This window comes from Paraburkholderia sp. GAS334, from assembly GCF_050436625.1.
GTDB lineage: Bacteria > Pseudomonadota > Gammaproteobacteria > Burkholderiales > Burkholderiaceae > Paraburkholderia.
The window spans coordinates 1-230,686 of the sequence record NZ_JBNDMO010000003.1 but is presented as its reverse complement, the minus strand read 5'-3'; the positions used below and the strand labels follow the sequence as shown (position 1 = coordinate 230,686).

The window sequence follows — 230,686 nt, the reverse complement described above, 5'->3', positions numbered from 1 at the left end:
ACCTCGGGTTTGGTTTCGATGAAGCAGCAGTGCGTGAACAGATCAGAGCGCAGTGCACGCAACTAACTGCAGAAACGCCACACCGCATGCGTCTTGCGGTCGACAAGTGCGGCTCAACGCATCTAACAGCCGCACCGCTGGCGCCACTACAGGGTGACGTGGTGGACGTGCTGTTTGCGCCGGATTACGGCTACGCCCCGACCGAGGCGGGTGATGTGCTGCTGCATCATAAAACCACGCGTCGCGCGGAATACGATCGGGCGTGGCATGAAGCCGAGTCGAAGGGCGCTTTCGACATGCTGTTTTTCAACGAACGCGGGGAATTGACGGAGGGCGGCCGGACGACTGTCTTCGTCAAACTGGATGGGCGGTGGTGGACGCCGCCGTTGTCATCGGGCGTGTTGCCGGGTGTGATGCGCAGCGTGCTGCTCGAAGACGCCGAGTTGCAGGCGGCCGAGCGTGTTCTGCTGCGTACAGAAGTAGAGGGGGCCGAGGCACTGATGCTCTGCAATGCGCTGCGCGGTGCGGTAGCGGCCAGGCTGGCCGGCTGAGCGACACGGAGCCCAAGGCTCGACCCGGCGCGGCAACCGGCCGTGCCGCGCTACCCGGCCCAGCACGGCATCAGGTTGAAGCCGTGGCGCGCAATGCTCAAGCGTGCCCGTGATGAAAGAGCCTCAATATCCACGCGGTGAACCGCGTATGCCGCGCCGGTTCTGGCACGTCATGCGGCACGGTTGAATGATCGCGAATGCCCGCGATGTCGATCAGGCAGAAGGGGCTCATGGTGGTCTCCGTCATCACGCAACAGCGTCGCCTTAATGTCGCGTTAACGACAGGACGAAGACGGAGGCCTGGAATTGCAACGCCCGAACCTTTCGCGGAGTAACGACCGCCGCCAACCGGATATTTCGCCGACCCGGCCCGCGTCGGCGCCACGCTCATCACACTCAGAACGTATGCTCGGGTCCTGGGAACGCCCCGTCCTTCACCGCCCGCACGTACGCTTCCACCGCAGCAAGAATCCCCGTCTGCCCCTGCATGAAATCCTTCACGAAGCGCGGACGTTTGCCAGGGAAAATGCCGAGCATGTCGTGCAGCACCAGCACCTGTCCGGAGCAGTCGAGACCCGCACCGATGCCGATCGTCGGAATCGTCAGCTGCTTGGTGACTTCAGAAGCGAGGAGCGTCGGCACCGCTTCGATCACGATCAGTTGCGCACCGGCGTCCTGCACCGCGCGCGAATCGCGCAGCAACTGGCTCGCGCCTGCTTCCGTCTTGCCTTGCACCTTGAAGCCGCCGAACGCATGCACCGACTGAGGCGTGAGTCCAACATGCGCGCACACCGGAATCGATCGCTCGACGAGAAAACGCACCGTCTCCGTCACCCATTCGCCGCCTTCGAGTTTCACCATCTGCGCGCCGGCGCGCATCAGCTTCACGGAACTCTCGAACGCATCCGCCGGCGTGCCGTAGGTGCCGAACGGCAGATCCGCGACGATCAGCGCCGACGGCTTCGCACGCGCGACGCATGCCGTGTGATACGCGATGTCATCGAGCGAAACGGGCAGCGTCGTTGAATGACCCTGAAGCACATTGCCCAGAGAATCGCCGATCAGCAGCACATCGACACCCGCGCGATCGAGCAGCGAAGCGAAGCTCGCGTCGTAACAGGTGAGCATCGCGATTTTTTCGCCCGCTTCGCGCATTGCCTGCAGTTTCGGCACGGTAACGGCGTTCCGGCTCGTTTCCTGCAAATAGGTCATGACAGTCCGTGGAGATAAAGAGAGACGCCGCTTACAGCGACGTGCCTTTGACAAAGAATTCCTTGCGACCACGCATCGATTCCATGCGTTCGATCAGGAGTGCAAGGTCCGCGTCCGATTCAAGCGGATTCAGATGTTCGGCGTTCACCGTGAGCACGGGCGCACCGTCGTAGTGATAGAAAAACTCGTTGTATGCGTCGCAGAGCGCGCGCAGATACGCATCGGAAATCTGCAGCTCCATCGGCAGCGCACGTTTCTGGATGCGCGAAAACAGCACTTCCGGGCTCGCCTGCAGATACACGACGAAATCCGGCGCTGGTCCCGACACGTCGACCCGTGCAGCCAGCGCACGATACAACTGCCATTCGTCATCCGGCAGTGTGAGGCGCGCGAACACGTCGTTCTTCTGCGTCATGAAATCAGCGACGAGCGGCGTGCCCGTCGACCAGGTCGCCGCGATGTCGCGCACCTGCTGTGCCCGTTGTAACGCAAAGTGAAGCTGTGTCTGCAACGCAAAGCGTGACGTGTCGCGATAAAAGCGTTCGAGAAACGGATTCTCGTGCGGCCGCTCGTAGATCGCGTGCATTGACCAGCGTTCCGCGAGCCGTTGCACAAGTGACGTCTTGCCGACGCCAATCGGACCTTCGATCGCGAGATAGCGGAAGGGCGCTCGCAGGTCAGGCGCGACGACGGTGAGCGGCGTTGAATTCATCGACAGCTGCCTCCGGACGATTCGGCTTTCTTGCCCGTCAGCGCGCCGAGTACCGGACACTGACAGGGCGATTTGATCTTTTCGATGCGCTGTGAAGCGACGGCGCCGAGCAGTCCATCGGCACGGCCGTGCTGCGGGATGACCAGCGTCGCGTCGATTTCGACGAGCGGCACGAGCGCGAATGCGCGCTCAGTGAGACGCGGATGCGGCACGATCAGGTCCGGCTCTTCTATACAGTGGTCGCCGAAAAGCAGGATGTCGAGATCGAGCGTACGCGGTGCGTTACGAAAGGGACGCTCCCGGCCGAAGTGATGCTCGATCGTGTGGCACAGCGCGAGCAGATGGCGCACGGACAGCGTCGTGTCGATCTTCACGACGCAGTTGAAATAGTCGTCGCCGCCCGCGTCGATCGGGGCAGTGCGATACATGCTCGACTTGGCGAGCACGGCAATGGTGTGCTGTTGTGCGAGACACACAACAGCGTCTTTCAGGGTCTGGCGCGCGTCCCCGAGATTCGCGCCGAGGCCGAGATAGGCAACCGTCATGGCATCACTTCCTGCGACTTACGTTCGACGGCATGTGCCGGAACCGGTCAGTCTTCGTGAGAGCCGTTAGGGCTCACATCGCTGGCTTCGCGCGTTCCTGCGGTCGTGCCGCCCTCCATTCCTTCGCCCGGTTTGCGGCTTCTGGCGCCACTGCTGCGCCGCCGTCGTTTTCTGGGCGTCCGGTCCTTCCCGCCTTGCGAGAGCAATGCTTCGCGCGCGGCGATGTCTCCTTCGATGAACTCTGCCCACCACTGACCGACCGACTCATCGAGTTCGCCCGATTCGCAGCGCAACAGGAGGAAATCATACCCTGCTCTAAATCTTTGGTGTTCCAGCAGCTTCAGCGCGCCTCGACCCGAGCGTTTTTCGAGGCGCAACTGCAGACCCCAGATCTCGCGCATGTCCGACGAGAAGCGCTTGTGGATCGCGAGTTTCTCGGTCTGCATGTCGAGCACGTCGTCCATCGCGCGATGCAGCGCGGGCACTGGATGCTCACCGTTCGCTTCGTATTGCTGCCAGCGCTGCTGCATGTCGTGCCATAGCAGTGTTGCGAACAGGAAGCCCGGTGAAACCGGCTTGCCGGCGCGCACACGATCGTCCGTGTTGGTGAGCGCGAGCGTGATGAATTTTTCGCCCTGCGGCTGTTCGAGCACGACATCCAGCAGCGGCAGCAGGCCGTGATGCAGACCTTCCTTGCGCAGACGGGTCAGACACGCAAGCGCGTGACCCGATAGCAGCAGCTTCAGCATTTCGTCGAAGAGACGGGCTGCCGGCACGTTGTTGATCAGGTCAGCCATTTCGACGATTGGCGCACGCGTGCTGTCTTCGATCTCGAAGCCGAGCTTCGCCGCAAAGCGCACGACGCGCAGCATCCGCACCGGATCTTCGCGATAGCGCGTGGCCGGATCGCCGATCATGCGCAACAGGCGTGCGCGCATGTCGGCCATACCGTTGTGATAGTCGAGCACCGTCTGCGTAGCCGGGTCGTAGTACATCGCGTTGATCGTGAAATCGCGGCGCGTGGCGTCTTCGTGCTGCTCGCCCCAGACGTTGTCGCGCAGCACGCGGCCGCTTGCGTCGACCGCGTGCGTACGGCGGTCGAGTTCGTCGCGCTTCAGGCGACGCGGCGGCGCGGCGTCGGCGGCCGGCGGATCGACCAGCGCCCGGAACGTCGACGTTTCGATGATTTCCTGGCCGAACTGCACGTGCACGATCTGGAAGCGCCGGCCGATGATGCGCGCGCGGCGGAACAGCTTTTGCACCTGATCCGGTGTGGCGTCGGTCGCGACGTCGAAGTCTTTCGGCGCAATGCCGAGCAGCAGATCGCGCACGGCGCCGCCGACGATAAACGCGCGATGCCCCGCCTGCTGCAGCCCTTCGGTGACACGGATCGCGTTCTTCGAGATCAGCGACGGATCGATGCCGTGGATATCGGACGAGATGATGACGGGTACGTCCGGGTCGGGCACGCCTTTGACAGCAGCGCTACGCGCGGGCTTGCGGCGCGTTTTGGCCGGCGAACCCGAGGCAGCGGCGCGGCCAGCGCGTGTGCCGGTGGATTCGTCTGCGGCGGGAGACGGCGCGGCATCGGCGGCATCGTCAGTGGGTGCCGGATTCTGTCCGAACAGCTTGCGAATGAATTTTTTGATCACGTGGGTTGAAAGAGTTCGAGGATGCGCCAGCCTTTGGCCTGCGCGTGGGCGCGCAAGGTGTCGTCGGGATTGGTCGCGATCGGGTCGGTGACTTTTTCGAGCAGCGGGATATCGTTGTGCGAATCGCTGTAGAAATAGCTGCGCTCAAAATCCGACCATGTCTTGCCGAGCGAAGCGAGCCACGCTTCGGTACGGACAATCTTGCCTTCTTTATAGCTCGGCGTGCCAGTCGGCCGTCCGGTGTAGTCCGAATGCGGATGGCCGTCGACGGTTTCCGCTTCGCACGCGATCAGCTTGTCGACGCCGAACACTTCGGCGATCGGCCCGGTGATGAATTCGTTCGTCGCGGTGACCATGCAGCAGAGGTCGCCGGCGTCGCGGTGCACGCGCACGAGTTCGAGCGCGGCCGGCACGATCGCGGGCTTGATCACTTCGTGCATGTACTTCTGGTGGAATTCGGCGAGTTGCGCGCGCGAGTACTTCGCCAGCGGCGTCAGCATCGCGATCAGATACGCGTGAATGTCGAGCCGGCCGGCCTTGTAGTCGGCAAAAAAGCGGTCGTTCTCACGCGCGAAGTTTTCGGCATCAACCATGCCGTGCTTCACCATGAAGCGCCCCCATTCGTGGTCGCTGTCCGTGGGAATGAGCGTGTGATCGAGGTCGAAGAGTGCGAGGTTAGTCATGGGGGCCCATTTTACTTGAAGCGGGTGACGACGTAGCCGTTCGAGGGTCCGCGCCGCCATCGGGCGACGCGAGCATCGTGCGCAGCAGCGGCAACGTCACCGCGCGTTTCTGTTCCAGCGAGAAGCGGTCGAGCGCGTCGAGCAGCGCCATCAGGCTCGGCATGTCGCGACGAAAGTGCGTGAGCAGGTAGGCGGGGACGTCGTCGGCCAGCGCGATGCCGCGTTCGCGCGCGGCGTGCTTCAGCACGGCCGCCTTGCCTTCGTCGGGCAGTGGCGCAAGGTGGAATACCAGCCCCCAGCCGAGCCGCGTGCGCAGGTCCTCGCGCACCGTGAGGCCCATCGGCGCGGCGTTGCCGGTCGCGACCAGCGCGCTCGTCGGGTGCGCGCGCACTTCGTTGAAGAGATTGAAGAGCGCGATCTGCTGCGCGCCGGACAGGCCGTCGCAGTCGTCGATTGCGTAGAGCGCGACCTTCGGGTCGAACGCGAACGCGGCGAGGCCGCTCTGCGGACTCGCGAAGCGCGCGTGTCCCGGCTGCGCGTTCTCGACGAGCGCTTTCAGCAGATGGCTACGCCCGCTGCCGGTTTCGCCCCAGATATAGAACGTGCGGTCGGCGACCGGGCCGATGGCGAGCGCGCCCTCAAGCTCACGCAGACGCGTGACCAGCTCGGCGTTGGTGCCGGCGAAGAAATTGTCGAATGTCGATGGCGGTGGGGTACCGAGATCGAGCGTCAGTTGACGAAGCACAATAAAAGCCGGAGTCAGTTACTTGTAAAGCGCGCTGGCCAGATAGCCGGCGCGCATTTCGCGCAGCGCGACCGACAGCATCGCACTGACAGGCAGTGCAAGCAGCACGCCGAAAAATCCAAACAGCTGGCCGAACGCGAGCAGTGCGAAGATCACTGCGAGCGGGTGCATGCCGATGCGCTCGCCGACGAGCCGCGGCGTCAGAAAAAAGCTTTCGAGAATCTGCCCGAAGCCGTACGCGACGGCCACCGCGCCGAAGCCGTACCAGTCGCCGAACTGCAGCGTAGCGGCGACGAGCGCGAGAATCAGGCCGGTCGCAAAGCCGATATACGGGATAAATACCGCGAGACCGGTGAAGATGCCGACAGGCAGCGCGATCTCGAATCCTGCGATGAACAGTGCGACCGCATAGTACACGGCCAGCACGCCCATCACGAGCAACTGGCCGCGCAGGTACTGCGAGAGCATGCGGTCCATGTCGGTGGCGAGCTGCATCGTCTTGTCGTACCAGCGGCGCGGGATAACGAGTTGCACGCGCGCGAGCATCGCGTTCCAGTCGTACAGCAGATAGAACAGCACGAGCGGCACCATCACGAGGTTGCCGATCACCGTGAACATCACGTTGCTGCTTGTGCGGATCGACGTCCAGGCGTAAACCGCGACCGTCTGCGCGCTGCCTTCGAGCTGGCCCATCACCAGGTCGCGGACGCTCGCGAAATCGAGCGTATCGGCGATGCCGAGGAGCGCGACTTTAGGTTGCAGCCAGTCATGCGCGTGAGAGAAAAAGCGCGGCACCTGCTGCTTCAGCTGCGGCCCTTCCTTCTGCACGACAATCAGCACGAGCAGCACGAGCGCCGTCATCAGCAGCACGAAGATCAGGATCATCAGCAGCGCGGCGAGGCTGCGCGGCACGCGCCGGCGTACAAGCCACGCGACGCCCGGCTGCAGGATGTATGCAAGGATCGCGCCGAGGAGGAACGGCGTGAGGACCGGACTCAACAGCCACAGCAGGATGCCCAGCCCGAGCGCAATGGCGACCCAGATAAAGGCCTGACGCTGATACGGCGTGAGAATCGGTGAATTTTGCTGCAAGGTGGGATTTCCAGGGATCGTCCGAACGGATGAATTCCAGCCAGACGGCCGGCATCGGGTAAAATCGCATTTTACCGACCTTCTCGCTCTTCCCCATGAATCAACCGAAATCCGCCCCTGACGCCCAAGGCCTGTCGTATCGCGACGCCGGCGTGGACATCGACGCGGGCGACGCCCTTGTCGACGCGATCAAGCCCTTTGCCAAAAAGACCTTGCGCGACGGCGTGCTGGGCGGCATCGGTGGTTTCGGTGCGTTGTTCGAAGTGCCGAAAAAGTATAAGGAGCCGGTGCTCGTTTCGGGCACGGACGGCGTCGGCACGAAGCTCAAGCTGGCCTTTCAGCTGAACAAACATGACACCGTCGGCCAGGATCTGGTCGCGATGAGCGTCAACGACATCCTGGTGCAGGGCGCCGAGCCGCTGTTCTTCCTCGATTACTTCGCGTGCGGCAAGCTGGACGTCGGTACCGCTTCGACGGTCGTGAAGGGCATTGCCCAGGGTTGCGAGCTGGCGGGCTGCGCCTTGATCGGCGGTGAAACGGCGGAAATGCCCGGCATGTATCCGGACGGCGAGTACGACCTGGCCGGTTTCGCGGTCGGTGCGGTCGAAAAGAGCAAGATCATCGACGGCAGCACGATCGCCCCGGGCGACGTGGTGCTAGGCCTGGCATCGAGCGGCATCCATTCGAACGGCTTCTCGCTGGTGCGCAAGATCATCGAGCGCGCGAACCCGGATCTGAACGCCGATTTCGACGGCCGTTCGCTCGCCGACGCGCTGATGGCGCCGACGCACATCTACGTAAAGCCGCTGCTCTCGCTGATGCAGACCATGGCCGTTAAGGGCATGGCGCACATCACGGGCGGTGGGCTGGTCGAGAACATTCCGCGCGTGCTGCGCGAAGGCCTCACGGCCGAGCTGGATCATCGCGCGTGGCCGCTGCCGCCGCTGTTTGGCTGGCTGCAGAAGCACGGCGGTGTGGCCGATGCGGAAATGCATCGCGTATTCAACTGCGGGATCGGGATGGCCGTGATCGTTTCGGCTGACGATGCCGAACAGGCGATCGGCCTGTTGTCGGCAGCAGGTGAGCAGGTATGGAAGATCGGCACCGTGCGTCAGAGCAAGGAAGGCGAGGCGCAGACCGTCGTGGTCTGAGTGCCCTGATCCTGATTTGCGCGCTATAAAGGAAGCCGTCTGATTTGCATCAGGCGGCTTTTTTATTGGGCGCGATGTGCGTTATTGCGAGGCCGGATGAACGAGCACGTTTTCGATGGCGCGAAGCGCCTGGTGGGTGGAGTCGGGTGCGCAGCAGTCGATCACCGTTCGCTCTGGCATCGCGCGTAACCAGGTCAACTGGCGTTTGCACAACTGGCGCGTCGCGAACACGCCCTTGTCGCGCATGGTGTCGTAGTCGGTCAGGCCATCGAGATACGCCCAGACCTGCCGGTAGCCGACGCATCGCATCGACGGCAATCCCGGATGCAGGTCGTCACGGGCGCGCAGACGCCGCACTTCATCGACTAAACCCGCCGCAAGCATCGCATCGAAGCGCTTCTCGATGCGCGCATGCAGCACGCTTCGATCCGAAGGTTCCAGCGCAATCGGCGTGAATCGCCATGGCCGTGCGGCTTCGTCGATGCGCGCTGGCGCTTCCAGCAGCGTCGACATCGGCTGACCCGACAGCAGGAACACTTCGAGCGCGCGCTGGATGCGCTGCGAGTCATTCGGTGCGAGCCGCGCCGCTGTCACCGGATCGACCGTCGCGAGCCGCGCGTGGAGCGCGGGCCAGCCGTCGCGGGCGGCATCGGCGTCGAGCGTCGCGCGCACGTCTGGATCGGCGGCGGGCAGATCGTTCAGGCCTTGCGTCAGTGCCTTGTAGTACAGCATCGTGCCGCCGACCAGCAATGGCACCCGTCCACGCGCGACGATTTCGCCGACGAGCCGCAACGTGTCCGCACGAAAATCCGCGGCCGAATAGGCGTCGGCAGGGTCGACGATGTCGATCAGATGATGCGGCGCCAGCGCGCGCTCTTCAGCGGTGGGTTTGGCCGTGCCGATATCCATCTCGCGATAGACGAGCGCCGAGTCGACGCTGATGATCTCGACCGGGTGCCGCGCGGCAAAAGCCAGCGCAGCGGCCGTCTTGCCGGACGCCGTCGGGCCGAGCAGGCAGGCGACCGGCGTGGCTTCCTGTGACGTCATGAGCGTGCGCATTGCGCGGGCAGGCAAGTGAGGAACTGCACGCTCATTGACCGCGCATGAAGAGGCGGTCGAGGTCGGACAGCGTCAGCTGATACCACGTCGGACGGCCGTGATTGCACTGATCCGCGCGTTCGGTTGCTTCCATCTGGCGCAGCAGCGCATTCATTTCATCGAGTGTGAGACGCCGGTTCGCGCGCACCGCGTGATGGCACGCTAGCGTGCCCAGCAGTTCGTGCTGACGCTCGGTCAGCACGCGCGAGCCGCCAAATGCGTGCAGATCGGCGAGCACCGCACGCGCCAGCGCCTGCAGATCGGCATCTTTCAGCAACGCGGGCACGGCGCGGATTGCGAGCGTGTTCGGTGACAGCACAGCGAGATCGAAGCCGAGCGCGTCGAGCGTCGCGCGCTCTTCCTCGACCGTGCCGATTTCGACGGGATCGGCCTGCATCGAGAGTGGAATGAGCAGTGGCTGCACCGCAATCGTCCGGTCGGACAACGCGTTCTTGAACTGCTCGTACAGGATGCGCTCGTGCGCGGCGTGCATATCGACGATCACAAGGCCGTGCGCGTTCTGCGCCAGCACGTAGATGCCGTGGATCTGGCCTAAAGCGAAGCCGAGTGGCTGCCCGTCGTTGCCGTCGAAGGCCGGTGCGAACCCCTGTGATCCAGTGGGCGCGAAGCCCGAAGGAAACGTGGAAGGCGCTCCCGCGAAGGCTGACATCCCATTGCCGTCGACGTCGCGTGCTTCGAGCGCCGTCGTTCCCGATGCGGTGCCGGCGCCTGTGTCCTTGCGTCCGAAGAGCGCGTCATACAGCGCGAGCGGTTGTGCAACCGGCAACGTGCCCTGCGTCATCCGCGCCTGACGCAGCCACATGTTGCCGGCGTCGCCTGAGAAGCCGCCACCCGGCGGCGTCGAGCCGAACGAAGCCGGATTCGGCGTTGGCATCAGCATCGGTGCGATGTGCGCGGCATGGCCGCCTGCTGTCGTCTCCGGCGAAGCGCCTGCATGTCGCGCCAGCGAACGCTGCACGGCGTGAAACACAAACTGGTGAATCGATCGCGAATCGCGGAACCGCACTTCGATCTTCGACGGATGCACATTGACGTCGACGGCTTCGGGCGGCAGATCCAGAAACAGCACGTACGACGGATAACGGTCACCGTGCAGCACGTCTTCATACGCGGCGCGCACAGCGTGCGTCAGCAGCTTGTCGCGCACGAAACGGCCGTTGACGAAGAAATACTGCTGATCCGCGCGGCCGCGGCTCGCGGTCGGCAGACCGGCGCAGCCATAAACGGCAAGCGCCCCAGCCGATTCGTCCAGCGGCAGATGCGCCGTCGCGAACGTTTCGCCGAGGATCTTCGAGACGCGCGTCGCCGGATCGGTCGCGTTCCAGTGCTCGACGGCACGGCCGTTATGCAGCACCGAGATCGCGACGTCCGGCCGCGCCAGCGCCGAGCGCCGGATCATCTCCAGGCAGTGGCCGAGTTCGGTCTGTTCGCTCTTCAGGAATTTGCGTCGCGCGGGTGTGTTGAAATACAGCTCGCGGACTTCGATCGTCGTGCCCCGCGTGCCGGCCGCAGGCGTCAATGCGCCAGTCTGCGCGTCGATGCGCACCGCATGCGGCGCGCTTTCTGTGCGGCTCGTGATGTGCATCTCCGCCACCGATGCAATCGACGCCAGCGCTTCGCCGCGAAACCCGAGCGTCGCGACCGCTTCGAGTTCGGCGAGCGAGCGGATCTTGCTCGTCGCGTGGCGCAGCAGCGCGAGCGGCAGTTCGTTTTCGGGGATGCCGCAGCCGTCGTCGGTGATTGCAATCCGTTTGACGCCGCCTTCGTCGAGCACGATGCGCAATGTTGTCGCACCGGCGTCGAGCGCGTTCTCCAGCAGTTCCTTCACCACGGAAGCCGGCCGCTCGACCACTTCGCCGGCGGCAATCTGGCTGATCAGCTGGTCGGGCAGTGGCTGGATCGCGCGCAACGGGCGCGGGGCGAAGGCGCCAGGAGACGCGGGCGCAACCGTGGAGGCCGCAGCAGGCGCCGCGGCTTCGACGGGGTTCTCGGAGAATTCGGACATGCCGAAATTATAGCGACTTGGCGCCGGCCGCCTGTTTCACCGCCCGAGTGTGGTCGCGCGCACTCAATTAATTTAGCCCGGCGGGCACTTTCGGTATCATGGCGCGGTCAATTTCACCGCTTCGGGCGCATCTTTGCCGCCCGGCGCACGGGGCCGTCGGACCGTCCGGCCTCGCAATCCGATCATAAGGGACGCTTTTGGACACGCTGCTGCAGTTCTTCAATCTTGTCTTGCACATCGACAAGTTTCTTGGTGAGTTCATTCACCAGTACGGCACATGGGTGTATGTCGTGCTGTTCATGATTGTTTTCTGCGAGACCGGGCTCGTGGTGCTGCCGTTTCTGCCGGGCGATTCGCTGCTGTTTATCGGCGGCGCGTTCTGCGCGACGGGCGAAATGAGTCTGCCGTTGCTGATCGGCCTGCTGCTCGTCGCCGCCGTGTCAGGCAATACCGTCAACTACATGATCGGCCGTGCGATCGGGCCCAGGGTATTCAATACGCATATACGAGGTCTCGACCGTTTTCTCGATCGCGCAGCGCTTGAAAAGACGCATAACTTTTACGAGAAGCACGGCGGCAAAACCATCGTTCTCGCGCGTTTCATCCCGGTCGTGCGGACATTCGCACCGTTCGTTGCAGGCGCATCGGAAATGAGCGTGCGGCGCTTCCAGATCTTCAATTTCGCCGGCGCGCTCTTGTGGGTGTTGCTGCTCGTGCTGCTCGGCTACTTCTTCGGCAACATTCCGTTCATTCGCCAGTATCTGAACGTGATCGTGCTGGTCGGGATCGGTGCGGCGATCGTGCCGGTCGTGCTGGGCGCACTGTGGAAGATGATGCGCAAGGAAACGCCGGCTGACGCCGCGCGCAAGCCGGGCGGGCGGTAACGTTCCGGCTGGGTTCTTCCGCGGGAATAAAAACGGCGTCGCAGACATGTCTGCGACGCCGTTTTCCTTTTGACCTCACGTACTTTACGTTCGAGGCGTTCCGTCAGGACGCTGTGCGAGCACGACGGGCATCTCGGGCGTCGGATAGCCGGCTTCCTTGAACGTCTCGACGATCGCGCGGTTCGTGTCGAAATAGACCTGCCAGTAGTGGTCGGTATGCGCATACGGACGCACGCAGAGCAACGGACCTTCCGGCGTGAACGACAGCACTTCGACATCCGGTGCGGGCGTTTCCGCGACGTTCGGAATCTTCGTGACCGAGGCTTTCAGGCGACTGATTGCGTCGATGGGATCGACGCCGTTCGCGATCTTCGCCGTCAGTTCGACGCGCCGGACGGGCAGCGCGCTGTAGTTCGAGATCGTGTCGGAGAAAATCTTGTTGTTGCCGATGATGGTCGTAACGTTGTCCGGCGTCAGGATCGTCGTGCCGAAGAGGCCAAGTTCGTGGACGGTGCCCGTCACGCCGCCCGCTGTCACGAAGTCGCCCACCTTGAACGGCCGCAGGATCTGCATGAAGATGCCGGCCGCGAAGTGGGCGAGGAGGCCGCCCCAGGCCGTACCGATCGCGAGACCGAGGCCGGCGAGCAGCGCCGCGAACGAGGTCGTCTGTACGCCGAACACCTGCAGCACCGCGAGAACCAGCAGCAGGTTCAGCAACGCACCAAGGATCGAGCCGAGGTAGTGAGCGAGCGTTGGATCGACACGTCCATTGCGGCTCAGGATCTTGCGCAGCAGGCCGGTGATGAGCGAAATGACCCAGCGCCCGATGATCCACAACACGATCGCCCCGAGCACCTTGGTGCCGAAGTCGATGCCACGGGTCATGATGAATACGCGTACGGTTTCGAGATCCACGGTGTCCTCGTTTGAGTCGGTTGTGTTGAACGGCCTGTTTCAATTCGAGCAGCCAACCGCGGCGTGAACCCAGCCTTGCGTGACCAGTGAGCCGGCCGAACGCCGCGATCCGTTCATGTCTGCTTTTGTGACGATTTTGTTGACGGCAGCAAACGCGTACTGGGCGACACACACAACAATGCCCGGCGGCGAGCGGCGGGCAGATCCGGGGAAGCGAATCTTCGGAAGTTATAGGCGACGGCGTGGCCTGTCGCAAGGATCATTCCAAGGATGGACAGCGTCCGGGCGGCGTGGGACCGGTCTCGTGGTCATTCTCCCGGGCTCCTTGCCCGGGTGCGGCTCGGGTCAGTGTTTTTCCATATCGACCTAACCGTTTTGTAATGTTCGGTCGCGCACGGCCGGTAATCCGGCGGTTCCGTAAGATTAACGCATCGATTTCGTAATATAAGCGCATCGGTTTCGTAAGATCAATGCATCGTGGGTGATGCAGGATTCAGCTATGTCGGCGGGTTTCGCGGGACCGACTAATGCGGTTTGCGGACAGTGATGGGAGCGTCCTCGCGATGACTGGAATGCGTGAGCGCCTCGCTTCTGCCCGGGCGCCACTTCGCGAAACTACAAATTAAGCAATACGCGTCACATGACGAACCCACGTTCGAGAGGTATTCGGATGCCGTTCTTTCCAGTCTTTCTGTCGGTCGTATTCGTTGTGCGCGAGCAGTCCGATAATCTCGAACAGATTCTGTCGGACGCGGCGGCGTGCATCTCTTCGCTCGTCAGCGACTACGAGTTGATCGTCGTCGCCAATGCGTCGAGTGACGACAGTCTGTCGGTGCTCCGCAATCTCACCAGCGAACGTGGCCTTCCCAACCTGCAGGTATTTGTCCTGACGAAAACGGTCGATATCGATACGGCGTCGTGGGTTGGTCTGGAAAACGCACTCGGCGACTTTGTGGCCGTGCTCGACCCGCTGACTGACGACATCGGGTTCCTGCCGTCCATGCTCGAAAAATCCGTCAACGGGATCGACGTGGTGTTCGCACAAAACGAGCAGGCGCCTCCGCAAAGCCTGACGTATCGAATGGCGTGCGCGGCGTTTCACTGGTCCTACGAGAAGCTGAACGGCATTCACCTCGCGAGAGAGGCACCGCCGTATCGCGTATTGAGCAAGCAGGTCGTCAATTTCATTCTGCAGCATCGTCAGCCGGCAATGAGCTATCGGCATTTGCCCGCGACGGCCGGATTCAAGCGCGCCAATCTGAAGTACAAGGCGGAATCGAAGGCGTTCCGGGTGAAGCGCCTCGGAGAAAGTGTCGACCTCGCGATGCGCATGCTGGTCTCCACAACCCGCACGCCGATGCGGCTTGTCACTTCGCTTTCCGTTTTCGGCGCGGTTGCCAATCTGCTCTATTCGTTCTACGTGGTTGCAATCGGCCTGTTCAAGACCGATGTCGCGCCGGGCTGGATCAGCCTGTCGCTGCAGCAGTCGGGCATGTTCTTCCTGATCTCGCTGGTGCTTCTCGTGCTTGGCGAATACATCCTTCACGTCGACAGCGTCTCTGACGAGCATCCGCTGTACCACGTCAGCCACGAATTCACGAGTCAGCGCATGACGCGTCGCGAGAAGCTCAATATCGAGGAAGTCGCGTCCGGGTCCACGCACGTCGCGAATCAGCCAGCAGAGCGGGCCGCGTGATGGCGCCGTCACATACCGGCCAGGAAGCCGTCGTCATTGGCGGCGGGTTTTACGGCACGACCATCGCCGCGTATCTCGTGAGAGCGCGAGGGATGAAACGCGTCACGCTCATCGAACGCGAAGACGCGCTTCTGAAACGCGCCTCCTGCAACAACCAGGCGCGTATTCACAACGGCTATCACTACCCGCGCAGTTTCACGACCGCGTATCGAAGCCGGGTGAACCTGCGGAAGTTTGTGCTCGACTGGCCGGATGCCGTGAAGCGCGATTTCACCAAGCTCTACGCCATTGCCCGTCAACACTCCAAAGTGACCGCGAAACAGTTCGAACGCTTCTGCCACGAGATTGACGCAAACATCCGCCCTGCGCCGCCCGCGCTCCGCTCGCTCTTTGAATCACGTCTGATTGAAGACGTGTTTCTGGTCGAAGAATATGCTTTCGACTCGGGCAGACTCGCCGCATGGGCTGCGAACGAACTGGGTGCGTGCGGAGTGCAGGTGACTACAGGTACGCGCGTCACCGATGTCGCGCGTGGGTCCGGTTCCGCGCTCACGGTCGCCGTGCAGCACGGTAACGGATCGCGCGAATCGATTGCGTGTCACTACGTGTTCAACTGCACGTATAGCGGACTCAATCAGATCCTCGGCGATTACCCGGGAACGCAGACTCATCTGAAACAGGAAATCGCGGAAATCGCGTTGATCGCCGTGCCGCCCCGGTTTCAGGATATCGGCGTCACGGTGATGGACGGCCCGTTTTTCTCGACGATGCCGTTTCCGGCGCGCGGGCTGCATTCGCTGTCCCACGTCCGTTACACCCCGCATCTGAACTGGAGCGATGAGTCCGGCGTCGATCCCTACGAGCGACTCAGCGTGTACCCGCGTGAAAGCCGTGTTGACCGGATGCTTCGCGACGTCGTGCGTTACATCCCTTCACTGTCGCAGGCGCGCCACGTGGAGTCGCTGTTCGAGGTCAAGACTGTTCTCGCGAAGAACGAAATCGATGACGGACGCCCCATCCTGTTCGAGAAGCATCCGCAACTGCCCGGGTGCTTTTCCGTACTCGGGGGCAAGATCGACAACATTTACGATGTGCTTGAGAAGCTGGATGCGGAACGGCTCGAAACTGAAGCGGACCGGTGTCAGACCGACGCGGGAGTGATCTATGGCTAACGCGTTGATCGGCTTTTCAGGGTTCGTCGGCGGTACGCTTCTCAGGCAGGCGTCGTTCGATGCGCTATACCGTTCGAGCAATATCGATCAGATCGACGGTCACACATTCGATACCGTCATCTGCGCCGGCGCACCCGCGCAGAAATGGCTGGCTAACCGCGAACCCGTGGCCGACTGCATGAAGATCGAAGGGCTGATCGCGCACCTCGACACCATTCACTGCCGCACCTTCATTTTGATCAGCACGGTCGATACGTTCAGGAATCCGGTGAATGTCGATGAAGCCACGCCGGTCGACGAAGCTGGACTGCACGCGTACGGCCTGCATCGTCGCCTGCTTGAGAAATTCGTTGAGCGCCGGTTCCCCAATCACCTGACCGCACGTCTGCCTGGCCTCGTGGGCCCAGGACTTCGCAAGAACGTCATCTTCGACCTGTTGAACCACAACAATGTCGACGCGATCGACAGCCGGGCCGTCTTCCAGTTTTACCCGATGGTCAATCTGTGGCATGACCTCCAGCTGGCGCAGGCCGCGGGTCTCAAGCTGGTGCACCTGACCGCAGAGCCGGTGAGTGTGGCGGAGGTCGCGCTGCAAGGCTTCGGGATGAGACTCGATCACGCGCTCGACACCGCGCCCGCCCGATACGACATGCGCTCCCTGCATGCGCGTGTGTTCGGCGCCACCGGCCATTACCCGTACAGCGCACGGGAAACATTCCAGGCGATCCGGTCATACGCGCAGTCCGGACGCCTTCTCGCGATGGCGAATTCTGGAGCAGAAGCGTGAGGCTCTCGATCTCGAATATCGCGTGGGATGTCGCGGAAGACGAAGAGATTGCTCTTCTGCTCGAACGATTCGAGATCGATGCGATCGATGTCGCGCCGATGAAGTATTTCCCTCGACCGGCCGAAGCATCAGACGACGCAATCAGGCGCGTCAGGCACTGGTGGTCCGATCGCGGCATTGAAATGACCGGCATGCAGTCTTTGCTGTTCGGGACAAGCGGGCTCAATCTTTTCGGATCTCCAGATGTGCGGGAGGCGATGCTTCAGCATCTGGCGGCGGTCAGCCGCGTCGGGGCGGGCCTCGGGGCGAACCGGCTGGTGTTTGGCTCACCACGGAACCGTGATCGCGCCGGACTCGCCGATGACGAAGTTCGGGATATTGCACGCGGATTTTTCCGGCGTCTGGGTGATGTCGCGGACTCGCTTGGCGTGACGATTTGTCTTGAGCCCAACCCGACGGTCTACGGCGCCAGTTTCATGACGACGAGTGCCGAAACTGCAGCAGTGGTCGTGGATATCGATCATCCCGCCGTGAAGATGCAGCTCGACACCGGCGCGATGGCAATCAACGGCGAGGCGGCCGACGTTGTGCTTCCGCGCTTTGCGCATCTCATCGGGCACGTGCACGCAAGCGAACCGCAACTCCTGCCGCTTGGCGACGGCACCTGCCCGCATGACGATGTGTTCGTCGCGCTGAAGAAGTATCTTCCCGAGCATATCGTCACCGTGGAAATGGTTGCGACTGCGGGGGAGCCGCATCAGGAATCGGTGGCTCGCGCGTTATCGTCCGCGATCCGGCACTACCGCAGCGATCACGTCCGGGTGAGCTTATGAAATGGCTCATCCTGATACTCGGCGTTGCGTCCAACGCGTCCGCGAGCGTCCTCGTCAAGATGGCGATGATGCCGCCACGGAAATTCCCGTCACTCAGCGAGCCGCTGGTCGCGCTGGGAAACTGGCCGTTCTGGCTGGGGCTCGGGCTGTATGGCGCCGCCTTCCTGCTCTATGCGGCGGCGCTGGCCAGGCTGCCGCTCAACGTTGCGCATCCGCTTCTGACCTGTGGGGCGGTGGCGAGTGTCGCGCTGATGTCGTCACTCGTCTTTCGTGAGCCGTTCTACTGGAACACGATCGCAGGAATCATGCTGATAGTCGCCGGCGTGGCGTTGGTGACCATCCGGGTGGCTTCAACGGTTTCTTGAGCAGTTTCATAAGTCTTGGAGATCGACAGGCATCGCGACGCCTGCTGTCGGGGAGCGGAGATCAGAACATGAGCATGACAATCGAACTTGAAGCAGGATCCCACGCCGGCTGGCAGGTTCCCGCCTATCGGGTCGCGCACTGGACGGGGCGGCAACATCGTTACTGCGTGGTGATACCGGTCATTAACGAAGGCCAGAGAATCACGAATCTGCTGGCGAGAATGGCGGCGCTGAATATCAGCCGTATCGCCGACGTCCTTATCGTCGATGGCGGTAGTACAGACGGTTCGCTGGAACTGGAGGCGCTTCAGCGTGACGGCGTGAGCGGACTCCTTGTCAAGACAGGGCCGGGGAAATTGAGCGCCCAGTTGCGGTGTGCCTATGCGTTTTCGCTTGAGCAGGGATATGAAGGCGTCGTCACCATCGACGGTAACGACAAGGATGACCCGGACGCGATACCGCGTTTCATAGCCGCGCTCGAGCAGGGCTACGATTTTGCGCAGGCCTCCCGCTTCATTGCTGGCGGTGTGGCTGAGAACACGCCGAGGTCGAGGGAGTTTGCCATTCGCGTCATCCACGCTCCGCTGTTGAGTTTCTTTTCCGGATTCAAATGGACCGATACGACGCAGGGCTTTCGCGCCTACAGCCGGAGCGTTTTGCTCGACCCGCGAATCGCACCGTTTCGCGATGTCTTTACGACCTACGAGTTGCTCGCGTACCTGTCCTATCGCGTTCCAAAGCTGGGCTATCGATGCATTGAATTGCCAACCGCGCGGCGTTATCCGAAGGGCGAGGTGCCTACCAAGATAGATGGTCTGAAGGGAAATCTGGCAGTCCTTCGGGTGCTGTTTCGAACCTGCTTCGGCGGGTACGACGGCGATTCCAGATCCAGAGGGTAGGGCGGCCATGCGCGATTCCTCATTCGTCGCAATGGCTCCCCGGAACAGGCTGATCGGCCTGACCGGGTTTCTGCTTTTCCTGGCATCGGCGATCCTGTTTGTGCGGTATCAGTACAACCTGCTGAACTACCTGCAATATCCAGACGAGTCGGAAACCATCGTGACCGCCAAGATGATGGCGGCGGGCGGGACGCTCTATCTGGACATCTTCAACCACCATGGGCCGCTGACATTCCTGTCCGGGCTCATTCTGGAAAAATTCGGATCTTTTGGCGTCCCGGCACATCGCGTTCCGATCGCGCTTCTGCAGCTTGTTGCGCTGGCTACGATCTTTTTCTCGCCGCTGCTTAAGGACAACCTGACGCGCGGTTTATATACGGTGGTGTGTTCGGTCATCATCCTGCGGCTGCTTCCGGGGTTTTTTTACGCCCACGCGTATATGTATCAGGCGATCGCAGGATTACTGATCATCGTAATCCTGGCGCAATACACGCTGCCCGCGATCTGTATGAAGGAGGCGCTGACGGATCGATCCGTGGTTGCGGGAAATCTGCTTATTGCGTCGCTACCCTTCCTGAATATCACGTTTGCGCCCACCGCAGCGCTTCTGTTTATTGGCTCGCTGAGAAGTCCGTTTCTTCGAAAATCATGGTTGTGGCTGGCAATCGGAGTCGTTGCGAATCTCGTATTCCTTGGCTGCGTTGGCTCGTTTCGGGGCTATGCGGTGTTTCATTTCTACATGAATTTCAAGATTCTTCCGATATATAACTACGCGGTTGATTCGCTGCATCTGTTCACGAACATATTCATGGTTGCCATTCACCCCAGATCATGGTTTCTGGTGGTGGCGGCGGTCATATCGATGGTGTGTCTTGCATTACGTGAGCGAGATTTGCCGTGGCGAACGGTCTGCCTTGCAGGCGCCCTGATCGTTATTCTCACGCGCGGCCCGTCGTTTTATTCGACGCCATTCGCTGACGCCGTTCTGGCGCTGCCGATGGTTTTTTTCAACAAGCCATTGCGGACGGGTCGAATCACTAACCTGTCAGCGTTGGCGTTGTTTGCGGTGTGCCTCTTCTCGATTTCACTGATCTTGCCGATGGACAGAAGAAGACTGGATGCCGGCAACGTGCCGCTCGCCACGGAATTTTCCCAGCTGTCGGATATTTTCACTTCGCCTGGCGACAAGATCATTGTCTATACCGTCAGAAACTACGAATACGTCGTGGCCAACAGGCTTCCAGCGTCGGGGAATTTTTTCTATTTTCCGTGGCAGGAGAAATACAACGAGAATCCGAGGCTCGGCGTAAAAATAGACACCTGCGGAGAGATCAGGAAAAACCGTCCCAAGATCATGCTGATCGACAAGTGGACGGTTTGGGATCTGTATGCGTGGTCATCGTACGGCGGCTGCGTGCAGAACATTCTCGACGCTGACTACACTCATATCCTGGACGGTCCCTATTACGTCAGAAAAGACATCCTGCCTCGCGACAAGGGTATTTATTTTCCGCATGGCGATTACCAGCTGACACATAGCCGGGTGCTTGAGAAGGGGAATGAAATTCCGATCATGATTTCGTCGGGCTCACGTTTCGAACGCGCTGCGCTAAAGAAGATCGGTATCCTGTTCAATGTTGCCGACGGGATGAATGGCGGCGCTGCCGAATTGCGCCTGAAGGATTCGGACGGTCGCGAGCACGTCCAGCGCTTTTCAGTCTCGGACCTGACCAACCAGAAGTATCGCTATTTTGATCTGGATCCGGCGGTCTATACGTCGGGCGAGATTGTGTCGCTGGGTGGAAGCGGCGTGAGCACCTGGGAGACCCGCGCGAAGCAGGGCGCTGCCGGGACGTGCGTGGTGTACGAATACGCGTACGAGCAGAGAAGGTTCACGCCGGGTTGCCCGATTAGCTGAGGCTGGCTGCGGGTGGAGTAGCAGGGTGGTCGGGTCTGCCAGGGCCTGATTCGCCTGCAGATTTTTCCGCACGGGCTCACGCTAACGTAGCTGCGCCGTGATCTTGAAGGCCGCCGCCTGCTGCTCGCCGCTCACCGTCCACTTTTCGCCGCTCGTCGCCCGCATACGTCGTGGAAGTTGAGCAGCGGCCCCGGTTCATCTTATCAAGGCGACTCTCGTTGAAGCGCCAGGAGTCGGGTTCTCAGTGGCGGCAGCCAGCCGCCGGCGTCTGCGCTGTCGATGACGCGATATCCAGGCATCGGGTTGAACTGGATCATGTATTCATTATCGTGAACCCACCAGCTCTTTGGCTGCGGCTGATCGAGATCGATTCGAGGATCGTACAGATAGAACCCGTTGAATTCGTAGCCTCCGTCGATCTTCGTTACGGGAATGCCTCGCTGTAACAGCGTGTCGGCCAGCAGCCATCTTGCGCGGTTCCAGCTCATGTAGTCGTGCGTGCCGGCGACCGCGAAGCCGCCCATCAGGATCAGCGTAAAACATGACACTGCTAGCGCCGTGCGCGGCCACATCCATGATTGTCGCGTGAGCTGCGACAGCCTTGATCGTCCGAATGACGGCCACATGACATCCCCCGCCGGAGAACCGAGTGTGACAAGGGCAATCAGCGGCATGAACGCAGGCAACAGATAGCGATCGTAGAACCCGCCGAGCACGCAGGTCATCAGGTAGATCGACGCTGAAAGCAGTAGAAACGCCCTGACGCTGACAGCGGCGTCCTGCGTTTTCGTCTGATACCGCGTAACGATCGACTTGAGGGTCAGCGCTATATCGAGCAAAAGCAGGATCCCTCCAACCGAACCTAAAAACGTCGCGAAGTACCAGAACGGTGCGGGTAGTGGGGGGACATCGGCGCCCGGCCTCGCATCGAAGAACCAGATTGGACCGAGCCCGGATTCGCGGACCGTGGTCCAGGTGTTGAATGGAAAGATGTGATGTTGCATCACGAACGTCGCGAACCACGCAATGCTGCACAGCGCCGCGCCGATCAATATCGCTTTGCCCCATGAGAGGCGCAGGTAGTCGCGGACGAGACCGGGCAGCCGTAGAGCCAGTATCGGGAAAAGCAGCCAGCCGGTCTGCGCAAGCGCGGCGCGGAAAAGCCAGGATATCTCGCCAAGTCGATGTCCGATCGCGGCAAGGGTGATCGTCGAGGCTGGGAACAGACGGCTCATTATCGGCGTCTTGCCGAGATACATGACCGGCATCGCGTCGCGTGCATCCAGCCAGGCGCTCAAACCTTTGAGCAATGCGATACCCGCAACCAGCGCTATCGCAGACAGCGCGATTGCACGCCAGTCCCGCCGGTTCTCAAGGAGAAGGGTCAGCAGCATTGCGAGCGGGAGGAACAGGCCGAGTTGCCTGATCAATACAGCCCAGCATCCGAACAGGATCGCGACCACCAGCGTCACGCTGCTGCGCTTTGACAGATAACGACAATAGAACAGCGTCGAGAGCGCGCAGAACGATGTGAAGGCCACGTCGGTCATGAACGTGGAGTTGAGCTCGAAGAAGATCGGGTTGAAGGCAAGCACGAGCGTAGCGGCAACCGTCTTGCGACGCTCGCACCCAGCCTGCTGCAGAAGCATCGCGAGTGCGATGAGTACCAGCGCGCCGGCCACGAGCGTCGAGGCTCTCAACGCGTTGAACGAAAAGCCGAACGGGAGGCAGAACAGTGCGCCCCAAACCGTCTGTCCGAACAGCGACATCGCCGTCCAGCCGCCCGGCCGGAACTCTCCGGTCTCGAGCAGATGGTGGACGGTAAGCGAAAACGACCAGTCGTCCTGCAGTGGAAAATTGCCCAGTGGATTGGCGATAGCGACGGCGATCGCCCAGATCAGGACGGGCAAGGCTATCGCCGCGTAATCGATCCGCGAACCATAGAATTGCCTCGACGCGATCAGATTTTCCATATGAGGCACCTCCGCGGTTTCCGGCATCAGCAACGTCTGGTTAGTCCGCTACGTCCGCTACATGATCCTTTCAAGACACCTGGCACGAACTGGCCCGTAGTGGACTTTCGTCCGACTTCAAGTCGTCAATACTAGAGTTGCCGTCGAGTCCGCTCCGTGCGCAAGCAGACATAGGTGGGCTACCGCGAAACGGGCGGCCTGAATTGTGCGGAGAAAAGCGCATCGCGAAGTGAACTGTAAATGTCCTTCTCCCCGAATTGAAAGCATCTGATACGGTTTTTTTGCGGTCAATCTGGGTCTGTTGCGTGCGGCCTCGCACTGGCAAAGTGCGGTCCACGCTACACCACATGCGTTCGATGGATTCGTTTGCGTATATCGCACGATCGGTCGTGACGTTTTGTGGCCCCGAATTCTTTACCGTCAACGGAGTTTCTGAAAAGCGACACAGCGGCTTTGCGTGCGCGGCGAAAAATCGATCAGATGACTGATCCATGATGCAGTGTCTGTATCAGGTGGTCGGGCTCTTTGGCTGTGTATCAAGTCTGCTACGCGATTGAGCGTAGCGGTCTGGCTTTGCACTTCCGGAAGGTGTCGATGCGGTGCGACTGTTTGAAATGGCACAGGCGCATGGCATCGCGATTGCCCCCGGGAGTGTCTTCTCACGCAGCGAGGGTTTTTCTCGTCACATTCGTCTTAACTATGGCCGACGCTGGACGCCGGAGGTCGAGAGTGAAGTGCGCACGCTGGGCGAGTTGGCGACGCGGATGTTAGCTGCGGCCGGATAGCGCGATTCGTCGTGCGGAGGGCTAGCGGGGTTGCGGCGATCTGTCGTCATCGTCGGCGTGTTCGCAGGGCGGAGATTTGCCCGGGTGATGGAAGCAACACAGCGGCATGCGTCATCAGGCGTTTGACAATAACCGACCAGTCGTCTATATTTCGGTTTATTGTGATTCAGCGTGAAACCTGACATGCCAAGACCCGCCAACCCAGAAGTCCGTACCCGCCTGCTTACCGCTGGCGGACGGGTTGTCCACGAAATGGGATTCAACGCGAGTGGGGTGCAAGACATTGTAGCGGCGGCCGACGTGCCGAAGGGGTCGTTCTACAGCTACTTTGACAGCAAGGAGACCTTTGCCGCGGAGGTGCTGGAAGCCTATTGGGAGTCCATCGAAAGTCGGCACGGTGAGGTTATGTATGACGCCCGCATCAAGCCGTTGGCGCGAATCGAAAAGTTTTTCGGACTGCTTGCCGAGGACCACGCAGCGAACGAGTTCAGGCTTGGATGCCTGATAGGCAACCTCTCGCTGGAGCTGTCCAATACCAGCATTGAAGTACGAAGCACGCTGAAGCGCATCCTGGAACGATGGGAAGGTTCAATCGCGGCTTGTCTGGCAGAAGCGAAGACGCGGGGAGAGCTGCCTGCGGACCGGGATCCCATGCAGGTCGCGGCGATCATCGTCGAGAGCTGGGAAGGAGCAATCCTCCGTTGCAAGGTGGAACGCTGTGGGAGTGCCTGCCATCGATTTCAGCGCATCACGCTGAAGCAGTTGTTGCGCTAAATTTTTTTTGCAACAATTAATAGACGACTGGTCAATTATATTCTTGCGTCCGTAACGGGACGCGAGTGGCGGTCTGATTTTCAACAAAGTATTTAACAAAGGAGCAGCACTATGGCGACAAAGAACAGGTTCGCAGACAAACCCGCGCGACGCGACGTGTTGATCGGCGGCACCGCCGCAGTTGGCGCACTGGCCGGATCATTTCTGCCCGGTCTGGCTCATGCCGCCGCGTCGTCGGCAGCAGCGCCTGCCTCCAGATCACCCGGCCAGCAGTCGGGCAGCTACATCGAAGCGAAGGATGGTACGCAGCTCTACTACAAGGATTGGGGCACCGGCCGCCCGGTCGTGTTCTGTCATGGCTGGCCGCTTAGCTCGGATAGCTGGGAATCGCAGATGATGCTGGTGGCGTCGCACGGCTTTCGCGCCGTTGCCCACGATCGCCGGGGCCATGGCCGCTCGAGCCAACCGTGGAACGGCAACGAAATGGATACCTATGCCGACGATCTGGCGACCGTATTCGAGACCCTCGGTCTGAGGGACGTAATCCTTGTCGGCTTTTCTACCGGCGGAGGGGAAGTGGCCCGCTATCTTGGCCGGCACGGCACGCGCCGCGTGTCAAAGGTCGTCCTCGTTTCAGCAGTGCCGCCGCTGATGCTGAAAACCGCCGCGAACCCGGGCGGGCTGCCGATCGAAGTATTCGATGGCCTGCGTGCCGCTCAACTCGCGAACCGGTCACAGTTCTACAAAGATGTTCCGTCGGGTCCGTTCTATGGCTTTAACCGCCCGGGCGCCAAACCTTCGCAGGGGTTGATCGATTCGTGGTGGACGCAAGGGATGCAAGGCGGCCACAAGAACACCTATGACTCGATCAAGGCGTTCTCCGAAACAGACTTCACCGAGGATCTGAAGAAAATCGACATCCCCACGCTGATCATCCACGGCGAAGACGACCAGATCGTACCCATCGACGCCGCAGGTCGCGCATCGGCAAGGCTGGTCAGGAACTCGAAGCTGATCGTCTATCCAGGGGCGCCTCACGGGTTGACGGACACACACAAAGACCAGTTCAGCGCGGACCTGTTGGCGTTCATCCGGAGCTGAGTCGGCTATAAAACGACGCCTGCAGGAAAATCGCGCCGGCCGTGCGCAGCCACGAAACCGGATTCATGCCGCTATCTCCTCGGTCGAAGTCTCGGTGTCATCCGCGTTGAACTCGGTCAGGTAATTCAGATCGAGCGCGCGGATCTGCTCGGTCATGAAGTCGATGAAGACGCGAATGCGCGACGGCAAATGCTGCCGGCTCAGATAGCAGATATAGTGCCCGCGGTCGTCGGGCGCATTCCGGGCCAGCGCCACGACGAGCTCATTGGCCGCAATGTGATCGCAGATCTGATAGCCGGCCATCTGCGCGATACCGGAGCCCTGTAGAACTGCACGCAAGACCAGGTCGGCATCGTTGAACGTGAGACGGGCCGTCGGCAGGTATTTCCGCACGTGGCCGTCGACCTTGAACTCCCATTCGAACACCCGGCCGCTGGAGAAGCGAAAGTTGATGCATTCATGCTGGCATAGATCTTCGAGCGTATGCGGCAGGCCGTGCGCTTCCACGTAGGATGGTGCGGCGCAAAGCGCCATCTGCATCGGAATCAGCTGTTTAGCGATGATGCTGGAGTCCTCGATGCGCCCATTGCGGAACGCCACGTCGATCTGCTCGGAGGCAAAGTCCGTCGGCCGGTCGTCGAGCAGCAGATCGATGGCGATGTCGGGATAGGCCTTCATGAACTCTTTCAGCAGCGGCGCCACCACCTTCCTGCCGAAGCCCACCGTCGAGCTGATGCGGATCAGGCCGCGTGGCGGGCCCTGGCGAAGCTCCAGCATGTCGTTCACGGCTTCCGCGATGTGCGCGACACCCTGATGACAGTTCTCAAAGAAGCGCTGGCCTTCGCGCGTCAGTTGCGTGCTGCGCGTGGTGCGTAGAAACAGCCGCGTACTCAACTGCGTTTCCAGCTTCTGGACGTTCCGGCTCACGGCCGATCTGCCAACGCCCAGACGTTCGCCGGCCTTGGCGAAACTCCCTTCGCTCGCCACCGCCATGAATGCCATGATGCTCGCATAGCTCACGGCAACGCTTGTGGACAGCGCATCAGCGCGGTGCGGCAAACTGAGGCGAAAGCCGCGTACCGACGTGTCCGATTGATTCATTTCGCTGCCCCCAAAAAGAAATCCGACGCGCCCCGGGTTCCCGTGCACCGCGGCATCCCTGCTGCCGTCACGTGCGTTCCTGCTGCTTCCTCCGAGCGGCTTGCATGCGCTGCAACCCCATGCTCGCCATGACGACAGGTAAGTAAGTCTCGCGACTCGAGAAGGCGATTCTGCGAACGGAGGGTGACGCACCTGCAATAGCCTGGGAAGCTCATACGAGCGGATATCCCCCAAAAAAAGCGCCCGCGATTTCGCGGGCAGAGGCCATGCCAAGGGGGCGGCATGGGGAAGAAGTAGATGGAAGCGTCGGGATCGTCGGCCCATGAATCAATGTGAACGCACGTTGTGCAGCCGCAACCACACTTTGGTTTGTCTACGCACGCGCTCGCGCTTCCGTTGATGGCTGTTCGCGCTCATCGCAAGCACGGTCTTGAAGGTGCCGCGTTACTGCTTTACGGGATCCTTGCGCGGAGATATCTGTGAGTCAGCCTACGTCGGGGTAATCGTCTGAATCGTGCAAAATCTGGCAGTAGTCGTGTGAAAAGCCGCTTGCAGTAAGGTTCACCGGTTCTTGCAAGTGGCGCCACGTGCCATGTTCACCGCAACAGCTCAGGCGGTGTCAACAGGTCAGCCGAAGGACGCTTGCGGGTTGCCCGCTGCCAGTGCTTCGATACGATTCGGCGCCGGCGGGTAGATCCACTTCGTGTTGATCATCTGTTTGCGCGCCTTGCCTTCGGCGTTCGTCAGTTTGATCTGTCGATCCCAACCTTCCGAATAGATAGCGCCCCATTCGCCAAGGTCGACGCAAGTGGCATAGAACGGCTGTCTATATTCCAGGGTCGGGACACCGATCAGATCTGCGGCTACGTTGTGTCCGCCGAATTGCCCCATCACGATAGCGTGCTGACAGGACATCAATGCGTAGCGCCCGTTATCGTCGCACAGCGCGCGCGCCACATCACCCGCCACAAACACATCAGGTGCTTCTGCCGCGCGAAGATCCAATGCCACTTCGACACGTCCCAGCGGATCAAGACGCGAAGAAACTTGCGCAGCCAGTGAGCTGGCACGCATGCCGCCCGCCCAGATCACGGTCCTGGCTTCAATAAGGGTGCCCGACGCAGTGCGAACCCCGTCCGCATCGACCGACACCACGCCAGATCCAAGTACTGCCTCAACGCCCAGCGAGTCAAAGGCTTCAGATACATACGGCCGAGGATTGGGGCCAAGATCGGGACCAATATCGTCCTGAGATCCGATCACGACGACGCGAACAGCCGCGTCAGCGCCAAACAACTCGCGCATTCGCTTAGGCAATTCAGTTGCAACCTCGATACCCGTAAAGCCACATCCGACAACTGCGACAGTGTTGCGTGCAGGCGAATCCGGCAGTTTCGCCAGTTTTGCGAAGTGGTTGTCGAGAGCTACTGCGTCCTCAATACGATCGACAGAGAAGGCGTACTCCGCCAGACCCGGAACCGGCGGCCTGTTCAACTTGCTGCCGCTGGTCAACAACAGCCGGTCGTACGCGAGCGAACGCTTTAGCCCCTTAGCCGACACGACACTCACCGTCTTGTCATGAACGGAAATCTCTTCGACACAGCCCTCAAGAAAATTCACGCCAATGGCGTCAAGCAGCGGCCGCAGCGGTGCAGCCATCCGCCGTGGCTCGCTTTCGTACAGCCGCGGGCGGATCTGCAATTCCGGTTTCGGCGAGATCAAGGTGATTTCAACGTCACTGTTCCTTATACCAGCACCATCGAGCACGCGAGCTGCCCCTAGTGCACCCCACACTCCGGCAAAGCCGGCACCCACTATCAAGATCTTCTGCGACATGATTATTGCCTTCGGTTAGAGACTTACGAAGTCGACGGCAAGCACCGAACTCATAACAACCGGTCCCTTGCCTCAATCCAGTTTCGAAATAACTGAGCGAAACCGATCGACGAACGAACAACTTCACACGATGTTGTCCACGGTCGACACCGCCCGGCTGCGCGGTCAATGACCGGAATAGACTGGACGCTCCACGAGGCGTGCCATGGTGCTCGTGCCTGCCTGTGAGGATCCGTCCGCAGTGCCTCCGTAACCCGAGGTTGTGGCGTTTTGCGTAACGCTATTGGTTGCCTGCAGCCGGGCTGTGGCGGCCTGTATGTCGGCCGGGTAGTTCGGATCGTTGCGGCGCGTTGGATTGTCGCCAGCCTTTTCGAGCTGAACCAGTTCCGCACGTACTCGGGCGCGCGTGAGGTCAGCGTTCGATTGCTGGGCGGACGCAACAACAGGAATACTCAGAACGGCTGCGACGAGTGCTGCATAGATCTTTTGTCTCATAATTCGGACGCCAAAATGATTAGAGTTTGTTTCACTCAAACGCGTCGTACGGTACTGCGCAATGAAAAGCAAAACCAAAGCGTCGCTGCACGAATGTGCCTACTTCTCCGGCACGAGAACGGGCGCCCCCTTGTCCTTCAAAAGAAGCACGATGAACTTCGCGGGTTTAGTCTGGCTCGCGTTGCGCCCGACCGTGTGTACATCGTTCGGACCTTCATAGAAGGTCTGTCCAGGCGTCAGCGTGACTTCCTTGCCGCCCTTGACCTGCATCACGATCGATCCCTCCAGCACATAGACAAAGGCGTGTGCATGATGCCGATGGACGGGATCGACGGAACCCGGCGGATAGGTCACGGTGATCATCAGGGCTTCCTTGCCCGGATAATCGTCCAGCGGCTTTGTCATCAGCGGGGTCACGACGGCTTCGGGAGCCGCGGCGCGAGCCACGCCGATAAGCGCGCCTGCGGCGACGAGCATTGCGATTGCGGTGTTCTTCATGGTGTGCATTCCAGATAACGCGGCCCGCACGCGCGGGACGAAGATGAAGAAGAACGAAAGAACTGGACTGTTCAGGCGAGGTTCGCCTTGTCGAGGCCGAATGCCTTGTCGGCCGAACCCGGCACGGTCCTGAACGCAACGTTCGCGCGGTTCCAACCGTTGATGGCCATCACCTCGAACGTCAGGTCAGACAGTTCCTTCTCGGAGAACTGGGTACGCACGCGTTCGTAGATATCGTCGGGCACGCCATGCTCGGGAAGCGTGGTCAGAGCTTCAGTCCACGCGAGTGCGGCGCGCTCGCGCGGCGCGAAGAGCGTCGATTCGCGCCAGATCGCGAGATGATGGAGGCGCAGTTCGCGCTCGCCGTGCATGCGCGCTTCCTTCACGTGCATGTCGACGCAAAAGCCACAGCCATTGATCTGCGACGCCCGGATCGACACGAGGTCCCGGATCGATTCTTCAATGCCGCTGTCCTTCAGCCGATTGCTGAATTCAAGGAACTTCTTGAACAGCTCCGGCGATTGCTGAATGTAGTTGATACGCTGCGTCATGGATCCCTCCTGGCGACGACGGTGAACATCCACGCTTAGCAGATGTCGTTAGCGGCAACGCGCCGCACGAAGTCATCGTAGGTGGACGCGGCGTAGCGCGGTAGACATGCAAACGGGCTCACGGTGTTGCCCCTTTGGCACCAATCGGCACCGATCAAAAGCAGGCAGGCGCGTGCAGGCCGGAGAAGAGCGCTCAGGTGTTGCCGTGTGCCGCGGCGATCCGCGCCAGCTTGTCGGGATTGCGCTGCACCAGAATACGGACGATCCGCTCGCCGTCCGTTTCGAATGACTGAACCGATTCGAGCTTGCCTTCGAAAAAGCGCAGAAGGGCCCATTGATCGTTGAGCACCACGAGCTTGACGCTGAGTTTGCTGCCGTAGCGCAGGCACGAAGCGTAGAAAAGCTGTGCGATGCGCCGGCCGCCCACCATCGGTTTCAGGGAGCTCGGGACTTTGCCTCCGCCGTCGCCGATCAGCATCGCATCTTCGGCCAGCAAGGCGTTGATCGCAGGGAAATCGCCGCGCTCCAGCGCCTGCGCGAAGGTACGCAGCAGGCGGAGATGTGTCTCGCGCGGCACTTCGTAACGCGGGCGTTCATCGCGTAGTTGCGCTTTTGCACGGCTGACCAGCTGGCGGCACGCGGCCTCCGTCTTGCCGATGGCTTTAGCGACTTCGTCATAGTCCGCGTCGAAGACCTCGCGCAGCAGGAACGCTGCGCGTGCTTCCGGGGTCAGCCGCTCGAGCTGCATCAGAAATGCCACGGAGACGTCGTCGGCGCGCTCTCTGACCCCTTCGGGCGTTTCAGACGGGTCGGTCATGGAATGCCTCTTGAAGTATTGGGCTGCTCCGATGCTCTAAAGATAACGGTGGGCCTCGGTACTCCATTGCACGCGTCATACAGGCTCGCGCAGGGCAGTGGCGACGCGTTGCGCTACCCGGTCGATTTCTTCCTCATTGAAGGGTGCGAACACGTCCCCCTTCCTCTAAGACGTTCCGCGCACAAAAGTTGTGACATCCGTCCGGATTGGCGGCACTGCTAGCGCCAGATTCCGCACGATCCGGACGATTACCCCGTTATGGCGACGTGGCGGTGGCGCGAGTCGCGCGCATGCGTATCTGGCTGCGTGCGACTCGCTGGTGCTCGACAAATTCGTCGGCCTGGCACCAGCTTCATGTTGCGCCGATGTTCAATTTGTCCGCGCGAACGAGCGGAGACCGCTCGTCGGGCGTAGCGTCGGGGGTGTGCGCCCCGCCGCTCGACCTGGCAGGAACGGACGTCGGCACTGCTTCGAGGCGATGCACGTCATGCGTGACGAACCCGACTTCGTGACTCGGAACGGAGAACCAGTCCGGATTGCGGAACGAACGGCGGATGTCAGCGAGGCCGCTCTCCCAGTGCTCGCCCATCGTCTCGGTGCTGAACTCATAGTCCTTGTAGTGTCCTTCGAAAGCCTTGCTCTGGTAGATCAGGTGCACCACGTTGACCGCACTGCCATCGGCGATCTCTTGTGCCTTGCTCATGAGCGGATGGGTGTGCCGTATGTTCTCCGGGATGTGCCTTAGCAGCTCCTTGATGAGACAGGCATGCTTACGGTTCTTCTCCATGAACGCTGTGACGGTGCGGGTCCGGCTCGAGTACTGGATATCCTTGGTCCGCGCAGATACGTCGAAGAGATTGCCAGGCAGATTGCCGCGCGCGCTCCACAGGTCCACCTGAAACACTAGCGTGTCCTTATGCTGCGATTCCCTGGCGATTTCGGTCAGCGGCGTGTTGGAAACGAGGCCGCCATCCCAGTAGTACTCGCCGTCGATTTCCACCGCGGGAAAGCCCGGCGGCAATGCCCCCGACGCCATGAAATGCTCGGGCGCGAGGCGCATCTTCGTATTGTCGAAATAGACCAGGTTCCCCGTGCGAACGTTGACCGCGCCGACCGAGACACGGATATCGCCGTCGTTGATCCGGTCGAAATCGGCATACTTCAGCAGCGTCGCGCGCAATGCGGTCGTATCGTAGAAGCTGACCTGGCTGGGCGGGTTCACGGCCAGACCGAGGGTGCCCATTGGCGAGCGCGGCGTGAAGAATCCCTTCTGGCCGATCGTCAACGTGCGGCTGGCGGCCCACATGCTCGACCATTTCTGCGCGAGGTCCAAAAAACCGAATGTCGCCGGCCACCAGGCGCCCACATGGCCTACCAGGTCCGTGGGCTGGCTGATGGTGTTCCAGAATCCGCGCAACGCTTCTACGCGATCCTCCGGCGCGTTGCCAGCGATGATAGCGGTGTTCAACGCACCAATCGAGATGCCCGATATCCACGTCAGCCCGACGCCGCTTTCCGCCAGCCCTTCAACCACGCCTGCCTGATAGGAACCCAGCGCGCCGCCGCCCTGCAGGACCAGCGCCACTTCGTCATAGTGCGGCAACTCCAGGGGACTCGCCAGCCTGGTTTCGTTGCGTTGACTGCGATGCATGTCTATCTCCCGGTGCTCATTGCATGAACCAGCCGTGGCTGACTACGACCGACTGTCCGGTCAGCGCCGCCGATTCGAATCCGGCGAGAAACGCCACCGTCTCCGCGACGTCGGCTGCGGTCGTGAATTCGCCGTCCACGGTTTCCTTCAGCATCACGTTCTTCACGACTTCCGCCTCGGAAATACCAAGCGCTTTCGCCTGTTCCGGAATCTGCCTGTCAACCAGTGGAGTACGGACAAAGCCCGGACATACAACGTTCGCTCTCACGCCGCGCGGACCGCCTTCCTTTGCGACGACCCGAGCAAGACCCAGCAGACCGTGCTTGGCGGTGACGTAAGCCGACTTCAGCTTCGACGCTTCGTGTGAATGAACGGAGCCCATGTAGATGATGGAGCCTCCCTTTCCAGAAGCGTACATATGCCTGATAGCAGCCTTCGTGGTCAGAAATGCGCCATCCAGGTGAATGGCGAGCATCTTCTTCCAGTCGGAAAAGGCGTAGTCTTCAATCGGGTTGACAATCTGGATGCCCGCGTTCGACACCAGCACATCGATGCCGCCAAGTTTGCCAACTGCGTCTTCGATACCGGCGTTGACCGCTTCTTCGCTCGTGACGTCCATCGACACCGCAAGTGCTTTTCCACCCGCGGCGACGATACTGTCCGCGACCTGCTGCGCGTTTGTCAGATTCAGGTCAGCAATGACGACCGCCGCGCCATCCGCAGCCAGCGTGCGTGCGCATTGTTCACCGATACCGCTTGCTGCGCCCGTGACGAGCGCGACCTTTCCTTGCAACGACATGATCTATTTCCTCCGTGAGTTACTGGTTGACGGCGAGCTTGAGTGCTTCGTCGGGGGCGAGGTAGTCGTAGGCAACCTCGCCGATATCGAGGGTGAGATTCGCGATGACGTGCCGCGCGCCCACGACTTTCCTGACCGGGAGGTCGGCGACGGGCGCCAGCGCATGTGCTTGCAGTTCGAGCGCGGCGGGACCTTCCCATGCGCCCAGCACTGTCACGTCCCGCAGATAGAAACGGACCAGCTCGCAGATTCTCGGCGAGCCGTCGACGTGCGGAATGACCTTCAGCAGGTAGTTCGGCGTATCTGCCAGCTTCCTCCGCTCGGCCTCGATATTCAGTGGACGGAATTTATAGCCCATCGTGCCGGTCGCGACCCGTTGCGTCCCGTAGTCGAGGGTGCCGAGCAGCGTGTCGTTGCCGTCGATGCTCAGGCGCGGCGAAGCGAGCTTCTTCGGGAAGCCCCAGATTTCCCGGCCGCCTGCAATCGGACCTTCATCGTCCAGATACATCGCATGCGTGTAGCCGGCCTTGCGGCCTTCGTCATCGATCACCGAGATCACCTGACCGCTTTCGGTGTAGTTGCCGAAACCGGACGAGTCCGGCATGCGGATGAACTCGTAATGAACCAGACCGCTGTCGACCGTCAGCGGCTCCGGAACGACCGCGCGCAGCGCATCGATGTCAGTTTCGTATGAAATGATGAAGTACTCGCGATTGAGGAAGCGAAACGGCGGACGCGGATACGAGGGGTTATGCACGGGCATCGCATATGCGTTCTTGTGGATGTCTGCGACTTTCATGAAATAGTCCTGGTAAATGTTAAAAAAGAGCCACCGATAAACATGTGTGCACCGGCGTGCCTCCCTTGACAGAAGAGATAGATTGCAAACGCGCCTGTTGATATCGATGCCTCGACGGATACCCCTCTTACGATTTTTAAAGCGTTATCGCGACAACGTATCCTTGATTGCGAGGGCACAGATTCGGTATGGGAATTTCTAACTCGTGAGACTAGTGACGAATGCCGATCCGGCGCTTTCTGCCCGGACACTGGCCACGGCGACAGCGGCCACCATGCCCGTCAACAGCACGACGGTGGCCACCCGCACTTAGCGGATGTCGTTAGCGGCAATGCGCCGCACGAAGTCATCGTAGGTGGACGCGGCGTGGCGCGGTAGACATGCAAACGGGCTCACGGTGTTGCCCCTTTGGCACCAATCGGCACCAATCAAAAGCAGGCTGGCGGGTGCAGGCCGGAGAAATATCAGCGCTCAGGTGTTGCCGTGTGCCGCGGCGATCCGCGCCAGCTTGTCGGGATTGCGCTGCACCAGAATGCGGGCGATCCGCTCGCCGTCCGTTTCGAATGACAGCACCGATTCGAGCTTGCCTTCGAAAAAGCGCAGAAGGGCCCATTGATCGTTGAGCACCACGAGCTTGACGCTGAGTTCGCTGCCGTAGCGCGGGCACGAAGGAGCCGCCAGCACTCGGGTTCTGGCCGCCGCCCCGCGAACTCCAAACGAAAGTGGCCCGGCACACAAAGCCGCAACGGGCACATTACACGTGAACCTTTTGGCCGCACTATCTGCGCCGTCAACGCGTCGATTTCGACTTGAAAAAGCCTGGTCGGCAGATCGATCTACAGTCCGTTGCGAAGATGAATTCGACGCTTGAGGAATGGCATGCGGTGTTCGTACCGATTTGATCTCGCGTTGATCAGCAATAGCCTGCGATGTCGGCGGTACAAGGGGGCGTGCCCGGTGACTTATCTGCCACCAGGGTTCGTGTACGAGCTCTACGAGCAAGCCACATATAGGAAAGGAGGACCACTGGGACGATGCCCAACAACGACACCTGCCATCCAGATTGACGAAGGTGTGCGAACAAAGCGTCGATTCGACCGGCGAACAACGCGCCCGCGAGGAGACCAGCGCATGCCCATATGCTTACGCTGGCGCAGTCGTACAAAATAAAAGAACGCGTTTTGATCGCCATGGCCCCGCAAAGAGGAACGGCGATCAGCGAAAGCCCGGGCACAAAGCGGACAATCATCAACGCACGCGCGCCGCGTCGAGAAAAGAAGTACTCGAATCGTGTAACGCACGATTGCCCCGTGAACGACAGTTTGCATACCAGCTGGAGGGCATGTGTGCCGTAGCGCTTGCCGCCTTGAAACCAGAGGAGGTCGCCAAGAACGCCACCGGAAACGGCGGCACCGAGCAGAATGACGGAGTGAAGCAGTGTACGCGCGAGGTCATATCTCGCAACGGCGATGCTCGCGCCGATCGTCATTAGCGTCGTGATGGAAGGAAACGGCAGGCCGAGCGATGAGGCAAGTACGCTTAAGAATACGATCAACGCTCCGTACCGAGAAAGCAGCTCATGGGAAAACATTTTGCCATCCTGAAAATTGATTTCGTCGTGGCCGTATCGAGCTGACTCGGATACGTTGAGAAATGCATGCCGTAACGACGGTGACCAGGGTGTTCGACCTCTCGTCTTGGTCAATTGCCGAGGCAAGAAGCAAAATCCATTTACGTTGTCAGACTATCCGTTAGTCGGCGGAAGCGACCGAAAGCAGATGCGCTTCAGAGGTCCGCAAAAAACTCCGTAACACGTCATCGTGTAACGACGACGGATTTATACAGTCAAAGTCGGCAACAACGCCAAGTCTGGATGTTCCATTGTTCACCTCGGATTCTTCGGACGTGCACCTTGCCGTTTGCGTCGTCCTTCGATCAAGTTCGTGTAACTCAAGCGCGGTTTCATCGACAACGTTCTTGCTAGCGACAGTGGCGACCGTTTTCATATCTTTGTTCTGGTTCGATGGCTGAGTTAAACGCTCGAGCGGGAAAGACCTGTGTGAGGTCTGTCAGTACGCTTTCCCGATTGATTCGGAAATCGTTTGCGTTGATAGCGCACGAAGCGAATCTGAACGCCATCGTATGCGCGTCTTGTTCGGTATAGAAGACTGCACACGGCGGTTTCCGTGTTGCCGGAAGAGCAACAATCAGCGGGTGATCACATGCGCCTTCTGGCATGGAATGTGATAGAGCAGGCCGCGTTAGAACGAGCAGAGACGTTGACCCGCCTGCCCGACGGCTGCGCTGAGCGTGAGGTCGAGTACCAGGCTCTTCTTGAGCATTTCAACGACGAGGAAATCGTGGAATTGACGTGAACCGTGGCAGTGATCAATGGAATCGCATGGCGATCCGTATGCATCAGCCGGTTGACACGAACCCAATCGACTGACGGCATGCGCTACACGCTCGGGGTAACAAGGCTGGTTGCAAAGATGCAGTCTGTCACCGCTGCGCTCCGCACGCTCTCGCCACAGGAACGTGCATCTCGCGTCAGTCAACAACGGTCACGATATTGACGGTCCCTTGTCTGGCCATTTTTGCATACGGGCACAAGCGCTCGGCACTTCGAACCAGCTCTTCCGCCACGAATCGCTCAACACCCGGCATCCGGACCCGGACATCGATGACCAATGCATAGCCTCCATCCATGGGATCACGACCAAACGAAACCTGCACCTCCACAACAGTATCGTTGATCTCCATCGCGGCGCGCGTCCCGAGCAGGTTGAGCGCCCCGTGAAAGCACGCGGCAAAGCCTGCGGCGAACAACTGCTCGGGATTGGTCCCGGTACCGGGTCCTCCGAACTCCTCGGGCAGCCGCAGATCCACAACAAGGTTTCCGTCATCTGAACGGGCCACTCCAGATGCACGGCCGTGTCCCGTCTCGCCGCCGGAAACGGTGACAGTTGTTGTGTACAGAGGATCAAAATCCCGGCCGCGATACCTGTCGAGGAGGGAAAGCGGGGGGGCATGCAGCTTCTCGTTGTCCATGATGTGTTCCCGAGATCCGTGACAAGCGTTCCGACTCTCCGTCATCCATTCGTCGAAGCCTGTGTTACCAGGTCTGGAAGAAGTTCAGGACAGCATCATCCCCGAATGACGGCGAGTTGGTGTCATCTACTACGACCTGTGCGCCAGCAAGCGCCTTGACCGGGCCTTCGCCAGTCAGCGCGCTCATACGAGTTTGTGGCGACGCGGCAGCTACGCCGTGACCCTGCGCAGTAAGCCGCGCGACGACCTTACTGCCGATCAGGCCGGTACCACCCATAACGAGATGCTCACCGTGCATCTTGATTCCTGGTGAGACTGCGGGACACCCCTGCGTCAATAGTAGGTGAGCGCGGATGGTGAAGGTAGAGCCGTCCAGGGACTCATGGTGTTTCCAGTTTGTCACCAATCCAGATACGCAGATGAAATTGGAGCACCTCGTCATGGGCTCGAAGTGAGGCTGATACCGCGCTAGCGCGCATTGGTATCGACAAGAGCCGCTGACTTCGGGGGCGGTGCCCCGGCGGCGCCAATTGGTGTCGACGCGGCAACGGTGAGTGTTCCGATGTGTATCTACCAAGGCAGGGATTCGGCACCTACCATTCCGACATCGCAACGCGGTTGACTTGACTGAGTTGACGGGTGGTTGAGGTCGTTGGTGGAGAACATCATGTTTCGTCTCGGACCTCTGTTGGTGCTAGTTGGCTGGATCACGCTATCTGCGGTCAATGTCGGGCTTGCAATTGCCATCTCGTTCAGCGGCATTCTCTGAAGCCTGATATCCACTACCCAAATCGCGATCTTCGGTCGTCCGCGAAGCATGACGAGGGAAAGGTGCGGTTCGCCATGGAAACTCCATTTATTGATTGCCTGGCAACTTCGCCGGCGTTGATCCGCACAGAACGCGCTATCGAAGTTGGTGCCCATCTTATTAGTGAGCGGGAAGGCTATACACACCACGGAATCTATGCGGGGAATGGGCAAGTTATTCACTACGGGGGCTTTTACCATTCCGCGAAACGGTGTCCCATTGAATATATTCCGTTGCGCGGCTTTGCGGCAGGAAAAGGTATAAAAGTTCGGTCTGAACCAGACGCCATTTATACCGGAATAGATGCCGTGGAGAGGGCCAGGTCCCGCCTCGGCGAAGATGAATATCAATTGCTGACCAACAACTGCGAACACTTTTGCACATGGTGTGTGCTGGGTGTCGGGCGCAGTGAGCAGGTACGTCGATGCTTAAGGAATCCATCGGCAGGTATCAAGACGTTGTTTGCCCTTGTGAGGGACACCTTCCGTGATCTCGCGAGGCCGGCTCGTCTGGACAGTCACGGTTTAGGTCGCGTCTCGTGTGGCCGGGGGCGCACCGGATGTGCACCACGATTTTCTACGAAGCATTTTTTTACTCAACGATCTGACAGGCCAAAAATGAACAGGCAGTCAAACATCAGACAGCGCGCATCACGCGCACTGATACTGGGTGTATCGGTGATGTTCGCGGCGGTGCTATCGGCCTGTGTGAACTACGCCGGCATCCACAGCGACGCTAAAACGGCCGAGCCGCAGCAGTATGCGACGCAGCATAGCCTTCCCGCCGAACAAGGCTATTGGCCTGCCGCCAACTGGGCCGACCAGTTCGGCGATGCGCAACTGAAGGCGCTGATCGACGAATCATTGAAGAGCAGCCTGACGCTCGACCTGGCGCGTGCCCGCGTTGCGGCGGCATCCGCATACAGCGAAACGGCGAAGGCGAGCACGATGCCGCGCGTCGACGCGAGCTATTCGCTCACGCGTCAACAGTTCTCGAGTACAACCTTTGTGCCGCCTCCGTTTGGCGGCTCGTGGCAGACGGAGAACAAGGGCCTGCTGAGCGCATCCTATGATCTCGATCTGTGGGGCAAGAATCGCGAAGCGCTGAAAGCGGCGATCTCGCAGCTTCAGGCGAGCCGGGCCGACGCGGAAGTCGTGAAAGAGACGCTGACGACGTCGATTGCCCGCACGTACAACCAGCTTGCGCGCCTGTATGTGCTGCGCGACATCGCGCAAGAGGAAATCACGCAGCGCGAGCAGATCGACCGCATCACGACGGCCCGTATCGCGACAGGTCTGGATACGGAGGTCGAGCGCAAGACCGCACAGGCCAATCTGGCGACGAGCCGCGCCGCGCTGAAATCGCTCGACGGACAGATTCTCACGACGCGCTATCAGATCGCCGCGCTGCTCGGCGCGGGTCCGGACCGTGGTTTGCAGATCACGCGCCCAACGCTCGGCACAGGCGACGAAGTGCACCTGCCCGACAACCTGCCCGCCGATCTCGTGGGCCGCCGCCCCGATATCGTGGCCGCGCGCTGGCGAGTCGATGCAATGACGCACGACGTGAAGGAAGCGAAGGCCGAGTTCTATCCCGACATCAACCTGAGCGCCGCGATCGGGCTCGACGCATTCGGCTTCGGCCGCTTCCTGACGGCGGCGAGCCGCACGGCATCGATCGGTCCGGCAATCCACCTGCCCATCTTCGACGCAGGCGAGCTGCGCGCGCAACTGAAGGGCCGCTACGCCGACTTCGATTACGCCGTCGCGACCTACAACCAGACGCTCGTGACCGCGCTGAGCGAAGTCGCCACGCAGCTCGCGGACGTGCGTTCGACGGATGCGCAGCTTGTCGATGCGCAGACCGCGCAGGGCGCCGCCCGCAAAGCCGACGAACTCGCGCTCGTGCAGTACAAGGCCGGTCTCACGAATCAACTGACCGTGTTGAACGCCGACGTCAACGCGCTCTCCGCCGATCAGGCCGTCGCGAATTTGCGCATGAACCGCCGCGATCAGCAGATTGCACTGGCTTCCGCGCTGGGCGGCGGTTTCGTCGATACGTCGAACGCAGATTCCGCGGCAGCGCCACGCGCCGATGCGTCCGCACCCGGTACGCCTGTCATCGCCGCGCGCTAAGCGACTACCCACCGAATCTGCCTGGAGAATTGAAATGAGCGAAATCAACACAACGGAGCGCGAGGAGACCCACGCGGCAGGTGCGAAACGTGACGCAGCAGCTGACATGAAAGCCGGAGTCGCGGACGAACCAAACGCACGCAAGCGCAAGGCGCTGCTCGCGCTGCTCGGCGTGGCTGTCATCATGTCGGCGGCGGCTTATGGCGCGTACTACATGACATATGCGCGCTATCACGAATCCACTGACGACGCGTACGTCAGCGGCAATCTCGTGCAGCTGACGCCGCAGGTGACGGGCACTGTCCTTGCCGTGAATGCGGACGATACACAGATTGTGAAGGCAGGCGATCCCGTGGTCACGCTCGATAACGCGGATGCGAAAGTCGCGCTCGGCAACGCAGAAGCGACGCTGGGACAGACCGTGCGGCAGGTGAGCAGCCTGTACGTGAACAACGATTTCTATGCCGCGAACGCCGCGCAGAAACAGTCCGATCTGGCCCGCGCGCAGGACGATCTGCGCCGCCGCCAGGCCGTCGCTGATACGGGCGCCGTGTCGGCCGAAGATATCGCGCACGCCCGCGACACCGTGACGGCCGCACAGGCCGCGCTCGACGCCGCACGTCAACAGGCTGAAGCCAACCGGGCGCTGACCGACCGCACGACGATCGAGCAGCACCCGAACGTGCAGGCCGCCGCGTCGAAAGTGCGCGATGCGTATCTTGCGTATGCGCGCAACACGTTGCCCGCGCCCGTCACCGGCTATATCGCGAAACGTTCGGTGCAGGTCGGCCAGCGCGTGTCGTCGGGCACGCCGTTGATGGCGATCGTGCCGCTCGACGGCGTGTGGGTCGATGCGAACTACAAGGAAAGCCAGTTGCGCAACATGCGCATCGGTCAACCCGTCACGCTGACGGCTGATGTGTATGGCGGCAAGGTTGAGTATCACGGCCGCGTCGTCGGCTTCTCGGCGGGCACGGGCAGCGCGTTCGCGACCTTGCCCGCGCAGAACGCGACGGGCAACTGGATCAAGATCGTGCAGCGTCTGCCCGCGCGCATCCAGCTCGATCAGAAGGAACTCGAAGCGCATCCGCTGCGTATCGGCCTGTCGATGGAAGTCGATGTGGATACGCGCAACAACACGGGCCCGCAGCTCGGCGCGGCCATGAACACGTCGTATCGCACGGATGTGTTTGCCGAATACGGCGCGCAGGCAGATGCCGAGATCGAGAAGATCATCGCGCAGAACATTGTCCCTTTGCATACGGGGTCCGCGGGCAACGTCGTATCGTCGAAGTTTTCCGCAAAGCGCGACGCAAGCGACAAGAGCGGCACTAAACAGCGCGCAGGTTAAATCGCATCCCGGGGGCGCGCCTCGCAGTCGCGTCCTGGCAGGTCAGTACGCCGGACCTGTCGAAAACTTCAGACTGGAAGCAACATGAATCCCTCGATGCAACTTGCACCGCCTCCGCTGACAGGCGGAAAGCTGGTCCTTGCGACACTCGCCGTCGCGCTCGCGACGTTCATGAACGTGCTCGATTCATCCATTGCCAACGTTGCAATTCCAACCATCTCGGGCAATCTCGGCGTATCCGTCGACGAAGGCACGTGGGTGATCACCCTCTTCTCGGCGGCCAATGCCGTCGCCATTCCGCTGACGGGCTGGCTCACGCAGCGCCTCGGCCAGATCAGGCTGTTCGTGGCCGCGATCCTGCTGTTCGTGTTCTCGTCGTGGCTGTGCGGCGTCGCGCCGAACCTGATCGTGCTGCTCGCTTCGCGCGTGTTGCAGGGTACCGTTGCGGGCCCGCTGATTCCGCTCTCGCAGGCTATTCTGCTCGGCTCGTATCCGAAGGAAAAAAGTTCGACGGCGCTGTCGCTGTGGGCGATGACGGCGACGGTCGGGCCGATTGCGGGTCCTGCGCTGGGCGGCTGGATCACCGATAGCTATAGCTGGTCGTGGATCTTCTATATCAACATTCCAGTGGGCCTGTTTGCCGCCGCCGTGACGTGGGTGATCTACCGCGACCGCGAATCGCCGACGCGCAAGCTCCCCATCGACAAGGTCGGCCTGCTGTCGCTGATCGCATGGGTCGCGTCGCTGCAGATCATGCTCGACAAGGGCAAGGATCTCGACTGGTTCAACTCGCCTGTGATCTGCACGCTCGCCGTCATCGCCGCCATCAGCTTCCTGTTCTTCCTGATCTGGGAGTTCACGGAGAAGAACCCGATCGTCGATCTTCGCCTCTTTGCAGAACGCAATTTCCGCGGCGGCACGATTGCGATCTCGGTCTCGTACGCGGTGTTCTTCTCGAACCTCGTGATCTTGCCGCAGTGGATTCAGGGTTATCTCGGCTATCGTTCGGTGGATGCCGGTCTCGTGACGGCGCCGCTCGGCATCTTCGCCGTGCTGCTCGCGCCCGTGATGGCGAAGATCATGCCGAAGTCCGATGCGCGGGTCCTCGCGACGCTGGCCTTCCTCGGCTTTGCAGGCGTGTTCTTCATGCGTTCGCATTACACGACGGGCGTCGACCCTTATACCCTGGTGCTGCCGACGCTGCTGCAAGGCATTCCCATGGCGCTCTTTTTTACGCCGCTTACCGCGATCATCCTGTCCGGGCTGTCACCCGACAAGATTCCGGCGGCCGCCGGCCTGTCTAACTTTGTGCGCGTGTTCGCGGGCGGCGTCGGCACATCGTTGATCTCCACGGGCTGGAACGATCGCACGATCCTGCACCATGCGCGACTCGCCGAACAGTCGAGCGTGAACAATCCCGACTATATGAGCGCCGTCGGGAACCTGCATGCGACGCTCGGCGGCGGCATGGATCAGGCCGCGGCGTTTTTCGAGCACTCGCTGAATGCGCAGGCCGCGATGCTCGGACTGAACGATATCTTCTGGCTCTCGTCGATGATCTTCATTGTGATCATTCCGCTGGTCTGGCTGACCAGGCCCGGCAAGGGCGGCCATGGTGCGGCGGCGGGTGCGCACTGAGATCTACGCAGCTGGCCGCTGGCATCCGCGATAGCGCCGGTAGACGCTTACGCCATCCATAGATTGCCCGGAGCAAACAGCCGACAGTCACAATGTCCGTGTGTCCCGAGTGTCAAGCGGGACATCCGGCCGCATGCCTTTTAGGCCCAAGCCTGACAGCGCCTTTGGCTTGCCTGGCTAACCGTGCTGCTCAACCTGGCACCCCATCCGCCCTGGCGCTCGCAGAAAACGGCACTTCCTCGCAGGCGTACCGCCGTTCACGGAACGAGTTACATTGTTCCGGTGGCTTCACACCGAGTCGTCACCCACCCAGGACGCACCGGGCAGCTTCCGATTGACGGAACAATCGGTTTCATCGGTTTCTCTTCCGGGCGAACCCAGATGAACAATCCTCTACGCGACTTCACGTCGCGCTAACACAGTCGTACTAGAATACCTACGGTGATCGCTGGCGGTGACGTGCAACTGTCAGACGAGAAACACAACGTGAGTGTATCCGGCGGTCGACTCTGGACGACCGGCCCAGGACCACCGACGGGCACGTCAGCGGTCGGTGGCGCGTACCTGGCATGGATGGACGCCGTCACGAAGGACGGATTCGCCGGAACGGGTCCATTGCTGCTCGCGGCGTCATGGACGACATTGTCAGACCCGCCGCTGCGTGCACGGCCGGTAGGGCGGAAGGAGGCGAGATGAGTTTGGGGCCGCATTCGACTTCGGTCCAGGGCCCACACGACCGCAAGGAGCCAGTGGTCTATGTGGTCGACGACGACGAGGGGATGCGATTCGCCCTCGGCGGTCTGCTGCGCTCGGTCGGGCTACGCGTGGAGACATTCGAATCGTCGCAGGACTTTCTTGCTTTCCCGAAGTGCGATGCGCCCAGTTGCCTGGTTCTCGATGTCAGGCTGCGCGGCGAAAGCGGCCTTGCCTTTCAGGAACAGATTGCGAAGAGCGGTGTGCACATGCCGATCGTATTCATGACAGGGCATGGCGATATCGCGATGACAGTCAAGGCCATGAAAGCTGGGGCAGTCGACTTCTTCGCGAAGCCGTTTCGCGACCAGGACATGCTGGACGCAGTCACTAATGCGTTGGCGCGCGACGGTGAGCGTCTTGCGGCCGAACAATCGATCGCGGCGCTTCGTGCCGCCTACGACTCGCTGACACCGCGCGAACGAGAAGTCATGGGGTTCGTCGTGGCCGGACTGATGAACAAGCAAATTGCCTCCGAAATGAATCTCAGTGAGATTACCGTGAAGATTCACCGAGGCCAGGTAATGAAAAAGATGGCGGCGCGATCCGTCGCGGATCTCGTCAGAAAATCAGAATCACTGGGCGTTAATCCACGGCCCCAGAAGTCGTCTTGAAATCGGCGAGATCGGGAAGCGCCGTTCCGGCCTGTCGTCGATCCGCTACGGCAGGTCCAGCGCGACGCTGAGCCAATGTGCGATGGCGTCGACATCAACCGGCTTGTCGAGTACAGCCAGCGCGCCGTTCGCCAGCGCCTTCGCCTTCAGGTCGGCCCCCGGGAACGCCGTGATGAATATGGTCGGCGGCGCATATCCGAGTGCCAGTACGCGGTCGTGCATCGCGATCCCCGACATGCCGGGCATCATGATGTCGGAGATCAGGCACGACGTCTCGGCGATGTGGCCGGATTGCAAGAATTCCTCTGCGGATGCGAACAGGCGTGTATGCCTGCCGAACGAGCGTACAAGAGTCTCCGTCGCGAGGCGCACGGCCTCGTCGTCATCGACAATCGCGACTATCTGAGCAGAACACAAAACCAGCCTCGACTTTTAGGAAAGGGAGGGCGCATAGCCAGAACACCGCCGCGCGCGGCAAGAACGCCACCGCGTGCGTCTACGATACCCATCGTAATTCTCATACCGGTGACCGAGAATCATACAAACGTATTAGTGCGCCGCAAGCACATCGCTCAATCCTGCTCGAAGGCCGGCGAGGCCAGGTACGGCTTTCAGGTCCGCTGAAACGGCAAACTCATACTTTAATATGAGTCCTGGCGTTCCTTGCATCGCGGCCGTATGAGTAGAGTGCTACACATCCTGATCGGCACATGCAGACCGCCGGCGCTTGTGCCACAGCGGTTGTTTCCGGTTGTTTCCTCGACGATGCGCAGGATCCTCACCACAGGGCGGCCGATGCGTCGTGTGCAGTTGCAAGGGCAGCAGGGACGCAATATGAGCAGACTTTCTTCGTCTGTTGTCTCTCGCGTCGACCCTCGCCGCGTCGGTACTCCCTACCGTGGCATACGTTGCTCGCTGTGTGCTTGAGACGAAACGAGCATGCTTATGAGACTGTTGAGCGTCAACACGAGATATGTTCCTCACTACACTCTAGACACCGTACGCACGAAACCGACGCTTCGCGACTGAAGCGCGCAGACACCTTGCGGCGCGTGCCCCGGTCCCGCGGGTTATACCCTGGTATGAGCGTTCGAAGCCTATGTAGGGGCAGCACCACCCGTCCGTAGAATGGTTTTGTGGCGCCCGCGCGCCTATCTTTGTCTCATGGCCGGTGCGATCGCGCTGTGCGCTCCCAGCACGCCGTGTGGTGTGACGGCCAGTTTTGAGGAGACAAGCCATGTTCAACAGACTGCACAACTGGATCCTGGTCGGCGGAAATGCGTACGACGAGTACACGTTTGTACCGTGGCTTAACAGAAACGTGTATCGGCGAACAGTGGACCTGCGCCGCATTTGCCTGCAATAGCTGGCGCAACGCAAATCTGAAATGAGCGCCGTGAACGTTCTTCACTTGCGTGCGTTGTCCGGGCGCGACGTCCTGCTGCACGCGCTGCCGTTTGCATTCCTGCTGGGGCTGCGTCAATGACCCGCCACATCATAGGTGCAACAACACGACAGTCGATGTCGATTCCAGAACGCATGCTGGCGCCCCCCACAGCACGGCCATGCATGTGTCAATAGTAGGAGCCATCAATGGATCAATCGGATACATCGCAGCACGGCTTTCGCGTTGGCCTGCCAGATAGCGCTGACGCTTTGTCTACCTGTTTCGCGACGAGCTACGCGGGGATCATCGCGTTCATGGCGGTCGCTACAGAGGGAAGCTTCGTCAAAGCCGCCGAGCGATTGGGGATCGGACGCTCGGCTGTGTGTCGAAATGTTCAGAAGCTTGAAATGCAGCTAAGCACTCGCCTGTTTCTCCGAACGACGAGGACAACAAACCTGACGCAAGAGGGCGAGAGGTTCTTCGAGAACTGCAACCAGGGCGTGGCCCATATCGTCGAGGCAATGAACGATATGCTGGATCTCCGCCATGGTCCGCCTCGCGGCTTGCTTCGCATCAGTTCGACAGTTGGATTTGGCCGCAAGGTGGTTGCTCCGCTGCTTTTCAGGTTCTCCGAGGTCTACCCCGATATCGCGGTCGACCTGCTTCTGGATGACAGGCCAGCAGATTTCCCCGCAGAACAGATCGATGTCGCGTTTCGCGATGGATGCATCGAGGACTCCTGCATCATTGCGAAACGGTTGATTCCTATGCAGATGGTAGTCTGCGCATCCCGTGCCTATGCCGAAAAGCGGGGACTGCCGTCCACCCTTGAAGATCTGTGTGAGCACGACTGTATCAATTTAAGATTCTGCAGCGGGCGCGCCCTTGAGTGGGAGTTCAAGGTAGACGGCCATATGCGAAAGTCTCTGCCGACCGCCAGATTGACCTTCAATGACACAGACCTGGTACTGAAGGCGGTCCTGGAAGGTCGCGGAATCGCCCAGATGCCCGGATATCAAATATGCGATTACATCGCGCGCAATGAGCTCGTCATGGCTTTAAGGCCGTATGTGCCGGACGACCGGGGTCACTACATCTGCTATCTCTGCCGACAACATTTGCCGTCACGCATTCGTGTGTTTGTCGACTTCATGACCGAGCAGATCCGCGCACTCAATCTGAATTACCTGACCGGCTTTAACGCGGATGACACCGAGACTTCGAGAGAGAAGATGGCGGCATGAATTCCGGTTTGGCGGCTGTGCGCGGCCGGCGCGATTATCCTCTGGGCGCAGTTCGCGACGCAGGCCTCCCACGTGCCGACGTGCCTCCGCTATTGCTGACGGGCGTGGCGCTGTCGTCGGGAGTGTGACGTGCCTGCTTCGCGCCCGCGAATGGCGCGTGCCTTTGCGGACGATGGCGCGCCCGGCATCGTTTGCCCGTTCGAGTATCACGACAGCCTGGTGACGGCATTCCGGCTGGCGCCCGTCGCCGAGGCGAACCTGATCAACTACCTGTGGCCCTTGCTGCTGGTCCTGCCCGGCACCTCAGTGTGAGGCGGCGCGGATTGCGCCGGGAAGATGGCCGGCGCGATGCTCGGCTTCGGCGGCTGCATTCCATCCCGGCGGCAGTCAGCGTAGCGTGAACGCCGATCCCACCACGTCCCTCCGACCACTCCCGATGGCGCCGCGGTCGCTGAGGTGTATCCTCACGAAATGCCTGCACCTGCAGCGTTGGTAATCGACGAGATGCCGTGCTGTAAATCGATTTCGGAGCGCACCCTGCCCCGATTGTGCGGACGAATGTAGCCTTCAACGCAATGTCGGGCAGCTGCCTGATGGCAGCGTGCGGCAGACGAAGACCTACTTAGGGTTCCGGCGCCGATGGGTAACATACTCCAGATCTTGTGGGACGATGGCGAGCGCGTGTTCTGTCGAGGGCGGCGCCCGGGCGAGGGCGGCGGCCACAACGTCCTGCTTGCGCGGCCCGCCGCCGAACATCCATTACCTGCCAGCCTTGATCGCCTCGCTCACGAGTTTGGCCTGAAGGACGAACTTGAGGGCGCGTGGGCGGTGCGGCCGCTGGAACTGGTGCGCGAAGGGGGCCAGACGCTGCTGGTGCTCGAGGACCCCGGCGGTGAGCCGCTCGCGCGGCTACTCGACGCGCCCATGGAGATGGGACATTTTTTGCGGCTCGCTGTCGGCATCGCTGCGGTGCTGGGCAAGCTCCACCAGCGCGGCCTCGTCCATAAGGATCTCAAGCCCACCCATATCCTGGTGAACTGTGCCGACGGAACGGCGCGGCTCACCGGATTCGGCCTCGCCTCGCGGCTGCCGCGCGAGCGACAGGCGCCCGAGCCGCCCGAGACTATCGCCGGCACGCTTGCCTACATGGCGCCCGAGCAGACTGGCCGGATGAATCGCTCGATCGATTCGCGCAGCGACCTCTATGCGTTCGGCGTCACGCTCTACCAGATGCTGACGGGCGCGCTGCCGTTTACGGCCGCCGACCCCATGGAATGGGTGCACTGCCATATCGCCAGAAAGCCGGTGCCGCCCAGCGCGCGGGTGGAGACGGTGCCTGATGCCGTCTCCCTCATCGTCATGAAACTGCTCGCCAAGACGGCGGAGGAGCGCTACCAGACTGCCGCCGGTGTCGAGCATGATCTGCAGCGCTGCCTGGCCGACTGGCAGCACCAGCGCCGAGTCGATGACTTCCCACTGGGCGAACACGACACGCCTGACCGGCTGCTGATTCCCGAGAAGCTGTACGGGAGGGAGCGCGAGGTCGATACCCTGGTCGCCGCATTCGATCGGATCGTCAGGAGCGGCGCGCCGGAGCTGGTGCTGGTCTCCGGCTATTCCGGAATCGGCAAATCCTCAGTCGTCAATGAACTGCACAAGGTGCTGGTGCCGCCGCGGGGGCTCTTCGCGTCCGGCAAGTTCGACCAGTACAAGCGCGACATCCCCTATTCGACGCTGGTGCAGGCGTTTCAAAGCCTGGTGCGGCCGCTTCTTGGCAAGCGCGACGCGGAGCTGGCGAACTGGCGCGACGCGTTGCTGGAGGCGCTGGACCCCAATGCGCGGTTGATGACCGACCTCATCCCCGAACTGAAGCTCATCATTGGAGAGCCGCCACCGGTCCCGGTACTTGAGCCGCAACAGGCGCAAAGCCGTTTCCTGCTCGTGTTGCGGCGCTTCATCGGTGTTTTCGCCCGGCCGGAACATCCGCTGGCTATCTTCCTCGATGATCTTCAATGGCTTGACGCGGCAACGCTCGACCTGCTCGAGGATCTGCTGACCGGCTCGGAACTGCAGCACCTGATGCTGGTCGGCGCCTACCGCGACAATGAGGTCGATGCCACGCATCCGCTGACGGTCAAGCTTCAGGCCATCAGGAACGCGGGCGTCAAGATCGCTGAAATCACGCTGGCGCCGCTCGCCAGGGAGTACATCCAGCAGTTGATCGCGGAGGCGCTTCACTGCGAGCCGGAACGCGTCGAGCCCCTGGCTCAACTGGTGCATGACAAGACAGCCGGCAATCCATTCTTTGTGATCCAGTTCCTGCGCGCGCTTGTCGAAGAAGACTTACTCACCTTCGATCATGACGTGGGGCGTTGGTGCTGGGATCCCGATCGCATCCATGCCAAGGGTTACACCGACAACGTCGTCGACCTGATGGCCGGCAAGCTGACCCGCCTGCCGGCTGAGACGCAGCAGGCATTGCAGCAGCTTGCCTGTGTCGGGAACGTTGCCGGGATCGCGACGCTTTCGACCGTTCTCGGCGTCCCGGAGGCGCAGGTCCACGCGGCGTTGTGGGAGGCGATTCGTCAGGAACTGGTCGAACGGCTGGAGGGCTCCTACGCGTTTGTTCACGACCGGGTTCATGAAGCCGCCTATTCACTGATCCCCGAAGCCTCGCGCGCCGAGGCCCATCTGCGGATCGGGCGGCTGCTCGCCGAAGAGACGCCCCCGGAAAAGCGGGAGGAGGCGATCTTCGAGATCGCGGGTCAGCTCAATCGTGGCGCCGCGCTGATCACCGGGCAGGACGAACGGGAGCAACTGGCCGGGTTCAACCTGCTCGCCGGCCAGCGCGCCAAGGCGTCGACAGCCTATGCCTCGGCACTCACCTATCTCAATATCGGCGTGACGCTCCTTGCGGAGGATAGCTGGGACCGTCAGCACGAGACAATCTTCGCGCTGGAGCTGAACCGGGCCGAATGCGAATTTTTGACCGGCGAGTTATCGGTCGCAGACGCGCGCTTGACGGCACTGTCAAATCACGCCACGACAACGGTCGAACAAGCCATCGTCGCGTGCTTGCACATGGATGTCTGCCTGGTCCTCGATCAGAGCAGCCGTGCGATTAGCGTCGGCCTCAATTGCCTCCGGCATTTCGGTATCGAGTGGTCACCCCATCCGGAAGACGAAGAGGTACGACGCGAATACGAGCGCATCTGGTCAGCGCTTGGGGATCGGGCAATCGAAGCTCTGATCGATTTGCCGCTGATGGAGGATCCGGCGTCCCTGGCAACCGTCGATATTCTGATGAAGCTCTGGACGCCGGCCTTGTATACCGATGAGAACCTGGCTTCCCTGACGATTTGCAAGGCGGTCAGTCTGAGCCTTGAGCGCGGCAACTGCGATGCTTCCTGTTTCGCCTATGTCATCCTCATCAGAATCGCAGGACCGCATTTCGGCGACTACACGGCAGGATTCCGATTCGGCCAGCTAGGCTACGATCTCGTCGAACGGCGCGGGCTAAAACGCCTCGAGGCGAGAACCTTTGTTTGCTTCGCGCTTTTTGTCGTGCCCTGGATGAAACACGTGGGGGCTTGCCGTGATCTGCAGCGCCGCGCTTTCGAAGCGGCGAACCGTGTCGGTGATCTCCAGTATGCAACCTACACGCGCAACGATCTGAACTCGAACCTTATTTTCTCTGGCGAGTCGCTGTCCGAGGCGCTAAGCGAAGCCGAACACGGCCTCGCGTTCGCTGAGAAGTCGCGGTTCGGCCTTGCCATTGACATCATCGCCACGCAAGTCGCGCTGATGCGGACTCTTCGGGGACTCACACCCAAATTTGGTTGCCTTGACGACGGGCAGTTTGATGAACTTCGGATCGAGCGCCGTTTTTCAGAGAACCCGGACCTGGCGATTGCTGCGTGCTGGTACTGGATCCGGAAATTGCAGGCTCGCTGTATCGCCGGCGAGCATGCGGCAGCTATGGACGCCGCAGCGAAGGCGAAAGGGCTGCTCTGGACCACGGCGTCGTTCTTCGAGGAAGCCGAGTATTACTTCTACGGCGCGCTGTCCCACGCCGCCTGCTGCGATTCCGCGTCAGCCCACGAGCGACAACAGCACCTGGATGCTCTGGCTACGCATCACAGGCAACTGAAGGTCTGGGCGGAGAATTGCCCGGAGAATTTCGAGAAGCGCGCCGCGCTGGTGGGCGCGGAGATTGCCCGGATCGAAGGCCGCAATTTTGATGCGATGCGCCTTTACCAACAGGCCATCCGCTCGGCACGCGCAAACGGCTTTGTGCACATCGAGGCGCTTGCCAACGAACTCGCCGCGCGATTCTACGCGGCGCATGAATTCGAGGTCATCGCCGAGACCTATTTGCACAACGCTCGCTACTGCTACCTGCGTTGGCGAGCCGACGGGAAGGTGCGGCAACTCGAGGAGAGGTATCCGTACCTGAGGACGGAAGAGCCCGCGCCCGGCCCAACGGGCACAATCGCGACGCCGGTCGAACACCTCGATCTCGCGACCGTGATCAAGGTGTCGCAGGCGGTCTCGGGTGACATCGTCCTGGAAAAGCTGATCGAGATGGTCATGCGTACGGCGATTGAACAGGCCGGCGCCGAACGAGGTCTGTTGATTCTTCCGGACGGCGGCGAGCAACGGATAACCGCGGAAGCGACGACTGGCGGCGAAACTGTCGTCGTGCATCTACACGACGAGCCCGTGACCGAGGCGGTGCTACCGGAGTCCGTTCTCTATTACGTCCTGCGGACCCGGGAGAGCGTCATCCTCGACGATGCCGCGGCCGATCCCTCGTTTGCTGCAGATCCTTACATTGGTCAGCATCGTGCTCGTTCCATTCTCTGCCTGCCGTTGATGAATCAGGCGAAGCTCACTGGCGCGCTCTACCTCGAAAACAATCTCACTACCCGCGTGTTCACCCCCGACCGCATTGCCGTACTGAGGCTGGTGGCCTCGCAGGCCGCGATCGCGCTGGAAAATGCCCATCTGTACCACGAACTCGTGGAACGCGAAGCGAAGATCCGGCGCCTCGTCGACGCCAACATCATCGGGATCGTCGCCTGGAATGTCGAGGGTGACATCCTCGAGGCCAATGACGCATTTCTTCGCATGGTGGGATACGAGCGTGACGATCTCGTCGCAGGCCGCGTACGCTGGAGGGATCTGACGCCGCCGGAATGGCGAGAGGGCGACGAACGAGCACTACTAGAGATCGGGGAGACGGGGCGCGTGCAGCCCTACGAGAAAGAGTTTGTCAAAAAGGACGGCAGCCGCGTGCCCGTCATGGTCGGTGCGGCCACGTTAGAAGCAGGCCGGCAGGAAGGCGTCGCTTTCGTGCTCGATCTGACCGAGCGCAAGCAGGCGGAGGAAAAAGTCCGCGAGAGCGAGCGTCGCTACCGCGAGGTGCAGACGGAACTGGCGCACGCAAACCGCGTCGCGACCATGGGCCAGCTCGCGGCCTCGATCGCACATGAGGTCAACCAGCCGATCGCCGCGACGGTGACCAACGCCCAGGCTGCGCTGCGATGGCTGAGCGCACAGCCCCCTGGCATCGACGAGGTCGGGCAGGTGCTCGGCCGCATTATCAAGGATGCCAATCGGGCGGGGGACGTGCTCGGCCGGATCCGCGGGCTGATCAGGAAGACGCCGCCGCGGAAGGAACCCGTGGACATCAACGAGGCGATCCGCGAGGTGATCGAGCTTACTCGTGGCGAAGCCTCGAAGATCGGCGCCTCGGTGCAGACGCAACTCGCGGACGGTTTGCCATTCATCGAAGGAGACCGAGTCGAATTGCAACAGGTCCTCCTCAATCTGATCATCAACGCGATCGAGGCGATGAGCGGTGTCAGCGATGGCGTACGACAATTGCACATCAGCACAGGGAGAGCCGACTCCAGCTACGTGCTCGTGACGGTGCGCGATTGGGGACCGGGCTTTGCTCCGCACAGCGCCGAGCGCGTTTTCGCTCCCTTCTACACCACGAAGCCCACCGGTTTGGGGATGGGGCTGTCGATCTGCCGTTCGATCATCGACGCACATGGCGGCCGATTGTGGGCGAGCGCGAACCTGCCCCGCGGCGCGGTCGTTCAATTCACCGTGCCCGCCCATCCAGCCGTTTCATCGTGATCGCCACGCAGCGCGAGGACCTCCTGCGGTTGCGGCCCGCGCGGACGTTCGGACATAGTGCTATCCCGCGTGAAGGCGCGATACAGAACTGAAGTGAGCCTTCGCGTGATTTATCGCCGCGACGGAACGACATTAGTATCAATTGCCGCGCTAACGACCGTAGCCAGGAGCGGTGCCGACGTTCGAATATCCGAGCCCGAGTGCAGGCCAGTGTCCGTAGATGGCCGAACCCTGTCCCACGACGACGGGCTCAGCTCGACCCACAACAGACTGAGGCGACCTGGAGACCGGCAATGGCGTGCGCGGCGAAGCGCTGTGTGTCATCGCGGGCGAGCGTGTGTTCGGCGTGCGCGTGGTCAGTGGTACGTCGTCGTAGACGACTGCAGCTTCGTCAGCGCGCCGCGCTTGAATCGAAACCAGCCTTGCGAGCCTTGCATCACGACCTCATCGTCTTGCCAGAACACGCGCTTGACCGTCATACGCGTGCCACAGCGCTGCACAAGTGGGGGACGGTGGCGAAAGTCGTACAGCACCGGGCCGGAATCGGTCTGCACGAGCGTGCGGTCAACAGTGTCATTTTCGTTGCCCATGTCATCGAAATGCGTGAGCGTGCTCGCGCCAAACCGATCGAAAATTTCCTTGTCGAGCATCGCCGCAAATTCGTGGTCGACGCGCACGAATTGCAGTGTGCCCGAGGGCGTGCCGAGCGGGCCGGACGCGTTGCTTTGCGCATGAACGCAAGTCGCGAAAAAGGCGGCTGCGAGCGCAGCGGCGAACAGTCGTCTCATGTTGCCTTTCAGGTTCAGCGGCGTCTCCGACGACGGAGCACGACTCGCAATCGTTCCTTGGGAACATTGTCGTCGATTTTGGCCGACACGTCGAAGGTCTGCAACTGGCTGAACAGAGTTTGATGCGCTCGGCATAGACCGACCCCTGAAGAGACGGTCGCCATTCTTGCCGCTGCCCTAAGTCGAGCTCAGCAGGCGGGGCGAATTCAACGCAGCGCTTGACGAGCAGGGTCTACGCACATTTCTATTGTGTGTCATTCAAGGGTTTCGCGTTCTCGGTAAAGTGAGTTTTGAAGAGAAGGATCTCGTCCCGATCGCCGACATGACGATGCGTGCGCTGATCTAAAACTTTTTCCCAATTTCTCGAACGACCAGTCACGAATATGCCGACAGGATTTTCGTCCGCGCCGTCCGGTCGCGAAGCCGCTTCTGCGACCGCTGCTGCATAACCTGGTCAAAGTGCAGGTGACCCGCTATATTTGTCAGACGCCATGCGCCCGGCGGGCGCCGCGCGAAGCATGCCCGCGGTGCTGGATGAATCGCCCCGTTTGCGCAGGGCCCGGCAGGACTCGGGACGGCGCGGACAACGAAGGAAGAGTCCACCTGGGAGCTGACGTGAGATATCAACTGGGCGCATTCGTGCTGCTCGCAGCCAGTACGGCCGCATCGGCACAGTCGAGCGTGACGCTGTATGGCCGCGTCGACGGAGGCGTCGAGTACCTGAATCACATCGCCAACGGCACGGGCGGCAGCTCGAGCCGCTGGAGCGCGGAAGGGGGCGACTGGGGCACCAGCATGCTCGGCTTCAAGGGGACCGAGGACCTGGGCGGCGGCACCAGCGCACTGTTCGACCTCGAAACCGCGCTGCAGATCATGAACGGCACCACGGGCGGCGGCAAGATGTTCTCGCGCCGCGCGTACGTCGGCTTGAAGAATGAGACGTGGGGCCAGCTGCAGGCGGGACGCAATCTCTTCATCGACAGCGACGGCGTGTGGGAATTCGATCCGTTCGTGCAGCAGGCAGTCTCGTCGGCCTCGCTCGTGCGCGGGCGCAACTGGCAGCAGACGAGCAACAACGTCGAATATCACAGCCCCGTCTGGCACGGCCTCGACGTGCAGGGGCAGTACGCGTTCGGCAACCAGGCGAGCGGCTTCAACAACGGCGCCGAAGGCGATTTCGGCCGCTCCGACGGCATCATGCTTAGCTATCACTCGCCGCTCTTCGACCTGCGTGGCATCTACGACGAGCTGCGCGATTCGAACGGTCGCTTCTCCAACATCTTCACGGCCTCGCGCGAGTACTTCGTGGGCGCGAACGTGCGCGTGCAGAAGTTCAAGATCCAGGCCGCGTACGCGCACTACGCGGCGCCCGATTCGCCCGCGGGCGCGTCCGACAGCGCCGACCACTACTGGCTTGGCGCCACGTATCAGGCCACGCCGCGCTGGGCCGTGACGGCGGCGGGCTTCTACATCCGGGTGGGCGACGGCGGCGGCGACGTCTCGCACGATCCGGGCAGCCACGCGATGCTCTATGCGCTCGGGACCACCTACAACCTGAGCGCGCGCACGTTCCTGTACGGCACCGTCGCGTACGTGAACAACAGCAGGAACGGCACCTTCTCGGTGTTCGCGACGCCGCGCGATTCGAGCTCGCCGACGAGTCCGATGGCCGGCGAATCGCAGACCGGCGCGTACATTGGGATGATGCACGTGTTCTAACGTAACTTTTTTTTTCCGCATTTCCGACATGCCCGAGCGCACCGGGCCGGCCGGATGCCTCGCCGGCGTTCGCGCCGGCGTGCCCGCGCTGCGGGTATCGCGTGACAGGCGGTGCGAGCGGCGTCCTCAAAAGAAAGTGCGCTGCTCGGCGAACGGCGCAGTCTACGATTCAGTAAAAACGTGGTTGACGATATTCCTCGGCCCATTGAAACCGCGCAACAACGGAAACCTGTCGGGTACGCTGTCCGCATTCGATCAAACGGAGTTCGGGGCGTCGCCAAACCTTTCTATGAGTTCGACTGGGAGCGTTTTTGTTCCCAAAGCCTGCGCGCAAGGGAACAAGTGCGGATTCGTGCTCGCCCTCCACGGCTGTCTGCAGGAAGCATCATTTATCGGCAACCGCTGGGTCACCGAGGCCGGCATCAATGAATGGGCCGACACGAACAAACTGGTGGTCTTGTATCCCGACACGATTGCGTCGTCTGCGCCAGGACCGACGAACCCGAATGCATGCTTCGACTGGTGGGGCTACTCCAATCAATACGACCCGAACTACGCACTCAAGAGCGGCTTGCAGATGTCGGTGCTCTACGCGATGGTGCAGCGCGTGACTGGCCGACCGTAGGGCCGTCGTGGCATGGTTAGAATCGGGCGGCCGGTCGCCGCTGGAAGCACTGCTTATCAGGGTGCCAAATGGATGAAGGTGGGGCCGTCGAGCGCCGGCTTTTGACGTTCAACAAACGGAGGTTTCGGGGCATTCCATTCCCTCCGGCCACTGTATCGTCAACCGCGATCGCTTAATGGCCGATCACTGCCCATGCCACGCCTCACGTCGAAGTCACGGTACCGCCGAGGATGCTCATCAGAGTCCTCGCGTTCCGCTGTCCGTGGTCCTCGCAATTATTGATCTATACACCGATAAGTGTTACTGAGGTTACCGCAGACCGTGATCGACCGATGTTGTTGAAAACGTCGCTGCACGGCGTTTTCAATCCGCTGGTGAAAAAATCGACCTCTCAGATCGACCTGCAAACCGCTCTCGAACGTCGGTGAAGGGTAAGAAGACCCCCGAAAACCTTGAGAGAGAGACGCTCAGCGACTTTTTCAACAACATCGAGGACGGAGCCGACGCTGGAATGACCATCAGACAGCGAGACGGGATGACCTGGCCGCGTACTGCTTCATACAAAGGGCCTGGGCAATGTGAAATGCGCACGTCTGCGGTCGGCAGCACGCAACCCTGAGCCGCCATTAGCCATCCTGCGCAAGTGTCGCTATTTGACCGTCTGCTTTTTGGCGACTACCAATGCAATGCCGCCAAGGATTGCGGCCGAACTGCCCAGCAAGCGTGGCGTCAGCGGTTCACCGAGCAACACTATGCCGCCCATCGCCGCGATGACCGGCACACTCAATTGCACGGTGGCAGCGGTAGCGGCTTTCAGTCCCCTTAGGGCCGCGTACCAGATGACATAACCAACGCCAGAGGTCAATGCTCCGGAGAGCATGGCATACACCATTCCGGATCTTTCTAATGAGAGGTGCGCAGGTGTGAGCAGACTAACCGCTGCCGCAAACGGCACGGCTCGCAGGAAGTTCCCTGCGGTAGTCGTTGTCGGATCGCAAGAACGCCTGCCGCGCAACGAATAAATGCCCCACGCGACGCCCGCCCCCAGCATCAAAAGAGAAGGCTGCAGAGGTGGCGCCGAGATTCCGCGCAGAACGAGCCCGATCAGACCGCTCAGTGCCAACAACAGTCCCGCCCACTGCCGTACGCGCAGGTGCTCCCCTGTCCAAAGGCCGTGTCCGATCATCGTAGCCTGCACAGAGCCGAAAAGAAGCAACGCGCCTGTCCCGGCCGGAAGGCCGATGTATGCAAATGAAAACCCGGATGCATAGGCAAAAAGTGCAACGGCCGAATACCAGTTGCCAGCGATACCCCGCGGACTACCACGTGCTCGCAGCATCAACCAGAGCGCGAGCGCGGCGGACACCACCCGCACCAACGTGAATGTTGCTGCATCGACCCCCGTGCCTTTCAGCGCCAGACGGCAAAGCAATGAATTCCCTGCAAAGGCGAACATTGCGAGGGTGGTAAGCAAGGCGATTCGCGTACGCGGCATGGAGCGTCGGCGTCAGTCACGCGCCTGGGGGTCTGTGACAGCATAGTGTATCGCCCGCGAGGACGGCCAGGCGCCATTGTCAAACGAATTGCTCCCGCTCGACCCGCTTGCGCATGGTCCAGTAGGCACCATTGCAATCACCCGAGTCTCGGGTGACACGCGTCTTTGTCGCGCTTATCAACAGTGTCAGCTTCGTGGAAAAGCCACCAACCTGGTCAAAAGCACCGTCCACTGGCCGATTTCGGGCGCCACTGCTGATCGACCAGTCTTGGCCGAACTCTGCCCGATGCCGCTGCACGCCTGAACTCCTCAGCCGCGCATCGCGCCGGAGGCCGTAGTCGACCCGTTGCAGACCTTCACCTCAGTGCTCACGAACGGCCGCAGATCAACCTTTTTCGGCCATCCGGCTATCGCCTGACGCAAATCGATTTTGAGAGAATCAAATGACATCTCGTTCGAGGTTGCCGGTGGCCGTTTACCCGAATGATTTCCATTGGAAGTTTTGTCCGACGGCAAATCATGACCACCGGCGCCGAGGCTACAACGTCATACCCACAGGAAGAGTATGTCGGACGCCAGATGCGCTGCCGCCAGCGCGGTAATCTCGCTGTGGTCATAGGTCGGCGCCACTTCGACGACGTCGGCTCCGACCAGATTGATCGGCTTTAGTCCTCGCAAAATGGCCAGTGCCTGAGCTGATGACAGACCACCGGGGACGGGCGTTCCCGTTCCCGGTGCGGTCGCCGGGTCCAGGCAATCAACATCGAAAGTCAGGTAGACAGGTTGATCGGAGACGATCGATTTGATTCGCTCGATCACGGCGCGCGGACCGTGCTCATGAACCCACGGCGCGTCGATGATATTGATTCCAAGCGTGTCTTCATTGCTGGTTCGAATGCCGATCTGAACGGATGTCGCCGGATCGATCAAACCTTCCTTGACCGCCTTGAAAAACATGGTCCCGTGATTGAGGCTGTCTGGTGTTTCGTCTGCCCAGGTGTCGGTGTGTGCATCGAAGTGAATGAGGGAGAGCGGCTTCCCGAACTTTTCTGCGTGTGCGACCAAGAGAGGGTAGGTGACGTAGTGGTCGCCGCCAAAGGTCAGCATCTTCGCGCCAGACCGGAGGATCGTTCTGGCGTGCTCGACGATGGCCGCCTTGATGGTCATTGGGTCGTGCGCGTCAAACCAGCAGTCGCCGTAATCGATACAGGCAAGGGTATCGAACAGATCGACGCCCCACGGATAGGGATTTATCTCCGACAATTGCACACTCGCTGCCCGCACTGCGGCCGGGCCGAAACGCGCGCCCGGGCGGAACGACGTCGCGAGGTCCAGCGGTATGCCGGAAATCGCGACGTCAACGCCTTCGAGATCGCGCGTGTAGCGGCGGCGCATAAAGGACAATACCCCTGCAAAGGTATTTTCAACCGAAGTGCCGTGAAGAGACGAGCGGCGGATCGCGCCGTCGCCGTAAATGACGTCGTTCATATTGGTAGTATCGAGTAGAAGGAGGTAGCGACGTGCAGGGCTGCCGCGTAGTTTCAACCCGCGCGGAGCCTGTGGTTGCCGAGATGGTTGATCGCGCCTGTAAGACGCTTAGGTTCCGGCCTTCAATTTCGACCAGAGGCGATTTTCGAGGCGGACAATGTCAGCCGGCAGTGGCTTCGCGAGTGGCATGCGGCTCAGCACTTCGTCAGACGGATACACGGTCGCGTCGTGAATCATGTCCGGCGTCACGTACTGGCGCGCAGTGCGATTAGCGGTCGGATAAAAGACCTCATTCGTAATTTCGGCATTCACCTTCGGATCTTCAATGTAATTGATCCATTTCATCGCTGCTTCCGGGTGTGGTGCGTCCTTGGGTACGCCCATGACGTCGAACCACAGAATGCCGCCCTCCTTGACATTCGAGAACCTGATTTCGAAGGAGCGCCTGGCCTCGGCAGCACGCCTGCGTGCCATGCCACCGTCGCCGGACCAGGCAAGCGCAACGCAAATGTCGCCATTCGCGAGGTCATTGATGTAGCCACTGGAGTTGAACTGGGTGATGTACGGCCGCACTTTTTTCAGCACTTCGTAAGCCGCGGTGTAGTCGGCCGGGTTTGTGCTATTGATGTCCTTGCCCATGTATTGCAGGGTCGCGCCAAACACGTCGTTCGCCTGGTCGAGGAACGACACGCCGCAACTTTTCAGCTTCGAAACATTGGCCGGGTCGAGTACGAGGGCCCAGCTATCGACAGGTGCCGCGTCGCCTAGTGCCATTTTGACCGCCTGCACGTTGTACGCTACGCCGTCGCTCCCATAGGCCCACGGAACGCCGTACATGTTGCCGGGGTCCGCATCAGCGATCTTGCTCATCAGGACGGGGTCGAGATTGGCAAGATTTGGCATCTTCGCCTTGTCCAGCTTCTGGTAGATGCCAGCCTGGATCTGCTTGCCCATATAATTCGAAGTAGGGACTACGATGTCGTAGCCGGCGCTTCCAGCGAGCAGTTTGGCTTGCAGCGTGTCGTCACTATCATAACTATCGTATCGGACCTTAATGCCAGTCTGCTTCTCGAAGTTCGGAATCGTCGACTTCGCGATGTAGTCCGACCAGTTGTACACGTTAAGTTCTGAATCACCGGCTAACGCTGATGTGCTGACGAAGGCGGCCAATCCTGCGGCACAGATACCTGCGGTCGTGATTACGCTCCGGATCAGACGGAGATTCATGATTGTTTTCCTTACAGACAGAAAGTGGCTCAATGAGTACCCGCCGCAGATCGCCTCGTGGTGGTCGTTGCGAACAGCGTGGATGTCGAAGCCGATGGTATGAGCTCGCTCTGCAAAAAAATAACGAATCGTTTTTGTGGAAGTATCTCGTTTTTTGATATCTATGCTTAGACCACCTCCATTGCAGACGCTCCTCGCGTTCGAGTCGGCCGCGCGACTCTCGAGTTTTTCCCGCGCAGCACAAGAGCTTTGCATCACCCAGTCGGCGGTCAGCCATCAGATACAGCAGCTCGAGAGCTGGGCTGGGCAGCAGTTGTTCCGACGCGTGGGCCGTGGGGTGGTGTTGACTGATGCGGGGGAACTGTTCGGCAGGACCGTAGAGCAGATGTTGAGCTTGCTGTCGGACGTGCGGAACCGGATCGAGCCGTACGCAAATCCTGATTCGGTGATCATATACAGCCCACCATCCTTCGCTCACGGCGTACTGGCGTCCGCGCTACCAAAGCTGCGGGCAAACTACCCGACGCTAGAAGTCTGGATCGTCACCCAGCATGAGACGAGCGAGATCGATCGGGTCGACGTGGACCTGATCGTGGCAAGCAAGGGCGTGAGATCGCCCGACGTACACGCAACTCCATTGATGCGCGACTGTTCAGTAGCAATCTGCGGCGTCGAAGCGGCAAGCACTCTATCCACGCTTGCATTTCCTGATGTGCTTCAGGCGGCGCCTTTGCTGACGCTTGAAAATGACCCCGACTGGGCACCGTGGTTGCCCGAGCTCCGACGCAACGGCGTGCAGCCGTTGCGGGCCATCACGTGCGACGATCCTTATATTCTTCTCGATGCAGCATCGATGAACATGGGCATAGCGATGCTTTCACGCGTGTGGGCGCGACGCGAGATCGCGAACGGACGGCTTGTCGTGCTGGATCAGATCCCATCGGTCGAACTTCCGCCTCTATCCCTCTGGCGATCCAGTCGGACGTCGCGGTCCCCAATGGTCGATGTTGTCCACGCGTGGTTGCTTGATGTGTGTTCGGAAGATATGCCGATCGGCGCCCACTGCCTTCCGGCTGCTTTGGGCAGTACAACAGACGCTCACGCGCAGGCATCGGATGGCTGAACTTGGCCGAACTCTGCCCGATGCCGCCGCACGCCTGAACTCCTCAGCCGCGCATCGCGCCGGAGACCGTCGCCACCCTCAACGGCCCTTCGAGCCGGTCCGGAGTCAACGGCGGCCTCCAATTTACAGCGCCCGTTCGCCCAGGCACGCCGAACGACGAGTCATCGGGTGCCATTGCCGTCATTCACAAAAAGCGTTGGCCGTGACCCACTAGTTGAAGGTCCGGCGGAGAGGACTCTCCAGCGGTTCCAGACGCGCTTGAACGTGTGCATCCGACGAGGAACAGTCTACAATTCGATTGCCGAACGTCGTGACCGCTGGTCATCAACGTCGGGGTGCTCATTTTTCGCCACACTTCGATTGACCAGCGATCTTTTTGCGTCTCTCCCACCCAGTTTTGCTACCCTCACCTGAAGGAGAAGAGATGAAATCCATGAAGACCTACGTTGCCGCAGCGATCGCCGTCAGCGCCATTGTCGCGATCGCGCCCGATGTTGGTGCGCAAGAGACGACTGGTGCAACTTCAGCAACAACTCCCTCTCGTTCGTCGATTAGAGCAGCAAATATGCAGTTGGCGAAGCAAGTTCAGATGACGTTGTACAAACAAAAGGGCTTGGAGTCGACCGATGTTCACGCCGTCGCTCGTAGCGGCAAGATTACGCTTGTAGGTATGGTTCCCGATCAGGCGCAGATAGATCTCGCAGGGAAAGTTGCTGAGAGTGTTCCCGGAGTTACATCGGTTAAGAACAATTTGACAGTGGAAGAACCTGGACATTAATGTTTGAGTCCAACCGCATCCTTTGACTGCACTGGGATCGTGCGATATCCGTGGGACCGCCAAGCCTTGCTGCAAGCGGCTTGACGCTCTGCTACTGCCATTTTGCGCACGAAGTCGGAAGGATGCGACGTTACCGCTGCATCCTCCCCTAAGAACCCCGCATGCCCCGCCGAGCGCCACAAGTTGATCGAAGGCGCGCACATCGTGCAAGTCTTCGACGTGCTGCTCACGGCCCCGCAGCGTCAGGTACTCACGCTCCCCGGCGTCCCTGAGCACGCCTTTCGGTCGCCAGGCTAGCAACGAAATTCGCGTCGAATTGTGTCCTCGACCTGCGGAAAATTCGCGACCGTTTGGATTGGCCGATGACGCGGCGAGCCAGAATGGTGGACAAACGACCGGTATTTGAGCAGAGCCGACGGTCGAGTGTCACGTTCAACGTGTCGGCGAGCGGCGGAAACTGGCCCGGTTGTCGGCCGATGCGACGCCCCCGCGATTACCGGCTCCGGCCCGCCTGGACGACATCGACCACGTCGTAAAGCGGTCAGGCAAATCAAGGGGCTGCGGCTCTACTGCACCACTCGCCCCATGCAGCCCAAGAGGCTTATGACCGCGAGAACTGCAAGGAATAAACCGACAAGGAGACAGGCGCGAGATATTTGATGGGCGATTCGGACCTGTGTATATGACGCCACCACCGCGAGTACGTACTTTCTCTTCCGTTAGATAGCTCGATACTGTCGCAATTAGGCCGGCAGTAGATCCGAACAAAGTTCCGATCCAACCAAAGTGGATATTGCTGGTCCCCATGAGACGATGGCCACTGCCGCGGCCCCTTCGATTCGCTGCCCATCAATATAGATAGCCGTATGGAAAAGAAACGATCGCGAAGCAGGCGAAACCCGCTGTGTTCGCCGGTCGGTGCGCTGCTGCGCTACCGGACGCGCATCGTGCGCGTGATCGCCGAAGCGACACTGTATTGCCCGCGTTGTCGACGCAAGGCTTGCTGCTGGATTCAATTCTGTGAGACGTTGGCGGGCACGCGCGAAACCAGTCTAGCGTTATTCGCAGGGGGCGAATGCGGAGTGTGCGTCTGCAGCGTCTCTATTGTTGAAAACGGAAGCGTAGTGCTCGCTAGAAGCTGGCGTCCAGTTGGAATGATTTGTGCCCCGAGAACCATCCCCAGCAATCCCACGAGGGCCACCATTGGTGGCGCCGGCGAGCGTACACGAATCAGGCTGTATATCGCGCCGGCGAGAATGCCACCAACGAGCGAGAAAATATAAGGTTTCATCGGCAAAATTCCTCGGACTCCCGTATCAGCGTGCTCGATGGCTATCGCGAACCATTTGCATTCAGGTCGTAGCGATGGACGTTACGCTGGACGGCCCGCACCGGAATGACGATTCCGGCTGCGAGCCTCCCGTTTCAGCTCAGGATGCGCCGCCCCGTCAGGTCTTCGCCGGGACCGCGGCAAGAGACTCGTGCTTTGTTTCGGCGCGCTGCGGGGCCTTATGAACCATCGTGTAGGCGTAGTCGACGCCCATCCCGTATGCGCCAGAATGTTCCTTCACGATTTTCATCACGGCGTCATACGTTTCTTTGCGCGCCCAGTCGCGCTGCCACTCGAGCATGACCTGTTGCCATGTGACCGGGACGGCGCCAGCCTGGATCATCCGTTGCATTGCGTAGTCGTGCGCGTCCTTCGACGTGCCGCCGGATGCGTCGGCGACCATGTAGATTTCGTAGCCACCTTCGAGCATCGCGCAGAGCGCGAACGTCGTGTTGCAGACTTCCGTCCACAGGCCGGCGACGACGATCTTGTTCCGGCCGTTTTTCTTGAGCGCGTCGCGGACCTTCAGGTCGTCCCACGAGTTCATCGAGGTTCGCTCGAGAGTAGGCTGGTCCGGGAACACGTCGAGCAGCTCGGGGTACGTGAAGCCGGAGAAGCTTTCACTCTCGACCGTCGTGATAGTCGTCGGGATATTGAAGGTCTTCGCCGCCTTCGCCAGTCCGACGACGTTGTTCTTCAATACTTGACGGTCGATTGACTGGACGCCAAAGGCCATCTGAGGCTGTTGGTCGATGAAGATGATCTGGCTGTTGATCGGAGTAAGTACTTCCAGTTTCTCTTTGCTCATGATGCCATCCGTTCTATGAGGTTCTACCAAAACGTCGCGCCAGATTTGAGCGCCGGAAGAGCCACTTGCGTTGGTCTAATGAAGCGAATAACGACGTGACTCTCGCTGGAGAAATAAGACATGATATTGCCGTCTCGTGGTCCAAAAGAAGCATAGTCCACATTGCCCGGATGTGAAGCTGGAGATGGCGATATCAGGGTTTTATGTATGTGTTCGATGCCGACAGGATGCTTTTCTTTGGAGGTGGAAAGTCATAAGCTGCGAGGAAAGCGAAAGACTCGTCGTCCTTCGATAGCGGGTTTCTCGTCTTGTCTTTGTCATCATGTGTATTGCTCGGAAGTTTGTATAAATTGTGCCGGAGCGCGTCCTGTGATGCCACGTCATCAGTCGCTGCAAGGTGGGGCGACACTTTTCGAAGCCAGTTCGTCGAATACGTGTAGGGGTACTCCCAGTTTTCGGCTTCGTGATCGTCGTCGCGAGTGACTGCTCGCGGCGCACTAGAGGAGGGTTGGTCGATGAAAGCGTATGTGCTTTCGCTGCTGGCTGGCATCCTGGTAGGCGTGGTCTACAGCTTGATTGGCGTGCCGTCGCCAGCGCCTCCTATCGTCGCCCTGGTGGGCCTTTTAGGCATACTCGCGGGCGAACAGATTTTCCCGGTTGCAAAAAAAATGCTTTCCGGAGCCAACTTGCGTGTGGCCTGGAAGGAGGAGCATTGCAATCAACACCTGTTTGGGTCCTTGCCCGGCCGGAACTCCGGAGGACCTCGGCCCATGGCGGGAGTATCGTCTGAGGAGAAGCGTCCATGACATCTCACCAGCAGGCGCCGGACTTGATTCTTCTTAATGGCCGGTTCACGACGTTAGATAAATCGAAGCCAACTGTCACTGCGGTTGCGATCAGGGAGGGTAAATTCGTTGCCGTCGGCGGCGACAGCGAGATCAGTCAGCTCAAGTCCGATAGTACGCGCACGGTCGACCTGAAGGGACGCTCAGCCCTTCCGGGGTTGATCGACAACCATCTCCACATCATCCGTGGCGGGTTGAATTTCAACATGGAGCTTCGGTGGGATGGTGTGCGCTCACTGGCGACTGCCATGGAGATGCTCAAGGCGCAGGTTGCTATCACGCCGCCGCCTCAATGGGTACGTGTCGTCGGTGGGTTCACGGAGCACCAGTTCGACGAGCGTCGCTTGCCGACCATCGAGGAGCTGAACGCGGCCGCACCAGACACACCGGTTTTCATGCTGCACCTCTACGACCGCGCGCTGCTGAACGCCGCGGCGCTGCGAGTGGTGGGCTACACGAAGGACACGCCTGAGCCACCTGGAGGCGAGATCGTGCGCGATAGCGCGGGCAATCCGACCGGGTTGCTCCTCGCGAGGCCCAACGCGGCCATCCTCTATGCGACGTTGGCGAAGGGGCCCAAGCTTCCTCTCGAATATCAGCTGAACTCGACGCGGCATTTCATGCGAGAGCTGAATAGATTGGGCGTCACCGGAGCCATTGATGCCGGCGGCGGTTTCCAGAACTTCCCGGAGGACTACGAGGTAGTCCAGAAGCTTGACGCGGAGGGACTGCTGACCATCAGGCTGGCCTACAACCTGTTCACTCAAAAGCCCAAGGGTGAGAAGGAAGACTTCCTCAACTGGACGAAGACGTCGAAGTATAAGGACGGGAACGACTACTTCAGGCACAACGGCGCAGGCGAGATGCTCACGTTCTCCGCGGCCGACTTCGAGGACTTCAGGGTGGCGCGGCCGGACATGCCTCCGGAAATGGAGGGGGACCTCGAAGGCGTCATCCGCGTGCTCGTGGAGAATCGCTGGCCGTGGCGCATGCATGCGACGTACGACGAGACCATCAGTCGTGCGCTCGACGTGTTCGAGAAGGTGAACCGCGATACACCCCTTGCCGGCCTGAACTGGTTCTTCGACCACGCGGAAACCGTTACGGAGAAGTCGATGGACCGCATCGCCGCTCTCGGCGGGGGTGTTGCCGTCCAGCATCGAATGGCGTACCAGGGCGAGTATTTCGTCGAGCGATATGGTGAGAAAGCTGCTGAGGGCACGCCTCCTGTTTCGCGAATGCTCGAGAAGGGGATTCACACGTCGGCGGGGACCGACGCGACTCGAGTTGCGTCCTACAACCCATGGGTTTCCCTCTCCTGGTTGGTGACCGGCAAGACGGTCGGCGGCCTGCGCATTTATCCGCAGCGCAACTGTCTGGACCGTGAGACGGCCCTGCGCATGTGGACCGAGAAGGTCACCTGGTTCTCGAATGAAGTCGGCAAGAAAGGGCAGATCGCAGTGGGTCAGCTCGCGGACCTTATCGTCCCTGACCGCGACTTCTTTGCCTGCGCCGAGGACGACATCGCTGGCACATCGTCTTTGCTTACGGTCGTAGGAGGCAAGGTCGTGTATGCGACTGGCGAATTCGCCTCGCTGGACGATAGTCCGCTTCCTCCGGCGATGCCTGACTGGTCGCCGGTGCGAAGGTATGGCGGCTTTGCCGCGTGGAAGCAGGGTGGCGAGTCCGGCGCGCCGCTTCAGCAGGTGGCGTCGACAGCATGTGACTGCGCGCGCGCTTGCCGCGTTCACGGTCACGACCATCGGCGCGCGTGGCTCGGCAATGCGCCGACGTCGGACTACAAGGGCTTTTGGGGCGCGCTGGGATGCGCGTGCTGGGCGGTCTAGCGGGAGGGGACGTGGCGGACAGTCCATCTTGGGTAGCGGCGCTGCTTCGTCAACCGTGGGTGATGCCATTGGTTCGCATCTGTCTCGTCTCAGCGTACCTCATTGGCGGCGTCGCCAAGCTGATGCATTTCGACGCCGCGGTCGCTGAGCAGGTGCACTTCGGTCTTCATCCGGGGTGGCTTTGGGCTACCTCGGCAATTTTCGTGGAGATTGCCGGCTCCCTGTGCGTCATCTTCAACAGGTCCACGTGGCTCGGAGCGGGAGGACTTGCTGGCTTGACGGTGGTGGCAATGCTTGTGGCGAACAACTTCTGGCGTCTGGAAGGTGTGGCTCGCTTCATCGCGTTGAACAGTTTTCTCGAGCACCTGGGGCTGATTGCCGCCTTCGTAATGGTCACCTATGTGGCCAGCGGTGAGCGACGCTCTCGCGTCTAAAAAAAGGACAGGAAACTCACTATCATGTGCAACTTTCAATCCCTGGGTGTCGCCGTTGCTCTTGCTCTCGGTCTGGTTGCAAGTGCACCGTCGACTTCTTTCGGAAAGGCAAACATTACGCCGCAGTCGGCGTTTTTCTCTGTCGGGCCGCAGTACGACACCACTCACGTGTATGTGGCACCGGAGGACTTCGATAAGTTCACGGACAGCGTCGTCGCCACGTTTGGCGGCCACAAATCGCAGCAAGGCGTCTTCCAGGTGACGCCGACTCCGAGCCAGACGATGTCCCAACTGGTCTTCACGCCGGTGGGTACGATTTCGGTGTTCGGCTTCAAGACACCGATTCCGCATCCGTTTGGTGACGAGCGTACCGGCTACCTCGTCACGAACATGGACGGCGCGATGAAATCGGCGAAGGCTCATGGTGCCGATGTCGTGGTCGATACCTTTCCGGACCCGATTGGGCGTGATGCAGTCATCTCGTGGCCGGGCGGCGTGCACATGCAACTCTACTGGCATACGCAGGCTCCGAACTACGAGGCGCTCGAGACCGTTCCGGAGAACCGGGTGTACGTCTCGCCTGGACGTGCGGACGCACTCATCAGGAACTGGGTCGCGTTCTCGCATGGGAAGGTGATTTCCGACAATCACAACGCGCCCGGCGTTGAGATCGGTCGGGCGAACGATACCTTCCGGCGCGTTCGACTGACGTCGGGATTCGGGAACATGACCGTCTTTGTGACAGATGGACATCTGCCGTACCCATATGGGCGCGAGATGACCGGGTATGAAGTGAAGGACTTCGATGACACCATGAAGAAAGCTCAGGCCGCTGGTGTTTCGGTTCTCGTGCAGCCTTTCACGTCGGAGCAGAGAGAATCCGCAATCGTCCAGTTCCCGGGCGGATACATCGCGGAAATTCACGCGGCTGCAAAATAGGGCAGCGTCACCATCAAGGAGTGTCAATATCCGAGGGGCCAATCCTCGCTAACGCTTCCCAGCAGGGTGAGCAATGAATGACGATAATTTGCTCTCTGCAACTGCTGGTTATGTCGACACTCTCAGCTTTGTCGCGCTGTTCGGCCTGTTCACCGCGCACGTGACGGGGAACTTCGTGCTCATTGGTGGTGGCATCGCAGGGTATGGGCAGGGCGTCTTCCTTAAATTGATGGCGTTTCCTGCTTTTATCCTGGGAGTCGCGCTGAGCAGCTTCATCATTCGTGGCGGAAACCCCGAGACCCCGATGCGCGGCGCGTGCATGCTCTATGCCGTGCAGGCGCTTCTGCTTCTGGCGTTCTGCTTTGCAGGTGTCAGGCTCGGACCCAAGTTCAACCCGGAAAAATGGGCAGTGGTCGTGTGTGGAATGATTGGCGCGACCGCGATGGGTGTCCAGAACGCCCACAGCCGTCTTGTTGCCCGGCCTGGTGTGCCGAACACCGTCATGACCGGCAACGTGACGCAGGTCATTCTCGACGCGCTTGACCTGTGTTCACCACGCGTTGCAGCGGACATCAAGACTGCTGCGCGAACGCGAATTGCCAAAATGCTTCCAGCAATCGTAGCATTCGCGCTCGGCGCCGTCGCCGGTGCTCTGGCTTACAGAAACTTTGGCTTCTGGGCTCTACTGTTGCCGGTAATCGGGCTCGCCTGGCTGGCAATTCACGCCTGGATGCACCGGAACGCGGAAGGTAAGCTTGCCTCTTGATACTTCTCCTGCGGGCGCACTCGCTGGTCGTGCTACAGAGGTAGGAAGAACAATGTTGACACGGCGGGAGGCCAGGTGGGATGCAACTCGCGACATATATAGGGATTGCCGTTGCAGGGCTTGCGCTCGGGTTCTGTGAGGACACGCGGGCGGATAACGAGGGGCAACCATCTCAGCAGACCGACACGCCGACTGAGACGTGCGACGCCAGGCGGCCGGTCGTGATGTTCAATCGCTGGCAAGAAGATTGGTCCGTTCTCAAGAATCCCTGTGTGCCCCGCAAGCCACTGGACAGCCTGAAATATATCCCGCTCGGAGCTGACCCATATTCGTATCTGTCGCTCGGGGCCAATCTGCGCGAGCGCATCGAGGTCAACGATGCGCCTCTATTCGGCATCGGCTCGGGACATTCGGATACCTACGTGATCCAACGCGCGCAGGTCAGTGCCGATGCGCGTATTGGCCCGTACCTTCAGTTCTTTGCGCAACTCGAAGATGCCAGGCCGTTCGGCAAGGATACGGTGACGCCTGTTGACAAGAATCCGCTCGATCTGGAACAGGCATTTGTTGCGTGGGTCAGCCCGCTTGGGCCCGGAACGGTGAAATTCCGCGTCGGCCGCCAGGAAATGGCATTCGACCTTCAACGGTTCATTTCCGTTCGCGACGGTCCGAACGTACGCCAGGCGTACGACGCTATCTGGGCCGATTACGAGTACCGGAAATGGCGCTTCATCGGTTACCTGACACAACCTGTTCAGTACCGCGACGTCAAGGCATTCGACGACACGTCGAATAGCCATTTGACCTTTAGCGGCGTGCGTTTCGAACGGCAGGGCGTTGGGCCTGGAGACCTGTCTGGATATTATTCGCTCTACACCCGTGACGGTGCGCGGTTCCTCGATGCGCAAGGCGATGAGCATCGCAACGTGTTTGACCTGCGATATACGGGGAAAATCGCAGCCACAGATTGGGACGTGGAGTCGATGTACCAAACGGGCCATGTCGGCGACAAAACGATTGCTGCGTGGGCGGTTGGCTCGCTGCTCGGCTACACGCTCGATTCTCCCTGGAAACCGCGCTTCGGTTTGCAGGTCGATGCGGCATCCGGTGACCGCCATTTGAACGACGGTCGTGTCGAGACCTTCAATCCGCTTTTCCCGAACGGTTATTACTTCACGTTGGCGGGTTACACGGGGTATGCCAACCTCATCCATGTGAAGCCCTCGATTACCCTCAAGCCGTCCAGCAAGCTGGCCTTGTTGTTCGCCGTTGGATTCCAATGGCGGATGAGCACGAACGACGCCATTTATCAGCAGGGAAATGCTGTCGTCCCGGGTACTGCTGGCCACGGCACGCGATGGACCGGCGCCTACGCACAAATACGTGCTGACTGGACCGTGGCGACCAACCTGATTGCATCCGTTGAGGCCGTTCATTTCCAGGTCGGAGACTCCGTCCGCGAGCTGGGCGGGAGCAACGCCGATTATGTTGGACTGGAGCTGAAGTATGGCTGGTAGCGTCGCGCGGGAGCAGGCTCGGGCGCCGTATCAAGCGGAAGCGAAGCATGCTTCAGGATGCCAGTCCCGGCGCCCGTTCTCGCAGAGAGTCAGTCAAGAGGCCTGGCGCGCTGGAAAGAATTCACGCGAGTTCCTCGTCGCAAGAAGTACCTGACCCACGTCATCACCGAGGCCAGGAAGAAGCTGCGTCTCAAACTGCAGAACGGTCACATTATGTGCGGCAAGCACGAAGAAGGCCCAATGCCCCGTAGCGACCCGTAGCAGTCGGTCAGCGCCTCGGCGTCTGAGCGTCGCATTCTTTTAACAGAGCGGTCGTACGCCGAATGACGTTGTCGACCCGTCATCAGGCCTCGCTTGCCGATGTCGCTGCTTTCGATGATATCGGCCAGGGTCGGTCATTTGACCGATGGCGCCAGGATAAGCCGAGTGCAATCCTTTTTACCGATGCGAGCCCAATCTGTGCAATAGCTCACGTGGCGCCAACCGGAGGCGCGCCATAGTGGATATCAGCCTCCAGAAGCGCCCGGCACCCTATGAACTGGCAAGTTCGTTAAAAACATTACGGAGTTACCAATGGATCACGAAGAGATCACTCGCGCTCGGGAAGAACGCTGGCTCAAGCACTATTACTTTGTCCGGACCGCCTTCTCCGCTATCTGGGTCGTACTTGCTTCCTCCGTCGGGCAGCATTCCCCGGCTGGCATAGCTGCGCTGCTCGTCGTCTATCCTGCATGGGATGCGCTAGCCAATTACAACGACATGTCGCGTAGCGGCGGGATGGCTGAAAATCGTACCCAGGCGATCAACGTCCTCGTCAGTGTCATGACAACGGTTGCAGTGATTGTGGCATTGAGGGTGAGCATGAACTGGGTGCTTGGAGTATTTGGCGTTTGGGCCATACTTTCCGGGTTGCTCCAACTCGGCACCGCCGTCCACCGTTGGAAGCGCTTCGGTGCGCAATGGGCAATGATTTTGAGCGGAGGCCAATCGGCATTGGCGGGTGCATTTTTCATCGTACAAGCCCGCGCGCCAATGCCTCCCGCTATTGCCAAAGTGGTCGTCTACGCAGCGGTGGGCGCCGTCTATTTTCTCGTTTCTGCGCTCTGGCTATCCGCCGGCCAGCTGCGACGCAAGGTTGCCCGAACGCCCTGAAAAGCCGGCGCAGCTACCGTGACGCCCCTTTCTTACCTCGTGCGGCCAGTCACGCCGCATTTTGCCCGTTCGAGACTGCGCCAAGATCATGTCCTCCAGCGATGTCTGATTTTCTGATGGCGCCCCGGCTTACCAGCTAGAAGGTTGTCAAATCGACCTTCCGGAGACATATAGTGAATGAGAAGTTGCTTGCGTCTTACGAATCCGTCACATGTGAATGCGGCCTGGGAGCAGCCACAAGCTTTCTCGGACGAGGTTCGCGCGAGCTTCCGGTCGCTGCGCTGAACTCAAAGGCGCGGACGACGCCGTGCGAACGGCGTTCGGTACGCATATCGCGCCGTGTCGGTTGGGAGAGATTTTCGGGTGTCGCCCTCCTCCCCAAGAGCAAGGAAGAGTGTCCGGACCGTCACTCACTATCGCCCGCAAGGCGTCCCGGAATCGCTGATTTCAACTGCCATGCAAGGAGTATGGAATGAACAGCATCGCACTGGCCTGCACCGTTATCCTCGGTCTGCTCCTGTTCGTACTCGGACTCACCATCACGGTCGTGCGCTCTCGCGTCGGCCAGCTGAGCGGCCACGCGCCTGAGCCTGACCGGCTGCTGACCAAACTGGTTCGCGCCCACGGCAATACCGCCGAATACGCACCGTTCTTCGCGCTACTGTTTCTGTACCTCGGCGCTCAGAATCCGCCTCACTGGCAGCTCTGGTGCATGGCAGGCGCAACGGCCTGCCGCTTGCTCCTGGTGGTTTCGCTACTTGCGTGGCCCACGATGTCGAAGCCCAATCCGGCCCGGGCAATCGGGGCGTTGGGAACCTACGGGTTCGGGGTGGCGCTCTGTGTCGCATTGCTCATTGGCCGTTAGCCCTGCGGCCGTGTCGCGTCGTTTGTTTCGCCGCTTCATGACAACGGACACGCGATCGACGAAGCATTCGTGTTCAGCGCAAAGAACGAAGCGCGGCACGCGCACAACCCTGACTGATCGCTCGGAGTCCAACAGAATCTGGTGCCCTCAGCCCATCCCGGCAGCTTGTCGAGGCCACCTCGGATAACCGTCTCGGCAAACGGATATGAAAACGAGAGTCGCAGGCGTGCGTTGGCCTCGCTAACGGGTGCACCTGACTTTCTAAAAACGCGAACCGTTCCGAGCTCGTAGACTGCTCCACCGTCACCCTCATCCCGAAATAGACGGTGAGTCCGTCTCCTTGGTCGGATGGTGCGTCGCTGACGTAGAACTCTTGAAAGATGTCGAAACCTTCACCCGGCATGAGACCGGTCAGCTTTTTGCCAGCGGCCTTAAAGGAAACCGGCTTTTGCGACAGTCGCCATATGCGCGAGGCCTTCATGCGCGGGTTCGGCGTTCCGCCCCAGGCGGTCCGGCGCGATGCGCGCAATTGACCCGGGCTACCGAGCTTCACGCCTGGCTGGCCGGTCAGTTTCTGTTTGGATTGCTTGTCGGCATGAACTCGCGCCATGGATTATCCGAAGCGACCTTGCAACCCGCCGGAGCCAATGCCGCTGTTAGTGGACTTTGCTTGCCGCTGCGATGATCGCGTCGGCAACCGCCTTCGGCTGACTCAACATCGGGACGTGACTCGAATTGACATGTGTCGTCGTTGCGCCGATCTGCTTGGCCATCGCTTCCTCGGCGCGCGGATCGATCATCCGATCCTGGTTGGCGACCAGGTACCATGACGCCTTCGTGTGCCACGCCGCAGTGCCCACCTTGTCGTCCAAGGCCCCCGCGAACCAGGGGCCCTGGGTCGCGGCGAGGATGCGTGCTTGCGCCGGCGGCAGATCCTGGGCGAAATCGTTCACCACCCCTTTGGTGGACAACGTCAGGAAGTTCGCGGAGTCTTTCTTAAACTCGCCCGCCCCGGGCGTCGCCGGCTTGCCTTTGAACAAGTCGTTGACCGATTCGCCGCTATCCGGGACGAGAGCGGCGACGTACACGAGTGCCTTGACCTTGTCGTCGTTGCCGGCCTGGGTGATCACGGCGCCGCCCCACGAATGGCCCACGAGCACGACCGGACCGGTTTGCTGGTCGATTGCGCGCCGGGTGGCCGCCGTGTCATCCGCAAGCGAACTGAGCGGGTTCTGAACCGCAACCACATGTAGACCGCGCGCTTCGAGCAACGGAATCACCTTGTCCCAGCTCGATCCGTCGGCGAAGGCGCCGTGCACCAAGACGACGTTCGTTCCTTTCAGATCCTGCGGCGGGGCGGCATGGGCTGCGTTCAGCGAAAATGCGCTCGCGAGCAATAGCGCCGATGCGAGACATCTCTTCAACTGACTGTTCATGATGCATTTCCTCCAAGGTGTAGAGTGAGCCATCAGTATCGCGAGCAGCCTGTCTGGACGGTATCGGTCAAATGACCGACCCCGCCGCAAGCCGGCGATGGGAATGGTGCCCATCCCGGATGGACGCCATTTGGGCCATGATCATAGGAGGCATCGCCAGAGGTGCACGACGACGGTTTCGCAATTCGTATTTTCGACGCGGTCAAGGCGCTCGCCTTCATCGGCGACCTCAGCATGGGCCAGCCGACCGACCACTCGTTGCGCACGGCGTGGCTCGCGGCCCGGCTGGCGCGCGCGTCCGGTTTGGGCGAATCCGGCCGCGCCGCGGTGGTGGAGGCTTCGCTGTTGCGCTGGTCCGGTTGCACCGCGAATGCGTCGGGATTCGCCGATGTGCTCGGCGACGATGTCGCGGGGCGAGAGGCCATGCTGGCGCTGCGACCCGACTGGGCAGGACCGCTTGAAACGCTCGGCGGGGTGAATGCCGCGCTGATGTCCCTGACTCAGATCCATTGCGAGGTGTCCAGCGAAGTCGCACGGATCATGGGGCTTGAGCGCGAGACCGAGGCCGCCCTGTGGCACATCTTCGAGAAGTGGGACGGCAGCGGCATGCCGGACCGGCTGGCCGGCGGCGCGGTGCCGGATGCCGTATTCGTGGTGTGGCTGGCAGGCGACCTGGAAATATTCAGCCGTGTCTACGGACTCGAGCGTGCGCTCAAATCGATCGCCCAACAGGCCGACGCGCGCTATCCGGAGCGTTTGGCGACGATTGTCATCGCGCATGCGTCGCAATGGCTGGACGCGCTGGAGCGTACTCAAGCGGCTCAGGCCGACAACGAGCTCATGACGCCGCAGATGCGCCAGACGACGTCGGCCGAACTCATCGCGGACGTCATCGATCTTAAGCTGCCTTGGATGACGGGATTCTCGCGCGCAGTCGCGGCGACGGCTGCCACGTGCTGCGAACGGCTCGCGCTCGACGCGCCGGCACAGGACCGCCTCTACTGCGCAGGCCTGATTCACGGCATAGGGCGCGCGGCAGTGCCCAATGCGCTGTGGCAAACAGCGGGGCGTCTATCCTCATCCGCGTGGGAAAAGGTACGGCTCGTCCCGTATTGGACCGCGCGCGCGGGCAAGCAGAGCGGGGCGCTCGCGCAGGTCGCCGAGCTTGCATCGTACGCATACGAACGGCTTGACGGCTCAGGGTATTTTCGAGGCGTGGGCGGCGAAGCGTTGACGCTCGAGGCGCGTATTCTCGCGGCGTCGGTGGCGTGGGTCGCCTTGCGCTCCCCGCGGCCTTGGCGCGATGCAATGTCGGCGGACGAAGCGGAGAAGGTGTTGCGCGCAGAAGCGGACCAAGGACGATTCGATAGGGATGTCGTCGACGCGTTGATCGTTTCCAAGCCTACGCCGCGTAGGGGCACCCGCTCTCGACAGCAGGCGTTGAGTCTGTCGGCGCGCGAAACGGACGTGTTGCGTGCGATCAGCCTCGGTGCGAGCAACAAGGAGATCGCGCGCGAACTGGCGCTGAGTCCGAGCACGGTGCGCACCCATGTCGAAAACGTGTTTCGCAAGCTCAGTTGCTCCACGCGCGCGGCGGCGACACTGAAAGGTTCGACCATGGGACTGCTGTGAGCGGGCTGGCGGCCGTTGCTAGAAGGGTGACGCCGTCATTCGACCCCGCGCTTCAGCTGGTAAATCCTCCCCGTGGGACCGGTCGAGCACGGCCACCGGCATACTCCAATAGTCGATAAGACTCACGACGCCCGCAACTCACGGACCCCCTTACCTATTCGCCGCCGCAACAGCGTGCGCAATGTGACGCCGTCTGCGTAGCCGACCTGCTCGGCGATGCGATCCACGCTAAGCTTGCTCGTCTTCAGCAGATGGACGGCGCGCTCGACCCGCAGATCCTGAATGTACTCGACGGGCGTTTTACCGAGCACCTCGTTTAGACGTCGCGTCAACGTTCGCGTGCTGGTCGCCAATTCTTCGGCGGCGTCGTCGAGCGCGATGGCCGTGTTGAGGTGTTCGCGCACCCAGCGGTCGAAACGCTCGACGAGCGGGTCCGAATGGGCCAGGTGATCGGAGATCGCAAAGGCGGACTGCGACGGCCGCGAATCGAATACGAGGTACCGGGCCACGAGCGCCGCAAGCTCAGGGCTGTTGTTGCGGATCAGCCAGAGCGCAAGGTCGAGATGGCTCAGGGCGGCCCCCGCGGTCACCGTGCTGCCACTGGGGACTACGATGCGATGCACATCCAGGTGCACGTCGGGGTAACGCTGCCGGAACACCGGCGAGAGCCACCAGGTGGTCGTGGCTTCGCCCCCGTCGAGCAAGCCGCTTTCGGCCAGCACGAACGTACCCGTGCAGGCGGCGCCAACATGGGCACCGGCACTGTGCCACGAGCGCAAGGCGCCTAGCGCATCAATCACGTCGGCCCGGCCAAGCGAAGGCACGAGCAGATCGGTCGTCGTCCGGTTGAGCGCCGGTACAACGACCCAATCCGGGGCGGGGGCGTCTGTCATATCGCGCACGGGAACCTGTAGCCCAAGCGCCGTGTGCACCTGAGGCCGCATCCCGGCCACGGTGATGTCAAAGCCCGGGGTGGCGATCCCCATCGCGCGCGCCAGTTCGTTGGCGATCGTTAAAGCATCGAGCATGGTGGTGAGACCCGTGTCGAACACCCCCTCAAGCGCAAGGACAAAAATTCGCATGGCCGAATTGATATCAAAGTTGTCGATTCAGACAGTGTTCTCCAGCGCGCGGCGTTTGTAAAGTCTGGACCAACGCGTGAACCGTTCACGCGCAAACTGGAGAGCAAAGATGATCAAGAAAGCACTATTCGTACGACTTGAAGCGAAGCCGGGAAAGGAGCGGTCGCTAGCAGACTTCCTTGACGCCGGCCTTGAAATGACGAATCGGGAGGCAACCACACCGATCTGGTTCGCCCTGAAGTTCTCGCCGACGACGTTCGGCGTCTTCGACGCTTTTGCGAGCGACGAGGATCGCCAGGCACACCTCGCCGGCGACATGGCCAACTCGCTGATGGCGCGGGTCGAGGAGATGCTGGCAAGTCCGCCGTCGGTCGAGCTGATCGACGTTCTGGCCATGAAGAACAAGCTGGCCTGATTCCCTGTTATCTATCACCGATCACTGCTCGCCCGTCAAGCCTGATTGCGCGAAACGACGGGTAACTGCAGATAATCCTGGAGAGTAAAATGTTTGCACTGCGAAAGAAACTGGCCATTGCCACCCTGATTGCCCTGGGCATCACGATGGCTCACGCCGAGTCGGTTGCGAAAAATATCGTCATTGTTCACGGCGCACTGGTGGATGGCTCCGGCTGGCGGGCCGTCCACGACATCCTGGTCAAGGATGGTTACCATGTAACGATCGTGCAAGAGCCGCTCACTGGCTTTGCAGAGGACGTTGATACCGCCAGGCGCGTCATTGATCAGCAGCAGGGCCCGGTGGTGCTGGTCGGCCACAGCTACGGCGGTTCCGTGATCACGGAGGCCGGTGTGGACCCGAAGGTCAGTGCGCTCGTCTATGTGGCCGCACTGCAACCCGACGCAGGCGAAGCCAGCGGTCAACTGTTGCAGAAGTTCGCCGCGCCCAACGATGCGATGCGGGCGACTCCGGACAAGTATTTCTTCCTTCCACCGGCGAAATTCCGCGAGACCTATGCAGCGGATGTCTCGCCATCGGACGCCCAATTCCTGGCGGACTCGCAGGAGCAGCTCGCCGAGAAGGCTTTGGGAGCTCCTGTCTCTGCGGCGGCATGGCGAACCAAGCCCAGCTACGCCATCCTGACCTCCCAGGATCATGTAGTGAGCCCCCAGCTTCAGCGCTGGATGTATCAACGCTCGGGTGCCAAGGTGACCGAGGTGAGCGCAAGCCACGCTGTCTTTATCTCTCAGCCGGCCGCGGTCGCGCGAGTGATTGAGGCTGCCGCGAAGTCGACGAACTAACCGGTGATCGTCTCGATGGGGCACCTGTCGGCTTTGCGCCGACGGCCGACACCGTCGCCAGTCGGCCCGCCCCCATCGCAGATACCCACGTTGGTTGTCAATTCGCGGCAATCGCGGGTGTATGCCACTCAGCTCGGGACATAACCATAACCCTTCACGGATGTCGCCACCATGCTATTACTGATCCTTGCCTACCTCGGCGGTGCACTGACCATCCTGAGTCCGTGCATCGTGCCGGTGCTGCCTTTCGTATTTTCGCGAGCAGACCGCCCGTTCGCGCGCAATGGACTGCCGATGCTGGTGGGCATGGCGCTGACCTTCGCCGTGGTCGCCACGCTGGCCGCCGTCGGCGGCGGCTGGGCCGTCCGCGCCAATCAGTACGGCCGCTTCGTCGCCCTGGCCGTGCTCGCCGTGCTTGGCCTGACCTTGCTCTCGGAGCGCGTCGCCGAATGGATCACCCGTCCGTTCGTGGCGCTTGGCAACAAGCTCACCGAGCACACCGGGAGCCAGGACGATTCGATGCTCTCGGCGGCGGGTCTGGGTGTGGCCACGGGGCTCCTATGGGCGCCATGCGCGGGTCCGATCCTGGGCCTGCTCCTCACGGGCGCCGCCCTCAAGGGGGCCAGCGTCCAGACGACGCTGCTGCTGCACCTATGCGGCCGGCGCGGCGACGTCGCTCGCGCTCGCGCTGCTGATCGGCGGGCGCGTCTTCGTCGCGATGAAGCGCTCGCTCGGCGCTGGTGAATGGGTGCGTCGCGCCTTGGGCGTGCTGGTGCTGGCGGGCGTGGCCTCAATCGTGCTGGGGCTGGATACCGGCCCGCTGACACGAGTGTCGCTGGCCAGCACTGGCGGCATGGAACAGAAGCTGATCGACGCGCTGCGCCCTTCGCCTCTCGTGCAGCTCGCTGTCAAAACCGGCGGCGATCCGCTGTCGGTGGAAGGCGATCTGCCCGCGCTCGATGGCGCAACTCTGTGGCTCAACAGCCCGCCGCTCACCGCGCAGTCGCTGCGCGGTAGGGTGGTGCTGGTCGATTTCTGGACCTACTCCTGCATCAACTGCATCCGCGCGCTGCCCTACGTGCGCGGCTGGGCTGACAAGTACAAGGATTACGGCCTGGTGGTGATCGGCGTGCACGCACCCGAGTTCGCGTTCGAGAAGGATCCTCGCAACGTCGTCAATGCCGTGAAGGACCTGCGCGTCGACTATCCGGTCGCACTCGACAACGATTACGCAATCTGGAAGGGCTTCGGCAACGAGTACTGGCCTGCGCATTACTTCATCGACACGCAGGGGCATATCCGTCATCACCACTTTGGTGAAGGCGACTACAACCAAAGCGAGGACGTGATCCGCCGGCTGCTCACCGAGGCCGGCCAGAAGAACCTGCCTGGCGCCTACGTGCAACCGAACGCGCAGGGCGCGGAAGCCGGCGGATCCAGCGACGCCGGGCGTTCACCGGAAACCTACGTCGGCTATGCGCGCGCTCAGAACTTCGTCGGCGGCCCGGTGGCGCAGGACAAGACTGCCACATATCACGCGCCCCCGACCCTGACGGCCAACCAGTGGGCGCTCGACGGGCGCTGGTCGGTGGGCGACGAAAATGCCCGGCTCGACAGCCCCAACGGACGCATCGTCTATCGTTTCCGTGGCCGTGACCTGCATCTGGTGCTGGGCCCCGGTCGCGACGGCAGGCCCGTGCGCTTCCGCGTGCTGATCGACGGCAAGGCGCCCGGCGCCGACCGCGGCACGGACATCGATGCTGACGGGAACGGCACGGTGACCGAGCAGCGTCTCTACCAGCTCGTGCGGATGGCCAATGGCGGCGGCGAACGCACCTTCGAAATCACGTTTCTCGACCCTGGCGTGCTGGCTTACGCGTTCACGTTCGGCTGAGTCCCACCTTTGGCCTCAAGTCCCGCCTTCAGGGCATCATGACACTGGAGCGGCGCCCGCCGACACGTGAACGTCTGCAAAGGCAGACGACTGGCCTGGCGCCATCCGACCGTGACGGTCCGCTGTTTGAGCATAGCCGCCGCTCGAATGACCGCGTGACGCAAGCAGCGAGCGGCAGCTCATGGCCCGACTGCAGCCTGACGCCAAAGGTGCCGAAAGCGTTTCACTAAAAAGCCATCGGATCATTTTGTTACACCTCTTACCGAGGTCCGAACTGGCGAGTTACAAAAACATTTCGGAGGGCGGTTATACTCGGCGCCGTCCCAAAAACTAAAGACCTTTTATGTCGAAGAGAATCTTCCAGATTGTTGCCATTGCAGCGCTCACCACAGCAGCGTCGTTACCGGCGGTGGCCGGCGATATGAACAATGCCCTTGGCGGCGCGCTCGGCGGCGTAGCCGGCGCTGCCGTGGGTGGCGCAGTAGGCGGCAGCACGGGTTCCGTCATTGGCGGTGCAGTCGGCGGCGGCGCCGGCGGCGCAGTCACGTCAAACCGCAGGGAACGCACGGGCGCCATCATCGGTGGCGCGCTCGGGGGCGGTGCCGGCACAGCGGCAGGCAATGCGATGGGCGGCCGCACGGGCGGCCTCGTCGGCGCGGCCGTGGGCGGCGGCGCGGGTTCAGCGCTTGGCGGTAACATGTCGCGGTCCAATTCGTACACGGACGACTATGCCCGCGGCTACCGACCGGACAAGCGCCATCACAAACATCGCCACCATGACTGAACGTTGAGCAAAAAACGGCGTGGTTCTATCAAAGGTTAGGCCCGAAACGCCGAATACCTTTCGCAGCGCGGCACGGGCGATTCTCATGTGAGCCAGAACCGGCGCCTGATGAACCACGCCAGCCTCTTCAATCGCCATAGCGGCGCAAGACTCCGACCGCAGCGAAGGTCTCCGCGATTCCCTCCATCGCGCCTTGTCTGACGCCCGCCCGCACCACCTCGTACTGACAGTCGTATAGACGAAACAGGCATCGAACCACCCTTAGCGATCGTTGCCAGACAGGTCTTGTCGAAGCGGACATTCGCCATCACGCGGAGTGGTGGTAACTCGCATGTCTTTTGCCCGACCAGGAAGCAACCGAACTCGTCGGCGCACCGGCTGCATCCGCAGGCCAAAGCGGTCATCCGCAGCCCATCGAGTCCCGCGCTCAACGAATGGCCGTATGTGAGCGAAGCTTAAGACAGGAGTCGACCCGCTTGCGTCGCTGGCGTCTAGTCGGCATGTGTCCGCAGCTATTCGCCGAGCGGACTCTCGCTGAAAAAACGCCGTCCAATGCGGCTCTGCATCGAACTTCCGTACTCGACCCGTCTGAGTCACTCAGGCGCGATCCACCTCCGTCCGCTTTCGAACCGACTTCGGCCGATCGTCGAGCAGATCGTGAGACAGACCGTGACCTTTAAAAGTAATGCTTTTTCTTGACGTCCATCACGCAACCGGCAGGAGGATCGCAACCTCCGCTTTGGCTGCAAGCCACGCTTCAGCCGATGAGATCGGCACCCGTCGTAAGGACAATCTTTCCAAAGTGTGTGCCGGAATCAATCAGCTCGTGAGCGCCACGAGCGTCGGCAAGCGCAAAGGTCTTGTAGACAACCGGCTTGATCTTGCCGCTCTCGATGTGCGGCCACACCTGCCGCTCGAGTTCATTGACGATGGTCGCCTTGTCCGCGGATGTGCGCGATCGCAATGTTGAGCCCATATGCGTCAGACGTTTCGTCAACATCGGCACGATGTTGAGATCCTTCGCTGGCCCCGCGATCACGCCTACCTGGAGGATTCGTCCGTCCATGGCTGCGGCATCATAGTTTCTGGCCACGTAGTCGCCGGCAATGATGTCGAGGATCACGTCGACGCCGATTCCATCGGTAGACCGCTTCGTTTCGGCGACGAAATCTTCCTCGCGGTAATTTATCGCGACGTCTGCGCCTAGCGCCAGGCTGGCCTCCCGATGCGCCTGCGAGCCAACTGTCGTGATGATTTTCGCGGCGCCGAATGCCTTCGCCAGCATGGTCGCCGTGGTACCGATACCTGACGCGCCGCCATGGATCAACACCGATTCGCCGGCAACCAGCTTGCCGCGCTGGAACAGGTTCAGCCATACCGTCATAAACGTTTCGGGCATGGCCCCCGCTTCCACCAACGTCAGGCCTTTGGGGATATGCATCGTGTTGCAGGCGTGCGCGACTGCATATTCTGCGTAGCCACCGCCGGGAATCAATGCACACACCAGTTCGCCGATCCGGAATTGGGACACGTCGGACCCAACGGCAACCACTTGACCTGCCACTTCCAGACCAGGAATGTCCGAAGCGCCGGGGGGCGGATCATACAGCCCTTTGCGCTGGAAAACGTCTGGGCCGTTCACGGCAGCCGCGTGGATGCGGATCAGAACCTGATCGGCGGCCGGCATCGGCACAGGGCGCGTAGTCGGCACCAGAACCTCAGGACCACCGGGCTGTTTGATCTCAATGGCCGTCATGGACGACGGCACACGATAAGTTGAAGCAGACATGGATAGCACTCCTGCTATAGATGAGGCTCGATTGATCCGGGCGGATCACTGAACGAGGAACTCCTGCGTTCAGTATAGGCCTCGACATTGATGCGTATGTGCAGCATTATTAACGTGGTGCGATGCAAATTTGCATCATGGAGGGCAGCACGATGAACTGGGACGACGCGCGAGTGTTTCTCGCGGTGGAGCGCGAAAAAACGCTCCGTGGCGCGGCCAGGACGCTCAATCTCGATCAGGCGACGGTCGGCAGACGGATTGCGGCGCTAGAGCACGCCCTGCGTGCAACGCTCTTCCTGCGCACCTCTGAGGGTTACGCGTTGACTGCCGCAGGCGAGGCCGCGCTGAGATCGGCGGAGAAAATGGAACATTCCGCACACGAACTCGTCAGGCGAACTCAAGGCACGGATACACGGCTGGCGGGGGACGTAAGAGTCACCAGCACCGACTCGATCGCGCTCGACTTCCTGCTTCCCGCCATCGAACGCCTGCATGCTGCGCATCCCGAAGTGCGCATCCTGCTGGACACGTCGACGCGCATGCTAAATCTGGCAAAGCGCGAAGCGGATATCGCGGTCCGGTCAGTCAGGCCGGACAATCCCGATCTGATCGCGCGGCGCCTTGCTCGCTGGCCCATGGCGCTCTTTGCATCGAATGCTTATCTCGAGCAGCACGGCAAGCCCGCCGCTGGCTCCGCATTCGCGGGCCACGATCTTGTCGTCTACCAGGGAAACTGGACCGGTAATCGATCACCGACTCTGGCTGGCGAACCGACACACGCGGGCCGCATCGTTTCGACCTTCAATTCCAGCCTCATGCTGCGTACCGCGGTAAAGGCCGGCATCGGGATCGGTGAGCTTCCGATACATCTGGCTGAACACGACGGCCTCGTGCAGATTTGGCCGGAACCCGCACGTGGGGCGGTCTACGAAATCTGGCTCGTCACGCATCAAGACCTTCGGCATACCGCGCGCATCGCAGCAATGATTGATGGCATCGTCTCCGCGTTCGAAGATCACACAAACCACACGAAATAGTCTTCGCGCAGCAGCGTATTCGTCACGAGCACGACGACGGTGCCCGCCATCGCAGGGCCGTAGTGTCTCGCGCTGCACAGCACCCCGACAGCCGCCGAGCACCAGAGCGTCGCCGCCGTGTTGATGCCATGGATCGATCCCTTGTCGCGCATGATCACGCCGCCGCCAGGAAAACCCACGCCGGACACCACATAGGTCGCAATCTGCGTGACGCCCGCGACGCCATTGCCCGTCAGCATGCCGAGCGTGACGAACAGGCACGCGCCGCTCGCGACCAGCGTGATCGTGCGCAGGCCGGCCGTGCGCTTGCGCACCTGCCGCTCGAGCCCGAGCGATACCGCAAGCAAAGGCGGCCAGCAGCCGCCAGATGAAATCCAAAGTCATATTCGAGAAAGAAGGCAAGCCGCAAGACTTGGCAAGGTCACGATGACGAGATCATGACAGTCTTGTGTGGCGCCAATTTGAAGCCTGCGAACACGCTCGGCATGCAGGGCGACCTCACCGCTTTTCCGCCACTTCGACGGTCAGTGTTTGCGATCCGGCGCGATTTCTGAGAAAACTCTTTCGATTTCGCAAACGTTTGCCGATTGAATATCAAGTTCAGCGGCGTGCTGCCGTCAAACCGGATACAGCGTCCAACGACTACCGGGAGCGGTATGTGAAACAGATCGCATTGGGTGCGGTTCTCGTCGCTTTGGCCGGCTGCGCGCAACTGCCCGCAACCACCGCCACGCAAGCAGAGAGGCCGCCCGTATCGAATGAAGTGATCAGCTTCGCGATCCCGCCCGACGCGCTCGGCGCGCGTGATCCGCAGCTAACGGCCGTGCTGGCGAAAGCGGGCGCGCTCGCCGCCGCGCAAAAGCAGCCGACGACGATCCTTGTGACCGCCCTCGGCCAAGACTTCCCGTACCTGAACCAGGCGATCTGGAAAGGCGTGCCTGCGCAGCACACGGCGAAGCTCAGCCTCGAAAACCTGACGGCCGGCGCGAATCAGCCGTATAGCGTGTCGATCAAGCCGACGCCTTGACGACCCGCACAACGACGCCTCAACGCCGCTATAAGGAAGCCAACGTCATGTACCGGATTGCCGTTCTCGTAGCGAGCCTGTTGCTAGCTTCGCCGGCGTTTGCCGGTCAGCCGCTCGCCACTGCGATGCTTTCGACGACCGCCTCGCCCAGCGCGGCTGCCGCCGCGGACAAGGTCTATCCGCCGCTGCCGACGCTCGCGATGCTGCCGCCCTCGACGGGCGACGACGACGAACCGCTCGTGACGAAACCCACCGCGAAGAAGCGCAAGACCCGCGTGCCCGATATACGGCCGACGACTCCAGCTGCGCGCCTCGTCGTCTCCGACACGTCGCGCGCCTACCTGAAGACCATCGACCGCCAGCTTGACCTCGCGTTGGCCAGATAACTGTCGGCGCGTCCCGCCATCATCGCGGACCGTCACAACGGAGACATCCATCGTGTTCACTCAACGCTTCATTGCAGCGCTGGCCCTTGCCCTATCCTGCGCCGCCGCACATGCCGACGATTGCTTCGAACAGGCCGGCGTCTATCAGGGCGTCAATCCGTCGATCCTGCGTGCGGTGGCCTGGCATGAGTCGAAAGGCGACCCGTCCGCCATCAACCGCAATGCAAACGGTTCGATCGACGTCGGCCAGTTGCAGATCAACTCAGTTCACTTCGGCGATCTGAAGCGCGAGGGCATCCCGCATCGCGCGCTCACCGATGCCTGCGTGAACATCTATGTCGCTGCGTGGCTGTTGAAGCAGAAGATGGTGAAGTACGGCAACACGTGGCGCGCGATCGGCGCGTATCACTCGGAGTCGCCGAAAGAGCGGGACGCATACGCGCACAGCATTCAAAAGATTCTGGTGGCGTGGGGCGAATTGCAAGCTGCGCACTAGCCGCTGATCGTCACCATGCGTTCCTGCTGCGCGACCTGGTCAGCCGGTGGCCAAGCCCGAGGTTCGTGGCGATCTGCCACGTGTAGACACGAGGGTAGTTGACGCCGAAGCGCGCGAGTATCAGTTCGCGCAAGCGGTCGCTGGTCCACGCATCGGAAGGAAAGCCGTGGATGCCCGCTGGTCCGCTCAACGCCGACGCGATCGGCCATTGACCGTCTCGCCGGTCGAGCCCATCTGCTCAGTTCGGCGACGCCCACGGGGCCGCCGCAGGCTGTGCTGAAGCCACGGCAATTACGCCCCCAGCTGAAGTCACCCGAGGATCTCCTCGTCAATGTCGCGTTGCAACGCGCGCAGTGATATCGCCTGCTGGCAGCCTGGGCCTGTCTTTGATTGGTGCTCGGCGGGCAACACCGTGTGTCGGTTTGCGTGTCTACCGCAACAGGCGGCGCCCGCCTACGATGACGATGTGCTATAGCGAGCGTAGCGCATGCTCAGGGCACATCTGACCTGCAAAACGCGCAATCGGGGTCGACCTCGACCAGCAACACCGAGTATGGCTGTGCGTCGGGAACCAGCAGTGCGACGGACAGCTCGACCCGCGCGCCGGCCAGGCTCCTCGCGGTGTTCGTGGTGGACACGAACGAGACGGAACCGACGGTCCCATTCGGGAACTGAGGTTTGATACCTTTCGCGCGGAGATATACATCGCGAGCCTTTCGCTACCCTGGAAACGTCTACCAGGCGGCTCGTTCCGCTCCATGATTGATTGACGTGACTAACTGACCATCATGCATACCATCCAGATCCTGCTTCAAACGACCATCCTGCCTGGCGGTGACAACTGGTCGATTGCGCGGTTCAGCCGCCTGGCAGAATTACTGCGGACACATCGAGATTCTGAAGGGCGCGTGACGTTCAACGTCGTTGCACGGGACCGCGAGCGGCTCGGGCAGCCAGACCCGATTCTTTCCCGTCTCGATGAAACCGAGTTCGACGAGTTGTGGTTGTTTGCCGTTGACGAAGGGGACGGTCTTACCCCCGAGGACTGTGGAGGAATCACGCGATTCCGACAGGCGGGTCGCGGCCTGTTGGTCACGAGGGATCACATGGATCTGGGCAGTTCGCTGTGCAGTTTGGGCGGGGTGGGCAAGGCACACCACTTTCACACGCACAATATAGATCCCGACCAATCCAGATGTGTGACCGACGACCCGTTCTCACCCCACATCTCCTGGCCCAATTTTCACTCGGGTGCGAACGGAGACTTTCAGGAAGTCACGATCGTTGGACCCACACATCCAGTATTGGCGGACCCTGACTCTCCCAGCGGCGCGATCCGGTTCCTGCCGGCACACCCCCATGAGGGCGCCGTTGACGCTCCTGACGATGAACCCGCTCGAGTGATCGCGCGGGGCAAAAGCAAAGTAACAGGAAAGAGTTTCAATCTTGCGGTCGCATTCGAACCCTCGATCCGGGGAGGCCCCGCAGTCGCCCAAAGTACCTTTCACCATTTTGCCGACTACAACTGGGACACGCGACTTGGTTGTCCGAACTTTGTGACTGAACCCCCTGGGAACGGGATGCAGACCGAGCAGCAAGCCCTGCGGGACACTCACCGCTACTCTGTCAACGTCGCGCTGTGGCTGGCTGGAGCGATCTGAAGTTTTTTGCGCACAATGGGACTTCGAAAGCTCAATCCGACGAACGCGCATGCAGGCGGCTGTACCGTGACGTACTTCCTGTAGGACCAACGCGCCTATAGCAAAGCGTAGTCGATGTAATGCGGTGTGGTCGTCATGAATGTCCGAACAACCCGCGCGTGTCGGTTTCCAGGTAGTGGGTGGAGCAGCGTGTAGCCCTGGGTTTTATTCGCGGCCTCGCGACCGGTCACCACACGGAACGGCACGTACCTCGTGACGGGGTGACGGCAAATGGCCCGGGTGTCGGTTGGCCGGATACCCAACGGACCGGAGAGCGGATCACCGATAAAAGTGTCCGCATCCGGCAGCAGGGGGGCGCAGTCAACGGTAGCGTGATGCGGTCGACCGAAATGGACCGCAGTCATTGCTGCCTCCCAATCTGCCTCCCTCGCGCACCTGAAGCGCAAAAACAAAGGGCCTGCTTGCGCAGGCCCTTTGTTTTACTACAGGAATCTTTGGTAGGCCGTACGGGATTCGAACCTGTGACCAACGGATTAAAAGTCCGCTGCTCTACCAGCTGAGCTAACGACCCAAAGAGAGCGAAATTATAGCGACGCAGCGGCGGTCATGTCAACCCACGGCGCCATCGGCATTGTAAAGAGAAAAGCCCGGAGCAGTCGATGCTCCGGGCTTTTCAGCGAGAGGCGCGCGTGGCGTACGACAGGTGCTACGCGCTGTACTGCAAGCAGCTGCGTCTACTTGATCTGCGACAGCTTGCTTTGAGCCGATTGCGCTGCGTCCGAGCCGCCGTACTGCGCGACGATCTGCTCCAGGGTCTTGCGGGCGGCTGCCTTCTGCCCCTGTTCAAGCTGATTGTTCGCAATCGCGAGCAACGCTTCCGGCGCACGCGGATGCTGCGGATAATTCTTCACGACGCCCTGCCACGTCGCCGTCGAGCCCTTGTAGTCGCGCAATGCGTAAAGCGCGTTGCCGAGCCAGTACTGCGCGGTCGGCTGATAAGGGCTCTGCGGATACTTCGTGATGAACGCACGGAACGACGCGGCCGCGTTCTTGAAATCGCCGCTGCGGAACTGCTGCGAAGCGGCGTTGAACGCGTCTGTTTCACCCGGTTGTATCGCGCCCTGCACACCATCGACCGTCTGCTGCTGCGGCTCGAACTTCTTCAACCGGCCGTCGAGGTCGGTGTAGTAGTCCTTCTGCTGCTTCTGCACCGTAGCGAGCTGGTTGGCCATGTCCTCGTTCTGCCCACGCAGCGTCGCGACCTGCTGGTTTAGCTGGTCGAGACGGTTGGACTGATCGAGGATCGTGCGCTGTGCAGCGGATAGCTGACTCGACAGGCTGTCGGTCTTGGTGCGCAGATCGAGGATCGCCTGACGGGCCTGGTCGTCGTCAAACATACCTGCGTGCGCCGGGCCGGCCATCAGGGCCGTACCGGTGACGCAGGCCGCTGCGGCAACCCGCAGCCAGGAGAAACGATGCGTCATTCGGCTCATCATCCGTTACTGTTGGTACACGAGGTCTGCGCGGCGGTTTTGCGCCCACGACGACTCGTCATGACCCGTTGCCTGCGGCTTTTCCTTGCCGAGGCTCACGGCTTCCATCTGCGAATCCGACACGCCCAGCAGCGACAGCGAACGACGCACAGCTTCAGCACGCTTCTGGCCGAGTGCCAGGTTGTACTCGCTCGTGCCACGTTCGTCGGTGTTGCCCTGGATCAGCACGTGACGATCCGGATGGCTCTTCAGGTATTGTCCGTGCTGGCTCAGCAGCGATTGATAGTCGTCCTTGACCGAGTAGCTGTCAAAGTCGAAGTAAATGCTGCGCTTGGCGAGCGGGCTGTTCGGATCGTTCAGCGGATCGACGTTCACCTGGGCAACCGCGTTCGGGTTCGGTTGCGTGCTGACTGCGCCGCCCTTGTTGGCGTTTTCGTCGAGCTTGACACCCGAATGACATGCGGCAAGCGCGCCGAGCATCAATACGGCAAATGCGATACGAAGTTTGGACATCATTTGTTACTCTCCTTGTGTGTTATTGCATAAACGGGCCCCAGGACGGCTCGCGAACATTGCCGCCCTGAACGGACAGGACCTGCCGGGTACGACCATCGGTCGACACCGCGGCCAAGACGCCACGGCCGTTCACCTCTGTGGCGTAAAGAATGTACTGACCGTTCGCCGCGAAGCTGGGCGATTCGTCATGTGTTGTGTCGGTGAGACCTGTTGCCGAGCCGGTCTGCAAATCCAGCAGATACAGCTTGAAGCCACCACCCGTGCGCGAAATGTACGCGAGTTCCTTGCCATCCGGGCTCACGCGCGGGCTCGTGTTGTAGCTGCCCGAGAACGTCACGCGCTGCGCGCCGCCACTGCTTTCGCCCTGAACGGACATCTTGTAGATCTGCGGTGCGCCGCCGCGGTCGCTCGTGAAATAGATCGACTGGCCGTCAGGCGAGAAGGCCGGTTCGGTATCGATCGAGCTGCCTTGCGTCAGACGACGCAGACCGCTGCCATCTGCATTGACCGCGAAGATCTGCGTGTTGCCGGTGCGCGAGAGCGCAACCGCGAGCGTGCGACCATCCGGCGACCAGGCGGGCGCACTGTTGTTGCCCTTCTGGTCCGATACGACGACACGACGACCCGTGGGCAGGTCATGGATATAGACGATCGGCTTTTTCTTCTCGAACGACACGTAGGCCACCTTCGTGCCATCCGGTGACCATGCCGGCGAGATGATCGGTTCCGGGCTCGAGAGCGCGATGTGCGCGTCCTGGCCGTCCGAATCGGAGACCTGCAACTGGTAACGGCCGCCCGTCTTGATGACGTACGACAGGCGCGTGGCGAACACGCCGCGCGAACCCATCAGCTTCGCGTAGATGTAGTCCGCGATCTTGTGCGCGCTCATGCGCAGACCGCTTTCCGGGCTCACGAGTACGAGACCGCCGAGGCTCTGCTGCTTGACCGTATCGTAGAGCTTGAAGCGCACTTCGTACTGGCCGTTGGCAAGGTGGTTCACGCTACCCGAGACGAATGCGTCGGCACCCTTGGCCTTCCAGCTGCCGAGGTCGACGGAATCCGTTTCAGCGACAGGCGTGGCGCCCGCATCGATGTTGGTGAATTTGCCGCTACGCTGCAGATCCTGGCGCACGATGGTGCTGACCTGCTGGGGAGAATTCGCTTCGCCAGCGAAATTCGCCGTAGCGATCGGAAACTGGGTGGACCCCACGCCCGTAACGAGGACGTTGAGTTGCGCGTGTGCGCTGCTGCCCGCCGCGACCAGGCACGACGCCAGGAGCACCCTCAGGCCTGACTTGATCATCAAACTCATGCTGTATGGATTCTCCAAAATCGGGTTTTCTACCACATTACGACAGCAGACAGACCCGGAATCGCTCAATTCGTTCCCGGGCGGACTCCTTGTAGCACAAGGGCGTCGCGTCTGCCATCAACCTGCCGGCCGCAGCGTAATCGTAAAGCTGGCCGGCGTTTTGCCATTGGTGTCGAGCGGCATCGGATCGGAGCGCTGGACGGCCCGAAGTGCTGCATCGTCCCACTGGGCGTTGCTGCTGGCGCGCGTGATCGTTGCGCTCAGAAGCGTGCCCGTCGGCGAACAGCGAACGGCGACGACCGTTTCCAGACCTTGCGTATCACCCGCCCAGACGATGTTCGGACGCACGCGCCGCTGCACTTTCTCGGCATAACCCGCCGATGCCGCGTTGCCGCCCGCACCGCTGCCGGTGCCGCTCTTCGCGAGACCTTCGCCGGTCGAACCTTCGCCGCCGGCCATGCCCTGCATCTGCGCAAGACGTGCGCGACGCTCGGCATCGAGCTTCTTCGCCTGCGCATCGGCCTGCGCCTGAGCCGCCTTCGCCTTTGCGGCCTTCTCGGCATCCGCCTTCTTCTGCGCCTCGGCCTGGGCCTGCTGCTCTTCCTTCTGCTGCTTCAACTGATCCTGTTTCTGCTGGTCGGCGAGTTGCTGCTGCCTGAGCTTGTCGGCCTGCTGCTGCTTCTGTTTGAGCGCCGCGGCCTTTTGCGCGGCGAGATCCGCAGCCTGCTGTTGCGCCAGTTGCTGCTGACGTTTCGCTTCCGCTTCCTGCTGCGCCTGCAGCTTCTGACGCTGCTGCTCGGCGAGTTGCGCCTGACGCGCGGCTTCCTGCTGCTGGCGTTTCTTTTCCTGCAGCGCAATGTCGGCCTGCTCGTCCTGGACGGGTGGGGCAGGGGCAACCGGCACGGGCGGCGGCGGAGCCGGACGCTGCACCGGCGTGTCCGGCACGGCGGTCCACAGTTCGGCTTCAGCGCCAGCGGGCGTGCTGTTCTGCCAGTGAATGCCGTGGTACAGGAAGAACCCGAGCAGCACGTGCATGACCAGGGCGAGCACGAAGGCGCGCCACGTGCCACGTTCACGCGGTGGTCGGACTGGAGCGGCAGAGGTCTTCCGGATCATTGCGATTTAACGAGCAATCCAACGCGTTTGACGCCGCGAGCTTTCAGGTCGGACATCACGTTCATCACGACTTCATATTTGACGGTCTTGTCGGCGGCGATCACGACCGGCTGATCGGGATGCGTCTGCGCGCGGTCGGTGACGAAGCCGTTCAGGTCGGCCCTCGTCATGTCTTCCTGCTGCTGCGTGCCGGCGTCGTCCTTGTATTTGACGCTCATGTTGCCGTCGGCACGGATGTTGACGATGACGGGCGGCGTCTGCTGCTGCGGTGCGGCGCCGCCGACGGTCGGCAGATTGACGATCGATGGCGCGACGAGCGGCGCGGTCACCATGAAAATCACGAGCAACACAAGCATCACGTCGATGTACGGCACGACGTTGATGTCCGCCATCGCGCGGCGTGAACGGCTGCCGCGCATGCTGCTGGAACGGGAGGAACCGGCCATCGTGGACTCCTTAGTGCGCCTGGCGCTGCAGGATGTTCGAGAACTCTTCGATGAAGGTTTCGAAGCGGATCGCGAGGCGGTCGATGTCGTGCGCGTAGCGGTTGTAGGCAACCACTGCCGGAATCGCGGCGAACAGACCGATGGCGGTTGCCGTCAGCGCTTCGGCAATACCGGGCGCAACGTTGGCGAGCGTGGCCTGCTGCACGTTCGCGAGACCGCGGAACGCGTTCATGATCCCCCATACCGTACCGAACAGACCGATATACGGGCTGACCGAGCCGACCGACGCGAGGAACGCGAGATTCGCTTCGAGCACGTCCATTTCACGCTGGAATGCAGCGCGCATGGCACGGCGTGCGCCGTCGAGGATCGCGCCCGAATCGTTGAGGCGCTTTTCCTTGCCCTTCAGAAACTCACGCATGCCGGACTCGAAGATCCGCTCGAGCGCCCCAATCGTGTGACGGTTGTTGGCGGCGCTCTGATAGAGCGCCTGCAGGTCGCCGCCCGACCAGAAATCGCGTTCGAAACGTTCAGTCTGCGCGCGGGCGCGGCGGATCGCAAACCACTTGCGGAAGATGAAAGTCCACGACATCAGCGACAGCAGCAGCAACAGCGCCATCACTGCCTGCGCCAGCAGGCTCGCATTAAGAACGAGGGAAATGATCGACAGATCTTGTGTAGTGTTCATATAGGTTCGCTGTAACGTCCCGGGAGGGGCGTCCGGCTGAAGGGCTTATCGAAGCTTTTCGTCGGAAAACGGAAAGCGACAGCTAAGCGCTGGCCGAACCATGCTTTGTGTTGCCTGATCAATACGAGTTCACTGGCCCCGTAACAACGGTACTCAGATAGCCGCCGTTGACACACCGGCTCCGGCTGGACCACGCCGCAATGCAGCAAGCACAGATGGAGGAATGGCGGTGGGCCTGAGCGCCGTACGCTCGACGCAACCGACCCGGATGCTTCCCGTAGCAAGCAGCGTCCCTTCGCGCCATGCTTCCTGCGCGAAGTCGACCGACGCGCGGCCAAGCCGCTCGATCCGGCTGACGACGGTGATCAGATCGTCGAGGCGGGCCGGCGCGCGATAGTCGAGCGCGGTGCTACGAACGATGAAGATCGCGCCGGCTTCGTCCGCGAGCCGGGTCTGGTCCACGCCGCACGCGCGCAGCCATTCGGTACGCGCCCGCTCGAAAAACTTCAGGTAATTTGCGTAAAAAACGATGCCGCCGGCGTCGGTATCTTCGTAGTACACGCGGATTGGCCACGTGAAGCCGATTTCCGTGCCGGGCTGGCTGATAGACATATCCATGGCGCGCATTTTACCGGAACGCGCGCCGGTATCCCGATTTTGGGTGCACGTTCCACCTGGTACCGCTCAGCCCCGATGGATGCTAAGGCCCGCAAACGACTGCGCGACGGGCATCAGTTCGATCGTGTTGATGTTGACGTGGGCGGGCCGCGTCGCGATCCAGTAGATCGAATCGGCGATGTCTTCGGCGGTCAGCGGCTGCACGTTCTGATAGACATTGGCCGCCTTTTCGTCGTTGCCGCGAAAGCGCACGTTCGAGAATTCGGTGCCGCCGCACAGGCCCGGTTCGATGTCCGTCACGCGGATGGCCGTGCCCGCGAGGTCGGCGCGCAGGTTCAGACTGAACTGGCGTACGAAGGCCTTGGTCGCGCCATACACGTTGCCGCCCGGATACGGCCAGCTGCCGGCCACCGACCCGAGGTTGAACACGTGACCGCGATTGCGCTCGACCATGCCCGGCAGCAACGCGCGCGTAACCTGTACGAGGCCCGTGCAGTTGGTGTCGATCATCGTCGTCCAGTCGTCGAGTTCCGCGCGCTGCGCCGGCTCGAGACCGAGCGCGAGCCCGGCGTTGTTGACAAGCACGTCGATGGCGGCGAATTCCGCCGGCAGCGACGCGGGCGCGGCTTCGACGGCCGCGCGATCGCGCACGTCGAGTTCAAGCGGAAGAAGCGCGTCGCCGAGTTCGCTGGCGAGCGCGTCGAGGCGATCCTTGCGGCGGGCCGTAGCGACGACCTTGTGGCCGCCCTTGACGAAAGCCCGGGCGATGGCGGCGCCAAACCCTGCGGAAGCCCCTGTAACAAAGACGATCATTGCTGCTCCCTGGTCGGTGGAGAAAAACGGAAGGTGCCAAGCCTACTTCCAATGCGGCGCGGCGGCAAGGGAAGACCCTGGGCCAACGGCTGCCGGGGTGCGCGGCGGTCAGGGGCGGCCAGCGCCGGCAACAGCACCCCGTGGGGCCTGTCCCGACGGGGCTTCTCGGGCGGTTGCCTATTCGATGCGCTTCAAATAAACTAACGCGCTCACCCCTGCGTGACTGGCGATAGAACCCTTTTGGGGTTCAAGGTGGAACAACCCACCGTGAAGCGCAGGGTGCCGTTTTTGCCGTTCGCCTGGGCAGCCGTGATCCGCGCGCCATGTTTTGCGCTGCCGGTGGCTGTCCTGCCTCGCGTGTACGGTACTTCTTCATCCGCCACGTCCTGGCTGGCCCAGTCGCCAGCAGCGCCGCGTACCCGCTACGCTTTCCGCACACAATTCGGCGCACGATCCGGTCAACCTGAACACATTTAACGGAAACCGTATGTTTGACAGAGCCAAAAGCACCATCGCCAACGTCGATCCCGAACTCTGGAACGTGATCGAGCAGGAAAACCGCCGTCAGGAAGACCACATCGAACTGATCGCGTCGGAAAACTACACGAGCCCGGCTGTCATGGCTGCGCAAGGCTCGCAACTCACGAACAAATACGCGGAAGGTTATCCGGGCAAGCGCTACTACGGCGGCTGCGAGTTCGTCGATATCGCCGAGCAACTGGCGATCGATCGCGTCAAGCAACTGTTCGGCGCCGAAGCCGCGAATGTGCAGCCGAATTCGGGTTCGCAGGCGAACCAGGGCGTGTTCTTCGCGATGTTGAAGCCGGGCGACACGATCATGGGCATGAGCCTCGCGCACGGCGGCCACCTCACGCACGGCTCGCCTGTCAACATGTCGGGCAAGTGGTTCAACGTCGTGAGCTACGGCCTGAACGAAGTCGAAGACATCGATTACGACGCAGCTGAAAAGCTCGCCCAGGAACACAAGCCGAAGCTGATTATCGCGGGCGCTTCGGCATTCGCGCTGCGCATCGACTTCGAACGTCTGTCGAAGATCGCGAAATCGGTTGGCGCGTATTTCATGGTCGACATGGCGCACTACGCTGGCCTCATCGCCGCGGGCGTGTATCCGAACCCGGTGCCGCACGCCGATTTCGTCACGACGACCACGCACAAGAGCCTGCGCGGCCCGCGCGGCGGCGTGATCCTGATGAAGGCCGAGTTCGAAAAGCAGATCAACTCGGCAATCTTCCCGGGCATTCAGGGTGGCCCGCTGATGCACGTGATCGCCGCCAAGGCTGTCGCGTTCAAAGAAGCGCTGTCGCCGGAATTCAAGGAATACCAGCAGAAGGTGGCCGACAACGCGCGCGTGCTGGCTGAGACGCTCGTGAAGCGTGGCCTGCGCATCGTGTCGGGTCGCACCGAAAGCCACGTGATGCTGGTCGACCTGCGCGCGAAGAACATCACGGGCAAGGCTGCGGAAGCGGCGCTCGGCGCAGCGCATATCACGGTCAACAAGAACGCGATTCCGAACGATCCGGAAAAGCCGTTCGTCACGAGCGGCGTGCGTCTCGGCTCGCCGGCCATGACGACCCGCGGCTTCGGTGAAAAGGAAGCGGAACTGGTTGGCAATCTGATCGCCGACGTGCTCGACAACCCGGAAGATGCGGCCACGATCGAACGCGTGCGCGCGCAGGTCGCCGGGTTGACGAAGCGCTTCCCGGTGTACGGCTAACCAGCCATGCGCTGCCCCTTCTGCCGGCACGACGACACGCAGGTGGTGGATTCGCGCGTGTCCGAAGACGGCGCCGCGATTCGTCGGCGCCGTCGCTGCCCGGCCTGCGACAAACGTTTCACGACGTATGAGCGGGTCGAACTGGCGTTGCCGTCGGTCGTCAAGAAGGATGGTAGCCGCACCGAATTCGATCGCCGCAAGATTATCGCGAGCATGCAACTGGCGCTGCGCAAGCGCCCGGTTGCTGCCGACGCAGTCGACGCGGCGGCTTCGCGCATTGAATACCAGCTGCTCGGCAGCGGCGAACGGGAAGTGCGCAGCGAGCGCCTTGGCGAACTCGTGATGAACGAGTTGCGCGAACTCGATACGATCGCCTATGTCCGTTTCGCTTCGGTCTACCGGCGCTTCGAGGACGTCTCCGAATTCGAAGACGTGATCGAAGAGTTCCGGCGAATGGCCGCCCCTCCCGCAGCCCCAGGCAAACCCACCCGCAAGCGCTAGTTTTTCGCGCGTCCGCATTTCTCTCCCCTTGAATTTCTGTCACGCCTGAATTCTGGCGTGATGTCGTGCGCTTCCGCTACCTGGCCGTTTGGCAGATTGCTGGCGCACGGAGCGCCCGGTAGATTGTCTGCATTCTTCGAATCAATCAGGGATGCAGATGAAAACGGATGTCCTCCCAGCTCCACGCAGTGGTGGCTTTACGCTTGTTGAAACCCTCATCGTCATCGCGATGCTTGCGGTGATTGCCGTGCTGGCCACGCCGTCGTTCTTTGCGTGGCATGTGCGCGATCAGGTCGATGCGCGGGCGAGGGCGCTCGTTTCGACGCTGGCTTTCGCGCGTGGTGAGGCGCTTAGACGGAGCGCGCGTGTCACGGTATGTCGTGTCGACGCTGCGCGCCACTGTCTTGCGGCGGGCAAGCCGTGCCCTGCGGGCACAGCGGACTGGTCATGCGGATGGGCGGTGATGTCAGAGCGGGCGGGCGCGCAGTCACTTCTGCGTGTACAACCGGATCTGGCGGCTGTCAGCGTAACGGGAACGTTGACGGACGTTGCCTTCACGCCGCCGGCCGGTCAGGTGATCGGCAGCTTTCGCAGCTTCGAGCTTGCGCCGCGTTCTCCGTCGGCGGCGACACGAGGCGACCGGTGGCAACGTTGCGTGCGAATTGCGGCGGGCGGTCGCGCGCGTATGGTCGAAGGCGCTTGCGGAGCGTCGTCATGAATTCACCTCGCTATGGAAATCCTTCAGGCAGCACGCTGCTTGAAGTGATGATCGCCGTTGCCCTGGTCGCGGTGACGGCGCTCGGTCTGGTCGCCACGCAGCTATGGATGACACGTCATGCCAACGCGACAGCGGCGCGCGAACGCGCGGCGTTCGTGGCCGATTCGCTTGTGGAAGCTGTGCGAGGATCTTCGGCGGCGGGGACGGATTCGGCGCAGTGGAAGTCGCGCGTGGCGAGCATGGTGCCGAACGGCGAAACATCGATTGCCGCGCAGGCCGCCGGCATGGCGACAGCGCGTGTGACGTGGGCAGCGCTGCCTGAAACGCACGGCGTGGTGCCGGCCAATGTGATCGATATGCCCGAGTTTTGCGGTGACGTCGCAGTCCCGAAGGGCACCGCCTGCGTTGCGATCGCGTTTGCGAAATGACACACCGCCGGCGCTTTCTGCATGGTCACACCCTGCTCGAATTGATGATCGCGACGGGGCTCGGGCTCGTGGTAACGGTTGGCGCAGTGTCGCTCTACCGGTCGCAGCGGGCGGCTTTTGTGAGCGCGAGCGACGCTGCCCATATCGAAGAAACGGGCGTTGGTGCATTGACGCTGCTTGGTCAGCAGATCCAGGTGGCCGGATTCACGGCCGCCGATGCCGTATCCGCTACGGCTACGGCTACGAACGCGAATGCAGCGCTCGTTGGCTGTTCAGGTGCGCGTCCCGTCGGTGCTAACGAGGCTCCGGGCTGTGAGGCACTTGCAAGTCATTCGGACGGTATCGTGGTCCGTTATCTGGGGCGACAACGTGTCGACATGGCCGTCCGCGACCGGCCAGCCCACGGATTGTCTCGGCCAGGCCGTCAGCGGCGTCGCGGGGCAGGGCGCGGCGGCGGGCGTGCCGGTTACGAACCGCTTTTATGCGAAGCCGAGCGGGTCGAGCGGGGAGCCGGAACTGTACTGTGAAGGTAACGGCAAGACGGGATATGGACAACCGCTGGTCGAAGGGGTCGAGCGCCTTCGAATCCAGTACTGGCCGGCGGGCGCGTCGCAACCGCTCGACGCGTCCGCGCTGACGCTGGACCAGTGGGCTCGCGTGGTGGCGGTCGACCTGTGCGTCCTTGTGCGCGGCGCGCCGCTCGGGCGGCACATGCGCTATGTCGATTGCGACGGTGTCATGAGCATGGGTGGCGACACCCGCGCGAGACAGGCGTTCTGGAGAAGAGTGGCACTGCGCAACGCCGAGGGAGCATCACCATGACGCGGGTCTTCCACCGACGATCAGCATCGCGATCCACCGGCCTTGTTGCGAGCATGCGCGGCGCAGCGTTGCCTCTGGTGTTGCTGATCTCGTCGATGATGCTGGCGACGTCGGCAGCCTGGTTCGAGACATCGTTCACGGCTGCGCGCAATACGACGAACATGCGCGACTACCTTCAGGCTTTTCATGCCGCGGATTCCGCGTTGACGCTATGCGCGACCAGGGTGCTCAGAGGCGCCGCTGTGTCGACACCGCCTGTCACCGGCGAGCCGACAGGATGGAAGCGCGAAGCGACCTTCGCAGCCGGCGCATTTCCGGCTGTCGCTCAATGGCCGGGATCAGGGCGGTCGCCGGAGTGTCTCGCCGAGGGATGGCGATTGGCGAATCGTCCTGAGGCGCGGGCGTTCCTGCTGACCGCGAGAGGCTTTGGCGCGACGTCCGACACACAGGTATGGCTGCAAATGGAAATTGTCATCGACGGCGGGAAGACGGAGCGTCACTGGCGCCGCGTCGCCGCTCGACCATTCTGAACGGAGGCGAAACACAACATGAACTCAGGCGCGACCGCATTCACGCTGCTCGAACTCGTCATCGCTATCGCTATTGCCGCGACGCTGGCGGTATTCGCCGTCCCGTCGTGGCATGCGCAGGTTGCGCGCAGTCATCGGGTCGACGCGGCTTCCTCGTTGTATCGTGCGGCGCAGTTCCCGGAGACCGCTACCGGCAAGGATGCCGGCACGTTGCCGGCCGGTCTCGATCAGGCGCCGCCCTTCGGCTCGCCCGTTTATCGTCTGCGCGTCCTGGGCGGCGACGATACGAACGGCGGATATTCAGTGGAAGCGCGGCCGGTCGAAAGCGGGCCGATGCGTGACGATGCGTGCGGAACGTTCGTCATCGAAGCGACGGGTTTGCGGAGAAATCAGAATGCTGGCGACACCGCAGTGGCGAACACGAATGAATGCTGGAACACCCGATGAACGCGCGTCCAACGATGAAATCGCCATCGCGGCCGCTGGCACCATCACCAGCACAGCAGGCCGCAACCAGCGCGCAGCCACGAGCACTGCGCGAAATTCAGGCGCTCTTACGTGACCCACGTCCAGCCGCGCGGGTGTCAGAACCCTCGCCGGCTTTTGAACCACCCTCGCTGTCTTTAACCTGCCGCCAGATCCGATACGCTTCCCATGCCGCGAACGCGAGACTGCCCCATTTGATCGCGGGCTTTGCGCCAGCGGCGACCGTCGCGCGAAGCGGCCTGGCCAGCAGCAGCGACGCGAGTGAACTGAGCAGCGGGTATTGCTTGAGCAGTCCGGCGATGCCGGCCGGCGCGCCCCAGCGCATACCGCCGAAGCCCGGCACGAAGAACTTCAGCCAGCTGAAATGCGTCACGGCCCGCCGCAGGTCGACCGTCGCCTGCACGAGTTCCATGCGCTCGACCTCCGCTCGCACGAGCAGCAGTTCCTTGCGTAGCGCGCGCAGATGCGGCGCGCTCAGTTCCTTCGAAGGGCGCTTGCTGCGAAACGCGTGACCTGAATGCACCTGGCTCATGAGATATCGGCTTCTAAAAGTCGGAAACGAGGTGCGCAGCAATGAAGCCGCGCTCGCCTCAGTGTTTGCGGAACATCTCGCGGTCTTTCTCGAACTCGTTCAGCGTGGCTTCGAAAATGATCGGTGCATTGTGCAAACCATGGCGCGCCTTCAACGCACAGAAGAGCGCGGCCAGCGCATACACCGCCGTTATGGCGGCCAGCGACTGCCAGCGATACGTATCCCAGAACGTGATGGCAATAAGTGCCGTCAGGGCGATGAGCGCCATCGTTGCGAGCATCATCGCCGCGAGTCCGAGGAACAGCACAGCCAGCAAGCGATCCTTTTCCTCGGCCAGTTCAATGCCGATCAGTTCGAGCCGCGTCTGCAGAATCGCAAACACGGAGCCGATGATGCGGCGTACGGGACCGTGGTCAGCGCGCTGCGATTGGTTGTCGATCGTCATAACTTTCGCGCGATGCGCATGGGGAGGCTGGAGATGCGCCAGAAGAGGCGGACCCGCCAGACGTGCGCCGGTCCGCCCTGTCGGAAGGCCGCCGGACATGAGCCCGGCGACGACTGCCGTGACTGCTTACTTGCGGTTGATCAACAGGCCGACCACCACACCCACGCCCGCGGCGATACCGATCGACGCCCACGGATGCTCGTGCACGTAGTCGTCCGTTGCGCGCGCAGCCTTTTTGCCCTTTTCGACGACGACGACCTGAACGTCGGCCGCCTTCTCCTTTGCCTGCTTCAGGCGAGTGAGCGCTGTTTCACGGAGCTCTGACGCGCGTTCGCCCGTTGCGCTCGCGGCCTGCTTGAGCAGGTCCTCTGCGTCCGCGAGGACGGTTTTGATATCCGACATCAATCTCTCCTTGTTGACTTCCGACATTGACAACTCCGTTCGTGGCACGCTACGCGTGAATCGTAACGAAAGAAACGACCGCTGGCGAGCGCAGCGCGTTGCATACCTCAGCAGGTTGCAGGAACCGTTCCTGACACGCGAGCCGCCACAAGATAAAAATCAAAATAATGTCAGACGCCTTTCCACCTGAACGCCACCTGGCGATCCGATGGAGTTGATCTGGCCCGCCAAGTTTCGTCCAATTCGGAGAAAATTACAAAAACTCATAAAGTAGTGACGCAATGTTCGTACAGTGGGCATGGCGGGTGCCGTATGCTCCAGTGTTGCGGAGCCCCGCTGGTAGCACCGTGAGCAGAACATTCGAACTCAACAAGGAGGGATTATGAGTCTACGTCTAGGCGACGTCGCGCCGGATTTCGAGCAGGATTCGAGCATCGGCCGCATCAGGTTTCACGAGTGGCTCGGCAATAGCTGGGGCGTGCTGTTCTCGCACCCGGCGGACTTCACGCCGGTCTGCACAACCGAACTCGGCCTCACTGCGAAGCTCGCCAGCGAGTTCGAAAAGCGCAATGTGAAGACGATTGCCCTGTCGGTCGACAGCACCGAGTCGCACAAGGAATGGATCAAGGACATCAACGAAACGCAGGCCGCGAGCGTCGGCTTCCCGATTCTCGCTGACGGCGACCGCAAGGTGTCCGAGCTTTACGATATGATTCACCCCAACGCGAGTGAGACGTTCACCGTCCGCTCACTGTTCGTGATCGATCCGAACAAGAAGGTGCGTCTCACGATCACCTATCCAGCGAGCACCGGTCGCAATTTCGACGAAGTGCTGCGCGTGATCGACTCGCTCCAGCTCACCGAAAGCCATTCCGTCGCGACACCGGGCAACTGGAAGCAGGGGGACGATGTGGTGATCGTGCCGTCGTTAAAGGACGAAGAGGTCATCAAGCAGAAGTTTCCGAAGGGCTACAAGGCGCTGCGTCCGTACCTGCGTATGACGCCGCAGCCGAACAAGTAAGGCGAAGGGCGCCGATAGTCCTCAAGCCGCACGCGATCACAGACGGAAAAAACCCCGCATCCGGAGACGGATTGCGGGGTTTGTTCTTAAGGCAGCCAGCGAAACCGGGACAGCGGCAGAACAGAATCAGAAGAACGCCTGAATCCCTGTCTGCGCGCGGCCGAGAATCAGCGCGTGAATGTCATGCGTGCCCTCATATGTGTTGACCACTTCGAGGTTCACGAGATGCCGCGCGATGCCGAATTCGTCCGAGATGCCGTTGCCGCCTAGCATGTCGCGGGCGAGCCGCGCGATGTCGAGCGCCTTGCCGCATGAGTTGCGCTTCATGATCGATGTGATTTCGACGGCAGCCGTGCCTTCGTCTTTCATGCGTCCGAGGCGCAGCACGCCTTGCAGGCCGAGCGTGATCTCCGTTTGCATGTCGGCGAGCTTTTTCTGGATCAGCTGGTTCGCGGCGAGCGGCCGGCCGAACTGCTTGCGGTCGAGCACGTACTGGCGGGCCGTGTACCAGCACGATTCCGCGGCGCCGAGCGCGCCCCACGCGATGCCATAACGCGCCGAGTTCAGGCAGGTGAACGGGCCGCGCAGGCCTTTCACGTCTGGCATGATGTTTTCTTCAGGCACGAACACTTCGTCGAGCACGATTTCGCCCGTGATCGACGCGCGCAGGCCGACCTTGCTGTGGATCGTCGGCGCGGTCAAACCCTTCCAGCCCTTCTCGAGGATGAAGCCACGGATTTCGTCCCTGCCGTCTTCCTGGAGCTTCGCCCACACGACGAACACGTCGGCGATCGGCGAATTCGTGATCCACATCTTCGAGCCGGACAGCGAATAACCGCCGTCCACTTTCTTCGCCCGCGTGACCATGCTGCCCGGATCGGAGCCGTGATTCGGTTCGGTCAGCCCGAAGCAGCCGATCCATTCGCCGGTGGCGAGCTTCGGCAGGTACTTCGACTTCTGTGCATCGGAGCCAAATTCGAAGATCGGCACCATCACGAGCGACGACTGCACCGACATCATCGACCGGTAGCCGGAATCCACGCGTTCCACTTCGCGCGCGATCAGCCCATAGCTGACGTAGTTCAGGCCGGGGCCGCCGTATTCCTCGGGAATTGTCGGGCCAAGCAGGCCGAGTTCACCCATCTCGCGGAAGATTTCGATGTCGGTCTTTTCATGGCGGAAGGCTTCGAGCACGCGCGGCGCGAGCCTGTCCTGCGAGTATGCGGCGGCGGCGTCGCGCACCATGCGCTCGTCTTCGGTGAGCTGCTGATCGAGGAGCAGCGGGTCTTCCCAGTGAAAATGCGCGGCGTCGGCCATGGTGTGTCTCTCCTGATTGCTGATTTCGCTTGATCTGTACTTGACTTAAGTTCCGCTATGCGAAACAATGTTTTGCAAATGAGCCCTGAGTGTATCACTCGATGACACCTGCATCTACCCCCTCTGACCCGCTCGACGAACGCAAATTTGTCGTTGCGCTCGCGCGCGGTCTCGATCTGCTGCGCGCGTTCCGTCCAGGCGAATCGATGCTGGGAAACCGCGATTTCGTCGAGCGCACGGGACTGCCGAAGGCGACGGTCAACCGTCTCGCCTACACGCTGACGGTGCTCGGCTATCTGCGGCTCGACGAAGCGCACGGCAAGTACGCGCTCGATGCGGGCGTGCTGTCGCTGGGGTTTGCCTTGCTGTCGGGCACGGACACGCTTGAACTCGCGCGGCCGCACATGCGCACGTTCGCGCGTGAAGTGGGCGCGGCCGTGTCGCTCGGCTGCCGTGACGGGCTCGACATGATCTATCTGGACACGATCCGCAGTGAGACCGCGTTGACCCTCGGGCTCGCATCCGGTTCACGCCTGTCGATGCTGACGAGTTCGATGGGGCGCGCGTATCTCGCCGTTCAGCCGCTCGACGTGCGCGCCGCGCTGCTGGTGGAGCTGAAGAAGGCTGCAGGGAAGGCAGGCGCCGCGCTGGTCGCGGACGCAGAGCGCGAGATCGAAACCTTCATGCAGGAGCGCTGCTGTTATTCGTTCCGCGACTGGCACGACGACGTGAACGCGGTGGCCGTGCCGTTTCGCGAGCCGCGCGAAGGCCGCTGGCTGGTGCTGAGTTGCAGCGGGCCGGCTTCATCGATGGGAGAAGAGGTGTTTCGCGAAACGGTGGCGCCGCGTCTGAAGGCACTCGCACGCAGGCTCGGCGATACGGTCTGAGACTGCGCGTCACTCACCACCGCAGCCATCGCAGAATCAAAAAATCACACCGCCCGATCGTGCGCCGCGAAGAGCGGACCCTGCACGAACCGCACGTCATATTGCTGCAGAAGGTCGAACTGGTTTTCGCCGGTGACGTGATCGAAGATCAGCGGAATCTTCAACCTTCCCGCATAACCGACGAGCGGCTTCACGGTCGCTTCCCGGAGCGCCGTGCCGGCATCCATCTTGATGAAGTCGAGCCGCGCCATGTCTGAAACCGTCAGTATCTGGCCGGCATTCTGCAGATTCCCCGCCACCTTGAAGCCGTAGCGCTGATAGCTCTTCGTGAGGTAACCGAGGAAAGTCCGGTGCGCGACCGCAGCCGAAGGCAGTTCGATCACCACGCGCGCCGGGTTCAGACCAAACGAGATGAGCACGCTCGAAAAGTGCCTTCCGTGGTCGTACTTCACGCTCTTCAGGAGCCGTTCGTGCACACGCAGAAACAGCAGCCCGTGACGCTGCGCGCCAAAGAAATTGATCGCATGCAGCGCGCGCGACATGCGGTCAATCGCGACGAGTTCCTGGTCGTCGATGATGTCGTCGAACGGATCGAACGGCGCGCCATCGAGGCGCTGCGTGACCGCCTGAAAACCCAGCTCATCGCCGAAACGATCGACGCTTCCCGGCACCGTCGACAGCGACTGCGCGAGCGCATGCACGCTGATATCGAAGATCGGCTCGTAGCGGCTGCCGAGCGCAAGGCTATCGAGCCGGGCGATCGCGTGGTCGTGCTGATCGCCGGTTCCCATCGCGAGATGCTCACCGAGGAAGGGATGTTCGGCGGCGCGGGCGACAAGCTGCGTAATGGTCGGCGGAATCATGAGTTCGCGTGGGGGGCCATGACGGCGGGGCCGTAACGGCTGGTCGATAGCGCGGCGCACGGCCGCATGCCCTGATGGTAGCAGCGTGCGCGGGCGCGGCATGAACAAAATGCGTATATCGATATTGCCCCGGCGATCTCCCGGCAAGGGTTTACGTTAATTTCACTATTCGTAATTAGTTTTACCATTCGTAAATTGCGAGATGAAGCGCAGCGGCGGAGCTATGCACAGCGAGCCCGTCAGACCCGACGAAATCCGACGAACTGGTCAAACGCTTCGCTCTTTCACGCGGCAACCGGCATAGCTGCGCCAGGCGTCGCCTGAGCGCCAGACCACGCATCACGCATCACGCATCACGCATCAACGGAGAATCTGCATGAGCACATCCACGCGACACGAAATCGAGCCGGGCTATCAATCCGGCTTCGGCAACGAATTCGCCACCGAAGCGTTGCACGGTGCGCTGCCGCAAGGCCGCAACTCGCCGCAGCGCGCGCCCTACGGCCTGTACACCGAGCAACTGTCGGGCACGGCGTTCACCGCGCCGCGCGGTCACAACCGGCGTTCGTGGCTGTACCGCATCCGCCCGGCCGCGGTGCATCAACCGTTCACGCCGGTGCCGTCGCACAGGATGGTCGCGAACTTCGCCGAAGTGCCGCCGACGCCGCCCAACCAGCTTCGCTGGGACGCGCTGCCGATGCCGTCCGAGCCGACCGATTTCATCGACGGCTGGGTGACGATGGCCGGCAACGGTTCGGCAGAAAGCATGAACGGCTGCGCGATCCATCTATACGCGGCGAACCGCTCGATGGAAGACCGCTACTTCTATACCGCCGATGGTGAACTGCTGATCGTGCCGCAGGAAGGACGTCTGCATCTTGCGACCGAACTGGGGTGCATCGATCTCGAACCGTTCGAGATCGCGGTGATCCCGCGCGGCGTGCGCTTTTCGGTCACATTGCCCGACGGAAGGGCGCGCGGCTACATCTGCGAAAACTTCGGTGCGCAGATGCGTCTGCCGGATCTCGGCCCGATCGGCTCGAACGGCCTCGCGAATCCGCGTGACTTCCTGACGCCGCATGCCGCCTACGAGGACCGCGAAGGCGCGTTCGAACTCGTCGCCAAAATGAACGGTCATCTGTGGCGTGCGGACATCGGTCATTCGCCACTCGACGTGGTCGCGTGGCACGGCAACTACGCGCCGTACAAGTACGACCTGCGACGCTTCAACACGATCGGCTCGATCAGCTTCGACCATCCGGACCCGTCGATCTTTCTCGTGCTGCAGGCGCAAAGCGACACGCCGGGCGTCGATACGCTCGACTTCGTGATCTTCCCGCCGCGCTGGCTGGCTGCTGAAGACACGTTCCGGCCGCCCTGGTTTCACCGCAACGTCGCGAGCGAATTCATGGGTCTCGTGCACGGCGTCTACGACGCGAAGGCCGAAGGCTTCGTGCCGGGCGGCGCGAGCCTGCATAACTGCATGTCGGGGCACGGTCCCGATGCGGATACGTTCGAAAAGGCATCACACAGCGATACGTCCACACCAAAGAAAGTCGGCGACACGATGGCGTTCATGTTCGAAACCCGCACCCTGATCAAGCCGACGCGTTTCGCGCTTGAAACCGCGCAACTGCAGGCGCACTACTTCGAGTGCTGGCAAGGTCTCAAGAAACACTTCAATCCGGAGCAACGATGAACACATCGAGCGATCTCCAGGCGACACTCGATCCGTCGCGTAAAAGCTGGGTCGAATCGGCAAACCGCGCTGACTGCGACTTTTCGATCCAGAACCTCCCGTTTGGCATTTTCAGCGATGCGCGCAGTGCTACGAGGCGCGTGGGGGTGGCGATTGGCGATTGTGTCGTCGATCTTTCCGCGCTTGAAAGGGCCGGCTTGCTGAAGCTGGCCGGAACGGGTGACGGCAACGGTGTATTCGAACGCGGCTCGCTCAACGATTTCATCGCGCTCGGCCGCGATGCATGGCGCAGCGTGCGTATCCAGTTGAGCACGCTGCTTGCACGCGATACGGCTACGCTCCGCGACAATGCCGCGCTGCGCGCGCGCGCGCTGATACCGCGCGCTAACGCCACGCTGCATCTGCCTGTCGAGATTCCGGGCTACACGGACTTTTACTCCTCGAAAGAGCACGCAACGAACGTCGGTTCGATGTTCCGCGACCCGAAGAACGCGCTGCTGCCGAACTGGTCGGAGATGCCGATTGGTTACAACGGACGGGCGTCCTCCGTGGTGGTGAGCGGCACGCCAGTACGGCGTCCGAACGGGCAACTGAAACTGCCTGATGCGGAACGTCCGGTGTTCGGTGCGTGCCGCAAGCTGGATATCGAACTGGAGACGGGCTTTGTCATTGGACGCGGCAATGCGCTCGGTGAACCGGTCGCGTGTGAGGATGCCGAGGCGCACATCTTCGGCATGGTGCTGCTGAACGACTGGAGCGCGCGGGACATCCAGCAATGGGAATACGTGCCGCTCGGTCCGTTCAACGCGAAAACCTTCGCGACGACGATCTCACCGTGGATCGTCACCCTCGACGCGCTCGAACCGTTCCGCGTCGCTCACCCCCGGCAGGAACCGGAGCCGCTGGAGTATCTGCGGCACGCAGGCGAGCACGCGTTCGATATCGCGCTGGAGGTGAAGCTGCGTCCGCACAAGGCGCAGCAGGCGACCACGATTTCGCAGACCAACTTCAGACACATGTACTGGACGATGGCGCAGCAGCTCGCGCACCACACGGTGTCGGGATGCAACACGCGCGTCGGCGATCTGATGGGTTCGGGCACCATCAGCGGACCGACCGAAGATTCGTTCGGCAGTTTGCTGGAACTGACCTGGAACGGGAAGAAGCCGCTGGAGCTGAAAGAAGGCGGCACGCGCGCGTTTATCGAAGACGGCGATGAGTTGACGCTAACAGGGTGGTGCCAGGGCGACGGCTATCGGGTCGGGTTCGGATCGTGCGTCGGAGAGATCTTGCCGGCGCGATAAGGCGAGTAGTGATCCCGTGACCCCGTGATCGCGTAATCGGGCATTGGCGGCGGGTGGCTTCGTCGCTGCCGGAGACACGGGCAGCTCAGGGCGTTTGATCCTGCTGCAGCGGCGCATGCTACGACGTCGCCTGCACGGCCACCCGCCGCTTTTCCCACAGGACCGCGCCCAGAAACGCGAGCGCGCTCGCCAGCAGCACGCCGACCATCGCGTCATTCCCGACGCCCTTCATCAGCGCGCCGGCAACCAGCGGCCCGCCGAAGCTCGCCGCGCTCCACGATGCGCCGACGAGCGAACTCGCCGACACCAGCGCCGCGCCGCGAAACCGCTCGCCGCATGCAACCAGCGAGAGGGTATATATCGCGCCGGCCGCCGCGCCGAGCACATACAGCAACGGCCAGCACAGCCACGGCGACGACACCGCCCACGGCAGCAACGGCAACAGCAGCACGACGACCACCGCACAGCCGATATGCACGCGCTCGCGACCCAGCCGGTCGGCGAGCCAGCCGATCGGAAACTGCATCGTCGTATCGCCGAGCAGCAGCGCTGATGCGAACAGCACGGCGACCTCGCTCGTCACGCCATGCGCCATGGCGAAGAGCGGCATCAGCGAAAGCGCGATCGTGTCGAACAGCGCGAAAAACCCGGTACCGATGACGAGCGCGGGCATCTGCGGCAGCACGTGTTTCCAGCTGTCGTGAGGTTCTTCATGACCACCGGTGTGCGGCGTGACACGAATCGTCGCGAGCATCGGCAATGCGGTCAGAAAGATCGCGCCACACAGCAGGAAGCGCCAGGCGCTCAGATGCGAAATCTGGCTTACCAGCACCGGCCCGGCCATCTGGAACAGTGTGAAGTTGGTCGCGTAGATGGCGATGACGCGGCCACGCGACGCATCGTCGGCGAGCTGGTTGACCCACGCTTCGCCGATCGTGAAGAGCAGCATCAGTGCCGCGCCGCACAGCACACGCAACACGGCCCAGGCGTAGAGGTCCGACGTGACCTGCATCAGCGCAGTCGCGACGGCGACGATCACCACCGTGCCGACAATTACCTGCCGAGCGCCGAAGCGCGCGGCGATCCAGCCGGCAAACGGGACGACGACGAGGCCGCCGCCGGCTTGCGCAGCCGTCAGCAGGCCGACGACATCGGTGCCGTAACCAGCCTGCGTGAGTGCGAGAGCGGTGAGCGGGAGCGTGGCGCCGGTGCCGAGTCCGACCACGGCGACGCTCAGAATGAGCGCGAGAAAATCGCGCGTAAAGATAGCCTTCATCGGGCCGAATGCTACTACAGCTAAAACAGCGGTAACGCCGAAACGGCGCTCAGGCGGTGTGCGCGGGTGGCGCTCAGGTGTCACTCAAGCAGCGCTCAAGCGACACTCAAGCGGCACTCAAGCGGTGTTCAGGTGGCGCCTGGGTGAAGTTCAGGTGGCCTTTCAGGCGGCGCCGGCCGATCCCGGCAGCGAATCCCGTTGCCCCCGCCGTTCAAGCGACACGGACCACAACGTCAGCGCAAGGGCGCCGCTCGCCATCGCGACGCCGACCCACGGCAGCGACGTCATTGGCACACCCGCGCCGATCGCCATGCCGCCGAGCCACGCGCCCGTCGCGTTGCCGAGGTTGAACGCACCCTGGTTGAGCGTCGAAGCGAGATTCGGCGCGGCGCTCGCGCGATCGACGATCAGGATCTGCAGCGGCGGCACGATCGCAAACGCGAGCACGCCCCACACGAAAATCGTGATCATCGCGGGAATGGCCGCGTGCATCGTGCCGGCGAACACGGTCAGCACGACGCCGAGCGCGAGCAGAAACGCAATCAGCGAAGGCATCAGACGCCAGTCCGCGAGCTTGCCCCCCAGCGTGCTGCCGACGGTGAGCCCGAGCCCGAACAGCAGCAGCACGAGTGTGACGTTGTGCGGCGTGAAACCGGTGACGTCTTCGAGAATCGGCGTGATGTACGTGAACACCGAGAACAGGCTCGCCGAAGCCAGCACGCTGATGCCCATCACCATCAGAACCTGCGGATTCTTCAGCACGCTGAATTCGTGGACGAGGCTCGCCTTCTGCATCTCGATCTTCGCCGGCAGACAGACGGCGAGCGCAGCCGCCGCCAGGATGCCGATGCCCGTGACGGCCCAGAACGTGGCGCGCCAGCCGACGGCCTGGCCGAGCGCGGTGCCGAGCGGCACGCCGAGCACATTCGCCAGCGTCAAACCCGTGAACATCAGCGCGATCGCCTGCGCACGACGGTTCGGGGCAACCAGACCCGCCGCCACCACAGAGCCGATGCCGAAGAACGCGCCGTGACAGAACGCGGTGACAATGCGCGCAGCCATCAGGATGCCGTAGCCCGGCGCCACCGCGCACAGCAGGTTGCCGACGATAAACACGCCGATCAGGCTCATCAGCGCCTTCTTGCGCGGCATGTTGGCCACTGCGATGGCGACGATCGGCGCGCCGATCGTCACACCGAGCGCGTACGCCGACACGAGCATCCCCGCCGCCGGAATCGACACGGACAGATCGCGCGCGACGTCCGGCAGCAGGCCCATGATGACGAACTCGGTGGTACCGATTCCAAAGGCGGCGATGGCAAGGGCGAGCAGAGGTAAAGGCATGATGGGGCGCTTCGGCGCGACAGGCACGGCGGGCGCGCGTTTTCGGGACGAAAGCGCGGGCGTCAGCCAGGGGAAAATCAGTAGGGGATTGTACCTAAGCTATTAATCGGCCGCTGTAGACCGGTTGGCCTGTTGTTTTTGCCGCAAAGACAATGGCTGCGGCGCGCCGGCCGTGGCCGCGCGGATTTTCGGCGTGTGATATTCCGGCGGCTAGACGGTGTCGCCGTGTCGTCCGGCGCCGCCTGTGAAGCGTGCCGCGCCGGCGATGCCCTGTTCGAAGACGGCTGCGTAGCCGCCCGCGCCTTCGCGACGTAACGCGTCGGCGAGATCGTCGAGCGGGCTGTTGTCAAGCGCCGACCGACGGTCGGCGAGCAGGGCGGCCTGCGGAAGCGCGGCCAGTTGCACGGCGAGCGACTCCGCCGTTGCGCGGGCCGTGCCAGTCGGCACGACGCGGTTCGCGAGGCCGAAGGCGAGCGCTTCGTGGGCGTCGACCGCGCGGCCGGTCAGGATCAGATCCAGCGCGCGCGACAGGCCGATCAGACGCGGCAGCCGGATCGTGCCGCCGTCGATCAGCGGAATGCCGACGCGCCGGCAGAACACGCCGAGCACCGCGTCTTCCTCGACGACGCGCAGATCGCACATCGCGGCCAGTTCCAGTCCGCCCGCGACGGCGTATCCTGAAATGGCGGCGATCACCGGTTTCGTGAACGCCATGCGCGTCGGGCCCATCGGGCCAGGACCGCTGCCGTCGGCGTGCAGTTCGTTGCGGCGGGCGTCGTCGGCGAGCGCGCTCAGGTCGGCGCCGGCGCAGAATGTGCCGCCGGCACCGAACAGGACGGCCGCGCGCCATGCGGGATTCGTCTCGAAGCGCTGGAACGCGGCGCTGAGCGCGTCGGCGATCGGACGGTCGACGGCATTGCGGCGCGCCGGCCGGTCGAGCACGACCGTGGCGACCGCGCCGGCCGCCTCGATTCGCACATGTTCGCCGAAGGTTTCCGTAGTCATGTCGGTCTCCGGGGTCGGTTGGTCTGTCTGCCGGCAGACAGAGGAAAGGCGGGGAAACGATGCGGTGTGACTATTCTCGTCGCGGCGGGCAGGGCAGCCGTGTGAGTGTCACGCCGTTTTCATATTCGCGTCGTAGCGTAAGCAGCTTTTTTAACGTGCCGGTTGCATGAGCGCCGGCGTATCGAGCCCGTACTGTCAGTGTCCATCTCATTGTCCGCATCGAATGCTGTTCCGTCGCCGTCCGAACCGTTCTGGATCGTCAAGCTGAATAACCATTCGCATTACGACCACGTGCGTCTGAAGCGCATCTTCGCCGCCGACGGCGTGCGCCATCAGGTCGTGCTGGTTGACGCGCGACGGCTCATCACGTGCGCCGATCGCGACAACACCGACTACGTGCTGCGTCCTGTCAACGAATGGCATTCGGGCAAGGTGCGCGGTATCCGCGAATTCCTCGATCCGTCGAATGCGCGCGTTCCCGAGATGCCTTACGTCACGGTGAGCACACGCCGCACGCGCGGACTCGCGGGTTTGCTCGGCCTCGAAAAAGAAGGCGTGGTTGCGTTCCGTAACGGCCAGCATCGCGCGCGCTATCTGTTCGCGGCAGGCGCGCAATGTTTTCCGGTCGAAGTGCACGAGCGCGAAGCGGCGTTGCTGCACCAGATGTGCGGCGCCTCCGACGAAGCCCGTGCCGCCCTCGAAGCCGCCACGCTCGAAGTCGCGATGGCCGCGGCTGCCGTCGCTGCTGCGGCGCAAACACGTTCCTAGGCAGGTTGCGCGCCCTGCACGACGTTGCGCGGCGCACCTTCGGCCCACGCCTTCGCATTGCCGAGCGTGGTGTGCGCGATTTCGTTCATCGCCTCCCGCGTGAAAAACGCCCGGTGCGCCGTGACGATCACATTCGGGAACATCAGAAGACGCGCGAGTACGTCGTCGAGTAGCGGCAGGTTCGAGTGATCCTCGAAGAAGAGGCCGCCTTCTTCCTCGTACACGTCGAGCCCGAGATGACCCAGCTGGCCGCTCTTCAGCGCGCCCACCAGCGCATTGCTTTCGACGAGACCACCGCGCCCCGTATTGATCAGCATCGAGCCGAACTTCATCTTCGCGAGCGCGCGTTCGTCGATCAGGTGATACGTCGACGGCAGGAGCGGGCAGTGCAGGCTGACGACATCCGATTCGCCGAGCAGCGTATCGATTGGCACATATTGCGCGCCGAGCGCGAGCAGGTCGTCGGCGGGCGTGCCGGGATCGTGCGCGAGCAGGCGCGTGCCGAAGCCCGCCATGATGCGTCCGAACACGCGGCCGATCATGCCGGTGCCGATCACGCCGACCGTCTTGTCATGCAGATCGAAACCGAGTAGCCCGTGCAGCGAGAAATCGCCTTCACGCGTACGCGCGACGGCGCGCGGCAGACGCCGGTTCAGCGCAAGAATCAGCCCGACCGCGTGTTCCGCGACCGCATACGGCGAGTAGGCGGGCACACGCACGACCGGAATGCCGAGCTTCGTGGCCGCGCCAAGATCGACGTGATTGAAACCCGCCGAGCGCAGCGCGATGAGCCTCGTGCCGCCTTCATGCAGCTTCTCGAGCACGGCGGCGTCCACCGTATCGTTGACGAACGGGCAGACGATCTCATACCCCTTCGCGAGAATCGCCGTCTCGACGTCGAGGTGCGACGCCTGGAAATGCACGTCGAAGTCGAACGAGGGCTTCGCCTCGGTGAATGTGTCGACGTCGTACTGACGGCTGCTGAAGAGGATCATGCGCATGGAATTCTCCCGATGCGGCGCGTGAAGCTCGCCGGAAACGGGGGCGCGCGGTTCGCCCCGTGGTCAACCCTGGCGGTCCATCCGCGGTCCATCTCCGCGGTCAGCCCGTGGTCCACCTCCGCGGTCAACCCGCGGTCCACTATACGCCCGGAATTTCGTGCAGATTCGCGACCATCGAACCGGTCGGCGCGAGCATGGATTCGAGGTCGCGCGTCGCGACAGCGCTCGCGTTGCCGTCGGCAGCTGCGTCAGCGGACTGGCCACGGCCGAAGTGTTCGAGCGTGTAGTCGATGAAGGCGCGTGTCTTCGCCGGCAGATGCTGGCGGCTCGGGTACACGATCGACACCTTCACCTCCGGATCGTCCACCGTGTAATCCGGCACGACACGACGCAGTGTGCCGGCCGCAAAGTCGTCGGCGACCAGTTGCGAAGGCAGGATCGCGAACCCCATGCCCGCGAGCGCCGCGAGGCGCACCATCAGCGCGCTGTTCACCGTGTAGGCCTGCTGCAACGTGACCTGCCCGGTGTGCCCGTTCGCGTCCGCGAAATGCCACGTCGGACTGCGCTGCTCGGACGGCAGCGAGACGAACGCGTGCTTTGCCAGTTCACCGGGCGTACGCGGTTCGCCGTGTTCGAGAAGCCAGGCGGGTGATGCGCACGTCACCAGCGTATGGGTGCCGATCGGCCGCTCGACGAGCTCCGTGCTCGTCACCATGAACGCGGTGACGATGCCGACGTCGTAGCCATCTTCCACCAGGTCGACGTGGCGCTCCGCGAGCGTCAAACGGATGCGCACGTTCGGATACAGCCTGCGATAACCGTTCAGCAGCGGCGTAAGCGACAGCAGCGACAGCGCGCCCGAAGCGACGATCCGTAGCGTGCCACCCGGTTCGCGCTCGGTATAGGCGACGGTGTTCTCGAGATGATCGAGGTCTTCCAGCAGTCCGCGGCAGCCTTCCAGGTATCGGGTGCCCGCTTCGGTCAGGGAAAGGTTTCGCGTCGTGCGGTTAATGAGCCGGGTTTGCAGATGCGCTTCGAGCATCGCGACCGAACGCGTCACGAGCGCATTCGACACGTCGAGTTGCTGGGCGGCGCGGCGAAAACTCTGGGTGTCGGCAACTCTCACGAAAACACGCATGGCATGAATCTGGTTCATGGCATATAGCCTCGTATTGGCACGACAAAGCCGTGCGAAGTGAGCCGTATGGCGGGCCGAACGACGGGACCGTACGGTGTCCGCCGGTTTTCTGATTCACCGGTGCGGCAGAAATTCCATCGCTAAAAAATCATATTGACAGTTTCGGAGAATTACAATATTTAGTTAAAAACGCAACAACGTTTCGCATTGTTAAAGAGTCTATATGTTGCTATGCGGAAACAGAAAATGTTGTCCGTTTTCTGTAATCCGGAATGCATTAAAAACCGGCTTAATGCCGGACGGATAACGGTTTTCCCGGTTGCCGGACAACTTTGCGAGGAAACGATGTCTGCCATTTCGCATAAGCAGCTTCCGCCTGGATCCAGAACGCGCGCCACGCCGTCATCATGGGCTGTACGCGTCATCAAAGTGCAATAAACGCCGATTCGAATGACGTTCGTCAAATTCCCGAACGGGAAATGTGACGGTCGTGCACAAGTCCGTTGAAAATCGTCTTTAAGCCCGTTTTGTCGCGGGATTGTTTCAGGTTTTTTGTTAAATAAACCCGTAAACCGGCGAACGACAACATGATCGGTGAATTGCTCAAGGCTCAACCTGAGATCGCGTTGTTCGCGAGTCTCGCGCTTGGATACTTCATCGGCTCGTTCAAGATCGGGCCGATTCAGCTGGGCGGCGTGTGCGGCACATTGATTGTGTCGTTGCTGCTTGGCCAGACGGGCGCACGCATCGCCCCGGATCTGAAAAATATTGCGTTTGCGTTATTCATTTTCGCGCTCGGTTTTACCGGCGGTCCACAGTTCTTCGCCAACATCGGGCGAGGCTGGCGGTACGGCATGTTGTCGATTATCGAAATCGTCTCGGTGGTGCTGCTCATCATGATCGCGGTGGCGCTGCTCGGGCTCGATCCGGGCACTGCGTCGGGATTGCTCGCCGGCGCGGCGACCGAATCCGCTGTGATCGGCACCGCTTCGGAAGCCATTGCAAAACTGGGTCTCGGCGACGCGGAAACGACTCACCTTCAGGCCAACATCGTGACGGCGTACAGCGTCAGCTACCTTTTCGGCCTGATCACCATCGTGCTCTTCACCAGCCAGTTCGCGCCGCTGCTGCTGCGCGTCAATCTGCGCGAAGAGGCCGAGCGCGTGTGGCGCAAGCTCGGTGGCGACGGCGCGCTTGACGAAGGCCAGCGGCTGGCTGCGCCCCCGCTCGTCGGCCGGGCGTTCAGCGTCGGCGCTGCGGCGGGCGTCACGGTCGGCGCGCTGGAGCGGCAGTATGGCGGCAACCTGACGGTCGAACAGGTGGAACGCGGCGGCGTCACGTTGCCCGTCGAACCGCAGTTGACGTTCGCGGCGGGCGATCTCGTGCTGGTGGTCGGCCGGCGCGAGGCGCTGGTCGAAGCGGCCGCCCACATCGGCGAGGAAGTCGCGGGCAAGCAGATCGGCCCGGTAACGGGCGAGCGCGTGGACGTCGTGTTGACGCTGCGTGAGGCGCATGGTCTGACAGTGGCGCAGGTGCGCGAGCGCGCCGGGCCGGAAGAAGGGCGCGGCGTTTATATCGCAGCGGTCACCCGGCTGGAGACGACAGTCCCGGCCTTGCCGAACACCGAACTGAATCGCGGCGACGTGCTGACGCTGGTCGGCACGAAGACGGACGTCGCCCGCGGTGCGAAGAAGCTCGGCTATGTCCTCGTTGCGACGCAGAAAACCGATTTCGTTTATCTGGGGCTTGGCGTGCTGGTCGGGATGGCGATCGGACATCTGGGCGGCCGGATCGGCGGCGTGTCGATCGCACTTGGCACCGGCGGTGGATGTCTGCTGTCCGGTCTGCTGTTCGGGTGGATCCGTTCGCACTATCCGCTGGTGGGCTCGCTGCCGTCGGCGGCCGCGCAGATTCTCAAGGACTTCGGCCTTGCGACGTTCATCGCCGCCGTCGGGCTGTCCGCCGGGCCGGACGCAATCCGCCTCGTGCATCAGTACGGACTCGCGCTGCCGGTCGCCGGCATTCTGATGGTGCTGATTCCCGGATTGCTGTCGTTATGGATCGGCCGCGCCTTCCTCAAACTCGAAACGCCGATGCTGCTTGGCGCCATCGCGGGCCAGCAGTGCAGCACGCCCGCGATCAGCGCGCTCGTCGGCGTGACCGGCAATTCGACGCCGGTCATCGGCTACACGATCACCTATGCGTTGTCGAACATCCTGCTGCCGCTGCTCGGCCCGCTTGTCGTGGGGCTGTCGGGCAAGTTCGGCTGACCACGCACGGTGCAGCGCAGCACGATACGACGCGAGAGCGGCAGCGTCACGCATCACGGATAACGCTTCACTTACATCACAGGCGTCCGCAGGCGCCGGCAGCAGGGCAGACGCGGTGGCCGCCGCGCCCGCAGGGGACCAGACACGTCAGGCAGCAACGGCACGAACCAATGCGAGGGCACGATGGACTGGCTACATGACATCTTTCACAAGTCACCTGAGATCGCGTTATTCCTTTCACTGGCGGTTGGCTATCTGATCGGCCAGATCAACTTCGGCAAGTTTCAGCTGGGCGGGGTCGGCGGATCACTGCTGGCGGCGGTGGTGATCAGTCAGGCTGGGGTCACGATCGACAATGGCGTGAAATCGGTGATGTTCGCCGTGTTCATCTATGCGGTCGGCTATGACTCCGGTCCGCAGTTCTTCAATTCGCTCAATCGCAAGACGCTGCGTGAGATCGCGATGGCCGTGTTTCTTGCTGCGTCGGCGCTGATCACCGTAGTTGTGTGCGCAAAGATTTTCGGACTGAACAAGGGGATCGCGGCCGGTCTCGCGGGTGGCGCGCTGACGCAGTCGGCGATTATCGGCACCGCTGGCGATGCGATCGCGCGTCTCGGCTTGCCAGCCGACCAGGTTAAGTCGCTGCAATCGGATGTGGCGATTGCTTACGCGGTGACGTATGTGTTCGGCTCTCTGGGCGCGATCATCGTCTGCGTGAACATCCTGCCGAAGTTCATGGGGCAGAGCTTGCGTGACGCCGCAATCGAAGCAGAAAAAGCACTCGCAGGCGGCGCCGTCGCGCGGGGGCCGGGGCAACTCTCAGCGTTGCCGGAACTGGTCGGTCGCGCTTACCGCGTTGGGCAGGCGGCGGGCCGACAGGTCGCCGAACTCGAGTTGAGCCAGAACGACACGATCACGATCGAACGCATTCGACGCGCGGGCAAGGCGCTCGAACCGCGACCCGACATCGTGCTTCAGAAAGACGACGTCGTGCTGATTGTCGGACGCCGTGACGGCATGGTCGATGTCGCTCCGCTGATCGGCACCGAAGTCGCGGACACCGACGGCATGAGCCTCGTCATGCAGACGCGTCAGGGTGTGTTCACGCGCAAGGGCATGAATCACACGACGATCGCAGCCGTACGCACGACCGTCGATCGCGACATGCGCCACGGTGTGTTTATCGACGCTATCTCGCGCGCAGGTCAACCGTTACCGATCCTGCCGGAGACGCAGCTCGAACACGGCGACGTGATCACGTTCTACGGCTCGCCGAAGGACACCAAACGCGCCGTGAACGAAGCCGGTTACGAGTTGCCATACACCATCAAGACCGACTTCATCTACATGGGTGTCGGTCTGGTGCTGGGTCTGCTGATCGGTCTGATCGTCGTCAGGCTCGGGGGCATTCCGCTCACGCTCGGCTCGGGCGGCGGGTGTCTCCTTGCTGGCCTGCTGTTTGGCTGGATGCGCGGCAAGCATCCGATGTACGGCGTGATGCCTTCGGCCGCTTCGCGGCTGCTGCAGGACTTCGGGCTCGCTGCGTTCGTCGCGGTGGTCGGCCTGAACTCCGGGCTGCAGGCAGTGGTGACGGTCAAGCAGAGCGGCATGACGATCTTCCTGCTCGGTGTGTTCGTTACGTTGTTCCCGCTGCTGCTGACGATGCTCTTCGGGCGTTACGTGCTTCGCTATAACAATGCCGCGCTTCTGGCTGGCGCGCTGTCCGGGTCGCGCAGCGCGAATCCGGCATTTGGGGGCGTGCTCGACAAGGCGGAAAGCGCGGTGCCGACCGTACCGTTCGCGATCACGTATGCGATCGCGAACGTGATGTTGACGCTGCTCGGGCCGCTTGTCGTCGGGCTTGTCTAGCCGCTTTTCAAGGCAGTGATTTGAAGACTGATTCCGCGACGAACCTGAACGTGAATGCGATACACAGCGATACCCAGGTTCGTTATCCCTCTCGCGCCGGCGGCGCCCGGAACTGCGCGCAACATCGGCGTTTCACATCTGTTTCAACGGAGAACGCATCATGGCAAAGAGCAAAGGCGGCAATGGCGACAAGGCAGGTCTCGCCGCACTCAGCCCGTTCGAGCTGAAGGATGAACTGATCAAGGCCGCGGGCGGCGGCGCGGTCGAGCGCCCGGCCAACGCGTCCATGTTGAACGCGGGCCGCGGCAATCCGAACTTTCTCGCAACGATTCCGCGTCATGGTTTCTGGCAGCTCGGTCTCTTCGCGATGCGTGAATCGGAGCGTTCGTTTGCGTATATGCCGGAGGGTGTCGGCGGCTTTCCGAAGCGTGAGGGGCTGACCGAACGCTTCGAGCTTTTCATTCGCGAGAACAGGGGCGTGCCGGGTATTTCATTTCTCGCGGGCGCAGTGTCGTATGTACGCGATCAGCTGGGCCTGAGCGCGGGCGACTTCCTCTATGAAATGTGCGAGGGCATTCTCGCTTCGAACTATCCGGTGCCGGACCGGATGCTGAAGCTCTCGGAGATCATCGTCGGGCAGTATCTGCGACGCGAGATGATCGGCAAGCATCCGTTTGTCGGCGAGTTCGACGTTTTCGCGGTGGAAGGCGGCACCGCGGCGATGACGTACATCTTCAACACGATGCGCGAGAACCAGCTGATCAAGGCGGGCGACACGATTGCGCTCGGCATGCCGATCTTCACACCGTACATCGAGATTCCGCGGCTTAACGACTACCAGCTGAACGTCGTGAATCTCAACGCGACGGTGGAGAACAACTGGCAATACTCGAAGAAGGAACTCGACAAGCTGCGCGATCCGAAGGTGAAGGCGTTCTTCCTCGTGAACCCGAGCAATCCGCCTTCGGTGAGGATCAACGACGAGAGCCTTGAGTACATCGCGGAGATCGTCAAGGAACGTCCTGACCTGATCCTGCTAACCGACGATGTGTACGGCACCTTTGCGGACAATTTTGTTTCGCTGTTTGCGCTCGCGCCGAAGAACACGATTCTGGTGTACTCGTATTCGAAGTATTTCGGCGCGACGGGCTGGCGGCTCGGCGCGATCGCGACGCATCGCGACAACGTGCTCGACAGGCTGCTTGGCGAGTTGCCGAAGGACGTGAGGAAGGAACTGCACCACCGGTATGAGTCGATCACGACGGAGCCGGACAAGCTGAAATTCATCGATCGCCTGGTGGCTGACAGCCGGACGGTGGCACTGAATCACACCGCGGGGCTGTCGACGCCGCAGCAGGTGCAGATGGTGCTGTTTTCGCTGTTCTCGCTGATGGATACGCCGGACGCGTACAAGAGTGCGTTGAAGCGGCTGATTCGCAACCGGAAGAAGGCGCTCTTCGAAGAGATCGGGATTTCGTTCCCGGACGACGATGAGAATCAGGTCGACTACTACACGATTCTTGATATGGAGTTTCTCGGCGAGCGGGCGTTCGGGAAGGAGTTTGTCGAATGGCTGTTCAAGAATACGGAACCGCAGGAGCTGTTGTTCAGGCTGGCGCGCGATGCGCGGGTTGTGCTGTTGCCTGGGCTCGGGTTTGGGACCCAGCATCCTTCCGGGCGGGTTTCGCTTGCTAATCTGAATGAGTCTGACTATCGGGCGATCGGGCGGGCTATGCGGAAGCTTATCGAGGAGTATGTCGAGAGGTTTAATGCGGCGACGGGGAAGAAGCTGGATAAGGGCAGGGTTAAGTAGGGGTTTTGGTTTTGGCCTGGGTTTGTTGGTGGGTGCCTCGCGATTGAGGTTGTTTTTTGTGCGAGGCACCTGGCTGGGTCTCTGGCCTTTCCCTGTAATCATGTCGGTCTATTTGCGTTGCCCCTGTGCGGGGCGGCACCTGCTTTTCTTTGTTCCCCCAAGGGGCTTCCCTCGGGGCGTCCTTGCCGACTGGCGCTTCTTCCTGCGCGTTTTTGAGCCTTTTGTTGGCCTTTCCTTGTATTCACGTCGGTCTATTGGCGTCGCCCCTGTGCGGGGCGGCACCTACTTTTCTTTGTCCTTGCCAAAGAAAAGTAGGCAAAAGAAAGGCGCCGAAATGTCGTCCATTCCGGGGTGTGTCGCTACCGGGGAATGGCACCCCATGAAGTGTCGCCCTCGCCCTTCACGCGGCATGGGTCCGCGCACGATCTGATCCCCCGCACAGTACTGCCCGTGACACAGGGCTCATTCACCCGGCTCCGCGCTTCGCGCGTCGCCGTTTGGTGTCGGCGCGGTTAGCGCGGCGTTCGTGCCGTCAGTTCCGCTGCACCACTTCCACTCTCAATGAAACTTGCGTCGCCAGGTCCTGGCGCTCACGCATCCTCATCCACATCCGAGTCCAGCCATGCGCTCCGCGACGCGCGCAGCGCGGAGTGGGATGAATGACTGCCTTGTCACATGCGCGACTACTGCCATGGGACCAGATCGTGCGCGGACCCATGCCGCGTGAAGTGCGAGGGTGACATCTCATGGGGTGCCATTCCCCGGTGATGACGCACCAGGAAGCGAAGCGTTTTCGGCGCCTTTCTTTTGCCTACCTTTCTTTGGCAAGGACAAAGAAAAGTAGGTGCCGCCCCGCACAGGGGCAACGCAAATAGACCGACGTGAATACAAGGAAAGGCTAACAAAAGGCTCAAAACGCGCAGGAGGAAGCGCCATTCGGCAAGGACGCCCCGAAGGAAGCCCCTTGGGGGGACAAAGAAAAGCAGGTGCCGCCCCGCACAGGGGCAACGCCAATAGACCGACATGAATACAAGGAAAGGCCAACAAATCCAGACCCACAAAAAAAACGAGAACCACAAAAAAACCCGCAAGCCTCTTGCACAAACCCCCATATGGGTGAATGATCAAAACCCCGCTGCAGCATGCCCAAACCGGGAAGCAAAAGCAAAAAGCCAGAAGACAGAATGTCGACATCAATCCCTTGCCCCGCAGTCGAATCTCTCGACGCCATCCTCCCTGAAGAACCCTTGCTGATGATGGGCGCGGGCCCCGTCCCGATCCCTGCTGCGGTGGCGAAGGCGAACACCATCGTGATCAACCATCTGGGCGCCACGATGGTGAAAGTGATCGGCCAGGTGAAAACAATGGCCCGCTACGTCTTCCAGACCAATTCAAAATGGGTCCTCGGCGTCGCGGGCCCGGGCTCGGCCGCGATGGAAATGGCAATCTCCAACCTCGCCTGGAACGGCACGCGCGTCCTCGCGATCAAGAACGGCTTCTTCAGCGAACGGATGGCGGAAATGGGTCGCCGCGTCGGCGCTCACGTCGCGCTGCTCGACGTGCCCGACGGCGAAGTCGCAACCCTCGAACAGGTCGCCGCAGCAATCCATCGCGAGCGTCCCGAGATCGTCACGATCGTGCAGGGCGAAACGTCGAACACGGTGTGGAACCATCACCTGAAAGACATCGCGGCACTCGCGAAAGCGGCCGGCGCGCTCGTCATCGTCGACGCCGTCTGCACACTCAGCACGATGCCGCTTGAAATGGACGCGTGGGGTATCGATGCCGTTATCACCGGCGGTCAAAAAGGCCTGTCGTCGATCCCGGGCGTGTCGCTGATCGCGTTTTCTGATGCGGCGTGGGCACGCGTCAAAGGCCGCACGCAGCCGAACGCCCACTGGTGCCTCGACGCGTCGCTCGCCGAGAATTTCTGGCACAACGCCGGCTATCACTACACGGCGCCGGTGTCGGGCGTGCTCGCGCTGCACGAGGCGCTGCGGCTCGTCTGCGCGGAGACGCTGGAGAAGCGTTTTGCGCGTCACCTGAAATGCTCGGTCGCGTTGCAGGAAGGTGTCACGTCGATGGGGCTAAAGCTCTATGCGCCGCCTGCGTGCCGTCTGAATTCGGTCGTCGGTATCGAAGTGCCGCAAGGCTTGAGCCCTGGCGACATCTGCGGCCACATCTCACGGCAGCATCAGGTCGAAATCTCGGGATCGTTCGGCTTGCCGATCGTGCGCATCGGCCAGATGGGCGAGCAGTGCCGCGAACATAACCTGTTCCGCACCGTGCATGCGCTGGGCCGCACGATGGTCGATCTCGGCGTCGCCGTGGATCTGCCGGCCGGCGTCGCTGCACTCGAAAAGTCGTTGTCGGGCGGATCGCGAGGTGCAGCCCGCGCAGCGTGAATACAAAAAAGCCCGTGCTGAAATAATCAGCACAGGCTTTTTGGGCTGGCCCGCAACGCCTGACGCTACAACGCAGCCGGCGCGTTCGATATACGCGTGTGCCGCAGATACAGCATCGCCGAAAGACCGACTGCCATTGCGGAAGCGATCGCCGCGAACAGAAACACCGACGCATAACCGAACTCTCCGGCGATATAGCCCGCGAGCGGCCCGGTAATTCCCAGCGACAGATCCAGAAACACCGAATACGCCGACAGCGCCGCACCACGGCTCGCCGGCGGCACCAGCGCGACCGCTTCGACGCCGAGCGCCGGAAACACCAGCGCGAAACCGAAGCCGGTGAGCGCGGCACCCGCCAGCGCGAAATGCGGCTCAGGCGCGAGCCACAGCATCAGCAGCCCGACGCACTCGAACGCAAACGAAGCGATCGCAACGCGAAAGCCGCCGTACGTGCGAATCGTGTTGGCAAACAGAAGACGCGATCCGACGAACAGCGTGCCGAACACGGTCAGCGAAAGCGCCGCGTTCGGCCAGTGGCGCGCCGCATAGAAGAGTGTGATGAACGTGGCAATCGAACCAAAGCCGGCCGAGCCGAGCGCTAGCCCGATGCCATGCGGCAGCACGCGCGTGAACACGCTGCGATACGACATGCGTTCACCATGCACGACAGGCACCGGCGCGATCGGCCGGGCGAGATAGAAGCCGAGCGCCGCCAGCGCGAACACGACAAAGCCAAGCGCCTCGAACCCGACCGCATGGACAATCGCCACACCAAGCGGCGCGCCGATGGCGAGCGCTCCATACGTTGCGATGCCGTTCCAGGAAATCACCCGTGCGTTGTTCGCGGTACCGACGCGCCCGATGCCCCACAGGATCGCGCCCGTGCCACACAGGCTTTCGCCGAAGCCGAGCACGAGGCGGCTCATCACCAGCAGCACGAGGCTGATCACCGGCCAGCGTCCGCACAGCACGGCAGCGAGCAGCAGCACGCCGCTCACGCCGCACCCAATCAACCCGATCGTGACGGTCTTCTTCGGCCCGAGCGTGTCGGCCGAGCGACCGGCGATCGGACGCGATGCGAGCGTCGCGAAGTACTGCACGCTGATCGCGAGACCCGCGAGTATCGCGCTGTAGCCGAGGTCGTCGTGGACGTAGCCCGGCAGCACGGCGAGCGGAATGCCGATCGTCAGGTAGCAAAGAAACGTGAAAAAGACGACCGGAATGATCTGAAGCGTGGTCGCAAATTCACTGCGAGATGAGGCGGAGTCGGCGGACATGGGGAAAACGAGACTTGAAAACGCCAGAAAGCCGTGATTTTCCCATGGAATGGGACGTTCTGCAGGATTCACTTAATATTTTTGCCCCTTAAAAAACAGTGCCGTATGAGATCGGACCCATCCAGGTAGCCAGTTTTCGCGCGCATTTCCTCAAACAATTTTTCCAGCGTCTGATACGTAGAGCACAAACACGGCATAAATTCGCAAAACACGCCAGAACAGACAGATCAATATAAGCATTCGCGGTAAAACCCGATGTGATTTATCGCCGCAACGATATGCCCCGCATGCGACCGCCGCTATGGGTTGCGAATATTGATGATGTTAGTTTTCGAGACATCAACTGCATGACCGTCCCCACGGACGCAGAGAAACCGGGAAGAGACATGAGCCAGCCGATCCGCTTTTACCACCGCAATGCGATTCGCGAAGTCAGCGACGCGCCCGTCACCCGCACTGTCCTGCAATATCTGCGCGAGGACGCGCACTGCACGGGCACCAAGGAAGGCTGCGCCGAAGGCGACTGCGGCGCGTGCACGGTCGTGATTGGCGAGCGTGACGAAGCGGGCGGCGTGAACTTCAAGACGGTCAACGCGTGCATCCAGTTTCTGCCGACGCTCGACGGTAAGGCGCTTTTCACCGTCGAAGATCTGCGCCAGCCTGACGGCTCGCTGCATCCGGTGCAGCAGGCGATGGTCGACTGTCACGGTTCGCAGTGCGGTTTCTGCACGCCGGGCTTCGTGATGTCAATGTGGTCACTGTATGAGAAGCACGGTCACGAGCATTCCTGCGCGAACAGAACGGTGCCGTCGCGCACCGATATCAGCAACGCGCTGACGGGCAATCTCTGCCGCTGCACGGGCTACCGTCCGATCGTCGACGCCGCCGTGCGCATGTTCGACGCGCAGCCGCCGAAAGCGCCCGTCGATATCCCCGCGCTGGCCCGCACGCTTTCAACGATCGAACGCGCGGATACCTTCCATTACGAGCACGCCGGCCAGCAGTTCGACGCGCCGCGCACCGTCGAAGCGCTCGCGCAGATCAAGGCCGCGCAACCGGCGACGCGCATTCTCGCCGGCAGCACCGATATCGGCCTGTGGGTCACGAAGCAGATGCGCGATCTGGGTAACGTCGTCTACGTTGGGCAGATCGAGGCGCTGCAACACATCGAAACCTCCGCCGACTGGATCGAGATCGGTGCCGGCGTCACGGTCGAAAGCGCGTACGCCGAACTCGCGAAGCAGTATCCGGAGCTGACGGAAATGTGGCAACGCTTCGCGTCGCTGCCGATCCGCAATGCCGGCACGCTCGGCGGCAACATTGCGAACGGTTCGCCGATCGGTGATTCGATGCCCGGTCTTATCGCGTTGGGCGCGCGCGTCGTGCTGCGCGGCAATGACGTCGAACGCGAACTGCCGCTCGAAGACCTGTACCTCGCATATCAGAAGAAGGACATGGCGGAACATGAGTTCGTCGTCGGCCTGAAAGTGCCGACGCGCACCGGCAGGCGCAGCAACCTGCAATTCCGCACGTACAAGATTTCAAAGCGCTTCGATTCCGACATTTCGGCTGTTTGCGCCGCGTTCTCGTTTATCGCCGATGGCGAGACGATCCGCGAGCCGCGCGTCGCGTTCGGCGGCATGGCCGCGACGCCGAAGCGCGCAACGCATGCCGAAGCCGTGCTGAACGACGCCGTCTGGCACGAGGCCACGGTACAGGCTGCGATGCTTGCGCTCGGCAAGGACTACGCACCGCTCTCCGACATGCGCGCCACCGACGCGTACCGTCTCGAAGCGGCGAAGAACACGCTGTATCGCTTCTGGCTCGAAACGCGTCCGCACGATCCGCTGGCGAAAGAAGCGCTCGATGTGCGTGCAGTCGTTGCCGCAGGCGCGTAACGAACAGGATACGGAGAACATTCGAATGAACCAGCAAGCTGAACCGTTCCTGAAGGACGCCCAGGCGCGTGAAGACCTCGCCGATTTCACGCAGGTCCACGTCTCGCGTCCGCACGAATCCGCGCATCTGCATGTGAGCGGCCGCGCGACCTATACCGATGACATTCCGGTCGTCGCCGGCACGCTGCACGCCGCGCTCGGTCTGTCGGCGAAGGCGCACGCGAAGATTGTGTCGATGTCGTTCGACGCTGTGCGCGCGACGCCTGGCGTCGTCGCTGTTTTCACCGCCGGGGATATTCCGGGCACCAACGACTGCGGCCCGATCATCCACGACGATCCGGTGCTCGCGGACGGCGTCGTGCAATACGTCGGCCAGCCGATGTTCATCGTCGTCGCGACCTCGCATGAGACGGCGCGGCTCGCGGCGCGTCGCGCGCAGGTCGTCTACGAGGAGTTGCCCGCGATCCTGACGGCGCAGCAGGCGCGCGCCGCGCAGTCGTACGTGCTGCCGCCGATGAAGCTCGCGCGCGGCGATGCCGGTGGGAAGATCGCGCGCGCATCGCATCGTGAAGCCGGCGAGATGACGCTCGGCGGCCAGGAGCAGTTCTATCTGGAAGGCCAGATCTCGTACGCGGTGCCGAAGGACGACGACGGCATGCACGTCTGGTGTTCGACGCAGCATCCGAGCGAAATGCAGCATATGGTCGCGCATCTGCTCGGCGTGCATTCGCACAATGTGCTGGTCGAATGCCGGCGGATGGGCGGCGGTTTTGGCGGCAAGGAATCGCAATCGGGTCTGTTCGCGTGCTGCGCGGCGCTCGCTGCATGGAAGCTGCTGTGCCCGGTCAAACTGCGTCCGGACCGCGACGACGACATGATGGTCACCGGCAAGCGCCACGACTTCCACTATACGTACGAAGTCGGCTACGACGACGCTGGCCTGATCGACGGCGTCTCGGTCGACATGACTTCGCGCTGCGGCTTCTCCGCCGACCTGTCCGGCCCGGTGATGACGCGCGCCGTCTGTCACTTCGATAACGCGTACTGGCTGCCGGACGTTTCGATTGCAGGGCAATGCGGCAAGACGAACACGCAGTCGAACACGGCGTTTCGCGGTTTCGGCGGACCCCAGGGCGCGTTCGCGATCGAATACATCATGGACGACGTCGCGCGTGCGACAGGTCTCGATTCGCTCGACGTGCGCCGCAGGAATCTTTACGGCAAGACTGAACACAACCTGACGCCGTACGGCCAGACTGTCGAAGACAACGTCATCCACGAGCTGATCGACGAACTCGAAGCGACCAGCGACTACCGCGCGCGCCGCGAATCGATCCGCGAATTCAACGCGAAGAACACGATCCTGAAGAAGGGTCTTGCGCTCACGCCGGTCAAATTCGGCATCGCGTTCAACGTGACGCACTTCAACCAGGCCGGCGCACTCGTCCATATCTATACCGACGGTTCGGTGCTCGTGAACCACGGCGGCACGGAGATGGGGCAAGGGCTCAACACCAAGGTCGCGCAGGTCGTCGCGCATGAACTCGGCATTCCGTTCGAACGCGTGCGCGTCACCGCGACCGATACCAGCAAGGTGGCGAATACCTCGGCGACGGCCGCGTCGACAGGTTCCGACCTGAACGGCAAGGCCGCGCAGGACGCCGCGCGTCAGTTGCGCGAGCGCCTCGCCGCGTTCGCCGCCGGGAAATTCGGCGCGGGCGAAGTGAACGCCGCGAACGTGCGCTTCGCGAACGATAGCGTCGTGGTGGGCGATACAGTGGTGCCGTTCGAAGAGATCATCGCGAAGGCCTACGTTGCACGCGTACAGTTGTGGTCAGATGGTTTCTACGCGACGCCGAAGCTCTACTGGGATCAGGCGAAGCTGCAAGGCCGGCCGTTCTACTACTACTCGTACGGCGCGGCTGTGTCGGAGGTCGTGATCGATACGCTGACCGGCGAAATGCGCGTGCTGCGTGCGGACGCGCTGCATGACGTGGGCGCATCGCTGAACCCGGCTCTCGACGTCGGCCAGGTGGAAGGCGGGTTCATCCAGGGCATGGGCTGGCTCACCACCGAGGAACTGTGGTGGAACGCAGGCGGCAAGCTGATGACGCACGCGCCGTCCACCTACAAGATTCCGACCGTGAATGACACGCCGCCGGACTTCCGCGTCAACCTGTTCAAGAACCGCAATGCGGAGGACAGCATCCATCGCTCGAAAGCGGTGGGCGAGCCGCCGCTGCTGCTGCCGTTCTCGGTGTTCTTCGCGATCCGCGATGCGGTGGCGAGCGTCGGCGACTACAAGGTCAATCCGCCGCTCAACGCGCCCGCGACCAGCGAAGAGATTCTCAAGGCCGTCAATGCAGTGCGCGCGGCCAGTGCGGATCGTCGCTGAACACGGAGCGATGAAGATGCTCACGACGAACGTTGATGCCTCGATTCAGCCTGGCCGCCGCAGCACGGCGGCGGTCCCGCGGCCGGCGCTGCCGCCGGTGCACGTCGTGCTGTTCGGCGCGGGGCATGTCGGTCATGCGCTGGTTGCGCTGCTGGGCAGCCTGCCGTGCGTCGTCCAGTGGGTCGACGAGCGTGACGAACTCTTCCCCGACGAAGTCCCCGCCAACGTGCAGATCGAAGCCACCGACACGCCGGACGCGATCGTCGATCAGGCGCCCGCCGGCGCCTACTTCCTCGTGATGACGCACAACCACGCGCTCGATTTTTCGCTGGCGGCGCGCATCATGCGGCGACGCGACTTCGCCTACTTCGGGATGATCGGTTCGAAGACGAAGCGCGTGAAATTCGAGCGCCGGTTGATCGAGCGTGGCGTCGATCCGGAGCGGCTCGTCGAGATGACCTGCCCGATCGGGGTCCCGGGTATCGTCGACAAGGCGCCGCCGTCGATTGCGATCGCGGTGGCCGCGGAACTGTTCAAGGTGCGCGCACGGCAGGCTGCTGTCACGTCGTGCGAACCTCGGCGCCTGCATCTGCCGCAATTAGAGAAAGCGTGAGCGGGGAGCCGTGCAACCCGGGTTTCCGGTTGCACGCTATAGACGCGACGCGATGCGACGCCGCCAGGCCCGGGCTGTACCCGGTCTGCGAATACCTCGCCCAGCAGTTGCGCTGAAAAACCGCGACGCCTGCAGGCCGACGCTGGCGCCAGACGATGCCGCGTCTATCGCCCACCGACGCTCGCCACGACCGCCCGCGTCTTCTTCCCCCGCCCGGCCCCACGGGCCACCAGCTCCTCCGACACCTGCGCCATCAACCCGCGCAGCCAGCCGATATCGCTCGGCCGGTCCGGCTGCGGATGCCACATCTGATAGCACTTGATGCGCGGAAACGCGATCGGCGCCTCGACAACCGCCAGCGGCAGAATGTGCGCGTAGTGCATCGCGAAGCGACGCGTCGTCGTGAAGATCAGGTCGGATTGCAGCAGCACCTGCGGCACGAGCCCGAAGTAGGGCAGCGTCGTGACAATGCGTCGTTGCGCGCCGGCCTTCGCGAGGCCGACATCGATCGCGCCGGCGTTGCCGCCGGTGTACGGCGTCGGCGCCAGATGCGCGGCGTCGAGATACGCGTCGCGCGTGAGCGGCGCCTGCGCGAGCGGATGATCGGCGCGCATCAGGCACACGACAGTGTCCGAAAACAGGTCGCTCCGTTCGAAACGTGCGTCAGGTTTTGCCCAGTTGCCGATCACGAGGTCGAGTTCACCGGCATCGAGTGCGGCAGTGTGATCGAGCGTCGGATACAGCGACTCGATTTCCAGACGGGCATGCGGCGCCGCCTCGCGGAACTGCGCGATCACGGTCGGCATGAAGAAGTCGTTCAGATAATCCGGCGCCGCGACGCGAAACGTACGACGCGAGCGCGCCGGATCAAAATCGCCATGCGGCGTCGCGACGAAGTCGACTTCGCGCAGCACACACTGCGCCGACGCCAGTAGCGATTCCCCATATTCGGTCGGCACCATGCCCGACTTGCCGCGCACGAGGATCGGGTCGTTCAGCGTTTCACGCAGCTTGCGCAACGCGGTGCTGATCGCCGGCTGGGTCTGGTTCAGGCGCAGCGCGGTCTGCGTGACGCTGCGCTCGACCAGCAGCGTACGCAGCACGCGAACGAGCCAGATATCGAGGGAGGCGGCGGTATCGTCCATGCGTCAGCAGGCGTATCAGGCTGTCAAAGGGGATTGAGACGACGCGTCAGGCAACCCGCTGCCGGACGACAGCGCGGATTACCTCGCATAGTCCATAACCTTAGCCCTTTGCGGCGCGCCGGCCATAGCGCGCGCGGTATGGCCGGCATCAGGTCGCGCGTGCGTTGGGCGGACCCGCGCGCCGCCATGACGGGTAACGATCACTCGACATGGACGCAACCCGCGCATGCCGACCGCGCAACGACCGCGTGACACTCGCCGGTCGCGTCAGACGGCCTGCGTCAACCCCGACGGCAACGAGCTGATCCGCTTCACTTCCTTCGAATCGAGCCAGTTCGGCGTGCGTGCACAGTACAGCACCATCGGCAGCGCGTCTTCGCCCCAGAACAGCTGCTTGTTCATCCAGAAGGTGGGCACGCCAAACACGCCGAGCATCGTCGCTTCAGTCGTGTTGCGGCGCAGTCGCTCCTTCGTTTCCTCGAGTTCGATCATCGCCGGACCGTCCGGCAGCCCGACGCGTTCGCACAGCGCGGCGAAGCCTTCGTCCGTCGACGGATCGCGGCCGTCGCGCCAGATGAAGCGGAAAATCTCGCGCACGCAGACCAGATCGGCCTGGGCGGCCGTCGCGAGGAGCAGCGCCTTGGTCGGGTCGAACGGATGCGCGGGCGGCATCCGGAACGGAATGCCGAGCTGTTCGGCCCTGAAGAGCGCGTGCCGATAGATGAAAGTGCGTTTCCCGGGTACCGTGCCCGGCGGGCGCTGACCCCAATGCTTATACAACTCGTTCAGCGAGACGGGCGTGAGCGCGAACGGCACATCCGGCCATTTCTCATGCTGTTCGAGCAGGAGATAGGTGAACGGCGAGACAAAGTCGTAAAACCATCGCGGTTGCGTGGTGTCGATAGCGTGCGTCATGTCTGTCTCCCTGTTTTGGGCGCCGTTCTGCGCGTCTGGCGGTTTCACTTTGATCTTACGCAAAGGCGGGCGCGCTTGCACCTCGTCCGCTTCGAATGTTTTTTTCAGCGGACGCCGAAAGTCGTGCTTCTGGTTTCCGTCCAGGCGATAAACGTTGTCTTGTGCCGCATCCGTCACGCAGTCTGTGTCGGCGCGGCGGGCGGCGGCGCGGTGGGGTCGTCATCGTCGTGGTGGTGCGGGCTGTCGTCCGGTTTGGCGTGCGCGTCGTCGCGGGCGGCGCTGTGCGCGGCGGCGGCAGGCTCTTCGCCGGGCGTCTCGTGCGGATGATCGAGCCGGCTGCGCACGAAGCCGATATGCTCGCGCAGCACATAGAACTGGTCCGCGTACGCGAGTGGCATCTTGAGTCCGTTCACCGCGTCTTCGATCGCATCGAGTCGCGCCATCAAGGCCTTTTTGTCCGTCGGCGACGTTTCGCCCATCGATTCCCGTTCGATCGCGATCAGCGTGCCGTACCAGCGGTAGATGCGTGACTTCACGCGCCACGCATAGAGCGACGGCACGAGCCGCAGGCCCGGAATCAGCACCACGATGATCGGCACCAGCAGCACGATCAGACGATCGGCAAGGCTCGCGAGCCAGAACGGCAGCGAGCGGTACAGAAAGCTCTTGCCCGACTTGTAGTAACGGGCGGCGTCGTCGCTGATGGGGAAATCGTGCGCGAGCGGCGCGGGAAACTCGCCGGCGCGTTGCATGATGTTGGCCTTGCCGTGCACCTCGCGCGCGGCTTCGATCAGCAGATCGGAGAGCGCCGGATGCAGCGAGTCGCGTGCGACCAGTTCGGTGGTCGGCGCGACCGTGTGAATGTCGAGCGCCGGCAGGTTGCGGCCAAGATCGAAGGAACCCATCGGGAACGTGATCGCCGTCAGATACGGGAAGCGCCGGGTGTAGGCGTCGGTCTGCGTGAAATCGAAGAACTGCACATTGGGCGTGCGGTTCAGCTTCGCCATGGTGGGCGGTTGCGCGGAGTCGCCGGTGAGAAATGCCGCATCGACCTTGCCGTCGATCAGCGCCTGCGCGGCGTCGTCGCCGGAAAGCGGCAGCAGTTTCGTCGGACCACCCTGCACGATGCCGTTCGCCTTCAGCAGCGCGAGCGAGAGCTCACGCGTACCGCTACCTTCAGCGCCGACGGCGATCCGCAGGCCCTTGAATTCCGACAGCCGCCGGATGAACGGCCCGTGGTAGAAGATCGCGACCGGCACATAAGAGACGCTGCCCAGCGACATCAGACCTTTGATCGCCGAGGGCGGCGCGATGCCGTCCTGCACGAAGCCGACATCGACCTTCGAATTCGGATCGGCGAGGCGCTTCAGGTTATCGAGCGAGCCTTCCGACGACAGCACGGTCAGCGTGATGCGGTTGCGCGCCAGGATTTCCTTGTACTTTTGCGCGGCGTTCCAGAAGGAGCTGCCTTCCGGGCCGGCGCTGATGGTGAGCGTATTGGGCGGCGCGGGCTGGATCAGGCGCACGGCGAGGTAGATCGCGGCGGCGCTGATCAGCAGGATCGGGCCGAACGAGACGGCCAGGTCGCGCCACGAGATCGCGACGAAGCGGGCCACGAGGCGCGGAGCTTTACGGTCGGTGGGGCCGGGGCGGCCTCTGGAAAACTTCATCGGGTCGACGGGGCAGCAGGGCAGACGGACGGTGAAAAAACGCGCCGCGCGATGCCGGCAGGCAGGCGGCGCACGCTCGCGCCGATGGTACATGAGATTGACGGCCCGACGAGCGCCCGGGCAAGCTGGACACCGGACAAACGCGTAACAAATCGTGAACTGGACGTGAAACGCGGCTGAACCGGACGTGAGCTGGATGTGAACAAGGCGTGGCCTGCGCGTACACAGCACGCATCGCCCGTCTCGTTAAACCCTTTGCGCTTCTGGCCCGGCTAGATTAAATTGTGCGTCGCTGCCGCAAACCAGCGTATGCGTAGCGCGACCCGGCCGTTCAGAAGAGAACCGGGAGCGCCCGTCATCCTGCGGCAGGCCGGTGAACGCTCCGCCTTCGGTTCGCGTCGCCGTCGCCTCTCCTGCCTCTCGCACACCGTGTCGAAGCCAAAGTCGGCCGTCGCCTGCCGCGTCCGCGGACGCTCTGCGACCTGGCCGCCGGTAGTCGTAACGAAGCCGCGGGTAGATGCGGTCCAAACCGAAGTAAAAAGGAGAAGTCATGAAATCGGTCGATTTTCTGAAGGCGCTGGGTGGAGTGGTGTGTGTCGTGGTGGCGTGCAATGCGTACGCGCAGTCGAGCGAAGCCCTGGCGGCGAGCGGCACGATGGCCGCACCGTCCGCTCAATCCGCGAAGAAGACGGATCGCTCGCTGGGCCTCGCCGTGCGCAAGGCGCTCAGCAAGAGCTCCGTTGACGTGTCGAGCATTGCCGTGCGTGCGCGCGGCGGCGTTGTGACGCTGACCGGCACGGTGCCGGACGCCGGCCAGATCGAGAAGGCCGGCACGATCGCGCAAGGCGTTGCCGGCGTGACGTCGGTGAGCAACAAGCTGTCGGTGGAGCAGCAGTAACCGGCGCGTGTCTGGCCGTGTTGGGGCGAAGGTCCTGATAGCGCCAGTCGCGAGCCTTCAGCGCTCACGCTTCGTTCACGCAAACGAAGCATGAGCGCTGACCCGAACGGGCCCCGGTGAAAACCGGGGCCCGTTTTCATTGCGCGCCCCGCACGGGCGCGAATGCGGTCACGGTCAGTGAAGGAGCGGTGAACGTGCCGAAGTAAGCGTCTGCACACGTACCATGTCGCCTGATCCGCTTCGTGCGCCTGACAACAGAATGTCTTCTTTGCAGCGCATACTGTGGGATCAGGCTTCCGGAGAGGCGGGGAGAAGCGACATGGCTCATCAGGACGATAGCGACCTGCCGACCGGCGAACAGGCGGCATTCGAACTCGCGTGCGAGCGGTACGGCTTTTCGAGCCGACAGTTCGAGATCACGAACTTCGTGGACGACACGAGCGGCGTGCACGGCCGCTTCGTGACAGTGCGCCGCTATGGCGGCCGCGCGCAGTCGTATCACGCGGATAGCGTCGGTCAGTGGGTGAAGGAGTTCGAGGTCGACCTGACCTGCCGGTTCTTCAAATAACGCGTGGTGCGCCCGGACGGCCCGCTTCGAGCAGGCGGCCGGGGCCCGGCGCTTCAGCTCATCACCAGTTTCGCGCCGACGAGCGTCAGCGTAGCGGCCAGAAGATTGCGCAGCAGCGCGTCCGGCGCACGCGACGACAGATAGCTGCCCACGGCGATGCCCGGCAGCGATCCGACCAGCAGTGACAGCAGCAGCGACCAGTCGATCGAACCCAGCAGCCAGTGTCCGGCGCCCGCGAGGAGCGTCAGCGGCACCGCGTGGGCGATATCCGACCCGACGATGCGCTGGGTCGGCAGCGCCGGGTACAGCAGCAACAGCACCGTCACGCCGATCGCGCCCGCGCCCACGGAGGTCAGCGAGACCAGCGCGCCCAGAATCGCCCCCGTCAGCACGGTCAGCCAGAATGTGCGCACCGGCGCCTCCGGTCGCTCGCGGCGCGCGGCGAGGCGCGCCAGCTGCGGCCGGAACACGAGCGCCACGGCGGTGATAAGCAGCGCCGCACCGAGCACGACCTGAATCAGCGTGCTCGTGCGCGGGGTGTCCATCCCGTACCGGTGCAGCAGAATCAGCGTGATGGTCGCGGCGGGCACGCTGCCGGTGGCGAGGCGCAGCGTCACGCGCCAGTCGATCGAGCCTTTCAGACCGTGCACGAGCGTGCCGGTCGCCTTGGTCGCGGCGGCGTACAGCAGATCTGTGCCGACGGCGGTCGCGGGATGGATGCCGAACAGCAGCACAAGGAGCGGCGTCATCAGCGAGCCGCCGCCGACGCCCGTCAGCCCGACGAGAAAGCCGACACCGAGGCCGGACAGCGAATACAGCAGATTGATATGGGGTAGTGACATCGGGTCGTGGCTTCGCTGACCGTGGGCGGTCTGAAAAAAGGCGGATCGCTTCAAGGGCGTGCTTCGAGGGCGCGCTTAGAGGGCGAAAAACCGGGGTGGACACCCGCGAGCGGGCGCGGCGACAATCCACTATTGTCGCAAAAGCGGCGGTCCCGCGTAATGGGCACGCGCGGAGCGTGCGTCATTGCCGGCCTGCCAGTGCAAATCTGTCGGGCAAAGCGGCTATGTAAGGTCCGCCAGAATCGTTGGCTTCCGACCTGTTTCCGGTCGATAAGTCAGTCGAATCGTCAGTCGATCAATCCGTTGATAAGTCAGTCGAAAAAATGAATCCCGGTGTCGGTTACGCGTTGCTTGCTTTTACGTTGTGGGGCCTGTTTCCGCTCTACTTCAAGTCGTTGCACCAGATTTCCGCGCTCGAAATGCTCGCGCACCGGATGGTCTGGTCGATGCTGTTCCTGTTCATCGTGCTGACCGTGCGGCTGCAATGGCGCTGGCTCGGCCCGGTGCTGCGCGACCGGCGTCTGCTCGCGCGCTTCGCGGCGAGCGCCGTGCTGCTGTCGACCAACTGGGGGATCTATATCTGGGCCGTCAACGCCGGACATATCGTCGAGGCGAGTCTCGGCTACTTCATCAATCCGCTGATCAACGTGCTGTTCGGCCTCGCGTTTCTCGGTGAGCGCCTGCGTAGTGTGCAGTGGCTGGCGGTGGCGATCGCGACGGCGGGCGTGGTTTGGCTCACGTGGGAAAACGGCCACTTGCCGTGGATCAGCCTTGCGCTCGCCGTGAGCTTCGCGGGCTACGGCCTGCTGCGCAAAACCGCGAAGCTCGGCGCGCTCGAAGGGCTCACGCTCGAAACCGTGCTGCTTTTTCCGGTCGCGGTGCTGTATCTCGCGCTGCTCGCCGCGCGCGGCGAGAATGCGTTTGTCAGCGCTTCGTGGGGCGTCGAGTTTCTGCTCGCGATGGCGGGGCCGATCACCGCGATTCCGCTGCTGCTGTTCGCGGCCGGCGCGCGACGCATTCCCTACTCGATGCTCGGCCTGATCCAGTACGTGACACCGACACTGCAACTGCTGATCGGCGTGGCGATCTATCGCGAGCCTTTCAGCGGTGCGCAGTTGATCGGCTATGGCGCCATCTGGATCGCGCTTGCGGTGTACTCGCTCGAAGGTGTGTGGCGCTCGAAGTTTTTGTCGCGGATAACGTAAAGCTGGTGCGGCCCCTTGCCTCACAGCGAATCCCGCGCGAAAGTGGATTTTTTGCACGCGCTGTCGAAATGCGCTTCGCTGGCGCGTCATTGCATCGAGCGGAAAATGCGCTCGCACTTTTTTGTGAGAGGACAGCCATGAACTTCACGATGCTGCTGTATGAAACGCCCGAAGGTTTCGCCCGTCGCACTGATCCGGACGCCGAAAAGCGCGAAGCCTACCATGCGGCCTGGCCGCGCTACGTGCAGGCGCTTAGCGAGGCCGGCGTGTTCGTCACGGGTGCGGGGCTGCAACCGCCGGGCAACGCGACGACGGTGACAATCGGCGATCCGCGTCGCGTGCAGGACGGCCCATACGCCGACACCAAAGAGCAACTGGGCGGCTTTTTCATGATCGACGTGCCCAATCTCGATGCCGCGCTCGAATGGGCGGCCCGCATTCCGGCGGCGCCTGGCTGCGTGATCGAGGTACGGCCCAACATGGTGCCGGGCTAAGCGGCCCGCGCGCGACCCCGCACGAAAGGCTCACGCGATGAATGAACCGCATCGCACGGTCGAGCGGGTCGCGCGCGACTCCCGCAGCCGCCTGATTGCGTTTCTCGCGGCGCGCTCGCATGACGTGGCCGCCGCGGAAGACGCGCTCGCCGACGCGTTCCAGTCGGCGCTCGAAACCTGGCCGCGCGATGGCGTGCCGGAGCGGCCCGAAGCGTGGCTGCTGACGGCGGCGCGGCGTCGGCTGATCGACGCGTCGCGTCACCTGCGCGTGCAGGTGGCCGCGCTGCCGACGCTGCTCGCCGTCGCCGACGAAGCGCGGGAACTGGTCGCACACGATCTGCTGTTTCCCGACGAGCGGCTGAAGCTGCTCTTTATCTGCGCGCACCCGGCTATCGATGCCGCGGCGCGCACACCACTGATGTTGCAGGCCGTGCTCGGTCTTCCTGCCGCGCGCATCGCCTCTGCGTTTCTCGTTCAGCCGGCGGCGATGGGGCAACGCTTAAGCCGCGTGAAGAACAAGATCCGCGATGCGGGCATCGCCTTCGATCTGCCGAAGCCAGCCGATCTGCCGGCACGTCTCGACGCCGTGCTCGAAGCAATCTATGCGGCTTACGGCAGCGGCTGGGACGATGTCGCGGGCGCTGATCCGCGTCGTCGCGGGCTGGCGACGGAAGCAACCGATCTCGGTCGTCTGCTGCTGCAACTCATGCCCGACGAACCCGAAGTGCAAGGCCTGCTCGCGCTGATGCTGTACTGCGAATCGCGGCGCGATGCGCGGCGTGGTGCTGCCGGCGAATACGTGCCGCTATCGGAACAGGACACGCAGCGCTGGTCGCAACCGATGATCGACGAAGCGGAAACATTGCTGATGGCAGCGAGCGGCGCGGGCCGCATCGGACGGTTTCAGCTGGAGGCAGCGATCCAGTCGGTGCATGCGCGTCGGTCTGCGGCCGGCCACACGGATTGGGAGGCAATCGCGCTTTTCTACGAAGGCCTTGTCCGCATTGCGCCGACGATCGGTGCGCTCACCGGACGCGCCGCGGCGGTTGGAGAGGCACGTGGCCCAGAAGCGGGGTGGGCGTTGCTCGAAGCGATTCCGGCAGAGGTCGTGGCGAGCTATCAACCGTATTGGGCACTCGCCGCGCATCTGCTGACGCGCATGCAGCGGATGCAGGAAGCGCAGGCCGCGCGTGACCGCGCTATCGGGCTATGCGAAGACTCAACCATGCGTGATTTTCTCGTGCGGCAGGGCGCATCGCCGCGATAGCACATTGAAACGCCGCCGTTTTCGCTAACCGCCACGCGACATCCGCTGCTGCGCCCGACGGGCTTCTTCATCGGCGATATCGAGGAAATCGAGAATCAGCGGATTCGCCTCGTCCGCTCGCGAAAACCGATAGACGGTGAGCGTATCGAACCCGCCTATCGGCACGCAGCGCAGGCGCGCCGGCAGCGACGCGAACACATACGCCGCGCCCAGCATCACGCCCAGCCCCTGTTCGACGAGCGTCATGCCGACCTGTGCCTGCGTCGTCTCGTAGACAAAGTTCGGCGTAAAGCCGCTCGCCCGGCAATGTCCGACGACGGCGTCATACAGCGGCGCATTCACCTGGCGCGCGAACACGATCAGCCGCTCCGCAGCGAGATCGTCAATGCGCAGACGCGCCAGCCCGGCGAGCCGGTGATCGTCGCGCATCAGGATCGCCCAGCCCGCTTCGAGTAGAGGCGCCGAGCGAAGCGTACCGTCGACGGGCAGCGGCCCGATAGGCACACCGAAACCGACGTCGATCTGGTGCTTCGTCAACGCGTCGAGCTGTTGCGTTGCAGTCATTTCATTGCGCACGATTTTCACGTCCGGATACAGCGACTGCAGGCGGATCAGCGAAGGTGGAACGAACGGCAGGTTCGTATATTCGACGAGACCTATCGTTAACTGGAATGACGTGTGCTCCCCGGCGTCACGCGCAAGACGCAGTGATGCTTCGATCTGTGCGAAGGCTTTGTCGACCCCATCATGAAGTGCTTCACCGGCCGGTGTAAGCGACACTTGTCGCCGGTCTCGCGTGAAGAGCGGCACGCCGACGAGTTCTTCGAGCCGCGCGATCTGCTGGCTCAGCGCCGGCTGCGTGATGAACGCGAGTTCGGCGGCGCGGCCGAAATGCAGTTCCTTCGCAAGGAGCGAGAAATAGCGCAACTGGCGGAGTTCGATCGCCCTCATCGGGGCCTCGCTGATGGATGGTGAAGGGTGTCCGCGCAGGTTCTTCACGCGCGCGCTGGACGCTACATCTTACCGGGCCAACCCGCCCATTAGCCGCGCTTATCGAACGTGCGTCGATTTCGAATTGGGCATTGGGCCGCGTTGCGCACAGACTTCCTGCTGAAGCGCGGATCTCACCCGCCGTGCAACCTTCAAGGAGAATCGAAATGAAAACATGGTTTATCACGGGCGTCAGCAGCGGTTTCGGTCGCGCCATCGCCGATGCCGCACTCGCGCGCGGCGACCGGGTCGCCGGCACCTTGCGCGACGAAGTGCAGCGCGTGCAGTTCGACCAGCTCGCGCCGGGCCGCTCGTTCGGCGTGCTGCTCGACGTGACCCGCCATGACGACGTACAGCGGGCTGTGGCCTCTATCGAAGCAGACGTCGGCCCAATCGATGTACTCGTCAATAACGCGGGTTACGGTCACGAAGGCACAATCGAAGAAACGACACTCGACCACTATCGCGCGCAGTTCGACGTCAACGTGTTCGGCGCGGTGTCGGTGATCCAGGCCGTGCTGCCGTTCATGCGCGCGCGTCGCAGCGGCCACATTATCAATATCACGTCGATGGGCGGCATCGTCACGTTTCCGGGTCTCGGCGTATATCACGGCAGCAAGTTCGCGCTGGAGGCGATCAGCGAGACGCTCGCGAAGGAAGTCGTGGGCCTCGGCATCCGGGTGACGGCGATTGAGCCGGGCGCCTTCCGTACCGACTGGGCAGGTCGTTCGATGACGCGCGGCGCGCAGACCGTCGCTGACTACGAAGCGCTCTTCGCGCCGTTGCGCGCCGCGCGCGCGGAACGCAGCGGCAAGCAGCCCGGTGATCCGGCGAAGGCGGCCGCAGCGATCCTGAAAATTGCCGACGAGGACACGCCACCCGTGCATTTGCCGCTCGGCACGGATGCGTTGTCGTTCATCCGGTGCAAGCTCGACGATCTGCGGAAGGAAATCGACGCGTGGGAAACGGTCAGTGCGGGTACGAACTTCGAATGAAGCTCGCGTGAAAACCGGGCGGCGTGACCGCCCGGCATCGCGATAAATTAACGCTTCTTTTGCGCTTCAGCGACGTGCGGCGCTACCTTGATCGGCGTTGAGCCAAACGGTGTGGAAGCGGGCGTGGCCTTCTTCGCCTGTTTGGGTTTTTTGACTTCGCGATTGCTGCGTAGTTGACCTTTTGCCATGACGCTACTCCCGTTGCGTTTATCGCTGACCAGATGGTTCGAGCGTCCCATGAGTGTGCGCTGATTCGGCCTTGCTGTCGCGCATCATTTTTGCTTCGGCAGGGCGACCACCCTGCTGTCATAAAGCGCGTGTTTCATCGCTCGCTTCGGCACGCCGGATTGAATTCCGGAATGTCTGTACATCCCCTGCGAAGGGTATACAGTGGGTTAATGTTGCGACGCAGCAAGCGTTGCATCGTTCGACCTGCAGGTCTCTTCAGGAGACACTCGCCTCCGAATCCCTTGGACGCACGTGCCAGGTCGATTCGGGAGCACTCAATGAACACGGTAGTTGAACAGTCCACCGCATTTGGCCAGCGCAGTTTCCCCGTTCTTTTCGGTCTGCAGCTCGAAGCCTTCGAGCGCCTGCAAAAGCTGACGCAACTCAATCTCGCCACGATGAAAACGTCTCTGGATGAAGTGCAGGGCGCGTTGTCTTCCGGCCAGTTTGCTTCGGCGCCTTTCGTCACAAGCGCTGGCATGCCAAAGCAGATTCTCGATCGCAGCGCGGCGTATGCCCATCACGTGCAGGAAATCGACACGAAATTTCAGGCGGCCGTGATCGACGCGAGCCAGGCCATGTTCGAGCAGTACAAAACGATGTGGTCGCAATTCGCGACGAACATGGGACACACCGAACCGTTCGGATCGAATGGCTTGATGAGCGTCATGCAACCCGCTGTTGCGGCGTTCAACCAGTCGCTGGGCGCAATGCACGAGTCGTTCCGTTATGCACCCGATACTGCGCCCGCGCCTTCGGATGCGAATAGCCAGCATCAGGTCGAAGCCTGAACGCTGATGATTTCGCGTGTCCATTCGAAGCATGAAAGGGGACATGTGCGGAGACGTGCGTCGAACAGGTGTTCGTCGCATGGCGAGTCGTTTTCGCCTTTATAGAAGGAGTACATCATGAACGATGACCAGGTGAGCGCAGAAGAGATCGCGGAGAGCCGCAGGTTGCGGCAGGCCGCGCAGGATGCAACAGATGACGGCATGCCGTCCGCACCCGAAGCGAAAGCGCTGGCGGCTGTACAGATCCGCTACAAGGCGACGCGGCGATGGGCGACGCGCGCATGGCAGTCGATGGCAGAGCGCGGTCGCACGCATTCGTAGTTCGGTCGTTCTAAAGACAAACCCTGATTGCTGCGATGAATTGCCCGCTGCTATCGTTTGCTCGTCTTGTGGAAGCGCTTCCACTCCGCGCCCCGCAACGATCCGTACTAACGATTGCGTGCAGGAGAATCCGTGGCACACGACGTATCTGCTCTCTCCGACGACGTGTTTTCGCCGCCGTCCGATTCCGCGCTCTGGCGCAGGGATTTTTTGCTGGGCGCGGCGACTGCCGCTTACCAGATCGAAGGCGCCGCGCAGGAGGATGGCCGGCTGCCATCGATCTGGGACACCTTCTCGTCGATCCCCGGGAAGGTGCTCGCCGGCGACACCGGCGCGGTAGCCTGCGACCATTACAACCACTGGGAAAGCGACCTCGACATGCTGTCGGCGTTGAATGTCGACGCGTACCGTCTGTCGATTGCGTGGCCGCGCGTGATGGATGAAGCGGGCCGGCCGAACCAGAAGGGTCTCGATTTCTATAAGCGTCTGCTAGGCCGCCTCAAGGAGAAGGGCCTCAAGACGTTCGTCACGTTGTATCACTGGGACTTGCCGCAACATCTGGAAGATCGCGGCGGCTGGCTCAATCGCGATATCGTCTATCGCTTCGCGGATTATGCCGACCTGATGAGCCGTGAACTGGCCGGTCAGGTCGATGCATGGGCGACGCTGAATGAGCCGTGGTGTTCGGCGTTTCTTGGCTACGGCAACGGTCATCACGCCCCGGGTCTGGCGAACGGCCGCTTCGCCACGCAGGCCATGCATCATCTGCTGCTCGCGCACGGCATGGCAATGCCGGTGCTGCGCGCCAATGATCCCGCGTCGCAGAAGGGCATCGTTGCGAACATCGGTCGCGGCACAGCGAACGCCGACAGCCCGGCTGACCGTCGCGCCGCGCATCTGTTCGAGGTTCAGCACAACGCGTGGGTTCTCGATCCGCTCTTGAAGGGCGCGTATCCGGAAGATCTGTTCGAACTGTGGCCAGGCACTGATCCGCTCGTGCTTAAAGGCGACATGCAGACCATTTCCGCGCCGCTCGATTTCCTCGGCATCAACTATTATTTCCGCACGAACGTAAAGAGCGACGGCGCGCACGGCTTCACCGAAGTGCCGCTGGAAGGCGTCGAGCGTACGCAGATGGGCTGGGAAGTGTATCCGGATGGGCTGCGCGATCTGCTGATCGGCTTCAACGAAACATACGCCGCGTTGCCGCCGATTTACATTACGGAAAACGGCATGGCGTCGGACGACAAGGTGATCGATGGCCGCGTCGATGATCCGCAGCGTATTTCGTTTCTCAAGCGCCATCTTGCTGCAGTCGATCAGGCCATCAAGAAGGGCGTCGACATTCGCGGCTATTTCGTGTGGTCGCTAATGGATAACTTCGAGTGGGCCTTCGGCTATGAGCGACGCTTTGGCGTCGTGCATGTCGATTACGATACGCAGAAGCGCACCTTCAAGCACAGTGCCGAACTGATCGCAAAGTTTCTGAAAGAGCGCGCCGCGCGCGCCTGAGCCGGTTTTTTCTGGTTGTCCCTGTATCGGTCTGGAAACACGGGCGCAAAGCCCGGAGGAGACGGAATGAACAGTAGAAGAAAGCTACTCGCCGGCGTCATCGCGGCCATTGCGATGAGCGGTTTTGCAACGCAGGCTGCACAAGCCGCCGAGCCGCTCAAGGCCAACGTGATCCACTGGTGGACGTCGGGCGGCGAATCGGCCGCGATCCGGCAGTTCGCCGACGCCTATAACAAGGCTGGCGGACTATGGGTCGATAACGCGGTAGCGGGAGCCGACCAGGCGCGCTCGACGGCGATTAACCGCATCGTCGGTGGCGATCCACCGACCGCTGCACAGTTCAACACGTCGAAGCAGTTTCACGACCTGATCGATCAGGGCCTGCTGAACAACGTCGACGCTGTGGCTGCAAAGGAAAACTGGAACACGATCTTTCCGGAATCGATCCTGAACAGCATCAAGGTCAATGGGCATTTCTATGCGGCGCCCGTCGATATTCACATGCAGGACTGGTTCTTCTATTCGAAGCCCGCTTTCCAGAAAGCAGGCATCGCAGGCGAGCCTAAAACGTTTGACGAATTCCTCGGCGACCTCGACAAGCTCAAAGCGGCCGGCTTGATACCGCTCGCACTGGGCGGTCAGGCATGGCAGGAGAAGATCACGTTCGATGCTGTGCTCGCTGATGTGGGCGGCACCGATCTGTATCTGAAGGTCTATCGCGACCGTGACCCGAACGCGGTGAATTCAGCCGCGTTCAAGAACGTGCTTAACACGTTCAAGCGTTTGCACAACTACGTCGATCCGGGTTCGCCTGGCCGCAACTGGAACGACGCGACCGCGCTCGTGATTTCGGGCAAGGCCGGCGTGCAGATCATGGGCGACTGGGCGAAGGGTGAGTTCTCGGCAGCGAAGCAGGTGCCGGGTAAGGACTTCGGCTGCTTCCCGGGCTTTGGTCCGAAGTCGCCGTACATGGTGGCTGGCGACGTGTTCGTCTTCCCGAAGACCGACAACGCCACGACGATCAAGGCGCAGAACCTGCTCGCAACGGTCATGACCTCGCCGGAAGCGCAGGTCGCGTTCAGCGCAAAGAAGGGTTCGATTCCGATTCGTCCGGACATCGATCAGGCGTCGCTCGACGTCTGCGCGAAAGAGGGTATCGCGATCATGAAGGACAAGTCGCGACAGCTGCCGAATCCGGAAATGCTGATTCCGCCTGATGTGCAAGGTGCGCTCATCGACGTGATCACCAACTTCTGGAACAAGAACCAGTCGGCCGACGACGCGCAAAAGGCATTTGCCAGCGCACTCAAGAGCTGACGGCCACTATGGTCGCCCATGCATTGCAATCCCGGCCGCAGCCCCGGTTGCGGCGCAGGCGGTTTCCGCTGGCCGCCTGGATCGCAATGATACCGATGGCGCTGACGGTCGCGTTTGCGTACCTCGGCACGATGCTGTGGACCGCACGGGTTTCGCTGAGCAATTCGCGAACGTTTCCTTCGGGTGACTTCGCGGGCGTGACGCAGTACGTGCGGCTCTTTCACACCGACCGCTGGTTGCTGTCGTTACAGAACATCGTGATCTACGGCGCGTGCTTTATCGTCGCGTGCATGGTGATCGGTCTTCTGCTCGCGATCTTCATCGACCAGCGGGTCGTCGCGGAAGGCGCGCTGCGCACGGTGTTTCTGTATCCGTATGCGATGTCGTTTGTTGCGACCGGCCTCGTCTGGCAATGGATCCTGAATCCGCAGCTGGGCGTGCAGGAAGTGCTGCACAAGCTCGGCTTCACGCATGCGCGCTTCGACTGGATCGTCGATCAGGATTATGTGATCTATACGCTCGTCATCGCGACCGTGTGGCAGGCGTCCGGTCTGGTGATGGCATTGCTGCTGGCCGGGTTACGCGGCGTCGATGACGAGCTCTGGAAAGCCGCGCGTATTGACGGAATCCCGCGCTGGCGCGTCTATGCGAGCATCGTTGTGCCGATGCTCGGACCTTCGGTATCGACCGCGTTCGTGCTGTTGTTCGTGATGGTCCTGAAGCTTTACGACGCGGTCGTCGCCATGACGCAGGGCGGTCCGGGCACGGCTAGCGAAGTGCCCGCGAAATTCATCCTGGACTATCTGTTCGGACGCGCGAACATCGGGTTGGCCTCGGCGGCTTCGATCGTGCTGCTCACGACCGTGCTCGCGATTCTCGCACCGTTCTTCCATATACGCAGTCGCGCCGCGTTGCGCAAGGACGTCTGATGAACGCGCCTCGTCCTGCTGTTCCCGCGCGTAAGCGGCATTCAAATTTCACGCCGGCGCGCCTGGGTGTCTACGCGTTTCTGCTGACCGCTGCGCTGTTCTTTCTCCTGCCGCTCTACGTGATGTTCGTGACGTCGGTGAAGCCCATGTCCGAGATAAGGCTCGGCAATCTGTTTGCGTTGCCGGTTCATTTCACGCTGGAACCGTGGAGCACGGCATGGCAAGCCGCATGTACGGGTCTTGATTGCAACGGCATTCAGGTGGGCTTCTGGAACTCGGTGCGCATCGTTGTGCCAAGTACCATTCTGTCGATTTTCATTGGCGCAGTGAATGGGTATGCGCTGTCGTTCTGGCGGCCGCGTGGCGCCGGTGCGCTGTTTGCGATCCTGCTGGTCGGCGCATTCATTCCGGTGCAGGTGATGGTGTATCCGCTCGTGCGTGTGCTGGCGAGCGTGCATCTGTTCAGCTCGCTGCCCGGCATCGTCGTGATCCATACGATCTTTGGCATGCCGCTGATGACGCTCCTGTTCCGCAATTACTATGCGTCAATTCCGCTCGAACTGTTCAAGGCGGCGCGTGTCGATGGCGGCGGCTTCTGGCGCATCTTCCTGCAACTGATGCTGCCGATGTCGGTGCCGATCATTGTCGTCGCGATCATCATGCAGGTCACCGGCATCTGGAACGACTTCATTCTCGGTCTCGTTTTCGCGGGCACGAAGAATCTGCCGATGACGGTGCAGTTGAACAACATCATCAATACAACGACCGGCGAGCGTCTCTACAACGTCAACATGGCAGCGACGATTCTCACGTCGATGGTGCCGCTTGCGATCTACTTTATTTCCGGCCGCTGGTTTGTTCGCGGTATTGCTTCCGGTGCAGTCAAGGGCTAACGCATGTCCAACGTTTCGAATGTGTCGATCCGCAACCTCAAGATCCAGCTGGGTGCGAACACCGTGATCGAAGCGCTCGATCTCGAAGTCGAGCCAGGCGAATTTCTTGTTCTGCTCGGACCGTCGGGTTGCGGGAAGTCCACGCTACTGCACAGCATCGCCGGCCTGATCGACGTCACCAGTGGCACTATCGAAATCGGCGGACAGGACATGACATGGGCCGATCCGAAAGATCGCCGCATCGCGCTCGTGTTTCAGTCTTACGCGCTGTATCCAACGATGAACGTCGAGCGAAATCTCTCGTTCGCGTTGCGCATCAATGGCACGTCGAAGGACGAGATCGAGCGGCGCGTCGGGCGCGCCGCTGACATGCTGCAACTGGGGCCGCTGCTCAAGCGCCGCCCGGCACAGCTTTCGGGCGGGCAGCGTCAGCGCGTCGCGATTGGTCGTGCGATCGTGCGCGAAGCTGACGTGTTTCTGTTCGATGAACCGCTTTCAAACCTCGACGCAAAGCTGCGCACGGAATTGCGTCGCGAGCTGAAGCATCTGCACAGGCAACTGGGTGCGACGATGATCTACGTGACGCACGATCAGGTCGAAGCCATGACGCTCGCGACGCGCATGGCCGTGATGCGCGGCGGCGTCATTCAGCAGATCGGTTCGCCCGCGCAGATCTACGCGAAGCCGGACAACCTGTTTGTCGCGACGTTTCTCGGTTCGCCGCCGATGAACCTGTTAAACGGCAAGCTGGAGCGTCGCGAAGACGGCGTGTGGTTCCGTCATCCGCATTTCGAGCTGGACGTGTCGCGCTATCCGTTCAAGGCGATGCCCGATGTGAACCCGTCGTGCGTGCTCGGCATTCGCCCGGAAGACGTGAAGGTTGGCGCAGGCGCGACGCATCAGGCGACCGTATCGCTGGTCGAGCCGATGGGCAACCATCGGGTGATCTGGTTCGACTATCATGACACCCAGATCGCTTCGATCGCGCAGGACAAGACATCGTTCGCGGTGGACGAGGCCGCGAGTTTTTCGCTCGATGGTGAGCATATTTCGCTGTTTGACGAGGCTGACGGTTCGCGTCTATAGCGGGAACGTAACCACGTATCGACCAACGGAGCACGCGTGGCAACTCTGAAAGACGTCGCGGCACTAGCCGGGGTCGGTATGTCGACGGCATCAAGGGCAATTTCCGGCAAAGGCCCGGTTTCGGCCGAGGCGCTCGCACGCGTGCAGGCCGCAATCGAACAGCTTAACTTCCGGCCTTCATCGATTGGCCGCGCGATGGCGACGCAATCGCTCGGCATGATCGGCCTCTTCGTGCCGACGTTTTTCGGCTCGTACTACGGCACGATTCTCAAGCAGACCGATACCGAACTGCGCGCAGTGCGACGACACGTCGTGGTCGCGACCGGTTGCGGCGAATCATCGCCGCGCGAGCGTGCGATCGAAGCGGTGCAGTTCCTGATTGCCCGCGACTGTGATGGCGTGGTGGCCATCAGTCACGACCTGCATGATGAAGACATCGTGAGACTGCACAAGATGCATCCACGGATCGTGTTTCTCAACCGCGTGTTCGGTGATTTTCCGGAGGCGTCGTTCTGCGCCGATCATCACCTTGGCGGGGCGCTTGCGGCACGCACGCTGGTTGAATATGGACATCGCGACATCGCTGTGATTTCCGGGCCGTTTTCGGCCTCGGACAATCAGGCGCGGATCGAAGGGTTCTTCGATGAACTCGCGCGGCACGGCATCAAGCGTTCTTCGGTCGCGCTGGTTGAATCGGACTTCTCGCTGGAGGGCGGTTATGCGGGTGTGCAGACGCTGCTCGAATCGAGGCGCCGTTTCACCGCGCTCTTTTGCGCCAACGACACGATGGCGGTCAGCGCGCTTGCGCGTCTTCAGCAGGCGGGCATTTCAGTGCCACACGATGTATCGGTGATTGGCTATGACGATGACTATTCGGCTGCCTATACGGCGCCGGGGTTGACATCAGTGCATATTCCAACCGGGGAGCTCACGCAGAACGCCGTACGCTGGCTCGTCAACCAATGCTATGGCACGTCGTGGGAGATCTTCCGCGATTTCCCGGTGACGGTGACGATGCGCGCTTCGGTAGCAACGCCACGGCGAAAATAAGATCGACCGTTGTGGGCGCAACCCCAACGGTTCTCCGCTGTAACTGACGAGCGGGTTTTCACACTCGACTGTCTTCTTTAGCAACACATTCTGTCTGCGCTGTCCTCTGCTGCAACACCTGTGTGTCTCCTGACCCTGGCGCTTCAAACACCACACTGCACGCAGCGCGTGAGTCTCCGGCGTTGTGCCGTACGCAGCATCAATGGCACGCGATTTGCCTTGAACGGTGCGCAGCCTGGTCTGCGATTACCGGACGATGGAGCCGCGGCAAGGCATCGCGTCGACAACCAAACAGGAGACACGCATGAAAACACGTTTCGCTTCGACGACGCGGCCCACGGCGCTTGCAATGGGTGTCGCAGTCGCGGTCACGCTGGCACTTGGATCAGCCGTAGCTGCTGACGACTATCCATCGGTCACCTATCAGCGGCTGACTGATGCTCAAGGCGACCCCGGCTGGCTCACTTACTACCGCACATACAACGGTCAGGCGCATTCGCCGCTCAAACAGGTCGATACGACCAACGTCAGGAATCTGAAGCAGGTCTGGAGCTACAAGTTTCCCGCTGAGCTTCAGCAGGGATTCGAAGCGACGCCGATCGTCAATGGACACTATCTTTTCGTGACCACGCCGAAGGATAACGTCTACGCGTTCGATGCGGCGACCGGCAAGCAGCTCTGGAAATATGAACCGAAGCTCGGCGCTGAATCGTTCAAGACTGCGTGTTGCGACGTGATAAACCGTGGCGTTGCGCTATACGGAAAGAACGTCTACGTGGCGATGCTGAGCGGTGAAGTCGCCGCGCTCGACGCGCAGACTGGCGCCGTCGTATGGAAGAAGCAGATGTTCGAGCCGGGCATGGGCTACGCATTTTCGCTCGCACCACTTGCACTCGATGGCGCGCTGGTGGTCGGCAGCGCGGGCGGCGAATACGGTGCACGCGGCTTTATCGCTGCGCTCAATCCTGATGACGGCAACCTGCTGTGGAAGCGCTTTACCGTCCCTGCCGCGAGCGAAAAGTATGGCGATACGTGGCCCAAGGGCATGCAGGAGCACGGCGGAGCACCCGCCTGGCTGACGGGTACGTATGACGCGGCATCGCGAACGCTTTACTGGGGTGTGGGCAATCCCGGTCCGTGGCTTGCGGACCTTCGCCCGGGCGACAACCTTTATTCCGATTCACTGCTCGCGCTCGATCCGAAGACAGGCGATCTCAAGTGGCACTACCAGTACACGCGTCATGACACCTGGGACTATGACGGCGTGAACACCCCGGTCCTCGCGAAGATCAAGTATCAGGACAAGGACTATGACGCGATCATTCACGCAGACCGCAATGGCTTCTTCCACGCAATCGACCGCACGAACGGCAAGCTGATCTATGCAAAGCCGTTTGTGACTGCAACATCGGTCACCGGTTATACGGCCGAAGGCGCACCGATTCAGGACGACACGAAGTATCCGAAGGCAGGTACGACCATCGAAACCTGCCCGAGCTTCCTGGGTGGCAAGAACTGGTGGTCGGTTTCGTACGATCCAGAAAAACATCTTGCGATTGTGCCCGCGTTGCACGCCTGCATGTCGCTGTCGGGCAAGTCGGTGAACTACATGGAAGGCTTGCCGTATCTGGGTGAGGGTTTCGAGATCAAACCGGAACCGGGCAGTAAAGGATACGGCGAATTGCAGGCGATCGACGTGAACACGGGCAAAAAGGTCTGGAGCCACTGGACGAAGCTGCCATGGAATGGCGGCGTGGCGACGACAGCCGGCGGCCTTGCGTTTAGCGGCTCGCTCGACGGTCACCTTTATGCCTTCGACGAAAACACCGGTAAGGTGCTCTGGCAGAGTCCGAAGCTCGCGAGCGGCATCGTTGCGCAACCTTCGGTGTTCGAAATCGATGGCAAGGAATATGTTGCGATTCTCGCAGGCTACGGCGGCGCCAATCCGATCTGGGGCGGACCGATGGCCAAGGCCGCAGAAAAGGTACCGCGCGGCGGCACGCTCTATGTTTTCGCGCTCAATCAAGGTTGATGCTCATGAACAGTCGACTTAAATCCATAGGCGCCGCGAGCCTTGTCATGGCCGGTGTCTCGCTCGGACCGGGTAGCGCGATCGCAGACGTGCGCGTCTGCACGTTTCCCGGCAGCCCATCGACCGCGCTCGATCAGTCCGTCGCGCGCGAAGCGTTCAGAACGGCGGGCATTGCAGCTTCGTTCGCGAAGGGCGGCTTCGACAGCAGCGATGATGACGGCGTTTCCATCCACGAACTCGACAAGGCTTTAAAGCGCAGTTGTGATGTGATTGCCGGGTTTCCCCAGTCAACGGTCGCAAACGGATCCGACAGCAAGCTGCTTTTCTCGCGCGGCTATCTGCGCGCGGGATACGTCAGCGTGACGAAGAAGGATGCCGCTCCTCCGTCAACAGGTGCGGATGACGTTGTGGCTGCGACGTATGCCAGTCCGGCGCAGCTGATTGCCGTGCAGCAGCGGGACGTCACGCTTGATCTGGAGAATACGGCAGCGTTGACCGTCGACGCAGTCGCGACGGGTCATGCGCGGCGAGCGATCGTCTGGTATCCGGCGGTGGTGGCTTATGCAATCGCTCATCCGCAGCAGCAGTTCGACGTCAGCGGAACGACGTCGCCCTATGCGGACTGGCGTCTCGTGTTCGCATTTGGCACGAACAGTGCATCGATGCGTCAGCGGATCGATGCTGCGCTCGGCAGGATGGCGTCTGATGGAAGGCTTGCGTCGCTTACGCATAAATGGACGTTGCCGGATTCGGCTTTAGCCGCCAGAACGTCGTCGGCGACATTTGCGTTTCGTGACGGCCCGGCACGCACGACCGTTGGGTGGCGACAGGCCGCGCTTGCTGCAACGGAGACTTCAGGCGGTGGCTTTCTCAAGGTCGATGCGACCGTCGCTGCGGGTCCGCCTTCATTCGATCGCGCCCAGGTCACGCATGGCAAGAGTCTCTACTCAGGCTCATGCGCTAAATGCCATGGTGCTGATCTGCAAGGCGTGAATGCGCCGGCGTTACGCGGTCCTGCGTTTGCACCCGCTGCGAATGCGCATTTGACGATAGGCGGCGTGTACTCGTATATGGCGTCCAACATGCCGGCCGATCGTCCTGGAAAGATGAAGCCGCAGGACTACGCGGACATCATGTCTTTCCTGTTGTACTCAAACGGCTATCAGGCAGGTAACGCAAAGCTGACCGCCGACGATGCACGCGCATCGGCGACCCCGCTTAACGCCGGCGCTTCGCGATAGTCGCACAGTGTAGAAAGCAAAGTTGCGGGGCGCGTCCTGCATTTCCCTAAGCGGAGAAGCAGGACGCGCCTTTTTGCATGTCATTCGATCCAGCCGCGCTGGCGTGCCTGATCGATAAAACGATAGACATCGGCAGCGAGATCGGACGTGCTGAAGAGCGCTTCGAGTTCATCGATGATGTCGTCGAGTTCACGTGTGCCGTCGCAACGCACGAGAATTTCGCCGGCGCTCGGATTAAGACCTATCGCGCCTCGCAGCGAGAGCAACGCCCAGCCACGGGTCGCTGTTTCCCGTCGCACATGGAAGAGGGGCCGCAAACGCGGTCGGGGATTCATGCTGTTTCTACGTTCGGCGAGCTCATGCGTCGTGCGGCTTTTGAAGGGTGTCGAACGTTGCTGTGGACGCCGCCGCCACCGTCAACGATCGATAACGGGGCGGCAGCGCATTCATCGTCACATCAGCGGGTCGCGATATACAGGGTGATTTCGAAACCGAAACGAAGGTCGGTATAGGCGGGTGTCGTCCACTGCATGGTTGTCTCCAGGGTGAGGTTGTGGATGAAGCAAACCGCGTCTTGAGATGCGGCCGCGACAACGATGCAAGCTCCATGCCGATGCATCCGTGTGTGAACAGGCGCAGACGTACTGTTGCATCGTGGCACAGGGGTGTTAGAAAACTGAACAGTGGCGGAACAGTCTGGACTGGACGTCAGGTGTGGTTGACGCGCGCGCATGGCGGCTGCGTGATAGCGCGTCAGTCAGCAGGGCAGGGTTTGCCCTCATCTATAGCTGAAACTGTCGGAAGCTTGCGGTAAATCGTATTGCGCGAGATGCCAAGTGCGCGCGCGGCAGCGGACACATTGCCGCCATGTTTCGCAAGCGTGGACGCAATCGCAGACGCGGCGACATCCTGCAGGCTTGCGCCCTGAAGTGCGCCGACATCGCAAAGAGCGGTAACGGGCGGCGTGGTCGCGCCCAGATCGTCAAAGAAATCGTCGGGCAGATGTTCGCGGCGGATCACGCCATCCTCATCGACCATGGCGGCCGCGGTGCGTAGCAGATTGCCCAGTTGCCGGAAATTCCCCGGCCATGCGCATTGTTCGAACATCGTCATGACTTCGTTATCGACGCTAAGGGGCCCGTCGCCGCCATGCGGCGACTCACATTGAAGCATCTTCTGAATCACGCATGAGAGGTCGGTTCGCTCGCGCAGCGGTGGCAGCTTGACTACGAGTCCGTTGAGGCGGTAGTAAAGATCTTCCCGGAAGCGGTTCTGCGCAATCATTTTGCGCAGATCGCGATGGGTTGCGCAAACTAGCGCGATATCAACGGGAATCGCCTTGACGGAGCCGAGCGGATTGACGAGCCGTTCCTGCAACACGCGTAGCAGACGCACTTGCAGCGGGTAAGGCATGTCTCCGATTTCGTCGAGGAACAGCGTGCCGCCGTTGGCTTGCAGCAGCTTGCCGGCCGAGCCCTTGCGCCGCGCGCCGGTAAAGGCGCCCTCCTCATAACCGAACAGTTCCGATTCGATCAGCGATTCAGGAATCGATGCGCAATTCACCGCAACGAATGGACGCGCGCGCCGGGGCGAATCGTTGTGAATCGCCTGCGCGAGCAGCTCCTTGCCGGTGCCGGTTTCGCCGGTGATCAGAATGGGAATGTCCTTGCCGGTCACCTTCCGCACCTTGGCGATGACCGAGGCCACCTGGGGATCGCCCGTGTCGAGACAGCTCAACCGTGAAAGGGGAGCGGGCCGTGCGGGCGCCTGCTGCCCGTTCCCACGCGGCGTGGACTGAGCGTCGGCATGCGTCGAAGAGGGCACATTCCCGCTCGTCAGCGACGGACGCCTTAACTCCACACTCGCGCACACCACGGTGCCGTTATGCAGGTCGAGCGAAAGATGCTGCCCGTGGCTCGCGGATGAACGATCGATGAGTTGCGCGCCTGTGACGCCAAAGAGCGAAGACAACGTATGCGCGCGCAACGCATTGAGTGGCAGGCCTAGCTGGAACAGCGCGCTGCGGTTAGCGGACAGAAAGCGGCCGTCGCATGTGAACGCAGCGATGCCCTCCATCAACGTGCCGAGGAATTCAGGGCGTCCGTGGAAGGCGATCCGCAAGGTCTCACGGAATGTATTCGTGAACAGATGATTTTCGATCATCTGCACGGACATCCTCGCGAGCGCCATCGTATGTTGATGGTAGCTGCGATGATCGCCCGTGACGTCGAGCACGCCGATCAGATCGCCATAGGGATCGAGAATCGGCACGCTGGAGCACGTCAGGAAACGGTTGGCCGCCAGATAATGCTGATCGCCGTGAACTACGGTGGGGGTGCGTTCGGCGATCGCCGTGCCGATGGCATTCGTCCCCTGTCTGTCTTCGGCCCAGTTTGCGCCGGGGCGCAGTGCGACCTTTTCCGCGCGCCGCAGGAAATCGTCGTCGCCGACGGAGTGGAGAATCAGCCCGTCGGAGTCCGTCAGCACGATCATGCTTTGCGTGTTGACGATCTGCTCGTGTAGCGTCTCCATCACGGGCGTCGCGTGCGCGCACAGGATGCGGCTCTGCTCAAGCTTCAATGCGAGTTCGGCCGCAGACAGCACGTCGTAGTCCGGACGCATCAGCGCGCTTAAGCCAAAGGTTTCGGAGCGTGCATGCGACTTTTGTATGGAAGGCGTAAGCCAGGCCGTCTCGCGGGACGCTAAAGGTGCCGCGCCGTGACAGATGTCATCGCGCATTGTCTCCTCCTGTCTGATGTGGGCCCGGTCGTATTGTCGAACCGTGGACCCGCTATCAAGCAAATCCTGCGCCAGAGTGAAACGTTGCGCTTTGGAGCATGTTTCGCCTAAAGCGGCTGAGCTGGATGCGGGGCATCGTCGAACCCGCCCCACACCGACTGATCGAAGTTCACCATTGATCCCGTCATCAGACCCGACTCCGCGCTCGCGAGGAACGCAACCGCACGTGCGGCTTCCGCAGGGTCGATGAGCCGGCCGAATGGTTGCGCGGCATTGGCCTGGACGAGCCAGTCGTCAGATGCGCCGTGATAGGTGCGCTGAATCTGGTCTTCGCCATCTGACGACATCCAGCCGAGATTCAAACCATTCACGCGGATGCGATTGCGCAATAGCGCGTAAGCGGTATTCTGCGTGAGCGTGGCGAGCGCACCTTTGGATGCGCAATACGCCGCGATAAACGGTTGCCCGGCCATGGCCGACATCGAGCAGATATTGACGATGGTGCCTTCCGTCTTTTCGCGGCGCATGAGCTTGACCGCTTCCTGCATCAGAAAAAACGGCGCGCGCACGTTAGTCGCGAAGATGCTGTCGAAGCGATCGGGGCTGGTGTCGAGTATCGTGCCGCGATCCGTCATTGCTGCGGCATTGACGAGCACATCGACGCGGCCAAAGTGTCTGTCTGCGGCTGCAATCACCGCGCGACAGTCTTCAACGCGTGACAGATCGGCCTGCACGAAGCGCACTTCCGCGCTGCCCGCCTTGTTGAGTTCTGCGGCCCTTGCTTCACCTTTTTCCTTCGAACGTCCGCAGATCACCACGCCTCTAGCACCACGCTCCACAAACAGTGCCGCGATTGCCGCACCGAGCCCTTGTGTGCCACCGGTGACGACGGTCACCTTTGCATCGAACTGTCCCACGTGATTCTTCTCCCTGAAAGGTTGATCAAAGCAGGTCGGTCACTTCCTCGATCGACGTCTGCGCGACAGGCCGGTCGAGCACGACTTCACCGCGCGCCATCGCGACGATGCGATCACACGAATGAAACACGTGCTGCAGGTTGTGACTGATGAACACGCCAGTAATACCTTGCTCCGACAAACCGCGCACGAATCCAATGACCTTCCCGGTCTCCTTGACCGAGAGATGATTCGTCGGCTCGTCGAGGATCAGCAGCTTCGACTTGAAGTGCATCGCACGCGCGATCGCAACGCCCTGACGCTGTCCGCCCGACAGTTCGCCAAGCAGGGCTTCCGCCGAACGCAGATGCAGATCGACATCCGCGATCGCCTTGACCGCGTCGGTGCGCATGCGCGCGTGATTCATTGGACCGATACCGAACAGCGAGAAGAGCAGCGGCTCGCGTCCAATGAACAGATTGCGCGCGATGGAAAGATTCGGCACCAGCGAGTTGTGTTGATGAATCGTTTCGATGCCAAGCTGCATCGCCGCCTTGGGCGAATTGATCCGCACGGGCTGACCCTGAAACAGGATCTCGCCTTCATCCGGCCGATGCACGCCCGAAAGAATCTTGATGAGCGTCGATTTGCCTGCGCCGTTATCACCAAGCAGGCCGACGACCTCACCACGCTTGAACTCCAGGCTGACGCCCTTAAGCGCATGCACGCCGGAATACCACTTGTGCATATTGCGCACCGCCATGAGCGGTGCCGGGACGCGATCGCTATCGACGCTTTCGTCCGGATACGAAAGCAGCTCCGCGGGGTGCGATGAGAGTGTGTTCATAGCTGCACCTTGAGATGTCGTGCCGTGCGGCGCATCCATGCGTTGGCGACCACGGCGAAGATGGTCAGGCTGCCGACCGCGAACTTGAACCAGTTCGCGTCGACCTGGGTCAGCACGAGGCCGTTGTCGATCACGCGGATCAACAGCGCACCGACTACCGCACCCAGTACGTTGCCGATGCCGCCAGAAAGGGCAGTGCCACCGATCACCGCCGCAGCGACCGCCTGCAGTTCGAGTCCGTCGCCGATCGAGGGCAATGCAGCGCCCAGGCGTAGCACCTGGATCAAGCCGGCGAAGCCCGCAAGCACCGCGCACAGCACGAACGAAAACAGCTTGACGCGCCGCGCGGGCACACCGCTCGATATGGACGCTTCAAGAAAGCCGCCCGTTGCCTTCATCCAGTTGCCGAGGTTGGTGGCAGAGAGCAGTACGGCCGCAGCCGCACCGATCCCGATGAACCAGAGGAATGAAGCGCGAAACAGACCCTCCGGTCCGATGAAACTCACGAACAGGTGCGTGGGCATCTGCTCGATCGGCAGGTTCGGCGGAAAGCCGCCCGAAAGCACGACGGTCAGCGATCTCACGATGAACAGCATGCCGAGCGTCGTGATGAAGCTTGGTATGTTGAACACGAGCGTGATCAGCCCGTTCATCAGGCCGATTGCGGCGGCCACCACAAGTCCGATCAAAAACGCCGGCCAGAACGGCACGCCGGCGTTGACGAGCAATGTGATCGACATTGGCGTAAGCGCGAACACCGAGCCCACCGACAGATCGAATTCGCCGCAGATCATCAACAACGTGACACCGATCGCAACGAGTCCGACTTCCGGCAACACGCCCAGAATGCCGCGCACATTCTCAGCGCTCAGGAACACCATCTGCGAACGGAACTGGAACAGCGCGATCAGCAGGGCAAGCAGGACGATGCCCGCAAGTTCGGGCTTCTGCAGGTAGATCTTGAGCAGCTTCTTCATCGCAGTCTCCTAGCGCAGGCCCTTTTGCGACAGCGCGATCACCGAGTCAGCCTGAGCGGGCATCACAAGCGAATCACCGGTGTTGATATCGGCGGGCGCAAGACCAAACGACTTCGCGAGATACACCTGCATCACGGGCATGAAGCCCTGCGTGTACGGCTGCTGATCGACTTCCGCCTGGATGTAACCCGCCTTCATCATCTGCAGCACCTGCGGCACGATGTCAAAGCCTGCGAGCAGCACCTTGCCCGGCGGCACGCCGCGATCCTTTAGCGTCTGCGCGACGGCAGCATGGAAGAAGCCCATGTCAAAGTATGCAGTCGTATCCGGGTGCGCGGTGAGGTAAGCGCCGACGCGTTCGCCGGTCACCGACAGATCGGTGCCCGAGTCGAGGCGGTCGATCACGATCTTGCGATCGGGGTTGGCGCGCTTCCAGTCGTCGAGGCCCTGCATCACGCCTTTCGCGCGCTGCTCAGCCCAGTTCTGTCCCGGTGCGCTCACTCCGACTAGCACGCGGATCGGGCCTTCCTTAGGAAACTGTCGTGTGAGTTGTTGCGCAAGGCTGCGTCCTGCGGGCACGAAGTTCTGTCCGATGAAGGCCTGACGTTTTGCAGCGCCCGATGCGCCGCCGCTCTGGTCGACGTTGTAGGCGATCACCATCACGTTCTTCGAGCGCGCGTCGTTGATCATCGAAGTCAACGCCTTGTCGTCGACGATCGTCGTCAGGATTGCATCGGGCTTGCGGGCGAGGGCGGCCTGGAAGTTCGAGCTTTGCTGCTCGATCGAGCCGTCTGTCTGTGTAAAGACCATCTGGCAATGCGCCTGAACGCGTACGCAGGCGTCGTCGAAGCCTTTTTTCACGGCTTGCCAGAAAGCGTTGGTCGCGGCGCCGTGGGTCAGCATCACGATGTTGAGCGGTTCGGCGCTCCTTGCCGCGCCCGCTGAAAACAGCGAGCACGCAATGCATGCGGCGATCGCGAGCCGGGTTGCCCTGGGCCGCGTACGTACGAAGTGGGTTTTCGGGTTCATCTTTGTCTCCTGATATGTCCTGTTGCCTGGGCTGGGACTATAGGTGTTTCATGTGCCCGGCTTGATGCGCCGGTGCGGTGATGCGATGATCGTGTCATCGTCGCTTTCTATTTCTGTCGTTCATCCCGGGGTCAGCCGTATGTCCAGCCGCGTGTCCAATACCACCCGCCGCAAGACGAGCATGGCCGACATCGCGAAGGCGGCGGGCGTCAGCGAGGCAACCGTCGATCGCGTGTTGAACGGTCGCGGTGGCGTGTCGCGTGAGAAGGAAATGGGCGTGCTCGAATGGGCGCGCAAGCTGAAGATCGATCGCGCGCTCGACTCGGTGTCGGTACGCTGGCTGCGCATCGCGATTCTTTTGCAGCAACCGGTCGCGCAGTATTACGTGTCGCTCAAGCAGGGCTTCGAAGTTGCGCAGAAGGCCTTCGAAGCGCAGCGCGTGATCTGCGCCGTGACGTACTTCGATAGTCTCGAACCAGCGCGCATGGTGGAGACGATCCGGCGCACGACGCAGAAAGCCGATGCGCTCGTGATCGTCGCGTACGAGCATCCGGACATCACCGCGGCGTTGCGACACGTTAGCCGCACGATCCCCGTCGTCACGCTTGCAAGCGATCTGCCGGGCACCGGGCGGCTCGCCTATGTCGGTATCGACAACCGCTGCGCAGGACGCGTGGCAGGCGAACTGATGGGGCGCTTTCTCGGCGATGCGGGCGGTAAGGTGCTCGTGTTGACGGGCATGCATGATTTCCTCGGCCATGAAGAACGCGAAAGCGGCTTTCGTTCGGTGCTGCGGCGCCGGTTTCCAAACTGCGACATCGTCGAAACGGTAGAGAGCCGTGAGCAGTCGGTTGTCACCGAGCGCCTGACTCGTGACGCCTTCCGGCGCTATCCCGACCTGCGCGGGATCTACAACATTTCGGTCGGTGACGAAGGCGTCGGCGCGGCATTGCTCGCGCTCGACCGCGTCCGTTCGACGGTATTCGTCGGCCACGAACTCAACGAAACCTCGCGGCGCCTGCTGATCGAAGGCACGCTCGACGCTGTTCTCGACCAGAACCCGGCGGGCGAAGCGATGCGTTCGATCGAAATCGTTCTGCGGCACTATCACCGTGACCCGGGCGTCGCGCTGCCTCAACAGATTCCGGTGACCGTGCTGTTACGTGAAAATCTGCCGCCAGGCGACTAGCGGCTAACGACCATACTTTCGTCTTCCAGAACGACTTCATTCCATAGGTCGCGTATCCAGTCGCGCATCAGCAGCGACTCGGCCCAGCGGTCGGTCGTATCGTTGCCGTCGCGGCCGATGATTGCGTAAGGCTTCGGTCCGAGTTCGCAGGTGAACGTGAGCGAATCGTCGGGACCGGCACGGCGTCGCCATGACGTAAAGCCGTAGCGCCACCAGTCGAGAAACAGGTCGACCCACATCCGGTGCGGCTCGAACGAGATTTCGATCTGCACCTGTTCGCGGCTCGCGACGCGCCCATGAAATGCCCACGAATGATCGAGGATGCGATGCATCATCGCGTGATTCTCGTCGGAGACGGGCCATGCGAATTCGCGCCCGACGAGGTAATGCGAGATGTCGCCGAGCAGCTTCATGTCAGGACGCGCATCGAGCAGATCGAGCGTGAAATGCAGATCGGTCGTCATGCGGTCGCGGTGCGTTTCGATATACACCGGAAAATCCACCTGTTCCGCAAGACGCGTCCAGCCGTCAATCAGCTTCAGACATTCGTCGATCCGACGCGGCCGGACATCGGGTTGCAGATCGATGTGATGTACGCCGAACTCTGTTGCAAGCTCAAGCACGGGCTGAAGATCGTCGACCGTGCGCGGAAAACATTGTGCTTCCGCATGCATGCCCGTGGCGGCAAGCAGCTCCGCAAGACGACGCGCTTCATCACGCGATGCATACCCGGCGCTGACACCATCGAAGCCTGCCTGCGCGATCATCGCGATATTCGTTTCCAGCGAGCGTTCGTGACCATCGGTCTGACGGCGCTCCATCGCCCACATTGACTGATAGATTTCGAGGCGCTGTGTCATAGAGCCTCCGCGGCCAGCAGCGGTTTGAGCTTGACGTGGCGATCGGCAAGCAGCGCGGGTTCGATAACCGTACGCCGTGCGATCAGTGCCTGCGCCACGCGCACGTCCTTTGCAATTTCGCTCGCGTTGCCAACGCCGCTTGCACCCACCAGCACGCCATCGCGGTCGAGGGCGAAGAATATGCGGGACGTGGTGCCTGTTCTGCGCACAGCCGTCGTTACCGCGAAGGCGGGCATGCCGGCGATCTGGATCGTCATGTCGTACTGATCGGACCAGAACCACGGTACTTCGGAATACGTCTCGCCGCGGTCAAGCATGTTCCGCGCGACGATACGTGCGTGATCTTCCGCATTCTTCCAGCATTCGAGGCGGATGCGCCGCCGAAACAGCCGATGCGGAAACGAGCATACGTCACCTGCCGCGAAGATGTGCGGGTCGTTGGTGCGCAGCGTATCGTCGACGGCAATGCCATCGGCGACGTCGATGCCCGCGGCTTCCGCGAGTTCGGTGCGTGGTTTCACACCGATGCCGGCAATCACGCAATCGCACGCGAGCAGAGTGCCGTCGGAGAGTTTGACGCCGCTCGCACGCCGCTCGCCGACAATCCGGTCGACCTGCACGGCAAAGCGGATATCGACACCCATCTGCCGGTGACGCTCCACCAGATACGCTGCGACGACTTCCGGCACGGCGCGCATCAGGGCGCGCGAGGCTGCTTCGATCACGACGACTTCGCAGCCACGCGTGATGGCCGTTGCTGCTATTTCCAGCCCGATAAAGCCTGCACCGACGATGGCGATCTTTCGACCTGGCTGTAATTCGTCGGCGATCAGTGCGGCATCGGCGACGGTACGCAGGTAATGCACGCCGGCAAGCGTGGCGCCGGGCACCGTCAGCTTGCGTGGCTCGGCGCCGGTTGCAATCAGCAACCGGTGATACTGAACCGCGAGGCCGTCCTTAAGGACGACCTGCCGCGCAGCACGATCGATGTGCTGGACGCATGCGTCGATACGCAGATCGATGCGTTGGTCGCGATAGAACGCTTCATCATAGAGCGCGCATTGCGCCGTGGTTTTCTGTCCAAGCAGCACGGCCTTGGAAAGCGGCGGGCGGTCATACGGGGCGACGCTTTCGTTGCCAAGCAGCGTGATTTCGCCGTCCCAACCGTTATCGCGTAACGCGTGGGCGGCGCGCGCGCCACTCTGGCCCGCGCCGACGATCACCATCGCGGGGCGGCTTTTCATGATCCGTCCTGCGGGGGAACGCCAAGCAGCACTTCGCCGTTTTCGACGCGCACCGGATACGTTTTCAGATGCACGCATACGGGTGGGCTTTTGGGCTTGCCGGTCGGAATGTCGAAACGCCCTTGATGCAGCGGACATTCAATCTCGCGGTTCACCACAAAGCCATCGGCAAGGTGCGCGCGTTCGTGCGTACACCAGCCATCGGACGCGAAGAATCCTTCATCGATGCGATACACCGCGTAGCTCGCGCCCGCATGATCGAAGCGGATCACGTCCTCTTCATCGATATCGTCAGTCGCGCAGGCCACAACCCACTTCAAGTCGTTCGTTTCGACGGTCACGAGAATCTCCGTTTGTCTGGCGTGTGTTCAGGCGTTGGGCTGCGCAGTGAAGCCGCCGTTTGGCGCGCGCTTGACGGGTAACGCTCGCTCGATCACATGCTGCGGATCGGAGCGCTGTTTCCATAACGCCGGCAGCATCTCGCGATACGTCGCGTAAAGGCCCGGATACGCGGGCGGCAACTGATCCTTGATCGCTTCATGCAGACGCGGCAGTGCGTGAAACGGAACCATCGGCAGAAGATGGTGCTCAAGGTGGTAATTCATGTTCAGGTAGAGAAAGCGGAACACTGGATTGATATACACAGTGCGTGTGTTCAGCCGGTGGTCCTTGACGTTGACCGCGAGTCCGGCGTGTTGCGTGAGACCCAGCAGTTGATGCAGCCAGCCGCCGTAAAAGCGCGGTGTCCAGACGAACATCAGTGGCAGGAAACTGCGCGTTGCAATTGCAAGCGCAATCGTGAAGATGACGACCGCAAGATAGATGCGGCACGACCCGATCATCTTTGGCTTTTCGCTGGCGGGCAGGAACGCATCGGTAGCCGCATCGACGCGACCGAATGCGTGCCTGACGGTCTTGCCGATTTCGATAGTGCATCCCATGAGACCAAGGAAGTCGATGACGATCGGCCACACCTTGGTCGGACGCGCGACCTGGATCTCGGGGTCGCGTGTCTGGAAGTACGTATGCGTGTGATGCCGCGCATGGCTCCAGCGCCACCAGTAGCCTTCGCGCATCGTCATGAACGACGACAGGTGATAGAAGACGTCATTGGCCCAGCGCGTCTTGAACGGCGTGCCGTGCGCGAGTTCATGCCAACGCGCGTCGCTCGACGAGTAGATCGTGCCGTAGACGAAGAACGCCGGCACGGCCCACCACGTTCCCCATGTCATCGCGGCCAACGCACCCGATGCGACCAGCAGCACGAGCCACAGGCCGAAGTTGCGCCACCCTTCGATATCGCTGCGCTTCATCAATTCCTTGAGTACCGCGCGCGGAATGGCGGGCTGATACCACTGCTGGCCGATGGCATCGTCGAAGGCCTTGTCGGTGAGGCCGGGCGCAGGTGCGCCGCTGTCGACACCGGGAGTCGAGGACATGGGTTGTCTCCTGCTTGATAGGATATTTGCGGCCTTACCGTCAATGGAGCAGAGCGGGCGGGCTTCTCGTTGGGATAACGATAGTTGAAGGCTTGCCGGCCTTCATCCCCGGAAATGATGGGTTTCCATCAAACGGTTCGCTTTGCCACGCCAGACAAGGCGTTCGAAATGGAAAGAAAATTCCATGCGTTTTCGTTGTGCAATTATTCTTGCAGGGCGCCCGTTTCGTCTCTTATGCTTGTTCATCACGCGGCCGCCAGTGCTGCGCCACGTTGAAGGAGACGGTCGTGAATAGTGTCGAAAGCGGTGCGGCTACACCGGATGTGATTGTTGAAGCGTTGACGAGCGGCCCGGGTGCAATTCGCATACGCGGGCTTTTCAGCGAAGCGCAGGTTGCCGAGGCGCGGCGCGTGGTGATGGCGTATTCGGAAGATCATGCGCAGACGGTGACGCATTTTCAGGGACAGGCTGCGGAAGAGCAGCGCCTGCATCTGCAACGACGCGTGTGGAATCTGCTGGCTAAGGGCGATGTGTTTTCGCAGATGTCAGAGCAGCCGGTGATCGTCGATGCGATGCGACGTTTTCTGGGTTCGGACTTCATCATGGGTTCGATCGCGGCAAATCGCATCCTGCCGGATGGTCCCGGTCAGGAGCCGCACATCGACTATCCGTACTGGGATTTTCACGCGCCGGAATCATTTCCGCTCGGCATCAATACATCGTTTCCACTCAACGCGCAGGTAACGATTCCGCTTGATCCGTTCACCGTGCAGACAGGCGCAACCGCGTTCGTGCCGCATACGCAGCACGAACTGCGCTATCCGGGCGAGGGCGATGCTTTCTTCGAGCGCTGCGAGCGCATGGAAGCGGAACCGGGAGATGCCATCGTATTCTTCGGCGCGACGTGGCATTGCGCGATGCCTAACCGTAGCGCGCAGGATCGTAGCGCGGTGCTGATTCAATATCTGCCGAAGTTCGTGAAGCCGATGGAGGATCTCAGGGCGATGGTCGGCGAAGCGTTTGTCAAACGTGCGAGCCCGACAATGCGGCAGCTGCTTGGGATGAACTTTCCCTATCCCCAGAACCTGGATGAGATTGCGATCGCAACCAATGCAGAGGGGCGGAAGAATGCGATGCGTTAGATAGCGACACGATTCGTCGCTATGTTTTGCGCTGCAATCGAAGGACACCTGTGCAATGCGGCCCTCTACCCGTGCTGATAGGGCCGCATGATAGTCAGACTAATTGCGCGGGGCCGCACGGTAATCGCGACTCATTCCCATCGTGCCCCAGCATGCTTTGGGCGAGCAGCCTACGCTTCGCGAAACCCTTTGCGAATGTGGGCATGCGCGATGTTTACTATCTGCTCACAGCGTACTAGGATCAATTCACAGGTTAAATCTTGACGTGACGGTATCTGCAGTTATTGCGTGTTACACATGTCCGGCTGGCAGCGTTCCCGTATGTGTATGAATCACGCAGGCAAACCACATGTCAGCCTGGTGACCAACGTACACGTGTTTGCGCAATCAGCAAGACGCAGTTACCAGTCGATGACTTTCCTGGGCCGACCGTTCGGCACGGCAACATCCGCATTCGATGGCCGTCTCCCGGGTAGAAGACAGTGGCTTCTGTAGAAATAGATAAGGCAGCCGTTGTCAGCGTATGTCTCGCTGTTGGCCTTTGAGAGGGGCCCGGCTATGAGCATCGTCATGTCTGCTCTTGTTGTGCTGGAAACGGCCATCATCATCTGGTGGCTCGCCAGATCGGGTACACCCCGCGGAATTCGAGCGGGACATCCGCACCCTGCTGCATCACGAGAGATGCCGTCGGGCGGTCCGCGCACATCACGCGGCGGGCGATTGTTCGTTGACCATTTTCGCGAGATCGTCTCCGCGAGAGTCGTGCATCGTCAGGCGTACAGCGTGGCCGCGCGCTCGCGCGTCTTGCCGCATTCGCGCGCGGATAGCGCCGAACACGGGGCGCATGATGACAGCGTCGAGCACGTGCTGGAATTGTTACCGCTGCCCGCGCTGATACTCGGGGATCAGGGTCGCATAGCGAAGGCGAACACACAGACTGCCGTGCTGTTCGGTTACGCACGCGATGAACTACCTGGCAAGCCATTCCACGTGCTGGTGCCCGAAGCGCAAGGTATGGAGAGCGATGCCAAAGCGCATTCAAACGAAGTACTGACGCAGGAAATGCCGGTCGCGCCAGCGATGCGCGAACGCCTCGCGCGACGCAAGGATGGCACTGAATTGCGCATCGAACTTGGCCTTAACACGGTGCTCGTCGATGACCGCAGCGTGACACTCGCCTTCATCGTCGACCGGACGGATCGATACGAGCTGCTTCGCAACCGTCAGGATCTGGCGCATCTGACGCGCGTATCGACCATGGGGCAGCTTGCCGGTTCGCTTGCGCATGAGTTGAACCAGCCCCTTACCGCGATCCTGAGCAATGTGCAGGCCGCGCAGCGGTTCATGGCGCTCGATCCGGTCGATCTCGATGAAGTACGCGAAATTCTCTCTGACATTGTCAAGGATGACTATCGCGCCAGCGAAGTCATCCGGCGTATTCGCGCGGTCGTCAAGAAAGGTGATCTTGAAGTTGCGCCGCTCGATCTCGCAGGCGTGATCCGTGACGTTGTCTTTCTGCTGCGCAGTGACGCGATTGTGCGCGGCACGCGTGTGGTGCTCGACATCGATAGCGATCTGCAGCCAGTGCGCGGCGACAGGGTGCAACTACAGCAGGTGCTGCTTAATCTCCTGCTCAACGCGTTCGATGCAATGAATGCGGTGCCGTCAGCGTATCGCGAGGTGCGGGTGACGCTCAAGCCGGATAGTCACGATATGGTGCGCATTGCTGTCCGCGATTACGGTCACGGTCTGGCACCGGACAGGCTCGACAAGATCTTCAAGCCGTTCTTCACTTCAAAACCCCAAGGGCTCGGTCTGGGGCTGTCGATCTGTCAGTCCATCGTCGACATGCACCGCGGTCGAATCTGGGCCGAAAACAATGTTGATCGAGGTGCGACGTTCTACGTCACCTTGCCCGCTGGAGATACGGCAGAGCAGGATCGGGCGCCCAATATCACTTCTCCCTGGCGCGACACGCCGTCTGCTTCCCGCTGAGCCAGACGGCAACCGCGAAATTCCCATCGCTCTCCTGCAAAGCTTTTCGAAAGTTTTCAGTTGTTAATGCGAATGAGTTGCATTAACATTCACTTCGCTGATTAACCTTCCGCTTAACAACCACGCGTTCGAGCGATGTCGTGCCGCGCATGCCGCGTCGCACGGGCTTCCGCCTGCCTGACTAAAAACAATATGCAGAATCTGACCAACGTCCGTCGCCCAACCTTTGGGCGTAGTTCCAGCCGTGCTCCGTCGTCGTTTCTCAGTGTCGCGCTTCTGGCCAGCGTGGGGTTATCACTGTCCACGCTGTCGTCATCTGGATGGGCGCAGGCCGCGGCGTCGGGGGATGCCGCGCTGCCCACGGTCAGCGTGACTGCTTCGCGCGACACGACGGCAGCGGCTGCCGATACCGTCAGCACTGGCGCGCTGGGTTCGCGCAAGCAGGTCGATACGCCGTTTTCGACCCATGTCGTGACGAGCGAGGAAGCGCAGGATCTGATGGCGAACACGGCCAACGATCTCTTCAAATACGATCCGGCGGTGTCGGCGACGGCCGATAACTCGATTAGCGAAAACTCGATGTTCACCGTGCGCGGGCTGCCGATCGATACGCTGAACGGCATCAAGGTCGACGGCCAGAGTTTCCCTTCGTGGGACACCGATCTCGCGCTCGAGCAGTTCGAGCGGGTGGACCTGCTCAAGGGTCTCTCCGGTTTCATGTACGGCTTCGGCTCGCCGGGCGGCATCGTTAACTACGTGCTCAAGCGCCCGACCGATGATCCGTACCGCAGCTTTTCGGTCGGCTATCAGTCCGCCGGTGTGTTTAGCGAGAAGCTGGATCTGGGTGGCCGCTTCGGTAATGACAAGCGCTTTGGCTACCGCTTGAACCTGGTGAACGAAGACGGCAATACTGCCGAGGCCAATGGTCATCTGCGGCGCAAGATGGCTTCGCTCGCGATGGATTTCCGGATTACGCCGGATCTGACGTGGTCCGCCGATGCGTTTTACCAAAAGCGCAAAACTAATGGCACGCTGTTCGGCATCATGTTTGGCGGCGGCCTTGGCATTCCCGACGCAAGCACGATTACCCATGAACTGACGCAGCCGCAGAACTTCTACCAGGTCGAAATGGCTTCGGTTGGCACGGGCCTCGACTATCGTCTGTCCGAGAACTGGCACGCGAGCGTGAAGTACCGCTTTGCCAAGGAAAATCGCACCAACTCGGACAGCCTGCTGTTCGTGTTCAACGACGCGGGCGACTACTCGAACACGCTCTACGCCGCGATGACGCGCTACTTCTACCAGAACGTCGACGCGATGGTGCAGGGCAGGTTCAACACCGGCAGCGTAAAGCACGACGTCGTGTTTGGCGCGGGCTATCAGTCGCAGATGACCGAGTACGACAACAGCGAAGGCTGGAACAACGGCTATAGCCTCGGCACCGGCAATCTGTATGGCAGTACGCTCTTGACCAATGCCGAAGTCAACATCGCCGAAAACCTTTACAGACAGTCGCGCACGACGCAAACGGCGCTCTACGCGAGCGATACGGTGGCGTTCACGTCGCGCCTCTCCGCGCTGCTTGGCGTGCGCTACACGCAGTTCCGCCAGCACACCTACAACACGGATGGCTCGGTGATGGCGGAATACAGCGCCAATCCGGTCACGCCGACTGTCGCGCTGATGTTCAAGACGGACGCGTACTCGACGCTCTACGCGAGCTACGTGGAGTCGCTGCAGCAGGGTGGGGCGGCATCGAATACCAACGTCAATTTCCCGACCACATATGGCCCGCTTCGCAGCAAACAGTATGAAGTCGGCTTCAAGACGGATCGTCAGAAGTGGGGCGCCAATCTCGCGCTGTTTCGCGTCGATCAGGGCTATAACTACACGAATTCGGCCAACATTTTCGTGCAGGACGGCACCAAACGTTATTCCGGTATCGATGCAGGCGGCTGGCTGCAGTTGACGGGCGACTGGCGCGTGCTGGGTGGCGTGATGTGGCTCAACACGAAGGCGGTCGATATCGACGACGTTGCCGTCGACGGCAAGCGGATCTATGGCGCACCACGCTTGACGGTGACCGGCCGCGTCGAATACAACCCGTCGTATCTGCGCCCGCTCACGCTGGCGTTTGGCGGCAAATATGTCAGCGACATGGCTGTCGATGCAGCGAACACGCAATTCGTGCCGGCATACGTGACGTACGATCTGAGCGGCAGGTATGAAACGCGGATTGCCGGCAAGGATGTGACGCTGCGCGCGGGCATCAACAACCTGTTCAACCGTCGCTACTGGACCACCGCATGGGGCTACTACGTGAGCCCGTCGCCGACCCGAACCGTCGTGGCGAGCGCGACGATGGAGTTCTAGGCGCTTCAACAGGTCATTGCACAGACTACCAGCGTCAAAAAGGATGCGGCCACAACAATTTCGTTGTGGCCGCTTTTGCATTGAGTTCGCAATCCAGGGTCCCATTCCAGAAAAAATCATAAGGGTTATCCCTTAAGTATTCTTTTTGTCTGACGATATAACCGCTATGGACTCGTTCAACCCGGGGGAGCTATGGCAGAGCAGACGGCGCAGACGGTAAATACGCAGGGTGGCAAGAAGGCGTTACTGATCGGCGGCGGTGCGCCGAATTCCACGCTGATCGCGGGCGCACTGGCGGCGTTTCTCGACGCAGGCATTCACTTTGACGTCATTTCGACATCAGGAGCCGGCGCCCTGATGGGGCTGCTCTACACAGCGCCGCTCAACGACACACCGAGAGAGGCGCTCGCCCGATGGGCGCAGATCGGCGTGGCCGATTCGATCTACGAGTTTTTCCCGGTCAACTATAAGGTCTTCATGAAACCGGGTATGGCGGCGGGGGCGTATCGCAACACGCTTTCGTCGATGCCATGGGCAAATACATTTTTCGATTCCTTCGGCGGCAATCCGGCAGCGAACCTCTGGTCGGACTGGACGCAACTGTTTCTCGCGACGATGTCGCCTACCGACCTGACGCCGCAAAGTCTCGGGCTCTGCGCCCATCTGCCGTTCGTCGAGCAGGTCGTCGATTTCGATGCCGTCGCCGCGATGCAACCCGAGTTCTATATCAACGCATACAACCTCACGAAAGAGCACATGACAACGTGGGGCAAGCGCGACATCACGCCCGCGCATGTGCGTGCGGCGCTGTCGTTTCCGTTCATCTATCCACCGACCGAAATCGATGGAAACGATTACATCGAGGGCGCCGCGCTCGATTCAATCAACTTCAAGCCGCTCGTATCCGACGACGACGGCGCGCCGGGCCTGCATCGCGACGTCGATACGCTGGTCGTGTTCGACATCCTCGGTGACGACCAGTTGATCCGCAAACCGCGCAATCTTTACGACGCGTGGGTGCGCTCCATCATCACACCCCTCGTGAAGATCGCGAAAAGCGACATGCGCCTTTTCGAACTGCAACACAACATCGACCCGCTTACGGGCAGGTCCAAGCGTCGCCTTTTGAAGGTAGACCTGACGGGCGGCATTCCGCCCGATCACTGGCCCGAGGTGCTCGACTGGTCGGAGTCGAACCTGAAACTCCTGTTTGACATCGGCTATCAGGCCGGCCGCGCATTCTGCGAAGCGCACCCCGAACTGATGTCGCGCGAATCCGGCAAGGTTGAACGTTCTCCCCTGGCGCCCGAACGTACGATACCCGCGCGCTCAAGAGAGTCGATGCTAACGACGGAGCCGGAACGTGACGATTCAGAAGTCTTTAGCGAATAAGACAGGAAAGCCAAGGAAAAGCCTCCCATGACCATCATCCAGCGTTTCGTTCTCACCCTGTCCGTCGCACTGATTGCGCTGATTCTCGTCGGCGCCGGCGGACTTGTGCAGCTGTCACAATCGCAGCAACGGTTCGAGTCGGTGGAAACCGACACGATTCCGAGTATCCAGACCCTCGATAAAGCCAAGGGCTATCTCGGCGACGTGAGGCTCGCCGGCTACCGGCTCGCTGTCTTCTCGAACAGCGCGGACAAGACGGCGCTCGATCAGGCGATCGCCACGGCCAACACGCAGTTCGACGACACGATTGCCCACTATGAACAGAGCAACATCACGGACGAGACGGATCGCAGGATGATCCAGGCCGACAAGGCGGCGATGGCCGCCTATCGGACGGCGCTCGAACCGTTCATCGAACACGCGCATGCCGGCGATCTCGACGGCGTACGCGCGACGCTGGTTGCAGGCGGCGCGCTGGCAGTGGCGGCCGGCAACGTGAAGAAGGGCATCGACGATCACATCGCGTACAAGATGAAAATCGCCAATGAAGTCCGTGACCAGAACGCAGCGGCCTACACGCAGGCATTCCGGTTCCTGCTCGCTGTGATCGTCGTCGCGCTGCTGCTTTCCGGCGTGCTGGCCACACACCTGTTCCGCATCATCCAGAGCAGCCTGAGCGGCATCCGCACGACACTGGAGCGCGTCAGCCAGACGCTCGATCTCACGCAGCGCGCGCCGGTTCAGCGCATGGATGAAATCGGCAGGACTGGCGCGGCGTTCAATACGTTGATGACGCGGATTGCCGAAGTGATGGTCTCAGTGCGTTCAGCGAGCGAATCAGTCGGACAGGCTACGAAGGAAATCGCGGCTGGCAACGTGGATCTGTCGTCGCGTACCGAGCAGCAGGCCGCGTCGCTTGAAGAAAGCGCATCGAGCATGCAGCAGCTGACGGCCACGGTCAAAAACAATGCCGACAATGCCCGGCAGGCGAGCGCGCTGGCCGCGAACGCGTCCGACGTCGCGCATAAGGGCAATGAAGTCGTGGGCCGGGTCGTGGATACGATGAGCGAGATCAACGGCAGCTCGACGAAGATCGCCGACATCACCGGCATCATCGAGGGCATAGCGTTTCAGACAAACATTCTCGCGCTGAACGCCGCGGTCGAAGCGGCCCGCGCGGGCGAGCAGGGTCGCGGGTTTGCGGTTGTGGCGAGCGAGGTGCGCAGTCTTGCGCAACGCTCGTCGAGCGCGGCAAAGGAGATCAAGGAACTGATCGCGGATTCCGTGCAGAAGGTGCGGCATGGATCATCGCTCGTCGAAGAAGCGGGGCACACGATGACCGATGTCATGGAGGCAGTGCAGCGCGTGACCGGCATCATGGGCGAGATCGCAGCCGCGTCGGACGAGCAGACGCGAGGCATCGAGCAGGTCAATCAGGCGATTACGCAGATGGACGAAGTGACGCAACAGAATGCTGCGCTCGTCGAAGAGGCCGCCGCGGCTGCGCAGTCGCTGGAGGGCCAGGGTAAGCAGTTGCGCGAGACTGTCGGTGTGTTCCAGCTGGGCGCGGTTGCGCAGGTTACGCCTCGCAAGGCTTCTGTGGCGGCGCCAGTTTTGCCGGCGCGGCGGGTTTCTGTTGCCGCTCCGGTTAATAAAAATCTGCCGGCGCTTGCGACAGCGGAACAGGTGGAGTGGGAGAAGTTCTAGACGCGCGGGTTGCCGCTCATTGCCGGACCTTCACAACGGGCACGCGGGATCGGATAGCATGACCGCTGTGCATGGTGCGGTCATGTTCGAACGAGTCCAGCAGCGAGGCAAGCATGGGAGAAGCGTGGCAATTCCAGTTGAGGATCTCTGTCTCAACCGAACTCGCGGCGGTTCTGCGCGGGGATCCGGCATGCACGTCGCACGAAGCGCTTCGCGATGTTTTGCGCCGGCACCATGCCTCCTTGAAGTGCCAGTTCGACGCTTTCGCCGATTACGTGAGCGAGGCGGAAAGGATCGGCCCCGAAAAATACCCGTTGTATGAATGGACACGGAAAACGATTGAAGCGCCTGAGAAAAAGGCACGGTATCTACGGTCCTTTACTGTCTATGTAGATGGCGAGGAAGTGTACGGCAAAGAGGTCGCTGATCCGCTGCAGTCTGAACTGTCAGCGCTGGTCAGCGACACCGGCATCATCAGCGTAAGCAGATTCGACACCAACCCGGCGAACAATCCGCAACCCCCCGCGCGCGAGGGTTAGCGCCGGCTTTCGCGCACCCGGTATTGGACGAAGGTCCAATACCGGTGCGCCCGCCAGGCGCGTAGTTTGTTGCTGGGGAGCATGCGTTCGCTCGTGCGCTCCGAGGTGAGGTGCGCGGAAAAATCCAGAACAAGACGATCGCTTCCTCAAGCGATGATCCCGACACTTTCCCTGACACATGACCCTATGAGGGAAAGCAAATGACAAACCGTCTCCTCTGGTTTGCGATGGTGCCGGTGCTGCTTTTCGCAGGCACCGCCATTGCGCAGTTCCCGGTGATGGACATGGTCGCCGATAACGTTGTTCAAAAGTACCAGTCATCGTCCTGCGAGCAGCTGTGGCAGGAACGTGCGCAGCAAAAGGGCAAGCCGAAGCCTGAAAGAGAGCAGCAGGCCGTGCAGTTGCTGCATGACGATCCGCAGATGCGCGCCGCGTTCATCAACAAGGTGGCCGCGCCGATCGTGAACAAGATGTTTGAGTGCGGCATGATTCCCTGATCGTTACGGGCACGGCGCTAAACCGCGCCGCTGAGCCGCTGATTCGCCGAGGCTGCGATGACCTGCGAAAAACTGAAGAGGAGCGTGACCTTTGTCATGCTTTGTATGTTCATGGCCGCAAGTGGCAACGCGCAGCAGTCATCGAAAATGCAACATACGCCCAAGGCGGGAAAATCTGCGTCTACGGCCGCGGCGCTCACGTTCCAGCCTGGACTTGAACCACGCGCGATCGATATCCTCAAGGGAACGAGTGCCCGTCTAGCCGCCGCGAAGTCGATGACTTTCACGGCGGTCGTTTCCTATGAAAGTCCGAGCCGCCTCGGTCCCCCGCTCGTGTATTCGACCCGGTCGGAAGTCACGATGCAGCGGCCGGACAAGCTCAAGGTGATCACACCCGGCGATGGTCCAGCCTCGGAGTTCTACTACGACGGCAAGACCATGACGGCATTCGCGCCCGCGGAGAATCTGGTCGCCGTCGCCGACGCGCCACCGACCATCGATGCCGCGCTGGAGGCTGCCTACAACACAGGCGCGATCTATTTTCCGTTCACCGACGTGATCGTCGCGGATCCCTGGAAGGACATTGCCGACGGCCTGAAGATCGCCTTCTATGTGGGTCAATCGAACGTTGTCGGCGGCACAACGACGGACATCGTGGCGTACGTTACCGGCGATGTGTTCGTGCAGGTCTGGATCGGCGCAGACGACAAACTCCCGCGACGTATCTACGCCATTTACCTTAACGACCGCGTCCGTCTGCGTCATGTGCTGGAACTATCGAACTGGCAACTGGATGTCTCCATCCCAGCGAACGCGTTCGATCCGACCGGAGCAGTCAACGCCGCACGCATTGCATTTGCGCGTCCGGACGCAGGCGGCGCGCCCGGAATGAAACCCCCGCCGAAGATGAAGCCCACCAGCACTCAATGAGGAGACGCATCATGAAGAACGTCGTCGCCTGTCTCTTGAGTCTGCTCGTCCCGGCGCTCATATCCGATCCCGCCGGCGCGTGGTCGCATGCCAATGCATATGGCGGCACCACGTCGCACAGTTACGGATCGACAACGCGTACCGACTTTGCGGGCGGCAGTGAGACACACACTTACGGTCAGGGCACGACCGCAACCGGCCGCTATGGCGATACGGCCAGCCACCAGGAAGGCTCGAATCAGACGAACTTTTCCAATCCCTACGGCGGAAGCGCGACCCACACGTACGGTCAGGGCACCAGCGCGACCAACGCGTATGGCGGCTCGGCTTACCACGCAACAGGGTCCGGCTACACGACCTATACAAGCGCGTCGGGTGCGACGGCGTATCACAGTGCCTACTATGGCGCGCGGTACCCTGCATACCACCCGCCTGTCACCGTGAACAATTACGGGTCCGGATGTTACAACTGCGGTGGCTGGTCCACCGCCGGTGCTGCCGCCGCGGGTCTGGCGGTCGGTGTGGCGGCCGGTGCGGCAGTCGCTTCGGCCAACACGGCGGCCGCTACGTCGAATGCGTACAGCGCCGGCGTTGCCGCGGGCAGCACAAGTGCATACAACGCCGGGGTAGTCGCCGGAGCGACGGCCGCGAACGCAGCGTTTGCGATGGGTGCGATCTATGCAGTGCTGCCTGCCGGTTGCATCAAACCAGCGGTTTCGGGCGGGACGTACTACCTGTGTGGCAATACGTGGTTCCAGCCCTCCTACGGTGCGAACGGCGTTTATTACCGCGTGGTTCCCGCCCCTTGAGGAACCTCCGGCGCGGGGTGTCCTCGTTCTCGGGTATGCAGCAGGCAGGATTGCGCCCGTGTGCGTGATGTCCATGGGCAACACGCTTGCCACCAGAGAGGGAGGACCGAACGGTGAACCATATCATCATCGCCTTGATCGTGTTTGCATGTGTCTTTGGAAGCGCACTGCTTGGCTTGTATGTGCGCTCCATGCTGCCGGAGCATCACCTTAGCGACGAATCGATCGGTGTCGTCAAGCTGGCGACGGGCCTGATCGCGACGATGGCCGCGCTCGTGCTTGGCCTTCTGATCTCGTCGGCGAAAAGCTCGTTCGACACAGTCAACGGCGAGCTCGTGCACAGTGCGGCCAGCATCATCCGGCTCGATCGCGTGCTGGCCCAATACGGACCGGAAACGCAGGATGTCCGGCTTTCGGTCAAGGAGGCCTACGGCCACTTGATCCAGGTCATCGCCTCCGGCGACGCGGCGCAGCTTGCAAGTCTGACTAGCCGCGAGGCAATCGCCCACTCGGAAGCGCTTCAGCGCAAATTGCAGGCGCTTACACCAGCGCAGGAGGAGCAGCGCCAGTTGAAGGCGCGCGCCGGTCAGATCGCCGATGAAGTGCTGGCTGTGCGCTGGCTGGCGCTGTTGCAGTCGGTGGGCTCGATCCCTGTACCGCTGCTGGTAACACTGGTGTTGTGGCTGTCGATTATCTTCGGCACGTTTGGCATGTTCGCGGGCCCAAACGGAACGGTCATCGCTGCGTTGGCGCTCGGCGCACTCTCCGTTTCGGGGGCAATTTTCCTGGTGATGGAAATGACTACACCGCTCGGCGGAGTCATCACAGTTTCGCTTGAACCGCTGCGCGATGCGTACGCCATACTTGGGCAGTAGCGGGGAGCGCCAGAGCCGGATCAGTGATTGAACCAGCGATATTGCAGCGCAATCGATATCGTTTGAAAATTGCCGCCCACGCGTGTGATCAATCCGCGCGACCACGCGAGCTTTGCCGAAAATTGCGAAGCAAGTGGAAATGACAGCGTGACGCCATAGCGCACGCTGCGCTGCAGGTCCTGATCCTGGACGCCATTCACGCTTGTTCTTCCGCCTGCGAAATACGTCGCGTCGGCTGCGATCCACAAACCCGGTCGCCAGGTGTAGCCCCCATGCCACTGGAAGGCGGGCATGGGATCCTGACTGCGTCGCCGGCCGCGGAAGAAATCGGTGTTGTCGGTGAAGAACCATACACCCGCCGTGCCTTCGACAAACCAGTTGCCGATCGGTTGTGACAGCCCGATCTCTGGCTTGAACGACCACCGGTTCGCTCCGACGTTGATCACGCGGGACGGCACGTACTGGCCCGTCGGCGCGACCACGCTCAGGCTCATGCCAACGATGGTGGTGGGGCTGCGCCGTGCGAATTCCTCGGGTGTGAGTGGGGGGTCGCCGAGAAGATTGACGGCAATCCTGAATCGCACGTCGCCGAGGCCCGACCGGTAGGCATGACCAGGCACGCCCTCCACATTACCTGTGACGTCGGCGTTGGCATACGGCAACGACACGGCAACGCTCGTGGTATGTCCCAGCACGCCGAAGCTATGGGAATAACCGAGTGCCCACGTATTGATTGTTGCCTGCACGTCGGTGACCGGCAATGAAGGATCGAATGTGACGTCGCCGCTCGATCGCGCATAGCTCAGCACCACGAAATTCGTTCCGACCGGAACGGCTGAATAGGTGCGGGGCTCCATTTCCTGCGCGCACGACAATGCGGACCATATCAACGCCACGCCGGCGCACAGATTCCGGATACGCCGCGCACGCGCCGCGTCCTGCACCGCGCCGGTCACGGAAATAAAGGGCATCAGTCGCATCGACATCTCAGCAGATCAGCGGATTTTTGAGGTCAGGAAGTGGGCGGAAATCACCTACCATTCAGTAAGACACGCGCCAGCGCAGCGGCCTCGTGTCGACCACACACCAGGAGACGACTATGAGGATTCTGATATTGCTGGCATGCGTGATGCTCTCCTCGAGCGCATTCGCGGAATGCACGACTAACGGACGCGGTGTCACCGCGTGCAATAACGGGCAGGAGGCTGGCGGCTACAACGCGAACACGGGCAACGCATGGAAGTCCCAAAAGGGCGCGGCGGGCGTGACCACGACCCAGACAAGCAGGGGCGGAGAGGCCATGACCAAAAACGGGAAAGGGGTCTACAAAAGTCCGAGTGGCAAGACCTGCTATAAAAGCGCAACGAGTCAGGGGTGCAATTGAGATGTCTGTGCGAGACAAAGGGCTATCCCGAAGCACCTGAGCGGCATCGCAAGGAGAGGCGCTTTTGCGTTGGCTGCGATCATGATGCCTCTCCCTATGTCGACGGCGATGGCGTGCCGGATTGTGTGAGGTCATAGATGCGTATGCCGTTGCCGAGATTCGTCGCGTTCTGCCATTCGGGATCGGCAATCGAGCGTTTGGCGTCGCTGTATCCGAAGTCCCACAACTCCATCACGGTGGCGCGCGAGAATTCATAGTCTTTGTAATTCGACGACTGCGAGCGGTTGCGGTTAATGAAGTGAACGAGCGCGACCGCGCCGCGTGTGCTGATCGTGGTGAGTTTCGCGACGTCGGGATCGTCTTTCATGGTTGGCGGCAGCTTGTCGAGCAGCCGGCGCAGTGCAGCGCGAAGCTCTTCGATTTCGCTGATGCGGCTGGTGTTAAAGCGTGTCTTGCTGGCGTACTGGATGTCCTTGGCGCGCTCCTGCATCTGCGCGATATTTTGCGGCAATGCGCCGAGGCCACTGAATACGTCAACCTGCAAAATTAGCGCACTCATTCGATAGTCTTCATCGAGCACATACCAGAGTGGCGAATTGCAGGCGATGCCGCCGTCCCAATACCATTCACCGTCGATTTCCACCGCTGGAAAACCTGGAGGCAGAGCGCCGCTCGCCATCACATGTTCAGGTCCAATCCGCATCTTGCTGCTGTCGAAATACATCGAATTTCCGGACCGGACATTGACGGCGCCAAGCGACAGACGAATGCCATTGCTATTGACCAGATCGAAGTCGACCAGTTCTTCGAGCGTCGCCTTGAGGGGACGCGTGTCGTAAAGACTTAACGCCTTGATGTCATCTTCGTGCGCAGTCAGCGGCGCGGGAAATCGTGGCGTGAAGAATCCCGGGACGCCGAATGCGACCGTGGAGGCCGCGCTCACGAGATTGAAAAACGGACGGATCGGATCGAATACAGCCGGAGGGATGAACGGCGACCGTGCCGATGCGCGCTCCCAGAATGCGCGCAATCGCTCGACGCGCCTTGCGGACGGGTTGCCGGCGATCAGCGCCGCGTTGATCGCGCCGATCGATACACCGGCGATCCAGTCAGGTTCGACACCGCATTCAGCGAGTCCTGCATAGACCCCCGCCTGATAGGCGCCCAGCGCACCACCGCCCTGCAGAACGACCACCGTATGGTCGAACTTTCCCCAGCCCTGAGTCGTGCCCGCAGGCGTTGCCTTAAGTGTCTTTGCCATGACTTATATGTCCTCCGCGTCTGGCGGAAGCCGCATACAACGATCACGGGTTCACACCGGCATTCCATCAGGCATCGGTAAGGACCCTGTGGGGCATGGATGCCGCCAGGTCCTGCTTTACTCCGCACTTGTCCGGCCACTGCATGGAGTACGCGTATACCCGCAGCACAACCGTGGAGCGGGTCATACCGACCGGATGAAATTTCATATCGTTAAAACTATATGTGCCGGAAGACCGAAAACAATTGGACCTTGGTCTGATGCGCCGGTCATCCGGATGCGTTACCCGTAGCCCGGTCCCGCAACGAATCGTAGATCGGCGGACAGCGCAGCAAGGTGGGAACGATCATCGCCGTGAAGCACGCGGTGAGCATCGGCAGGAGCAGCGTGAAACTCCCCGTCATTTCAGTTGCGAGAACAATACCGGTGATTGGTGCGCGCACGACAGCGGCAAAGAAGGCGGCCATGGCGACGACGGCGAACGCAACCGGCGAGCTGGCGACATCAGGAAACAGCGATCGCCCCGGCGGAAGCGCCAAGCGCCGCAATGGCGGTACGCGTCTCGAACCGTCGTATCAGTTCTTCCAGCACGAATAAACACAGTTGAGATTAGTTTGTCCCCGAGAATATTCGTACATAGTTAAACGGGCGCAATTGGCCTTTGGTCTAATACATGCCCGAATGGGGCTTGTTTGCAACACGCCAGATCGAATTCGTTCAAATGCGCCAGATTTAGCGCATGTCGTGTTTACTATCGCCCTCCTCGCACCTACGATTGAATGTGCTTGCAGAATGCTGTCGCCGTACCGGCAGTCCTTTTTGCACACCGTTTCTTAATTAAGAAACCCAGTCCCCCGCTCCGGCTTGCCGATCACGACAGTCATCAAATTCGATCGCGGGACACGCTGGGCCCAGAGTAAACATTGATCGAGGCGCGACGTGTCACGTTATCTGGATCGCCGGGTAGGGCGCGGAGAAACGGGTCGCGATACAGGCCATGACTATTGCCACATCGCTGGTGTTCGTTGTCGACGATGACGATTCGGTACGTATCGCGCTGGGGCGCCTGATCCGCTCAGCCGGCTATCAGGTCGAGATGTTCGACTCGGCAAGGGCGTTTCTCCAACGGGCAGGTACGGTCACCTGTCCCGCCTGTGTGGTGCTGGATATCCAGCTTCCCGACCTCAACGGTCTCGAACTGCAACGCGAACTGAATGTGTCGCTGCCGGTCATCTTCATCACCGGATATGGCGACATTGCGATGACCGTCGGTGCAATGAAGGCGGGTGCGTCTGATTTCCTCGCTAAACCGGTGCACGAGAGCGATCTGCTACGCGCAATCGATCAGGCGCTCGAACGTGCCACCCAGACCTTGAACAGCCGCAGCGAACTGGACCAGATCCAGCGCCGCGTCGATCGTCTGACGCCGCGCGAGCGGGAAGTCATGTCGCTGATCGTTGCCGGCCGGTTGAACAAGCAGGTGGCGGGTGAGCTGGGCACCGTCGAAAAAACCATCAAGGTCCATCGTGCCCGCGTCATGGCGAAGATGGAGGTCACGTCGCTCGCACAGCTGGTGCTGATGGCCGACCGCGTCGGCCTGTGCGGCGCGTTCGAGGCGCACGCTCCCCACTGAATGCCGATGGGGTCATCTGCGGGTATTCACTCGCGGTCGTCACACACGGGACCAAAGTCCAATATCGGCATCGCCTGGTGTCTCATAGTCTAACCGGTGGGGAGTGTGAGAACCGCGAGCTCCCGTACACCGGACTATTCAGAATGGGAAAAGCCAAACCGTTCGTTGTCGTGGTCGATGACGATGATTCGGTGAGCCGGGCTATCAAGCGACTTTTGCGCTCGATTGGCATAGTCGCGGAAACGTTCGCCAGTGGCGACCGGTTCCTCGAAGTGCTGTCGTCCATGCCGTCCTACCGTCCCGACTGTGTGATTCTCGATGTACAGATGCCGGGAATCAACGGGCTGGAGGTTCAGCGACGTCTGTCCGGTAGCGGAATTCCCGTCATTTTCATCACGGCCCATGACGATATTGGTGTGCGAGAGCAGGCGCTCTCGGCAGGCGCGCTCGCCTATCTGCGCAAGCCGTTCAACGACGAACTGTTCGTGAAGACGGTACGCACTGCGTTAGACAGCACCCAACAGCCCTGAGACCGCACGCCGTTCAGACGGGTAGGCGTATCGGCGCGATATGGGACCAAAGGCCAATTGTCTTTGACTTGCGCGAACACCAATATTGTTCTCATCCGATGAGGGCCGCAGGCAGGGATGCGGTTCATTTTGGCGTTAAACACCGCTAAAGGGAGTGTGCGTCATGCGCAAGAGCATCCGGTTTGCTGCAGCTGTTCCGCTTCTGGCCGTCGCCGCGGCCTGCTCAACGGGGGGAGATGGCTCCTCGTCCTCGACTGGAATGTCGTCAACGCCGGTCGCCGAAGATTCGGTGCTCAAGAAAGATAGCTTCGCGGCGCTGGAATCGTTGTATGCGAAGGAACCCAAGGCGAAAGAGTTGTCCACCAGGGCCAAGGCGATTCTCGTGTTTCCGAGCATCGTGAAGGCGGGTTTTCTCGTCGGCGCGCAAGGCGGAGACGGCGTACTGATCGAGAACGGCAAGGTCACAGGCGTCTATAACAACACGGCTGTGTCATACGGGCTGCAGGCCGGTGTGCAGTCGTTCGCCGAAGCGATGTTTCTGATGACAGACGCAGCTGTCAACTATCTGCACAGCAGTGATGGCTGGTCGATCGGCATGGGTCCGAGCATCGTCGTGGTGGATTCGGGTATGGCCAGGTCGATGACCACGACAACGCTCCAGTCGGATGTGTACGCGTTCATCTTCGGGCAAACGGGTTTGATGGCTGGCCTTGGATTGCAAGGTCAAAAAATCACCAGGCTCAGGGGCTAGGCGAAACGCGATTGTTGCGCGTGCAACCAGGCCGCTTACTGCCGGCGGCGTGGAACGTGCGACAGGCACCCTGAGCAAGTCGCGGACGACACGCATAACGGACACGCGGACGCGTGTGTCTGCGCGGACGGTCGTGAGTGAGAGGGGCGCCGGCAAGGCGAATTAAAAGGGACTCTGGCCATGCTACCCATCGTACGAGGTTCGACTGGCTTGCTGATGCTGTTGCTTGTCTGTTCCGCAGGCGCGCAGCAGCCCATCATCTACCCCGCCAAAGGGCAAAGTCCGCAGCGCCAGCAAAGCGATACCGCGGAGTGTCAGGTGTGGGCGAAGCAGACGACCGGCGTGGATCCCGTCGCCCTCGCGCAGCAGAGCGCCAATCAACCTGGCGTGCCGCCGCCGCAGGGCGAACGCCTGCGCGGCGCAGCAGGCGGCGCGGCGCTCGGTGCGGCGGTCGGTGCGGTGGCCGGCGATGCCGGGAAGGGCGCGGCGATTGGCGCGATCACGGGCACCGCGGCGGGCGGCATGCGCCAGCGACGCACGCAGCAGGCGGCCGCTGCCCAGACGCAGGCCAACCAGCAGCAGACTTCGCAGGAACTCGCCACCTTCAACCGCGCGGTGGGGGCGTGTATGACCGGCCGCGGGTACACGATCCAGTAGCCACCGCGAGCGGCACGAGAGGCAGCCATGCGAAAGAACTACACCTGTCTGATGTTTGCGGCGTTTTCCTGTTTCCTGTCGACCACCCTGCTGGCAGCGGACTTCGACGGCAGCAAGCCGCTTGTCTGCGCCACCATCGATGCGCACGACTGCGATCCGGGCCAGATCTGTCTGCGCGCGTTGCCAGCCGAGTTGGGCGCACCGCAATTCCTGCGTATCGACTTCGCGAAAAAAACGGTCGTGGGTCCGGTACGCACGACGCCAATCCGGTTCATGGAAAACGGCCAGGGACAGATAGTCATGCAAGGCATCGAACTCGGCTACGCATGGACGATCGCGCTCGACAAGGCAACCGGTTCGCTGGCCGTCACGCTGGTCAACCGCGAAGACACGCTGGTGCTGTTCGGCGCCTGCACTCCCATGTAGCTGAGACGGGTGATCCGATGAAACGCGCAAGCCTGGATGCTCAGATGCAACCCTCACCGCTGGCCGGTGAACCCGCACAGACGAAGATGACCGCTCACGGCCCGTGGCGCTGGCTGTGCGTTCTCGCTCCGGTGATGCTGTGCGCGGCCTGTCACAAGGCGCCGGCGGTGCCGACGGCCGGTCCCGCGGAGGTCACCGTCATGCAGGTCACCCAGCGCGACACGCCCGTCGATTTCGAGTTCACCGCGCAGACACAGAGTTCGCGCGAAGTCGAGATCCGCGCGCGCGTCGACGGCTTTCTCGACAAGCGGGTGTACACCGAAGGGGACCTGGTCCACGCCGGGCAGACGCTGTTCCTGATGGACCCGAAGCCATTCGAGGCCGCGCTGCAGACTGAAAAAGGCCAGCTCGCGCAGCAGCAGGCGAGGCTCTACGTGACGAAAGCGAACCTCGCGCGCGTGATCCCGCTGGCTGCGCAGAACGCGTTGAGCAAGAAGGATCTCGACGATGCGACTGGCAACGAGAAGCAGGCAGAAGCGGCAGTGATCGCCGCGCAGGGGCAGGTGCAGACGGCACAGCTGAATCTCAGCTATACAACGATCAAATCGCCGCTCACGGGCCTGTCGAGCTTCGCAAGGCAGCAGGATGGCAGCTACGTGACGGCGGCCGCCACGGGTCTCCTGACCTACGTTTATCAGCTCGATCCGATGTGGGCGAACTTCAGCGTCTCCGAAAACGAGCTGTTGAAATACCGCGACGACATCACGGCGGGCCGTCTGAAGTTCCCGGCGAATCAGGACTTTGAGGTGACGCTCGTGCTGGCCGACGGCACGGAGTTCCCGGACCGCGGTCGCATCAACTTTGCCAACCCGGCGTTCAACACGCAAACCGGCACGTTCCTCGTGCGCGCATCGTTTGCGAATCCCAAAGGCACGCTGCGTCCGGGGCAGTTCGTCCGCGCCCGGGTGTCCGGCGCGATCCGTCCCAACGCAATACTCGTGCCGCAGCGTTCGGTGTTGCAGGGCTCCAAAAGCCATTTCGTATGGGTCGTCGACAACGACTCGAAAGCGCATCAGCGCGTGGTCGAAGTGGGCGAATGGCACGGCGATGACTGGTTCATCACGCAAGGTCTGAAGGCAGGCGAGCGGGTCGTGGTGGATGGTGCGATCCGTGTGGTTGCCGATACGCCGCTGAAGATCGTCGCGACGGCGCCTGCGCCGCATGCCGCGGACGACGCCCCACCGGGCGACCAGAACAGCACGAAGGGACGACCGTCCGATACCGTTGCATCGAAGTGAACGGGCCAGCGAAATGAACATCTCCCATTTCTGCATCGACCGTCCGATCTTTGCAACGGTCATTTCGATCGTCATCACGCTCGGCGGTGCGGTGGCGATGGTCAATCTGCCGATTGCCCAATACCCGGACGTGACGCCGCCGCAGATCACGATTTCCGCGACCTATCCAGGCGCCAGCGCGGACGTGGTCGCGAACAATGTCGCCGCGCCGATCGAGCAACAGGTCAACGGCGCGGATAACATGATCTACATGAACTCATCGAGTTCATCGACCGGCAACCTGACCGTCAACGGGTACTTTCAGATCGGAACCAACCCCGAACTCGCGCAGGTCGACGTGCAGAACCGCGTGAATCTCGCGTTGCCACAGCTGCCGCAGTCGGTTCAGGCGCAGGGGATTCAGGTTCAGAAAAAGTCGTCGGCGTTCATGATGGTCATCTCGATCTATTCGCCGTCTGACCGCTACGACGCGACCTACATCGCCAACTACGCCAATATCTATGTGCTTGACGCACTCAAGCGCATTCCGGGCGCGAACCAGTCGGCGATCTTCGGCACGCCCGACTACGCGATGCGGATCTGGCTGAAGCCTGATCGAATGGCTCAACTCGGCGTCACGGCCAGTGACGTGCAGCACGCGGTCGCCAACCAGAACCAGCAGTTCGCAGTGGGCCGCATCGGCCAGTCACCGACCGGCTCGCCTGTCGAGCAGTCGTTCGCCGTCACGACCACCGGCCGGTTGAGCGACCCTGCCGAGTTCGACAACATCATCATCCGTGCAGCCAATGGCGATGCAGCGATCGTGCGGCTCAAGGACATAGGCCACGCCGATCTCGGTCAGAAAGATTATTCGATTCGCAGCCGCTTTCAGGGCAAGCCAGCCACGATCATCGCTGTCTACCAGCAGCCCGGTGCGAACGCGCTCGACGTGTCGAAACAGGTGCGCGCGACGCTTGCCGAGATGAAGAAGACCTTTCCAGAAGGTCTTGAATACAGCATTGCGATGGACACAACCGAGTTCACGCGCGCGTCGATTTCGGATGTGATCCACACCTTCTTCGAAGCACTGGTGCTGGTGGTGATTGTCGTGTTCGTGTTCCTGCAAAGCCTGCGCGCGACACTGATTCCGGTGCTCGCGGTGCCGGTATCGATTGTCGGCACGTTCATGGGGATGCTCGCGCTCGGCTTCTCGATCAACATGCTGACCTTGTTCGGGATGGTGCTCGCGATCGGTATTGTGGTGGACGACGCGATCGTCGTGATCGAGAACGTCGAGCGGAACATGAACGTGCACAAGCTGAGTCCGAAGGATGCAGCCAAGCGCGCAATGGACGAAGTCGCGGGCCCGGTCGTCGCGATCGTGCTGGTGCTGTGTGCAGTCTTCGTACCGGTGGCGTTTCTCGCGGGTATCACGGGTCAGTTGTACAAGCAGTTCGCGATCACGATCGCGATCTCGGTGGTGTTATCCGGTCTGGTGGCATTGACGCTTTCACCGGCGCTTGCCGCATTGCTGCTCAAGCCCGGGCACCATGAAAAGCGCGGTTTCTTCAAATGGTTCGACAACAGCTTCGCAAAAATGACCGACGGTTACACGCGCGCGGTCAAACTGGTCATCAAACGTTTCGCAGTGGCGTTGCTGCTCTTTGTCGGGATGATCGCGCTGGCGGTCGTCATGATGCGCTCGATTCCCACGTCGTTTCTGCCGCCGGAAGACCAGGGATATCTGCTTGGCGCAATCATCATGCCTGATGCGGCGAGTCTCGATCGCACAGGCGATGTCTCGCGGAAGGTCACCGACTACTTCATGAAGCAGGATGCGGTGAGTAGCGTGACGATCGTCGATGGCTACAGTCTGCTTGACAGCCAGAACAAGAACAACGCGAGCACGTTCTTCATCGGCTTCAAGAGCTTCGATGAGCGCTACAAATTCGCCAACATCAGGACGCAGAACGCACGGGCCGTGCTGATCGACGCGTATAAGCACTTCGCCGATGTGCAAGAGGGGATCATCCTGCCGGTCAATCCGCCGTCCATTCCCGGGCTCGGTACGACAGGCGGCACCGAGATGTGGATTCAGAGCATGGGCGACGCGACCACCGCGCAGCTCGCAGGGGTCGTGGACGATTTCCTCGCAAAGGCGAAAAAGCGACCTGAACTTGCGCGCGTGACGTCTACGTTCAATGCATCGGCGCAGCAGCTTCTTGTCAATGTCGATCGGGACAAGTCGGAGACGCTTGGCGTGCCGATCGAAGAAGTGTATAGCGCGATGCAGACGATGTTCGGCTCGCTTTACGTATCGCAGTTCAATCGTTCGAGCCGGCTGTGGCAGGTGATCCTGCAGGCGGAACCGTCCTACAGGTTGACGCCACAGGATCTCAACCAGATATACGTGCGCAGCAAGACGGGCAGCATGGTGCCGTTGAAATCCGTGGTGACATCAAAGTACGTCACGGGCCCCGACCTCATGACGCGCTTCAACAACTTTCCAGCAGTCAAGATCACGGCCAACGGTGCGCCAGGCTATAGCTCCGGTCAGGTCATCTCGACGCTCGAGGAAGTGGCCGACGAAGTGATGCCGTCGGGCTATGGCCTCGGGTGGAGCGGCGAGGCTTACGAGGCGCGGCAGGCCGGCGGCACGTCGGGGCTCGTGTTCGTATTCGGTCTCATCATGGTCTTCCTGATTCTCGCCGCGCAATACGAGAAATGGAGCCTGCCGTTTGGTGTGTTGATGGCCGTGCCGTTCGCGCTCTTTGGCGCCTTGCTCGCGATCATGCTGCGGGGCCTCGAAAACGACGTGTACTTCCAGATCGGCCTGACGATGCTGGTCGCGCTCGCGGCGAAGAACGCGATCCTGATCTTCGAGTTCGCGGTGCTGAACCGCGAAGCGGGAGAGTCGGTGTACGACGCAGCCGTGACGGCGGCGTCCGAGCGTCTGCGGCCGATCGTGATGACGTCGCTCGCCTTTATCCTCGGTTGCGTGCCGCTGGCGATTGCGCTGGGCGCATCCGCCAACAGCCGGCATTCGATCGGCACGGGCGTGATCGGCGGGATGCTCGGCGCGACGGCGATCGCGGTGTTCTTCATCCCGATGTTCTTCTACGTGCTCGAATCGATGTCGGAACGCAGCGGCAAGAAGAAGACGCCCGGCTCGAGCGGCGGAGCGGCGGGCGTGTCGGCCGTCAAACCGTCTGCCCCGCGCGAGGATGACTGACATGCGCGGCTCAGCGTCCCTGTTGCGTCTGCTCCCTGTCCTGCTGCTATCGGGGTTCGGGCTGTCCGGCTGTCTGTTCGGTCCGGACTACGTGCGGCCCACCGTGCCCACGCCGGCGACTTATCGCTTCGAGCCGGGCGAGACGGCGGAAGTGGCCAATGCATTGTGGTGGGAGCAGTTCCAGGATCCGGTGCTCAACGACCTGATTGCCGCCGCGCTCGCCGACAACAAGGACGTGAAAATCGCCGCAGCGCGCGTCGACCAGTTTATGGGGCAGTTCGTCACGACGCGCTCGGCGTTGTTTCCGCAGATCAGCGCCGGTTTCAGCGCTTCCCGTCAGCGTGCAGCGGTGGCGGGTCTGTCAACGCTGCCGCCCGGCGTCAGCCCTGTGTTCAACGAGTTCCAGGCGCCACTGCAGGTGGCGTGGGAAATCGATCTCTTCGGCAAGGTACGGCGTCAGACGGAATCGGCGCGCGCGAGTCTGCTGGCGAGCGAAGAGGGGCGGCGCGCGACGATCCTCTCGCTGGTGGCATCGGTTGCGTCCGCGTATATCAATCTGCGTGATCTCGACCAGCAACTCACAATCGCGAAGGCAACCACCGACAGCCGCGCCGGCTCGGTGAAGGTGTTCCAGGCGCGCTTTTCTGGCGGCGACGTGTCGCAGATGGAACTCGCGCAAAGCCAGTCGGAATACGAGGCTTCTCTCGCGACGATTCCGCAGATCGAGACGCAGATCGCGCAGCAGGAAGACGCGCTGTCGGTGCTGCTCGGTCGCAATCCTGGCCCGATCCTGCGTGGCCGCGAACTGACGGAACTGGCCGTGCCGGCGGTGCCGGTGGGCTTGCCGTCCGATCTGCTCGAACGCCGCCCCGACCTGCGTCAGGCCGAGCAGAACCTGATTGCCGCCAACGCGCTGATCGGCGCCGCACGTGCACTGTACTTTCCGGATATTTCGCTGACGGGTCTGTTTGGCACCGCGAGCGGTCAGTTCTCGAAGCTCTTCACGGGGCCGTCGCGCGTCTGGTCGTTCGCCGGATCGTTGACGGTGCCGATCTTTACCGCGGGCAGCATCAGCGGCCAGGTGAGCCAGGCCGAAGCGCAGCAGCAACAGGCGCTGTTTCAATATCAGCAGTCGATCCAGACAGCGTTCCAGGAAGTCGACGACGCACTGATCGCGCTCCAGAAGTCGCGCGAGCAACTCGTCGTGCAGGGACGTCAGGTGGAAGCGTTGAAGACCTATTCGCGGCTCGCACGTCTGCGCTATGAAGGCGGTTATACAAGCTACATCGAAGTGCTGGATGCCGAGCGCAGCCTCTTCAATGCGCAGCTCAGCTACACGCAGACCAACGGCCTCGTATTCAGTTCGCTGATCGGTCTTTACAAGGCGATGGGCGGCGGCTGGGTGGTCGATGCCGAGCGCATGACGGGCCAGGTCATGCAGCAAGGCGCCAATGCGCCCGCGACGAAGCAGGCCGCCGCGGAGCCATCGCAATGAGCGCCGAGCGACTTCTCGCCTGCCACGAATGCGATCTGCTGCAACGTGAGGCACCGTTGACAGGCGAAGGCGTGCTGCGGTGCTGTCGATGTGGTGCGGAACTGTACCGCAGCCATCCGGACAGCCTCGATCGTGCGCTTGCCTACACGCTCACGTCGATCGTGCTGTTCGTGATCGGTAACGCGTATCCGATCGTCGGGTTATCGGTTAATGGCGACCTCGTCGAGACAACCCTGCTGGGTGCGGTTCGCGTGCTGTACAGGGACGGCATGTGGCCTATCGCAGGGCTCGTGTTCGCGACGACATTCCTCATGCCGCTGCTTCAGATGAGCACCATGACGTACATGATGGTGCCGCTGCGACTTAACCGTGTGCCGTATCGGGCCGACGTCGTCTTTCGTCTCATGCATCTGGCACGGCCGTGGGGTATGACGGAGGTGCTCATCCTCGGCATGCTGGTCGCGCTCGTGAAGCTCGCGCACATCGCGAGTGTCGTGCCGGGAGTTGCGCTCTGGTCGTTCGGCGCGCTCATGCTGCTGCTCGCGGCTGCCAGTTCCGCATTCGATCCGCATGAGCTCTGGCAGCGCATGGGCGACCGCTTCAGCGGCGAGCCGGATCCAGAGCAACTCGCGACACCCTCCGCACCCACGGCAATGGCAAGCGGTCTGATGACCTGCCACAGTTGCGGGTTGTTGACGAAATCCGATGCGCATGTACACGACGCGAGTTGTCCACGTTGCGGTGCCAATCTGCATCCCCGCAAACCGGCAAGTTACGCGCGCACCTGGGCGTTCCTCATCGCCGCAATGGTGCTGTATATCCCGGCAAACGTGCTGCCGATCATGAATACCAGCTCGCTGTTCGGCGCGGAGAAGGACACGATCCTGAGCGGCGTCGTTTACCTGTGGACTTCGGGTTCGTGGCCGCTTGCCGTCATCGTGTTTATCGCGAGCATCGCTGTGCCGATGCTCAAGATCATGGCGATCTTGTATCTGGTCATCACGACGCAGCGACGCTCAGTCATGCTGCTGCAGCAGAGAACCCGCATCTATCGTCTCGTGGAACTCGTCGGGCGCTGGTCGATGCTCGATATCTACGTCATCACCATCCTTGTCGCACTCGTTCAGTTCGATGCGCTCGCAACCATCCAGGCCGGTCCGGCCGCCGTTGCGTTCGGTGCAGTCGTGGTACTGACGATGTTCGCGGCCATGTCGTTCGATCCGCGTCTTATCTGGGACGCGACGGAGCCCAATCATGGCTAGACCGCCTGGTCGACCGGGGTCACCGGATGTCCCCGAAGCCGTCGCCACGCCGCGCTCGCGCTGGCGCTTTCAGGTCGTGTGGCTGGTGCCGCTGATCGCGGTGCTCATCGGCGGCTGGCTGGCGGTGAAGACAATCCTGGAGCAGGGACCGACGGTCACGATCAGCTTCGAGACGGGCGAAGGGCTTGATGCGGGCAAGACCAAGATCAAGTTCAAGAACGTCGACATCGGCGTGGTCAAACATGTCACGTTATCGGGCGATCACCGCCGCGTGATTGCCACCGCTGACATTTCCAAGGACGCCACCGGGCTGCTGGTGGACGACACGCGTTTCTGGGTGGTGCGTCCGCGTATCTCCGGCGGTACCGTGTCGGGCATCGGCACCTTGCTCTCCGGCTCTTTCATCGGCATGGACGTGGGAGCGTCGACAAAGTCGCGGCGCGACTACACCGGCCTCGAGACGCCCCCTGTTTTTGCAAGCGGGGTGCCGGGTCGTGAGTTCGTGCTGAAAGGCCCGGACATGGGCTCGCTCGATGTCGGCTCGCCGATTTATTACAGGCGGCTGCAGGTGGGTCAGGTGACCTCGTACCAGCTCGATCCGAACGGGAAGGGCGTGACGATGCATGTCTTTGTCAACGCCCCCTATGAAAAATACGTGAAGGCGGATACGCGATTCTGGCACGCGAGCGGCGTCGACGTGTCGCTAGATACGAGCGGGATCAAGGTCAATACGGAATCGCTGGTGGCTATCCTGATCGGCGGACTCGCGTTCCAGACGCCCGAGGAAACGGAAGATAGTCCTGAAGCCGCCGCGAGCACCGAGTTTTCGCTATTCCGCGATCGTGCCGAGGCGATGAAGCAGCACGATCGCATCGTCGACCACTATGTGCTCGTTTTCAGGGAGTCCGTGCGAGGTCTGTCAGTCGGCGCGCCGGTCGATTTTCTCGGCATCGCGGTCGGCGAAGTAGCGAAGATCAATACACGGTTTGATCCTGTCACCAAGCAGTTCAGCATACCGGTCGAGATACGGCTTTTCCCGGAACGTTTCACTTCGCGCTTCGAGAAGGGCGAAGCCGGAGCCGGAACCGGAGGCAGAATCACCAACGATCGCCAGGACCTTGCGAAAGCGCTGGTGGACCATGGTTTGCGTGCCCAGTTGCGCACCGGAAACCTGCTCACCGGGCAACTCTATGTTGCACTCGACTTTTTCCCGAATGCGGCTAAGGCGGCCGTGGACTGGACTACTAATCCGCCCGAGATGCCGACCATACCGGGAGGCCTGCAGTCACTGCAGGATTCGGTGACCAGTCTCGTCGCGAAGCTAAACAAGATTCCGTTCGAAGGGATCGGCAAGAACGCACAACAGACACTGGCCGACGCGGACACGCTCCTCAAGCAACTGAGCACCGAGGTCATGCCGCAGGCTAAGGAGACGCTAGCCGCTGCGCAGACGGCGCTGAAGTCGGCCAATGGCGCGATACAGCCCGATTCACCGCTGGCGCAGAACACCAATGACGCCATGCGCGAACTGGCGCGCACAGCGGCTGCTTTCCGCACGCTCGCGGACTATCTGGAACGCCATCCAGAGGCGCTGATTCGCGGCAAGCTGGAGGATAAAAAGTGATACGCCTATCTTTATCCCTTGTCATCACGCTAGCCGTCGTCGCGCTGGCGGGTTGTGCCAGCTCGCCCAAGGCGGACTTCTACACATTGAGCCAGCAGGCGTCAGGCGATAGCGGACGTCCCGTCGCGCCGCTCACGGTTCTGGTTGGACAGGTGAGCATCCCCGAGCTTGTGGACCGGCCGCAGATCGTGACGCGCGCTGGCGAAAATCACGTGACGATCGATGAATTCGCGCGTTGGGCGGACCCGCTGAAGAGCCAGATTCCGCGTGTGGTCGCCGCCGATCTTTCACAACTGTTGAACAGCCCGCGTGTGTCCGTCACGCCAATGAGTGGAGATCCGACGTGGCGCGTGCGGCTCGACGTCCAGCGCTTTGACGCCGACATCGGCGAGGCCGCGACGGTCGATGTCTTGTGGTCGGTGTTGCCGCCGGGGAAAGCGTCGCCGATAACGGGGCGTACCACCGTGCGCGAGCCTGCCACCGGCGCTGGCTACGATCCGCTGGTGTCAGCCTGGAGCAGGGGACTGGCCACGGTTAGTCGCGATATTGCCAGCGCTATCCGTCCGGCGTCGCCCTGACGCGTGGCCGTGCCGGCGAAACGGAAAGCGCATTGCGTCGACGAGGAAGTCGCATGGCAAAGCTGCTGATCGATGTGGTCATTTTTCTTGTGTCGGCGCTGATCGCTGTGCCGCTGTCGATACGTTTAGGCTTCGGCTCCGTGCTGGGCTACCTGGTGGCCGGCGTGATGATTGGCCCGTGGGTGCTGAAGCTCGTGACCGACGTCGACTCGATCCTGCATTTTTCCGAACTGGGCATCGTGTTGATGATGTTCGTGATCGGACTGGAAATGCGGGTCGACACGCTCTGGGCGATGCGCAGGACGATCTTCGGTTACGGCGCGATGCAGATGGCGCTCTGTGCTGCTGTGATGACAGCGATCTTTCTGGTCTACGGGACACCCTGGCGTATCGCATTGACCGGCGGACTCGCACTCGCGCTGTCGTCGACGGCCATGGTGATCGCCGAACTTCAGGCCCGCGGCATGATGGACAAGCCGGCAGGCCGCGCCGGCTTCGGCATTCTTCTGTTCCAGGATATGGCGGCGATTCCGCTGATCGCGCTCCTTCCGCTGCTCGGACCCGGAGGCGCCACACCCGCGACGGAGCCGGGCTGGCTCGTCGCGGTGAAGGCGCTCGCCATGCTGGGCGCGGTGGTGCTGGTCGGCCGCTACCTGCTGCATCTTGCGCTGCGTTTGATCTCCGCGACCCGTGCGCCGGAGATATTCACAGCGTTTGCGCTGCTCTGGGTGGTGGGCATAGCGCTACTCATGGAGAGCGTCCATCTGTCGATGTCGTTAGGCGCCTTTGTCGCGGGCGTGCTGCTCGCCGATTCGGAGTTTCGCCACGCGATCGAAGTCGATATGGCGCCGTTCAAAGGCTTGCTGCTGGGTCTGTTCTTTATCGCGGTGGGGATGTCGATCGATTTTGGCGTGTTGATGCGTGAGCCTCTACGGGTCGCGGTGCTGGTGATGGCCGTGGTCGGCATCAAGGCGATCGCGCAGTGGTTTCTCGCCCCCCGATTTGACGTGCCGGCTTCGGAGCGTGCGTACTTTGCGATTCTGCTCTCGCAGGGCGGCGAGTTTGCCTTCGTCGTGTTGGCCGCTTCACTGGCCGCGCGGGTGATCGATGAACGCCTGTCGTCACTGGTGACGCTGGTCGTCGCGCTTTCGATGGTATCGACGCCGCTGCTATTGCTGGCGCAGCGCCGGTTTGGGCAGCCCCGCGAATTGCTGCCTGAAAAGTGAGGTGTTTGCGCCGTCGCGAATGGAATGCGCAGCACCGTCGTTTGTCGAGTGTTAAGGGGTCGTGAGCCATGCAACGAATCGTTCCGGTATTGATCGGTTTTCCGATCTTGTGGCTGGCATGTGCGGCAATGGCCGCGCAGCCGATCATCTATCCCGCACGTGGACAAAGCCCGCAACGACAGCAGACCGATACGGCAGAGTGCAATGCATGGGCGCAGCAGACCACTGGTGTGAATCCTGTCGCGCTGGCGGAGCAGATGTCGAGCGCCCCGCCGCCGCCGTCGCAGCAGGGGCGGCTATTCCGCGGCGCGGGAGGTGGCGCGTTGTTTGGCACGCTGATCGGCGGCGCTGCCGGCGGTCACTGGGGCGAAGGTGCAGCGATTGGTGCGGTCGTTGGCACGATGGGAAGTGGCATGCGGATGCGGCGCGAACAGGAGATGCAGGCTTCGCAGCAGCAAGGCATGCAGCAGCAGGTGTCGGGCCAGCTTTCGACATATAACCGCGCGGTGGCGGCATGCATGACCGGGCGCGGCTACACAGTCGAATAGCAGTCACACGGCCGCCGTGTGTGTGAAAAGTCCGCTCGCCGCTGCACAACAGGGAAAAGGAGCAGTCATGCTGAAGACATTACGGGCAACCGCGCTTGCGGTCCTTGTTTGCTCCACGCCTTTGTGGGCGCTCGGCGCGGACTTCGACGGCACCAAGCCGCTCTTGTGCGCCACCATCGATGCGCACTTCTGCGAGCCCGGCGATATCTGCTATCGAACGTTGCCGGGCGTATTAGGCGCACCGCAGTTCATGCGCATCAATTTCGCAAAGAAGCTTATCGCGGGGCCGCAGCGCACGACGGAGATCCGCTATATGGAGCCGGCTGAAGGGCAACTGCTCCTTCAGGGCACGGAACTGGGCTACGGCTGGAGCATCGCGCTGGACATGAAGACCGGCGCGATGTCGACAACGCTTGTCAGCAACGAAAACGTGTTTATTCTGTTCGGCGCCTGCACGCCGTCCTGATTTGCGTGGCTGTTGGGGCTGAGAGCGTTATCGGTTTCGATCACTTCACTCGACAGGAGAGTCGCCAGACCCGTCAGCCGCGACGTGAAGTGACACCAGGCGTGCAAGCACGATAGCTGGATAGAGCTGGCCTATGAGTGCTTCGAGAATCGAGAGCGACCGCGCTGCATGAGCGATCGGTGTGATATCGCCATAACCCACGGTGGTGAGCGTGACAAAGCTGAAGTACACCCATGTCGCACGATCCGGTCGGGCGTCGACCTGGTGAATGCCGGCGTACGCATCGGGGATGTGGATGCCGACGAGTTGATAGGCTTCTGCCCAGACCACTCCGATCAACACGTAAAGCGCAATCGCGCCGAGGATCCGGTCGAATGTCACCCGTCCTGGCGCAAACACGTTAATCCCGATCACCGCACCCAGGACGCCCTGCGCGAGGAGTGCCGTTTCGTCACGCAGACCGGGCGTCCACGCGGGCGGGAGAAACCATCCCGTGCCGAGAAACAGGATCGCAACGCCCGCGACCAGCGCGACGATCACGCGTTGCCCGCGATGGTTCGATACTGCCGCGATCCCACTCAGGAGCGTCAGCGATAAAAGCACGTCTCGCGCGACGCGCGTGATGGCACTGTCGTGAGCGAACGCGAAGGGCACGACAAACACGTTTAGCCCAAGCGCAAGGAGCAGACCTGCCATGCTGTCGATGCGTAGCTGCGCTGCGCGGTTACGCCACCATTGCGCGAATGCCATGGTCGCTCCTGTCGTTTTCGATCCGGGCGCTTACCGACCTTGCCGATCTATCCGTCGGGCGGTCTCGCATGCCATTGAACATTGGGACCGGGTGTGCGTCGCACACCTGCTCGCGCGTGTTACCGACGGAAGCCGCCACCGCCCCTCGCGCCTCCACCGCTTGCAACCCGGGTGCCGCCCGATTGCGCGTAGCGCTGGCTCTGTGCGGCGCCCTGCTGCCGTCCCTGCATGTCCCGGTTCAGGTCGCCGTAGGAGGGCTGCGTGCTTTGCCGGCTGGCTCCGCCGGCGGGTGTTTGCGGCTGGGTCGCGGGCCTCGTGGCAGTCGTCGATGGTGCCGTACGCTGCTGATAGCTCTGCGCGTTTTGCCCGGGGTTGCCTGCATTGGCGGTCTGCGTCCCCGCGGGCCGCTGTTGCTGGTATGTCTGGGCGCTTTGCTGGGTGTTCGGCGTTCTGGCCGGCTGTGTCCCGGCGGAGCGCTGCTGCTGATAGTTCTGGGCGTTCTGCTGGGTAGCGCCGGCGTTTGCCGTGCCGGGCGTACGCGGCGATTGCGAAGGTGACGTCTTTTGTTGCGACGACTGCGGTGTCGGCTTGTTCACGTTGGACCAGGAGCCGTTGTCGTATTTCTGCCAGCCTGAGCCGGTGTTCTTGTACACGTTGCCATCGCGACCGGCGTACAGGTCACCGCCCGCGGTCTTGCCGGCGATGGCCTTGCCATTGGCCGTGCTACTTGCGACCGCCTTGCCCCCCGCCGAATTCTGGTACCTGCCCACCGTGCCATTAGCGGTTGTCGTGTGCTGGGTTGCCGCCCACTGGTTTCCCTTCGTCACAACCGAACTGCCCCACTGACCATACGCGTTCGATCCCTGACGGGTGGCCGCATACGCGCCGGTATAGGGGTTGTAGGCCTGCGCGACAGTCGCGCTGCCGTATCGTCCGGATGCCGTCGCACCGCGTGCATAGGTGCCCGTATAGGGGTTGTAGGACGCGCCCCATTGCGCGCTGCCGGCCGGCCCGTAGACACCGCCGCGCACACCGCTTGCCCCCGTATAGGGGTTATAGGTTCGATATCCATACGGCATGGGTCGTGGGTAGTAGACCGGATACGGCCCGCGGCCTATGGCGACATAAGGCGGATAGTAATAGCCGTTACCTTGAGCAACGATCGCGCCGATGGCCGCGCCCGCGATAAATACGCCGAGATAGCCTGCGGTATAGCTGGACTGGACATATCCGCCGGGCACGACCTGCTGGGTCACATAGGTGACGTTGTAGACGGGCGAGGACACCGGGATCGTATAAATCACGGGGGGCACGACGGTTGTCGTTTGCCAGGGGCCAGCGGGCGACGGCGAGTCGAACCATACGCCCTGTGAGCACAGGTAGTAGCGGTTCTGCACCTGGATGACCTTGTCAGGCGTGTTGGTTGCGTAGGACATCGGCGTACCCGGAATGGGCGCAAATTCAGGGTCGCCGCTGTAGGCGACCTTGACCGCAGCGGCGGCCGCGGTCGGATTCACTTCGACTGTCGTCGGAATCTGTGCGAGCAGCACGGCGTCCTTCGCTTCTGGCGTGCCCGGTACCGAAGCGAGGACGCGCGAGGCGGGGCTGGCATGGGGAATCTTCGCGAAATCGGGCGGGAGGTGGTCGGTCGCGTACGTCCATGGGCCATTTGGGCTGGGTGATGAAAACCATCGGCCCGCAGTCAGGTAGTAGTACGTTTTGGTCGGCGTATGGACAAACACATCGCTTTGCGTATTCGTCGCGAATACCAGCCCGGTGCCGGGGATCGCCGCATAGACCGGCTGGCCATCGAAGACAATCAGATCGGCGGGCGTGCTGCTGAAAAACACAGCGGGTGGCTTCCCTGCGTTTTTCGAGGACGGTGGAATATAAGGTTTCAGATCAGTCCAGGTCGGATCGGCGGAAACCTTCGTCATCTTCGGCGGGAGTGTTTTTGTTTGAGCCCAGCCGGTTTTCATGTCAGTCGATGTCATCCATGACTGGCCCGTGAACAAATAGTACTGGTGCAGAGCGGGGTCGACGAACAGCGGCCAGCTCGAGTTGACGACGAATTGCAGATCTGAATTCTGGATCGGCGCCAGCACGGGTTCACCGTCTACAAACAGCAGCACCGCCGGCCCGAAACTCACGAAGATCGCCGGCGGGTCGCTCTTGATGGCCGCGACCGGCGACGTATCCTTTTTATCGACGCTTGCCGCGAGGCGGTCCATCGAGATCGTCAGCGACGCCTGCGGGTTGAGGAATTTTCGAACCAGTTGATCGAGCTTCTGACTGGTCGGCGGGTCGGTGTCGGGGAACGCAGTGCTGATGATTTGCGGTGCACTCAACAGGACGTTCCGGCTGTCGATATCCACGTCGGTGTGCATCTGGAACGCGATTACGCCAACCTGCGGTTTGCCGCCGTGCTGGGTCACGCTGATCGCCATCCGGCCGGTGAGTTCCTTGAAGTCTTTCCAGTCGTCGATCTGTGGCTGGTAATAGACGACACGAGCGTCGTCCTTCGTCAGTTCGCGTGGCCAGCCGGGGTCTTGAGTGGCGGCAAGGCCTGTCTGCATCAACGGGAATGCCAGTGCCAGCGCCAATGCACGGATGGGAAGCTTCGATGTCGCCATGTTTGCTCCAGGCCGGTCTCAGACGTTTTCGGCGCGCAACCGGAGCGATGGACAAAGGCAGATTTGCGGACCCGGACTACGGATCCTGGCGGCCCGGTCGCAGTCGTCGTCAGTCATGCCCACCAGAACAGTAGGTTCATCACAGCGCGTATTCAATTGGACCTTGGTCTAATCGCGTGTGCTGCGCCGCGATCGTGCGGCCGCTGGTCGGGCGTTGCCAGAGGGAAAGACATGCAAACGCCCAGACGCACGCGAGCCGGGTGAATTCAGGGCGTTCGTGAACTATGCTCAATGTTAGTTAGACCCTGAATATCCAGTCCCTGGATCCTCTATTCTTACGACGGCGCGGACATGCTAAATAATCTGCTCAGGTTTTCCTTCATTGCGATGCTTGTCAGTTTCTGCGGGTTGGCGGCGGGTCAAGCGGAGGACGTGAACTCGCCTGACGGCATGATCAGAATGGTCACGCAGCAGGTGCTCACCGAGATCAAATCCGACAAGGAGATTCAGGCGGGCAACCTGACTCGCATTACCGAACTCGTCAACCAGAAGATTCTTCCCTACATCGACTTCAACCGCACGACGCGTCTGGTCATGGGCCGCTACTGGGCCTCGGCGACGCCGCAGCAACAGCAGCAGATCACCGAGCAGTTCAAACTGCTGCTGATCCATACCTATTCAGGGGCACTCGCGCAAGTACGCGACCAGCAGATGACCTATCAGCCGTTCCGCTCGTCGCCCACTGATACGGACGTGATTGTGCGTTCTTCGGTCGTCAATAACGACAAGACAATTGAACTCGACTATCGCCTGTACAAGACGCCGAATGGATGGCGCGTGTATGACCTCAACATACTCGGTGTATGGCTTATTCAGGTGTACAAGCAGCAGTTCGCTGACCAGATCGCACAGCACGGCGTGGATGGTCTGCTTGACTTCCTGACGCAGCGAAACCAGCAGATCACGACGGGTGGGTAGGCGAGGGCCGCGTGACCTGAACGTTGGGCTTCCTGCCTGCGTGCGAATAGATAAAAGACGTGTGATTCGCGCCGGATCATTCCTCTACGGCCTCTGTCACACCGGGCTGACAGATCGCTCTCCCAGCTGGAGAAGAACATCGTGAACCTCGACACGCCGGAAACGCTGATGGCCGCTTCCCTCGTTCTTCTCATCGGGCGGCAGATCCTCGCACGGGCAGCGATACTGCGGGCTTACAGCATCCCCGAGCCGGTTGTCGGCGGGCTGCTCGTCGCCGTGCTGGTGTTTGCGCTGCGCACGATTTTGCAAATCGACGTGCGTTTCGATACGGCAATCCAGACGCCGCTGATGCTCACTTTCTTCGCGACCATCGGTCTTAACGCCGATCTCGCAGGGCTCAAAGCGGGCGGACGTACCCTGATCGTCTTTCTCGGCGTCGTGGTCGGCCTGCTTGTGATGCAGGATGCACTCGGTCTCGGTCTCGCCTGGGCGCTGGGGCAGGATTACCTGCTCGGTCTGCTCGGCGCGTCGGTAACGCTCTCCGGCGGTCATGGCACGGGTGCAGCGTGGGCCAAGGTTTTCTCGGAGCGTCACGGGCTCGCATCCGCGACGGAGATTGCGATTGCGTGTGCCACGTTCGGCCTGATCCTTGGAGGCCTGATCGGCGGCCCGGTTGCGCGCTTCCTGATCACACGCTATTCCCTTACCCCCAAACCGGAAGTCTCTGAGGTCGTGGACACGACCGGTTTCGAGCAACCCAAGGCTGTCCGGATGATCACGGCGGACGCCGTGATCGAAACAGTGGCGCTGATTGCCGTTTGCCTCGCTGTCGGCTCGGCCATCGCGTCGCGGCTGGCGGGCACAGCGTTCGAACTACCGTCGTTCGTGTGCGTACTGTTCGTCGGCGTCGTGCTGCGCAATGGCCTGGCCGTACCCGGCTGGTATCAGGTCCTCGAGCGCGAAGTGTCACTGCTCGGCAATGTCAGCCTGGGGCTCTTTCTCGGGATCGCGCTGATGAGCCTGCGCCTCGGGGACCTGGCTTCGCTTGCACTGCCGCTTCTGGCAATTCTCGTCGTGCAGGCGATCGCGATGGCTGTCTACTCCATTTTTGTCACGTTCCGGGTCATGGGGCGCGGCTATGACGCGGCAGTACTGGCCGCCGGGCACTGTGGGTTCGGCCTCGGGGCCACGCCGACTGCGATCGCCAACATGCAGGCTATTACAGGCCGCTTTGGCCCTTCGCACATCGCCTTCCTGGTGGTGCCGATGGTGGGCGCGTTCTTTATCGACATTGCAAACGCGATCGTCATCAAGTTGTTCCTGCTGCTGCCCATTTACGGGTGAAGCGCATCGGTCGCCGGGGCGGCCCTCGCTATCGGTGACGATCTTCGTGCGCGCTCAGGCGAACGCGTTTTCGTGCAGTTCGAACGCGGCGAACGTGTCCTCGTAGAGCAGGACCGCAGTACACGATGGACGATGGACGACGGGCCGGCTCGCCCATGACTGTCTCCCTGGTTCACGCGCAGCAGACGCCACCGAACCAGCGTCAACCACACCGAAAGCTAAACGAATAAAACAACAGGCTTTTAGCAAGCGACGCGCCGCGAAACGATAACACTGGAATGGTCCAATTCGCGCTGTTTCAAGTGGTATGTCGCAACCGCTACATTTCAAACAACAACGCCAGCGTCCTCCATGCGCAACTGACGGGAGCGCTGAACTGCGAACCTGGAGCCCCGAGAAATGTTCCGTAGAGCCCTTTTACCCATTCCGTTTGCGGCGCTGATGCTTGCGCTGTCCGCGTGCGGAAGCAGCAACGACAACAAGTCTGCATCGACGCCTGCGCCGGTCGTCGCTGTGTCGGCGCAGGACGCAGCTGCGACGGCCACGCCGATCAAGCATCTGGTGGTGATCTTCGGTGAGAACCGTTCGTTCGATCACTACTTCGCGACTTACCCGAACGCGATCAACCCGGCCGGCGAACCTGCGTTCAACCCATCAGCCAGCACGCCGACGTCGATCAACGGACTGACCCCGGCCCTCCTGACGTCGAACCCGAACAAGACGGCAGCCGGTAACGGCGCGAACGCGTCTAACCCGTTCCGTCTCGATCGCACGCAGGCCAACACCGAAGGCCAGAACCACGCATACACGGCTGAACAGCAGGCCTACGACAACGGCCAGATGGACCTGTTCCCGGAATTCACGGGTAACAACACGGTCAGCAGCACGGGCGTATTCGGCACGCCGGGTCTCGTGATGGGCTACTACGACGGCAACACCGTCACGGCCATGTGGAACTACGCACAGAACTTCGCGATGAACACCAACACCTACACGGACACGTTCGGTCCGTCGACGCCGGGTGCGATTCACGTGGTCTCCGGTCAGACGAACGGTGTGATCCCGAGCGGCGGCGTCGCGGTGGCAGGCAGCATGATCTCCGACGGGCAGGGCGGCTTCACGATCACGGGCGATCCGGATCCGACGGGCGATATCTGCTCGGGCGCGACGACTGGCAAGATGTCGGCGGCGAACAAGAATATCGGCGACCTGCTGAGCGCGAAGGGCCTGACATGGGGCGGCTTCATGGGCGGCTTCGACCTGACGGCAACGAATCCGAACGGCACGACGGGCTGCACGCGCACGACGTTCTCGTCGGTGCTCGCTTCGTCGCCGAAGGATTACAGCCCGCACCACAACTGGTTCCAGTATTTCCCGACGACGGCCAACCCGGCGCACACGCGTCCGACTTCGCTCGCCACGGTCGGTTTCACCGATCCGCTCGACAGCACGGCGACGCCGGTTCACCACGAATACGACGTCAACGATTTCTTCGCAGCGGTGAAGTCGGGCAACTATCCGTCGGTGAGCTACCTGAAGGCGCCGGCTGTGCAGGATGGTCACCCGGGCAATTCGGATCCGCTCGACGAACAGGCGTTCTACACGAAGGTCATCAACTTCCTGCAGCAACAGCCGGACTGGAAGAACACGGCCGTCATCCTGACGTATGACGATTCGGACGGCTGGTACGACCACCGTTATGCAGCACCGACGACGGCTTCATTCGACGCCGCCGACCAGCTGAACGGCGCCGCGACGTGCGGCACGGCGGGCACGACGCCGCAGGGCCTCAGCCCGGCTGGTCTCGCGATCAACGGCCGTTGCGGCCCGGGCACGCGTATCCCGTTCGTCGTGGTGTCGCCGTATGCGAGGGTCAATTTCGTGGATGACACGCGCCTCACGCAATCGTCGGTCGTGCGCTTCATCGAGGACAACTGGCTCGGCGGTCAACGCCTTGGCGGCGGTTCGAACGATGCAGCAGCGGGCAGCATCATGGGCCTGTTCGACTTCACGAACGGCGGCAGCACGCCGACGCTGTATCTCGACCAGAACCTGGGCACAAAGCTCTCGGCTCCGCCGCAGATCTAGGCCTCAGTTCGTTGCAGTCGTGACCCGTGTCGAGCCAGCTTCATGCTGGCTCGACACGTTTGTTCGTGTTCCGCGTTCTTCATCGCTATCGCCATGACCCTTCGTACGAATGTCGCGCTTCCGCCGCCGATGCCGGCCGGCAAAAAACCCGATCCTCGCGCTGCCCGTCGCGCGTTCACACGTGTGCTCGCGTGGGTCATACCTGGCGTCGTGATCGCCCTTGCCGCCGTTGCCGGCTACGCGCTCGTGTATCCCGAGCGCATGCCGGAGGCCGTGGGCCAGTTCGTCGAAGACCTCACCGGTGCGAATGCGCATCCGGTCCATCTTGTGCGGCCCGACGCAGCGCCGCTCAGCGCTGTCGCGCTGCTTGGACGCGAACTGTTCAATGACCCGTCGCTGTCGGCGTCGGGCAAGCAGTCGTGCGCGTCGTGTCACAGCGCGCAACACGCGTATGGGCCGCCGAATGACCTGTCGGTGCAGCTCGGCGGTCCGCATCTGACGGACGCCGGCTATCGGCCGCCGCCGTCGCTCACGTACCTGTATCGTCAGGCGCCGTTCAGCATCGGGCCGGACGCAGGCGATGTCGACGTCGCCGTGAATCTCGATCAGGCTGCCGCGGCCGCACAGGGCGTGCAGCGCGCGGTGAAGACCGCGGGCGCGGCGCCTGCAGCGCCTGCGATGGTGCCGCAAGGCGGTTTGTTCTGGGATGGCCGCGCGGATTCGCTGCAACGCCAGGCGATCGGGCCGCTGTTGAACCCGGTCGAAATGGCCAATAAGAACGTTGGCGAAGTGGTGCAGAAACTCTCGACCAGCAAGTACCGCGATGCGTTCAGCAAACTGTTCGGCAATGCGGTGTTCGATCATCCGGATCTGCTCGCGTCGGAAGCGATGTTCGCGATCGGCCGCTACCAGGTCGAAGACCCGTCGTTCCACGCGTTCAGCAGCAAGTATGACTACTGGCTCGAAGGACGCGCGCATCTGACGCAAGCCGAATTGCGCGGTTTGCATCTGTTCAACGACAAGGACAAGGCGAACTGCGCGGGCTGTCACGTGAGCCAGGTGAGCCGCGACGGCCTGCCGCCGCTCTTCACCGACCAGCAGTACGAAGCGCTCGGCGTGCCACGCAACAACGCGCTGCCGGTCAACAGGGATCCGAAGTTCTATGACATGGGCGTATGCGGCCCGTTCCGGCACGACATCGCGACGCAGACGCAGTACTGCGGCATGTTCCTCACGCCGACACTGCGTAATGCCGCTTCACGTCACGTGTTCTTTCACAACGGTGTCTATCACGACCTGAAGCAGGTCATGAACTTCTACAACCTGCGCAACACGAGCCCGGAGAAGATCTATCCGCGCGACGCGTCGGGCAAGGTCATGAAGTACGACGATATCCCCGCGAAATATCAGGCGAATATCGACGTGGCCGACGCGCCGTTCGACCGCAAGGCCGGCGACCCGCCCGCGATGACCGACAGCGAAATCGACGACATCATCGCGTTCATGAAGACGCTCGACGACGGCTACAAGGTGGACGGTCACTGACAGCAGTGGGCCGGCGCCGACCAGCAAGAAGGGGAAGCCTGGCCCGCCCCAACGGTTTCGGGCGTCGAAATCAGCGCGGGTCGCTCAGGTCATCGAAGCAAGACCAAGCACGGCGTCGCGCTTTTCCAGCAAGTGGTGGCGCAAGATGGCGGCAAGACGCTTGCCGTCGCGCGCGTCGAGTGCCTCGAGCATTTCCTCATGATCGTGAATCGCACGATCCCACTTCGGAATCTGGAAGTTGGACCGAAACCGGAGTGCCTGCAGGCGACGATTCACCGAGATGTACATCTGCCGCAGTGCCGAGTTGCGCGCCGCCTCGTTGATTTTGTCGTGAATCGCCTGATTGCGACTGTAGTACCCGGCGAGGTCATTCTGCGCGCGGCACGCGAGCATCGCGTAGTGCAGCGCCTTGATCTCCGCGATCTCCGCCGCAGTGATGCGCTCGGCCGCAAGTTCGCCCGAGAACGCCTCCAGCCCGCTCATCAACTCGAAGGTCTCGCGCAACTCCGCTTCGGACATCTTCGACACCGATGCACCCCGGTTCGGGGAAATCTCGATCAATCCTTCCGCGGCCAGCACTTTCAACGCTTCGCGTAAAGGCGTACGCGAGATGCCGAGCGTTTCGCACAGTTCCCGCTCATTGAGCTTCTTCCCGGGCTCCAGAACGCCCTCGACGATGAACCGCCGCAGGTGATCCACCACGGTGTCGTGCAGACGCTGGCGCTCGACTTTAGGCATGACGGAGCCCAGCCGTTTCTCACTCTCGAAGTTCAGTTCTTGCATACAAAATGTTCCTGATTCCTTTCTTGCATAGTAGCGCGGATCGAAATCCCAATAAAAGAGCAGGGTAAACACGGATCGAATTGGACTTGGAGTGCCTCGATTCATTCGCGTATAGTTTTTTGAATGCAAAATACAATCGGAGAGGCACAATGATCAAACTGGACTTTCATCCTGCTGGCCGACATTTCCTGCAGATCCCGGGACCGAGCCCGGTGCCCGATCGCATCCTGCGCGCGATGAGCTACCCAACCATCGATCATCGGGGGCCGGAGTTCGGCGCACTCGGTCTGAAGGTGCTCGATGGCATCAGGAAGATCTTCAAGACGCAGCAACCGGTGGTGATCTATCCCGCGTCAGGCACAGGCGCCTGGGAAGCTGCGCTCTCCAATACGCTGAGCCCGGGCGACGCCGTATTGATGTTCGAGACCGGCCATTTCGCCACCCTCTGGAAAAAGATGGCGGAAAGCCTCAGCCTCAAGCCGGAGTTTCTTGGCTTGCCGGGCATCGAGGGATGGCGGCGCGGTGTGCAGCCGCACATGATCGAGGCGCGCCTGCGCGCCGACACGCAGCACACGATCAAGGCGGTGTGCGTCGTGCACAACGAGACGTCGACGGGCGTGACATCGGACATTGCCGCCGTGCGCCGGGCCATCGATGCAGCGGGTCACCCCGCGCTTCTTCTCGTCGATACGATCTCGGGTCTTGCGAGCGCCGACTATCGGCACGACGAATGGGGCGTGGACGTGACAGTGTCGGGTTCGCAGAAGGGTTTGATGCTGCCGCCCGGCATCAGCTTCAACGCGGTATCGCAGAAGGCCCTTGCCGCGAGCGCGACCGCGAAGCTGCCGCGCAGTTTCTGGGCGTGGGACGAAATCATCGAGATGAACAAGACCGGCTACTGGCCGTACACGCCGAACACGAATCTGCTGTATGGCCTGTCCGAAGCGCTCGACATGATTCTCGACGAAGGGCTCGACAACGTGTTCGCACGTCACAAACGTCTCGCCGAAGCGTGCCGGCGCGCGGTCCGCGCGTGGGGACTCGAGATCCAGTGTGACGACCCTTCCGTGTACAGCCCGGTGCTTACCGGCGTCATGACGCCGGAAGGCATCGATGCCGATGCAGTGCGCAAGGTGATCTACGAGCACTTCGACATGTCGCTCGGAACCGGGCTCGGCAAGATGAAAGGACGCATGTTTCGCATCGGACACCTTGGCGATTGCAACGACCTCACGCTGATGGCGACGCTCGCCGGTTGCGAGATGGGGCTGCAACTCGCGGGCGTCCCGCTCGCGGCGAGCGGGTTGCCGGACGCGATGGCCTGGCTGACGTCACAGGCCAAAGGCGCGGCGTCGCTCAAGGCCGCGGCCTGACCCAGCCCGGCGGTCCGCGTGACCGCCTGGCCGTCACGCCCAGCCGGGCACGAACGAATCACGCGAATCACGCACAGAGCCCATCCGCGCCAGCGCGCCATTCATGAGCCTGCGCTCACGGCACGCGAGCCGGAACACGAAAGCAACGGAGACAGACGATGAAACGGTTTCGTATTACCAGCGCGACAAGCATCGTTCTAATCATGCTGTGCATCATGTACTTCATCACCTACCTCGACCGCGTGAACGTCAGCACGGCAGCGGCAGGTTTCGGCAAGGAATTCAGTCTGTCGAACACGCAGATCGGACTGGTGTTCTCGGCGTTCGCGTATCCGTACCTGCTGTTTCAGGTGATCGGCGGATGGGTGAGCGACCGCTTCGGCGCGAGACGAACGCTTCTCTTCTGTGGGGCACTGTGGGCCGTTGCCACGCTGTTGACCGGCTTTGCGGGCGGCCTCGCTTCGCTGCTGGCAGCGCGTGTGTTGCTAGGACTCGGCGAGGGCGCGACGTTTCCAGCGACGACCGCCGCGATGTCGCGCTGGATCGCCAAAGAGAAGCGAGGCTTCGCGCAGGGCATCACACATGCCGCTGCACGCATCGGCAACGCGGTCGCGCCCGGTGCGATCGTCCTCGTGATGGCGACCTGGGGATGGCGCGAGTCGTTTTACATCTGCGGCGCGATCAGCCTGATCTGGGTCGCGGTCTGGTGGCTCACTTTCACGGAGCATCCGAAGGACCATCCGCGCATCACTGCGGACGAACTCGCGACCCTTCCTTCGCCGAAGCCGAAGGTCGCCAGTGTTCCGTGGATGCCTCTCTTCAAACGCATGGCGCCGGTGACGATCGTCTACTTCTGCTATGGCTGGACGCTCTGGCTGTTTCTCAGCTGGATTCCACAGTACTTCCTGCACAGCTACCACCTCGACCTGAAGAAATCGGCGCTCTTTGCCTCTGCTGTGTTCTTTGCGGGCGTGGTGGGCGATACGCTCGGCGGCATCGTGACCGACAGGCTTCTCGTGCGCACGCGAAGCCTGAAGTGGGCACGAAGCAGGATGGTCTCGGTCTGCATGCTGCTCACGCTGGCGTCGCTCGTTCCGCTGATGTTCACGCACAACCTGTATGTCTCGATGACGTGTCTCTCCGCTGGATTCTTTTTCGCCGAAATGACGATCGGGCCGATGTGGGCCATTCCGATGGACATTGCCCCGCAATGCTCGGGCACGGCGAGCGGAATGATGAACACGGGTTCGGCGCTCGCCGCGATCATCTCGCCGGTGCTGTCCGGGTTCCTCATCGACCGGTTCGGCAACTGGGAGTTGCCGTTTGTCGGCAGCATGGCGCTGATGGCGGTCGGCGTGGTGCTCGCGTTTCGCATGCAGCCCGAAAGCAGATTCGAAACCGGCGAGACGCAGCGCGAGCATGCCGTTTCGCATCTCGGAGTGTGAGCGGTATGGCCAGCTATTCTGCGATCAGCCGCAGTCTCGCTCAGGCGTGGAGCGACCGGACCGTGCTCGAAAGCCTGCCGGCGGAACGCATTCCCGCCGATGCAAACGCCGCCTATGCGATCCAGCACGAAATCATCGCGCAGCGCGGCGGGCAGATCGGCGGCTGGAAGGTCGGCGCGAAGTCGCCTGCCGGCCCGATCCAGGGCGCGCCTCTGCCGGCCGAGGCGTGTCTCGCGAACGGGGCGCGTGTTGCACGCAGGGACTACGCGCCGCTCGGTCTGGAACTCGAAATTGCGTTCAGATTCGGCCGTACTTTCGAGCCGCGCCACGAGCCCTGGTCGGACGGCGAGGTGATGGGCGCGATCCAGTCGATGGCGGCGGCCGTCGAGATCGTCGCGAGCCGTCACGCGGCCTGGCCCGATGTCGACAAGCTCGCGCAACTCGCGGACCTGCAGAACCACGGCGCGCTGATCGTCGGCGAAGAAGTGGCGTATCGCGCGGACTTCCCATTCGTGTCGCCCGCGCTGCAATTCACTTTCGATCACGCGAACATCGCCGCGCAGGCGGTGACGAATCCCGCCGGCGATCCGCGGCGCCTCCTGCCATGGCTCGTCAATCACTGCACGTGTCATCGCGCGATCGCCGTGACGCCGGACATGATCGTCACGACTGGCTCGTACACCGGCATGGTGTTCCCGTCCGCTGCGGGCGTTGCCCGCGGCGAGATCGATGGACTGCCCGCCGTTCACCTTGTGTTGTCGTAGTCTCGAACAGGTTTGCCGAAATGACCCATCCCAGCGCCGGACTGCTCGTCAAACCGGTTCATCTTGTGCCGTCAGCGGCGCGCCATGTCTCGCCGCTCGCCCGCCGCCTGCGCGAAGCCCTGCGCGGCGATGTCTTCTTCGACAACGCGAGCCGCGGACGCTACGCGACGGACGCGTCGATTTACCAGATCATGCCGATCGGCGTTGTGGTGCCGCGCGACCAGGACGACCTGCGCGCCGCACTCGAAATCGCACGGGGCGAGGGCGCTCCGCTCCTCGCGCGCGGCGCGGGCACGAGCCAGTGCGGGCAGACGGTGGGCGAGGCGCTCGTCGTCGACACGAGCAAGTGGCTGAACAACATTGTCGAGTTCGATGCCGATGCGCGCACCGTGACGGTCGAGCCGGGTGTCGTGCTCGATCACCTGAACGCATGGCTGAAGCCGCACGGCCTCTGGTTTCCGGTGGACGTTTCGACGGCTGCGCAATGCACGATCGGCGGCATGGCGGGCAACAACTCGTGCGGCTCGCGTTCGATCGAATACGGCAACATGGTCCACAACGTGGTGTCGATCGACGCCGTGCTGGCCGATGGCAGCGAAGCGCGCTTCGAGTCCCTGAGGCTGCCCGCGCAGGGCATGCGGCTCAACGGGATCATCGACGGCGTGCGTCACATTGCGACGCGTGAGCGCAGCGAAATCGCGGAGCGCGTGCCGAAGGTGCTGCGGCGCGTGGCCGGCTACAACATTGACCTGTTCGACTGTCAGAATCCGCGCGCCTATACCGACGACGGCTTGGCCAATCTTGCGCATCTGCTGGTCGGGTCGGAGGGCACGCTCGCATTCAGCCGGCAATTGACGCTCAAGCTCGTGCCGTTGCCTGCGCACAAGGCGCTTGGCGTAGTGAACTTCCCGACGTTCTATCAGGCAATGGACCTTGCGCAACACATCGTCAGGTTGCGTCCCACGGCCGTCGAGCTTGTCGACAGTACGATGATTGAACTGTCGCTGTCGAATCCTGCCTTTCGACCGGTCATCGAGAAAGCGCTGGTCGGCAAGCCCGCGGCGATTCTGCTCGTGGAGTTCGCCGGCGACGATGGCGCCACGCAGTTCCAGCGCCTCGCGGAACTCGATGAACTGATGAGCGACCTCGGTCTGTCCGGCTCGGTCGTGAAGATGCCCGATGCAGGCGAGCAGAAGGCGCTGTGGGAAGTGCGCAAGGCGGGCCTCAACATCATGATGAGCATGAAGGGCGACGGCAAGCCGGTGTCGTTCATCGAGGACTGCGCCGTGCCTCTCGAACATCTCGCCGAATACACGGAGCACCTGACCGGGATGTTCCACGAGCACGGCACCGAAGGCACCTGGTATGCGCACGCGAGCGTCGGAACGCTGCATGTGCGACCGATTCTGGATATGCGTCGCGACGGCGGCGTGAAGATGCGTGCGATCGCGGAACAGGCGGCCGAACTCGTGCGCGAGTACAAGGGCGCGTATTCGGGCGAACACGGTGACGGGCTGTGCCGTGGCGAATGGGTTGCGTGGCAGTACGGGCCGCGCATCAATCAGGCGTTCAGCGAGATCAAGCAGCTTTTCGATCCGGAAAACCGCTTTAATCCGGACAAGATCGTACGTCCTCCAAAGATGGACGACGCGCGCAATTTTCGCTTCGCACCGGGCTATCGCGAGAAGGCGTTCACGCCGTCGCTCGACTGGTCCGCATGGAACGTGAAGCGCGATCCGCTTACCGGCGTCGAGACAGCGCCGGGCACAGGCGACGACCTGAGCGGCGGCCTCGCCAAGGCTGTCGAGATGTGCAACAACAATGGCCACTGCCGGAAGTTCGACGCCGGCACCATGTGCCCGAGCTATCGCGTGTCGAAGGACGAACAGCATGTCACGCGGGGACGCGCCAACACCCTGCGCCTCGCGATCTCCGGGCAGCTCGGCGAAGAAGGGCTCGCAAGCCGCGAGGTCAAGGAAACGCTCGACCTGTGCGTATCGTGCAAGGGTTGCAAACGCGACTGCCCGACAGGCGTCGACATGGCGAAGTTCAAGATCGAGGCGCGCGCGGCGTGGACGAAGCGTCATGGCACCCCGTTGCGCGAGAGGCTGGTCGCGTTCATGCCACGCTATGCGCCGTATGCCGCACGCGTCGGCGCGTTGATCGCCGCCACCGAAAAAATTCCCGTGCTTTCCGGCTGGATGAAACGCGCGCTCGGTTTCGCTTCCGAGCGGTCGTTGCCGCGTTTTCGGACGTCTTTCCTGTCGAATGCGGTGACCCGTCGACCAGGCGCATCTGGTGCATCCGGCGCATCCGCTACAAAGGAAGTGCTTCTGTTCGTCGATACCTTCAATGACCACATGGAGCCGGAGAACGCCCGTGCCGCGCAGACAGTGCTGGAAGCCGCGGGCTATACCGTTCACTTCAACACGCGAGCGGGCGAGCGGCCCGTATGTTGTGGACGCACGTTCCTCGCGGCGGGCCTCGTCGACGAAGCGAAGCACGAAGCGCGGCGTCTTCTGGATACGCTGATGCCGTTCGTCGAGCGCGGGGTCGCGGTGGTCGGGCTGGAGCCGTCGTGTCTGCTGTCGATGCGTGACGAATTCCTGCAATACGGCTACGGCGACGAGGCCCGTCAGCTCTCGGAGTCCGCCTTCCTGTTCGAGGAGTTTCTCGTGCGTGAGAAAGCGGCGGGGCGGTTAGACCTTCCGCTGCGTGCGCTCGATGCCCCGCGCGCGTGGGTTCACGGCCACTGTCATCAAAAGGCGTTCGACGCGTTTCGCCCCGTGCAGACCGTGCTCAGCTGGATCCCGGGGCTGGATGTGAAGACGATCGAGTCGTCCTGCTGCGGGATGGCGGGCAGCTTCGGTTACGAGAGGGAGCACTACGCGGCGTCTAAGGCGATGGCGGAGCTGTCGCTCCTGCCCGCCGTGCGGCAGGCAGCACAAGGAGATCTTGTCGTCGCAGACGGCACCAGTTGCCGCCATCAGATACGCGACGGCGCGCAGGCGGATGCACTGCATGTGGCGCGTGTGCTGGCCCTCGCACTTGATGCCGGATCTTAAGTGCCCGTCTGTTGTGCAACTTCGGTGTTAGCCTGGAGGCACCCGGACTCACGTCGGGCGCCGGACTTCGAACTGTCCGGCGCCCGCCGCTCCAGGCAATGAGCGCTTCACTTCGGTTGCGCAACGTACCGCAGGTAAGGCTTCACGGTTTTGAAACCCTGCGGATATTTTTGCATCGCAGCATCGTCGGAAACGGATGTTGGAATGATCACGTCTTCACCCGGTTTCCAGTTCACCGGCGTCGCCACCGTGTGTTTCGCGTTGAGCTGCAGCGCATCGAGCAGACGCAACACTTCGTCGAAATTGCGGCCGGCGCTCATCGGATAGACGAGCGTGGCTTTGACTTTCTTGTCCGGCCCGATGAGAAACACGGAGCGTACGGTCGCGTTGTCCACCGCGGTGCGCGGGCCGCCGCTCGCCTCAGGGTGAATCATGTCGTAGAGCTTCGCGACCGTCAGGTCCGGGTCGCCGATCAGCGGGTAGCTGATCGCGTGGCCCTGCGTCTCTTCGATATCCTTGACCCACTTCTCGTGGTCGCTGACGGGATCGATGCTGAGCCCGATAATTTTCGTGTTGCGCTTATCGAATTCTGGCTTCAGGCCCGCCATGTATCCGAGTTCCGTGGTGCAAACGGGGGTGAAATCCTTCGGATGCGAAAACAGGATCGCCCAATGGTCGCCTATCCATTCGTGAAAACGGATCGTCCCTTCGGTGGTTTCGGCGGTGAAATCCGGAGCTTCTTCTCCTAGTCGAATCGACATCATCATTCTCCATAGTGCGGGTGCACCAGGGTACTAGTGCCGCTGTCGGAGCGACGGCCCCCGGGCTGCCTGGGTGTTTAGTCAGGTGATTGGTTTGACTCGGGATCAACCTCCGGCTCGTTGAACCGTATCGCGCGGGAGGACACTCTGCGGGCGCAGCGGATCCAGAGGCCCTCATCAATAGACGTGATGCGGGACAAACATCGGGACGCGCTGCAGGTCGCGCTTATAGCGTAGAACAAAAAAAGACTTTCGAATGGCGCGATCTGAAGGGCCGATATTTCCAGGCACTGCGTTCGGCATGCGTTTTCATACGGCCTTGCGTAAATCGTGCCTGAAAGTGGCCGCTCAGGGGTGCCGTCAACCTGCTTTTGCCGGTCGCGAGCGTCCATGCGTCGCTCGTGTCACAGCTCGCGCATGCGCTGGACGGCGGGCACGCGCGTCTCGCGAAATGCGGCGATCACGGCAATCACAACCGACAGCGCTGCCACGCCGAGCAGGAAAGCAAGAAAGACCCAAGGCACACTGAGGTGCTCGGGTGGAGGATCGAACACACCGGTCAGCAGCTTGACCAGCATCCATGCCAGCGCAAAGCCAGTCAGCGTTCCGATGGCCGCCCCGCCGACCAGGAGCATGAGTGCCTCGCTCCACAAAAACGCACCGAGCTGACGCGGCCTGGCACCGAGCGCAGACAGAATCGCGAACGTGCGCCGCCGGTCGGCGAAGCCTAATGCAATGATGAGTCCCGTTGCGCCTGCGACCATCAGCGCCGCCGCACCGAGTTCGAGTTGCGTCAGGCCACGCAGATCGACGGCCGTCAAGCTCGAACTGATCATATGCTGGACCTGCCCGATGTCGCTGACCTTGACGGCGCCGAGTGGCGCGACCACCGCTCGCGCTGCCGCGGCAACCTGCTCTGGCGGCGCGGTTGTCTTCAGCAAAACGATTTCCGCCGCGCTCGTGCCGGTTTGCTGTGCGACGTAGCCGGCGTTCGCGACAAGGAACGAGTCGCGCGGCGCGGTCGGGAATTCGCGCACGACGCCAACAAAACGAAACGGCACTACGTGATATTGACGATCGCCCGCGTTCTGAAGTCGAAGATTGATCTCGTCGCCCGGGTGCAATTGATAGTCCTTCACGGTCTCTTCGGACACGAGGATGCCGTTCGGATGCTGGAGAAGCGCGTCGAGCGATCGTTGCGCATCGCCGCCTTCGAAAAAGGCGTCTGCCATGCGCGTCGCCTCTCCGATGTGGCGGGCGTCGATGCCATACAGGTCTTGCAGGTCTGTGCCCACATAGGCGAAGCGGTGTTGCATTCGTTGGGCCGCGCTGATTCCGCGCAACGCCGCAATTTCGTCGAATCTGGCTGACGCGGGCGCCTGCGAAGTCCCGGTCACCGTCACGTCTGCGCCGTTCGTGAGTTCCGCGTCCACCCGCGCCTGCGCGTTGTAGGTTGCGTTGAATACGGCCGTAGACGTCGCAAATGCGAACGCCAATGCGACCAGCGCGATGCCCTGCGTCATTCGATTGCGTTGCCGGCTCATTGCTGCGACGGCCACGCCGGCGAGCGAGTGCGCCAGCGGACGAAACCATACGGCGAGCGTGCCGCGGCCACGCCGCAATCCCGCGAGACCCAGCCGGATGGTCAGCAGACCGGATCCTGCCCAGGCCATTGCGGGCGCGAGAAAGGCGACGTAGTCGATTGACGATGACGGCGTTCCTTCGGGTGCCAGCACAACCTGATACCCCGTGCTCCATGTCCGCCAGAAAATGACGGCCGACAGTGCGAGAAGCACGAGGTCGAAGTAGACCCGCTGCCAGAGGCGCGGTCGGATGGAACCCGTCATCCGGCGGGCACTCGTGACGGACGTCGTACTCGCATCGATCCAGGCTGTCACGAGAATCGCGGCATTTGCCAGCACGATGCCCGCTATGGCCGCGCAGGCAATCCAGACCATCGACGAAGCCCCGAAATAACCGGCATCGGGAAACAGACGCGACAACAGTGCAGCGAGAATCAGTCCAGCAAGCGTCCCGCCGACGCCGACGCACATCGCCTCGACGGCTGCCAGCTTCATGATCTGGGCGCGCGATGCGCCACGGATCCGTAGCAGCGCCTGATCTCGCCGTCGCCGTCCGGAACCTGACGCAACGACTGCAATCGTCAGTAACGCGCCCAGGAGCGCGCCGGGTGTGCCCAGAAACAGGAACAGGACTTTTGCGTAAAGCGCGTCGCTGCGTACGCCGTCGAGCCGCGCAGCAAGATTGTCCGCGACGGGCGCACTGCCCGCGATGCGCGTCTCGAGGTTCTTCGCGGCGCCCTGCACCTGGGCCTGGGCAGCTTCGGGATCGCCCGGAAGGCCGTCGTGCGCGAGTCCGACGTGAAGCTGTATGCGTACCGCATGCGGTTGGGCCGTGGCCTCTGCGTCGAACAGGCGGTGCCACGCGCCGATCGGAAGCAGAAGCACATTGTCCGGGGGCGCTTGCGGTACTGCGCCGGGCGCAGCACCGATCGTCTGAAACATCGCGTCGGCGTTGGGCAAATCGACGATGCCGGTGATCAGTACATCGGCCGGAGCCCGGGCCGGACGACGAATGCTCACGGTATCGCCAATGCTCACGTGCAGGTTCGCGGCCGTTTGCTGCGCAACCAGAACGCCATCCAGATTACCCAGCAGCAACCGGACCTGACCCGGAAAGTCCCGGAAATACGAGTGGGAGAGTCCGAGCACTTTACCCTTTCCGGTTGTCTGTACGGTTTCTCCTGTGGTGGCTTCGAAACCATCGACATCGGCATAGCCGACAGCTTGCTGTCTGGTGACGCGCGCGGCCTTTTCGATGGCTGCCGCCGCTTGCAGGACCGAAAGCGCGTCAGTCGTCGCGGACTCCAGTTGCACCTGCCAGTCGACGGGCAGGCTCGCGGCGGCCCGCAGTGTCATCGAAGCGACACTCTGCGCGATGAAGGCGCCAAGCGATGCGATCAGCGCGACCGTCACCGCGACGCCCGCCGCCATGCCCACGAGCCTGCCCCTGCGCGCTCTGACGAGTCCGGCGAACCATAGACCGATCATGTTCGGTTATCCGTCGATCCGGCGCCGGTGAGCACGCCGCGCTCCATGTGCCAGATCGTGTTCATCCGTTCTGAAACAGCCGGATCATGCGTAGCGATGACAAGCGCCGTCGACGTGTCCGCGAGATGCGCGATCAGTGCGTCGAGCAACGCCTGACCGGTAGCCTGATCGAGCTGGCCCGTGGGTTCGTCGGCGAGAATGATGAGCGGCCGTCCGACCGACGCACGCGCCACAGCAACGCGCTGCATCTGCCCGCCCGAGAGTTCCTCCGGCATTTTCTGCGCAAGCGCCTCGAGACCGAATGTGGCAAGCGCGTCGGCCACGGCGCGTTCGACACTGTCCGCGCAGGCGCCGGAATCCGCTGTATCGGCCATCAGGAGCGGCAGCGCAACGTTTTCGCTCACGGTCAACGGTTCCAGCAGGCTCGGTGTCTGGAACACAAGCGAGATTTTTGCGGGGCGGAGCGTATCTGGCGAACCCAGCGCGGGCCAGGCGATCACGCCACTCGTCGGCGTATCGAGTGCTGCCATCAGATGCAGCAAGGTTGTCTTGCCGCTCCCCGACCGGCCCGCCAGCGCGATGCGAGCGCCGCGTTCGAGGACGAAGCTGGCTGAGGCGAGCGCCACGACCTGCGTCTCGCCGTGCCGGTAGATGCGGCTGAGCGACTGGGCTTCGATGAGTGCATCACGCATCGACGAGCCTTCCATCGCGAATCAGGAGCACACGGTCCGCACGCGAGGCCAAAGCCTTGCTATGCGTTGCGATCAGCGCCATGTCCCGGTTGCCGTGACATCGCTCGACCAGATGATCGAGGATCACGGTTTCGGTTGCCGCATCCACTTCGGCGGTCGGTTCGTCCGCAAGGAGCACCTTGGGCTCGGCGGAGAGCGCCACCGCGAGTCCGGCGCGCGCCGCTTCGCCGCCAGACAACTGCGACGGATGCGCGCCGCGTCGTCCGGCAAGGCCAGTCATTTCAAGCAGCGCGCCGAGTTTGCCTCGATCCTTCCTGCCAGCCAGCGACATCTGCAAGCTCATGTTGCCCTCGACGGTGAGGTGCTCGAACAGGTTTCCCGACTGCATCAGCATGCCGATGTGTCGTGCCCGCAAGGCCGCACGCACCGCTTCGGGTCTGCGTGAGAGGCGTTGGCCCATCACATCGACGTGGCCGCCGTCCGGTTCCTCCAGTCCCGCAAGACACGCGAGAAGCGTCGACTTGCCGCTGCCGGAAGGCCCCAGCAAAGCGACGAGTTCGCCTGCGCACAGTTGCAGTGAGATGCCCCTGAGCGCTGCGGTCTCGTCGTCGCCCCGGTGATAGAAGCGGTAGAGTTCGAACGCTTCGAGCCGAGGCTCATCAACGCCACTGGAACGAATGAACGATGAGGTTCCATTGATCGGCATTGTCGGCTCCCAGGGGCGAGGAGAGATCTATCGTGGCGAGTGTGCCGCCGCGATAGATCAAATACCGGTGATTCTCAAGACGGAGTCGCTTGTTCGTAACGGGGTTCGGTTCCGAATTGGACGTGTAAATAATGAGCACGGCCGGTCCGGCGTGCAGCGATACATTTCTGATTGCACCGATCCTGACTGCATGGCCGGTCCTGGCGAGTTCAGCGGCTTCGCGCCCGGTAACCGACGATGCCGTGGGCGCGCTCGCAGCTGGCGCAACGCTAATCTCGACGATGTTGTACTTATCCACAAACCTCGCGCCGTCGTGGCGTTCCTTGCGCGCCCAGCCTTCGGGGACCTGGAGCGAAAAGCCTGCGGGAGACCGGTAGGTGACGAAGATCTGGCTATCCGGAATGTCACCCGGCGGGCTCTTTTCGGGCGTGGCGGCTTGCCCGGTTGTCGCCACTCCGCCTTCGGCGGCTTGCAGTGTGCAGGGCAAGGCTGCGAAAGCAAGCGCAATGGCCGAATTGCGCAGTACATGCTGACGGGCTGGCTTCGGCATCGGTCCCTCCATGCGGTCGCGTCGGAGCAGGTGACGGCGACCGACGCTCAGCGCCCCAGCGATCTAAAAAACATGACCGCAGGTCTATTCCTGCAGGAGCGCTGGTTCGTACGATCCAGATTCAAACCATAGTCCGCCAACCTTAGGACACGCTTAGCCGCCTTGCCTGGTGTGAAGCTCGCATATACCCCGGGCGTTCTTCGGCCAGGTGTGCCGATCGGGATCACGCGGTCAGTGAAGCGCCGGGATCGATATTGACACCGGCCCTTTTAATGTGGAATAGTATTCCATATATTGTGGGATAAAATTCCACACGGTGTTTACCCCGCAGACAACACGCTAGGGAGGCAAAAATGGCAAGCACTTCGCAGGAGCTCAGCTACTCCGGCGTCCTGGACCGTGCTCTGGCAATCATCGAATTACTGACAGAAAGTGCGGACGGGCTGCCGTTGAGCGCTATTTCGGAGAACCTGCGGATTCCTCGCAGCGCGACGCACCGGCTGCTGACGTCGCTTTCCGGTCACGGCTACGTGCGTCAGGAAGAGGAGCGCGGGACGTACGTCCTGACCTCGAAGATTCAGGTCCTTGCCTTTCGGCATCTGTCGGTGAGCGGATTCGTGGATGCTGTCCAGCCCGTGATCAACCGGCTCGCGATGGAAACCGGTGAACTGGTGCGACTTGCGGTTGCGGACAACGGGCGACTGACCTGGGTGGCCCGTGCGCAGGGTGCCCGCTCCGGGCTGCGGTACGACCCGGACATGGGCATGGAAGCGAGACTGTCCTGCTCGGCCACAGGTTATGCGTGGCTTTCGTGCATGAGCGACGAAGCAGCACTCGCGCTCGTTGAAGCGCAGGGTTTGGGCACGCCCGATGAGTTCGGCCCCGCAGCGCCGCAGACAGGTGCCGAAGTCCTCGAACGCGTTGAATTGGCCCGTCAGCGCGGGTACGCAGTGGCGATCCAGACGTTCACGGACTGGATGTCCGCGATGGCCGCGCCGCTCGTGCACCCGGTCAGCGACAAGGCAATTGGTGTGGTGAGCGTGGCGGGCCCGGTGTTTCGCCTGACCGAAGCGCGCCTGCACGAATACGCGCCGCTCCTTCTGGAAGCCGTAGAGGAAATCAGTCATCTCATTCCGGGGTCTCCCGCCCTGATGAACCCGGCCATGGCAGCACTCAGCGCCCGACAGGGGCTCATCTCGTAGCAACTGTGGAAATGAACAATCCGGCGCAGATGAATTGCGATCTGCTCGTCGTGGGTTCCGGCGCCTCGGGTCTGGCCGCCGCTGTCACTGCGGCGTGGCATGGTCTCAAGGTGGTGGTGGTCGAGAAAGATGCCGTATTCGGCGGCGCGACCGCGTGGTCGGGTGGCTGGATGTGGGTGCCAGGCAATCCGCTCGCGAGGCGCGCGGGGATTATCGAAGACCCGCAACAGCCGCGCACTTACCTCAGGAACGAGCTGGGTGAGCGCTACGATCCAGTGCGGGTGGACGCGTTTCTCGACAACTGCCCGCACATGGTCGCCTTTTTCGAAGCGCACACGGCGCTGCAATTCGTCGACGGCAATGGCATTCCGGATATTCACGGCAACGTTGAAGGCGCAGCAACTCAAGGCCACCAGGTCATTGCCGCGCCGTACGACGGACGGCTGGTGAGACCGCTCATCAAGCGTCTGCGCAAGACGATGCGTGAGACTTCGTTCATGGGCATGCCGATCATGGCCGGTGCGGACCTCATGGCGTTCCTGAGCATGACGCGCTCGCTCAAGTCGTTCATTCACGTGACGAAGCGCTTTACGCGGCACCTGCTCGACCTGGCGCGCTACGGCCGCGCGATGCAACTGGTCAATGGCGTCGCGCTGGTTGCACGCCTCGCGAAGTCGGCGGAGAACCTGGGCGTCACGCTGATGGAGTCCGCGCCTGCAAAGCGTCTCGTTTTAGAACACGGTGCGGTACGCGGCGCGGTGGTCACGACGGCAAAGGGCGAAGTCGAAATTCGCGCGAGCAAGGGCGTCGTGCTCGCGGCCGGCGGCTTCCCTAACGACGTGAAACGACGCAAGGCGCTCTTCCCGCGCACGCCGACTGGCCGTGAACACCTGGCGCTGCCGCCCGAGAGCTGTTCGGGCGACGGCATCAGTCTTGGTGAATCCGCGGGCGGTTATCTCGTGACGGATGTCGCATCGGCTGCGGCATGGGCTCCCGTATCGAGGGTCACGCATCCGGACGGAAGCATTGGCCACTTCCCGCACATCATCGACCGTGCAAAGCCTGGCGTGATTGGTGTGCTTTCCAGCGGCAAGCGTTTCGTGAACGAGGCAGACGGCTACTACGACTACACCTCGGCGATGATCGCGGCGGCGCCTGAAGGGCAGGAAGTCGCATCGTGGCTCATCTGCGATCACCGTTTTCTGCGCCGATATGGCCTCGGTTACGCGCGGCCTTTCCCGGTTCCGGTTGGCGCGTTCATCCGCCGTGGCTATCTGCAGCGCGGCGCGACCATCGAGGAACTTGCAAGGCGTTGCGGTATCGCGCCCGAAGGCCTGGCCGCGACCGTCAAGGTCTACAACGAGTACGCGCGGCGCGGCGAGGATCCGCACTTCGGACGCGGCTCGACACCGTATAACCGCAAGGGCGGTGACCCGTTGCACGAGGGCCTGAATCCGTGCGTCGCGCCGATCGAACAGGGACCGTTTTACGCGGTGAAGGTGTTCCCGGGCAGCTTCGGAACGTTCGCCGGCCTGAAGACGAACGGCTCCGCGCAGGCGCTCGATCAGGAGGGCAACGTGATTGCCGGCCTCTATGCGGTGGGGACGGATATGGCCAGTGTGATGGGCGGTTTCTACCCGTCGGGCGGCATCAATCTCGGTCCGGCCATGACCTTCGGTTATGTGGCGGGCCGCCACGCGGCGGGTGTGACGGGCTACGAAGGTAATGACGGGGTAGACACCGTCAGCAGGACAGCACAGGCGGCGGACCCGGCGCCGCTGTCCACCCGCTGACGGCAAGTCCAGCTTCAATGCAATACGAAAAGATATTTCGTTAAAGCGGGAATCACACAGCGGGGAGGCGCGAATGAAGCCGATTCGCCGCCGCGCTAAATGGAGAAGACATGTCACAGCACAATCATCGCCCGTTGTCGCTTGCTGCGTTGACGGTGATCGAACTGACGCCGCCGCAGATGGTCGAGTGCGCGGCCGAGGCCGGCTACGATTTCGTCGGCCTGCGGCTTCTACCCGCGACCGGGCATGAAGTGCGTTACGACTTCATCGGCGATACGCCGCTGAAACGCGAGACGCTTCTGCGCCTGAAGGACACCGGCGTGCGCGTGCTCGACGCCGAGATTCTTCGCCTCAAGCCCGATACCGACGTTGCCGGCTACAAGCCGATGCTCGAAACCGCGGCCGAACTTGGCGCGCGCTATCTGCTCGTGGCCGGCAACGATCCCGACGAAGTGCGTACAGCGGAACACCTGGCGCAATTGTGCGATCTTGCCGCGCCGTTCGGGCTCACGCCTTCTCTCGAACCGATGCCTTGGACTGACGCGAAAGACGTCACGCAGGCCGCGCGCATCGTGAAGGCGTCCGGGAAGCAGAACACGGGTCTCATCGTCGATCCGATTCACTTCGATCGCGCGGGCTCATCGACCGATGAGCTGCGTTCCCTGCCGCGCGAATACTTCGGCTACCTGCAGTTCTGCGATGCGCCCGCCGGGCGTCCGAAGGATCTTGAGACGCTGCTCTATCAGGCGCGTTGCGAGCGGCTGATTCCGGGCGAGGGTGGCCTTGATCTCGCGGGCATTCTGCTGGCGCTGCCCGACGGTGTGCCGATCAGCATCGAAGTGCCGATGGAGACCTGGGCGAAGACGGCGAAGGCCGTCGAGCGTGCACGAAGGCTACGCGAAGCGACGCTCGCCGTGCTCGATAAAACTTATGGGCGGAACTGATCACCTGCCGGTCGGCAGCCCGAAACGGAGCATCGCGAACCATGATGGCCGGGCTGGCCGAGTGCAGCCAGACGTCCGCATACCCTTCTTCGAACGCACACGCTGCGGGCCGCCGTCTCAGTTAGCGAGCATTTCGATCACGCTGACCACGAGGGCAAAAACGCTGATGCAGCCGCCGAGGGTGACTGCGCCTTGCATAAAGGGTGACATACGCTGCTCCGTTGAGGTGAGGGACGGCGCCTATTAGATCTCAACAGAAAGGAAAAAGAAAGGTTTGGATCAGGCCGATCAAGTGTCGCTACCGGGCAGGACCGGACGCTGGACAGTTACATGCCCGGCCGGAAAATACGCTCCGACTCCAGGACTATGGATTCGATGACGCCACCGGAAGAGGTGTCGACTGCAGGCGGGCAGCAAGCGTCTCAAGTACATTCAGCGCAATTTCCAGGTCCGGTTGAGTCATGGTTTTAGCGAGCGCTTTCGCCCACACTTCCTCGGAAGCGATCGCGGCGTTGTAACTGCAACGGCCAGCGTCGGTCAGCTCGTAGAGGGGCGAGCGTTCGTGGCGTGGATTTTCCTGCGCCGCAATCAATCCGTCTCGTTGCGCCTGGTTCAGTTGCTTCTGCGCGCCCTGCCTGGTCAATCCCATCGCGGCTGCAATCTGCGGGCATGAAAGTGCCCGGCCGGATAAAGCGATCGCGCCCATGACCTGCCAGCGCGCGCTCGTCATACCCAGGGGCGCCACGAGCTGATCGCCTTTGTCCAGGAGAAGCGAGTTGACCCGAAAAACCGTCGTCATGATCTGGGTCAGGACGTCGCCCGGCGCGATAGGTTTGCGATCCAAATTTAGCCTCGACTAGTCGGTACAGATGTTGGGTACGGCGACCCTGGTGAACAGGTGCGGCCTCGCCGTGACGCTCGACGGGTAAGCGCGAAGCTTGCTGGCAAACTCCGGATTCGTGAATGCAGCGCGAAAGTGCGCGACCGATTCCCAGACGGCGTAGTTCATGAAGACGCTGCTGCCGGCGATGCCGCGATGCAACTGCGTGGAGATATAGCCGGGCTGCTGCTTCATCCAGTTTGCGTCAGCTTCCCATGCGGCGAGCAACGCGTCGGCATCGGCCGGATCGACAGTGAATACATTGACCAGGACGGCCGGCGAAACCGACTCGTCGAGTTGCTGGCTGAGCGGCATGCGGGGATCGAGTGGTTCAAACGTGGGTATGATTTTCCCCTGAAGAAAGTAATAGGCGGCAGGGCGTTGAGGACGCTTCACCGAATGACAACCAGTTTCCGTTATTGGTAACCGGTTGTCAATGATGATTTTTTCCCGAGCTGTCGCTTTACGCGTCGGACCAATTCCGGCAATTGCATCAACCAAAACCGGCGAGCCAGCAAACTTACGAGTGGTGCGCCCGGCGGGGTAAGGTCAGTTCGCCGGAATTGCGAGGATAGGACCTTCGTCGCATGGGACGAACGCCTCAGTTGAAGCGGTCATTGCATAGGTCCAGCGATAAAAGTTGGCCGTGCAACTACTGAGCTACCAGTTTCGTGCTGCGTCGAGAAGAAGTTGACGACTCACATTGACCCGGTCGACTCCAGCGCTCCCTTTGCTGCGAGCTATGTAGAGGGATATTCGAGCCTTGGCTCTGGCATTTCGACCGATCAACTGACCCGTTTGCAGCATGTCGCTGCACAGGCACTCGGGAACGACTGACAGTCCGGTTCCTGCAGCGGCAGCGTCAAGCGCTGCCTGATAGTCCGGGACGGTGACCGAGGGGAGGTCCGGATTCCGCCCGAATGCCACGCGCCAATAGCTGGCGAGCGCAGGTAGCGGACCCTGGACTTCGATCAGCGGCACCCCGCCTGGCGCACCTGTCCGGAGCAATCGCTCACGCCAGCGTGGCGCACAAACCAGTATTAAGGCGCCTTCGTACAGGAGATCGTATTCGACTGCCTTGTGGGGAATTCGTGCCGGTGTCACGGCAAAATCCAGTTCCCCGTCGACTAGAGCCTTCATCAGGACAGGGGGCGGTGCCAAGCGCAAATCGAGACGGATTCCATACTGCGGGAGGGTCGCGAGGCCAGAGAAGATCAGTTTTGCGAAGCCGCTGGTTGATCCTGCATGAATGATGCCCTCCAGCGATGCGTTCTTACTGCCTGCTGAATCTACGACTCTTTGCAACGCGTCCAGGTGGGATCCCACCTGGCGCTCCAGTTCGGTGGCAGCCGGTGTCGACGCCAGGCCGCGCGGCAGGCGCTCGAACAGCTTGCACTTCAGGTGATTTTCCAGAACCTTGATGTGTCGCGATACAGCGGGTTGAGTCAGATGGAGTGCGTCGGCAGCTTTCGAAATCGAGTTGTGCCGGTAGACGCTGAGAAAGCTTCGAAGGTAGAGCAGCTGAGACATAAAAATATTTATGCGTAGACCGAAAACACATGATTTGTTTTTAGTCTACATCCGCCTTAGAGTCCGATCAACACTACCAGGAGGCATGCCACCATGGCCACACCACCGTCAGTCGTCCCCACGTTTCCCGATCTTCAGGGAAAGGTCGCCGTCGTTACCGGCGGCTCACATGGAATCGGAGCCGCAACGTGCCTGGCACTTGCGAAGAACGGCGTGAAAGTTGCCGTCAACGGTCGCGACGAAACGGCGATTCTGTCAACCGTGCACGCCGTGCGCGCCGCGGGAGGGAAAGCGATTGCTGCGCGCGCGAACTGTGCCCAACTGTCTTCGGTTGAGGAGATGCGGGTACGCGTCGACGCTGAACTTGGCGCACCTGATTTCGTCGTGGCATTTGCCGGCGGCGGCACCGGTCGGCCGGTGCCGTTTGAGCAGATCACAGAACAAGACTGGCGCTCAAGCATTGACAACAATCTGACGTCCACATTTTTCACCTTGAAATGCTTCCTGCCCGCAATGATTGCGCGCGGTTCCGGATGCATTGTCAACATGGCGTCTGCAGGTGGCAGGATTGCCGCCGGTGCACCCGCCGGCTATGGCGCCGCCAAGGCCGGGGTCATCATGCTCACACGTCATCTGGCGCATGAGGTGGGCCGGCACGGCATCCGGGTCAACTGCGTTTCGCCATCGGCGGTCCTCACGGAGCGAACCCGGCAGGCCATCACGGACGAACAGGAGCGACAGATGATCCCCGCTTTCCCGCTGGGTCGGCTGGGTCGTCCAGAAGATGTCGTCGCTGCGACTCTCTTCCTGCTGTCCATGACCTCATCCTGGATCACCGGCGTGACCCTGGATGTGGCCGGCGGCCGCGTCATGTCGTGAAAGATCACGTGGCGGCGGATGCCTCGGTGAAATGCTGCTGGCAGATTCAGACCTGGAATGCAATTCGAGGCATAGGTCATCAGGGCACATACGCCGCCCTAAAAACCTTGTGCGCTCCGCCATCGACGTCTTTGGGTCGATGTGCGAAATTCGCGAAGGTCTGTTATCGCGGAGGACGGCCGGCAGCCTCGAGTCCACTTCGGAAGTTCGTCGTGGTACAGGTCCGGCCGTCACGCCGGTCGTAGTTGCATTTCACTTGAATGCTATCGGGCTTCGGCTATGTTGTATCCGTAGCGAGACAAGAGTCCTTTCCTGGCCAGAACAGACATTCGGTCACAACCGGTGAGGGTCGCGAAATGAGCGTACAGCTAAACCATACTATCGTCTGGTGCCGCGACAAGCAGAAATCGACACGGTTCCTCATGGACATCCTGCAGGTGCCGAGCCCTATCGAGTTTGGGCAGATGCTGGTCGTTCAGTTCGCAAATGGCGTCTCGCTCGACTTCTTCGAAAGCGACAGCGCGATTTCCATGCAGCACTACGCGTTTCTGATCAGTGAAGAGGAGTTCGACGAGGTCTTCTCTCGTATCCGTGACCGAGGTCTTCAGTACTGGGCAGACCCCGGCAAACAACGTGCCGGCGAAACCTATCAGCACAACGGTGGCCGGGGAGTGTATTTCGACGATCTTGACGGTCATTTGCTTGAAGTCATGACCCGCCCTTATCAAATTGGTGCCTAGCAGATCGGCGTTCAACTGGAATCGGCACCCACACACGGGAAACGGAGTGTCGGAATTTTTGTGTGCAAGGCAGATAAAAGCCTGCCGTCTGGCAGGTCATCAATTGCATTCTACAAATGATTCCTGGTGAAGCGGTCCTCGTAGAGGATCGCGAACTGGTTCATCGCGGCTTTCCAGTCTGCGTGACAACGATAGAGACCGTACATTGACGAACCCGTCACCAGCCATTTTGTCGAAGTAACGTGGCTGGAGTTCACCTCATGAAGTCCTTTCGCTCTACCGCCGCCCTTGTCGTGCTCGCTGCCGGCTGCTCCTCGACCTGGTCGCCCGCCAGCAAGCAGACGGCCCGGCATATTCCGGCCGACACGGATACATGCATCCCGTGCGCTAACCACGGTGTGACGCATGCTGACTCCACGTCAAAGCCACCGGTGCTCAGCGTCAGTGCCAGCGATCCCGATACGCAATTAATTTTGCCCTGGTTCATCACTGACATCATCAACGCCGTTAACGAGCACGAATCTGTCGGCAACTTGCTGAATACGTTAAGAAGCGGCTTCTGACTACCCTCTTTAAGGCGGGCAGCGCGGATTTGAGAGTGTCACAGTGCGGCTGCGGGCATTCGAGCCGGATCTGAAAATGTCCGCCAGCTGGCAGCAGAGATCCACGCCGCGCCCGCTACGCTTCGCGCTCGCGAGCGAATTCACAAAGCCCATATCAGTGAATCTTCGTTTGCTCTCCTGAAGCCTCAAGCACGTTTGGATGGCCTTTGCGATGCCTTCCCGGCGCAAAAACAGCGTGAAGAGTCAGACCGATCGCCGCACCGACCAGTTCGGCAAGTACAAAGCCCGGCGAGCTGGCCGGCGCGATGCCGGCAAAGCTGTTGCTGAACATGCGACCGAACACTGCGGCCGGGTTTGCGAACGACGTTGATGCTGTAAACCAGTAGGCCGCACCGATATAGCCCGCCACCATTGAGGATGCACGCCCGGCTGGCGCACGCAGAATGACCAGCAGCAGACCGGCGGTCGCTACTGCTTCGGCAATCCACTGACCGGTGCCGGCGCGCATCCTGGTCGATAGTTGCAGGATCGGCAGGTCGAACATCGCATGGGCGAGCCACGCACCGAGAATCGCACCGATCAGTTGGGCAGCCACGTACGGCACCAGTTCAGACGCGGGCAACTCGCCTCGAATTGCCATCGCGGCGCTGACGGCGGGGTTGAAGTGCGCGCCGCTCAGAGGGCCGAACACCTCGATCAGCACATACAACCCGCCGACCGTGGCCAGCGTATTGGCGAGCAAGGCGATCGCGACATTGCCTCCCGCCAGACGTTCGGCCATGATGCCGGAACCGATCACGACAGCGAGCAGCAATGCTGTACCCACGAGCTCTGCGAGAACCTTACGCCGCAGATCGACCATGATGCTCAACTCCCTGAAATGACGGTCAGGGCTTGCTGAAGGTCCGCATCGCTCATCGTTTCAAAGGGCAGCGCGAGGAGTTGCAGCATGCGGTACCCGATCGCCTGACGGGTCAGTTCGAACGCGATGCGCTTACCCTCATCGCCACCCCGCGCGTCTGACGGATCGGCATACCCCCAACGGACCTTGACGGGACTGCCCGGCCAGTACGGACACGTCTCTTCGGCTGCGCTGTCGCAGACGGTAATGACGACACGCATCGATGGGGCGTCTTTGCCGGCAAACTCGTCCCAGCTCTTGCTGCGGTAGCCGCTCACGTCGATGCCCACGTTGGTCAACACTTCAACTGCAAAGGGATTGAGGTAACCACCTGGTGCGCTGCCAGCGCTGAAGGCGCGAACCTTTTTTCCGAGCTTTGCTGCCCAGTGGTTCAGCATCGCCTCGCCGAGCACGCTACGCGCCGAATTGTGCGTGCAAAGGATTAACACATTGGACGTCATCTGTTCCTCGTCAATCAGGTCCGGCCTCAACAGCACGACGACGAAGGCTTCACCGTGATCACAGCTGGCGTGCTTCGCGCCGACGCACAGCATGCGGAAGCATCGTCAGCGGATTTGCTGCCCGGTTTATCGTGCGATTCGCCAAACACCGGGATATCGGTCAGCGTGTGGTACGACTCCCATGCGATGCCCTGCGGGTCGACTGTCCAGTACTTGTCGGAGCGGACGTAGCAGCAGGCAGTGCCAATCTGCTCATCGACCGACAATTGCGCGTCTTGAAGGCGCACGTGCATCTCGGCAAGTTCCGCTTCGCTCTCGACCTGTACACCCAGGTGATCAAGGCCCGGGGTTGCTCCCCGTTGCGAGATCGCGAAATTGATTCGCGGATCATCAAGCATCCACTTGGCGTAATCGCCCTTGACGACAGTCGGCTCAGCCGCGAACAGCGCTGTGTAAAAGCGAATGCTGTCGGCAAGATCGGTGACGGCAACGTGAACGTGAAAATGCTTCATGACTGATTCTCCCGGGTGGGTGAACACACCGATTCCGGCGAGCAGGGGTTGCCGCCGCAGCAGTTTTCGGTGAGATAGGCCAGCAGGCCGTTCATGGTGGCAAAGTTCGCGCAATAGATAACGAACCGGCCTTCCTGGCGGCCCGTTACGAGCTGCGCGTGCGCTAACTCCTTCAGGTGGAAGGAAAGGGACGACGGCGCTACGTCCAGCAGCGTGGCGATCTGGCCCGCAGCCATGCCCTGCGGGCCAGCCTGCACGAGGGCGCGAAAGACGGCGAGCCTTGATTCGTGCGCAAGCGCAGCCAGTGCGGTAATGGTTTGGTTTGTTTCCATATTTCAATGATAGTCGAAATGTAGAAATTTGCAAACTGATGTCTGGCTGTCGCGCGCAAAGCCGGCGGCAACCTGACCCACGGCGCCCTCCGGCTACCAGATTCTCTATGGCTGACCTCAATCTGGGTTCGATGAGATCCGGCCCGCCGTGATCGACGTGTCGGGACGCGGATGTTGCCGGCCCTCTGTGCTGCGAGGAGTGCCGATCCAGTGGATTGCAGAAGCGATGAGCCCGAGCGCGATACCAAAGACGACGATGCCCGTCCAGCCGAAGCGGGTCATCAGCCAGCCGCTCACGATCGTACCGAGGGCGCCGCCAAAGAACGTGGCGGTCATATAGAGGCTGTTGATGCGGCCCTGCGCTTTAGGATCGACTGCGAAGGCGCGAGTCTGGTTGGACACCAACCCGGCCTGCACGCCGATATCGAGCACAATGACGCCGATCACCAGGAAAGTGAGCGAGGTCGCCGCGCCGGAGAGAAGCACGTAGGCAAGCGTAACGATGCCGATACTGGCCGCAATGACAGTGCGGAACCCCAGCTTGTCGGAGGCGCGGCCGCCGAGTGAAGCGGCAAACGCACCGGCTGCGCCGATGATGCCGAAGCCGCCTGCCCACGCGCTGCCGAGGTGCCATGGTCCGCTCGCAAGGAGTGCCGCCAGATTGACCCAGAAGGCGTTGAAACAGGCCCACAACAGCGCCTGGATAATCATCGATTCACGAATCGGACGATTGTCCCGCGCCAGTGGCCACAGCGATGCAAGCAGGCGTCCGTAGGAAAGATTCGTGGACGGCACACCCCGCGGCAGGAGCGAAGCGGCGGCAATCCAGACCGGGACCATGAACACAGCTTCGAGCCCGTAGACCGCGCGCCAGCCGTAAGCCGAACCGACCACGCCGGCGATCGTGCGGCCGAGCAGGATACCGACCATGATGCCGCTGACGACCGTCCCGACGTTACGCCCTCGCTCGCTCGGCCGCGACATGACGGCCGCGAAGGGCACGAGTTGCTGTGGCACGCAGCTGACGATGCCAAGACCAAAGGAAGCCGTGATCAGCGCCCAGATGCCGGGCGCGAGCGCCGCCGCCAGGGCGAAAATGAAGGCGAGCGCGATCTGACCGAGCACGAGCTTGCGCCGGTCGAAGCGGTCGCCAAGCGGCAACAGCAACGCCAGGCCGCTCGAGAAACCGAGCAGCGCCGAGCCGGCGACGAGATCGACCGTCGTCAGGTTGACCCGCAGGCCCGCTGCGATCAACGGCAGGATCGGCTGGGTGCAATAGATGTTGGTGATCACCGCGCCGGCGATGATCGCCATCATGACGACCTTGCCGCGCGACGCTACCGCGGGCGTAGATGGACTAACGGGTGTGGTGGGCAGGCCGCTCACGGCATTCTCCTTGATATTTCGATCTCTCCAGCATTTGCAGCGACTTGCTGCGGTCCAGAGCCTGATGTCGAACGTTACACACTTGCATTTACTAAGAGAATCCATCACGATTGGGAATCATCCTTCCGTTATTTGATAGACTCCATGAATCGTCTTGAATCCATGTCTACCCTCGTCGCTGTCGTTGATTCGGGCAGCCTGTCGGCTGCCGCGCGTCGCCTCGGCATGCCGCTGGCAACGGTCAGCCGCAAGGTTGGGGAACTGGAGTCGCATCTGAAGACGCGTCTGCTTCACCGCACGACGCGACAACTTTCGTTGACGGAAGCCGGGAGTTCATACGTGGCCGCGTGCCGGCGCATTCTTGAAGAAATTGGAGAGGCCGAGCGCGCGGCGACGGGTGAATACGCCTCGCCTAAAGGCGAGCTCGTGGTCACCGCGCCCGTCGTTTTCGGGCGCCTGCACGTCGTGCCGGTGGTTGCGGATTTTCTCGCGCACTATCCGGAGATCGACATTAGCCTGGTGCTCACGGATCGCGTCGTGCATCTGATGGACGAGCACGCCGACGTCGCGATCCGGATTGGCGAATTGCCCGATAGCACGCTGATGGCGACGGGAGTCGGAACGGTCCGCCGGGTCATATGTGCAAGTCCCGGCTATCTGGCAACGCATGGCGTGCCGGCCAGACCACGCGATCTCGCCGGGCATGAGTGCATTAGCTTCGAGGTCCTCGCGTCCATGCGCGCCTGGGTTTTCGGGTCCGGCAAGTCAGAGCTGTCCGTGCCCGTTCATTCACGGCTTGCAGTCAATACGGCGGAGGCAGCTATCGCAGCCGCGATTCGCGGAGTTGGACTGATACGTGTGCTGTCCTACCAGGTTGCAGACGCTATACGTGACAACGCGCTTTGCGTCGTGCTCGACACTTTTGAGTCGGCGCCATTGCCCATCAATCTCGTGCATAAAGGACAAGCGCCCCTGCCGTTGAAGTTGCGTGCTTTCCTCGACTTCGTGACGCCGCGCCTACGCACTCATACGTCGCGCGAACTCGCCGACGTCAAGACGGCTTGACTGCCGGGGCGGGCGCGCCGTCGTCTTCGCCAGCATGGCAACAGCGCTCTCGTCTCTTCCACCAGCGGTACGGCCATCGTGTCCAGGCTGGAGCGAAATACTCGCGGCCGCCAGTGAATCAAGGGATTTCCCTGGGGGACGATTGCAAAGAAAATTCGAGGAATCTGGTCGTCGATCGGCCTGTTCGCGAGTGATCGATGTCCAGTTTGACGGCGGCAAGAACCTACAGGTGGAACCCTGTTTTTAAAGGGAATTATTGCGATTCGCCAGCGTTTTTCCGCAGTGCAAGGTTCAGGCTTAATTGAATCTCGACAGCAACTGTCGAGATTCAATTAGCTTTGAACTGGTCATGCCGCTTGGACGAAGCTTTCGGGGCGTCCTGCTCAGCCAACTCTGAACCCGCGGTTCACTTAAGTTTGAACTATCTGAAGTTTTGTTCGTTTAACTTTGAACTTTCTGGAGCGCATCCAAAACTATAACGGCCGATATCGGCGCATCAGTCCTGAGTGGCCATGTCGGTAGCGTCGGCCTGTACCAGTGCGCGCACGAGCAGGTACACGGCAGGCAAGTTGTCGTCGTCACGTCGCCAGTCGACGGGTTCGTCCAGATCCATCCCGGACAAACGGCTGTCCTCAAACCGGACAAACGTCGAGCGCACGGTCTCGTTGTGCCTCGACCGGAAGCCCCGATTCTCAAAGACCTGTTCCTCGATTGTCAGCAGCGTCCGCCAGGTCGGCACTCGCGCGCCATTTGAGTAACGGCGACGGCCACTCTCGAGATAACGACCCGCGACCGTGGCAATGATCTGTTGGAGGTCGAGCGACGCGCTGCGGAGGGCGCGTTCGAAGGCGACAGGATTGGTGTCGTGGACATCCATATCAAGAGCAGAGTCGTTAGTCATGCCGTTATTTTCCTGAGGGCTTGCGGTAACTCGCAGCATCAAAGTTGATGCTTCAACAACGTTTGGTTTCGCTGTGCCAACAACTGGCGGATCTGGGCAAGATAGTTGTCGCCGACCGTGCAGTCTTCAACGGGCCGGCTATGTTGATGAGGCGTTGGCGGAGGTACGCCAAGATAGCGGCACACCGCAGACAGGTACGGTTTGCCGTTGCTTCCTAGATGTCGCGCAGCAGCAGCCACGCGCACGTCTCCGACATGCTTGCGCAGCCACGCAAGCGTGTCGCGATCACCGTCGTTCAAGATGCGGATGAGTTGGTTCATGACCGATCCTGTATATAAAAAAGGGCTATCCTGTTAGCACCAATTCGGCCATGATTGCAGGATGAAAGAAACCCTGCACATGCCTACTGCTGGCGAGGACTATCCTCGAACGTGGACCCAGTTTGAGGAATGGTTTGCCACCGAAGACGACTGTCTCCAATACATCGAGCGGCTGCGATGGCGAGACGGATTTGAATGTCCTCGCTGCGGATACCGGCACGAACCTTACCGTGGCAGCCGTTCCCGACTGATCTGCCGATCGTGCCATCTTCAATG

Annotated in this window: 209 protein-coding genes, 1 tRNA gene, 8 pseudogenes and 1 riboswitch (1 of these 219 cut by a window edge); of the genes and pseudogenes, 123 read left to right on the top strand and 95 right to left on the bottom strand. The window is 61.6% G+C overall.

Features of this window, described 5'->3' with window-relative positions; all coding sequences use genetic code 11:
• Nucleotides 1–551 carry the 3' portion of an aminodeoxychorismate synthase component I gene (pabB, locus tag P3T21_RS07950; protein ID WP_429255374.1) on the top strand. 1,348 nt of this gene lie to the left of the window's left edge, so 551 of the gene's 1,899 nt are visible here — the last part of the coding sequence; the start codon falls outside the window, past its left edge; its stop codon occupies nt 549–551.
• A gap of 97 nt (nt 552–648) precedes the next feature.
• Here pabB and P3T21_RS07945 read toward each other — a convergent pair whose 3' ends face one another.
• The 8 genes from P3T21_RS07945 to P3T21_RS07910 form a co-directional block, all read right to left on the bottom strand.
• Nucleotides 649–783, bottom strand: a complete 135-nt coding sequence (locus P3T21_RS07945; RefSeq protein ID WP_429255373.1) for a hypothetical protein — start codon at nt 781–783, stop codon at nt 649–651.
• 164 nt (nt 784–947) lie between these two features.
• Nucleotides 948–1,763, bottom strand: coding sequence for a 3-methyl-2-oxobutanoate hydroxymethyltransferase (panB, locus tag P3T21_RS07940; RefSeq protein ID WP_429255372.1), 816 nt, complete (start codon nt 1,761–1,763; stop codon nt 948–950).
• A 31-nt stretch (nt 1,764–1,794) separates the two neighbouring features.
• A complete protein-coding gene (locus P3T21_RS07935) occupies nt 1,795–2,475 on the bottom strand; it encodes a deoxynucleoside kinase (RefSeq protein WP_429255371.1) in 681 nt (226 codons plus the stop codon).
• Nucleotides 2,472–3,020: a 2-amino-4-hydroxy-6-hydroxymethyldihydropteridine diphosphokinase gene (gene folK, locus P3T21_RS07930; protein ID WP_429255370.1), complete on the bottom strand. Its 549-nt coding sequence runs from the start codon at nt 3,018–3,020 to the stop codon at nt 2,472–2,474. Before folK ends, P3T21_RS07935 begins: the two co-directional genes overlap by 4 nt.
• A gap of 47 nt (nt 3,021–3,067) precedes the next feature.
• Nucleotides 3,068–4,672 (bottom strand): polynucleotide adenylyltransferase PcnB, encoded by a 1,605-nt coding sequence (gene pcnB / locus P3T21_RS07925; protein WP_429255369.1) that lies wholly within the window; start codon nt 4,670–4,672, stop codon nt 3,068–3,070.
• Complete coding sequence (locus P3T21_RS07920; RefSeq protein WP_429255368.1) at nt 4,669–5,355, bottom strand: HAD family hydrolase; 687 nt, start codon at nt 5,353–5,355, stop codon at nt 4,669–4,671. The genes pcnB and P3T21_RS07920 overlap by 4 nt, the downstream gene beginning before the upstream one ends.
• Nucleotides 5,348–6,100, bottom strand: coding sequence for a DnaA regulatory inactivator Hda (gene hda / locus P3T21_RS07915; protein WP_429255367.1), 753 nt, complete (start codon nt 6,098–6,100; stop codon nt 5,348–5,350). The genes P3T21_RS07920 and hda overlap by 8 nt, the downstream gene beginning before the upstream one ends.
• Before the next feature lie 18 nt (nt 6,101–6,118).
• Entirely contained in the window at nt 6,119–7,192 is a 1,074-nt protein-coding gene (locus P3T21_RS07910) for an AI-2E family transporter (protein ID WP_429255366.1), read from the bottom strand.
• 95 nt (nt 7,193–7,287) lie between these two features.
• On the opposite strand from P3T21_RS07910, the gene purM reads away from it, so the two are divergent.
• On the top strand, nt 7,288–8,343 hold the full coding sequence (gene purM, locus P3T21_RS07905) for a phosphoribosylformylglycinamidine cyclo-ligase (RefSeq protein WP_429255365.1): 1,056 nt from the start codon (nt 7,288–7,290) through the stop codon (nt 8,341–8,343).
• 81 nt (nt 8,344–8,424) lie between these two features.
• Here the strand turns inward: purM and miaA are convergent, their stop codons facing one another.
• Together miaA and mutL are read right to left on the bottom strand one after the other, a co-directional pair.
• On the bottom strand, nt 8,425–9,390 hold the full coding sequence (gene miaA, locus P3T21_RS07900) for a tRNA (adenosine(37)-N6)-dimethylallyltransferase MiaA (protein ID WP_429255364.1): 966 nt from the start codon (nt 9,388–9,390) through the stop codon (nt 8,425–8,427).
• Between the two features lie 43 nt (nt 9,391–9,433).
• Complete coding sequence (gene mutL, locus P3T21_RS07895; protein WP_429255363.1) at nt 9,434–11,467, bottom strand: DNA mismatch repair endonuclease MutL; 2,034 nt, start codon at nt 11,465–11,467, stop codon at nt 9,434–9,436.
• A 197-nt stretch (nt 11,468–11,664) separates the two neighbouring features.
• Here mutL and P3T21_RS07890 point away from each other — a divergent pair, with 197 nt between their 5' ends.
• Entirely contained in the window at nt 11,665–12,351 is a 687-nt protein-coding gene (locus P3T21_RS07890; RefSeq protein ID WP_429255362.1) for a DedA family protein, read from the top strand.
• Nucleotides 12,352–12,435: 84 nt separating this feature from the next.
• On the opposite strand, the gene P3T21_RS07885 is transcribed toward P3T21_RS07890, so the two are convergent.
• Entirely contained in the window at nt 12,436–13,266 is an 831-nt protein-coding gene (locus tag P3T21_RS07885) for a mechanosensitive ion channel family protein (protein ID WP_429255361.1), read from the bottom strand.
• A 670-nt stretch (nt 13,267–13,936) separates the two neighbouring features.
• Between P3T21_RS07885 and P3T21_RS07880 the strand changes: the two genes are divergently transcribed.
• The 7 genes from P3T21_RS07880 to P3T21_RS07850 all read left to right on the top strand — a co-directional run bounded on the left by P3T21_RS07880 (nt 13,937) and on the right by P3T21_RS07850 (nt 20,936).
• On the top strand, nt 13,937–14,962 hold the full coding sequence (locus P3T21_RS07880) for a glycosyltransferase (protein ID WP_429255360.1): 1,026 nt from the start codon (nt 13,937–13,939) through the stop codon (nt 14,960–14,962).
• A complete protein-coding gene (locus P3T21_RS07875; protein ID WP_429255359.1) occupies nt 14,962–16,134 on the top strand; it encodes an FAD-dependent oxidoreductase in 1,173 nt (390 codons plus the stop codon). Before P3T21_RS07880 ends, P3T21_RS07875 begins: the two co-directional genes overlap by 1 nt.
• Complete coding sequence (locus tag P3T21_RS07870) at nt 16,127–16,921, top strand: pyridine nucleotide transhydrogenase (RefSeq protein WP_429255358.1); 795 nt, start codon at nt 16,127–16,129, stop codon at nt 16,919–16,921. The genes P3T21_RS07875 and P3T21_RS07870 overlap by 8 nt, the downstream gene beginning before the upstream one ends.
• On the top strand, nt 16,918–17,754 hold the full coding sequence (locus P3T21_RS07865; protein WP_429255357.1) for a sugar phosphate isomerase/epimerase family protein: 837 nt from the start codon (nt 16,918–16,920) through the stop codon (nt 17,752–17,754). The genes P3T21_RS07870 and P3T21_RS07865 overlap by 4 nt, the downstream gene beginning before the upstream one ends.
• Entirely contained in the window at nt 17,751–18,119 is a 369-nt protein-coding gene (locus P3T21_RS07860; RefSeq protein ID WP_429255356.1) for a multidrug transporter, read from the top strand. The genes P3T21_RS07865 and P3T21_RS07860 overlap by 4 nt, the downstream gene beginning before the upstream one ends.
• 68 nt (nt 18,120–18,187) lie before the next feature.
• Nucleotides 18,188–19,018 (top strand): glycosyltransferase family 2 protein, encoded by an 831-nt coding sequence (locus P3T21_RS07855; RefSeq protein WP_429255355.1) that lies wholly within the window; start codon nt 18,188–18,190, stop codon nt 19,016–19,018.
• 7 nt (nt 19,019–19,025) lie between these two features.
• Nucleotides 19,026–20,936: a hypothetical protein gene (locus P3T21_RS07850; protein ID WP_429255354.1), complete on the top strand. Its 1,911-nt coding sequence runs from the start codon at nt 19,026–19,028 to the stop codon at nt 20,934–20,936.
• A 203-nt stretch (nt 20,937–21,139) separates the two neighbouring features.
• Here the strand turns inward: P3T21_RS07850 and P3T21_RS07845 are convergent, their stop codons facing one another.
• Nucleotides 21,140–22,909: a glycosyltransferase family 39 protein gene (locus P3T21_RS07845; RefSeq protein ID WP_429255353.1), complete on the bottom strand. Its 1,770-nt coding sequence runs from the start codon at nt 22,907–22,909 to the stop codon at nt 21,140–21,142.
• Between the two features lie 956 nt (nt 22,910–23,865).
• Here P3T21_RS07845 and P3T21_RS07840 point away from each other — a divergent pair.
• Nucleotides 23,866–24,468, top strand: coding sequence for a TetR family transcriptional regulator C-terminal domain-containing protein (locus P3T21_RS07840; RefSeq protein ID WP_429255352.1), 603 nt, complete (start codon nt 23,866–23,868; stop codon nt 24,466–24,468).
• Nucleotides 24,469–24,579: 111 nt separating this feature from the next.
• Nucleotides 24,580–25,569, top strand: coding sequence for an alpha/beta fold hydrolase (locus P3T21_RS07835; RefSeq protein ID WP_429255351.1), 990 nt, complete (start codon nt 24,580–24,582; stop codon nt 25,567–25,569).
• A gap of 63 nt (nt 25,570–25,632) precedes the next feature.
• Here P3T21_RS07835 and P3T21_RS07830 read toward each other — a convergent pair whose 3' ends face one another.
• The 11 genes and pseudogenes from P3T21_RS07830 to P3T21_RS07780 form a co-directional block, all read right to left on the bottom strand.
• On the bottom strand, nt 25,633–26,670 hold the full coding sequence (locus P3T21_RS07830; protein ID WP_429255350.1) for a LysR family transcriptional regulator: 1,038 nt from the start codon (nt 26,668–26,670) through the stop codon (nt 25,633–25,635).
• 627 nt (nt 26,671–27,297) lie between these two features.
• The gene (locus tag P3T21_RS07825; RefSeq protein ID WP_429255349.1) at nt 27,298–28,506 is read right to left on the bottom strand and encodes an NAD(P)/FAD-dependent oxidoreductase; all 1,209 of its coding nucleotides are present in this window, start codon (nt 28,504–28,506) and stop codon (nt 27,298–27,300) included.
• Between the two features lie 165 nt (nt 28,507–28,671).
• Nucleotides 28,672–29,001 (bottom strand): DUF4148 domain-containing protein, encoded by a 330-nt coding sequence (locus tag P3T21_RS07820; protein WP_429255348.1) that lies wholly within the window; start codon nt 28,999–29,001, stop codon nt 28,672–28,674.
• 99 nt (nt 29,002–29,100) lie between these two features.
• On the bottom strand, nt 29,101–29,508 hold the full coding sequence (locus P3T21_RS07815) for a cupin domain-containing protein (protein ID WP_429255347.1): 408 nt from the start codon (nt 29,506–29,508) through the stop codon (nt 29,101–29,103).
• Nucleotides 29,509–29,570: 62 nt separating this feature from the next.
• Nucleotides 29,571–30,050 carry a carboxymuconolactone decarboxylase family protein gene (locus P3T21_RS07810; protein ID WP_429255346.1) on the bottom strand — a complete coding sequence of 160 codons (480 nt, stop codon included), beginning with the start codon at nt 30,048–30,050 and terminating at the stop codon, nt 29,571–29,573.
• A 193-nt stretch (nt 30,051–30,243) separates the two neighbouring features.
• Nucleotides 30,244–30,855 (bottom strand): annotated as a pseudogene (locus P3T21_RS07805) (sigma factor-like helix-turn-helix DNA-binding protein); the annotation flags it as partial.
• Nucleotides 30,856–31,219: 364 nt separating this feature from the next.
• On the bottom strand, nt 31,220–32,518 hold the full coding sequence (locus P3T21_RS07800) for a DUF3734 domain-containing protein (RefSeq protein WP_429255345.1): 1,299 nt from the start codon (nt 32,516–32,518) through the stop codon (nt 31,220–31,222).
• Between the two features lie 16 nt (nt 32,519–32,534).
• Nucleotides 32,535–33,317 (bottom strand): 3-hydroxybutyrate dehydrogenase, encoded by a 783-nt coding sequence (locus P3T21_RS07795; RefSeq protein WP_429255344.1) that lies wholly within the window; start codon nt 33,315–33,317, stop codon nt 32,535–32,537.
• Between the two features lie 19 nt (nt 33,318–33,336).
• Nucleotides 33,337–34,116, bottom strand: a complete 780-nt coding sequence (locus P3T21_RS07790) for an acetoacetate decarboxylase (protein ID WP_429255343.1) — start codon at nt 34,114–34,116, stop codon at nt 33,337–33,339.
• 471 nt (nt 34,117–34,587) lie between these two features.
• Nucleotides 34,588–34,776, bottom strand: a pseudogene (locus tag P3T21_RS07785) (RNA polymerase subunit sigma-24); the annotation flags it as partial.
• Between the two features lie 253 nt (nt 34,777–35,029).
• On the bottom strand, nt 35,030–35,707 hold the full coding sequence (locus P3T21_RS07780) for a DedA family protein (RefSeq protein ID WP_429255342.1): 678 nt from the start codon (nt 35,705–35,707) through the stop codon (nt 35,030–35,032).
• A 595-nt stretch (nt 35,708–36,302) separates the two neighbouring features.
• Between P3T21_RS07780 and P3T21_RS07775 the strand changes: the two genes are divergently transcribed.
• Nucleotides 36,303–36,491, top strand: coding sequence for a hypothetical protein (locus tag P3T21_RS07775; protein ID WP_429255341.1), 189 nt, complete (start codon nt 36,303–36,305; stop codon nt 36,489–36,491).
• Nucleotides 36,492–36,666: 175 nt separating this feature from the next.
• Here the strand turns inward: P3T21_RS07775 and P3T21_RS07770 are convergent, their stop codons facing one another.
• Together P3T21_RS07770 and P3T21_RS07765 are read right to left on the bottom strand one after the other, a co-directional pair.
• Nucleotides 36,667–37,167, bottom strand: a complete 501-nt coding sequence (locus P3T21_RS07770; RefSeq protein ID WP_429255340.1) for an Ohr family peroxiredoxin — start codon at nt 37,165–37,167, stop codon at nt 36,667–36,669.
• A 70-nt stretch (nt 37,168–37,237) separates the two neighbouring features.
• Nucleotides 37,238–37,465: pseudogene (locus P3T21_RS07765) on the bottom strand (NAD-dependent epimerase/dehydratase family protein); the annotation flags it as partial.
• A 545-nt stretch (nt 37,466–38,010) separates the two neighbouring features.
• On the opposite strand from P3T21_RS07765, the pseudogene P3T21_RS07760 reads away from it, so the two are divergent.
• The 5 genes and pseudogenes from P3T21_RS07760 to P3T21_RS07740 form a co-directional block, all read left to right on the top strand.
• Nucleotides 38,011–38,316, top strand: a pseudogene (locus tag P3T21_RS07760) (lecithin retinol acyltransferase family protein); the annotation flags it as partial.
• Between the two features lie 276 nt (nt 38,317–38,592).
• A complete protein-coding gene (locus P3T21_RS07755; RefSeq protein WP_429255569.1) occupies nt 38,593–40,110 on the top strand; it encodes an efflux transporter outer membrane subunit in 1,518 nt (505 codons plus the stop codon).
• 34 nt (nt 40,111–40,144) lie between these two features.
• Nucleotides 40,145–41,461, top strand: a complete 1,317-nt coding sequence (locus P3T21_RS07750; protein ID WP_429255339.1) for an HlyD family efflux transporter periplasmic adaptor subunit — start codon at nt 40,145–40,147, stop codon at nt 41,459–41,461.
• Between the two features lie 84 nt (nt 41,462–41,545).
• Complete coding sequence (locus tag P3T21_RS07745; RefSeq protein ID WP_429255338.1) at nt 41,546–43,099, top strand: DHA2 family efflux MFS transporter permease subunit; 1,554 nt, start codon at nt 41,546–41,548, stop codon at nt 43,097–43,099.
• A 692-nt stretch (nt 43,100–43,791) separates the two neighbouring features.
• Entirely contained in the window at nt 43,792–44,466 is a 675-nt protein-coding gene (locus P3T21_RS07740; RefSeq protein ID WP_429255568.1) for a response regulator transcription factor, read from the top strand.
• 45 nt (nt 44,467–44,511) lie between these two features.
• On the opposite strand, the gene P3T21_RS07735 is transcribed toward P3T21_RS07740, so the two are convergent.
• Nucleotides 44,512–44,838 carry a response regulator transcription factor gene (locus P3T21_RS07735; RefSeq protein WP_429255337.1) on the bottom strand — a complete coding sequence of 109 codons (327 nt, stop codon included), beginning with the start codon at nt 44,836–44,838 and terminating at the stop codon, nt 44,512–44,514.
• Nucleotides 44,839–45,703: 865 nt separating this feature from the next.
• Between P3T21_RS07735 and P3T21_RS07730 the strand changes: the two genes are divergently transcribed.
• The 5 genes from P3T21_RS07730 to P3T21_RS07710 all read left to right on the top strand — a co-directional run bounded on the left by P3T21_RS07730 (nt 45,704) and on the right by P3T21_RS07710 (nt 53,244).
• Entirely contained in the window at nt 45,704–45,832 is a 129-nt protein-coding gene (locus tag P3T21_RS07730) for a hypothetical protein (protein WP_429255336.1), read from the top strand.
• Between the two features lie 227 nt (nt 45,833–46,059).
• Nucleotides 46,060–47,097, top strand: a complete 1,038-nt coding sequence (locus P3T21_RS07725) for a LysR substrate-binding domain-containing protein (RefSeq protein ID WP_429255335.1) — start codon at nt 46,060–46,062, stop codon at nt 47,095–47,097.
• Complete coding sequence (locus P3T21_RS07720) at nt 47,094–47,225, top strand: hypothetical protein (protein WP_429255334.1); 132 nt, start codon at nt 47,094–47,096, stop codon at nt 47,223–47,225. Before P3T21_RS07725 ends, P3T21_RS07720 begins: the two co-directional genes overlap by 4 nt.
• A gap of 22 nt (nt 47,226–47,247) precedes the next feature.
• On the top strand, nt 47,248–47,409 hold the full coding sequence (locus tag P3T21_RS07715; protein WP_429255333.1) for a hypothetical protein: 162 nt from the start codon (nt 47,248–47,250) through the stop codon (nt 47,407–47,409).
• Nucleotides 47,410–47,736: 327 nt separating this feature from the next.
• Nucleotides 47,737–53,244, top strand: coding sequence for a trifunctional serine/threonine-protein kinase/ATP-binding protein/sensor histidine kinase (locus P3T21_RS07710; RefSeq protein ID WP_429255332.1), 5,508 nt, complete (start codon nt 47,737–47,739; stop codon nt 53,242–53,244).
• A gap of 356 nt (nt 53,245–53,600) precedes the next feature.
• Here P3T21_RS07710 and P3T21_RS07705 read toward each other — a convergent pair whose 3' ends face one another.
• Complete coding sequence (locus tag P3T21_RS07705; RefSeq protein ID WP_429255331.1) at nt 53,601–54,032, bottom strand: hypothetical protein; 432 nt, start codon at nt 54,030–54,032, stop codon at nt 53,601–53,603.
• A 615-nt stretch (nt 54,033–54,647) separates the two neighbouring features.
• Here P3T21_RS07705 and P3T21_RS07700 point away from each other — a divergent pair.
• On the top strand, nt 54,648–55,751 hold the full coding sequence (locus tag P3T21_RS07700; RefSeq protein WP_429255330.1) for a porin: 1,104 nt from the start codon (nt 54,648–54,650) through the stop codon (nt 55,749–55,751).
• 352 nt (nt 55,752–56,103) lie between these two features.
• Nucleotides 56,104–56,376 carry a hypothetical protein gene (locus P3T21_RS07695; protein WP_429255329.1) on the top strand — a complete coding sequence of 91 codons (273 nt, stop codon included), beginning with the start codon at nt 56,104–56,106 and terminating at the stop codon, nt 56,374–56,376.
• 649 nt (nt 56,377–57,025) lie between these two features.
• On the opposite strand, the gene P3T21_RS07690 is transcribed toward P3T21_RS07695, so the two are convergent.
• The 3 genes from P3T21_RS07690 to P3T21_RS07680 all read right to left on the bottom strand — a co-directional run bounded on the left by P3T21_RS07690 (nt 57,026) and on the right by P3T21_RS07680 (nt 60,586).
• Nucleotides 57,026–57,871: a DMT family transporter gene (locus P3T21_RS07690; protein WP_429255328.1), complete on the bottom strand. Its 846-nt coding sequence runs from the start codon at nt 57,869–57,871 to the stop codon at nt 57,026–57,028.
• Nucleotides 57,872–58,417: 546 nt separating this feature from the next.
• Nucleotides 58,418–59,359, bottom strand: coding sequence for an agmatinase (speB, locus tag P3T21_RS07685; protein ID WP_429255327.1), 942 nt, complete (start codon nt 59,357–59,359; stop codon nt 58,418–58,420).
• A gap of 108 nt (nt 59,360–59,467) precedes the next feature.
• Nucleotides 59,468–60,586 (bottom strand): polyamine ABC transporter substrate-binding protein, encoded by a 1,119-nt coding sequence (locus P3T21_RS07680; RefSeq protein ID WP_429255326.1) that lies wholly within the window; start codon nt 60,584–60,586, stop codon nt 59,468–59,470.
• A gap of 136 nt (nt 60,587–60,722) precedes the next feature.
• Here P3T21_RS07680 and P3T21_RS07675 point away from each other — a divergent pair, with 136 nt between their 5' ends.
• Entirely contained in the window at nt 60,723–61,709 is a 987-nt protein-coding gene (locus P3T21_RS07675; RefSeq protein ID WP_429255325.1) for a LysR family transcriptional regulator, read from the top strand.
• Nucleotides 61,710–62,133: 424 nt separating this feature from the next.
• Nucleotides 62,134–62,487, top strand: coding sequence for a BON domain-containing protein (locus P3T21_RS07670; protein ID WP_429255324.1), 354 nt, complete (start codon nt 62,134–62,136; stop codon nt 62,485–62,487).
• 1,012 nt (nt 62,488–63,499) lie between these two features.
• On the opposite strand, the gene P3T21_RS07665 is transcribed toward P3T21_RS07670, so the two are convergent.
• Nucleotides 63,500–63,778, bottom strand: a complete 279-nt coding sequence (locus tag P3T21_RS07665) for a DUF1427 family protein (protein WP_429255323.1) — start codon at nt 63,776–63,778, stop codon at nt 63,500–63,502.
• 157 nt (nt 63,779–63,935) lie between these two features.
• On the bottom strand, nt 63,936–64,625 hold the full coding sequence (locus P3T21_RS07660; RefSeq protein ID WP_429255322.1) for a hydrolase: 690 nt from the start codon (nt 64,623–64,625) through the stop codon (nt 63,936–63,938).
• 515 nt (nt 64,626–65,140) lie between these two features.
• Between P3T21_RS07660 and P3T21_RS07655 the strand changes: the two genes are divergently transcribed.
• From P3T21_RS07655 to P3T21_RS07615, 9 genes and pseudogenes are all read left to right on the top strand, one after another.
• Complete coding sequence (locus P3T21_RS07655; protein ID WP_429255321.1) at nt 65,141–65,431, top strand: XapX domain-containing protein; 291 nt, start codon at nt 65,141–65,143, stop codon at nt 65,429–65,431.
• Nucleotides 65,428–67,317 (top strand): amidohydrolase, encoded by a 1,890-nt coding sequence (locus P3T21_RS07650; protein ID WP_429255320.1) that lies wholly within the window; start codon nt 65,428–65,430, stop codon nt 67,315–67,317. Before P3T21_RS07655 ends, P3T21_RS07650 begins: the two co-directional genes overlap by 4 nt.
• A gap of 62 nt (nt 67,318–67,379) precedes the next feature.
• A complete protein-coding gene (locus P3T21_RS07645; RefSeq protein ID WP_429255567.1) occupies nt 67,380–67,751 on the top strand; it encodes a DoxX family protein in 372 nt (123 codons plus the stop codon).
• Between the two features lie 24 nt (nt 67,752–67,775).
• Nucleotides 67,776–68,690, top strand: coding sequence for a glyoxalase (locus P3T21_RS07640; RefSeq protein ID WP_429255319.1), 915 nt, complete (start codon nt 67,776–67,778; stop codon nt 68,688–68,690).
• Between the two features lie 73 nt (nt 68,691–68,763).
• Nucleotides 68,764–69,456 (top strand): YoaK family protein, encoded by a 693-nt coding sequence (locus tag P3T21_RS07635; RefSeq protein ID WP_429255318.1) that lies wholly within the window; start codon nt 68,764–68,766, stop codon nt 69,454–69,456.
• An 80-nt stretch (nt 69,457–69,536) separates the two neighbouring features.
• The gene (locus tag P3T21_RS07630; RefSeq protein WP_429255317.1) at nt 69,537–70,973 is read left to right on the top strand and encodes an alginate export family protein; all 1,437 of its coding nucleotides are present in this window, start codon (nt 69,537–69,539) and stop codon (nt 70,971–70,973) included.
• A gap of 573 nt (nt 70,974–71,546) precedes the next feature.
• A complete protein-coding gene (locus tag P3T21_RS07625) occupies nt 71,547–72,125 on the top strand; it encodes a DUF308 domain-containing protein (RefSeq protein ID WP_429255316.1) in 579 nt (192 codons plus the stop codon).
• Between the two features lie 472 nt (nt 72,126–72,597).
• The gene (locus tag P3T21_RS07620) at nt 72,598–72,990 is read left to right on the top strand and encodes an MAPEG family protein (RefSeq protein ID WP_429255315.1); all 393 of its coding nucleotides are present in this window, start codon (nt 72,598–72,600) and stop codon (nt 72,988–72,990) included.
• Between the two features lie 434 nt (nt 72,991–73,424).
• Nucleotides 73,425–73,523 (top strand): annotated as a pseudogene (locus P3T21_RS07615) (GlxA family transcriptional regulator); the annotation flags it as partial.
• A gap of 123 nt (nt 73,524–73,646) precedes the next feature.
• Here P3T21_RS07615 and P3T21_RS07610 read toward each other — a convergent pair.
• Complete coding sequence (locus tag P3T21_RS07610) at nt 73,647–74,426, bottom strand: alpha/beta fold hydrolase (RefSeq protein WP_429255314.1); 780 nt, start codon at nt 74,424–74,426, stop codon at nt 73,647–73,649.
• A gap of 162 nt (nt 74,427–74,588) precedes the next feature.
• On the opposite strand from P3T21_RS07610, the gene P3T21_RS07605 reads away from it, so the two are divergent.
• Nucleotides 74,589–76,058, top strand: a complete 1,470-nt coding sequence (locus P3T21_RS07605) for an HD domain-containing phosphohydrolase (RefSeq protein WP_429255313.1) — start codon at nt 74,589–74,591, stop codon at nt 76,056–76,058.
• 122 nt (nt 76,059–76,180) lie between these two features.
• Here P3T21_RS07605 and P3T21_RS07600 read toward each other — a convergent pair whose 3' ends face one another.
• Nucleotides 76,181–77,140 (bottom strand): GlxA family transcriptional regulator, encoded by a 960-nt coding sequence (locus P3T21_RS07600; RefSeq protein WP_429255312.1) that lies wholly within the window; start codon nt 77,138–77,140, stop codon nt 76,181–76,183.
• A 109-nt stretch (nt 77,141–77,249) separates the two neighbouring features.
• Here P3T21_RS07600 and P3T21_RS07595 point away from each other — a divergent pair, with 109 nt between their 5' ends.
• The 4 genes and pseudogenes from P3T21_RS07595 to P3T21_RS07580 all read left to right on the top strand — a co-directional run bounded on the left by P3T21_RS07595 (nt 77,250) and on the right by P3T21_RS07580 (nt 81,075).
• The gene (locus P3T21_RS07595) at nt 77,250–77,555 is read left to right on the top strand and encodes a putative quinol monooxygenase (protein WP_429255311.1); all 306 of its coding nucleotides are present in this window, start codon (nt 77,250–77,252) and stop codon (nt 77,553–77,555) included.
• Between the two features lie 89 nt (nt 77,556–77,644).
• Entirely contained in the window at nt 77,645–78,397 is a 753-nt protein-coding gene (locus tag P3T21_RS07590; RefSeq protein WP_429255310.1) for an alpha/beta fold hydrolase, read from the top strand.
• 171 nt (nt 78,398–78,568) lie between these two features.
• A pseudogene (locus tag P3T21_RS07585) lies at nt 78,569–80,291 on the top strand (cytochrome c biogenesis protein DipZ).
• A gap of 343 nt (nt 80,292–80,634) precedes the next feature.
• A complete protein-coding gene (locus P3T21_RS07580) occupies nt 80,635–81,075 on the top strand; it encodes a hypothetical protein (RefSeq protein ID WP_429255309.1) in 441 nt (146 codons plus the stop codon).
• A 757-nt stretch (nt 81,076–81,832) separates the two neighbouring features.
• On the opposite strand, the gene P3T21_RS07575 is transcribed toward P3T21_RS07580, so the two are convergent.
• Nucleotides 81,833–82,864, bottom strand: coding sequence for an NAD(P)H-quinone oxidoreductase (locus P3T21_RS07575; protein ID WP_429255308.1), 1,032 nt, complete (start codon nt 82,862–82,864; stop codon nt 81,833–81,835).
• Between the two features lie 152 nt (nt 82,865–83,016).
• On the opposite strand from P3T21_RS07575, the gene P3T21_RS07570 reads away from it, so the two are divergent.
• Nucleotides 83,017–83,901, top strand: a complete 885-nt coding sequence (locus P3T21_RS07570) for a LysR family transcriptional regulator (RefSeq protein ID WP_429255307.1) — start codon at nt 83,017–83,019, stop codon at nt 83,899–83,901.
• Between the two features lie 5 nt (nt 83,902–83,906).
• Here P3T21_RS07570 and P3T21_RS07565 read toward each other — a convergent pair.
• Nucleotides 83,907–84,285, bottom strand: a pseudogene (locus P3T21_RS07565) (MgtC/SapB family protein); the annotation flags it as partial.
• A 274-nt stretch (nt 84,286–84,559) separates the two neighbouring features.
• Between P3T21_RS07565 and P3T21_RS07560 the strand changes: the two are divergent.
• From P3T21_RS07560 to P3T21_RS07550, 3 genes are read left to right on the top strand one after another with little or no spacing between them, the layout of a single operon-like run.
• The gene (locus P3T21_RS07560; protein ID WP_429255306.1) at nt 84,560–84,928 is read left to right on the top strand and encodes a hypothetical protein; all 369 of its coding nucleotides are present in this window, start codon (nt 84,560–84,562) and stop codon (nt 84,926–84,928) included.
• Entirely contained in the window at nt 84,925–85,314 is a 390-nt protein-coding gene (locus P3T21_RS07555; RefSeq protein WP_429255305.1) for a hypothetical protein, read from the top strand. Before P3T21_RS07560 ends, P3T21_RS07555 begins: the two co-directional genes overlap by 4 nt.
• Nucleotides 85,315–85,363: 49 nt before the next feature.
• Nucleotides 85,364–85,810: a lytic transglycosylase domain-containing protein gene (locus P3T21_RS07550; RefSeq protein WP_429255566.1), complete on the top strand. Its 447-nt coding sequence runs from the start codon at nt 85,364–85,366 to the stop codon at nt 85,808–85,810.
• A 10-nt stretch (nt 85,811–85,820) separates the two neighbouring features.
• Here the strand turns inward: P3T21_RS07550 and P3T21_RS07545 are convergent, their stop codons facing one another.
• Nucleotides 85,821–86,000, bottom strand: coding sequence for a hypothetical protein (locus P3T21_RS07545; protein WP_429255304.1), 180 nt, complete (start codon nt 85,998–86,000; stop codon nt 85,821–85,823).
• A gap of 598 nt (nt 86,001–86,598) precedes the next feature.
• On the opposite strand from P3T21_RS07545, the gene P3T21_RS07540 reads away from it, so the two are divergent.
• On the top strand, nt 86,599–87,471 hold the full coding sequence (locus P3T21_RS07540) for a hypothetical protein (protein WP_429255303.1): 873 nt from the start codon (nt 86,599–86,601) through the stop codon (nt 87,469–87,471).
• A 495-nt stretch (nt 87,472–87,966) separates the two neighbouring features.
• On the opposite strand, the gene P3T21_RS07535 is transcribed toward P3T21_RS07540, so the two are convergent.
• From P3T21_RS07535 to ydfG, 9 genes are all read right to left on the bottom strand, one after another.
• Nucleotides 87,967–88,042 (bottom strand) — tRNA-Lys (locus P3T21_RS07535).
• 163 nt (nt 88,043–88,205) lie between these two features.
• On the bottom strand, nt 88,206–88,955 hold the full coding sequence (ybgF, locus tag P3T21_RS07530) for a tol-pal system protein YbgF (protein WP_429255302.1): 750 nt from the start codon (nt 88,953–88,955) through the stop codon (nt 88,206–88,208).
• A 15-nt stretch (nt 88,956–88,970) separates the two neighbouring features.
• A complete protein-coding gene (pal, locus tag P3T21_RS07525; RefSeq protein WP_429255301.1) occupies nt 88,971–89,480 on the bottom strand; it encodes a peptidoglycan-associated lipoprotein Pal in 510 nt (169 codons plus the stop codon).
• A gap of 19 nt (nt 89,481–89,499) precedes the next feature.
• Nucleotides 89,500–90,792: a Tol-Pal system beta propeller repeat protein TolB gene (gene tolB, locus P3T21_RS07520; RefSeq protein WP_429255300.1), complete on the bottom strand. Its 1,293-nt coding sequence runs from the start codon at nt 90,790–90,792 to the stop codon at nt 89,500–89,502.
• Between the two features lie 117 nt (nt 90,793–90,909).
• Nucleotides 90,910–91,908 carry a cell envelope integrity protein TolA gene (gene tolA, locus P3T21_RS07515; RefSeq protein WP_429255299.1) on the bottom strand — a complete coding sequence of 333 codons (999 nt, stop codon included), beginning with the start codon at nt 91,906–91,908 and terminating at the stop codon, nt 90,910–90,912.
• A complete protein-coding gene (gene tolR / locus P3T21_RS07510) occupies nt 91,905–92,354 on the bottom strand; it encodes a protein TolR (RefSeq protein WP_429255298.1) in 450 nt (149 codons plus the stop codon). Before tolR ends, tolA begins: the two co-directional genes overlap by 4 nt.
• Nucleotides 92,355–92,364: 10 nt before the next feature.
• Nucleotides 92,365–93,042 (bottom strand): protein TolQ, encoded by a 678-nt coding sequence (tolQ, locus tag P3T21_RS07505; RefSeq protein WP_090532318.1) that lies wholly within the window; start codon nt 93,040–93,042, stop codon nt 92,365–92,367.
• Between the two features lie 153 nt (nt 93,043–93,195).
• Entirely contained in the window at nt 93,196–93,669 is a 474-nt protein-coding gene (gene ybgC, locus P3T21_RS07500; RefSeq protein WP_429255297.1) for a tol-pal system-associated acyl-CoA thioesterase, read from the bottom strand.
• Nucleotides 93,670–93,726: 57 nt separating this feature from the next.
• Nucleotides 93,727–94,473, bottom strand: coding sequence for a bifunctional NADP-dependent 3-hydroxy acid dehydrogenase/3-hydroxypropionate dehydrogenase YdfG (gene ydfG, locus P3T21_RS07495; protein WP_429255296.1), 747 nt, complete (start codon nt 94,471–94,473; stop codon nt 93,727–93,729).
• A 209-nt stretch (nt 94,474–94,682) separates the two neighbouring features.
• Nucleotides 94,683–94,785: riboswitch (ZMP/ZTP riboswitch) on the top strand.
• Nucleotides 94,786–94,960: 175 nt separating this feature from the next.
• Between ydfG and glyA the strand changes: the two genes are divergently transcribed.
• The 7 genes and pseudogenes from glyA to P3T21_RS07460 all read left to right on the top strand — a co-directional run bounded on the left by glyA (nt 94,961) and on the right by P3T21_RS07460 (nt 99,654).
• Nucleotides 94,961–96,208, top strand: coding sequence for a serine hydroxymethyltransferase (gene glyA / locus P3T21_RS07490; protein ID WP_429255295.1), 1,248 nt, complete (start codon nt 94,961–94,963; stop codon nt 96,206–96,208).
• A 6-nt stretch (nt 96,209–96,214) separates the two neighbouring features.
• Entirely contained in the window at nt 96,215–96,709 is a 495-nt protein-coding gene (gene nrdR / locus P3T21_RS07485; protein ID WP_429255294.1) for a transcriptional regulator NrdR, read from the top strand.
• A gap of 151 nt (nt 96,710–96,860) precedes the next feature.
• Nucleotides 96,861–97,427 (top strand): GspH/FimT family pseudopilin, encoded by a 567-nt coding sequence (locus P3T21_RS07480; RefSeq protein WP_429255293.1) that lies wholly within the window; start codon nt 96,861–96,863, stop codon nt 97,425–97,427.
• Entirely contained in the window at nt 97,424–97,855 is a 432-nt protein-coding gene (locus P3T21_RS07475) for a type IV pilus modification PilV family protein (RefSeq protein WP_429255292.1), read from the top strand. The genes P3T21_RS07480 and P3T21_RS07475 overlap by 4 nt, the downstream gene beginning before the upstream one ends.
• Nucleotides 97,852–98,677, top strand: a pseudogene (locus tag P3T21_RS07470) (PilW family protein). The gene P3T21_RS07475 and the pseudogene P3T21_RS07470 overlap by 4 nt, the downstream one beginning before the upstream one ends.
• Complete coding sequence (locus P3T21_RS07465; RefSeq protein ID WP_429255291.1) at nt 98,674–99,207, top strand: pilus assembly PilX family protein; 534 nt, start codon at nt 98,674–98,676, stop codon at nt 99,205–99,207. Before P3T21_RS07470 ends, P3T21_RS07465 begins: the two are co-directional and overlap by 4 nt.
• Nucleotides 99,208–99,225: 18 nt before the next feature.
• A complete protein-coding gene (locus tag P3T21_RS07460) occupies nt 99,226–99,654 on the top strand; it encodes a type IV pilin protein (protein WP_429255290.1) in 429 nt (142 codons plus the stop codon).
• Nucleotides 99,655–99,751: 97 nt separating this feature from the next.
• On the opposite strand, the gene P3T21_RS07455 is transcribed toward P3T21_RS07460, so the two are convergent.
• The 3 genes from P3T21_RS07455 to P3T21_RS07445 form a co-directional block, all read right to left on the bottom strand.
• Complete coding sequence (locus P3T21_RS07455) at nt 99,752–100,225, bottom strand: DUF3318 domain-containing protein (protein ID WP_429255289.1); 474 nt, start codon at nt 100,223–100,225, stop codon at nt 99,752–99,754.
• A 58-nt stretch (nt 100,226–100,283) separates the two neighbouring features.
• Nucleotides 100,284–100,670, bottom strand: a complete 387-nt coding sequence (locus P3T21_RS07450) for a phage holin family protein (protein WP_429255288.1) — start codon at nt 100,668–100,670, stop codon at nt 100,284–100,286.
• A gap of 126 nt (nt 100,671–100,796) precedes the next feature.
• On the bottom strand, nt 100,797–101,099 hold the full coding sequence (locus P3T21_RS07445) for a DUF883 family protein (protein WP_169497034.1): 303 nt from the start codon (nt 101,097–101,099) through the stop codon (nt 100,797–100,799).
• A gap of 355 nt (nt 101,100–101,454) precedes the next feature.
• On the opposite strand from P3T21_RS07445, the gene P3T21_RS07440 reads away from it, so the two are divergent.
• Complete coding sequence (locus P3T21_RS07440) at nt 101,455–102,093, top strand: peroxiredoxin (RefSeq protein WP_429255287.1); 639 nt, start codon at nt 101,455–101,457, stop codon at nt 102,091–102,093.
• Between the two features lie 126 nt (nt 102,094–102,219).
• On the opposite strand, the gene P3T21_RS07435 is transcribed toward P3T21_RS07440, so the two are convergent.
• Nucleotides 102,220–103,410: an acyl-CoA dehydrogenase gene (locus tag P3T21_RS07435; RefSeq protein ID WP_429255286.1), complete on the bottom strand. Its 1,191-nt coding sequence runs from the start codon at nt 103,408–103,410 to the stop codon at nt 102,220–102,222.
• A gap of 101 nt (nt 103,411–103,511) precedes the next feature.
• Between P3T21_RS07435 and P3T21_RS07430 the strand changes: the two genes are divergently transcribed.
• Entirely contained in the window at nt 103,512–104,297 is a 786-nt protein-coding gene (locus tag P3T21_RS07430; protein WP_429255285.1) for an IclR family transcriptional regulator, read from the top strand.
• Between the two features lie 44 nt (nt 104,298–104,341).
• On the opposite strand, the gene P3T21_RS07425 is transcribed toward P3T21_RS07430, so the two are convergent.
• A complete protein-coding gene (locus P3T21_RS07425; RefSeq protein WP_429255284.1) occupies nt 104,342–105,160 on the bottom strand; it encodes an EAL domain-containing protein in 819 nt (272 codons plus the stop codon).
• A 376-nt stretch (nt 105,161–105,536) separates the two neighbouring features.
• Between P3T21_RS07425 and hmgA the strand changes: the two genes are divergently transcribed.
• Together hmgA and fahA are read left to right on the top strand one after the other, a co-directional pair.
• Nucleotides 105,537–106,859 (top strand): homogentisate 1,2-dioxygenase, encoded by a 1,323-nt coding sequence (hmgA, locus tag P3T21_RS07420; RefSeq protein ID WP_429255283.1) that lies wholly within the window; start codon nt 105,537–105,539, stop codon nt 106,857–106,859.
• On the top strand, nt 106,856–108,163 hold the full coding sequence (gene fahA / locus P3T21_RS07415) for a fumarylacetoacetase (protein ID WP_429255282.1): 1,308 nt from the start codon (nt 106,856–106,858) through the stop codon (nt 108,161–108,163). Before hmgA ends, fahA begins: the two co-directional genes overlap by 4 nt.
• Nucleotides 108,164–108,281: 118 nt before the next feature.
• Here the strand turns inward: fahA and P3T21_RS07410 are convergent, their stop codons facing one another.
• The 3 genes from P3T21_RS07410 to P3T21_RS07400 form a co-directional block, all read right to left on the bottom strand.
• Nucleotides 108,282–109,439, bottom strand: a complete 1,158-nt coding sequence (locus P3T21_RS07410; RefSeq protein WP_429255281.1) for an MFS transporter — start codon at nt 109,437–109,439, stop codon at nt 108,282–108,284.
• A 162-nt stretch (nt 109,440–109,601) separates the two neighbouring features.
• Complete coding sequence (locus P3T21_RS07405) at nt 109,602–110,783, bottom strand: MFS transporter (RefSeq protein WP_429255280.1); 1,182 nt, start codon at nt 110,781–110,783, stop codon at nt 109,602–109,604.
• A gap of 210 nt (nt 110,784–110,993) precedes the next feature.
• Complete coding sequence (locus P3T21_RS07400) at nt 110,994–111,788, bottom strand: crotonase/enoyl-CoA hydratase family protein (protein ID WP_429255279.1); 795 nt, start codon at nt 111,786–111,788, stop codon at nt 110,994–110,996.
• Between the two features lie 192 nt (nt 111,789–111,980).
• Between P3T21_RS07400 and P3T21_RS07395 the strand changes: the two genes are divergently transcribed.
• The gene (locus P3T21_RS07395) at nt 111,981–112,556 is read left to right on the top strand and encodes a plasmid fertility inhibition factor family protein (RefSeq protein ID WP_429255565.1); all 576 of its coding nucleotides are present in this window, start codon (nt 111,981–111,983) and stop codon (nt 112,554–112,556) included.
• Here P3T21_RS07395 and P3T21_RS07390 read toward each other — a convergent pair.
• Nucleotides 112,553–113,557 (bottom strand): 2-hydroxyacid dehydrogenase, encoded by a 1,005-nt coding sequence (locus P3T21_RS07390; protein ID WP_429255278.1) that lies wholly within the window; start codon nt 113,555–113,557, stop codon nt 112,553–112,555. The two genes, P3T21_RS07395 and P3T21_RS07390, sit on opposite strands and share 4 nt — an antisense overlap.
• A 139-nt stretch (nt 113,558–113,696) precedes the next feature.
• Entirely contained in the window at nt 113,697–114,713 is a 1,017-nt protein-coding gene (locus tag P3T21_RS07385) for a LysR family transcriptional regulator (RefSeq protein WP_429255277.1), read from the bottom strand.
• A gap of 569 nt (nt 114,714–115,282) precedes the next feature.
• Between P3T21_RS07385 and aspT (P3T21_RS07380) the strand changes: the two genes are divergently transcribed.
• From aspT (P3T21_RS07380) to P3T21_RS07365, 4 genes are all read left to right on the top strand, one after another.
• Complete coding sequence (aspT, locus tag P3T21_RS07380) at nt 115,283–116,965, top strand: aspartate-alanine antiporter (RefSeq protein WP_429255276.1); 1,683 nt, start codon at nt 115,283–115,285, stop codon at nt 116,963–116,965.
• Between the two features lie 183 nt (nt 116,966–117,148).
• Nucleotides 117,149–118,834 (top strand): aspartate-alanine antiporter, encoded by a 1,686-nt coding sequence (gene aspT, locus P3T21_RS07375; RefSeq protein ID WP_429255275.1) that lies wholly within the window; start codon nt 117,149–117,151, stop codon nt 118,832–118,834.
• Between the two features lie 160 nt (nt 118,835–118,994).
• Nucleotides 118,995–120,647 carry a bifunctional aspartate transaminase/aspartate 4-decarboxylase gene (locus P3T21_RS07370; RefSeq protein WP_429255274.1) on the top strand — a complete coding sequence of 551 codons (1,653 nt, stop codon included), beginning with the start codon at nt 118,995–118,997 and terminating at the stop codon, nt 120,645–120,647.
• 1,184 nt (nt 120,648–121,831) lie between these two features.
• On the top strand, nt 121,832–123,052 hold the full coding sequence (locus tag P3T21_RS07365; protein WP_429255273.1) for a pyridoxal-phosphate-dependent aminotransferase family protein: 1,221 nt from the start codon (nt 121,832–121,834) through the stop codon (nt 123,050–123,052).
• 65 nt (nt 123,053–123,117) lie between these two features.
• Here the strand turns inward: P3T21_RS07365 and P3T21_RS07360 are convergent, their stop codons facing one another.
• On the bottom strand, nt 123,118–124,329 hold the full coding sequence (locus P3T21_RS07360) for an MFS transporter (protein WP_429255272.1): 1,212 nt from the start codon (nt 124,327–124,329) through the stop codon (nt 123,118–123,120).
• Between the two features lie 386 nt (nt 124,330–124,715).
• Here P3T21_RS07360 and xdhA point away from each other — a divergent pair, with 386 nt between their 5' ends.
• The 3 genes from xdhA to xdhC are packed head-to-tail and all read left to right on the top strand — an operon-like array spanning nt 124,716 to nt 129,235.
• Nucleotides 124,716–126,227, top strand: a complete 1,512-nt coding sequence (xdhA, locus tag P3T21_RS07355) for a xanthine dehydrogenase small subunit (protein ID WP_429255271.1) — start codon at nt 124,716–124,718, stop codon at nt 126,225–126,227.
• A gap of 25 nt (nt 126,228–126,252) precedes the next feature.
• Entirely contained in the window at nt 126,253–128,622 is a 2,370-nt protein-coding gene (gene xdhB / locus P3T21_RS07350) for a xanthine dehydrogenase molybdopterin binding subunit (RefSeq protein WP_429255270.1), read from the top strand.
• A 10-nt stretch (nt 128,623–128,632) separates the two neighbouring features.
• Nucleotides 128,633–129,235 carry a xanthine dehydrogenase accessory protein XdhC gene (gene xdhC, locus P3T21_RS07345; RefSeq protein ID WP_429255269.1) on the top strand — a complete coding sequence of 201 codons (603 nt, stop codon included), beginning with the start codon at nt 128,633–128,635 and terminating at the stop codon, nt 129,233–129,235.
• Nucleotides 129,236–129,399: 164 nt separating this feature from the next.
• Here xdhC and P3T21_RS07340 read toward each other — a convergent pair whose 3' ends face one another.
• From P3T21_RS07340 to P3T21_RS07330, 3 genes are all read right to left on the bottom strand, one after another.
• A complete protein-coding gene (locus tag P3T21_RS07340) occupies nt 129,400–130,380 on the bottom strand; it encodes a LysR substrate-binding domain-containing protein (protein ID WP_429255268.1) in 981 nt (326 codons plus the stop codon).
• Nucleotides 130,381–130,647: 267 nt separating this feature from the next.
• Nucleotides 130,648–131,295, bottom strand: coding sequence for a 2-hydroxychromene-2-carboxylate isomerase (locus tag P3T21_RS07335; protein WP_429255267.1), 648 nt, complete (start codon nt 131,293–131,295; stop codon nt 130,648–130,650).
• A gap of 173 nt (nt 131,296–131,468) precedes the next feature.
• Complete coding sequence (locus P3T21_RS07330; RefSeq protein WP_429255266.1) at nt 131,469–132,965, bottom strand: TAXI family TRAP transporter solute-binding subunit; 1,497 nt, start codon at nt 132,963–132,965, stop codon at nt 131,469–131,471.
• Between the two features lie 550 nt (nt 132,966–133,515).
• Between P3T21_RS07330 and P3T21_RS07325 the strand changes: the two genes are divergently transcribed.
• Together P3T21_RS07325 and P3T21_RS07320 are read left to right on the top strand one after the other, a co-directional pair.
• Nucleotides 133,516–133,863, top strand: a complete 348-nt coding sequence (locus P3T21_RS07325) for a BON domain-containing protein (protein WP_429255265.1) — start codon at nt 133,516–133,518, stop codon at nt 133,861–133,863.
• 319 nt (nt 133,864–134,182) lie between these two features.
• Entirely contained in the window at nt 134,183–134,431 is a 249-nt protein-coding gene (locus tag P3T21_RS07320) for a hypothetical protein (RefSeq protein ID WP_429255264.1), read from the top strand.
• A 53-nt stretch (nt 134,432–134,484) separates the two neighbouring features.
• On the opposite strand, the gene P3T21_RS07315 is transcribed toward P3T21_RS07320, so the two are convergent.
• The gene (locus tag P3T21_RS07315) at nt 134,485–135,273 is read right to left on the bottom strand and encodes a sulfite exporter TauE/SafE family protein (RefSeq protein ID WP_429255263.1); all 789 of its coding nucleotides are present in this window, start codon (nt 135,271–135,273) and stop codon (nt 134,485–134,487) included.
• A 323-nt stretch (nt 135,274–135,596) separates the two neighbouring features.
• Between P3T21_RS07315 and rarD the strand changes: the two genes are divergently transcribed.
• The 3 genes from rarD to P3T21_RS07300 all read left to right on the top strand — a co-directional run bounded on the left by rarD (nt 135,597) and on the right by P3T21_RS07300 (nt 138,239).
• Nucleotides 135,597–136,478 (top strand): EamA family transporter RarD, encoded by an 882-nt coding sequence (gene rarD / locus P3T21_RS07310; RefSeq protein ID WP_429255262.1) that lies wholly within the window; start codon nt 135,597–135,599, stop codon nt 136,476–136,478.
• Between the two features lie 137 nt (nt 136,479–136,615).
• Complete coding sequence (locus P3T21_RS07305) at nt 136,616–136,972, top strand: YciI family protein (protein WP_429255261.1); 357 nt, start codon at nt 136,616–136,618, stop codon at nt 136,970–136,972.
• 37 nt (nt 136,973–137,009) lie between these two features.
• The gene (locus P3T21_RS07300; RefSeq protein WP_429255260.1) at nt 137,010–138,239 is read left to right on the top strand and encodes an RNA polymerase sigma factor; all 1,230 of its coding nucleotides are present in this window, start codon (nt 137,010–137,012) and stop codon (nt 138,237–138,239) included.
• Nucleotides 138,240–138,263: 24 nt separating this feature from the next.
• On the opposite strand, the gene P3T21_RS07295 is transcribed toward P3T21_RS07300, so the two are convergent.
• On the bottom strand, nt 138,264–139,190 hold the full coding sequence (locus P3T21_RS07295) for a LysR family transcriptional regulator (protein ID WP_429255259.1): 927 nt from the start codon (nt 139,188–139,190) through the stop codon (nt 138,264–138,266).
• Nucleotides 139,191–139,396: 206 nt separating this feature from the next.
• Between P3T21_RS07295 and P3T21_RS07290 the strand changes: the two genes are divergently transcribed.
• A complete protein-coding gene (locus P3T21_RS07290) occupies nt 139,397–140,224 on the top strand; it encodes an oxidoreductase (protein ID WP_429255258.1) in 828 nt (275 codons plus the stop codon).
• A gap of 47 nt (nt 140,225–140,271) precedes the next feature.
• On the opposite strand, the gene P3T21_RS07285 is transcribed toward P3T21_RS07290, so the two are convergent.
• A complete protein-coding gene (locus P3T21_RS07285) occupies nt 140,272–140,412 on the bottom strand; it encodes a hypothetical protein (RefSeq protein ID WP_228874496.1) in 141 nt (46 codons plus the stop codon).
• Between the two features lie 318 nt (nt 140,413–140,730).
• Here P3T21_RS07285 and P3T21_RS07280 point away from each other — a divergent pair, with 318 nt between their 5' ends.
• The 10 genes from P3T21_RS07280 (at nt 140,731) to P3T21_RS07235 (ending at nt 151,624) form a co-directional block, all read left to right on the top strand.
• Complete coding sequence (locus P3T21_RS07280) at nt 140,731–141,243, top strand: phasin family protein (RefSeq protein WP_429255257.1); 513 nt, start codon at nt 140,731–140,733, stop codon at nt 141,241–141,243.
• A gap of 117 nt (nt 141,244–141,360) precedes the next feature.
• On the top strand, nt 141,361–141,564 hold the full coding sequence (locus tag P3T21_RS07275; protein ID WP_429255256.1) for a hypothetical protein: 204 nt from the start codon (nt 141,361–141,363) through the stop codon (nt 141,562–141,564).
• Between the two features lie 132 nt (nt 141,565–141,696).
• Nucleotides 141,697–143,076, top strand: a complete 1,380-nt coding sequence (locus P3T21_RS07270) for a GH1 family beta-glucosidase (RefSeq protein ID WP_429255255.1) — start codon at nt 141,697–141,699, stop codon at nt 143,074–143,076.
• Between the two features lie 66 nt (nt 143,077–143,142).
• A complete protein-coding gene (locus P3T21_RS07265) occupies nt 143,143–144,393 on the top strand; it encodes an ABC transporter substrate-binding protein (RefSeq protein ID WP_429255254.1) in 1,251 nt (416 codons plus the stop codon).
• A gap of 8 nt (nt 144,394–144,401) precedes the next feature.
• Nucleotides 144,402–145,322: a carbohydrate ABC transporter permease gene (locus P3T21_RS07260; protein ID WP_429255253.1), complete on the top strand. Its 921-nt coding sequence runs from the start codon at nt 144,402–144,404 to the stop codon at nt 145,320–145,322.
• The gene (locus tag P3T21_RS07255) at nt 145,322–146,215 is read left to right on the top strand and encodes a carbohydrate ABC transporter permease (RefSeq protein WP_429255252.1); all 894 of its coding nucleotides are present in this window, start codon (nt 145,322–145,324) and stop codon (nt 146,213–146,215) included. The genes P3T21_RS07260 and P3T21_RS07255 overlap by 1 nt, the downstream gene beginning before the upstream one ends.
• Nucleotides 146,216–146,218: 3 nt before the next feature.
• A complete protein-coding gene (locus P3T21_RS07250) occupies nt 146,219–147,301 on the top strand; it encodes an ABC transporter ATP-binding protein (RefSeq protein WP_429255251.1) in 1,083 nt (360 codons plus the stop codon).
• Nucleotides 147,302–147,337: 36 nt separating this feature from the next.
• Nucleotides 147,338–148,351, top strand: coding sequence for a LacI family DNA-binding transcriptional regulator (locus tag P3T21_RS07245; RefSeq protein ID WP_429255250.1), 1,014 nt, complete (start codon nt 147,338–147,340; stop codon nt 148,349–148,351).
• A gap of 304 nt (nt 148,352–148,655) precedes the next feature.
• Entirely contained in the window at nt 148,656–150,383 is a 1,728-nt protein-coding gene (locus P3T21_RS07240) for a methanol/ethanol family PQQ-dependent dehydrogenase (RefSeq protein ID WP_429255249.1), read from the top strand.
• A gap of 5 nt (nt 150,384–150,388) precedes the next feature.
• On the top strand, nt 150,389–151,624 hold the full coding sequence (locus tag P3T21_RS07235; protein WP_429255248.1) for a c-type cytochrome: 1,236 nt from the start codon (nt 150,389–150,391) through the stop codon (nt 151,622–151,624).
• Nucleotides 151,625–151,704: 80 nt separating this feature from the next.
• Here P3T21_RS07235 and pqqD read toward each other — a convergent pair whose 3' ends face one another.
• The 7 genes from pqqD to P3T21_RS07200 form a co-directional block, all read right to left on the bottom strand.
• Complete coding sequence (pqqD, locus tag P3T21_RS07230; RefSeq protein ID WP_429255247.1) at nt 151,705–151,959, bottom strand: pyrroloquinoline quinone biosynthesis peptide chaperone PqqD; 255 nt, start codon at nt 151,957–151,959, stop codon at nt 151,705–151,707.
• A gap of 122 nt (nt 151,960–152,081) precedes the next feature.
• A complete protein-coding gene (gene pqqA / locus P3T21_RS07225; protein ID WP_429255564.1) occupies nt 152,082–152,156 on the bottom strand; it encodes a pyrroloquinoline quinone precursor peptide PqqA in 75 nt (24 codons plus the stop codon).
• A 221-nt stretch (nt 152,157–152,377) separates the two neighbouring features.
• Entirely contained in the window at nt 152,378–154,363 is a 1,986-nt protein-coding gene (locus P3T21_RS07220; RefSeq protein WP_429255246.1) for a sigma-54-dependent Fis family transcriptional regulator, read from the bottom strand.
• Nucleotides 154,364–154,470: 107 nt separating this feature from the next.
• The gene (locus P3T21_RS07215) at nt 154,471–155,280 is read right to left on the bottom strand and encodes an SDR family oxidoreductase (protein WP_429255245.1); all 810 of its coding nucleotides are present in this window, start codon (nt 155,278–155,280) and stop codon (nt 154,471–154,473) included.
• 25 nt (nt 155,281–155,305) lie between these two features.
• Nucleotides 155,306–156,106 (bottom strand): ATP-binding cassette domain-containing protein, encoded by an 801-nt coding sequence (locus tag P3T21_RS07210; protein WP_429255244.1) that lies wholly within the window; start codon nt 156,104–156,106, stop codon nt 155,306–155,308.
• Nucleotides 156,103–157,083 carry an ABC transporter permease gene (locus P3T21_RS07205; RefSeq protein WP_429255243.1) on the bottom strand — a complete coding sequence of 327 codons (981 nt, stop codon included), beginning with the start codon at nt 157,081–157,083 and terminating at the stop codon, nt 156,103–156,105. The genes P3T21_RS07210 and P3T21_RS07205 overlap by 4 nt, the downstream gene beginning before the upstream one ends.
• Nucleotides 157,084–157,092: 9 nt before the next feature.
• Entirely contained in the window at nt 157,093–158,112 is a 1,020-nt protein-coding gene (locus tag P3T21_RS07200) for a sugar ABC transporter substrate-binding protein (protein ID WP_429255242.1), read from the bottom strand.
• Between the two features lie 139 nt (nt 158,113–158,251).
• Here P3T21_RS07200 and P3T21_RS07195 point away from each other — a divergent pair, with 139 nt between their 5' ends.
• Nucleotides 158,252–159,301 (top strand): LacI family DNA-binding transcriptional regulator, encoded by a 1,050-nt coding sequence (locus P3T21_RS07195; RefSeq protein WP_429255241.1) that lies wholly within the window; start codon nt 158,252–158,254, stop codon nt 159,299–159,301.
• Here P3T21_RS07195 and P3T21_RS07190 read toward each other — a convergent pair.
• From P3T21_RS07190 to P3T21_RS07175, 4 genes are read right to left on the bottom strand one after another with little or no spacing between them, the layout of a single operon-like run.
• A complete protein-coding gene (locus P3T21_RS07190) occupies nt 159,298–160,161 on the bottom strand; it encodes a sugar phosphate isomerase/epimerase family protein (RefSeq protein WP_429255240.1) in 864 nt (287 codons plus the stop codon). The genes P3T21_RS07195 and P3T21_RS07190 overlap by 4 nt on opposite strands.
• Nucleotides 160,158–161,405, bottom strand: coding sequence for an NAD(P)/FAD-dependent oxidoreductase (locus P3T21_RS07185; protein WP_429255239.1), 1,248 nt, complete (start codon nt 161,403–161,405; stop codon nt 160,158–160,160). Before P3T21_RS07185 ends, P3T21_RS07190 begins: the two co-directional genes overlap by 4 nt.
• Nucleotides 161,402–161,746 carry a non-heme iron oxygenase ferredoxin subunit gene (locus tag P3T21_RS07180; RefSeq protein ID WP_429255238.1) on the bottom strand — a complete coding sequence of 115 codons (345 nt, stop codon included), beginning with the start codon at nt 161,744–161,746 and terminating at the stop codon, nt 161,402–161,404. The genes P3T21_RS07185 and P3T21_RS07180 overlap by 4 nt, the downstream gene beginning before the upstream one ends.
• 27 nt (nt 161,747–161,773) lie before the next feature.
• Nucleotides 161,774–162,844, bottom strand: a complete 1,071-nt coding sequence (locus P3T21_RS07175; protein ID WP_429255237.1) for a fatty acid desaturase — start codon at nt 162,842–162,844, stop codon at nt 161,774–161,776.
• Between the two features lie 287 nt (nt 162,845–163,131).
• On the opposite strand from P3T21_RS07175, the gene P3T21_RS07170 reads away from it, so the two are divergent.
• The 10 genes from P3T21_RS07170 to P3T21_RS07125 all read left to right on the top strand — a co-directional run bounded on the left by P3T21_RS07170 (nt 163,132) and on the right by P3T21_RS07125 (nt 175,103).
• Entirely contained in the window at nt 163,132–163,986 is an 855-nt protein-coding gene (locus P3T21_RS07170; protein WP_429255236.1) for a phytanoyl-CoA dioxygenase family protein, read from the top strand.
• A 570-nt stretch (nt 163,987–164,556) separates the two neighbouring features.
• A complete protein-coding gene (locus P3T21_RS07165; protein WP_429255235.1) occupies nt 164,557–165,981 on the top strand; it encodes an ATP-binding protein in 1,425 nt (474 codons plus the stop codon).
• A gap of 192 nt (nt 165,982–166,173) precedes the next feature.
• Complete coding sequence (locus P3T21_RS07160) at nt 166,174–168,354, top strand: TonB-dependent siderophore receptor (protein WP_429255234.1); 2,181 nt, start codon at nt 166,174–166,176, stop codon at nt 168,352–168,354.
• Between the two features lie 192 nt (nt 168,355–168,546).
• Nucleotides 168,547–169,746 carry a patatin-like phospholipase family protein gene (locus P3T21_RS07155; RefSeq protein ID WP_429255233.1) on the top strand — a complete coding sequence of 400 codons (1,200 nt, stop codon included), beginning with the start codon at nt 168,547–168,549 and terminating at the stop codon, nt 169,744–169,746.
• A gap of 27 nt (nt 169,747–169,773) precedes the next feature.
• Nucleotides 169,774–171,453 carry a methyl-accepting chemotaxis protein gene (locus P3T21_RS07150; RefSeq protein ID WP_429255232.1) on the top strand — a complete coding sequence of 560 codons (1,680 nt, stop codon included), beginning with the start codon at nt 169,774–169,776 and terminating at the stop codon, nt 171,451–171,453.
• A gap of 113 nt (nt 171,454–171,566) precedes the next feature.
• Nucleotides 171,567–171,992 (top strand): hypothetical protein, encoded by a 426-nt coding sequence (locus P3T21_RS07145; RefSeq protein ID WP_429255231.1) that lies wholly within the window; start codon nt 171,567–171,569, stop codon nt 171,990–171,992.
• A 200-nt stretch (nt 171,993–172,192) separates the two neighbouring features.
• Nucleotides 172,193–172,489, top strand: coding sequence for a hypothetical protein (locus P3T21_RS07140; RefSeq protein ID WP_429255230.1), 297 nt, complete (start codon nt 172,193–172,195; stop codon nt 172,487–172,489).
• Between the two features lie 147 nt (nt 172,490–172,636).
• Nucleotides 172,637–173,419: a DUF2092 domain-containing protein gene (locus P3T21_RS07135; RefSeq protein WP_429255229.1), complete on the top strand. Its 783-nt coding sequence runs from the start codon at nt 172,637–172,639 to the stop codon at nt 173,417–173,419.
• A gap of 11 nt (nt 173,420–173,430) precedes the next feature.
• Nucleotides 173,431–174,228: a hypothetical protein gene (locus tag P3T21_RS07130; protein ID WP_429255228.1), complete on the top strand. Its 798-nt coding sequence runs from the start codon at nt 173,431–173,433 to the stop codon at nt 174,226–174,228.
• Between the two features lie 113 nt (nt 174,229–174,341).
• Nucleotides 174,342–175,103 carry a hypothetical protein gene (locus P3T21_RS07125; protein ID WP_429255227.1) on the top strand — a complete coding sequence of 254 codons (762 nt, stop codon included), beginning with the start codon at nt 174,342–174,344 and terminating at the stop codon, nt 175,101–175,103.
• A 20-nt stretch (nt 175,104–175,123) separates the two neighbouring features.
• On the opposite strand, the gene P3T21_RS07120 is transcribed toward P3T21_RS07125, so the two are convergent.
• The 3 genes from P3T21_RS07120 to P3T21_RS07110 all read right to left on the bottom strand — a co-directional run bounded on the left by P3T21_RS07120 (nt 175,124) and on the right by P3T21_RS07110 (nt 178,215).
• Nucleotides 175,124–176,083 (bottom strand): transporter, encoded by a 960-nt coding sequence (locus tag P3T21_RS07120; RefSeq protein ID WP_429255226.1) that lies wholly within the window; start codon nt 176,081–176,083, stop codon nt 175,124–175,126.
• Nucleotides 176,084–176,581: 498 nt separating this feature from the next.
• Nucleotides 176,582–177,748 (bottom strand): patatin-like phospholipase family protein, encoded by a 1,167-nt coding sequence (locus P3T21_RS07115; RefSeq protein ID WP_429255225.1) that lies wholly within the window; start codon nt 177,746–177,748, stop codon nt 176,582–176,584.
• A 269-nt stretch (nt 177,749–178,017) separates the two neighbouring features.
• Nucleotides 178,018–178,215 carry a chloride channel protein gene (locus P3T21_RS07110; RefSeq protein WP_429255224.1) on the bottom strand — a complete coding sequence of 66 codons (198 nt, stop codon included), beginning with the start codon at nt 178,213–178,215 and terminating at the stop codon, nt 178,018–178,020.
• On the opposite strand from P3T21_RS07110, the gene P3T21_RS07105 reads away from it, so the two are divergent.
• The 15 genes from P3T21_RS07105 to P3T21_RS07035 all read left to right on the top strand — a co-directional run bounded on the left by P3T21_RS07105 (nt 178,214) and on the right by P3T21_RS07035 (nt 193,453).
• Nucleotides 178,214–178,345, top strand: a complete 132-nt coding sequence (locus P3T21_RS07105; protein ID WP_429255223.1) for a hypothetical protein — start codon at nt 178,214–178,216, stop codon at nt 178,343–178,345. The two genes, P3T21_RS07110 and P3T21_RS07105, sit on opposite strands and share 2 nt — an antisense overlap.
• 400 nt (nt 178,346–178,745) lie before the next feature.
• Nucleotides 178,746–179,381 carry a response regulator transcription factor gene (locus P3T21_RS07100; RefSeq protein WP_429255222.1) on the top strand — a complete coding sequence of 212 codons (636 nt, stop codon included), beginning with the start codon at nt 178,746–178,748 and terminating at the stop codon, nt 179,379–179,381.
• Between the two features lie 143 nt (nt 179,382–179,524).
• Nucleotides 179,525–179,911 (top strand): response regulator transcription factor, encoded by a 387-nt coding sequence (locus P3T21_RS07095; RefSeq protein WP_429255221.1) that lies wholly within the window; start codon nt 179,525–179,527, stop codon nt 179,909–179,911.
• Between the two features lie 163 nt (nt 179,912–180,074).
• The gene (locus tag P3T21_RS07090; RefSeq protein ID WP_429255220.1) at nt 180,075–180,662 is read left to right on the top strand and encodes a YSC84-related protein; all 588 of its coding nucleotides are present in this window, start codon (nt 180,075–180,077) and stop codon (nt 180,660–180,662) included.
• A 180-nt stretch (nt 180,663–180,842) separates the two neighbouring features.
• Nucleotides 180,843–181,319: a YMGG-like glycine zipper-containing protein gene (locus P3T21_RS07085; RefSeq protein ID WP_429255219.1), complete on the top strand. Its 477-nt coding sequence runs from the start codon at nt 180,843–180,845 to the stop codon at nt 181,317–181,319.
• Between the two features lie 51 nt (nt 181,320–181,370).
• A complete protein-coding gene (locus tag P3T21_RS07080) occupies nt 181,371–181,745 on the top strand; it encodes a hypothetical protein (protein ID WP_429255563.1) in 375 nt (124 codons plus the stop codon).
• Nucleotides 181,746–181,831: 86 nt separating this feature from the next.
• A complete protein-coding gene (locus P3T21_RS07075) occupies nt 181,832–183,043 on the top strand; it encodes an efflux RND transporter periplasmic adaptor subunit (protein ID WP_429255562.1) in 1,212 nt (403 codons plus the stop codon).
• 13 nt (nt 183,044–183,056) lie between these two features.
• Nucleotides 183,057–186,254: an efflux RND transporter permease subunit gene (locus tag P3T21_RS07070; RefSeq protein ID WP_429255218.1), complete on the top strand. Its 3,198-nt coding sequence runs from the start codon at nt 183,057–183,059 to the stop codon at nt 186,252–186,254.
• A 1-nt stretch (nt 186,255) separates the two neighbouring features.
• Complete coding sequence (locus P3T21_RS07065) at nt 186,256–187,749, top strand: efflux transporter outer membrane subunit (RefSeq protein WP_429255217.1); 1,494 nt, start codon at nt 186,256–186,258, stop codon at nt 187,747–187,749.
• A complete protein-coding gene (locus P3T21_RS07060) occupies nt 187,746–189,011 on the top strand; it encodes a paraquat-inducible protein A (protein ID WP_429255216.1) in 1,266 nt (421 codons plus the stop codon). Before P3T21_RS07065 ends, P3T21_RS07060 begins: the two co-directional genes overlap by 4 nt.
• Nucleotides 189,004–190,635 carry an intermembrane transport protein PqiB gene (locus P3T21_RS07055; RefSeq protein WP_429255215.1) on the top strand — a complete coding sequence of 544 codons (1,632 nt, stop codon included), beginning with the start codon at nt 189,004–189,006 and terminating at the stop codon, nt 190,633–190,635. Before P3T21_RS07060 ends, P3T21_RS07055 begins: the two co-directional genes overlap by 8 nt.
• Entirely contained in the window at nt 190,632–191,213 is a 582-nt protein-coding gene (locus tag P3T21_RS07050; RefSeq protein ID WP_429255214.1) for a PqiC family protein, read from the top strand. Before P3T21_RS07055 ends, P3T21_RS07050 begins: the two co-directional genes overlap by 4 nt.
• 53 nt (nt 191,214–191,266) lie before the next feature.
• A complete protein-coding gene (locus P3T21_RS07045; protein ID WP_429255213.1) occupies nt 191,267–192,439 on the top strand; it encodes a monovalent cation:proton antiporter-2 (CPA2) family protein in 1,173 nt (390 codons plus the stop codon).
• A 68-nt stretch (nt 192,440–192,507) separates the two neighbouring features.
• The gene (locus tag P3T21_RS07040) at nt 192,508–192,987 is read left to right on the top strand and encodes a glycine zipper family protein (protein ID WP_429255212.1); all 480 of its coding nucleotides are present in this window, start codon (nt 192,508–192,510) and stop codon (nt 192,985–192,987) included.
• A 67-nt stretch (nt 192,988–193,054) separates the two neighbouring features.
• Nucleotides 193,055–193,453: a hypothetical protein gene (locus tag P3T21_RS07035; protein WP_429255211.1), complete on the top strand. Its 399-nt coding sequence runs from the start codon at nt 193,055–193,057 to the stop codon at nt 193,451–193,453.
• A 45-nt stretch (nt 193,454–193,498) separates the two neighbouring features.
• On the opposite strand, the gene P3T21_RS07030 is transcribed toward P3T21_RS07035, so the two are convergent.
• The gene (locus P3T21_RS07030; RefSeq protein ID WP_429255210.1) at nt 193,499–194,203 is read right to left on the bottom strand and encodes a potassium channel family protein; all 705 of its coding nucleotides are present in this window, start codon (nt 194,201–194,203) and stop codon (nt 193,499–193,501) included.
• 119 nt (nt 194,204–194,322) lie between these two features.
• Nucleotides 194,323–196,836 (bottom strand): hypothetical protein, encoded by a 2,514-nt coding sequence (locus P3T21_RS07025; protein ID WP_429255209.1) that lies wholly within the window; start codon nt 196,834–196,836, stop codon nt 194,323–194,325.
• 351 nt (nt 196,837–197,187) lie between these two features.
• Between P3T21_RS07025 and P3T21_RS07020 the strand changes: the two genes are divergently transcribed.
• The 4 genes from P3T21_RS07020 to P3T21_RS07005 all read left to right on the top strand — a co-directional run bounded on the left by P3T21_RS07020 (nt 197,188) and on the right by P3T21_RS07005 (nt 202,791).
• Complete coding sequence (locus tag P3T21_RS07020) at nt 197,188–197,814, top strand: MlaC/ttg2D family ABC transporter substrate-binding protein (RefSeq protein ID WP_429255208.1); 627 nt, start codon at nt 197,188–197,190, stop codon at nt 197,812–197,814.
• Between the two features lie 138 nt (nt 197,815–197,952).
• Nucleotides 197,953–199,158 (top strand): sodium/glutamate symporter, encoded by a 1,206-nt coding sequence (gene gltS / locus P3T21_RS07015; protein ID WP_429255561.1) that lies wholly within the window; start codon nt 197,953–197,955, stop codon nt 199,156–199,158.
• A 399-nt stretch (nt 199,159–199,557) separates the two neighbouring features.
• Nucleotides 199,558–201,246: a phospholipase C gene (locus P3T21_RS07010; RefSeq protein ID WP_429255207.1), complete on the top strand. Its 1,689-nt coding sequence runs from the start codon at nt 199,558–199,560 to the stop codon at nt 201,244–201,246.
• 93 nt (nt 201,247–201,339) lie between these two features.
• A complete protein-coding gene (locus tag P3T21_RS07005; RefSeq protein ID WP_429255206.1) occupies nt 201,340–202,791 on the top strand; it encodes a cytochrome-c peroxidase in 1,452 nt (483 codons plus the stop codon).
• A gap of 84 nt (nt 202,792–202,875) precedes the next feature.
• On the opposite strand, the gene P3T21_RS07000 is transcribed toward P3T21_RS07005, so the two are convergent.
• Nucleotides 202,876–203,574, bottom strand: a complete 699-nt coding sequence (locus P3T21_RS07000; RefSeq protein WP_429255205.1) for a GntR family transcriptional regulator — start codon at nt 203,572–203,574, stop codon at nt 202,876–202,878.
• Nucleotides 203,575–203,723: 149 nt separating this feature from the next.
• On the opposite strand from P3T21_RS07000, the gene P3T21_RS06995 reads away from it, so the two are divergent.
• The 4 genes from P3T21_RS06995 (at nt 203,724) to P3T21_RS06980 (ending at nt 210,221) form a co-directional block, all read left to right on the top strand.
• The gene (locus tag P3T21_RS06995) at nt 203,724–204,947 is read left to right on the top strand and encodes a pyridoxal-phosphate-dependent aminotransferase family protein (protein WP_429255204.1); all 1,224 of its coding nucleotides are present in this window, start codon (nt 203,724–203,726) and stop codon (nt 204,945–204,947) included.
• Between the two features lie 158 nt (nt 204,948–205,105).
• Entirely contained in the window at nt 205,106–206,392 is a 1,287-nt protein-coding gene (locus P3T21_RS06990) for an MFS transporter (protein WP_429255203.1), read from the top strand.
• Nucleotides 206,393–206,397: 5 nt separating this feature from the next.
• The gene (locus P3T21_RS06985) at nt 206,398–207,156 is read left to right on the top strand and encodes a 2-keto-4-pentenoate hydratase (RefSeq protein ID WP_429255202.1); all 759 of its coding nucleotides are present in this window, start codon (nt 206,398–206,400) and stop codon (nt 207,154–207,156) included.
• Nucleotides 207,157–207,176: 20 nt separating this feature from the next.
• Entirely contained in the window at nt 207,177–210,221 is a 3,045-nt protein-coding gene (locus P3T21_RS06980; RefSeq protein WP_429255201.1) for an FAD-binding and (Fe-S)-binding domain-containing protein, read from the top strand.
• Nucleotides 210,222–210,328: 107 nt separating this feature from the next.
• On the opposite strand, the gene P3T21_RS06975 is transcribed toward P3T21_RS06980, so the two are convergent.
• From P3T21_RS06975 to P3T21_RS06955, 5 genes are all read right to left on the bottom strand, one after another.
• Nucleotides 210,329–210,982 carry a peroxiredoxin gene (locus P3T21_RS06975; RefSeq protein ID WP_429255200.1) on the bottom strand — a complete coding sequence of 218 codons (654 nt, stop codon included), beginning with the start codon at nt 210,980–210,982 and terminating at the stop codon, nt 210,329–210,331.
• 404 nt (nt 210,983–211,386) lie between these two features.
• The gene (locus tag P3T21_RS06970; protein ID WP_429255199.1) at nt 211,387–214,053 is read right to left on the bottom strand and encodes an FtsX-like permease family protein; all 2,667 of its coding nucleotides are present in this window, start codon (nt 214,051–214,053) and stop codon (nt 211,387–211,389) included.
• Nucleotides 214,050–214,745, bottom strand: coding sequence for an ABC transporter ATP-binding protein (locus P3T21_RS06965; protein ID WP_429255198.1), 696 nt, complete (start codon nt 214,743–214,745; stop codon nt 214,050–214,052). Before P3T21_RS06965 ends, P3T21_RS06970 begins: the two co-directional genes overlap by 4 nt.
• A complete protein-coding gene (locus P3T21_RS06960) occupies nt 214,738–215,451 on the bottom strand; it encodes an ABC transporter ATP-binding protein (RefSeq protein WP_429255197.1) in 714 nt (237 codons plus the stop codon). The genes P3T21_RS06965 and P3T21_RS06960 overlap by 8 nt, the downstream gene beginning before the upstream one ends.
• The gene (locus P3T21_RS06955) at nt 215,405–216,001 is read right to left on the bottom strand and encodes a hypothetical protein (protein WP_429255196.1); all 597 of its coding nucleotides are present in this window, start codon (nt 215,999–216,001) and stop codon (nt 215,405–215,407) included. Before P3T21_RS06955 ends, P3T21_RS06960 begins: the two co-directional genes overlap by 47 nt.
• A 353-nt stretch (nt 216,002–216,354) precedes the next feature.
• Here P3T21_RS06955 and P3T21_RS06950 point away from each other — a divergent pair, with 353 nt between their 5' ends.
• The 3 genes from P3T21_RS06950 (at nt 216,355) to P3T21_RS06940 (ending at nt 219,940) form a co-directional block, all read left to right on the top strand.
• Nucleotides 216,355–217,203, top strand: coding sequence for an IclR family transcriptional regulator (locus P3T21_RS06950; protein ID WP_429255195.1), 849 nt, complete (start codon nt 216,355–216,357; stop codon nt 217,201–217,203).
• 11 nt (nt 217,204–217,214) lie between these two features.
• Nucleotides 217,215–218,996, top strand: coding sequence for an FAD-dependent oxidoreductase (locus tag P3T21_RS06945; RefSeq protein WP_429255194.1), 1,782 nt, complete (start codon nt 217,215–217,217; stop codon nt 218,994–218,996).
• A 110-nt stretch (nt 218,997–219,106) separates the two neighbouring features.
• The gene (locus P3T21_RS06940) at nt 219,107–219,940 is read left to right on the top strand and encodes a sugar phosphate isomerase/epimerase family protein (RefSeq protein WP_429255193.1); all 834 of its coding nucleotides are present in this window, start codon (nt 219,107–219,109) and stop codon (nt 219,938–219,940) included.
• A 364-nt stretch (nt 219,941–220,304) separates the two neighbouring features.
• Here P3T21_RS06940 and P3T21_RS06935 read toward each other — a convergent pair whose 3' ends face one another.
• The 3 genes from P3T21_RS06935 to P3T21_RS06925 all read right to left on the bottom strand — a co-directional run bounded on the left by P3T21_RS06935 (nt 220,305) and on the right by P3T21_RS06925 (nt 222,350).
• Nucleotides 220,305–220,784, bottom strand: coding sequence for a MarR family winged helix-turn-helix transcriptional regulator (locus P3T21_RS06935; RefSeq protein ID WP_429255192.1), 480 nt, complete (start codon nt 220,782–220,784; stop codon nt 220,305–220,307).
• Between the two features lie 12 nt (nt 220,785–220,796).
• Entirely contained in the window at nt 220,797–221,165 is a 369-nt protein-coding gene (locus tag P3T21_RS06930; protein WP_429255560.1) for an antibiotic biosynthesis monooxygenase family protein, read from the bottom strand.
• Nucleotides 221,166–221,480: 315 nt separating this feature from the next.
• Nucleotides 221,481–222,350, bottom strand: a complete 870-nt coding sequence (locus P3T21_RS06925; RefSeq protein ID WP_429255191.1) for a LysR family transcriptional regulator — start codon at nt 222,348–222,350, stop codon at nt 221,481–221,483.
• A gap of 93 nt (nt 222,351–222,443) precedes the next feature.
• Here P3T21_RS06925 and P3T21_RS06920 point away from each other — a divergent pair, with 93 nt between their 5' ends.
• The 3 genes from P3T21_RS06920 to P3T21_RS06910 all read left to right on the top strand — a co-directional run bounded on the left by P3T21_RS06920 (nt 222,444) and on the right by P3T21_RS06910 (nt 224,532).
• The gene (locus P3T21_RS06920; RefSeq protein ID WP_429255190.1) at nt 222,444–223,229 is read left to right on the top strand and encodes an SDR family NAD(P)-dependent oxidoreductase; all 786 of its coding nucleotides are present in this window, start codon (nt 222,444–222,446) and stop codon (nt 223,227–223,229) included.
• Between the two features lie 356 nt (nt 223,230–223,585).
• A complete protein-coding gene (locus tag P3T21_RS06915; RefSeq protein ID WP_429255189.1) occupies nt 223,586–223,969 on the top strand; it encodes a VOC family protein in 384 nt (127 codons plus the stop codon).
• A 260-nt stretch (nt 223,970–224,229) separates the two neighbouring features.
• Complete coding sequence (locus P3T21_RS06910; protein ID WP_429255188.1) at nt 224,230–224,532, top strand: hypothetical protein; 303 nt, start codon at nt 224,230–224,232, stop codon at nt 224,530–224,532.
• A gap of 154 nt (nt 224,533–224,686) precedes the next feature.
• Here P3T21_RS06910 and P3T21_RS06905 read toward each other — a convergent pair whose 3' ends face one another.
• The 5 genes from P3T21_RS06905 to P3T21_RS06885 all read right to left on the bottom strand — a co-directional run bounded on the left by P3T21_RS06905 (nt 224,687) and on the right by P3T21_RS06885 (nt 228,124).
• Nucleotides 224,687–225,394: an aquaporin gene (locus tag P3T21_RS06905; protein WP_429255187.1), complete on the bottom strand. Its 708-nt coding sequence runs from the start codon at nt 225,392–225,394 to the stop codon at nt 224,687–224,689.
• Between the two features lie 5 nt (nt 225,395–225,399).
• Nucleotides 225,400–225,894 (bottom strand): arsenate reductase ArsC, encoded by a 495-nt coding sequence (locus P3T21_RS06900; protein ID WP_429255559.1) that lies wholly within the window; start codon nt 225,892–225,894, stop codon nt 225,400–225,402.
• Nucleotides 225,895–225,920: 26 nt separating this feature from the next.
• The gene (locus P3T21_RS06895) at nt 225,921–226,406 is read right to left on the bottom strand and encodes an ArsI/CadI family heavy metal resistance metalloenzyme (RefSeq protein WP_429255186.1); all 486 of its coding nucleotides are present in this window, start codon (nt 226,404–226,406) and stop codon (nt 225,921–225,923) included.
• The gene (locus P3T21_RS06890) at nt 226,403–226,738 is read right to left on the bottom strand and encodes an ArsR/SmtB family transcription factor (RefSeq protein ID WP_429255185.1); all 336 of its coding nucleotides are present in this window, start codon (nt 226,736–226,738) and stop codon (nt 226,403–226,405) included. Before P3T21_RS06890 ends, P3T21_RS06895 begins: the two co-directional genes overlap by 4 nt.
• Before the next feature lie 117 nt (nt 226,739–226,855).
• Nucleotides 226,856–228,124, bottom strand: coding sequence for an MFS transporter (locus P3T21_RS06885; protein WP_429255184.1), 1,269 nt, complete (start codon nt 228,122–228,124; stop codon nt 226,856–226,858).
• Nucleotides 228,125–228,268: 144 nt separating this feature from the next.
• Here P3T21_RS06885 and P3T21_RS06880 point away from each other — a divergent pair, with 144 nt between their 5' ends.
• The gene (locus tag P3T21_RS06880) at nt 228,269–229,189 is read left to right on the top strand and encodes a LysR family transcriptional regulator (RefSeq protein WP_429255183.1); all 921 of its coding nucleotides are present in this window, start codon (nt 228,269–228,271) and stop codon (nt 229,187–229,189) included.
• 496 nt (nt 229,190–229,685) lie between these two features.
• Here P3T21_RS06880 and P3T21_RS06875 read toward each other — a convergent pair whose 3' ends face one another.
• Together P3T21_RS06875 and P3T21_RS06870 are read right to left on the bottom strand one after the other, a co-directional pair.
• Nucleotides 229,686–230,129, bottom strand: a complete 444-nt coding sequence (locus P3T21_RS06875; RefSeq protein ID WP_429255182.1) for a DUF2471 domain-containing protein — start codon at nt 230,127–230,129, stop codon at nt 229,686–229,688.
• Nucleotides 230,129–230,410: a hypothetical protein gene (locus tag P3T21_RS06870; RefSeq protein WP_429255181.1), complete on the bottom strand. Its 282-nt coding sequence runs from the start codon at nt 230,408–230,410 to the stop codon at nt 230,129–230,131. Before P3T21_RS06870 ends, P3T21_RS06875 begins: the two co-directional genes overlap by 1 nt.
• 61 nt (nt 230,411–230,471) lie before the next feature.
• Between P3T21_RS06870 and P3T21_RS06865 the strand changes: the two genes are divergently transcribed.
• Nucleotides 230,472–230,686: transposase (locus P3T21_RS06865; protein ID WP_429255180.1), on the top strand; the 215-nt coding region annotated here is incomplete at its 3' end.

Bases quoted from the DNA above. Each gene is read 5' to 3' on its own strand.
- P3T21_RS07790 (WP_429255343.1), bottom strand. From the start codon at position 34,116: ATGAAAGTCGCAGACATCCACAAGAACGCATATGCGATGCCCGTGCAT.
- P3T21_RS06895 (WP_429255186.1), bottom strand. From the start codon at position 226,406: ATGAAGCATTTTCACGTTCACGTTGCCGTCACCGATCTTGCCGACAGC.
- P3T21_RS06950 (WP_429255195.1), top strand. From the start codon at position 216,355: ATGGCAAGCACTTCGCAGGAGCTCAGCTACTCCGGCGTCCTGGACCGT.
- P3T21_RS07455 (WP_429255289.1), bottom strand. From the start codon at position 100,225: ATGAGCCAGGTGCATTCAGGTCACGCGTTTCGCAGCAAGCGCCCTTCG.
- P3T21_RS07130 (WP_429255228.1), top strand. From the start codon at position 173,431: ATGAAGAACGTCGTCGCCTGTCTCTTGAGTCTGCTCGTCCCGGCGCTC.
- P3T21_RS07625 (WP_429255316.1), top strand. From the start codon at position 71,547: ATGGATCACGAAGAGATCACTCGCGCTCGGGAAGAACGCTGGCTCAAG.
- P3T21_RS07635 (WP_429255318.1), top strand. From the start codon at position 68,764: ATGAATGACGATAATTTGCTCTCTGCAACTGCTGGTTATGTCGACACT.
- P3T21_RS07575 (WP_429255308.1), bottom strand. From the start codon at position 82,864: ATGTCTGCTTCAACTTATCGTGTGCCGTCGTCCATGACGGCCATTGAG.
- P3T21_RS07240 (WP_429255249.1), top strand. From the start codon at position 148,656: ATGAAAACACGTTTCGCTTCGACGACGCGGCCCACGGCGCTTGCAATG.
- P3T21_RS06920 (WP_429255190.1), top strand. From the start codon at position 222,444: ATGGCCACACCACCGTCAGTCGTCCCCACGTTTCCCGATCTTCAGGGA.
- P3T21_RS07115 (WP_429255225.1), bottom strand. From the start codon at position 177,748: ATGGCAAAGACACTTAAGGCAACGCCTGCGGGCACGACTCAGGGCTGG.
- P3T21_RS07880 (WP_429255360.1), top strand. From the start codon at position 13,937: ATGCCGTTCTTTCCAGTCTTTCTGTCGGTCGTATTCGTTGTGCGCGAG.
- P3T21_RS07095 (WP_429255221.1), top strand. From the start codon at position 179,525: ATGGGAAAAGCCAAACCGTTCGTTGTCGTGGTCGATGACGATGATTCG.
- P3T21_RS07440 (WP_429255287.1), top strand. From the start codon at position 101,455: ATGAGTCTACGTCTAGGCGACGTCGCGCCGGATTTCGAGCAGGATTCG.
- purM (WP_429255365.1), top strand. From the start codon at position 7,288: ATGAATCAACCGAAATCCGCCCCTGACGCCCAAGGCCTGTCGTATCGC.
- P3T21_RS07825 (WP_429255349.1), bottom strand. From the start codon at position 28,506: ATGTCGCAGAAGATCTTGATAGTGGGTGCCGGCTTTGCCGGAGTGTGG.
- P3T21_RS07875 (WP_429255359.1), top strand. From the start codon at position 14,962: ATGGCGCCGTCACATACCGGCCAGGAAGCCGTCGTCATTGGCGGCGGG.
- P3T21_RS07410 (WP_429255281.1), bottom strand. From the start codon at position 109,439: ATGAAGGCTATCTTTACGCGCGATTTTCTCGCGCTCATTCTGAGCGTC.
- P3T21_RS06880 (WP_429255183.1), top strand. From the start codon at position 228,269: ATGAATCGTCTTGAATCCATGTCTACCCTCGTCGCTGTCGTTGATTCG.
- P3T21_RS07795 (WP_429255344.1), bottom strand. From the start codon at position 33,317: ATGTCGTTGCAAGGAAAGGTCGCGCTCGTCACGGGCGCAGCAAGCGGT.
- P3T21_RS07770 (WP_429255340.1), bottom strand. From the start codon at position 37,167: ATGGACAACGAGAAGCTGCATGCCCCCCCGCTTTCCCTCCTCGACAGG.
- P3T21_RS07690 (WP_429255328.1), bottom strand. From the start codon at position 57,871: ATGCCGCGTACGCGAATCGCCTTGCTTACCACCCTCGCAATGTTCGCC.
- P3T21_RS06970 (WP_429255199.1), bottom strand. From the start codon at position 214,053: ATGATCGGTCTATGGTTCGCCGGACTCGTCAGAGCGCGCAGGGGCAGG.
- P3T21_RS07100 (WP_429255222.1), top strand. From the start codon at position 178,746: ATGACTATTGCCACATCGCTGGTGTTCGTTGTCGACGATGACGATTCG.
- P3T21_RS07870 (WP_429255358.1), top strand. From the start codon at position 16,127: ATGGCTAACGCGTTGATCGGCTTTTCAGGGTTCGTCGGCGGTACGCTT.
- xdhB (WP_429255270.1), top strand. From the start codon at position 126,253: ATGAACCAGCAAGCTGAACCGTTCCTGAAGGACGCCCAGGCGCGTGAA.
- P3T21_RS07055 (WP_429255215.1), top strand. From the start codon at position 189,004: ATGGCTAGACCGCCTGGTCGACCGGGGTCACCGGATGTCCCCGAAGCC.
- P3T21_RS07040 (WP_429255212.1), top strand. From the start codon at position 192,508: ATGCAACGAATCGTTCCGGTATTGATCGGTTTTCCGATCTTGTGGCTG.
- P3T21_RS07835 (WP_429255351.1), top strand. From the start codon at position 24,580: ATGGCGACAAAGAACAGGTTCGCAGACAAACCCGCGCGACGCGACGTG.
- P3T21_RS07035 (WP_429255211.1), top strand. From the start codon at position 193,055: ATGCTGAAGACATTACGGGCAACCGCGCTTGCGGTCCTTGTTTGCTCC.
- folK (WP_429255370.1), bottom strand. From the start codon at position 3,020: ATGACGGTTGCCTATCTCGGCCTCGGCGCGAATCTCGGGGACGCGCGC.
- P3T21_RS07275 (WP_429255256.1), top strand. From the start codon at position 141,361: ATGAACGATGACCAGGTGAGCGCAGAAGAGATCGCGGAGAGCCGCAGG.
- P3T21_RS07445 (WP_169497034.1), bottom strand. From the start codon at position 101,099: ATGTCGGAAGTCAACAAGGAGAGATTGATGTCGGATATCAAAACCGTC.
- P3T21_RS07335 (WP_429255267.1), bottom strand. From the start codon at position 131,295: ATGACGCACGCTATCGACACCACGCAACCGCGATGGTTTTACGACTTT.
- P3T21_RS07595 (WP_429255311.1), top strand. From the start codon at position 77,250: ATGATCAAGAAAGCACTATTCGTACGACTTGAAGCGAAGCCGGGAAAG.
- P3T21_RS07620 (WP_429255315.1), top strand. From the start codon at position 72,598: ATGAACAGCATCGCACTGGCCTGCACCGTTATCCTCGGTCTGCTCCTG.
- panB (WP_429255372.1), bottom strand. From the start codon at position 1,763: ATGACCTATTTGCAGGAAACGAGCCGGAACGCCGTTACCGTGCCGAAA.
- P3T21_RS07085 (WP_429255219.1), top strand. From the start codon at position 180,843: ATGCTACCCATCGTACGAGGTTCGACTGGCTTGCTGATGCTGTTGCTT.
- P3T21_RS07670 (WP_429255324.1), top strand. From the start codon at position 62,134: ATGAAATCCATGAAGACCTACGTTGCCGCAGCGATCGCCGTCAGCGCC.
- P3T21_RS07080 (WP_429255563.1), top strand. From the start codon at position 181,371: ATGTTTGCGGCGTTTTCCTGTTTCCTGTCGACCACCCTGCTGGCAGCG.
- P3T21_RS07165 (WP_429255235.1), top strand. From the start codon at position 164,557: ATGTCTGCTCTTGTTGTGCTGGAAACGGCCATCATCATCTGGTGGCTC.
- P3T21_RS07645 (WP_429255567.1), top strand. From the start codon at position 67,380: ATGCCATTGGTTCGCATCTGTCTCGTCTCAGCGTACCTCATTGGCGGC.
- P3T21_RS07325 (WP_429255265.1), top strand. From the start codon at position 133,516: ATGAAATCGGTCGATTTTCTGAAGGCGCTGGGTGGAGTGGTGTGTGTC.
- P3T21_RS07845 (WP_429255353.1), bottom strand. From the start codon at position 22,909: ATGGAAAATCTGATCGCGTCGAGGCAATTCTATGGTTCGCGGATCGAT.
- P3T21_RS07195 (WP_429255241.1), top strand. From the start codon at position 158,252: ATGTCCAGCCGCGTGTCCAATACCACCCGCCGCAAGACGAGCATGGCC.
- P3T21_RS07750 (WP_429255339.1), top strand. From the start codon at position 40,145: ATGAGCGAAATCAACACAACGGAGCGCGAGGAGACCCACGCGGCAGGT.
- P3T21_RS07185 (WP_429255239.1), bottom strand. From the start codon at position 161,405: ATGAAAAGCCGCCCCGCGATGGTGATCGTCGGCGCGGGCCAGAGTGGC.
- P3T21_RS07265 (WP_429255254.1), top strand. From the start codon at position 143,143: ATGAACAGTAGAAGAAAGCTACTCGCCGGCGTCATCGCGGCCATTGCG.
- P3T21_RS07405 (WP_429255280.1), bottom strand. From the start codon at position 110,783: ATGCCTTTACCTCTGCTCGCCCTTGCCATCGCCGCCTTTGGAATCGGT.
- P3T21_RS06985 (WP_429255202.1), top strand. From the start codon at position 206,398: ATGGCCAGCTATTCTGCGATCAGCCGCAGTCTCGCTCAGGCGTGGAGC.
- P3T21_RS07450 (WP_429255288.1), bottom strand. From the start codon at position 100,670: ATGACGATCGACAACCAATCGCAGCGCGCTGACCACGGTCCCGTACGC.
- P3T21_RS07235 (WP_429255248.1), top strand. From the start codon at position 150,389: ATGAACAGTCGACTTAAATCCATAGGCGCCGCGAGCCTTGTCATGGCC.
- fahA (WP_429255282.1), top strand. From the start codon at position 106,856: ATGAACACATCGAGCGATCTCCAGGCGACACTCGATCCGTCGCGTAAA.
- P3T21_RS07105 (WP_429255223.1), top strand. From the start codon at position 178,214: ATGGCGACGACGGCGAACGCAACCGGCGAGCTGGCGACATCAGGAAAC.
- P3T21_RS07935 (WP_429255371.1), bottom strand. From the start codon at position 2,475: ATGAATTCAACGCCGCTCACCGTCGTCGCGCCTGACCTGCGAGCGCCC.
- P3T21_RS06915 (WP_429255189.1), top strand. From the start codon at position 223,586: ATGAGCGTACAGCTAAACCATACTATCGTCTGGTGCCGCGACAAGCAG.
- P3T21_RS07860 (WP_429255356.1), top strand. From the start codon at position 17,751: ATGAAATGGCTCATCCTGATACTCGGCGTTGCGTCCAACGCGTCCGCG.
- P3T21_RS07135 (WP_429255229.1), top strand. From the start codon at position 172,637: ATGCAACATACGCCCAAGGCGGGAAAATCTGCGTCTACGGCCGCGGCG.
- P3T21_RS07075 (WP_429255562.1), top strand. From the start codon at position 181,832: ATGACCGCTCACGGCCCGTGGCGCTGGCTGTGCGTTCTCGCTCCGGTG.
- P3T21_RS07650 (WP_429255320.1), top strand. From the start codon at position 65,428: ATGACATCTCACCAGCAGGCGCCGGACTTGATTCTTCTTAATGGCCGG.
- pqqD (WP_429255247.1), bottom strand. From the start codon at position 151,959: ATGAATCCCCGACCGCGTTTGCGGCCCCTCTTCCATGTGCGACGGGAA.
- P3T21_RS06980 (WP_429255201.1), top strand. From the start codon at position 207,177: ATGACCCATCCCAGCGCCGGACTGCTCGTCAAACCGGTTCATCTTGTG.
- P3T21_RS07155 (WP_429255233.1), top strand. From the start codon at position 168,547: ATGGCAGAGCAGACGGCGCAGACGGTAAATACGCAGGGTGGCAAGAAG.
- P3T21_RS07315 (WP_429255263.1), bottom strand. From the start codon at position 135,273: ATGTCACTACCCCATATCAATCTGCTGTATTCGCTGTCCGGCCTCGGT.
- P3T21_RS07145 (WP_429255231.1), top strand. From the start codon at position 171,567: ATGGGAGAAGCGTGGCAATTCCAGTTGAGGATCTCTGTCTCAACCGAA.
- P3T21_RS07715 (WP_429255333.1), top strand. From the start codon at position 47,248: ATGGCGCGTGCCTTTGCGGACGATGGCGCGCCCGGCATCGTTTGCCCG.
- tolB (WP_429255300.1), bottom strand. From the start codon at position 90,792: ATGAGTTTGATGATCAAGTCAGGCCTGAGGGTGCTCCTGGCGTCGTGC.
- P3T21_RS07830 (WP_429255350.1), bottom strand. From the start codon at position 26,670: ATGAATCAATCGGACACGTCGGTACGCGGCTTTCGCCTCAGTTTGCCG.
- P3T21_RS07855 (WP_429255355.1), top strand. From the start codon at position 18,188: ATGAGCATGACAATCGAACTTGAAGCAGGATCCCACGCCGGCTGGCAG.
- P3T21_RS07365 (WP_429255273.1), top strand. From the start codon at position 121,832: ATGTCGACATCAATCCCTTGCCCCGCAGTCGAATCTCTCGACGCCATC.
- glyA (WP_429255295.1), top strand. From the start codon at position 94,961: ATGTTTGACAGAGCCAAAAGCACCATCGCCAACGTCGATCCCGAACTC.
- hmgA (WP_429255283.1), top strand. From the start codon at position 105,537: ATGAGCACATCCACGCGACACGAAATCGAGCCGGGCTATCAATCCGGC.
- P3T21_RS07745 (WP_429255338.1), top strand. From the start codon at position 41,546: ATGAATCCCTCGATGCAACTTGCACCGCCTCCGCTGACAGGCGGAAAG.
- tolR (WP_429255298.1), bottom strand. From the start codon at position 92,354: ATGGCCGGTTCCTCCCGTTCCAGCAGCATGCGCGGCAGCCGTTCACGC.
- P3T21_RS06910 (WP_429255188.1), top strand. From the start codon at position 224,230: ATGAAGTCCTTTCGCTCTACCGCCGCCCTTGTCGTGCTCGCTGCCGGC.
- P3T21_RS07000 (WP_429255205.1), bottom strand. From the start codon at position 203,574: ATGCAAGAACTGAACTTCGAGAGTGAGAAACGGCTGGGCTCCGTCATG.
- P3T21_RS07295 (WP_429255259.1), bottom strand. From the start codon at position 139,190: ATGAGGGCGATCGAACTCCGCCAGTTGCGCTATTTCTCGCTCCTTGCG.
- P3T21_RS07655 (WP_429255321.1), top strand. From the start codon at position 65,141: ATGAAAGCGTATGTGCTTTCGCTGCTGGCTGGCATCCTGGTAGGCGTG.
- P3T21_RS07570 (WP_429255307.1), top strand. From the start codon at position 83,017: ATGAACTGGGACGACGCGCGAGTGTTTCTCGCGGTGGAGCGCGAAAAA.
- P3T21_RS07430 (WP_429255285.1), top strand. From the start codon at position 103,512: ATGACACCTGCATCTACCCCCTCTGACCCGCTCGACGAACGCAAATTT.
- P3T21_RS06995 (WP_429255204.1), top strand. From the start codon at position 203,724: ATGATCAAACTGGACTTTCATCCTGCTGGCCGACATTTCCTGCAGATC.
- ybgF (WP_429255302.1), bottom strand. From the start codon at position 88,955: ATGACGCATCGTTTCTCCTGGCTGCGGGTTGCCGCAGCGGCCTGCGTC.
- P3T21_RS07810 (WP_429255346.1), bottom strand. From the start codon at position 30,050: ATGACGCAGCGTATCAACTACATTCAGCAATCGCCGGAGCTGTTCAAG.
- P3T21_RS07290 (WP_429255258.1), top strand. From the start codon at position 139,397: ATGAAAACATGGTTTATCACGGGCGTCAGCAGCGGTTTCGGTCGCGCC.
- P3T21_RS07630 (WP_429255317.1), top strand. From the start codon at position 69,537: ATGCAACTCGCGACATATATAGGGATTGCCGTTGCAGGGCTTGCGCTC.
- P3T21_RS07025 (WP_429255209.1), bottom strand. From the start codon at position 196,836: ATGGCGACATCGAAGCTTCCCATCCGTGCATTGGCGCTGGCACTGGCA.
- P3T21_RS07260 (WP_429255253.1), top strand. From the start codon at position 144,402: ATGGTCGCCCATGCATTGCAATCCCGGCCGCAGCCCCGGTTGCGGCGC.
- P3T21_RS07285 (WP_228874496.1), bottom strand. From the start codon at position 140,412: ATGGCAAAAGGTCAACTACGCAGCAATCGCGAAGTCAAAAAACCCAAA.
- P3T21_RS07190 (WP_429255240.1), bottom strand. From the start codon at position 160,161: ATGACACAGCGCCTCGAAATCTATCAGTCAATGTGGGCGATGGAGCGC.
- P3T21_RS07580 (WP_429255309.1), top strand. From the start codon at position 80,635: ATGTCGAAGAGAATCTTCCAGATTGTTGCCATTGCAGCGCTCACCACA.
- P3T21_RS07755 (WP_429255569.1), top strand. From the start codon at position 38,593: ATGAACAGGCAGTCAAACATCAGACAGCGCGCATCACGCGCACTGATA.
- P3T21_RS07435 (WP_429255286.1), bottom strand. From the start codon at position 103,410: ATGGCCGACGCCGCGCATTTTCACTGGGAAGACCCGCTGCTCCTCGAT.
- P3T21_RS07390 (WP_429255278.1), bottom strand. From the start codon at position 113,557: ATGCGCATGATCCTCTTCAGCAGCCGTCAGTACGACGTCGACACATTC.
- P3T21_RS06965 (WP_429255198.1), bottom strand. From the start codon at position 214,745: ATGCGTGATGCACTCATCGAAGCCCAGTCGCTCAGCCGCATCTACCGG.
- P3T21_RS07920 (WP_429255368.1), bottom strand. From the start codon at position 5,355: ATGACTAACCTCGCACTCTTCGACCTCGATCACACGCTCATTCCCACG.
- tolQ (WP_090532318.1), bottom strand. From the start codon at position 93,042: ATGAACACTACACAAGATCTGTCGATCATTTCCCTCGTTCTTAATGCG.
- P3T21_RS06905 (WP_429255187.1), bottom strand. From the start codon at position 225,394: ATGGTCGATCTGCGGCGTAAGGTTCTCGCAGAGCTCGTGGGTACAGCA.
- P3T21_RS07110 (WP_429255224.1), bottom strand. From the start codon at position 178,215: ATGGCCGCCTTCTTTGCCGCTGTCGTGCGCGCACCAATCACCGGTATT.
- P3T21_RS07005 (WP_429255206.1), top strand. From the start codon at position 201,340: ATGACCCTTCGTACGAATGTCGCGCTTCCGCCGCCGATGCCGGCCGGC.
- rarD (WP_429255262.1), top strand. From the start codon at position 135,597: ATGAATCCCGGTGTCGGTTACGCGTTGCTTGCTTTTACGTTGTGGGGC.
- P3T21_RS07480 (WP_429255293.1), top strand. From the start codon at position 96,861: ATGCAGATGAAAACGGATGTCCTCCCAGCTCCACGCAGTGGTGGCTTT.
- P3T21_RS07200 (WP_429255242.1), bottom strand. From the start codon at position 158,112: ATGAACCCGAAAACCCACTTCGTACGTACGCGGCCCAGGGCAACCCGG.
- P3T21_RS07210 (WP_429255244.1), bottom strand. From the start codon at position 156,106: ATGAACACACTCTCATCGCACCCCGCGGAGCTGCTTTCGTATCCGGAC.
- P3T21_RS07175 (WP_429255237.1), bottom strand. From the start codon at position 162,844: ATGTCCTCGACTCCCGGTGTCGACAGCGGCGCACCTGCGCCCGGCCTC.
- P3T21_RS07120 (WP_429255226.1), bottom strand. From the start codon at position 176,083: ATGCGACTGATGCCCTTTATTTCCGTGACCGGCGCGGTGCAGGACGCG.
- P3T21_RS07030 (WP_429255210.1), bottom strand. From the start codon at position 194,203: ATGGCATTCGCGCAATGGTGGCGTAACCGCGCAGCGCAGCTACGCATC.
- ydfG (WP_429255296.1), bottom strand. From the start codon at position 94,473: ATGATCGTCTTTGTTACAGGGGCTTCCGCAGGGTTTGGCGCCGCCATC.
- P3T21_RS07800 (WP_429255345.1), bottom strand. From the start codon at position 32,518: ATGCATCGCAGTCAACGCAACGAAACCAGGCTGGCGAGTCCCCTGGAG.
- P3T21_RS07460 (WP_429255290.1), top strand. From the start codon at position 99,226: ATGAACTCAGGCGCGACCGCATTCACGCTGCTCGAACTCGTCATCGCT.
- P3T21_RS07305 (WP_429255261.1), top strand. From the start codon at position 136,616: ATGAACTTCACGATGCTGCTGTATGAAACGCCCGAAGGTTTCGCCCGT.
- P3T21_RS06925 (WP_429255191.1), bottom strand. From the start codon at position 222,350: ATGTCTCAGCTGCTCTACCTTCGAAGCTTTCTCAGCGTCTACCGGCAC.
- P3T21_RS07320 (WP_429255264.1), top strand. From the start codon at position 134,183: ATGGCTCATCAGGACGATAGCGACCTGCCGACCGGCGAACAGGCGGCA.
- P3T21_RS07590 (WP_429255310.1), top strand. From the start codon at position 77,645: ATGTTTGCACTGCGAAAGAAACTGGCCATTGCCACCCTGATTGCCCTG.
- aspT (WP_429255275.1), top strand. From the start codon at position 117,149: ATGGACTGGCTACATGACATCTTTCACAAGTCACCTGAGATCGCGTTA.
- P3T21_RS07945 (WP_429255373.1), bottom strand. From the start codon at position 783: ATGAGCCCCTTCTGCCTGATCGACATCGCGGGCATTCGCGATCATTCA.
- P3T21_RS07640 (WP_429255319.1), top strand. From the start codon at position 67,776: ATGTGCAACTTTCAATCCCTGGGTGTCGCCGTTGCTCTTGCTCTCGGT.
- P3T21_RS06975 (WP_429255200.1), bottom strand. From the start codon at position 210,982: ATGTCGATTCGACTAGGAGAAGAAGCTCCGGATTTCACCGCCGAAACC.
- mutL (WP_429255363.1), bottom strand. From the start codon at position 11,467: ATGTCCGAATTCTCCGAGAACCCCGTCGAAGCCGCGGCGCCTGCTGCG.
- P3T21_RS07280 (WP_429255257.1), top strand. From the start codon at position 140,731: ATGAACACGGTAGTTGAACAGTCCACCGCATTTGGCCAGCGCAGTTTC.
- P3T21_RS07815 (WP_429255347.1), bottom strand. From the start codon at position 29,508: ATGCACACCATGAAGAACACCGCAATCGCAATGCTCGTCGCCGCAGGC.
- P3T21_RS07400 (WP_429255279.1), bottom strand. From the start codon at position 111,788: ATGACTACGGAAACCTTCGGCGAACATGTGCGAATCGAGGCGGCCGGC.
- P3T21_RS07740 (WP_429255568.1), top strand. From the start codon at position 43,792: ATGAGTTTGGGGCCGCATTCGACTTCGGTCCAGGGCCCACACGACCGC.
- xdhC (WP_429255269.1), top strand. From the start codon at position 128,633: ATGAAGATGCTCACGACGAACGTTGATGCCTCGATTCAGCCTGGCCGC.
- P3T21_RS07150 (WP_429255232.1), top strand. From the start codon at position 169,774: ATGACCATCATCCAGCGTTTCGTTCTCACCCTGTCCGTCGCACTGATT.
- P3T21_RS06945 (WP_429255194.1), top strand. From the start codon at position 217,215: ATGAACAATCCGGCGCAGATGAATTGCGATCTGCTCGTCGTGGGTTCC.
- xdhA (WP_429255271.1), top strand. From the start codon at position 124,716: ATGAGCCAGCCGATCCGCTTTTACCACCGCAATGCGATTCGCGAAGTC.
- P3T21_RS07705 (WP_429255331.1), bottom strand. From the start codon at position 54,032: ATGAGACGACTGTTCGCCGCTGCGCTCGCAGCCGCCTTTTTCGCGACT.
- P3T21_RS06875 (WP_429255182.1), bottom strand. From the start codon at position 230,129: ATGCTGCGAGTTACCGCAAGCCCTCAGGAAAATAACGGCATGACTAAC.
- P3T21_RS06960 (WP_429255197.1), bottom strand. From the start codon at position 215,451: ATGCCGATCAATGGAACCTCATCGTTCATTCGTTCCAGTGGCGTTGAT.
- nrdR (WP_429255294.1), top strand. From the start codon at position 96,215: ATGCGCTGCCCCTTCTGCCGGCACGACGACACGCAGGTGGTGGATTCG.
- P3T21_RS06955 (WP_429255196.1), bottom strand. From the start codon at position 216,001: ATGCCGAAGCCAGCCCGTCAGCATGTACTGCGCAATTCGGCCATTGCG.
- P3T21_RS07060 (WP_429255216.1), top strand. From the start codon at position 187,746: ATGAGCGCCGAGCGACTTCTCGCCTGCCACGAATGCGATCTGCTGCAA.
- P3T21_RS07540 (WP_429255303.1), top strand. From the start codon at position 86,599: ATGCATACCATCCAGATCCTGCTTCAAACGACCATCCTGCCTGGCGGT.
- P3T21_RS07340 (WP_429255268.1), bottom strand. From the start codon at position 130,380: ATGGACGATACCGCCGCCTCCCTCGATATCTGGCTCGTTCGCGTGCTG.
- ybgC (WP_429255297.1), bottom strand. From the start codon at position 93,669: ATGCGCGCCATGGATATGTCTATCAGCCAGCCCGGCACGGAAATCGGC.
- P3T21_RS07850 (WP_429255354.1), top strand. From the start codon at position 19,026: ATGCGCGATTCCTCATTCGTCGCAATGGCTCCCCGGAACAGGCTGATC.
- speB (WP_429255327.1), bottom strand. From the start codon at position 59,359: ATGAACGACGTCATTTACGGCGACGGCGCGATCCGCCGCTCGTCTCTT.
- P3T21_RS07255 (WP_429255252.1), top strand. From the start codon at position 145,322: ATGAACGCGCCTCGTCCTGCTGTTCCCGCGCGTAAGCGGCATTCAAAT.
- P3T21_RS06940 (WP_429255193.1), top strand. From the start codon at position 219,107: ATGTCACAGCACAATCATCGCCCGTTGTCGCTTGCTGCGTTGACGGTG.
- P3T21_RS07665 (WP_429255323.1), bottom strand. From the start codon at position 63,778: ATGAAACCTTATATTTTCTCGCTCGTTGGTGGCATTCTCGCCGGCGCG.
- P3T21_RS07045 (WP_429255213.1), top strand. From the start codon at position 191,267: ATGGCAAAGCTGCTGATCGATGTGGTCATTTTTCTTGTGTCGGCGCTG.
- P3T21_RS07300 (WP_429255260.1), top strand. From the start codon at position 137,010: ATGAATGAACCGCATCGCACGGTCGAGCGGGTCGCGCGCGACTCCCGC.
- pal (WP_429255301.1), bottom strand. From the start codon at position 89,480: ATGATGTCCAAACTTCGTATCGCATTTGCCGTATTGATGCTCGGCGCG.
- P3T21_RS06900 (WP_429255559.1), bottom strand. From the start codon at position 225,894: ATGACGTCCAATGTGTTAATCCTTTGCACGCACAATTCGGCGCGTAGC.
- P3T21_RS07250 (WP_429255251.1), top strand. From the start codon at position 146,219: ATGTCCAACGTTTCGAATGTGTCGATCCGCAACCTCAAGATCCAGCTG.
- P3T21_RS07070 (WP_429255218.1), top strand. From the start codon at position 183,057: ATGAACATCTCCCATTTCTGCATCGACCGTCCGATCTTTGCAACGGTC.
- P3T21_RS07730 (WP_429255336.1), top strand. From the start codon at position 45,704: ATGTTCAACAGACTGCACAACTGGATCCTGGTCGGCGGAAATGCGTAC.
- P3T21_RS07680 (WP_429255326.1), bottom strand. From the start codon at position 60,586: ATGAATCTCCGTCTGATCCGGAGCGTAATCACGACCGCAGGTATCTGT.
- P3T21_RS07160 (WP_429255234.1), top strand. From the start codon at position 166,174: ATGCAGAATCTGACCAACGTCCGTCGCCCAACCTTTGGGCGTAGTTCC.
- P3T21_RS07465 (WP_429255291.1), top strand. From the start codon at position 98,674: ATGACGCGGGTCTTCCACCGACGATCAGCATCGCGATCCACCGGCCTT.
- P3T21_RS07660 (WP_429255322.1), bottom strand. From the start codon at position 64,625: ATGAGCAAAGAGAAACTGGAAGTACTTACTCCGATCAACAGCCAGATC.
- P3T21_RS07020 (WP_429255208.1), top strand. From the start codon at position 197,188: ATGCTAAATAATCTGCTCAGGTTTTCCTTCATTGCGATGCTTGTCAGT.
- P3T21_RS07065 (WP_429255217.1), top strand. From the start codon at position 186,256: ATGCGCGGCTCAGCGTCCCTGTTGCGTCTGCTCCCTGTCCTGCTGCTA.
- P3T21_RS07140 (WP_429255230.1), top strand. From the start codon at position 172,193: ATGACAAACCGTCTCCTCTGGTTTGCGATGGTGCCGGTGCTGCTTTTC.
- P3T21_RS07780 (WP_429255342.1), bottom strand. From the start codon at position 35,707: ATGTTTTCCCATGAGCTGCTTTCTCGGTACGGAGCGTTGATCGTATTC.
- P3T21_RS07475 (WP_429255292.1), top strand. From the start codon at position 97,424: ATGAATTCACCTCGCTATGGAAATCCTTCAGGCAGCACGCTGCTTGAA.
- P3T21_RS07710 (WP_429255332.1), top strand. From the start codon at position 47,737: ATGGGTAACATACTCCAGATCTTGTGGGACGATGGCGAGCGCGTGTTC.
- P3T21_RS07820 (WP_429255348.1), bottom strand. From the start codon at position 29,001: ATGAGACAAAAGATCTATGCAGCACTCGTCGCAGCCGTTCTGAGTATT.
- P3T21_RS07330 (WP_429255266.1), bottom strand. From the start codon at position 132,965: ATGAAGTTTTCCAGAGGCCGCCCCGGCCCCACCGACCGTAAAGCTCCG.
- P3T21_RS07425 (WP_429255284.1), bottom strand. From the start codon at position 105,160: ATGATTCCGCCGACCATTACGCAGCTTGTCGCCCGCGCCGCCGAACAT.
- P3T21_RS07090 (WP_429255220.1), top strand. From the start codon at position 180,075: ATGCGCAAGAGCATCCGGTTTGCTGCAGCTGTTCCGCTTCTGGCCGTC.
- P3T21_RS07205 (WP_429255243.1), bottom strand. From the start codon at position 157,083: ATGAAGAAGCTGCTCAAGATCTACCTGCAGAAGCCCGAACTTGCGGGC.
- P3T21_RS06990 (WP_429255203.1), top strand. From the start codon at position 205,106: ATGAAACGGTTTCGTATTACCAGCGCGACAAGCATCGTTCTAATCATG.
- P3T21_RS07370 (WP_429255274.1), top strand. From the start codon at position 118,995: ATGGCAAAGAGCAAAGGCGGCAATGGCGACAAGGCAGGTCTCGCCGCA.
- P3T21_RS07360 (WP_429255272.1), bottom strand. From the start codon at position 124,329: ATGTCCGCCGACTCCGCCTCATCTCGCAGTGAATTTGCGACCACGCTT.
- P3T21_RS06870 (WP_429255181.1), bottom strand. From the start codon at position 230,410: ATGAACCAACTCATCCGCATCTTGAACGACGGTGATCGCGACACGCTT.
- P3T21_RS07600 (WP_429255312.1), bottom strand. From the start codon at position 77,140: ATGCGAATTTTTGTCCTTGCGCTTGAGGGGGTGTTCGACACGGGTCTC.
- miaA (WP_429255364.1), bottom strand. From the start codon at position 9,390: ATGACGTCACAGGAAGCCACGCCGGTCGCCTGCCTGCTCGGCCCGACG.
- tolA (WP_429255299.1), bottom strand. From the start codon at position 91,908: ATGATCCGGAAGACCTCTGCCGCTCCAGTCCGACCACCGCGTGAACGT.
- P3T21_RS07385 (WP_429255277.1), bottom strand. From the start codon at position 114,713: ATGAACCAGATTCATGCCATGCGTGTTTTCGTGAGAGTTGCCGACACC.
- P3T21_RS07010 (WP_429255207.1), top strand. From the start codon at position 199,558: ATGTTCCGTAGAGCCCTTTTACCCATTCCGTTTGCGGCGCTGATGCTT.
- P3T21_RS07720 (WP_429255334.1), top strand. From the start codon at position 47,094: ATGAATTCCGGTTTGGCGGCTGTGCGCGGCCGGCGCGATTATCCTCTG.
- P3T21_RS07220 (WP_429255246.1), bottom strand. From the start codon at position 154,363: ATGCGCGATGACATCTGTCACGGCGCGGCACCTTTAGCGTCCCGCGAG.
- P3T21_RS07610 (WP_429255314.1), bottom strand. From the start codon at position 74,426: ATGAACAGTCAGTTGAAGAGATGTCTCGCATCGGCGCTATTGCTCGCG.
- aspT (WP_429255276.1), top strand. From the start codon at position 115,283: ATGATCGGTGAATTGCTCAAGGCTCAACCTGAGATCGCGTTGTTCGCG.
- P3T21_RS07725 (WP_429255335.1), top strand. From the start codon at position 46,060: ATGGATCAATCGGATACATCGCAGCACGGCTTTCGCGTTGGCCTGCCA.
- P3T21_RS06890 (WP_429255185.1), bottom strand. From the start codon at position 226,738: ATGGAAACAAACCAAACCATTACCGCACTGGCTGCGCTTGCGCACGAA.